The following is a 230,686-nucleotide window of genomic DNA, read 5'->3' on the forward strand; positions in this document are numbered from 1 at the left end:
TATCATAATGAAATTATTTGTTGGAGTTTTTACCGGATCGGTAAGTATAGTATCTGAAGCTATCCATTCTACAATGGATTTAGCGGCAGCTATTATAGCTTATTTTTCTGTAAAAATCTCTAATAAACCTGCGGATGAAGATCATCCATATGGACACGGTAAAGTTGAAAATATTTCCGGAGTAATAGAAGCTCTTCTTATCTTTGCAGCTTCCGTTTGGATAATAGTGGAGGCAATAAAAAAACTTCTTCATCCGGAGGCAGTTGAATCTATAGGTATTGGATTTGTTGTTATGTTTATTTCTGCTGCAATAAATTACTTTGTATCAAATAAGTTATATAAAGTAGCTAAACAAGAAGATTCTATAGCTTTGGAAGCTGATGCTTTACATCTAAAGGCGGACGTCTACACATCTCTTGGTGTAGGTATAGGATTATTATTAATTTGGATTACAAAATTACATTTTTTAGATCCAGTAGTTGCAATTATAGTTGCAATATTTATTTTAAAGGAATCCTTTGAACTTCTAAAAACTGCATTTAACCCTTTACTTGATGTAAAATTATCTGATAAAGAAATTAGTATTATTGAATCTACTATAAGTAAGTTTAAATCCGTTTACTGCAATTTTCATGATTTGAGAACAAGAAAATCTGGAAAGATAAAATATATAGATTTGCATCTTGTTTTTCCTGAAAACATGTCGATAAAGGCTGCCCATGATATATGTGATAAAATAGAAAACGAGCTTGAAACCTCCCTCAGGAATACAGAGGTTTTAATACATTTGGAATCCTGTACACATCAATGCCTTATTTGTGAACATAAAAAAAATAATATAAAACAAAAATCACAGGAATAAACTTATTTATCCTGTGATTTTCGCTTTAATTATTCATTTAATGAATTTAACGCTCTTAGTAGATTATCAAGTTCTAGTCCGTGCACTTGAGCAGCCTGCTCTAAAGTTTCAGCTTGAGCTGAAGGACATCCAACACATCCCATACCAAAGCTCATTAAAACTTCAGCATTTCTAGGATTTAATCTTATAACTTCTCCTATTGTCATATCCTTTGTTACTTTTTCCATAAGTAAATACCTTCCTTTTCACTTTTCTCATACTAAAAGTTAGTATGTGCCTTTATTATAAATTTATTATATTTTTATTTTAACTTAAATGCAAGAATGAACTTTTTTGTTAAATAGTAACCTTAATGATACTTACACACCTTAAGCTCTATTTATTTATCATCTTGAATTCGCTATTAGTTAGTTTAAAGTTATTCTTTAGACCTTCTGTTACATAGACTCCCTTGTCTTTTGTTACAAATATCGCTTCTACCCCAGGTAAAGAATTTTTTACATACTCAGGTCCTTTTTCTAGCCCCTGGTAGAAAATATACTTAGTCATAGCGTCTGCATCAAAGGACACATCTGTTACAACGGTCACACTAGCTAATGAATTCTCCATAGGATATCCAGTGAAAGGATTTAATATATGATGATATTTTTTTCCGTTTTTTTCGATATATCTTTCATATATACCTGAGGTTACTACAGTCTTATTAGTAACTCCTAATGTACCTACAACTTCTCCTCTAGGTTCAAAGGGATTTTGTACTCCTATTTTCCATGGCTGACCATTAGGATTATCATTTATTGTTAATACGTTTCCACCAAGGTTTACAATTCCATGTTTTACTCCATATTGCTTTAAGACTTTTGCCGCTTCATCTGCAGCGAAACCTTTACCTATTCCCCCTGCATCAATAGACATTCCTGGTCTTTTGAGCATTGCCTTTTTGTTAGTTTCATCTAGTACTAAGTCTTTATATCCAACTAATGCTTTTGCTGCATCTATTTCTGATTGAGTCGGAACTTTAGCATTATCAGTTCCTATCCCCCATAACTTAACTAATGGTCCTATTGTTATATCGAAAGCTCCTTTAGACTGCTCAGAATAGTATAGTCCTTTTTTTAATACACTAAAAGTATCATCTGACACTTTAACAAAACTTTTACCGGCAGCATCTGCTACAGCGTCAAATTCGGTCCCTGATTTATTTATACTCATTTCATTTTCTATCTGCTTAATTCTTTGAAAAGCTTTATCAAGTGCTTCATTTTTATTACCATCGTAAACTTTTATTGTACATATAGTGCCTAGCATGTATTCCGTTTTTTCAGTAGGTTCAACATTTTTTGAACCACATCCTCCTAAAAATAAGGACATAAGCATAATACTAACTAATAATATAGAAAGTTTTTTTCTACTAATGTATTTCATTGTCTATCACCTTCTTTTCTATTTTAATTTCAAAGGAATTCCACATGAAACCAAATATGCTTCATCGCTTAACCTTGCTATAAACTGATTTATATGTCCTAGTATGTCGCTAAAAATTCTTCCTAATCTATGCTCTGATACTAGTCCCCATCCTACTTCATTTGTAACAATAACTAAATCTTTATTATTTTCTTTAGCCGCTGCTATCGTATCTTCTATTTCATTCTTTATACTAACACTTAGTTTTTCTATATCTTCTTGACTCATACTTTCAAAATCATAATTTTTATCGAACATTAAATTTGTTATCATAGTTCCTATACATTCTAACATCACATACTTATTTTTATCTTCTTTTAATACCTTATCCAATCCCTTATATCCTTCATGGGTTCCCCATTTTGAATTTCTTTGTTTTTTATGTTTTTCGACTCTTTTTTCCATTTCTTTGTCTGTTACTATTGCAGTAGCAATGTACAACACATTGTCCTTATCTTCTAGTAATTTTTCTGCAAAAGTACTTTTACCACTTCTGCTTCCTCCAGTAACTAAAGTTATTTTTGACATATAATTCGCCCCTAACATCACTATTTAGTTATATTTTTAATATAACAGATATCAAAATTAATGTTAATATTTCCACCAACTCATTATTTGCTCCAAGAGTATCACCTGTCAGTCCCCCAATTCTCTTTTCACAGAACAAGTTGAATGCAAATGATAAAGCTAAGGCAGCAATTAATAAAATAACTATGTATCGTGGTGTCATCAATAATGATAAAACTCCAACTGTAATTATTAATCCTATAATAAATTGGACTATCCCAACATTACCAATAAAAAAGTTTCCTGTACCAGTACTTTTTGCAGTTTTTCCTTTAAACCCTAAAAATAACACAGAACACCTTGATATCATAGGAGCTGCAATAAGTGCTATTGAAAACTTTGGAACAATAAAGGAGAAGAGAGTATATTTGAGTAGCAAGTCCATAACTATAGCAATACAAGCATAGGTTCCTATTCTACTATCTTTCATTATTTCTATTATTCTATCACTACCCTTAAAAGCGAAAAAGCCATCACAGGTATCTCCCAAACCATCTATATGTATCGCACCAGTTACTATAACACCAACTATTAAAATTATAATTATCACCGTATTTATAGGAATAATATTTGTGAGTAACTTGTACACTCCCCACTGAATTCCACCTACTACTAAACCGATTACCGGAAAAAATATTGAGGCTCTTCTAAAGTCATCCTTTTCACAAGGCAAACTTATATTCACCGGAATCCTAGTTAAAAATTGAATCATCAATAAAAAATTGCATACAATTTCTTTCATAATTATAGTGCCTTCCTTCCATAATTTATAAATTAACTCTCTACCTTAGACTCCTAAACATGAGCTATACTGTCTATGTACAGATTTCCATACTCATATTTTATGATGCTTATATCTCCGTTATTTGAGCCAAAGTTCCAAAAATAATCTATATTACCACCTAATATATAACAATACACTGATCTTATAACTCCTCCATGAGTCACAATAAGTATATTGTCTTCCTCTAGCTTTAAGATATTATCCATAAAACTTTTAACTCTTTCATAGACTTGTATACAACTCTCACCTCCAGGTGGAGAAGCGTTTTTCCAATCTTCACACCACGCCTTCCATTCCTTTGGATAAAGCTGCTTTAATTCTTCATAGACTTTACCTTCGAATTCGCCAAAGTCTCTTTCATTTATTCTCATATCAGTTATTAATTTATACTGCTTATTTTTTAATAGGATTTCAGCTGTATTTATTGATCTTTTCTTCTCACTTACATATACTTTCTTAAAGCTTATATTCTTTAACAATTCTCTTACTCTTTCTGCTTGTAAAATACCCTCTTTAGTAAGCTCTACATCCAAACTACCATAATAACATTTACTTTTATTTTTTTCAGTTTCACCATGTCTTACAAAGTATAAATTCATATAAATCACCCCAATCCTGCCTACTTAATTATATAAAAAATATTATAAATATACAAACTTAATAAAGGCTGTCAACAACATTGCTGACAACCTTTACTTTATTATTAAATACTTAATCTGGCATAGATAAAGGGATACCTCTGATTAGAGGTATCCCTTTTGGTTTTTATTTAAAATATCTATCTAATAATCCTTTAAATGCACATCCATGTCTAGCTTCATCCTTGCACATTTCATGTACTGTATCATGAATTGCATCATAGTTTAATTTCTTAGCTAAAGTAGCTAAATCTTTTTTACCTTGACAAGCTCCATGTTCTGCTTCAACTCTCATTTGTAAGTTCTTCTTTGTATCAGCAGTTACTACTTCTCCAAGTAATTCTGCAAATTTAGCAGCATGTTCTGCTTCTTCAAAAGCTATTCTCTTATATGCTTCTGCTATTTCAGGATATCCTTCTCTTTCAGCTTGACGGCTCATAGCTAAGTACATTCCAACTTCTGTACATTCACCAGTAAAATTAGCTCTTAGTCCTTCTATTACTTCTTGGTCTACTCCTTCAGCAACTCCAACTTTATGCTCGTCAGCCCAACTCATTTGTCCTTCTACTTTTTCTATAAATTTTTCTCTTGGAGCTTTACATTGAGGACACTTCTCTGGAGCCATTTCTCCTTCGTGAATATATCCACATATTGTACAAACAAATTTTTTCATTAATATTTCCTCCCCATCTAATTATAATTTATATATATTTTTTATTGGTAAACATTTATAATATCACTAACAATTATTATTATATGATATTTATTCGTACTTTTCAAGTACTTTCCAAGATAAGTTATGTACATTTTTTTAACTTTCTATGTATAAAGTTTTAAGGCTCAAAATTAATTTATTCAGAGAAATACTTTTCCAGGTTGGAAGTGTATTTAAAAACTTTGTTTATTTTATTTATAAAAAAAAGACTTATGCGGAAACAACTAGTGTTATTTCCACATAAGTCTTACTTTCATATATTACATCTTATGCAATATTATCATCTGATTTCTTAAATTTACTCTTTCTTGACATATAAACAGGGTATCCTATTAATGTAAGAACAAGTCCTATTCCAGCGTTCATAGGTTGAGTAAATAAAGTATTTAGTATTATATAAGCTCCTCCAATTATTGCTATAGCAGGTACTATAGGATATAGAGGTACTTTATATGGTCTGTGAAGATTTGGTTGCTTCTTTCTAAGAACAAACACAGCATAGAATGTCATAACATAGAATATCCATATTACGAATATTAATAAGTCTGTTAACTGGTCGAATTTACCTGAGAATACTAATATTATTGATATAATACCTATTAATATACCACTGTTTATTGGTGTTTTAAATGTTGGATGTAATTTCCCTAACCAATTACTAAATGGTAATTTATTTTCAGCAGCCATAGCATATGGAATTCTCATTCCTGTTAGTATATATCCGTTTAATGCTCCGAATATTGATACTAATATACCTATTGTGATAACCTTTCCACCTGATGGTCCAAAGATTACTCTTGCAACGTCAGCAGCTGGTGTCTTTGTAGCAGCAAGTGCTGATGCTGGTAATACAAATAGATAAGCTACGTTTATTAATAGATAAACAGCCATAACTAATGATAATCCACCAATAATTGCTTTTGGTAAGTCTTTAGCAGGATTTTTCATTTCTCCTGATATAGCACCAACGTTTATCCATCCATCATAAGCAAACATTGTAGCAACAAGTGCTGATCCTAAGCTTGTACCAATTGGGTGTTCAGCAGCAGTCATTGGGAATAATCTAACTACTCCACCATCGCCTTTCATAAGACCTACAACTATAATTGCAAATAAAGGCACTAATTTACCAACAGTAGCTACAGTTTGGATAACTCCTCCTGTTTTTGATCCTAATGAGTTCATGCATATTAAGAAAATAGTAACTATAATTGCGATAGGAATTAGCATTCCGTCAGTCAAACCTAATAATGAAATAACTTGTGTTGCAAATATTATTGCAAGTGCGGCTATATTTGCTGGGAAATATATAACTGTTTGAGCCCATCCTAAAAGGTAACCCCAAACATCACCATATGTTTCCTCAAGATATGCTACCATACCACCTGTTCTTGGTATAGCTGCAGATATCTCAGCAGCAGTAAGACCACCTGCTATAGAAATAATTCCGCCTAAAATCCAAGCAGTCATACCCAATCCTGGTGCTCCAGTTGCACTGAATACAGCTCTAGGTTTAAAGAATACTCCCGAACCGATAACCATACCGATAACGATTGCAAGAGCGGGTACTAAACCAATTTCTTTTTTTAATTCACTTTTACTCATTGCGTGATTTACCTCCCCACAAAAGTATTATTATATATATTTCTTATTCCGATAAAATCTTAACATGAATCATTCGCTAAATCAAGTGAAATTTTCACAATAATTTTATATTTAAATGAATTTTTTTCATTAATTTACATAATAAGCATACTATTTTTGCGAATTTATAATTTTATGGTCATTTTTTGAATTTTTACCTCTATACAAATTGTTATTTTTATAATTATTTAATTATTACAAAACTTTTAATAAGAATAATTTTTGTTATACTTGAGATAAATTTGTCATAATTCACGTCATATCGAAGTTCCCATGCTAAAGTTTTGCATACATAAAAAGTTCTTTACTACAATTAAAATGCAAAAAATTTAACATATACATTCACAACTAATAATCATAGTAATATTTTTAACCTGATAGTAGCAACCCCGTAGTGGTATTAAAAATTTATTTAACATCATTTATTCGATAAAATGTAAAATTTCTATATTTCAATCTATCAATTACTTGGTGCAGCACTGACTGATTAGAGTATTCGTAATATGAGTATCCGTCTTCCCCCTGAGAGATCTTTATATCATCAAATTCTATATAGGGATGATAAAAAAAGCTTGCAATTAAACCATCCTTTAATTTATCTATTTTCTTAAGCATATTTATACAATCATCTTTACCATTTATATAATTTAGTGGTGTTGGAATATATTTTGTAGTTTTCCCATATTCATGTTTGCAAAATACCTTATTGTACTCTGTTATACCTCCATCTTTAGAATAAGGTTCATATATATATTCAAAGTTTTTTTCTATGATATTTTGTTGAGGATATAAAATAGCGTAATGGGGTACCTCAAAAAAATTGTATTGAATTTTTAATTGTGAAGCCACATCTATTGCGGCATTTATTCTTTCTTGTGCATATTGAATATCTCCTGGGACATTATCACCTAAACTTCTATGAAACTCTATTCCTTCTACGCTTTCCGTTTCTCCATATTGATGCGTATAGCCATGAAGTCCAACTATTCCACCCTTATCTATAAAGTAATCTAATGTAAAAATAAAATCAGCATTATACATACTGTAATCTTTTAAAAGATTATTATCTATATTTTTTGATGGATTAATATATCTAGGTATCCATGCAATATGAAAAGGTATTCCTTCACTATTCAAATAGTCACAAACTATTCTAAGTTTCTCTAAAGACTCTTCCGAACTATACCTTCCCCCTGCTGCTATGTCTTCTAGCCTAATTAAAGCAGGTTTTCCTTTCTTACTTACTGCAGCAAAATTTTCTATATCTCTATTTTTATATAGCGATATAGTATTTTTATCTATGTTCCATTGAGTTTTTAAATTAAACATTCTTATAAAGTCAAACATTGTAATATAAACACAATCATTAGTATATATCGGTTTTTCTTTTAATTTAATAACTCTTTCATTCTTAACAAATTCATCTTTATCATAATTGACAATAATATTACATTGATTTAACATTAAAACTGTACTATTATCTTTTATGGAGACTTTTCCGTGAAGTTTACCTAAGATTTCTGTCGCTGGAATATAATACCTATTATTTTCTACATATATAGGACTTGACAAGCTTAAATCAACATCTTCGTACCTTAAGCTTATGTTAGCCTTTATCATATTAATATCTTTTGATGTATATTTATTGCTATTATTTTCTGTAGCCACTTTGCTACTTGCAGACTTAATAAAATATGTAAATACTAAAAGTATTATAATTATAATCAAAAATTTCCACTTATTGAACCCTTTCATTTTATCGCTTCTTTCTTTATTAAGTAGTATAAAAAATTCTTCACTTTATTTTTCCCTTTCTTGTAAAGATTATCCTAACTTTATAATTTAATTCCTCTAAATTTCATATCAACAATATTTTCTAAAAAATTACTTTTGACAGGTAATAATTTTTATTATATGATATAATTAATTATATAGTAAGGATGGTGTATATGAATAATTTAGCTGGTATTTTTAGAGAGAAGAAGTTAAAACTTACTCCTCAACGTATTGCAGTATATAAGTTTTTGCAATCTACAAAAGAGCATCCATCTGCTGAAACTATATATAAAGCTCTACAACCGGAATATCCTACAATGAGTTTGGCAACTGTTTATAAAGCTTTAAAAACATTAGTTGAGGTGGATCTAGTTAAGGAAATTAATGTAGGTGAAGGCAACTTTAGATATGATGGAAATGTTACATCTCATCCGCATATACAGTGTTTAAATTGTGCTAGAGTTGATGACATTGATGGCATTTCCTTTCTAGACTTAAATGACAAAGTTAAAAATTATACTGACTACGATATTATCGATAACAAAATATATTTTTATGGAATATGTAAATGTTGTAAAGATAATGCTGCTGAGCAGTAGTTTAGTACAAATTTTTAGAGCAGTTGTGAGTAACTGCTCTTTTTGTTTTATAGTTATTTGATTTTTCTATTTAAAAGCATCATCTACAGCTTCATCCCACTCTTTACCTGTATGCTTTCCATTTAGTATTTGATCTAACTTCGATGATATACTACTTTTTAATTTATCTGGTATATTGTAAACATATATTACACTATCTTCTGTGCTATTCTCGAGATGTTTTACTATACTTGCTTTAGCTCCTCCAACTATAGAGCTATTAGCTTTTTTATTGCCAGTAACAAATCCCTGTTCTACTAATTTTTTATTAATTTCTTCACCTGTAAAAAATTTTATAAAATTTCCTATCTCTTCACCGTTCTTACTGTTTACTGGAGTGCAGATTATTGCATTACATATAACAGGCACGTTCATCTTTGTTGAAGGATCGTTTGTACTATCAGCAGCAACCATTATGTTGTTATCTTTGAAATGACTTGAATAATAAGATGAACTTATTATTAACGGAATATCTCCTTTTACAAACTTCTCCACACTACTTTCGTTTCCCACTTCAAAAGTGTTCTTATTTATATTCCCACCGCTAACAAGACTGAATATGGCATCAAAGGCTTGCTGCATTTCCTTTAAAGATTTATATGCCGCAGTTCCACTATCAAATATGCTTTCTAGTTTTCTCATACTTACCTTATTATTAACTATTATAGAAGATAATCCGCTATTTATATCTAAATCTTCAGTAAGTACGACCGGAATTCTTACTGATGTACTATTTATCTTTTTTAACGCTTCTTTTAAATCATTAGTTGTAGATGGTTGGGGTAAACTCAATTTATTAAAAGCGCTTTTATTATATAATATCTCCATAGTATACGGCATTAGTGCTATACCATAATATTTATCTCCAAATCTTCCATATGCATTTACAACACTATAGTACTTATCACTTATTTTATTTTCATCATAGTAACTTCCTAAATCACTTAAAAGTCCTTTTCTACTTAGTTTTATCATATTGTTTCTGGAAGTAATTACTATATCCTGTTCACTTCCCTTACTTATGTCTTCTTCAATCTTTCCGCCTATTGTGTTATTAACACTGAGCTTTACTTTAGGATTAGATTTCTTGTATTCTTCTGTAATGATTTTTAGTATATTTAAAGATTCTTTATCTTTAATATCAACATATATGTTTAATTGCTTTTCTTTAGGTGTATCTTTTTTAAAGGAGCAAGCACTAATACTTAAAGTTAATATAACTAATAAAAAAATCGTTAAGACTCTTTTCTTATAAAACATATTTTTCTCCTTTCACTATAACTTATTCTTTATAAATATCACCTTCTTTATATTTGCAAAGTACTTCTAAATTTATTTTGTGCATAATAATTAAATATATAATAAATTCATATAATTAAGTGGAGGTGAAATATATGAATTTTAGGGTAATATTTCTAAAGAAAAAACACATTTATTTTATAATTTTCACACTTATCATTTTCATATTTTTAATAGTTTTACTAATATCAAAAAATTCATCTGCAACTTTTAATAATGTATCCGATAATAAGGTGTTAAAAGCAGATTTTAATGGAGATGGTAAAGAAGAAGAGTTGTATATTAAGAAAGATGGTGCTAAATATATTCTGGAATTAAAATGTAAAGATAAGATCTATCCTATAGAACCTGAAAATAAGCTATCACCTATCGGTTTTTATTCTCCTTACTGGCCTATACGTGTAACTCTTATTGATGTTTCAAGAGATAAAATTCCAGAGATATTTGTACAAGCTTCAAGCAAAGGTACTCCTATTCAACATGTATTCTTTTGGAACAATGGAAAATTTGAGAATACTTTTTCTAATTCTAACAATATATTAGGATTTATAGATTGTAAAAATAATAAAACTCCAAAGGTTATATCTGGTAGATTACAAGACGATGGAATATGGATGTCAAACTATATATTTTTAAACTACAAATTTAAAAATTACAATTATGAAACCTCAAATACACTTATTGGAAAAGATACAATTTTTACTTTTATTAATTTTATACAAAGCCTTCCTCAAAATGAAGAGTATAAACCAAAGGAGATATTTTCATCCAATATATCTAGTTACAGTTTATCCGTAATTGGAAAATTGTCCGGTGATAACAACACTTATGTGTTTCAAGATGCGCTATTTATGGAGAACAGATGCGATAAGGATGGTAACGCATCAGAGATTATCTGGACTCTTAACTTCAGAGGTGCTTCTAATAAAGATAAAAACTTAGTTAAAAATTATACTTTAAATGTTAACTTAGTTCCGGATGAAAACAGCAAAGAAAAAAACTATTTCAAGATTATATCAATTAACTTAAAATAGACTAGCATACTAACTAGTTATTTTTTCAATATACCTTATTTATTACTAATTAAAAAGGGACCGCATTTACGGTCCCAAGGGGGATGGGGGGTTATCGCATCAAGTAGAGATTATAGTACTTGATGCTACAGGAGATTTTATCTCCGAATTACATTTTTTATTTTGTCCCATTCCCCAATATTTATACATCTATAAATAACTTTTTTGATATTTTTTATATATTTGTTCTATTTCCATTTTTATTTCTTCTCGAAGACTTTTAGGTTCTACAACCTCAGCATCTTTCCCAATTCCAAGTATCCATTTCTTTATTTCATCGGTATCATCTAAATAAATACTTAATAATACATCTCCATTTTGCAGTTCTTCTATCTGCTGGCTAATGTGCCACATGCCATCTTTAATAAACTCTGAAATGTTCTTATCAAATTTTATTATGACCTTTATCTTCTCGCCTTTGAATACACTCCAATTATTATTAAGATAATCTTTTAGTGAGAAAGTGTGAGGTATCATGTATATTTCATTTGTTGCTTTTATTGTCTTAATTCTTGATAACTTAAAAGTCTCTATAGTATCTTTCATGTGGCAATAGCCAATAATATACCAAGCACCCTCTCTGAATAATAAAGTATATGGATCTACTTTTCTTACAGTCAAATTATTTTTATTTATTGAAAAATAATTTATACTTATAGTTCTTCCTCTATTTATAGCATAATTAATTTTTGATACTTTATCTTCCATGCCTTGTGAATTTCCAATTTCGTTCATTTTAAAACATCCGCTGTCATTTAAAATTTTTAGTTCGTCATTATTATTTATGCACATGCTTTTTATTTTGGAAACTGCTGACTGTAGATTTTTTTCCGCTATAAATCCATTTTCTTCAGTAAGTATTTTAGTGGCCATTAATAAAGACTGTAATTCTTCTTCGCTGAGCTTTGATGGTTTCATATAAAATTCTTCATCTATATAGAAGCCTCCATATCTTCCTTTTTTGTATACACAGGTATATTAGCTTTATTTAAACTATTTATATATCTATATATAGTTTTTTTATCGACTTCCAAAGTTTCAGCTAATTCTGATGCAGTTGTAAGACCCTTATACTGTAGTGTAATTATCATCTCTAGTAAATGAGAAATCTTAGACATATTTTTTCCCCCAGTATATAGTTATACTAATCTTTACTTTTATCGTGTTATTTTGATATTTTTTTAGTACATTTTCATATGATTTTAAAAATTATATTATATTTTAACTTTCTCCTATGTAAAATTGAAATTTCATTACTTTTAGAAAATTATTTTTTGTGGTGTCAAATCTATAATAAATGAATAATATATATTATAAACAAGCTAAAGATAGATATTAAAAAACTACTAACTTACAAAATATGCAAACTTAAGATATAAGGTGAAAAGAATTAAATAAAACCATAGCCTAGAAAAGGGGGATTAGAATATGAGTAGACATCACCACTGCCGTGATAACAATAACTTTTTTCCAATAGCAGCATTAGCAGCTTTAATAGCATTTTTCTTGCTAATATTTGGTAGACGCAGAGGTACTCGCTTCGCTGTTTTAATAACACTTGCTATAATAATCGTTTGTGGATGCTCTGGTTTTAACAGAGATCGAGATCGCTGCTAGTAAAACAAAGTTGTAAGTATCATATCATATCTTACAAAAATGACTTGCATAAACTATTTGATCACTAAAAGTAAGATATGATTAGTACACAAGAGTAGAAAAAATTGATAAAACTTAGGATGTAAAGTAAAAAGAGTTAAATAAAGCCATAGCCTAGAAAAGGGGGATTTGCGTATGTTCGGTAATAACTTCGGATTCATAGCATTAGCAGCTTTAATAGCATTACTATTGTTAGCACGCAATAGAAGAAAGGGATCTCGTGATGCTATTATAATTACACTTGCTGTGATAATAGTATGCGGTTGCGCTTGCAACAACCATTAGTATTTAAATAAGGTAATTTAATTAGGGAGAGCCTACTGCTCTCCTTAACATAAAGGAGTGATAAAATGGGAAAACATCATCGTAAAAGTAGTAGTAATACTAATGTTCCTCAGGGCTTTAATATTGGTGATTTATTAAAAACTATTGACATAAATCAAATCATATCAATAATCAGTTCTCTTGTAGGTGCTAATAATATGACTACAAACCAATTAAGTTCAATGCTTAGAAACTTTGACTTAGGCGATTTAAATAGAGTAGTAAATACAAGTAATCTAAATGAAAATGAAGTAAAATCACAACTTTCAGCTCTCGCAGATAGATTAGACGATGTAGATAGCGGAAGAAATAGCAATGTACAAGACCAAGTATTAAATGCTGTAAAAGCTCTACAGTCATCTCCTGATGGACAAGACATGTTAAACTCTTTATTAAAAGGTGCTCTAGGAAATAATAATGACAGTAAAAAAAGATAATAAACTATATTAAACTATATAAAGACAAAGACACGTTTACATAACTTGTAATACGTGTCTTTACCTTTATTATATAACCTTAATTGCATCCTCTAAAATCTCGTTTCTCCTAACTTCTGAGCCAATAATACCATTGTAGTTACAAAATTAAATGTAAAATGATTAAACACAGAATACCAATAACCCTTTTTATTAATTAAATAACAATTGTATATACCTATCCATATTAGTATTGGTAATGCCTTTAAGTTAAAATGTATGAATGCAAAAATTATGCTGCTTAATATTGCTGATAAGTAGATCCCTATTCTAGGTCTAAATATCTTTTCAAACAATAACCACCTGAATACAAACTCTTCAAGTATAGGTGCAAATATGGTAACACTTGGAACCATTATCAAAAATCTTTTAAGCGGCATGCTAGACATCCATGTAACTATCTCTTGCTGTTTCGCATCTACATTTAATCGATAAAATATACCTGCTGATATTGCGGAGATTAAAATTGTTATTAAATATGACTGAATAGTATACTTAATAGCTGATAATAGATTTAAATTCCTTATACTAAACTTAAATCTATTATAATCTTCTGCCAATCTACCACTTATGGTAGGCTTTATTGAAATATTTAATTCACACGGAGAAGTATACTCATTCTTAGTGCTGTTATAACAAGTTCTTTCCGCTACTTTTAAATATCTAATATTTATCAATACAAAAATAAAAGGAATTAAATTTTGTGTAAATAAAGAAGTTACAATATATAGTATGCTTATTATTGTTAGTAGTAAATAACTTCTCTTTCTTTCCCTTGAAAATCTTATAAATATTAAAAGCGGAGGTAAATAAACAAATAAAAACACAAGGAAATCTTTAATAATATTAATTTTAGTCATCAAGCTTTCTCCTTGTTTATACTTACTTAACCTTGAACAGTTTCAGCAATAACCTCTAGCAATTCTTCCTTTCCCATCTTTTTAAGAGAAGAAAATGTTAAAAGCTTATCATTTGGATTTAATTCTAATGTTTCTCTTATCATTTTTAAGTTTTTTTGCAATTCATTTTTAGTTAGTTTATCAATTTTTGTTGCTACTACAATAGCCTCATAATTATAATACTTAATCCACTTATACATGTTTATGTCATCCGTACTTGGTTTATGTCTACAGTCAATTAAAAGTACTATTTTTTTAAGCTGTTCTCTTTTAGTTAGGTACGTCTCAATTACTTTTCCCCAACTTTCCTTTTCTACCTTTGAAACTTTTGCATATCCGTATCCAGGTAGATCAACAAAATAGAACTCGTTATTTATTAAGAAGAAATTCACTAGTCTCGTCTTTCCTGGAGTACCACTTACTTTAACTAGTTTTCTTCTATTAGTTAAAGTGTTAATTAGAGAAGATTTACCTACATTAGATCTTCCTACAAAAGCTATTTCTACCCTATTGTCACTAGGATATTGAGCTGCAGCTACTGCTGAAATAATAAACTCTGCCTGTTTTATTTCCATAATTTCATCACCATCTAATCATTTTTTACTAAAGCATGTTCTAATACTATATCTATATTATCTGCTAGTATAAAACTCAATTTGCTTTTTATTGTTTTAGGTATTTTTGATAAATCTTTTTCATTTTCCTTTGGTATAATTACAGTATCTATACCCGCTCTATATGCAGCTAAGCTCTTTTCTTTTGAGTCCCCCAATAGCAAGCACTCTACCAGTTAATGTTATTTCTCCAGTCATAGCTACATTGTGTCTTACTTTTTTTCCACTTAATGCAGATATTATAGCAGTAATCATAGTAACACCTGCTGATGGCCCATCTTTAGGTACAGCTCCCTCAGGAACATGTATGTGAATATCTTTATTTTTATAGAATTCTTCATCAATTCCATATTTCTTTGCATTTGCTCTAACATAACTATATCCAGCTCTTGCTGATTCCTTCATCACATCTCCAAGCTGACCAGTTAACTCTAACTTCCCTGTTCCTGACATAGCAGTTACCTCCACTGGCAATGTGTCTCCACCATATCCTGTCCATGCCATTCCCATTACAACCCCAATTTTATCTTCTTTATCTGTTTTTTCATAAGTAAATAGTTCAGGGCCCAGGTAGCTTTTAACCTTATTTGTATTAACTATAATCTTATCCTTATCTTTTTCGATCATTTCTGCTATTGATTTTCTTATAAGAGAGGATATTTTTCTCTCAAGGCTTCTGACACCAGACTCTCTTGTGTAGTTTTCTATAACAAAATATATAGAGGAGTCAGAAATCTTTATTTTGCTATCCTCTACCTCATGCTCTTTCAACTTTTTAGGTAGTAAATGATCCTTTGCTATATGAAATTTCTCTTCTGAAGTATATCCTGAAACTTCTATAACTTCCATTCTATCTAGCAGAGGTCTTGGTATAGTTTCTAGTGAATTAGCAGTTGTTATAAACAAAACTTTAGATAAGTCAAACTCTAATTCGAGATAATGGTCTCTAAAGGTACTGTTTTGTTCAGCATCTAATACTTCCAAGAGTGCATCTGCTGGATCTCCCTTAAAATCATTACTCATCTTATCTATTTCATCCAATAAAAATAATGGATTTTTTGATTTGGCCTGTTTCATTCCATAAACTATTCTTCCTGGGATTGCTCCAATATAAGTTTTTCTATGCCCTCTTATCTCTGCTTCGTCTCTAACTCCACCTAAGGACATTCTAACGAAATTTCTGTTTAGAGCATGAGCTATAGACTTTGCAATTGAAGTCTTACCTACCCCTGGAGGTCCTACAAGACAAAGTATAGGTCCTCTTAGTGAATTGCTCATTTTCTTAACAGCTAAGTATTCAATAATTCTATCTTTTACATCCTCAAGTCCATAGTGCTCTTTCTCTAATACCATTCTAGCGGACTTTATATCTAAGTTATCTTTAGTTTCAGCATTCCAAGGAAGGTCTAGTATCCAATCTAAATAAGTCCTTATTACGCCTCCCTCTGCAGAGTAGCTTCCACTATTTTTTAACCTATCTAACTCATATAAAGCCTTTTCTTTAACCAACTTAGGAAGTTTTGCCTTTGTTATCCTACTTTTGTATCTTGTTATTTCTTTTTTATCTTCATCCTCTTCACCAAGTTCTTCTTGAATAGCTTTCAGTTGTTCCCTTAAATAATATTCTTTTTGTACCTTATCTATTTTATTTTTTACCTTAACACCTATTTTTCTTTCTAACTTTAAAATGTCAACTTCATTAGATAGTATATCTAATAATTTTTGTAGCCTTTCTTCAACATCGTATAATTCAAGAAGTTCTTGTTTATTTTCCTGTTTTAACATTAAATAAGAACTGATAACATCACTCAATCTACCTGGATTATCCAACTCTTCTAACGTTACTATTGTTTCAACAGGTATACTTCCTGATAACTTTGTATAGTCATCGAAAGCTTTTCTAACAGAACGAACTAGTGCTTCACATTTATTAGTTTTATCACATTCATCATCTTCTAATATTTCAACTTCTGCCTTAAAAAAAGGACTTTTTTCAATGTATTTTTCTAGTCTTCCTCTACTTTCACCTTCAACGAGTACTCGTACAGTATCACCTGGTAACTTTAATATTTGTTTTATATTACAAATGGTACCCATTGTATAAATATCTTCTTCTTCTGGCTCTTCAACTTTAGCTTCTTTCTGTGATACCAAAAATATTTTTTGGTCAACAAGCATAGCTTCTTCAAGCGCAAGTATAGATTTTTCACGGCCTACATCAAAATGTATAACCATATATGGAAATATAGTAATACCTCTTAAGGGAATTAGAGGAAGGAGTTTTAAGTTTTTATCCATATTTTCCCCTCACTTTTAAAATAATTTAGTAAAAACTATCATAATTACAATAATTTCAAATGAAACTCCTTCTCCTTTCGTCGAATGAGTAAGCGATTTACTCCAAATCAGCACTCTGTGTAAGTGACTATCACCAAATCATAGATTTGGGATATCTACTTAAGATTTTGGATGCCTGCTTAAGATTTGGGTTCTCTGCTTAAATAGATATTGAAATAAATTTATATATAGTTAGACTAATATATTATAACTATAAAATAGCTTTTTTTCAATTATAGTTATCGATTAATATCAAATATTTTTTCAATTTAAAATTGAAAAATGACAATTGAGAAGTATATATTCTCAATTGTCAATTGAACCTAGCTACATATTTATTGACTCAGCTGATAATACATCTAAATTAGCTTCTATTTCTATAGGTGAGCGTTCTATTGCTTCATTGACTATAGCAATATCAATAACTTCTCTTATATTACTTACAGGTATTATTTTTACTCCTTCTATTTGTGCAAAGTTATCCTGCCAATTTTCATTAGGTATTACTACAATATTTGCTCCTGCCTTTTTAGCAGCCTGAATTTTTGCATTGGCACCACCTATTGGTTTAACCTCACCATGTATTGATATTTCGCCAGTCATTGCTACTCTATTATTTACAGCAATATTCTTTATAGCACTATATACAGCAGTAGCTATACTTACTCCCGCGGATGGACCATCTACCGGTGCACCTCCTGAGAAATTTATATGTATATCATACTCATCACAATTTAGATTAAATAATTTCTCAATTACAGTTATTACATTTTCAACAGAACATCTAGCTGTGCTTTTTCTCCTCATTCTTCTATTTTGAGCGTTTATTTCTTCTTCTTCAATTATTCCTGTTATTTTAAGATTGCCTTTTCTAAGACTAACTTTTTTTGCAGTAGCTTCAACTTCCATTACTGCTCCCATGTTAGCTCCATAAACTGCAAGCCCATTGACATATCCTACAGAAGGCTTACCACAAATCTTCTTTTCAGCTCTTGGAGAATACTGACCATTTTCTATTACCCATTCTACATCGCTCACATTAATTTCGCTTCTTTCTTCATTTAATGCTATTCCTGATGCAAGTTGGATCAAATTAACAACATCTCTTCCATTTTGCGCATATTTCCCTACCATATTGCAAGCTTTATTTTCAATTGTAAATCCTATCTTATCTACTGCATTTTGAGCTATAACTTCAATTTCTTCTGGAAGCAATGCTCTAAAAAATATTTCTACACATCTTGATCTTAATGCTGGTACTATATCTTCTGGATTTCTCGTTGTAGCACCAACTAATCTAAAGTCCGCAGGAAGTCCATTATCAAAAATATCCTTTATATATGTAGGCATATTTTCATCTGAGGAATTATAATAGGAGCTATCTAAGAAGACTTTTCTATCTTCCAGCACCTTAAGTAATTTATTCATTTCTATAGGATGAAGCTCTCCTATTTCATCTATAAACAATACACCTCCATGTGCTTTTGTTACTGCTCCTGGCTTAGGTTGAGGTATCCCTGCAACCCCTAAAGGACCAGCTCCTTGATATATTGGATCGTGAACAGAACCAATAAGAGGATCTGCTATTCCTCTGTCATCAAATCTTATTGTAGTTGCATCAATTTCTATAAACTTAGAACTTTCATTAAAAGGTGAATGATCTTTTTTCTTTGCATATTCTAAAACTAATCTTGCAGCTGCAGTTTTACCTATTCCAGGAGGTCCATATATTATAACATGTTGAGGATTAGGACCACACAATGCTGCCTGAAGAGCTTTAATTCCTTTTTCTTGACCTATTATTTCATTAAAATTAGAGGGTCTACTTTTTTCTGTTAATGGTTCTGTTAACTTTACCTCTCTTAACTTTTTCAACTTTTCCATTTCTTTTCTATTTTCTCTATCTACAACTAACCTCCGTGATTGTTGACCTTTTAATGCATTAAGAAAATATAGTCCCATAACTACTGTAACTACTAATTCGATAATCATTAAGGTATAAATCATATTTTTAAACCTCCCTTAAAGACTCCCTATAATTTCAAATTATATCTCATTAGTATTATGCACATCTTTCATTTACTATATTCTTTCAGCTGCCTAATAACGGCAATAAAAAAGGAGTTCTGATATTTCACAGTACTCCTTTTTATTATGAAACTCCTTCTCCATTCGTCGAATGAGTACACGCTGTATAAGCGACTATCACCAAATCAAAGATTTGGGATATCTGCTTAACCCATTCACACAAAATCATAGATTTTGGTTCTCTGCTTATGCTGTTTCTGAACCCTTTCGAGTTCTAGACTTTTTTACTTTTATAGGTGACCTTTTTTCACCTTCAGCCTCAATAAGAATTGGCTCTTTTGTATCAACAGTTTCTTTGTTAACTATTACTTTTGCAATTTCTTCTCTTGAAGGAATATCAAACATTATATTTTTCATAGTATCTTCTATAATTGCTCTTAGACCTCTTGCTCCTGTATTTCTCTTTAACGCTTCGTCAGCTATTGCTTCTAAAGCATCATCTGAAAATTCAAGTTCAACATTATCTATCTCAAAGAGCTTTCTATATTGTTTAACAAGTGCATTCTTAGGCTCTTTTAATATGCTTATTAGTGCGCTTCTATCTAAAGCATCGAGAGTTACCACTATAGGAAGTCTTCCAACAAATTCAGGAATAAGACCAAATTTCAAAAGATCCCCTGGCATTATGTCTTTTAAAAGCTTTCCTACATCTTTTTCAGTTTTAGATTGTATACTAGCACCAAATCCTAATGTGCTTATTCTTGTTCTTCTTTCTATAATTTTTTCTATTCCATCAAAAGCACCACCGCAGATAAACAGTATATTAGTAGTATTTATCTGTATGAATTCTTGATGAGGGTGCTTTCTACCACCTTGTGGTGGTACTGATGCTACTGTACCTTCAAGTATTTTTAGCAATGCTTGTTGTACACCTTCGCCAGAAACATCTCTTGTTATAGATGGATTTTCTGATTTTCTTGCTATTTTATCTATTTCATCGATGTATACTATACCTCTTTCAGCTCTCTCTATGTCATAATCAGCATTTTGAATAAGCTTTAAAAGTATATTTTCAACATCCTCTCCAACATATCCTGCTTCTGTTAAAGTTGTAGCATCTGCAATTGCAAATGGAACATTTAAAAACTTAGCTAGAGTTTGCGCTAAGAGAGTTTTTCCTGATCCTGTAGGTCCTAATAATAATATATTACTTTTTTGTAATTCTACATCATCATTATTTGCATTTGAGTTAATTCTTTTATAATGGTTGTAAACCGCTACAGCTAGTGATTTTTTTGCACCATCTTGACCTATGACATATTGGTCAAGATAGCTTTTTATCTCTACAGGTTTTGGAAGTGAACTCATATCCACTTGAATGTCTTCTTCAAATTCATCACTTATTATTTCTGAACAAAGCTCTATACATTCATCACATATATATACTCCTGGCCCAGCTATAAGTCTTCTAACTTGATCTTGAGTTTTACCGCAAAATGAACATTTCAATTGTTTTTTATCATCAATTTTGGCCATCTTTACACCTCACTAAAGGTTATTTCTTTTTTATAATTACTTCGTCTACTAATCCATAATTTTTAGCTTCTTCTGCTTCCATAAAGTAATCTCTTTCTGTGTCTCTTTCAACCTTTTCAAGCGGCTGTCCTGTTCTCTCACTTAGTATGCTATTTAATTTTTTCTTTATTCTTAGTATTCTATCTGCATGTATTCCTATATCTGTTGCCTGACCTTGGAAGCCACCAAGAGGTTGATGTATCATTATTTCAGCATTTGGCAGTGCAAATCTTTTTCCTTTCGCACCTGCTGCAAGTAAAAATGCTCCCATAGAAGCAGCCATTCCCACACATATAGTAGAAACATCAGGTTTAATATGCTGCATTGTATCATAAATTGCCATTCCTGATGTTATAGACCCTCCTGGACTATTTATGTATAGATGTATGTCCTTCTCTGGATCCTCCGCTTCTAAAAATAACAATTGTGCTACAACTAAACTTGCGGTAACATCATTAACCTCTTCACTTAGCATTACTATTCTATCCTTTAAAAGTCTAGAATAAATATCATAAGATCTTTCTCCCCTATTAGTTTGCTCAACAACTACTGGTACTAAACTCATAAATCTCTCCTCCTTTTTGTAATCACATTAAGTGATTTTACCCATTTAAATCTAAATTAAATCAGTTTTTTAATATAATTAATTTAAATATATTAATTTAAAATTAATTGCCAGAAAAATTCCTGGCAATTAACCCTTTAATATATTATGCTATAGCTTTAGTATTTTCTACTAACATTTTAATAACTTTTTCATTAACTACATCTACTTTTAGATAGTTCTTTTGTGACTCAAGCACTAATTTAGCAGTCTTTTCTAGATCTTTACTGCCATATTGCTTTGCCATCTCTGTAGCTCTTTCTAAAAGTTCCTCTTCAGTAGCATCTATATTTTCTTTCTTCGCTATTTCTTCAACTACTAAATCAGTTTTTACTCTTTTATCTGCTGTTTCTTTCATATATTCTCTAACTTTTTCTTCAGTATTATTCGTATATTGATAATATGTTTGTAAATCTAAACCTTGATATTTTAATCTCATTTCTAAATCTCTAAGCATATTATCTATTTCTTTATCTATCATAACATTTGGTATTTCTACTTTTGCATTTGCACAAACTGCATCTATTACTGCCTCTTCAAATTCTCTTTTTGTTCTTAATTCATTTGCTTCTTCCATTTTTCTTCTTATATCAGCTTTTACTTCATCTACAGTATCAAATTCTGAAACTTCTTTCGCAAATTCATCATCTAATGTAGGCAATTCTTTTACTTTTATATCCTTAATTGTAACCTTAAAAGTAGCATCCTTGCCATTTAAATCTTCTCTACCATATTCTTCTGGGAATTTAACAACTACTTCTTTTTCTTCGTCTTTCTTTAAACCAACTAACTGATCTTCAAAGTTGTCTATGAAAGTGCCTGAACCAATTTCTAATTGATAGTCAGTTCCTTCTCCACCTTCAAAAGCTTCGCCATTAACAAATCCTTTAAAGTCGATTACAGCTATATCTCCCTTTTCAACTGCTCCATCTTCTTTTGCCTCTATTCTTGCGTTTTTTGCTGCATTGATTTTAATTCGTTTTCTACTTCTTCGTCCTTCACTTCATATACAGGCTTTTTAACTTCTAGTCCTTTATACTCTCCTAATTCCACTTCTGGAACTACTGTAACTACAGCTGTGTATATGAAATCTTTTCCTTCTCCTACTTGAACTACATCTATTTCTGGATAATCAACTGGTTTTATATTATTCTCATTTATTGCTGTTGAATATGTATCATCACAACAGAAATTTATGGCATCTTCATAAAATACTCCTTCACCATAATATTTCTTTATTATATTCATTGGAGCCTTACCTTTTCTAAATCCTGGTATATTAAACTTTTTAGCATTTTTAGCAAATGCCTTTTTCATAGCCTCATTAAATTTCTCTGCTTCTACAGTTATTTCTAATTTTACTACATTATTTTCTATTTTTTCCATCTTAACGTTCATTGCATTATTCCTCCTAATCACCATCGTGCTTATTGTTAACCCCACCATTATAACATATATTTCAATGTATTAACATATGTTACTGTATCTTATATAATTTTAATATTATTTTAAAATATTAATATATAAAGTAAGAGTTTCTGTATTAATAATTATATACCAAAAAACATAATTTTTACAATTATTTTTTGATTCTAAAGAAAACCTATTAAAAACTTTTTTGCATCCATTAATTCATCGTAATTCAAATAATTATTACTATAAACTTCAATTATTCCGGCGCCACTATATCCCTTTTCATTTAATTTATTAAACAAATTTCTATAGTTAACATTTCCTTTCCCAGGTAATAGACATAAGTTCTCTTCATCCCTATCATTTATATGAAAGTTCATTATCATATTATCCATTATATCAATATATTCTTCAGGTTCAACCTTTGCTTTATATGATTGTTTTATATCAAAAGTAAAATATAAAGGATATTGACACTCTTCTTTTATCATTTTCAAAAATTTAACATCTCCAGACATACACCATGAAACATTTTCTTGGCAAAGCTTTACCCCTTCTTCCATAGCAGTGTATACTAATTTATTATATATTTCAACTATAAATTTATAGTCCACAAAGCTTAAATCCTGACGTCTCATGCCATGAAAAGTATAACATTCTGCTCCTAGTAATTTAGCTGCTTTGCATATTTTTTTAAAATATATAAACATATCTTCTCTTCTTCTTTTATAACTATCAAAAAGAAAAGGTTCAAAGGATGAGGAAAATCCATGAATAGAGTTGATCTTAAAATTATTCTTGTATTTTTCCTCTAAAAGCAATTTTATAAAATCTTCATCGTATTCACTTGGGCTATTTAAGAATAATTCTCCAATATTAAATCCTAACTTTTTCATTAAGGATATGCTATTTTCTGTATTTACATTTGGGTAAAAACTTGCTGACGATAAACCTATCTCCATCCGATCCTCCAAAAGTGCTCAAATAAATTCATGATAAAATTTTAAACGTTATTCTGTAATACTTCCATTTGATGTTAAGTACATAGTTTTCCCATCTACTATTACAGTAAGCCGTTTATCCGTAAGCTTATCTAATTTTACATCTTCTCCTTCTACTCCCTGAACCCATGTATGTGTTTTATTTTTTATATTTTCAATCCATATATATTTAGCTGTTTTTCCAATCCACGGAAGCTGGCTTATGTATGCTATGGTATCTTCATCAATAAATTTGGGCGCAGAGCACCAAATATATTCCGGCTGTGATGAAAGCTGGCTACTCTTTGTTATAACTGTTCCACTAGTAGATACATACTGAGTATTAGTTATATCCTGTTTGTTTCCATTTATATCTACTAAAATAATGCTCTGAGCCTTACTATCAAACAAAACTATATTCTTACCAGCGGGACTTATACTATACTGTATATTACTTTCTGCTGGGGAAACATACTTAAATGTTTTATCATTATTTTTAGTTTCATATATAGCATTTGCAGTAGTTCCATCGCTTAATTGAATAGAATAGCCTTCTACCTTTTCCTGTTTAGCTGGTGCTTTAGACTCCTGCTTTTTTATATTTGAACTCTTTGTTTCATTTTTATTGGAAGTAGTATTATTCTTTGTATTATTTGCATTCGTTCCAAAATTTCTAAAGACATTTTTGCTATATATTACAGCAAATATAATTAGGATAATTGATACAAAGACTGCAAAAACTATTCTTTTTTTTCTTCTTCGCATTTTTTTTTCATAATCCTTGCTAAATATGCTTGGCTTTACCACCGCTGATTCCTCCTTTCAGTCGGAACACTGGGTAATTTTGCTGGTGGAAACGAGCAAAATTACTCGTTAAAGTCCATTTAGGACTTTAACCTCCTATATAGTATAAATATTTAGTATTTATACCTAAGTTAATATTAGTTATTTATCAACTACATCTTAACAATAAGATTATTGTCATTCTACGGCGATTCATATTTATTATAACTCAAAAGAATAAAAAATAGTATTATTTTTGTAAATTATACCCTTTTGGCCTGTTTAAGTAAAGTTAAAAAATTAAAAACCTCATGCAAATCATGAGGTTTAATCAATTTAACTCAAATATTCATTAATAGTATTATATTCTATGTTGCTATTATTTTTTCTAACTTGTATAGCTGTTAAAAATACTTTAAAAGTATCTATACATGTAAAAACAGGAACTTTATATTCTGCTGCCTTACGTCTTAACTTAAATCCAATACTATCAATATTATTTCCTTTTGTCGGTGTATTTATAACCATATTTATTTCACCTTTTGCTATTAAATTTAATGCATTTTTTATATCTACAACAACACAATCTATATTATTTGACATTAAATAATTTCCTGTTTTCTCTGAAGCATAAATTTTAAAACCAAATTCTATATAATTTTTTACTATTTCAAGGCCCTCTCTTTTATCCACATCTTTTAATGATACATATACATTTCCCTCTGTAATTATTTCAACACCAGATGCGCTAAAACCTTTATATAAAGCTTTACTTAGTGTCCTATCTATTCCTAGCACTTCCCCCGTAGATTTCATTTCCGGACCCAAATATATATCCGCATCAACAAGCTTTTCTCCAGAGAATACAGGTACTTTCACGGCAAAAAATCTTTTTTTTCTAGTAGACCAGTACCATAATCAATGTCAACAAGTTTTTTACCTAACATTGTTTCTATAGCTATTTTGACCATAGGAATTCCTGTTACTTTACTTAATATAGGTACTGTTCTTGATGCTCTTGGATTTACTTCTATTACATAAATGCTGCTGCCATCAAATACATATTGTATATTCAAAAGTCCTATTATTTTTAATCCTTTAGCAATTTCTTTAGTATACTGTACAAGCGCTTTAACGATATTCTCGCATAAGCTTATATATGGATATACAGTTATACTATCCCCTGAATGTACTCCTGTTCTTTCGATATGCTCCATTATGCCAGGTATCAATATATTTTCTCCATCAGAAATTGCATCTACTTCTATTTCTATTCCTTTTATATATCTATCTATAAGTATTGGGGGCTCGGAAGAAATCTGAACTGCTTCAGCCATGTATTTTGTAAGTGCGCTTTTATCGTAAACAACTTCCATTGCACGACCGCCTATTACGTATGAGGGTCTTACTACAACTGGATATCCTAAAACTTTAACTGCATCATAAGCTTCTTCTACACTCGTAACAGCAGTACCCATAGGTGATGGTATATTTAGATCTTCTAAAAAATTTCTAAATTTATCTCTGTCTTCCGCTAGGTCTATAGATTCAAAAGAGGTCCCCAAAATATTTACTCCTCTTTCACTAAGTTTCTTTGCGATATTTATTGATGTTTGACCACCAAGCTGCACTATGACACCTTCCGGTTTTTCTCTCTCAACAATATTCATCACATCATCTATGTGCAAAGGCTCAAAATAAAGTTTATCTGCAGTATCAAAATCTGTACTAACTGTCTCTGGATTATTATTTATCATAATAGCTTGATATCCAGCCTCTTTTATTCCCCATACACCATGTACACAACTGTAATCAAATTCTATACCTTGCCCTATTCTTATTGGTCCTGAGCCTATTACTAGCACCTTCTTCTCATCTGATATTATATTCTCATCTTCATCTTCGTAACAGGAATAATAATATGGAGTTGTAGCATCAAATTCACCACTGCAGGTATCAACCATTTTATATACTGGATAGATACCATTTTCTTTTCTAATCTTTTCAAGCTGCTCCTTTGACATTCCAGTAAATTCGCATATTTCTTCATCAATAAGTCCCATAGCCTCTGCTTCATATAAGAGTTTCTCATCTAACTTGTCATTATTAAGTTTTTTCTCCATAGTAACAATATTATTTATACCATTTAAGAACCACTTATCTATCTCAGTTATATCATGCATCTTATCTATAGTGAGTCCTTTTCTCAGACCTTCTGCTACGGCAAAAATTCTTTGATCATCTTGCATCTTTATTTTTTCTATGATTTCATCTTCACTTAATTCTGACATCTTATTGATTCTAAGTCCAGTAAATCTTCCATCTAATGAAGTAACAGCTTTTAAAAGTGATCCCTCAAAAGTTCTACTTATAGCCATAACTTCTCCTGTTGCTTTCATTTGTGTCCCTAAAGTTCGCTCTGCCTTACTAAATTTATCAAAAGGCCACTTAGGTATTTTAGTTACTACATAATCTAAGGTAGGCTCAAAACAAGCACTAGAACTTCCTGTAACATAATTTTTAAGTTCATCTAGGCTATACCCAATTGCTATCTTTGCAGCTATCTTTGCAATCGGATATCCTGTAGCCTTAGATGCTAAAGCGCTGGAGCGGCTAACTCTTGGGTTAACCTCTATTACTACATAATTGCTACTATTTGGATCTAATGCGAATTGTATATTGCATCCACCTTCTATTTTTAAGCTTCTTATTATATCTATAGCAGCTTTTCTCAACATATGGTACTCTTTATCTCTGAGTGTTTGAGATGGTGCTACTACTATACTATCTCCTGTATGTATTCCAACAGGATCGATATTTTCCATATTACATATTATTATGCAATTATCTTTTCCGTCTCTTATAACTTCATACTCAAGTTCTTTCCAGCCAGCCACACTCTGCTCTAAAAGTATCTGACCTATTGGACTCATTTTTATTCCTATATGACATATCTCTAAGAGTTCACTCATATTATCTGCTATTCCACCACCAGTTCCACCTAAGGTGTATGCTGGTCTAATTATAACTGGAAATCCGTATTTATTTACGAATTCTACGCATTGTTCCACATTAGTAGCTATTATACTCATAGGTATAGGCTGATTTGTATCTATCATTAATTTTTTGAATTCTTCTCTATCTTCTGCTTTTTTTATGGCCTCACTATTTATTCCTAGAAGCCTCACGTTATACTTATCTAATGTACCCTTTGATTTTAATTTCATGGCAAGATTAAGGGCTGTCTGTCCTCCGAATCCTGCAAGTATTCCATCTGGCTTTTCTTTTTCTATAATTTTTGTTACACATTCAATATTTAATGGTTCAATATAGACCTTATCTGCTATATGACTATCAGTCATTATAGTTGCCGGATTGCTATTTACAAGGATAGTTTCTATTCCTTCTTCCTTTATTGCTTTACATGCCTGGGTACCAGAATAGTCAAATTCAGCAGCCTGACCTATTATTATTGGACCTGAGCCTAGTATCATAACTTTTTTTAAGTTTTTATCTAAAGCCATTACATATCCTCCAATTCTCGAAATTATATTAGGCATCTGAAAGAAAATAACAAGTCAAAGATGCCTTACCCTCTCATTGAGCTTATAAACTTATCAAATAAATATGCTGAATCTTGCGGTCCTGGTGCTCCTTCTGGATGAAACTGTACTGAAAATACTGGAAGCTCTTTATGTCTCATTCCTTCTATGGTGTTATCATTTAGATTTGTATGAGTTATTATAACTTTGTCTTTTATACTATCTCCATCTACTGAATATCCATGATTTTGAGAAGTTATATATGCTCTATCTCTTTCTATATCGTATACTCCGTGGTTTCCTCCTCTATGACCATATTTCATTTTATAAGTATCTCCATCTAGAGCCAATGCAAGTATTTGATGTCCTAGACATATTCCAAAGGTAGGATATTTATAAATTATTTTTTTAACTGTATCTATAGCCTTAGTAACGGTCTTTGGATCTCCGGGGCCGTTACTCAAAAGAATCCCATCTGGATTAAGCTTATCTATTTCTTCACAAGATATGTTATAAGGTAGGATAGTTATATCGCAATTTCTATGCTTTAGATTTTCTATGATATTAGATTTTACACCAAAATCAATAACTGCAACTTTATTACCATTTCCCTCTATGTGAATTGGCTTTTTCGTACTTACTTCTTCCATATAATTTTCATTTAAGCTTGCATTACATAAGAGCTCCTCTACTTGATCTCTACTTAACTCTTCGTTAGATATAAGGCATTTCATTGCTCCTAAGCTTCTCACTTTTTTGTTATGCTTCTTGTATCCAATCCATACACACCAACTACATCCATCTTTTTCAACATATAATCTACAGTATCCTCACTTAAATAATTTGATGGTGTATCAGATATTGATTTTACGATAAATCCTTTAGCATGTATTTTCTTTGATTCACCTTCCAGACTATTCACTCCATAATTCCCTATTAAAGGATATGTCATGGTTATTATTTGTCCTGCATAAGATGGATCCGTCAATATCTCCTGATATCCAGTTATCGATGTATTAAAAACTAATTCTCCTGTTGCTGCTCCAACTTTTCCAAATCCTTTTCCCTTGTATATAGTGCCATCTTCGAGATATAAAAATCCATTCATAATTATCCACCTCTATAATAATTTTAAAATAATCATATGTATTGTTAATCTTTGGCCAGTTAACTAACATTCTATATCATAAATAAATCCAGTTTTACAAAAGCCACATTTTATACACTAATTATGCACTTAATCTAAGGTCGTTTTTATTTAAAAGCTACTATAATCTCTCTTTCAAAAATTATAATTACTAATTTTTATGCATTATATTTAATATTTATACAAAGAATATCATAATTATTTTATATTGTCAACATATCTCTTAGAACTAATTAAATGCATAAAAAATAGCCTTCTATTTTAAATAGAAGGCTAAAAGACTCCTCAAGGTATATTACCTGAGGTCAAAATAAATATATATTAATGGAAAATACTTAGCTTATTTATTTTTTAAAAAGGTGCCCCAAGCCTTGTATCTCAGGGCGAAAATATATATTAAGGAAAATACTTAGCTTATTTTATGTTTCTGCTTCCTGGTTTTACATAAAGCTTACCTTGCTTACACATTGGGCAGCTTTCTTTGTCATATACATTTATATCTAGTCTTATTGCGCTGTATACAGGATATGGTATCATTGAATTATCACTATGTCTGTCTACTATACAGCTAATTCCTACTACCTCTCCTCCTAGACTCTCTATTACTTTAGCTACCTCTAATGAAGACTTACCTGTAGTTATAACATCTTCGGATATTATAACTTTATCACCTTCATTTATCTTGAAACCTCTTCTTATGGTCATTTCGCCATCTTCTCTTTCTGCAAATATTCCTGGCTTTCCTGTTTGTCTTGCCAACTCATAGGAAACTACTACGCCTCCCATAGCTGGTCCAACTATTATATCAAAATCTACATTTTTTAACTTATCTGCAACTACTTTTAATACTTTTGCTGCCTTGTCAGGATACTGTAAAAGCTTAGCACACTGGCAATATCTATCGCTGTGCTTTCCTGATGATAGTAAAAAATGACCTTCTAACAATGCCTCTACTTCTTTTAGTGTATCTATAACCATATTGTCTTTATTTTCCATTTTCTTACCTCCAACTTTCACCACTATTTACATGCTCCTCTTATCTCTTCTAAATTATTTATTCCTTCATTTTTCATGTATTCATAAATTCCATCTATTATATCTAAGCATATGTCTGGTTTTATAAAGTTCGCTGTTCCGACTTGAATTGCATGAGCTCCTGCCATTATAAACTCTACTGCATCTTTCCATGAACATATTCCACCCATTCCCACTACCGGTATATTTACAACCTTACATACTTCATATACCATTCTAAGCGCTATTGGTTTTATAGCAGGACCTGATAATCCAGCGGTTACATTATTAAATACTGGTTTCTTTTGCCTTATATCTATAGCCATGCCTTTAAAAGTATTTACAAGAGATAACGCATCTGCTCCAGCATTGCAGCATTTATACGCCATATCCACAATGTCCTCAGCATTTGGTGAAAGCTTTACCATAAGGGGCTTTTTGCAAGCTTTCCTTACTTCCTTTACCACCTCATATGCTACCTCTGATTTTATTCCAAAAGCCATTCCGCCATGCTTTACATTAGGGCATGATATATTAAGTTCAATCATTTCCACATCTGTAGAATTCAATTTTTCTACCCCTAATAAATAATCTTCAATACTGCCCCCACCTAAGTTAGCAATTATGGCAGTATTTAAATCTTTCATTTTAGGTAATTCACATTTTATAAAGTTATCCACTCCGGGATTCTGAAGTCCAACACTATTTAGTAGTCCAGCTCTTGTTTCATACACTCTTATTCCGTCGTTTCCTTCTTTAGGTTGCAACGTAAGTCCTTTAGTAGATATGCCTCCGAGTCTTGATACATCAAGAAGTTCTTTATACTCTTCACCAAATCCAAAAGTGCCGGATGCTGCAATCACTGGATTTTTAAATCTTATTCCGCATATATCAACATTTAACATGTTATTCTCACCTTCCAACCTAAATTACTATGTCATCTCCTAAGAATACTGGTCCATCTTTACAAGTTCTTTTATTGCCATGTTTAGTTTTACATGTGCAAACAAGACATGCTCCTATTCCACAGGCCATATGTTTTTCCATAGATACATATACAGGTACATTTTTATCTCTGCACATCAATACTACTTTCTCCATCATTGGCTCTGGTCCACAACATAGAATTACATCGTACAAATCTGGCTGAAAAATTTCGGTTACATATCCCTTATGCCCTACTTCCCCACTTTCAGTAGCTATGTTTATATCATTGACATATTTCTTAAAATCATCTATTCCATAGATATCGCTTCTGAATCCACAATAAAGATCAGTTTCACAATCACTTAGGCCTTCTGCCACATAGAACATAGGCGCTATTCCTATCCCACCTGTAACTATTGCAACTTTTCCTTTTATATTATCTAAGTCAAATCCATTTCCTAAAGGTCCAACTAGCTCTACCTTATCGCCTGCCCCTAATTCACTTAAAGCTTCAGTTCCTTGACCTATTACTTGGTATAAAAACACTATTTTTTCATCATCTATATGATGTATACTTATTGGTCTGGATAAAAGCGGCTCCTTATTCCATCCTCTGATCATATAAAATTGACCAGATTTTCCCTTAAAGCTTCCTTTAATCACTAACTTAAATATACCGCTGCTTATTTTTATATTTTCAAAAATCACTTTTGTTAAGTATTCCATATTTTTTTCCTTCATTAGCTATTCTCCATCCCCTTAATTGCATTACTTATATCATTTTTCATACGTATAACTTCTTCTCTCGCATGTATATCGTATTCCATTTCTCCATTTTCATGCTTTTTATATGCTAGAAGAATCCCTCTTGAAGAATTAACTACTCCACCATTTCCATTATTTAAATATAACGCAACATCTTGTGCTGTTCCTCCTTGAGCACCATAACCTGGTATAAGGAAAAACATTTTATCTAATTTGCGTCTAAGCTCAATCCCTTCTTCTACGTGAGTACATCCAACTACTCCACCTATTGAACTATATCCACAACTTCCCATATAGTTATTACCTAGCTGCTGTATTTTGCTTCCCACTATGTCATAGACCTTTTTATTGCCTTCTGCATTAATATATTGTATATCCTCTGCACCTTTATTCGATGTTCTTATTAGAACAAATAACCCTTTTTCGCTATTTTTTACATAAGTTAGATATGGTTCTATACTGTCTAATCCCATGTAAGGACTTAAAGTTACAAAATCACTTTCAAAGTCTCCTTCAAAATGTGCTTTAGCATACATCTCTGCTGTTTTAGCAATATCTCCTCTTTTTATATCTGCAATTGCTATAGCTTTATTATCTCTGATATACCTAAGAGTTTTCTTATAGGCATTAAGCCCTGAAATTCCTAATGCTTCATAATATGCTATTTGCACTTTATAACAAGATGCTACATCTAATGTTGCATCTATTAATGCTTTATTATATTCAAACACTATATCTTCAACAAATATATGTTTACCAGCAACTGGTTTCGGTATATAATCCAGAGCCGTATCTAACCCAACACATACATGACCTTTTTTCTTAACGGCTTCATATAAGCTATCAATAACCATAATTAGTACAACTCCATTCCTTAATTTAATCATATCTTTTAATTTTTGCTAAAAGTTATTTTTCCGCCTTTTATTGTTTTGATTATATCCCCGTAAACATTAATTCCGCCAAATGGTGTGTTTTTTCCTTTTGATATAAAAGTCTCAGGAGAAATACTATATTCTATATTTAAATTAGCTATAACTAAGTCTCCATCATAGCCTATCTTTATTTGACCTTTTTTTATACCTATAATATTAGCGGGGTTTCGTGACATTATTTCAGAAAGTTTATTTAAGGTTATGTGTCCTTCTTTAACTAGTTTTGTATAACATACTGCAAAAGCTGTTTCTATACCTGATATTCCCGGTGCACCATTTTTCTTATCTTCAACACTATGTGGCGCATGATCCGTGCTTATAGCATCTACCCATCCATCCTTTATTGCCTTTATGAGGAACTCTACATCTTCTTTTCCTCTTATAGGTGGATTTACTTTATAGTCATTGTCTATTAAAGCTACATGATGAGGCGCTACTTCACAGGTAATGTTATATCCTTTTTTCTTTGCTTCTATAATATATTCCATAGAATTTTTTGTACTGACATGAGCCATATGAACACTACATCCTGTAAATTGTGCTAATGTTATATTTCTCCAGGTCATAGTATCTTCTGCTAATCTTGTGTCAATACTTGTAAGTGAATGTTCCTCACAGTGGCACATAACTATTCTTTTCATTTCATTAGCCTTTAACATAGCTTTCAGCATAACCTTGCTATCTATAACATCCTTACCATCTTCTGATATTATTTTTACACAGGGTTTTAATTTATCTAAATGGCTTATATCCTTTCCATCAAAGTTATTCGTAATGGAAACTACTTGATGAACATCTATAATTCCTAATTCATTTGCCTTATTTAATACATAATCTACTGTGTCCATACTACTGCAAACTGGATTTGTGTTTGCCATAAGGTTAACCATTGTATATCCACCTTTAGCTGCTGCCCGGCTTCCACTCTCCAAATCTTCCTTGTAAGTTAGTCCTGGATCTCTAAAATGTACATGTAGATCTATAAATGAAGGAAGAACAGTTAGCCCTCTAGCATCTATAACCTCACAATTTTTATTTAAGTCTTCTCCAATTTCACAGATTACTCCATTTTTTATATAAATGTCACCTGTAAAGTTCTGTGACCAATCTACTATCATTGCTCCTTTAATTAATAATTCCATAAAACAGTGCCTCCCTTGTTTCAGTATATTTTTAAGCTTGTATTTACCAGCTACATATCTGAAACCTTGTATATGTCGTCACAGTATTTGCATTTATATTCCCCTCTATCCTCATTAATAAGATAGAAGACATTCGATATACTATCTTCTACTGACGTTATACATCTTGGATTTTTGCACTTTATAACATTTTCAATTTTATCTGGAAGTCTTAAATTAATTTTTCTCTTTATGGTTTCGCCATCTATGATATTTATAGTAATGTTAGGATCTATAAATCCTAAAACTGTTAAATCCATATCTAAATTATTCTCTATTTTTATAATATCTTTTTTACCTAGTTGTTTACTTTCCGCATTCATAATGAGTGCAACTGAGTAATCTGCACTATTTAATCCTAAATAATTAAATATTTTTATACCGCATCCAGCCTTTATATGATCAATTACTATACCGTTTTTTATACTATTTACAGTTAACATCTCTCTCCTCCTTCTAGAACTATTTTGCTCCCAATAATTTTGCAATTAGAGCCATCCGTACGTACATACCATATCGAGCTTGTTTAAAATAACATGCTCTTGGATCATCGTCTACCTCAATGGATATCTCATTAACTCTAGGAAGTGGATGAAGAATAATCATTTTCTCTGGTGCGTTTTTCATTTTTTCTACATCTAATATATAACTGTCTTTAAGCCTTATATAATCCTCTTCATTAAAAAACCTTTCTCTCTGTACTCTTGTCATGTACAGTATGTCAAGGTCACCTATAACATCATCTAACTTTTCAACCTCTGTATATTCTATACCATTCGTACTCAATTCCCCTTTTACGTAATCAGGAATTCTCAATTCATCTGGCGATATTAGATAAAATTTGTTATTGTCAAATCTTGATAGGGTCTTTATTAATGAGTGTACAGTTCTTCCAAACTTTAAATCTCCACAGCATCCTACCTTCAAATTTGATAGTTCACCTTTAATAGATTTAATAGTAAGGAGATCTGTAAGAGTTTGTGTTGGGTGTTGATGCCCACCATCACCTGCATTTATTATCGGTACGTCTGAATACATAGACGCCACTTTTGGAGCTCCTTCCTTAGGGTGTCTCATAACTATGATGTCAGAATAACATCCTACTGTTCTAGTAGTATCCGCTATACTTTCTCCCTTTGAAACTGAGCTAGAATTTGGCTCTGAAAAGCCTATAGTTTTTCCTCCAAGCCTAAGCATGGCTGCTTCAAAACTAAACCTAGTTCTTGTGCTTGGTTCATAGAATAATGTGGCTAGTACCTTGTCCTCACACAGGTGTGAAAACTCCTTAGGATTGTCCATAATTTGATGTGCTAAATCGAAAATTTCTTCTAATTCTTTTAGTGTAAGATCTGAAGTGTCAATTAAATGTCTTGCTCTTAACATATCACACTTTCCTCCTTCTTAGCCTCTCTGTGCTAAATTTAAAGGTATAAAAAAATGCCTCCCTAAATGGAAGGCATTTACATACAATAATAACTATCATTATATAGTAGTTCCTACTATAATAATACTTATCTAATATATACTAATACTTGTTCGCCTTCCCAGCCTCACAGGACCGGACTTAAAGGTAACACACGTCGTGTTATTTACTTTTACTTAGAACATCATAACACAAATATTAGTTTAAGTCAATATATTACTTAATCCCCTTAGCCATCAATGCTGCACCAATAGCTCCTGCATATCTTCCTAGCTTATCCGTCTTAATAGCTGAACCTAACTTTTCTGAAAGTTTTTCAACTATGTGTGGATTTGCACTTAATCCTCCAGTAAGAAAATAACTAAAGCTATCTGAGTGCTTTTGGCATAAGGATTTCACTTTTCCTGTAATTGAATCAACTACACCACAAGCTATATCTTCTCTTCTCTTTCCGCTGCCAATCAAACTTATTACCTCAGACTCTGCAAATACAGTGCACATAGAGCTTATAGTTGTTTCCTTACCTTCTTGAGCTCTTTTGCACATTTCAACAATATCAAAGCCTAGGGTGTTTGCCATAAGCTCCAAAAACCGCCCTGTACCTGCTGCACATTTATCATTCATTGTAAAATTAGTTACATTTCCATTTTGTACAGTAATAACTTTTGTATCCTGTCCACCTATATCGATAACTGTACAATCTTTACCAAATAGATAATAAGCTCCTTTGCCATGACAGGTTATCTCAGTAACTGTCTTATCCGCGTAAGGAACGGATACTCTACCATATCCTGTAGCAACTATTCGAGAATTGTTTTTATTTATTCCCAATTCATTTAATCTTTCCTTTATGTTTTCAGCGGTTTCCACGCTACTCCATCCTGTTGGTAGAACAAAAGTTGATTTTATATTCTCATCCTCTAAAATACAAACTTTTGAAGCAGTTGACCCTATATCTACTCCTACATAAAACATAAGCTATCCACCTTTAAGTTATAAAAAATTATTTCCTCTGTTTATCTTCCATATAAAATCCTAGAACATTTATATTATTATATTCTATTAAACACTTTATCTTCTCTTCATCTTTCCTGCTATACATTATAGAAATTCCACAAGAGACGGAAGTTTTGCTTGGCGTTGGTACTATAGTATACTTTATTTTTTCTTTTTTTAGCAAAGTTTCTGTTTTGATGCCTTCTGTTAGAGAAGGGAAAAGTATATAACATTTAACTTTTTTCTTTCCCATTTCATCACCTAAATTTCAGACTTTGCTAATAATATATGCATAACATACAAGTTATTGTACCTATAAATAAGGATTGGTTATTTTTTTATTTACGTAATGAAATCCTAATGTTTTAACATTATTGTTATCTACCAATTCTTTTATTTTTTCTTCATCTTCTTTATTATACATAATAGCTATGCCACAAGATGCTGACAGTTCTCTAGGTGTAGGCACTATTGTATGTTTTATATTATCTTTCTTTAATGCAGACTCCAACTTAACACCTTCAGTATGTGAAGGAAAAAGTATATAATGTCTTATATTTTCCATACTATCACCTAATTTATCCGATAATTAACCTTTATTATGAAACTCCTCTTCCTATCGTCAGATGAGTACTCACTGCTTAAATCATCTCCAAGAATGCTTCAACCCTTGTTTTTATCTGTCCTGAATCTTCTGTAGAATAGTCTGTTTCAATATGCATAACTGGTATATTCTTTTCCTTTAATGCTTTTTCAACTGATCCATGTTCTACAGCATAAGTATGACAGAATGATAAGTTAAAATCAATTACTCCATCTATATTATATTCTTTTGAGTATCTGATTATATCGTCAGTTCTTCCTGTATTTGGCGTAAAACATGCACAGTTTATCTTTAAATATCTATCTGCTAGATTTTTAATTAGGTCATCCAATGTTTCTCCTTCTTCGGATACTTCATTTTCAAAGTATCTTGTTCCTGTACAAGTTTCTTCAACAATTACTTCTGCATTTAAACTTTCAATTATTGAATGAAGCTTCCAGTTAGGTACTGCCATTGGTGTTCCTGTTATCATTAATCTTTTCTTTCCATTATCTTTTAAGTTTTTAACTCTTTCATCTAATTCATCACAAAGTTCATTTAACTTTTCAACAAATCTATGTGGATCATCATAAAATGCTATTTGTGATATTAGCAGAGCATCCAAACCACTTATTGGTGATGGTTTATGCTTTCTTAAATCATATAATCTTTTTAATGCTTTTCTTTTAGCATTTGCAATTTTTATTCCTTCTCTAAGGCTTTCTACAGTAACCTTATTCCCAGTAAGTTCTTCTATTTTAACAATAGTATCTTTTATTTCCTCTGCCCACCTGCTATAATCTTTAGCTCTTTTCATTTGAGGTAAGTCCATTACATGTACTGGTACATGTTCATTTAATATTTCCCATGCTTTTTTCTTACCGTCACAAGTTGTTTCTCCGATTACCATGTCACAGGATTGGAAGTATGGGCATGTCCCACCTATTTTTGCTCCCATAAATGCCTTTATAAGAGGACACATATTTCTTGGAAGTACCTTTTCACCATCTTCTATCCAGAATTGTGAACCAGCACAAAGTCCTATACCCACAGCTTTTGCTGCTAATATTACTTCATCTGGAACAAACACGCAAAATGTGCCTACAACTTTTCCACCTTTTTTTCTATGTTCATCAAGTTCTTGTATTCTAAGACCATGTATCTCTGAAACCACAAAATTAAAGTAATTCATACCTTCTGGTCTATTTTCTTGTGTTAAATAAGTTGCTCCAAATAATTCAGGCAAAACAGCACACAACTTATCGTGTTTTTCTAAATCCACACCTAATTCCGTCCATAGCTTTTTATAATCTCCCATAATTGTATCCCTCCATTGTTTATTTTACAGTAACATTGTAGCACAACGGATATTGCAAACGTTATTTTAATATATTATAATTCGACAACTATCTATAAAATTTACAAATGAAGTTCTACAATAAAATAAAAAAATAGGTTATTCCATTTTATATAGAACAACCTATTTTACGGGAAACTTTTTTATAGCATATATAATCAATAAAGGAATTACTATTTTTAATACTAATTATTTGTGAAGCTCTATACTATATCCGTTTTCTTTTAGTTCTTTTATTATTTGTTCGCCGTGTTCAGCTGATTGCACTGTTACTTCGAAGGATACGTCAGCAAAATCAAGTCCTTTTTCATTCCAGTTGTTATTTTGTCTTGCTGTAACAACGTTTCCTCCCATTTTTCCTATCTCAGATATTAATGCACCTAATGTTCCTGCTTTATCTTGAAGTTCTACAGTAAATCTTAATCTTCTATTTAGTAAAACTAATTCTCTTTCTATTATCTTAGAAACAGTAGCTATATCTACATTACCACCACTAATTAATGCTACAACGTTCTTTCCTTCTATTCCTGATACTTTTCCTGCTAGTAACGATCCAATTGCAGATGCTCCAGCACCTTCAGCAATTAGTTTATTTCTTTCCATAAGTGAAAACATACCATAAGCTATATCATCTTCACTAACAGTTACTACTTCATCAACATATTTTTTAATGTATTCGAAGCATACATCTCCAGGTGTACTAACTGATATACCATCTGCTAAAGATTTAGCTCCTGGTAACGTAACAACTTTTCCCTTTTCTAATGAAGCTTTTGTTGATGCTACTATTTCAGGCTGTACTCCTATTACTCTTATTGAAGGCTTTATAGCTTTAGCTGCTGTTGCAATACCAGCTATTAATCCGCCTCCACCAATTGGAACTACTATTACATCAGTATCTGGTAGTTCTTCTAATATTTCAACTCCTATTGTTCCCTGTCCAGCCATTACATCTAAATCGTTAAATGGGTGTAGGAATGTTGCTCCTGTTTCTTTTTGTACTTCTACAGCTTTTGCATAACACTCATCATATACTTGACCTGCTTGAATTACATCTGCTCCATATCCTTTAGTTGCTTGAACTTTTGCTTGTGGTGCAGTTACTGGCATTACTATAGTAGCTTTCACTCCGAAAGCTGTAGCAGCATAAGCAACTCCTTGTGCATGGTTTCCTGCTGATGAAGCTATAACTCCCTTGCTTTTTTCCTCTTCTGTTAAATTAGCTACCTTATTATAAGCTCCTCTTAATTTAAAAGCTCCTGTTTTTTGTTTGTTTTCACACTTTAAGTATACATTACAGCCACATTGTTTTGAAAAAGTACTTGTGTAAAATAACGGAGTTTTTCTTACAACATCTTTAATAGTTTCTTGAGCCTTTTTAATTCTTTCTAAATTTAGTTCCATAGTTTATTCCCCCTAATAATGGTGTAGTTTTTTATATATTCATCTAGCAAAACTAGATAAGTAATTGCAACTTTTAAAAATCATGAATTTTTTATTGCAAAATCATTTTGTTAATAATTCATTAATCTACATTTTTCACAAATTGATTTTTTTTACATTTTGTCTTTTTTAGAAACGTTTACTGATGTACACTGTACGCGTATAAGAAATTAATTATGTAAAAACTATTCTTTACTTGAAAATCGTGTAAAATATAATCAAATTTCTATGTAATTGTGTTTAGTTTTTTTTAACTTTTGATTACATTTTATCATATTTGTATCGTTTGCACAATCAAAATTTACACAATTTCAGCTTTTTTTCAAGAAAACTTATTTAAATATTGAATAATTAATTTCACATGTTGAATCTAATATTGCAAAAACAAAGGTCATGAAAAGTAATATTTCATGACCTTTGTTTCATGTTATTCAAAAGAATCAGTTAAATAGGTATGTTTGTTTAATATCATATCCCATATTTTTAAATTTTGAATACAAAAATTCTACTTTTCTCATTTTTATTTTAATTATATTCATATTAACAGAAAGAGCTTTTATGTTATCAGGATTTATTTCTTTTAAATATAATATTTTTTCATATTCATCTGTATTGCTATAAATTATAGATGCTTCACCGGCTATTTGCATACCACCAAGTTTCATCATGCTTTGATAGTTATCATAAATTGATATTGATACTTTGTTATTTAGTAATATATTGGTAAACTTTTCTCCGCCTTCAGTTATAATGTATATATGTCCATCCTTATAACTATATTCTATAGGCGTTCCCCTAACACTTATACTAGATGCTGTACATAAAGTACAAGTATTATGTGCGTTCAAAAATTCTTCTATACCTTTCAATAACTGATTCCCAGGCACTCTTTTTATAAACTCATCTCTTATATTTTTTATATCTATTCCAAATTCTATTACTTTATTTATATCATACACATTTATATCTATAAATGGCATAGTAACTTTATTACAAAATAACTCTACATCCCTATAATCCTCTGGATTTAATTTATCTAATTGAATTATTCCTCCTAAAGCTTGAAAATATACTACACTATTCCCTAGTATTCCTAACAACTGATTTATATATTCATATTCTTTTTTTCTTGAAATACAAGTACAAAAAACCGCAATTCTTTTATCTTTTATCCATTCTATGTTATCTTCTAAAAACTTTAAGGTTTTTAATTGAATTTTTTCGTTGTAAACAGGGGAACCTATCACAAAAAACTCGAAATCTTTATCACTTTTCTTAAAATCCTCTATTCTACAATATTTTGATGGTCCTAATATCAATGACAAATTTTTAGCTATAGCTTCTGTAGTTCCATACCTACTTTCGTAAAGTATAATTGTTCTTTGCATTTCATCCCCTCCATAAAACCAATTATATGATAGTCCTTGATAATACTATATTTAAGATTATATAGTTAATTTATTTATATTATGATGCCATAAAAATAAGAACTTATTAAATATTTATCCTAATAAGTTCTTATTTTTGATAATATAAATTTAAGTTTTAGCAATATATCTTTAGTCGTAATTATTTAGAATCAAAAAACAGTCTTTAGATTATTCTAAAGACTGTCCCTATGATATAAGATTTAAAACTTACGTAATGCCCTATATATAACTAGCTTTTAATGGTGCGCCCAGCAGGAGTTGAACCTGCGGCCTCTGGATTCGAAGTCCATCACTCTATCCATCTGAGCTATGGGCGCTCACAGGATATTAGTGCCTCTTACTTCAGTTTATATAATTAAGTATTGGAGCGGGTGAAGGGAATCGAACCCTCGTAACTAGCTTGGAAGGCTAGCACTCTACCATTGAGTTACACCCGCATATTGGAGCGGAAGACGGGATTCGAACCCGCGACGTTCACCTTGGCAAGGTGACGCTCTACCACTGAGCCACTCCCGCGAATAATTGGTGCAGGTGAAGGGAGTCGAACCCCCACGCCGTTGGCGCTAGATCCTAAGTCTAGTGCGTCTGCCAATTCCGCCACACCTGCATATTTAAAATTTAATGAGGTTAACGCCTTGCGTCGTTAACTAAGTGACTATCACAAAATCAAAGATTTTGGATATCTACTTATTATGGTGGCTTACCGGGGAATCGAACCCCGGACACCATGATTAAAAGTCATGTGCTCTACCGACTGAGCTAGTAAACCAAATTTATATGGGGTGAACGATGGGATTCGAACCCACGACAACCAGAACCACAATCTGGCGCTCTACCAACTGAACTACGTCCACCATATATGGTGCGCCATCAGGGATTCGAACCCTGGGCACCCTGATTAAGAGTCAGGTGCTCTACCAACTGAGCTAATGGCACATACTTGGTGCGTCTTAAGGGATTCGAACCCCTGGCACACGGCTTAGAAGGCCGTTGCTCTATCCAACTGAGCTAAAGACGCATATTTTGGAGCGGGTGAAGGGAATCGAACCCTCGTAACTAGCTTGGAAGGCTAGCACTCTACCATTGAGTTACACCCGCGGATATAATTTAATTTAGTGGTCGGGGTGACAGGGATTGAACCTGCGACCTCATGGTCCCAAACCACGCGCGCTCCCATCTGCGCCACACCCCGAAATATATGGTGCGCCATCAGGGATTCGAACCCTGGGCACCCTGATTAAGAGTCAGGTGCTCTACCAACTGAGCTAATGGCACGTTACTTGGTGCGTCTTAAGGGATTCGAACCCCTGGCACACGGCTTAGAAGGCCGTTGCTCTATCCAACTGAGCTAAAAACGCATATTTGGAGCGGGTGAAGGGAATCGAACCCTCGTAACTAGCTTGGAAGGCTAGCACTCTACCATTGAGTTACACCCGCATATGGAGCGGAAGACGGGATTCGAACCCGCGACGTTCACCTTGGCAAGGTGACGCTCTACCACTGAGCCACTCCCGCGAATAATTGGTGCAGGTGAAGGGAGTCGAACCCCCACGCCGTTGGCGCTAGATCCTAAGTCTAGTGCGTCTGCCAATTCCGCCACACCTGCATATTTAAAATTTAATGAGGTTAACGCCTTGCGTCGTTAACTAAGTGACTATCACAAAATCAAAGATTTTGGATATCTACTTATTATGGTGGCTTACCGGGGAATCGAACCCCGGACACCATGATTAAAAGTCATGTGCTCTACCGACTGAGCTAGTAAACCAAAATGGCTGGGATAGCAGGATTCGAACCTACGAATACCAGAGTCAAAGTCTGGTGCCTTACCGCTTGGCGATATCCCAATATATGGGGTGAACGATGGGATTCGAACCCACGACAACCAGAACCACAATCTGGCGCTCTACCAACTGAACTACGTCCACCATAATGGTGCGTCTTAAGGGATTCGAACCCCTGGCACACGGCTTAGAAGGCCGTTGCTCTATCCAACTGAGCTAAAAACGCATATTTTGGAGCGGGTGAAGGGAATCGAACCCTCGTAACTAGCTTGGAAGGCTAGCACTCTACCATTGAGTTACACCCGCAGATATAAAACATCAAAATCTGTGATTTTGTTATGTTTTAATCCTCATCAGCTTTGCTGAGGAGTTTCATTCCTGGTCGGGGTGACAGGGATTGAACCTGCGACCTCATGGTCCCAAACCACGCGCGCTCCCATCTGCGCCACACCCCGATATATAAAACATCAAAATCTGTACTCTGTGTAAGTGACTATTACCAAATCAGCACTCTGTGTAAGTGATCATCTCAAAATCAGAGATTTTGGATGCCTACTTAAGATTTGGGATATCTACTTAAGATTTTCGATGCCTACTTATGATTTTGTTATGCTTTAATCCTCATCAGCTTTGCTGAGGAATCTTATTTTATAATTTAATTAATGGTCGGGGTGACAGGGATTGAACCTGCGACCTCATGGTCCCAAACCACGCGCGCTCCCATCTGCGCCACACCCCGTTGTTCAGGGATCCCCTGAACTGTTTCTTCAGGAGAATCATCAACTCCCGACGACATAGATTATTCTACACGATATATTTAATTCCGTCAATACTTATTTGAAACTTTTTTTATATTTTTTGAATATGCTTTATACACCTTTAATGCTTGGATTGATTTTCCCATCTTCTATTTTTATAGTAGCTATGCTATTAAATCCATCTCTTGATACAGCTGGACTTCCTGGATTTACAAACCATATTCCATTTTCGTAAGCAATCTTTGAAACATGAGTATGTCCAAATAATGCTATATCAACACCTAACTCCAATGCTCTATATTTTAATCTAGATAGATCATACTTAACATCATATCTATGTCCATGAGTTATGAATATCTTCTTCCCTGCAATCATTTCAATTCTTTCACTTGGAGTATCTACAGCAAAATCACAATTTCCCTTTACGTTAATAATCGGGCCTTTATAATATTTAGATATCTCTTTAATATCTTGAACATTATCACCTAGATGAATAATCATATCAGGATTTTCCAGTTTATTTATAGCATTTTCTATGATCCATGAGTATCTATGTGTATCACTTATTACTCCTATTATCAATATTATTCCTCCTCCATAAGTTTTTTAATTTCTCCTTCTATCTTTTTCAGAGCTTTTGCTCTATGACTTATGGAATTCTTAAGTTCGGAGTCCATCTCCGCAAATGTCATTTTATATTCAGGTATGTAAAACAATGGATCATATCCGAATCCATTGCTTCCTCTTTCTTCATCTATTATTCTTCCTTCTATTTCTCCTTGAACTTTTACTACTTTATCATCACTTATTATTAGAACTATAGCACATACAAACTTAGCTTTTCTCTCTTCATCTTTTTTATCTTTCAATAGTTCTAAAAGCTTTTCATTATTCTTTTTATCATTTCCATGTTCTCCTGCAAACCTAGCAGAATAAATCCCAGGTGCACCGTTTAAACAATCAACTGCGAGGCCAGAATCATCTGCTAACACCATAGCGTCCTCTACAATTTTATATATTTCACTAGCTTTTTTATAGGAATTTTCAATAAATGTATTTCCATCTTCTTCAACATCTATATCTATTCCCGCTTCTTTTAGTGATACTACTTCTATTTGATATTTCTCTAATATTTGTTTAATCTCTTTTATTTTTTTTGCATTATTACTCGCCACTACTAATTTTCTCATTTTCTTTCACCTGTTCCAACCCATAATGAGTCCATTTTCAAACTATCTTTTTGCACTTGAATCATATGTTTTGCGCCTTTTTCTGCTAATGCTATAAGTTCATTTAGATCTGCCCTACTAAAAGGACTTTGCTCTCCAGTTCCCTGTATCTCTACAAATTCACCTGAATCAGTCATAACTACATTCATATCAACCTTTGCTTTTGAATCCTCTTCATAACATAAATCTAGCATCTTCACATTATCTACAATTCCAACACTTACAGCGCTAACAAAATCTCTTATAGGGTATATTGTAAATGGAGTCTGTTTATGAAGCTTATTAACAGCATCTACTAGCGCTACAAAAGCTCCAGATATAGATGCAGTTCTTGTTCCTCCATCCGCTTGAATAACATCACAATCTACCCATATTGTCTTTTCTCCTATAGCTTTTAAGTCAACGATAGATCTTAATGCTCTTCCTATTAATCTTTGTATCTCCATAGTTCTTCCATCAATCTTGCCCCTAGTTATATCTCTAACTTTTCTAACTTGAGTAGCCCTCGGTATCATATTATATTCACAAGTAATCCATCCCTCACCTTTTCCTTTTAAAAATGGAGGGACCTTATCCTCTATTGATGCTGTGCAAATTACCTTTGTGTCACCTGTTTCTATTAAAACTGCACCTTCTGCATATTTTGTATAATTTCTTGTTATTTTTATATGTCTAGTTTGATCATTTTTTCTACCATCAACTCTCATTTTTTACCTCCAAAAGAACCAACTTTTTATTACTTAATTATTATACATTATTAATGACCTATTGTGCATTCAATTCTACCAGTTTATTTCAGTTTTTCTTCTAACACAAATAACTCATCTCTTTCAGGTGGCTCTACTTCCTCTTCTATATTTTTATTCACCAGTATGCCTTTTCCTTTAATAACTTTACCTATTATTGTAGCTTTGATACCTTCTTTTTCAAGTATTTTTACTAATTCATCTCCATTTTTAGTTGTTATAAGCATGCTTCCTGATGATATGAATCTAAGAGGATCTATAGAATATTCTCCGCATATCCTTTGAGTTATACTGCTTATAGGCATCTTTTCTTTGTATATCTTAAATCCCATGTTACTAGCTTCTGCAATTTCCCATAATGCCCCCAGCACTCCCCCTTCTGTTATATCATGCATCGAATTAACCCCAAAGTTTCCAGATATAATTCCTTCATTTACTACGCTTAAATAATTCGTATAATTTTTTGCTTCTTCTATTTCTTCTTCTGTTAGAATATCTTTTATTTTATTTTTATAGTCATTAACTACTATGCTAGTGCCTTCAAGACATAACTGTTTAGTGACGATTATATCATCACCTTCCTCAGCTCCTGAAGTAGCTACTGCTTTTCCTTTTGGAGCCTTGCCAATTACCGTACAAGATATTACCATTTTATTTACTGCTCTTGTTATTTCCGTATGGCCTCCTAAAATTTCAATATTAAGCTTTTGAGTCTCTTCTCCTATTTCTTTCATTACTTCTTTTATTTCATCTAGTGATGTATTTTCTGGGGCTAAAATCGTTACTAAAATGCCTATAGGCTCAACACCACAGGAGGCAATATCATTACAGTTTATATGTACAGCTAATTTACCACTATTAGTATCAGCCCCAGTTATAGGATCTGTAGAAAGTACACATTCATAGCTGCCAAATTCTACTACGCTACAATCTTCTCCTACACCACTTCTGATCCTTACATCGTCTCTCTTAACTTTTCTGCTGCCATCTATTATTTCTTTTAGATCATCCCAGTTTAATTTTCCTACTTTCATTAAAATTTCTTCCTTTCTATTAAATAAATAAGCACTATTTTACTACCTACTTCATATTATTTATATAAGGATTAATTTATGGTAGGTGTATGTGTTTGAAATATATAGGACCCTTTCTAAGAATAAATAAATTAAAAAAAGAAAATGTTGAACACCAACTCTTTTATTTAGCGAAAGAATCTTTAAAACAAATTGTACTATACTCTAAGTGTGGGGTACACACCTCTCTTAAAGAACTTAAAGTAAAAAATATATCTAATTTTGATATTAACACATTTAAAGATGTTTCTCCACTTCTATGTATATATAAAAAGGCAAGTCCTAAACTTATTAGCGTTGAAGATAACTTATGCTGGGATGAGGATAAATTTAAAAAAGAGATAAACATAGACAGTAACGCTTTAATGACATTATGTCTTTTAGAATTATACGATTATTACAGCAACTTTAAAAACATAAACACCAAAAATTGCGATTTAGCTAACTTATATTTGTTATTATCTAAAAAACAATTAGAATTTTATGCTTCTCATTTTAGAAATGAGGAAGGAGTATTTATAGATAAAAAGGATGCAAGTGATCTTTTTACTGGAGAATTAAAATTCGAAGAAAAAAATAAAAAATTTAAATTTTCTACTCAAGCATTATTAATGGCTGCATACTATAAGTGTGCTTACTTGTGTAAAGACGAGGATAAAGATAATTACAAAAACTTTTCACTGGATATATTAAATATGTTTATTAATTTTAAAGAAGATCTATATTTGCTTTCTTATAATGAACTCAGCGAACTATGTTTAGGTTTAAATATATTTTACAAGTATTCTAAAAATGAAGATTGTAAAGTTTTATTACTAGACTTATCGGAGCTGCTGTATGAAAAGAGTAATGATTGTTCTGCGGAATTTGATTTAGAAAAAGACTGTATGAATTATATTAATTTTATTCTATTCTATAAAAATACAGGAATTGTGAAATTTAAAGATAACGCAGAAAATATGTATACTAAGTTTCTTGAATTATATGACCCTGAAAAAGGTATTTTTATTAAAAACACTGAAAGTAAAGACATCACTTTTTCTTGTCTAGAAATTGCTCTATACGTTTTAGTTTGCATTATTCATTCGCATACAAGTGAAGATGGAGATAAAAGTGATTTAATACTATTAGATGTATTTAAGCATCAACTTGTAGATTCAGGAATTATAGCAAGTTGGCCTGACGCTCCCGACTTGCAGGATGTAGAAAGATATAAAAATTATACACTAAAATCTGAAGACCTACTAGAAGAGCAAGATTTTAGGATGGCTTCAATTCCCACTCCTGAAAACTGCGAACTAGCTGCCGTATTTAATAAAAATGTTTGCTATAATAAGAAGAAAGAAGCCTTTAAAGTTCCTAAAAACTCCTTTGATACTCATAAAAACATGTTGCTGTTCTTCTTGATCATACACGTTCTAAGACCAAAAAGATTAGTCCATAGGATAATAGAAGAGAATATGGAATTTGAGCAAGAATATTAAAAAATAATATTTTAATTTTTGGGTTATACTAATATAACCACAGTACAAGCATTTACTTATGCTAAAACTTCAGCCTGCTTTAAAAGGAGGTATGTAATTTATGATGAACATAAATTGTTCTGAAAAGTGCATACATGAAAAAAACGGGAAATGTACTTTAAACCATGTAACACCGCTTTCAAGTTTTTCAGCTAATAGAGAAGCAGACTGCGCCTACTTTGTTTCAAAGCAATCTAACAAAAAGCTTCCCCTTGAAATTAAGGGGAAGTCTTTTTATTAAGGTTGCAAGTTTATATATACTTTATCTAATTTGATATTTCCCTTTTTTGTAATGCCTATATCTTCTATATTGCTTTTTTTGCAGATTACTATATTACTGAAGTACAGTGGAATCATTGGCATATCTTCAAATAATATATTTTCTCCAGATTTTAATAATTCTATTTTTTTACCTTTCTCTTTTTCCATTTTACTCTTTTCTAATATGTTATCTAACTCAATATTCTTGTATCCATAAATATTATCCTTCGAATTAATAGTCCATCTTTCAAGAAATGATAGAGGATAATCATAACTTCCTTCACATTCAACTTTAGCCATATCATAATCTCCCTTGCTTAGTTCATCATTAAACTCTTCAGCACTGTAGCCAATACATTCAACTTTTAACTGCAAATTGTCATGTAAGTTTTTAGATATGGCTTCACAAACCTTTTTATTTTCTATTGTATCTACATAAACTAATTTTAAGGGTTCATTATTTTTATCAAATTTAGTCTTTTTTATAAACTCTAACGCTTTATCTTTTTCTAAAGTGCTTGCAAAATAAGCCTTATTTATGAATTGTCCATTTAAACCATTACTAATGTTTGTTGGAATGTATGTTAAGGCTGGTTTAGCTGTATCATTCAATATCTCTTTTGATATATAGCTTCTATCAATACTTGTTGCTATGGATTTTCTGAAGTTGATATCTTTTATTATACCTTCTTTTTTTAAATTAAAAACTATAACATCAGTTGTATATGTTGATACTTGATTAGCTTTTCCTAAACTAATAAGATCCTTAATTTCACTTATTGGCGGATCTACAAATATATCTATCTTATCGCTTTGGTATGCAGCTAATGCTGCTTCACTACCATCAATGCAGGATAGGATAATCTTATTACTTCTTACTGTATTTTTATTCCAATAATTGTCGTTCTTTACAAGACTTATTTCGTTATTATTAGATATCCCCTGCATAGTAAAGCATCCTGTATATAAGATTTCTTTATAGTTTTTTCTCCATTCAACCATATCATTATTAATTTTTCTTAATGAGTATATTGGCTCTGCAAGTATATTTAAAAAGTAATTACAAGGATAATTTAATCTTATTTCAAGCTTTTTCTTATCAATAGCTCTAATTGCCACATCATTAAACCCTTTTTTGCCATGTCTATATTCGGAAGCACCAAATATATAATACAATTGTTCTGCAAATTTATTATTTAAATCTTTATTTAATATTTGTGAAAAAAAGATAACAAAATCTTCTGCAGTAATATCACTTCCATCACTCCATTTTGCATCGTCTCTTATATTGAATGTATAGCAGGTTTCATCTTTACTTAAAGCCCAACTATCACTTAAACCAGGAATAATGCTGCCTTTTTCATCTGTTTTCACTAATCCTTCAAATAAATTTACAAGAAGGTCTTGTTGTCTAACATTATAATCCGTAAGCATTAATAAGTCCTTTGGTGGCTTTCCAATGTTATATACTATATAATCTTTTATATTTACATTTTTATTGCCTTGTACACTCTTCTCAACACACCCATTTAAAAATACAGAACTTAAAATTAATATGCTAATTATAAACTTTTTCATGAAATATCCCCCTATTCTTTTCTTTAAACATATAAAAACAATCAATATATTAGTATATTTTATTTCAAATGCCTTAGTAGAAAATTAACTTTCAGTCTTTTACCTCTATATTTAAATTATTGGCACTTAAAAGAAAAATAAACAAAACTTGTATAAAGTTTTGTTTATTTTCTATTCATTGAGGAAGATATTCTAAAAAGCTTAGTTGTTCAATACTAAATTGCTTTTTTATAAATTTAATACCATCTATCCTTTGAACCTTTTTATAGAAACCAGTATCAATATATTTGTTTATTTTTTCATCAAATACACCTGTAGCAATATATATACCTCTTTCTATATCATACTGATTTAAATACTCTAAGAATGTTTCATACTCTTGCAGCAAAACTTTTTCTTTTTTATGGTATTTAAATAATATGGTTCTTTCAGCTCCTGTGAGCTTTATAATAACAAAATCTGAATTTTTTAAAATTATATTATAATGTATATTATAATTCCAACAATTTTTAGTTATGTTTTCAGTTATCATATCTATGTTTATTCTCTTTAGCTTATATTTTGACTTATAAGCCTCATCTTTTTTAAATTTTAAATAAGCTTTATCAACTATATTGCTCACGTTCCTCCCCCATAAATTATTAATATTAGTTAATTATATGAAGTCAAATATAATTTTGATACAATTAATTTTCTGCCTATTTTTAATCAAAAGTGATATTTTTTGCCTATTTTTATGATATAATATTTACGTATTTTTAGCAGCTTCTGCTAAAAATACATGTGATAAACATTGTATTTTAATAAAAAGTTTAATAGATAATTATACGGAGGAAGCTAAGATGATTCTTGCTGTAGAAATACTAGGCATATTAACTATGTTAACTTTAATATTTGCCTTGGTATGGGCTTTTATAACCCTTACACAAATATTAAATCAACTAAAATATAAAAACTACTTAATGGAAAAATTAACTCAACATATGTATATGCTCGCGAAAAAAGATGAGAACTCAAAGGATATGTAAAAGCAAATATACCAAAGTTACTGGTTTAAACACCTGTAAACAACAAAATGGGTACAATTTTTAATGAAATTGTACCCATTTTTAGATATATTGCTTAATTTAAAATGTAAAACTTCTAATAAACTTTCATATAAATAAAGAAAATTGTTCCAACTGCTATTAGTATACATGCTACAGGATATACTACGTTTTTAAAACTAGCCTTAAAATCAACCATATTGATAGCTAAAACAACCATTGTAAAGAATATACACCATTGAAGAGTTTCATAGCTATTAAAATATTTTACATATGTAAATTGATATGTAGTAAGGAACGTCAATACAAGTGTGAGTATTGTTAACGACACTCCCATCCATCCTAAAAAATGAATAGCCCTTCTCACATTTCTCTCCTCCGTATGTCTGTGTTTTTATTTTGATATAAATAAAACCATTTTCATAATAAACCTTTTTTATAATTTTGTAAATATCTACAACATTTTTTCAAAATCATCTTCGCTTAATATTTTTACACCTAATTCTATTGCCTTATCGTATTTAGATCCTGCTTCTTCTCCAGCTAAAACATAGTCTGTCTTTTTGCTAACACTTCCTGTAATCTTTACTCCAAGTGACTCTAATTTTTCCTTTATACTGCTCCTAGTATAGTTTTTCAATGTACCTGTTACTACTACGTTTTTCCCTGAAAAAGCGCTTTCCGATATTTCTTCTTCTTCATAACGAGGATTAACTCCTAATTGTAGTAATTCATTTATGCTTTGTATTATTTTATCCCCTTTGAAGAATTCTATTATACTTTTAGCAACAATATCTCCTATATCTTGAACAGATATAAGTTCGTCTATGGAAGCTGTTTTAAGATTACCTAAATTTTTGAAATTTTTAACTAAATCTTTAGCAGTTTTTTTACCTACATTAGGTATTCCCAATGCAAATATAAAGGAGGATAAATCGCAACTTTTACTCTTTTCTATAGCATCAATTAAATTTTGAGCCTTTTTATCCCCAAACTTTTCTAATGTAAGTAAATCTTCTTTTTTTATTCTATATAAATCGCCAATTGATTTAATCTGAAGTTTTTCAAAAAGCTGTTCTGCAGTCTTTTCACTAAAGCCTTCTATATTCATTGCTTCTCTACTTCCAAAATGAACAATACTCTTTACCATCTGAGGTTTACAGGATAAAGTATTTTCACAAAAATAATGTACCCCCTCCTGCACTAACTCACTACCACAGTAAGGACATGTTGTTGGTGGTTCTATTTCATTACTTTCTTTTAAGCTTTCCTCAACTACACCCATAATTTCCGGTATTACATCGTTAGAACGACGTACAAAGACATGACAACCAATTTTTACTCCTTTTCTTTGTATGTCATCCATATTATTTAGTGTGGCCCTTTTGACAGTAACTCCAGCTAATTCCACTGGCTCTAGTATTGCAGTAGGAGTTACTCTTCCACTTCTACCAACGTTCCATTCTACATCTAAAAGTTTTGTAGTAGCTTCTTCTGCTTCAAATTTATATGCAATTGCCCATTTAGGGAATTTTATAGTATATCCAAGTATGTCTCTTGTTCTCATGTCATCTACAACGATAACAACACCATCTATATCATAATCTAATGTATTTCTTATGCCTTCAACAGCTACTAACTCTTCTTCTATCTCTTCTATGCTTCTGCACACTTTAAGATAATCATCTTGTGGAAAACCCATTTCTTTTATAAAGTTCATCATTTCAATGTAACTTCTAAATGCTGTTCCTTCGTTATATCCTACATCGTAAAAAAATGCAGATAAATTTCTTCTGGCTGTTTCTTTTATGTTTAAGTTTCTTAAAGCTCCAGCAGCTCCATTTCTTAAGTTCTTTAGTGGAGTTTCAGCTTTTTTATTATATTCCTCAAAAGCAGTCTTCGTCATAACAGCCTCTCCATGAACTTCTATAACACTACTGTTATTTATTTTTAATGGAAGAGTTTTTATTGTTTTTACCTGTGCTGTTATATCTTCTCCAACTTCACCTGTTCCTCTAGTGGCTGCTTTAATAAGTATTCCACTTTCATCATAGGTACAGTTAACAGTAAGTCCATCGAATTTTTTAGTAAGTACATACTTAAGTTCAGGCAACTTATCTTCATGGTTAGAATTATATTCATCTACTGCTTTTTTGTTTCTTGTATGCCATTCCTTAATTTCCTGAATGTTTTGTGCTTTATCTAAACTCCACAATCTTCCTTTATGAGTGTATTTTTGAAACTCAGCTAACACTCCATCTCCTATTCTTTGTGTGGGAGAGTAAGGAAGTACGATTCCAGTTTCCTTTTCTAGTTTAGTTAACTCATCGTATTTTTTATCATACTCTTTATCTGAAATACTTGGGTTATCTAATACATAATATTCATGTGCATACTTATTTAATTCCTCTATTAGTTCCTTAATTCTTGCTATTTTATCACTATTAAAACTCATATTTCCCCCCTAAACAGCCTCCAATGGAGCAACTCCATACATTAAGTTTTTGATTCCCATCTTATCAAAAGCTATGGTTAGTTTTACGTCATTTCCAACCTTAGAAACACTTACAATAGTTCCTACTCCAAACTTTAGATGCTTAACTTTTATTCCAACTTTAATATTTTCAAGCTTTAGAGAGCTTTTATCTTCTTTATTATCACTAGTAGCATCCGCTGCAACATGCGTAATTCCTGTATTTCTTAGCGGAGATGGTGAATTACTAAAGTTACTCCTATTTAAATTGCTATTTAAGCTGCTATTCATAGTAGTTCCAAATTTCCCAAAGCCCCTTTTAGCAGGATTATCATATTCTACTAATTCCTTAGATATTTCCTGTACAAAATCTGATTCTGAAAAAGCAACAGTTTTTCCAAATACTCTTCTAGTTTCAGCAGAAGTTATATATAATTGCTCCTCAGCTCTAGTTATTGCAACATAACAAAGCCTTCTCGCTTCTTCCATTTCAGCAAAATCATTTAAAGCTTGATTTCCTGGGAATATTCCATTTTCCATACCAACCATAAATACTACAGGGAACTCTAGCCCTTTTGCACTATGGACTGTCATCATAACTACACTATCCGCCTCTTCATTAAAGTTATCTATATCAGATACTAACGTAACTTTCTCTAAAAATGCAGATAGGGACTTGTCTTCTGATGAACTTTCAAATTCTACAGCTGCAGATACAAGTTCTTTTAAGTTTTCTATTCTACTTAATGCATCTAAATCCTTCGAATTTTTAAGTTCTTCTAAATATCCTGTAATCTCTAATATTTCTTTTATCAAAAGTAGAGACCTTGATTTGATCTCTGCTTCTAATAAAGCTGTTTATTAAACTTACAAATTTCTTTATAGATGATATAGTTCTAGTTGAAAGCTTTAATACTTCTTCAACATCTAATAACACACTATACATACACTCATCCATTGATCCCGCAAACTCTTGCACCTTCTGTACTGTAGTATCTCCTATGCTTCTTTTAGGAACATTTATAATTCTTTTTAAACTTACATCATCAAGTGGATTATTTATAAATTTCAAATATGCCATTATATCTTTTATTTCTTTTCTGTCATAAAACTTAAGGCCACCAACTATTCTATATGGTATATTAGATTTCATAAAAACATCTTCAAATATACGAGATTGAGCATTAGTTCTATAAAGTATTGCAAAGCTTTTGTATTTTTTACTTTGCTCTTCTCTAATTCTTTTTATTTGAGATGCTACATAAATTCCTTCATCTATATCAGAAAATGATCTATGTAATTTTATTTTTTCGCCACTTTCACTTTCTGTCCTAAGGATTTTATTCTTTCTTTGGGCATTATTTTTTATAACATCATTTGCAGCTCTTAGTATGTTTCCTTTAGATCTATAGTTTTGCTCAAGCTTAATTACCTTTGTCTCTGGATAATCTTTTTCAAAATCTAAGATGTTTCTTATGTCTGCACCTCTCCATGCATAGATACACTGGTCATCATCACCAACAACACAAATGTTCCTATGAGCTGATGCTAAAAGTCTTACAAACTCATATTGTGATTTATTAGTGTCCTGATACTCGTCTACCATTATATATTTAAACTTCTTTTGGTAGAATTCCAATACATCAGGGTTTTTCTTAAACAACTCAACTGCTTTATAAATTAAATCATCAAAGTCTAATGCATTATTACTTTTAAGCTTTTTTGATATAGTCTATACATGTCAGCAATTTTATTTAATCTAAAATTATGTTCATTTTCTCTCTTAAATTGTTCTGGAGATATTAAATTATCCTTCTGCTCTCCTATTTTATTTATTATTTCTTTATCAGTTATATCCTTATCATTTATTTTTAACTCTTCCATGCACTGCTTGATTAATATTTTTTGATCATAGCTATCATATATAGCAAAATTTTTATTATATCCTAATTTATCAATTTCTCTTCTTAAAATTCTTACACAACTTGAGTGAAATGTGGAGACCCACATGTTATCCACTTCATCACCAACTAGGTTTCTTACTCTATCCTTCATTTCTCCTGCAGCTTTATTTGTAAAAGTAATAGCTAAAATTTTTGAAGGATATATATTTAAATCTTTTATCATATGAGCTATCCTATGCGTTAACACTCTTGTCTTACCTGAACCAGCACCGGCCAAAATTAATAGCGGTCCTTCTACAGTTACAACTGCATCATACTGTTCCTTATTTAAAAGTTTTTTTAAATCCATACAATTCACTCCCTGGTTACTATACAAAATTCTCATGTTTAATATTATAACATTTAAATACTGATTTAATCATTATTAAACGTAAAAAATGTGCTGATTTATATCAACACATTTTTTGGAAGTCTAAAGTTTCTATATAATACATATATTATTCTTCGCTATCGCCTTTTAATCTTTCTAAAACGATATTATATCCATCACTACCATAATTTAAACATCTGTTTACTCTGCTAATAGTAGCAGTACTTGCTCCAGTAGCTGCAGCAATATCTAAATATGTTCTCTTATTCTTTAACATTTTTGCCACTTGAAGTCTTTGCTCAAGAGCTTTTATTTCATTTATAGTACATATATCATCAAAAAACCTATAACATTCTTCTTTTGTCTTTAAAGATAACATAGCTTCACATAAAAAATCCATAGCCTCACTTTGTAATTTGGATTTATATTCTTCCATGAGCTCAACTCCTTATTTACTATACGTTTTTATAATTATTTCCTATACATTTTAATTCTATCACGTATTAAAGCATTAATCTACAAAATTATTATAAATTAATACAAAATAAAAACAGCCCATTGGGGCATGGGCTGTTCGCTCATAAATAAAAAGGGGGCTATTTATTCCTTTTATTTATCCTTGCAAGATTATTATATTAAAGTAGAAATGAAATTTCAAGCTATTTTGCATAATTAATTGTAAAAATATATTAAAATGCCTGAATTAATTTCATATGTTGAAAAATCTTAAATTTTTTTAAGTATTTCTACTTCTTTTTCTGATAATTCTCTATATCCACCCTCAATTAAATTTATGTCTAAATCAATAGGCCCAAACTTTATTCTTTTTAAGTACACTACACTCTTATCTCTACTTTGAAACATTCTTTTAACCTGATGAAATTTCCCTTCCTGTATAGTTACTTTCACCTTTGAACCATCACTATCTGCCTGCAATATTTCTAGTTTAGCAGGCATGCATTTATAACCATCGTCTAAGGTGATTCCTTTTCAAAGGCCTCAATATCTTTTTCATCAACAGCTTTATCTATTTCCGCATAATAAACTTTATCTACATGCCATTTCGGCGATATTAACCTATGATTCAATTCCCCATCATTTGTCAGTAATAGCAATCCTACTGTATCTTTGTCCAATCTTCCTACAGGAAATGGATTAAAAACTTGGTGTTCTGGATCAAGCAAATCTATAACAGTTTCATCATAGTTGTCAAATGTAGCAGAAACCACACCATCAGGCTTATTCATCATAAGATATATATGTTTTCTATAGTTAACTAATTCACCTGAAACTCTTATTTTACAAATATTAGGATCCACCTTCATTCCGCTATCTTTAATTATCGATCCATCGACTTCTATAGCACCATCTTTAACTAGTGCTTTTACTTCTTTTCTCGTTCCATATCCTAAATTGGATAGAACTTTATCTAACCTTTCCATCAGCTACCTCCTAATAAGTTTACATATGCCTAAATTCTATTAATTATTATAACCTTTTAATTATAAAATAAAAACAGCCTAGCTAAAGACTGTTTAAAAATTTCTTTATTTGCCGTAGTATTTCATAACCTTTTGTACGTAATCTCTGGTTTCATATGGCAACTTAGAAATATCTGAGGTATCTCTTACCCCTCTATATTTCAAAGTTCCAGGTCCTGCATTATAAGCAGCCAAAGCTAATTCTTTTGAGTTACCGTACATGTCAAGTAGCCCTTTTAGATATTTGGTGCCACCCTCAACGTTTTGTTCTATGTTATATGCATCAGAAACTCCTAGTTCCCTCGCAGTACCAGGCATAAGTTGCATAAGCCCCATTGCTCCTACATTTGATGTGGATTTAGGATCAAAATCTGATTCTTGTTTTATAACTGCCATTATGAGTGATTTATCAAGACCATATTTTTTTGAAGCTTTTTCTACTGCTTCTTCTATACTTAAGTTTCCACTCTTTATATCGCTTTTCAACCCCTTATATGCAGAGTTCAGCCTTTCTCCCGCACCATATCCGAGCTTGCTTAAGTCTCCATCTCCCAGTCCAAGCTTACTTAAATCTAAATTCCCATCACTATCCGTCATAGCTTTAGTTAAGCTTTCCATAATTAGTTGGAAAGAGTCTGAGTCTCCAACTGCTTCTTTAAACATTTGAGTCATAAGTTGAAATTGTAGAAAATCTTCAACTTTTTTATTGTTATCTACATTCATATTTTCACCAACCTATGTTTTCTTTACACTAACTATATATCGTGCTTTTTAGTAATAACTTTATATATATCATTCTACATTGAATATAAATGTGTCATAGTCTTCATAAGAAACTTCACTGTATTGACTTTTAGCTAATACTAATACTTTATACTCTTCTTTACAAAAGGGTATAAATGTATAATAATTTTTTTGCTATAATTTTGGACTAAAGTCCAATCTCTCTTTTCCATAACATAAAACTCGTACATTACATCCTTTCCACCCTCACTATGCACAGTAAAATTTATAGATTCATTACATATAAACTTTACTTTATCACAGGTTATTTTAGTGTCTGTTATAGGTAATGCGTCGTGCACCTCTACTTTTACATCTTTCTTACAATCAAAAGGTTTATCACTCTCCTTGCTTTTTGCAAAGATTTCTACACTGTATAAACCACTACATTTAGGGGTAAACACATATGCTTTCTCCATAACATAATCTGTTTCTTCAACTTTACGTTCGTTGATTTTTAAAACATATTTGAGAAGCGTATTGGTAGTATTTCTAGTTATAGAATTTATACTGATTTTATCTCCAACTATATAATACTCCTTTGCAGGAAATAGTATATAATCAATATTAGCTGGAATATAATTAAAAGCTTCTAAGCTCATTATGGAGTGACAGTCAAATTCTCTGCTTGAGTATTTGTCTTTAACCCTCACTTCAAGTTCGTAACACCCCTGTTTATTTGGAATAAAGTTTACCCAATTACATGTACCATAATCAACCTTTTCTAATTCTAATCCATCTCTTTTTGTTATAAAACTATATCTTAAATCCGTACCGCCTGATGCATCAACTTTGACATTAACCTTCTCATCTACCAAAACATTAGTACTTTTATCTATCAGAACTCTATCAATTCTCACTGGTTCTTTACTATGTTCATCTATTATAAAGCTCATCGTTTCTGATGCTTCATATTTTCCTTCAAAAGACTTATCTTTAACCCATAGTATTAATTTATATTCTCCAGGGACCTTACTTTTCCACATATAAGTTTTATTTCTTGTATATCCTGAATCTTCAGGGCACTTTCCTTCAATTATGTATCTGTATAATATCTCTCTTCCACCAACAGTTTCTGCTTTAAGTACTATAGATGTTTCACATAGCTGTGGAGAGTTTAAATCAGCTGCAAAACTTTTTATGAAAATTTCATTATACTTTTTTACTTTGAAATGGATTATAGCTCTATCGTCATATTCACTGGTAGAATACATATCCTTTGCTAGACACAAAATCTTATAATCTCCACTTTGTTCTGCTATATAACTTACAGTTCTTTTTGTTGAGTAATCTTGTACACAATTAGCTTCCCCATTCGAAGTTATCTTTATAAACTTATATAGCATTGTTCTATTTTCATCATAAGTTGCGTCAACCTGGAATATGATCTCGTGGTCTTCAATTAGATCTGACGTTAAACACTTAAAATCAGTTATTTCTACTTTTTTTAATGGGATAACTTCAAATTCAACGGTTTGAAAATCATCATATTTATTTTTAGAGTCTATATTCTTACACTCTACTAATATTTGTCCTCTTCCGATAGATTTAGTTGTCCACGTAAGGTCATTGTCTGCAGAATAGTCTTTTATAATCTTCCATTCATCATTAATTCTGAGCCAATACCTAAACATGAGTGGAAATTTATTAGCATCAACAAATAAATTAACTTTCTCTCCTAAATCTAATTCATATTTGTTCAGAGTTATACTATTTATTAACTTTTCTTCAACTTTCCCTATTATATAATCTAATCTGGATACATAGTCAAAACTTTTTTCTCCTTTTACCTTTTTAGCTTGTACCATTATTATATATTTTCCATCTTCCTCTGGAACCCATGAAGCCCTATCCTCTTCAGCAAAATCTTTTAATGTACTCCATGTTCCATTACAACCAATCATATATTTGTATAAAAAATCTTCTTCTAAGTCATTTTCAATAGTTATTATTATATTTGTATCTTTTTCTTGTGGACTCTCTAAATTACAAATAATACCTAACTCATTCATCTCTATTTACCCATCCCCTGTTTAGGCATCTGAAAGAAAATAACAAGTCCAAAGATGCGACGGATATTTTGCGTCAGACAAGGAGAAAGGTTCCGCAGATAGCCGACCTTATCTAAGGGTTCTGACGACGCAGTATGAGACAAAATAGACTAGCAGATGAACTAGTTATTTTTTGAAGATGCCTTAATATGTATCTAAATTCCATTATACTATAATCCCATATTCTGTAATAGGTTTTTATTGACATTTATTTAATAATTTAATATTATAGTTATAAAATAGTTTCAACATCAACTTATTAAATGGGGGCTATTTAAATGAAGATTTTTAATGTTTTATTATTAAACTTCAATCAGATAAAAATTTCCTTAGATAATTTTGGTGAGTTCAGATCTTATAAAATTCAAATAGAAAATGGCAGTAAAGAACTATCTATATCTAAGTATTGTGTAATAGGTAATGATATCATATTTACATTAAATAATGATATAGATATTAAATATGAAACTTTTATACGTTACGAAAACTTATATGAGAAGGTGCACTATTTCCCTCTATTTTCTACAAGGGAATTTAATGACAAATACTATCACCATACCTCTCTAGGTGCTATATACTCCAAAAATTTTACTGTGTTTAGGGTATGGTCTCCTGCTGCATCTCATATTAATTTACTTCTTTATGATAAATCAAAGTCCTGCTCTGATGAAAACAAAACAACAATATCAATGAAAGAAAGTAATGGCCTTTGGTCTCTTCTAGTAAAAGGTGATTTACATGGTTATTACTATAACTATGAGGTTAACGTTTATAATAAAATTCACGAGGTCGTGGACCCTTACTCCAAGGCTGTTGGAATTAATGGAACAAGAGGTGCAATTTTAGATATATCTCAAACTAATCCACAAGATTGGGAAAATGACAGGTGTCCTGAGTTTAAAAGCTATACTGATACTATAATATATGAAGTAAACATTAGAGATATATCTACTCATCCAGATAGCAGCGCTATTCATAAGGGAAAGTTTTTAGCACTTACTGAGGATAATACAAAATCTAGTAAAAATATATCTACCTGTTTAAATCATATAAAAGAATTAGGCATTACACATATTCAATTTATGCCTATCTTCGATTTCAGTTACCTTAGTGTAGATGAAACAAATCCTGTTAAGTATAATTGGGGATATGATCCTCAAAACTATAACGTACCAGAAGGAGTTTACGCTACAAATTCCTATGATCCATCCTGCAGAATATTAGAGCTTAAAAGAATGGTTCAGCATCTTCATAAGAACAATTTATCTATTAATATGGATGTAGTATATAATCATGTGCATGATGCTTCAAATAGCAGCTTTGAAAAGATTTTCCCCGGTTATTATTTCAGATTCTATGATAACTTAAAGCCTTCTAATGGCAGCGGCTGCGGTAATGATATTGCTTCTGAACATTCTATGGCAAGGAAATTTATTATAGACTCAGTAATTTACTGGGCTAAAGAATATCATATTGACGGTTTTAGGTTTGACCTTATGGGGCTTATTGATGTAGATACAATGAACTCTTTAAGTAAGAAACTTAATATGCTTGAAAGATCAGTAATGTGTTATGGCGAGGGTTGGAATCTAAATACCAGCTTAGATAAAAATCTTAAAGCTGCTGATTACAATGTAAAGATGCTTCCTGGCATAGGCTTTTTTAACGATAAAATAAGAAATTTTATAAAAGGTGACGTTTTTAACGTTGAGGACAAAGGATTCGCTACTGGAAAGCCTTTACTCGAAGAAAAATTAAAGCAAAGTATATATGGTTATTTTTTACCGCCAAGTCAATCTATAAATTATATATCCTGTCATGATAATCATACTTTATGGGATAAAATAGATTTAAGTTGTCCTAATGAAAGCTTTGACAATAAAAAAAGAATGGTAAAATTATGCGCAGCCATAAATCTAACCTCTCAAGGAATACCATTTATATATTCTGGTGAAGAGTTCTGTGGGACTAAAAATGGTGATAGCAATAGTTATAATAAATCCGAATATATAAATTGGGTAGACTGGAATAGAAAATATGAGTTTATTGATATATTTTATTACTACAAAAAACTTATTGATATAAGAAAGATTCACCCTGCTTTTAGAATCAATACACTTCAGGGTATAAAAAACCACTTATCCTTTATTGATAATATGCCTGCTAATTCCATAGCTTATATATTAAGAGATTATGCCAATAATGACTCTTGGAAGGAGATACTTGTTATTTTTAATGCTAACAAATATAGTATAGATATATCCATTCCCGATGGAACATGGAATATAGCATTAGATTCTAATTTAGAAACTGAAAAAAAGACTGTCACAGGCGGAATCATAACAATTGAAAAAACATCCGCTTATATACTATTTAAATTATAAAGCAACCCTTATATCGGATAAAAAATGTTTTCTTGGATAACCTACTTTAGAGGAGAGTGATATTATGAAAAAACCTTTAGATAGGCACAATCCAAACTTCACTTATAAAAAAGAGAATATAGATATAAAGCAATCACCCGAAGGGTACGATATTATGGAAAGAATAAATAATGGATTACTCTTTCCTGAAGGCCCAAAAGATCACGTAGACTTTATAGATTATGAAGAAATATAAGGGTTCCACTCTGGAATCCCTATATTTACTTATCCAAATTCCTGTTTATTAGCTTCAATAGATTGTAATATAACCTTTCGTCATCTTCTTTTATTCTTTTTTTAGGATTTGAAGTTTTTCCTCCACTTCTCCTCACTTTAGCTGATATATGTCTTTCAAAAAGTAGCCTATCCATATTATCATTATCATAAACATATCCCTTAGGACTTATAGCATAAGCTTTTCTTCCAAGTGCCATAGCAGCAACTCCATAATCTTGAGTGATTACTATATCATTTTTTTCAGTTACATTAATCAGTGCCATATCTACACTTTGGAATCCTTTATCCACATACCTTACCTCACTATAAACACTGTTTATAGTATGACTTATATCACAATACATAATAACCTTTATATTATTCTCTTTAGCAGCTTTCTCAATTATTTGTTTCCCGGGACATGCATCCGCATCCACTATAATTTTCATACTTCTCTTCATCCTTTTTACATACAAAGCCCCGTACATAGTCATATACAGGGCTTATGATTCTATAATCTCTCTTCTAATTGTGCTTTCATCTCTTCAAATCCAGGTTTCCCAAGAAGAGCAAACATGTTCTTTTTATACGCTTCAACTCCTGGTTGATTAAACGGATTCACTCCTAATAAGTATCCACTTAATCCGCAAGCTTTTTCAAAGAAATACACCATATATCCAAAATAATATGGAGTCAATTCTGGTACATTTATAATCATAGCCGGAACATTTCCATCACTATGAGCTAAAACAGTTCCCCTAAATGCTTGTTGGTTTACAAAGTCCATAGTTTCTCCAGCCAAGAAGTTTAACCCATCTAAATTATCCTCTACTGCTTCTATAGTTATATTTTTTCTTGGCTTCTCAATACTTATAAATGTTTCTGTTAAAACTCTTAAACCTTCTTGAATATATTGTCCCATTGAATGTAAGTCTGTTGAGAAGTCTGCTGCTGCTGGGAATATTCCCTTGTTGTCTTTCCCTTCACTTTCTCCAAATAGCTGTTTCCACCATTCTCCAAAATAGTGTAGACAAGGTTCAAAGTTAACCATCATCTCAGTAGTCTTACCTTTTGAATATAATGCATTTCTTGCCGCTGCATATCTATAAGCAGTATTACTGTTTAAATCTGTGCTGCTATATTCTTCTCTTGCATCAGCTGCTCCCTTTATCATTTCATCTATACTTATTCCTGCTGCTGCAATTGGTAGAAGTCCTACTGCTGTTAAAACTGAAAATCTTCCACCTACATTGTCAGGAATGACGAAAGTTTCATATCCTTCTGCATCAGCTAAAGTTTTTAATGCTCCCTTTGCTGCATCTGTTGTAGCAAATATTCTTTCTTTAGCTTCATCTTTTCCATATTTCTTTTCCATTAAATCCTTAAATATTCTAAAAGCAATGGCAGGTTCAGTTGTAGTACCAGATTTTGATATAACATTAACTGAAATATCCATACCTTCTATAGCTTCTAGAAGATCCGCAATATAAGTTGAGCTTATGTTATTTCCTACGTAGAATATAGCTGGTCCTTTTCTTTTATCTTTTGGTAAGCTTGCTGAAAAAGTATGTGAGAGCATTTCTATTGCAGCTCTAGCCCCTAAATATGAACCACCTATTCCTATAACTATAAGTGCATCTGAGTTACTTCTGATTTTTTCTGCTGCTTTCTTTATTCTTTCAAATTCTGCTTTATCATAATTCACAGGTAAGTCTACCCATCCTAAAAAGTCATTTCCTGCTCCTGTTCCCTCATGAAGCATTTTATGGGCCTCATTGACAAACGGTTGAAGGCTAGCTATCTCATGTTCTTGTACGTACGGCATAGCCTTGCTTAAATCTAATGTTAATCCTTTTTTAGTCATTTCTCACCCTCCACTACATATGTAAAATTAGTTTCACTTGAAATTTTATTCTATTTATCTATATAAATCAACTATTACAAATTATTTTATATTTTAAAATTAATGTAACCATTTACATTTTAAGTATTAAAAATAATAAACAGTGGTTACACTGCGACCAAAATAAAATTATTTTTAGGTAAATTCATATCTACCGCATACTTTAATCTGTATCTATTCATGGACCTTCAGCCTATCGTCCCAGCAAACACGCTGCACGTATAAAATAACCACCTATTTACTTCTTAAATAATACGGTATTTTAATAAATTATTATCCATCTATTTTAACACTTTTAACATTTCTACATATATTAATATGTAGTATATTTGGGGAGGAATAGATTTGATCCATTACTATCCATATTTCGGTTATATAACAGAATGTAAAAGGATTCCAATAACCTTTCCACCTCAACACCAGCCTGTACAGCCTGGATTAGAGTTTCTCATGTTTCCAAGACCCATATTCAATGATCCAGACTATATTGGAAGTGGCAAATTAAAAAATAAAGTTGCCTTAATTACTGGTGGAGATAGTGGCATTGGAAGAGCCGTGTCCTTAGCTTTTGCCAAAGAGGGCGCAGACATTGCCATTGTATATTTTAATGAGCATGTAGATGCAAGAGAAACAAAATCATTGGTAGAAGCCCAAGGAAGAAAGTGTATTTTAATTGCTGGCGATTTAAGGGAAGAGTCCTTTTGTAAGAGAATAGTTGAAGATACCCTTTACGCTTTTGGTCACCTAGACATACTAGTTAATAATGCCGGAGTACAACTCCCACAGGTAAGTCTTGAGAATATTACCTCAGAGCAATTGGAAGATACCTTCAGAACGAATATTTTTCCATTGTTCCATATTACTAAAGCTGCTCTACCTCATCTTAAAAGAGGAAGTACCATTATAAACACTGCTTCTGTTACAGCCTACAGAGGCGCTGAACTACTTATTGATTACTCTGCTACAAAGGGAGCTATTGTAAGCTTTACTCGTTCATTAGCTCTTTCTCTTATATCAAAGGGTATAAGAGTTAATGGTGTTGCTCCTGGCCCTACTTGGACACCTCTTCAACCTGCAAGCTATCCAGCAGAGTATGTAGCATTCTTTGGTTCAAATACTCCTATGAAAAGAGCTGCCCAACCTGTAGAGCTAGCACCTACTTATGTTTACTTAGCATCTGATGATTCTACTTATGTTACTGGCCAAATTCTTCATGTGGATGGCGGCAGCTTCTTAGGATCCTAAATTTTTAAATGTAGCTATTTCTTTGTGATAAATTCTTTTTCGTCTAAATTATGGAACTCTTTTATAAGTGTCTTAGTTCCGCTTTCTATCTTCATTGATGGATAATGCTCTTTATAAAAAAAACCGAAACCCTTATATATAAAGGGTTTCGGGTATCTTGCTACTATTCCCACTCAATAGTTGAAGGTGGTTTTGAAGTTACGTCATAAACAATTCTGTTTACTCCTTGAACTTCATTAACAATTCTTCTACTTACTTTATCTAATACATCATATGGTATTTTAGCCCAATCTGAAGTCATTCCATCTGATGAAGTTACTGCTCTTAAAGCTATTGTGTGGCAGTAAGTTCTTTCGTCTCCCATTACTCCTACTGATTGAATGTTTGGAAGACAAGCAAAGTATTGCCATACATCTCCTTCTAGTCCTGCATTAGCTATTTCTTCTCTGAATATAGCATCAGCTTCTCTAACTATAGCAAGTTTTTCTTCTGTAACTTCTCCAAGAACTCTTATTGCAAGTCCTGGTCCTGGGAACGGCTGTCTCCATACTAAGTGGTGAGGAATTCCAAGTTCTTCACCTACTGCTCTTACTTCATCTTTAAATAATTCTCTTAATGGCTCTATTAGTGAGAATTTAATGTCTTCTGGAAGTCCACCTACATTGTGATGACTTTTTATAGTAGCAGAGGTATTTGTTCCACTTTCAACTACGTCTGGATATATAGTTCCTTGAACAAGGAAACTTATTTCTCCAAGCTTATTTGATTCTTCTTCAAATACTCTTATAAATTCTTCACCTATAATTTTTCTCTTTTTCTCTGGGTCACTTACACCTTTAAGCTTTCCTAAAAATCTATCTTGAGCATTTGCTCTTATTAGATTCATATCAAAGCCTTCTCTAAATATCTTTTCAACCTGATCTCCTTCATCCTTTCTAAGTAGACCATGATCAACAAATATACAAGTTAGCTGCTTTCCAATTGCCTTGTGAACTAAAACTGCTGCTACTGATGAATCAACTCCGCCAGATAGTGCACATATTACTTTTTTATCTCCAACTTTTTCACGAATCTCTCTTATTTTCTCTTCAGCAAAGGATGACATTGACCAATCACCCTTTAATCCACAAACTTTAAAAAGGAAGTTTGAAAGCATCTTTTTACCAAATGGTGTATGTTCAACTTCTGGGTGGAATTGAACTCCATATATTTTTCTTTCAGCATGCTCCATAGCTGCGACAGGGGTTTGAGTTGTAGTTCCAACTACTCTAAAACCTTCTGGAGCCACTTCAACATAATCTGTATGGCTCATCCAACAGCTTTCATTCTCTTCTACTCCATCAAATAGTAGACATGTTTTATCTAATTTTACATCTGCTTTGCCATATTCTCTTTTATCAGGGCTTTTAACATTTCCTCCAAGAGTATGAGCAATAAGCTGTTCTCCATAGCATATTCCAAGAACAGGTACGCCTAATTCAAATATTTCTTTATCTATTCTAGGAGCACCTTCACCATAAACGCTGTTAGGTCCTCCAGTAAATATTATACCTTTAGGATTTTTTTCTTTTATCTTATCTATAGAATGAGTATACGGAATTATTTCACAGTATACATTGTTTTCTCTAACTCTTCTTGCAATTAACTGATTGTATTGACCACCAAAGTCTACAATAAGAACTAATTCTCTATCCATAAGTTACCTCCAAATATTAAATTAAAAATTGGCAGTTGGCCTCTAGAGAGGTTTTAAATTTTTTAGAAGGGTAAATGTAAAACTTTCCTGCCAACTGCACTGTAAAACAAATTATGAAATTATAGATTAACACTATAATTCGGCGCTTCCTTGGTCATTGATATATCATGTGGATGACTTTCCCTAAGTCCTGATGCTGTTTGAACTACAAATGTTGCACTTTCATATAATCTATTTAGATTTTCAGATCCTAGATATCCCATACCGGAGCGAAGTCCTCCTGCAAGTTGGAATAATGTATCTGCTACAATTCCTTTGTATGGCACTCTTCCTTCTACACCTTCTGGAACTAATTTTTTATTCCCTTCTTGGAAATACCTATCTTTACTTCCACAAGCCATAGCTGCCAATGATCCCATTCCTCTGTATACTTTATAGCTTCTTCCTTGGTATATCTCTTTTTCTCCAGGTGCTTCTTCACATCCTGCTAGCATTGATCCCATCATAACTACTTTTGCACCTGCTGCCAATGCTTTTACTATATCTCCTGAATATTTTATACCACCATCAGCTATAACTGGAACTCCATATTTGTTAGCTTCCTCTACACAATCCATTACAGCTGTAAGTTGTGGAACTCCAACACCTGCTACAACTCTAGTTGTACAAATTGATCCTGGACCTATACCAACTTTTATACAATCTGCACCTGCAAGAATTAAATCTTTTGTAGCTTCAGCAGTTGCAACATTTCCTGCAATAACCTGAAGTTCAGGATAGCTTTCTTTAATATTTTTAACCGCATCTATAACTCCTTTTGAGTGGCCGTGAGCTGTATCAACAGTTATTACATCTACTCCAACTTCAACTAGAGCTGCTACACGCTCTAACATATCACCAGTTACCCCTACTGCAGCTCCACATAAAAGTCTTCCTCTTTCATCTTTAGCACTATTAGGAAATATTTTTACTTTCTCAATATCTTTTATAGTTATAAGTCCTCTTAAGTTATTGTCATTATCTACTAATGGAAGCTTTTCTATCTTATGATGCTTAAGTATATCTTTTGCTTCTTCTATTGTAGTATCTTCTGGAGCAGTTATTAAGTTTTCACTTGTCATAACTTCATGTATTTTTCTGTCGTAGTTTGTTTCAAAAACTATGTCTCTATTAGTTATTATTCCAACTAACTTTCCATCTACAGTTATTGGTACACCAGAAATTCTATACTTACTCATAACCGCTAATGCATCGTTTATAGTATTGTCTGGCGAAAGAAAGAATGGGTTAGTTATTACTCCGTTTTCTTGTCTTTTAACTCTGTCCACTTCTGCCGCTTGCTGTTCTATTGTCATATTTTTGTGTACTATTCCTATGCCGCCTTCTCTTGCCATAGCTATAGCCATCTTAGCTTCAGTAACAGTATCCATTCCTGCACTCATTAAAGGCAAATTTAGCTTTATCTTTTTAGTCAAATTAGTAGCTAATGAAACATCTCTAGGTAGTATCTCTGATTTATTGGGAACTAAAAGTACGTCATCAAATGTGTATGCCTGTTTTAAAATTCTTGCCATTTAAACCCACTCCTTTTAAATTTATATTCTTAAGCAGATAACCAAAATCTTTGATTTTGTGTGAATCGCTTACTCCTCTGAATTTATGAAGAGGAGTTTCATAATGAAAACTTATTTCTTTCATATTTTTTACATCTAGCTCACAAACAATACTTCTAAGCATATTTAATTTGTCGAAAACAAAAAACCATATTAATTTTCTATGTGTGAAATTAATATGGTTATATACTATAGCCATAAATTCCACCCATAGTCGGAAATTCTCGGTTTCCGGTAGAGACTCCCTGCCATATTCAGGGTATATACGAGTCAAAATGTATTATCTTTGATTGCTAAAGAATCATATAAGATCAAATTTGCAACCTATATGTCTTTTTTATTCGAACTATTTACATTATTTTATTCAATTTTTCGTTCTTTGTCAATTATTTTGTTTATGTAGTTTATGTAAAATTTTAATTAGAATTTCCCTAATTTTATTTTAATAATTATAATCTAAAGTAAATTTAGTAAAAAAGAAAAAAGCGCTACTATTTTTATTATAGAGTTCTAACAATAAAACTTAGCTACACAAAGAAATATACTAGTTCATTCCTAAATAAGCAAAAGCTTCATAATCTTCTTAAAACTCCATGTAATAACGCTTTTTTATATCCTCTGATATATTCAAAGGTTTAGGTTATAATTTTAATCCCATTAGCTCATTTTTAAATATTCTCTTATCCATAAGCTTCAAATCTGGAGAGATTATTGGTTCAAATTCTATATAAGCTAATATATCCTTTTCAAGATCTATTCCTGGAGCAATTTCCTCTAATACTAACCCCTCTTTAGCTAACCTAAATACTGCTCTTTCTGTTATATACAGAACTGGTTGCTCTACATCTACTGCATATTCACCACTGAAAGTAACTTGTTCAACCTCTTTTAAAAATTTATTGAACTTACCTTCATTTTCTATTACTAACTTCTCATTTTCTACTTTTACTTTTAATCCTCCAACTTTGAATGTGCCACAATATACTACCTTTTTAGCGTTTTGAGTTATATTGATAAATCCTCCACACCCAGCTATTTTAGGACCAAACTTACTAACATTTACATTTCCCTGTTTATCGCATTGAGCTAAACCTAAAAATGCTACATCTAATCCACCACCATCATAAAAATCAAATTGACTTGCCTGGTCAAGTATACTTTCAGGATTAGTAGATGCACCAAAGCTTAATCCTCCTGCTGGAACTCCACCTATAGGACCAGCCTCAACTGTTAGTATCATTTCATTTCCGATGCCTTCCTCATTAGCAATCATAGCTACTCCCTCTGGCATTCCTATTCCAAGGTTAGTAACAGCACTAGGAACAAGCTCCATAGCAGCTCTTCTTGCTATTATCTTTCTTTCATCTAGTGGCAAACTTCCTATTGAATCTACTGGAACCCTTACATCTCCACAATAAGATGGATTATATTCCTCTGCAAAAGTTTGTTTATGATTTTCGCCATTTGCAACTACTACAGCATCTACATATATTCCTGGAATTTTTACTTTTCTAGGATCTATAGATCCTTTTGTCACTATTTTTTCAACTTGAAGTATAACCTTTCCTCCAGAGTTTTTAGCTGCTTGAGCCATTGCTGTAGCATCAAGTGTAGCGGCTTCTCTTTCTAGTGAAGCATTTCCATCCTCATCACAGTATGTTGCTCTTAAAATCACAATATCTATTGAAAAAGCCTTATAAAATAAGAATTCCTTGTCCTCAATATTAATTACCTTTACTATATCCTTTGTTGTAACATCATTTATTTTTCCACCTTCATTTCTAGGATCTACAAATGTTTTTAAGCCTACATGTGTAATTGTTCCTGGTTTTCCTGCCGCAATATCTCTATATAAATGTGATATAACTCCTTGTGGTAAATTATATGCTTGAATTTTGTTGTCTAAAGCTAACTTTTGAAGCTTTGGAGCTAATCCCCAATGTCCCCCTACTACTTTAGATACTAAACCTTCATGTCCAAAATGATTTAATCCTTTTTCTTTTCCATCTCCTTGTCCAGCAGCATATACTAAAGTTAAATTTTTAGGACTTTGTGTTTCTAAATATCTTTTTTCAATTTCTAATGTAATTTCTTCTGGGTGACCTGCTCCAATAAATCCTCCTACAGCCACAGTATCCCCATCTTTTATTAAGCTTACTGCCTGTTCTTTTGAGATAACTTTTGATTTCATATTTATTCTCCTTTCATATTCAATTTAATTTTCTAATATTACACAGCAATAGTTGTGCCAAATTTACAAATTGAAAATAGGAGGTGGCGGATGAGTGAGATTCTCCTCAATCATTCCTCATTTTAAATTTAAAAAATAAGAGAGATAAGGTGCATATAAGATATGCACCTTATTTCTCTTACTTTTATATCTAGTTATTCTACTAATTCTTAATGTTGCATACTTGCTTTACATGTATACTTTTTGCACAGCTTCCAAATTAAATTCTTCTATTTTTCTATATAAACCAGCTCTACTTATTCCTAGTAATTTAGCTGTCTTATTTTTATTCCAATTAGTCTTTTTTAAGTACTCTAGAATAACTTCTCTTTCTACTTCTTCAACTATATCTTTTAAATACTTTCCTTCATTAATAATATTTACTCTAATTTTATTTTTTGATAATCTTTCTGGTAAATGCTTAGGCTTAATTACCAAATCTGAATCTAATAAATTTATAGCCCTTTCTATAACGTTTTCCAGCTCCCTTATATTCCCTGTCCAATTATAGTTAACTAAACATTCAATTGCCTTTTTAGATATTCCTTCCACATACATACCTAACTTATCAGCAACCTTCATTCTTAAAGCATTAGCTATTAGTGGTATATCTTCCTTTCTTTCTCTCAAAGGAGGTAGTACAACTTTCATAACATTAAGTCTATAATAAAGATCTTCTCTGAATTTTTCCTCTTTGATCATATTTTCAAGATTTTTATTAGTAGCAGCTATTATTCTAACATCTATTTCCTTTAATACATTTCCCCCTACTCTTTCTATTTCTTTCTCTTGTAGTACTCTTAAAAGTTTAACCTGCATATTTATAGGCATATCCCCTATTTCATCTAAAAATATAGTCCCCTTATTAGCTAACTCAAACTTTCCTTTTTTCCCACCTTTTTTGGCTCCTGTAAAAGCCCCCTCTTCATAACCAAACAATTCAGCTTCTAATAGTTCTGACGGTATAGCGGCGCAATTTAATTTTACAAAGGGCCCCAGATACCTTTTACTAGCATTATGAATTGCATGAGCATATAACTCTTTACCTGTTCCACTTTCACCTATTATTAGAACATTAGAATTTGTATTTGCTGCTCTTTTCGATATTGCTTTTACCTGCTGTATTTTATTACAATTACCTATAATGTCATCAAAGGAATATTTCGCTTTTCTCTCCTTGCTTAATTGATCTTTATAAAATTCAACCTCTTTTTGTAAATTGCTTAACTTTTTACTTAAGGAGAAAAAGTCATTAATATCTTTAAACATTACCTTTCCAATTGCGCCAACAACCTTACCATCCTTCTTTATAGGAATACGCATAGAAACCATTTTATTGCTTCTAATTTCTTGCAAATCCCCCACTTCCATATTCCCACTTTCTATAACTTTATGCAATCTTGTATTTTCTATTACGTCTAATACAGACTTTCCTTCGGGGTCACTGCAATTTACAAAATCCTTATAGGCTTTACTCATCATTGTAATAATACCCTTTTCATCTACTACTACAATCCAATCATTAACTGTATTAATTACTGTATTTAATATATCTATATTAAATTTATATTTATTTATTTCTTTTTCCATAGTTCTATACATAGTTTCATCTCTAAAAATAAGTATAGTCTCTTTAAAATTCTCCTGAAAATCTATAATAAATTTATTTACAATGAACTCTCTTTCATTAAAAATAATTTTTTCATTTAATTCACTTACATCACTTTCCATTATTCTAACTATTTTCTTATATGGTATAACTTTTTCTATATACTTATATAAATCTTCTTTATTTATTTTCAATAACTCTTCTGCCGCTTTGTTAACAATGAATATCTTTCCTTCATTGTCAACTCCTAATATTGCTTCATTAATATTTTCAATTATAGTCTTAAATCCTTCTTTTGTAATCATATATAATTCACCACCTAATATCAAATCTTGTCTAACAATAGTTAATGCAAATTCCATAGTAACTCTACCTAATTTATTACCTAAATTAAAAAATAATTGAGAATCATGGTTAAAATTTTAACCATCCACTTCATTTTTTTGAGCATCATTAAAATGAATAGTTAAATTTACTATTAATTCTAATGATGCTCGATATCGTTAACTAAAGATTATAAAGCCCACGGCCTATAAGGTCCACAGCTTAATTTTCTTTAGCTACAGCTAAACTTTAAGCTGCAAAAGCTTCATCATTATTTTTTATTTCCAATAAAATATTTTTAAATTCCATTAACTATACCTCCATACACTCTTGTATATTCAGCAAACACCATGCCAACTTTTAGAACTATATATTTTTATACAAAAATATTTTATATTTTCTTTTAAAATACTACATAGTATTTTTGTAAACTTTTTTTACATGTATATTTTTTCACATCATTATAAAGCTTATAATTTCATCGGTTATTATAAAATAACCTCTAATAATTCATTGTTCAGAGACGCAGCCGATCTGTACTCTCACCAATATTCTTAGCTATAATCAAAATTATTTTAGAATTATAGATAGTATACCTATATATAATAGAAAAATATCAATTTTCATAATAAAAAGAAAAGTGCGCATGTTTTTGCACATTGCTGTATAAAAAGTTCGCACCTATTTTACAAATAAAAATTAAGTACGAGCTTTTTTGTTTTTTTATGTCTAAATTTTAATTATCTTTGTTAACTTTTAATCATTTAAAGTGCCTTTTGACAGGTGAAAATTGATTTTTGCTAATTTAATTTTTAACTTTTCTCTTTTAAAATCTTGGAAAGGTGAATTTGGCACATATCTTGCTGTATTAGTAAAGCGTACGAATTAAACAAGCTTGTTGTTCATTAATAAATTTAAAGGAGGCTGCGATAGATGATTAAAGTTCTATCAAAATTTTTTACAACACTTGTACAACGATTTCTTCCTGATCCACTTGTTTTCGCGATGATTTTAACGTTAATTATGTTTGTTTCAGGTATTATATTTACTCCTCATACTCCAATTCAAATGGTGGGATTTTGGGGCAAGAGTTTTTGGAATCTTCTAGGTTTTGGAATGCAAATGGCACTAATTTTAGTTACTGGTAGTGCCTTGGCTAGTTCACCGCCTATTAAACGTATTTTGCAAAAGATTGCAAGTTTGCCTAAAAAACCAGCTCAGGCTGTTATGCTTGTTACATTTGCAGCAGCAGTTGCTAATATTATTAACTGGGGTTTTGGTCTAATTGTTGGTGCTTTACTTGCAAAAGAAGTTGCAAAAAAAGTGCCACGTACAGATTATAGATTATTAATTGCAAGTGCTTACATTGGTTTTATGACTTGGCATGGAGGAATCTCTGGTTCAATTCCGCTTTTGGCAGCAACTAAAGGAAATCCAATGGAAAAGACTATAGGATTGATTCCTCTAAGTCAAACTATTTTTGCTCCGTATAATATCATTATAACTATTGCTTTGATAATTATATTACCTTTAATGACAAGAATGATGATGCCTAAGGACGAGGATGTTGTAGAGATTGACCCAGCTTTATTAGCTGAAGATGAAATTGCTGGTGCTACTGCCGTTGTAGAAGAAAAGACATTTGCTGTACGTGCTGAAAACAGCAGAATTATTGCATGGCTAATTGGTATTCTTGGGTTTGTCTATCTAGGCTATTACTTCACACGTGGCGGTACAATGGATGTTAACACTGTAAATATGATTATGTTCTTTGCCGGTATCGTTCTTCATGGCAGTCCTCTATCTTATATGCAGGCTATAGCCAATGGAGCAAAAGGAACAGCTGGCATAATGGTACAATTTCCGTTCTATGCTGGAATACAAGGTATGATGGATTTATCAGGATTAGGCGGATTGATTACTCATGGTTTTGTTAGTATATCAAATGCGCATACATTCCCATTCTTAGCGTTTTTAAGCTCAGGCTTAATTAACTTCTTTGTTCCATCTGGTGGTGGACACTGGGTTGTACAGGGGCCATTCATAATGCCAGCTGCACAAGCACTTGGTGTGGCGCCTGGAAAAGCAGCCATGGCAATTGCGTACGGTGAAGCCTGGATGAATATGGCACAGCCATTTTGGGCTCTACCAGCTTTAGCTATAGCAGGCCTTAAAGTTCGTGATATTATGGGATTCTGTGTAACAACCTTAATCGTAGGTGCTTTAATCTTTGGTATCGGCCTGTGTTTTTAACAGGTATAGGTGGCGATATGGGAACTGCCATTATTTTAGAAAAATTGTAAAACTAAATAGTTGATTTTTGAAGTTCTCATATTGTGCTTCAAATAATATACCTTAGTCATTTTTTAGATATAAAAAGATCACCCCATTAAGTAGTTTTCATAGAAATATTTACTTAGTGGGGTGATTTCATTAGTACACTATAATGCTTTGCTATTGCTTGACATGAAATTGAATAAATATGATAATTGAAAATGAGGGACTATTATAATAAATTTGAATAATAATGTCTGAGGGGGGGTATTCTGATGCGACTTTTTAGTATGCGTTTTAGGCTAATGATTATCCTTGCACTTGCAGTGGTAGTGCCGCTCATTGGGAGTGGTTATATATTAATTAATCGTGCTGAACAAGCTATGAATTCGGAGAAGGAAAGCAAGCTCTATGGAATAGCAAAAACGTTGGATGCGAGCATGGTAGGGGATTTTCAATCTTTGTTACCTATAGAGGCTAAGAATGCTTCGCATGACGAAAAAGTACGACTACTTAACCAAAAGTTATCAGGGACTACGGAGAAATTTGTTTCAGGAAATCCAGGTGTAGGAGCGGGGTATTATTCTAAAGATCTCGACTGTATTATTACTTATGGACCAAGTTCTGAATATGGCTCAACCGTTGGACAAGCAATAAGCAAAGAGCATTTGGGTCGTGAAGTAATGGCAAAAGGGATGCCTTTGACCGCACGTGGTAAGATGGTTAGAGGAAATATTCTAAATGTCATGTTCCCGATTATCCGCAATAATCGTGTTATCGGCTACGTATGGGCTAATGAAATGACTAAAAGTATAGAGAGTCAGATAAACGCTATGGAATCTGTAATGTACATAGTATTGGCTGTTGCTTTAGTGCTAGGGCTAAGTATCAGCCTGACTTTGGCAAACAGAGTTTCTAATTCTGTCCACGGTATTATTCAAGGACTATTGAGTTTACATAGCAATTTAAATTACCGATTTCCAGAAACTGATGGGGAATTTGGAGAGATTGCTTCTGCTATTAATGGAATGGCTCAAAGTCTAATGAATACTCGTTCTCATACAGAAATTATCATGGAGAGTATGGTGGATGGGATTATTACAATTGACAATGATGAAAAGTTAACTGCTATAAATAGTGCTGCTTGTTGTATTATGGGGTTAAATCAAGATGTGATTGGTATTAATTATACAAGCCTTTTCTCTAATAATGTTAAAGTACTTGACATATTGTTAGAAACTTTGCATGTAGGTAAAAACTTTATTGGATATGAAGTAGAATTTACTCGCCCTGATGGCATAATCGTTCCCATCAGTGTTAGTACCTCTATGCTACATAATAATCAGAATATATTAGGTGTAGTTGTAGTTTTCAAGGATTTATCAGAGCATAAGTCCTTTGAGGATCATGTAAGGAGAGTTGATCGTCTTGCTGCAGTTGGTGAGCTTGCTGCTGGTATAGCCCATGAAATACGTAACCCTTTATCAGCTATTTCCGGGAGTGTTCAACTTTTAGTAGATGAATTGCCAAAGGAGAACTCATCACGAATTTTTGGAGACATTGCATTGAAAGAGGTTGAGCGTCTCAATGGTGTTATTGAGGATCTCTTATATTTTGCGAAACCTTCAAAACACTACGTGGCATGCATTAATCCTAACGAACTAGTGGAAAATGTGCTTTTTTTACTTTTACCCAGTTTTAAAAAAGAGATTATTGTTTTAGAGAGGTCCTTTGATCCGTCAATTGGAGAGATTTCTGTTGATGCCCAACTCATTAAGCAGGTTCTGGTTAACTTATTACTAAATGCGATACAAGCTCTTCCTCAAGAAGGCGGAAAAATCACAGTTACAACGCAGAAGGCTCCTGAAGGTATTGAGATTATCATAAAAGACAATGGGAAAGGCATTGATCAGGAAAGTTTACCTAAGATTTTTGATCCTTTTTTTACCACCAAGGATACAGGAACGGGTCTAGGACTTGCTGTTAGTAACAAAATCATAGAAATTCACCATGGATACATTCGAGTTAAGAGTGCAGTTGGTCTTGGAAGTACATTTATAATCTACTTACCATATGAAAGTTTACTAAAGTAAGAAAGGGGAATCGCAGTATGTCAGGAACTGTCCGTATTTTAATAGCTGATGATGAGGCGAGCTTGAGATTGGTGCTTCAAACAGCCATGAATAAAGCAGGGTACGAAGTAGATACCGCTAAAAACGGAAAAGAGGCACTTCATATGGCTCAAGAAAACTACTATGAGGTTGTTATTCTTGATATTCGCATGCCAGAGATGGATGGGCTGCAAGCATTTTATGAAATTCACAAAATCAAGCCTAACTTACCAATTATTCTTATGACCGCATTTGGGAGTTCGGAGACTGCAGTTGATGCTATGAAACACGGTGCTTATGACTACATATTAAAACCTTTTAACCTTGAGGAAATCAAAATTATTGTGAATAGAGCTATTCGTATGCAACAATTGACTAGAGAAGTAGTGTATCTTAAGAATGAAGTAAAAGAGATAAGCATGACAACAACGGCCCCAAGTAAAATTATTGGAGAAAGTCCTAAAATCCAAGAAGTATATAAAATCATTGGCCGGGTAGCGAATTCAAAAGCTACGGTATTGCTAACCGGAGAAAGTGGAACGGGTAAGGGGATGGTTGCTAAAACTATTCATTATGCAAGTGATCGACGAGAGAGCCCTTTCATTCAAATAAATTGTGGTTCGATTCCAGAAGGTTTATTAGAGAGCGAAATATTTGGTCATGAGAAGGGGGCATTTACAGGGGCCATTTTTCAAAAGCCTGGAAAATTTGAACTGGCGGAAGGAGGGACACTTTTTCTGGATGAGATTGGTGAGATGAGTGCAAATCTTCAGGTGAAACTTCTTCGAGTGTTGCAAGAAAAAGAGTTCGAACGTGTTGGAGGTACGAAAACATTTCATACCAATGTACGTATTATTGCAGCAACGAACCGTGATCTGACTAAAGAAATATCTGAAAAGCGTTTTCGTAAGGATTTATATTATCGACTTAATGTCGTTTCAGTATGTTTACCTCCGCTTTGCGAGAGGGGCGAGGATATTGTTTTGCTAGCTAATTACTTTTTAAAACGTTTTTCGGGAGAATTAGGACGGATTAACATGTTTTTCGCACCAGAGGTGTTGGATATTTTTCGTAACTATTCTTGGCCAGGAAATATCAGAGAATTAGAAAATGCAGTAGAACACGCTATTATCATGAGCAGTACTCGTGTTATTTTGCCAGAGCATCTTCCACTTAGTATAAAGGTAGACGATGTAGAAGTTACTGGTAAAATTATCCAAGAGGATGACCATTTCAAACCTTTGCGAGAAATATTGTTAGAAGCTGAGAAATGTCACATCTCCAAAGCTCTGGAACGAACAGGCGGAAACCATACACATGCTGCAAAACTTCTTCAGATTTCACGAAGAGCTCTTCTTTATAAAATTCACGAGAATAATCTCAGTTAAAGATTAAAGATCAAGGTAGGTTTTAAAAGTTATGCTTTGCTACACCATACATAAGAAATAATTTTAGTTATCACAACGAATTATTTTACTTTATTACTATAATAAAAAATCTGGCTCCTATATTTTATAGATGTCAGATTTTTTATTATTAATTTTAGGAATTATTTTCCTCCTGCATCTCTTTGTAAGAAATATAGAAGTACTTCTGTACGCTCTCTTTGTTTCTTTTCTAGAACATCTGGTGCCCAATTATAGAAACCCTCTCCGCTCTTGCTTCCTAATTTTCCCATCCAAACCTTATCCTGCATTAACTTTGATGGTTTTGTGTAATTACATAAGTCTTCAAATAGATAAGTTGATATGTTATGGAATATATCTAAGCCACCTAAATCCGCACTACATAATGGCCCTGTAACTGTTAATCTTCTTCCATGTCCGTATTCAATAGCCTTGTCCACTTCTTCAGGTTTTGCCCATCCTTGTTCAACTATATATAAAGCTTCTCTAAGAAGGGCTAATTGAAGACGGTTTCCTATGAATCCTAAGCATTCCTTTTCCATACGAACAGCTTTTTTACCTATAAATTCAACCCATTCCATAGTTTCAGTCATTGCCTTTTCTGATGTATTTTCTCCTGGAACCACTTCAACTAAAGGAATTAATTGAGGCGGGTTCCAAAAATGAGCTACTACAAGTCTCTCAGGATCTTTTAAATTCTTAGCAATTGCTGAAGGACTAAGTCCTGAAGTGTTTGTAGCAAGTATAACTTCTTTGTTGCAAAGTTCATCTAGCTGACCAAATATTTGCTGTTTCAGTTCTAAGTTTTCAGCTAAAGACTCAATTATAAATTCAGCGCCCTTTGCAGCTTCTTCTAAAGTTTTAACCCCTCTTATTCTATTTAATATTTGTATTGTACCTTCTTCAGTTATTTTCCCTTCATCCTTTAAACGATTTAAACTAGCCTTTATACTAGTAAAACCTCTATTTAAACTTTCATCTGATCTACCATACATAGCTACATTTAATCCAGCTCTTGCAGATAACAATGCAATACCATGTCCCATAGTTCCAGTACCTAATACTGCAATATTCTTTATATTCATAGCATAAGACCTCCTCTATTTATTTTGATTCATATTTTTAAATGTTATAAATACAAAATTAATATATCACCTCCGTAGATTGCATTTATCATTTATGTTAATATTTAAAGCAATTCCTATGCCAAAATCAAAAACATCATTTCAATCTTTTCTACTAAATCCCCTAATTTAAATTATGTGTTTTTTATACACACCTCTATTATTTTTACCTATTACTAGTCTATTCATTAGCTCCCAATATCGTATATTTTTGATATATGTGTATTTTTTGCGCACTAAATAATCAAGTTGTCATAAAAATAATACTAAGCTATTCATTATGCTATCTGAAAACTTATTGTAGAAAGCATATTTTGCTAAGTCCAATATTAAAAAGCTGTTGATATCATATTTATCAGCAGCTTTTTTGTACATTTAAATCATTTATTCTATTTTAAATCCTTCTATTTTACTTTGCAGCTTCTGCGCATTACTTCGTAAATTTCGCACTTGATTAAGAATTTCTTCAATAGATGCTACTTGTTCATGAAAAGAGGCTGAAATTTCTTCAGTTGATGCGGAAATACCTATGGAATTTTTAGAAATATTCTGTATAAGCTTTATAATGTCGTCTTTTTTATTTATCATATCAACATTATAAGATTCAATGCCTTCTATTCTTAAAGTCAACTGCTTAATATTTTCTGAAGTATCATTAAATATATCCTCTGTTTTATTTACTGCATTAAATTGTTCTTTCAGAATTTCATTGTTATTACTCATAGACGTTACAGATTCTTTTGATTTTTCTTGTATCTTTTTAACTATACCTTTTATTTGATTAGTAGCAACAATAGTTTGTTCTGAAAGTTTTCTTATTTCTTCAGCTACCACAGCAAATCCTTTACCAGCTTCACCTACTCTTGCAGCCTCTATACTTGCATTTAACGCCAATAGCCCTGTTTGGTCTGATATTTGTTCTATAGCTTGTATGATTATACTTATTTCCTTAGAACTTTCATCTACAGAGTTTATAGTATTATTTACATTTAGATTTGCTTCTTTAACTTTATTAGAAGTATCTAATAATATATCTATACTATTTAATCCTTTTTTATTTAATTCTTCAACTTTTATAAACATATCAGTAACATTATTAATATAATTAGTTACATTTTGAATAGAGTCAGATAAAATATTTACCTTATCAAATCCTGATTCTGTATTTTTTGCATTTATATCAGTATGTTCTGCTATTTCTTCAACAGCTTGCAAAGCCTGATTTGCTGTAATAGTTGTTTCACTAGTTATCTTAGATAACATCTCTGAACATTGAAAAACTAAACCAGATGAATTTTTAACCTCTTCAACTACATATTTAATGTCCTCTATCATTGTATTAAAGCTGTTAGCTAAAGACCCTAGTTCATCTTTACTATTTATATCTACTCTACAAGTTAAATCGCCCTTGCTAGCTTTTAAAACATTATTTTCTAATATAACTATAGGTTTTTTTATACTTTTAATGATAAATACAGACAGTAATATAACTAAAATTAAAACTATAATCATAATAATAATATTGGTTTTTATTAGATTATTTCTTTCTTTAAATAGTTCTTTATAGTCCGCTACAATAGTTAAGGTCCAGTTTCCTTCCTTAATATTGTAACTTGAAACTAATTTTGTCCGTCCATTATATACTATCTTTTTAAACGTTCCATCTTTTTCATTTTTTAAAGAACTTATGGTTTTACTTAAAACATCTGTTTCTGTATTCAATCCTTTATTCACCAATAATTTACTATCAGGATGAACTATAAACGTACCATTTTTAGCAGTTAATACAGCAAAACTATTTTTACTTATGTCTATATTTTCTAAAGATTTCTTTATGTAATCAAGTGATATATTATTCCCAACACTTCCTATGTACTTGCCATCAATACCCTTTATAGGCGATGCAATAACTACTGCAGTTTTATTAGTGGATAGAGATATTAGAGGATTACTAACTATTACATTGCCGGATATTAAATCTTGCCAGTAATCTCTAGTTTTTATTGTACCTTTATTTATTTTCTTTAAGTTTCCCTTCTCATCTGGCTCTGCATATATAAAATTCCCATCACTATCACTAGACCATTGAGCATCATATAAATCTTTATGATTACTTTTCATTCTATACAAATTATACGCTGTGTAAGTTGCTCTTTCATCTTCTGATGCTCCCTTTCTTAATATCGAATCGTTGGCCATAGCATCAACTTCATCCTTTTTTCCTACAATCCATTGATTAAAGTCATTCACTCTAGACATAGCTTTTTCATTGACAAGTTCATAAACATTTTTGTTTAGTAATTTATCTACCAATATATAATTTGAAAGAAAAGTAAAAATAAGTGGTAGAATTGAAATTAATAAACTAAATAATACTAGCTTAGTAGCTAACTTAATACTTTTGTGCATAGTTATCCCCCTTACATAATTCAAGTAAATTATGATTAAAATTAATTATTAATACTTTGAAATTTCATAAAAAACTACTCTTATCTATTTTTAGCAAATATTGTGCCATTACATATGTGTTCTTGTACCTTAAATATTTTGCACTTATGTTTAATATTTTAATTTGTATTAAGTAATGTTTTTAAACAAATAAAACCTCGAACTTTTAAAAAGCTCGAAGTTTCATATATACGTTATTACAATTTTTATTAAAATATTCTCTATTGCACTGGTGGTGAATCTACTAAAGTAATATTATGCTTTTCTACTTTTGTTTTATTGTTAACTGTTATTATATCACTTACGGATCTTACATTTGAATTTTTATCTACCATTTATGTATATTCAAGATCTTTCGAGAAAATTAGAATATTAATGACATGTAAAAAGAAAAAATTTTCTCTCCTGCTAATACACAAAGTATAGATGATAAGGCTATATATGGCCCAAAAGGTATGTAGTCTTTCCTTGATTTTTTTCCTAGTAGAATAAGAGTTAGTGCTGATATTGATCCAATAATAAATGATAATAACAACATTAATGTAGTGAGTTTAAGTCCAATAAATAGCCCACTCATTAAGCACATCTCAGCATCACCCCAGCCCATACCACCTTTAGTTATTAGAATTATTAATGCTAAAAATCCTCCACCTAGAACTCCACCGTAAATATAGCTTTTTACTGGAAGCATATTATAAGTTAATACTCCTATGAATATTATTCCAGAAATTATACCTGATAATGTAGTAGAAAAATACACGTCTGTAGTATCACAATCAATCATTCCAATAACAATCAAAAAACCTAGAAGGGTAGTATATTTTATAAAATCAAATGTTAATCCATACACGCTATAGTTTGCCACAAATAATAACGCTGTTGTAAATTCTATCATTGGATATCTTATGGGTATTTTTTCTTTGCAATATCTACATTTCCCTCTTAAAAATATATAGCTTATTATAGGAATTAAATCATACCACTTAATTTCCTTTTTGCAGTTTGTACAATGCGATGGAGGAAAAGCAATAGATCCTCCTCTTGGTATTCTATATATACATACATTAAAAAAACTGCCAATTACTGCTCCAAAAATAAAAATTATATAATATATAATCATCTCAATTCCTCATTACCATTTATATGGATTTATTTTAACATAATATGAAATTATTTACAATTATTTTATGTTAAGACTTATTTTCCAATATAATTACTTCATTTAACGCAATCTTAACAAAAAAAACATAAAAAATAACAGACTAATGATATACTTTATACGGAAATAGAAACTTATAGCGCGTAACACCAATGCTTTCAAAAATATCTATTTATCGAATATTAAACAAAGGGGTAATACTCATGAATATTCAAACCGAATTAGACCGAATTTTAAAATCTGAAAGTATATCAACAGTTTTTCAACCTATAGTATCATTAAAAGATGGACAAGTAATAGGTTATGAAGCTTTAAGCAGAGGACCTGAAAATTCTTCATTACAAAATCCTGAAAAACTTTTTACTGCAGCTCAGGAGTATAGCAGGTTGTGGGATTTAGAGTATTTATGTAGAGCTAAAGCCATCGAAAAAGCCTCCGGTATGAGTAAAGATAAGCTTCTATTCATAAATATAGATCCTTATATACTTAAAGATGAAAATTTCAAAAAAGGAATTACAAAAGAATTTCTTACTAAACACAATATATCTCCCGAATCTATAATATTTGAAATCACTGAAAGAACCTGTGTAAAAGATTATAAAAGCTTTAAAGCTGCCTTAGACAACTATTTAGAAGAAGGTTATAAAATAGCTATAGATGATACTGGTTCTGGGTACTCAGGACTTAAAATGTTATCAGAGACCAAACCTCATTATATTAAAATAGACATGGAACTCATAAGAGATATTCATAAAGATACTTTTAAACAACATATAATATCAGGCTTAGTCTCTCTTGCAAATAGTGCTAATATGAAGCTCATAGCAGAAGGCATAGAAAACAAACATGAGTTAGAAAAGCTAATAGAATTAAAGGTTTATGCAGGACAAGGCTTCTTTTTACAAAAGCCTGCTGATTCTTTTTTAGACATTTCAGATACATTAAAAACTTTAATATATACTTTCTATACAGATCATAATAACTCTATTGCCTTATATTCTAAGAATTATATTGGTCAACTAGTAAGAAATGATAATCCTTTTGATATAAATAGCTCTTGTGAAAAATTAAAATTTTTTTTTGATACTACCAATTATACCGGTGCTTGTATAGTAGAAAATGATATTCCTGTAGGCCTTGTAATGAAGCACTATTTAAATTCTGTTCTTGCTACACAATATGGCTTTGCAGTTTTTTTAAAACGACCTGCGTCTTTAGCAATGAATACTTCTCCTTTAATTGTAGACTATAACACTCCTGTAAATGATGTCTCAAATTTAGCTATGTCAAGGACTGATGAAACTTTATATGATTATGTAATAGTTACAAAAAACTCTAAATATTATGGTATTGTTACAGTAAAAAAATTACTACAGTTTACTACTACAATGGAGAGAAATTATGCAAAAGAATTAAATCCACTAACTTCTCTTCCAGGCAATTCCATTATAGAGGGCAAACTTAACGACATGTTATCCTATAATCATCAATTTTGTATCCTGTATTTTGACTTAGATAATTTTAAAGTTTATAACGATACCTATGGTTTTGAAAATGGAGATAAGGTCATTAAATTTACTTCAGAACTTATAAAGGATGGAGTTAAAAGTTTTTTCCCCTACAATAATTTTATCGGTCATATAGGTGGAGATGACTTTATTGTTATAGTAGATAGTGATATAAAAAAATCCGAAGAATTATGTAAATATATAACTGAACAATTTGATTATAGAATTTTGGATTTTTTTAATGAAAGGGATAAACAAAACGGATATATTGAGGCTTTGGATAGAAAGGGAAATAGAGATATATTTGATATTACGTCTATTTCTGCTGCAGGAGTAATTGATTATACAAATAGTTTTGAAAGTTGTGATGAGATAGCTAAGTATATAGCTGATATAAAAAGAGAGGTAAAACTCTTTAGACACAGTAACTACAAGGTTAATATTTTAAGTGATTCCGAGAATTCCTGCTATAGAGGCAGTTTTAACTTTACTTTATAAACAGAATTCTTGGCTTCAGGTGGAGTTTGTCTACGACCACTGGGCAATTCGGATAAAAAAGCGTTATGGCAAAAACCATAACGCTTTTATTTTTTATTTTAGTACATTCCGTCCATTCCCATTCCTGGGCCACCTGGCATTGGAGCAGGATTTTTTTCTGGAATATCAGCTACTGCTGATTCTGTTGTTAAGAATGTTGAAGCTACTGATGCAGCATTTTGTAGAGCTGATCTTGTAACCTTAGTTGGATCAACGATACCAGCTTTAATCATATTTACATATTGATCTTTTAAAGCATCGTATCCTACTCCAACTTCACTACTTTTAACTTTTTCAATTATTACAGAACCCTCAACTCCAGCATTAAATGCTATTTGTCTTACTGGTTCTTCTAATGATTTTTTTATTATATCTATACCGATCTTAACATCAGCAACATCTGAAGTTAACTTCTCTACTTCTGGTATTGCATTAACATAAGCTGTTCCGCCTCCTGGAACTATACCTTCTTCAACAGCTGCTTTAGTAGCTGCTAAAGCATCTTCTATTCTAAGCTTTCTTTCTTTTAATTCTGTTTCTGTAGCAGCACCAACCTTAATTACAGCTACTCCACCAGCAAGCTTAGCAAGTCTTTCTTGTAATTTCTCTCTATCAAAATCTGATGTAGTTTCTTCTATTTGTCTCTTTATTTGGGCTACTCTATCATGGATGGCATTCTTATCGCCTTTTCCATTTACTATTGTAGTATTTTCTTTGCTTATTTTAACTGAGTCAGCTCTTCCAAGCATTTCTATTGTAGCTTCTTTTAAGTCTCTTCCTAATTCTTCTGATATCACTTGCCCGCCAGTAAGTGTAGCTATATCAGCAAGCATTTCTTTTCTTCTATCACCAAATCCTGGAGCTTTTACTGCTACACAAGTAAATGTTCCTCTTAATTTATTAACAACTAAAGTAGCTAGTGCTTCGCCTTCTACATCTTCAGCTATTATTAATAGTTTCTTTCCTTGTTGTACTATTTGCTCAAGTACTGGTAATATATCTTGTATGTTTGATATCTTCTTATCTGTTATTAAAATATATGCATCATCTACTGAAGCTTCCATTTTTTCTGTATCAGTTACCATGTATGGACTAACATATCCTCTGTCAAATTGCATACCTTCAACAACATCTAGTTCAGTCCCCATGGATTTAGATTCTTCTACAGTTATAACTCCTTCGTTACCTACCTTTTCCATAGCATCTGCAATTAGTTTACCAATTTCTTCATCAGCAGCTGATATTGCAGCAACTCTTGCTATGTCTTCTTTTCCTTCAACTGGTCTTGAAACTTTCTTTATTTCTTCAACAGCTTTATTAACAGCCATTCTTATACCTTGTCTTATAAGCATTGGGTTAGCACCAGCTGTAACATTTTTTAATCCTTCTCTTATTATAGCTTGTGCAAGTAAAGTAGCTGTAGTTGTTCCATCACCTGCTACATCATTTGTTTTTGTAGCAACTTCTTTAACAAGTTGAGCTCCCATGTTTTCATATGGATCTTCTAACTCTATTTCTCTTGCTATAGTAACACCATCATTAGTTATTAGTGGTGATCCAAATTTCTTATCAAGTACAACATTTCTTCCTTTTGGTCCTAATGTTATTTTAACAGTATTAGCAAGCTTATCAACACCTGCTTGCATTGATCTTCTAGCTTCTTCGCCAAATAAAATGCTTTTTGCCATAAATAAACCCTCCCTGCGATTTCGTTATATTTAATTTACGTTATAAACCATTTTTAGTTTATTATTCTATTACAGCTAATATGTCATCTTGCTTTAAAATGATATACTCGATGTTATCCATCTTAATTTCATTTCCAGCATATTTGGAGAATAAAACTTTATCTCCAACCTTTACTTCCATCTTAACTTCTTTTCCATTAACTAATCCGCCTGGTCCTACTGCTACAACCTCAGCTTCTTGTGGTTTTTCCTTTGCAGTTCCCGGTAATACTATACCGCTTTTTGTAGTTTCCTCTGCTTCAATTCTTTTAATAACGACTCTGTCACCAAGTGGTCTAATGCTCATTTAAACCCCTCCTTAAAATTATATGTTATATTTAAAATCATTTTGTTAACTTTGTTGTTAGCACTCATCACTCTTGAGTGCTAATACAATTATTATAATAAATAATTGTATTTACATTTTCAAATTCTAATTTTCAACTTAATCTATTATTAATGGCCAAATAACCAAATAGCATTAAATTAAATAGGTATTTCTCCCCATTTCTATTAATTTCATTATTATGCTATTTGAGCAAAACTTTTTACGTTTAAAATACATCTATATTATTTTCCCTATTTTGCGGTTATAATACCATTATAACGAAATTTTCTATATTTTTAGCTTATGAAAGGGATGATTATCATAGATAAATTACTAAAAGGTTTGCTTAGATTAATATTTTCTATTTCATTATTTTTATTTGTTATAATTTCCTCAGTTAAAATTACTCTCAATTTTAGACCTTTATATTATTTTGATATAAACTATTTAAATTTGAGAAAGTATACAAGCTTAAACAACATGCAAATAAAATCAACCTATGACTACCTTATAAATTACTTAAGCTCAAGTAAATCTATAGATTTTAATATTCCCCTTCTTCCATCATCACAAGAAGGAATGATTCATTTTATTGAAGTGAAAAAACTTTTTTTTAGATTTAATTTTATTTTAGATATTTGTACTTTGATAATCATATTTGCAATATACTTTGCTATCAAGTATAAAGATTATCTATTTTTAAAGTGGTGCTCCAATATTATTTTTTGTACTTGCTTTCTTCTTTTAAGTGGTTTTCTTTGGAACTTTGATAAATGCTTTACTTTCTTTCACAAACTGTTCTTCAATAATGACTATTGGCTTCTTGATCCTAAAACTGATCCTATTATTAATATCTTGCCAGAAACTTATTTTCTACACTGTGCTCTGCTTATACTTTTACTAGTAATAGGATGCAGTATCTTATTTAGACTTCTATACAAAAAAATAAGAGATGATAAGTGAATATAACTTACTCATCATCTCTTGCATAACTTTTCTTCATTAAACCCTTTACTATCTTTTCTCCCTTAAAAACTCCCACTATGAATAAACATATGGATATAACAGCTATTATAATCAATATCACCTTATTTCCATCGTTAATCTTGGCTCCAAAATAAGCAGATACCAAGATTCCCGGAATCCTTGCTATTGTTGAATATTTTATGAAATTTTTAAAGTTTATACTTGAAATACCGCAAATATATGCTAATGCATCCTTAGGTATACCTGGAATTAAATATAATAGAAAAACAATAACATTTATACTGCCTATATTAAGTATTCTGTTAAAAAACTTAAGGTCCTTTTTTGATATTATCTTATTTACTAAAGGCTTGCCATAATAAGATGAAAATCCATAGGCCAGAGCACTACCTATTGTTATTCCTATAATAGATAAAATACTTCCCCAAAGCGTTCCATATATGTAACCGCCAGCAATCTGTATTATTTCCCCAGGAATAAAGAATGCTACTACCTGAAGGATTTGCAATAGAATATATGCTAGTATGCTGTAGTTACCATATGACATGATTATATTCTTAACTTTATTTGGATCCCTTAGAATATGAGAGTATTTAATATAATATTCATGTGCGGTAAAGATAAAAAAAATCATAACTAACACAAGCATTATATGGGATTTGTATTTAGACAGTTTATTATAAAAACTCTGCAAAAATTTCTTCATTTTGATTTCTCCTGTATATAGTCAAAATTTAATTTATTTATATATTATCTTACAATTTTATCAAAGTAAACTTAATTTTTTACAAAATAAAAAACTTTGAATAAAGCCCAGCTTTATTCAAAGTTAAATAATTATCTATCTAAATTTGTTTCATTAAACTTATTTAGGTTTTCATTGGAAAGTACGGACTTTTTAGTAGATTGTCCACTAAACTTAGTTAACTGAGGTCTGGACTTCATAATAGAAACCATAGCCGCAGGGCCTCCTATACATCCGCCTTCACACATCATACCTTCTATAAAGTTTCCTTGTAATCTTCCTGTTTTGGCCATAGTCATAGTTTTCTTAATTTCATCCATTCCACTTGCTTTAACAGGAATAAATTCCGATTCAATTCCCTTTTCTTTTACATAATTCTCTATTGCAGCAGTGAGACCTCCGCCTTGTGCAAAACCTCTTCCAAATATAGAAGCATCATCAACAACTATATCTTCACAATTCTCAGGATCTACATTAAATGCTCCCATTAAAGCTGCTATTTCTTCAAATGTTAAAACATAATCTACAGCATCTTTTACTGATTCTCTACTTGCTTCAGTTTTTTTAGCAGTACATGGACCTATAAATACTACAACAGCATCCTTGTCCATCTCTTTTATCATTCTTCCTGTTGCAACCATAGGTGACACTGTACCAGATACCTTATCTGCTTGATCTGGGAATTTCTTTTCTACATAACTCATGAATCCTGGGCAGCATGAATTAGTCATATATTTGTCACCTTTTCCCATCCTGTGAGCAAATTCATTTGACTCATGAACAGTTACAGCATCTGCTCCACAAGCTGCTTCAACCATATCAAAAAAGCCTACCTGTTTAAAAGCTTCTTTTATTTGACCAACTGTTATCTTAGGTCCAAATTGACCTGTTATAGCTGGTGCTACTACTGCATATACCTTTCCTTTTTCTGATAGCAATTTAACTACATTTGTAATGTAGCTTCTATCAGATATAGCTCCAAAAGGACATGCTCCCATACATGCACCACAATTTATACATTCCTCTTTTTCTATAGCAGCTATTTTATTTGAAGGGTTAATATCCAGTGCACCAGTCGGACAAGATCTCTTACATGGTCTCATTACTTCCGCAACAGCATTATATGGACATACTTTTTTACACATTCCACATTCTTTACAAAGTTCTTGATTTATATAAGCTCTTCCAGCAACCCTAGTTACAGCATCAGCTGGACACACTTCCATACATTTATGCTCAATACATCCTCTGCAGGCTTCTGTTATAGTGTACTTATCAATAGGACACTTATCACAAGCTGCTGATAATACATATAACATTTGTCCATCATCTTTAATTTCAGTTAATTCTGATTCAACCCCTTTATTTGGTATAAATCCTGAAGCTAAAGTTGCTCTCTCATAAACAATTGCTCTTTCTTTATAAACACAGCATCTGTATTGAGCCTTTTCTCCTGGTACAATGGCAAAAGGAACCTTTTCTAACTCTTCTTTATTTATTCTATTTTCTTTAGCCATACAAGCTACTTCTTTTAATACTAAGTATTTAAGTTTTTTTAATTGAGTTTCAAACGCTATCATTTCTATATCCTCCTGTAAAAATACATCAATATATTACAATGACGAATTTAAATTATAAAATTAGTTTTATAATACAGTTAGTTTTATCAGCTTTATTCAAGCCCTTATACATTATAACAGATTATTTTAAAATATGTAACAGTTTTTTAATGGCAAAACATTAAAAATTTTTATAAAATATTTTTACATTTAGAATACATAAATATAGACTGTTTGAAATTATAGAGAAAATAACTTAGAAGTTAATTTACACTATAATCTAAGTTAATAATTTTTATAAAATAAAAGAGTAAATAAATAGTCGAGAGTTGAGAATTTTCAATTCTCAACTCTCGACTAAAAATCATGTACTTTAAATTTAAGTATTAACAGTACAATCTAGTGCATCTGCTAACTTTCGGTTCATAGAATCCTATAATCAACTATTCAATATTTATATGGTTTTCTCTAGCATAATAAAATAAATATTGTTGCGCAAATCCTGATAACTCTCCAAACTTATTAATACCAAATTCCCTTATCTTCTTTAGGGACACATCTGGAGCTAAATAAAAATAATGCATTGCCCTTTTTACCCATACATCTACAGGAAATGCTGAATATTTCTGCATCGAAAACAACATTATACAATCAGCAACTTTAGGTCCGATTCCCATAAATTTTTGAAGTTCCTTGTGGCATATATCATCTTCCTGGGATTTTATCCAATCAATATCATACTTTTCATCATATTGATCTTTCTTTATTGTGTTAGCATAAATATTATCTACTGTATTTTTTATATACTTTGCTCTAAAACCTGTGCCACAGTTCTCTAACTCTTCTTCTGTTGCTTTATTAAGCTGCTCTATCGTAGGAAATGCAAAGTATTTTTCCCCTTTGTATTCTAATTCATTACCCCACTTTTGACTTATCTTTCCTATTGCTCTCTTAATCATAGGTATTCTATTATTTGCAGATATGATAAACGAAACTATTAATTCAAAGGGGTCCTGCCTAAGTATTCTAATCCCATGTCCAAACCCTACTGACTTCTCTAGGATAGAATCCTTACTTAGCACATTCTTTATCTCTGAATAATCTCTGTATAAATCAAAATAATTACTCCATATACTATTAAATTCATCTTCAGTTGTATTAAATATTATAACATCTTCGCCTTTTTTCTCTACTTCTATCACTCTACCGAAAGCCACTCCTATATAGTTGCCGTTCTCTTGCCTATTCCACCTAAAGCACTGCCCACATTCAAATATATGAGTCAGCTCAAAATTCCTAACACCTTTTATTACTATACTATTTTCAAAAGTTTCTATGTAGTTAAAATCCATATTATTGCCTCCCACGCATGGAGAGTTATTCTGCTCTCTCTCTTATAATTATTTCATCTAATATTTCTGCTGCTGAATATAACATGACACTGCACCTACTTTCCTCAGTTCTGTATCCTTCTTTCAGTTTATTGCAGTTGTTTGTTCCAAACTTCTCTTCGAATTTATTAAAGAATTCTTTTGTAAGCTCTTTAATTCTATCACTTTCATGAGCTCTTTCTTTAGTAAAGATTATACCCAATACAGCTAAAGAACCAGTGATTGCACCACATACGCTTTCAATTGCCATACCGCCACCAAAAGCAGCCATTGTCTTTAAAGTCTTTTTGTCCAATTCCAAATTATATTCCTCATTAGCTGCATATATTATGGTTTCCGCACAATTCAAATCATATTCCTTTTCATAGTATTTTTTTACCTTTTCTACTAACATATCTCTACCTCCAATTTTTTTACTCTATATTATACATTTTACAACAATTTTTCCTATTATGAAATAAACATTATTTAATAATCATTATACAAATATAGAATCTCTAACTAGAAAGTTAATTTTCGACCTTGGAACCCTATATAGATAAATGCTCTTCAAAGTTGATTTATTCTTGGCTAAATACATTCATATACAAGACTTCTAATGAAAGAATAAGTCAACTTTATCGTTAAGAAATCTATAGAAAAAAATGCTGTACTAGTTCTAAAACTAATACAGCATTGTAAATTTCATATTAACACAATTTATTTTTTATTTAAGAATTCATCAATAGCCTTAGCAGCTTTTTTACCTGCTCCCATAGCAAGTATAACTGTAGCAGCTCCAGTTACGGCATCTCCTCCAGCATATACTCCTGCTCTTGATGTAAGACCAGTTTCTTCTTCTGCTACTATACACTTATGCTTATTTATTTCTAGTCCTTCAGTTGTTGAAGATATTAATGGATTTGGCGATGTTCCAAGTGACATAATTACTGTATCTACGTCCAATACAAACTCTGAACCTTCTACAACAACAGGCTTTCTTCTTCCTGATGCATCTGGCTCACCTAACTCCATTTTTACACACTTCATGCCTTTAACCCATCCATTTTCATCTCCTATGATTTCTGTAGGGTTTGTAAGGATGTCTAGTATTACACCTTCTTCTTTTGCATGATGTACTTCCTCAACTCTTGCTGGAAGTTCTGCTTCTGATCTTCTATAAACTATATGAACTTCTGCTCCAAGTCTTAATGCAGTTCTAGCAGCATCCATAGCAACGTTTCCGCCGCCAACTACAGCTACCTTTTGACCTACTCTTATAGGTGTATCATAACCTTCTTTAAATGCTTTCATTAGATTGTTTCTTGTTAGGAATTCATTAGCTGAGAATACTCCATTTAAGTTTTCTCCTGGTATTCCCATAAACTTAGGAAGTCCTGCACCTGATCCAATGAATACTGCATCAAAGCCTTCTTCCTCTACAAGTTGATCTATTGTAACAGTTCTACCAACTATAACGTTAGTTTCTATCTTAACACCTAACTTTTTAACATTCTCAACTTCGTGTTTAACAACTGTTTCTTTAGGAAGTCTGAACTCTGGAATTCCATAAACTAAAACTCCACCTGCTTCATGTAATGCTTCGAATATAGTTACTTCATATCCTAGCTTAGCAAGGTCTCCTGCACAAGTAAGTCCTGCAGGACCACTTCCTATTACAGCAACTTTTTTACCATTATTAGGTTTTCTATCTGAAAGATCTATATTGTTTTCTCTTGACCAATCGGCAACAAATCTTTCAAGCTTACCTATAGCTACAGCATCTCCCTTTATACCAAGTACACATTTTCCTTCACATTGAGATTCCTGTGGACATACTCTTCCGCATACTGCTGGAAGTGCACTTGACTTAGCTATACTCTTAGCTGCCTCTTCGAAGTTTCCTTCCTTAACCTTTAATATAAACTCTGGTATGCTTATTGATACAGGACAGTCACCTACACACTTAGGGTTTTTACAATTTAAGCATCTTGATGCTTCTTCCATTGCTTCTTCGTTAGTGTATCCTAAACAAACTTCAGCAAAATTAGTGCTTCTTTCTTTTGCATCTTGTTCTCTTATTGGTATTCTTTTCATTCTGTCCATTATTTGTCACCTCCGCATCCACAGCCTTTTCCATGATGAGTATCGCCTTCAACTTCTCTTAGAATTTTTCTTCCTTCTTCAGTTTTATACATAGCTTGCCTTCTCATTGCTTCGTCAAAATTTACTAGATGTCCATCAAACTCTGGGCCATCAACACAAGCAAATTTTACTTCGTCGCCAATTGTTACTCTACAAGCACCACACATTCCTGTTCCATCAACCATTATTGGATTTAAGCTTACTACAGTCTTAATTCCATACTCTTTTGTAAGCTTAGCAACAAATTTCATCATGATCATCGGTCCTATAGCTACTACGTGGTCATATTTCTTACCTTCATTATCTATAAGTTCCTTCAATAAGTTTGTAACAAGTCCTTTATATCCGTAACTTCCATCATCTGTAGCAACATATAAATGTTTACATACAGCCATCATTTCTTTTTCAAGTAATAAATATTCCTTTGATTTAGATCCTACGATAACGTCTACATCGACTCCATTTTCGTGAAGCCATTTAACTTGTGGATACACTGGTGCTGTACCTACACCGCCAGCTATAAAAATTATATTCTTTTTCTTTAACTCTTCTATATCTTCATGAACAAGGTCTGATGCTTGTCCTAATGGTCCTACAAAATCTGTAAAATTTTGACCTTTTTCATATTCAGCCATTCTCTTAGTAGAATCACCAAGTGTTTGGAACACTATAGTTACAGTTCCTTTTTCTGCATCATAGTCGCAAATTGTTAGAGGTACTCTCTCTCCTCTTTCATCCATCTTTACTATAACAAATTGTCCTGGATAACATGACTTAGCAACTCTTGGAGCTTCTACATCCATTAGATAAATGTTTGGCGCCAATAATCTTTTGTCTACAATTTTATACATTTCTATTCCCCTCCGTAAAATAAATTTAATATATTAATCGCACTCTCATCCCCACTTAATTATAACATATTATATTTATTTTTGTATAACTAATCGATAATTTGTATAAATTTATATAAAAATCTATAATTGAGGGAATTTAATGTATTAAATCTATAATTTTTTCAAGAAAAAATCTAAGCCCACTCTGCATCTTTAAAGTCTATTGTTTCTCTAAAAATAATTCTTGGAGTCCCTAAATGTCGAGTTATTTCCGTGGTAATTTCTTCACCGCTATCTTCTATAACCTGTTTTGAAATAAATAATATATCATAATTTAATTTTTTTATTTTTGCAGCTAATATACTTGATATAGATACCTCTCCTGATCCGACTAAGCTTTTATCTGATATGAGTATGCCTTCATCTGCGCCCATGGCTATTGCTTCCTCTAATACGGTTTCCGCATGAAAAGTTTCCATACATATTACTGTAACTTTAGCTCCCATATCCTTCTTCAATTTTAATGCTTTCTCTAATATACTTTCACTCTGTGAATTGATTATTGGCAACCCACATCTCCTTACAGCAATTCCAGTTTTTGAATCTATTTTTACTTCCATTGCGTCTGACAGCTGCTTCAAACAAACTACTATATTCACTGATATAATCCTCCCCCATGATTTAACGGTCTTCAAATCTACTTTAATTATAAATGAACTTTTCGTTAATATTATCACAAACGTTTACAAAAATAATTGAAGTACAAACCGCAATTACCATTATATACTTCCAATGTCATATATTTCAACATTAAATTTACAAATATACAGAAAATTAACATATCGTTATGCTAATTTCTGATATTTATAAATTCAAATTTTATATTTTTTTATTTATTCTATGTCATTTAGCAAACAACTAAGTGTAAGTAAACTATCACTTAGGTGTACATTTTCAACCTTCACGTTTTCTGGAACAACTAAGTCAATCGGGGCAAAGTTCCATATTCCCTTAACTCCATTTTTAATAAAAGTTTCACAAATTTTTTGAGCATTCTTATTTGGAACACATATTATTCCTATATCTGTTGGATTTTCTTTTAAATAATCACCTAGGTAGTCTATATCCTGTATTTCTATATCTCTTATTTTTAATCCCATAAGCTTAGGATTTATATCAAAAATTCCATTCAAGGTAAATCCTAATTTCTCAAATTGCGTATAGTTTGCTATTGCTTGACCTATATTTCCAGCTCCTACTATTACTGTTCTATATTCTTTAGTAAGTCCTAATATTCCACTTATTTGATTATATAATTCACTAACATTATATCCGTAACCTTGTTGTCCGAAATCTCCAAAACAATTTAAATCTTGTCTTATTTGTGATGCTGTAAAGCCTATTTTTTCACTTAACTCTTTTGAAGATATTCTATCTACATCATTTCTCATTAACTCTGCTAAATATCTATGATACTTAGGTAATCTTTTTATTACAGCCATTGATATATTTTTTTTCTTATCCATTCTGCACCTCCGCTTATATACTATAAATTAATATAATTCCTAAACACATTGTTTATATTTTATCATTTAACTATTACTTCATCCCACTTTTTATAGTATTATTTAATTATATAATATGTCAATAGTATATTTTTTATTTATTACTATCTATTATTGTCTTTTTCTCATTCTTTTTGCTATAAAATTTTTTAATATAAATCTTAAATCACTGAATAATTTTCTAAAAAGCCATTATATTTAATTATTATGTTAAATTATCAAAATTAATCTACAAAAAAATCTTCAACCATAGTAAAATATTAATGGTTAAGGAAGGTGAACTTATGGTAGTTTTAAGTTGTAAAGATATTAACAAAGGATTTGGAATAGATGTTATACTTGAAAATGTTACTTTCAACATAAACGAGGGTGAAAGAGTTGGATTAATAGGACCAAACGGCGCAGGAAAGTCTACACTTTTCAAAATTATCACTAATCAAATTGATTACGATAATGGAGAATTATTTATAGATAAAAATAAAACTTTAGGATATTTATCTCAACATCTTTCATTAGATTTTTCAAACACTATATATGATGAGCTTCTTACTGTTTTCGAAGATTTAATAAATTTAGAAAATAAATTAGAGAAGCTTGAGTTATTAATGAATGAACCTTACGATTCTAGTAAGGAAGAGTATCATAATAAAATAATTAAAGATTACACCACCTCCTCGGAGCTCTATCAAAATAGAGGAGGATATACTTATAAAGCTGAAATAAGTAGGGTATTAAAAGGTCTCGGTTTTACAGAACAGGATTATAACAAGCCTATAGAGGTCTTAAGCGGAGGACAAAAAACTAGAGTTGCTCTTTGTAAACTTCTTTTAATAAAACCTGATGTCTTATTACTAGATGAGCCTACAAATCATCTTGATTTAGACGCTATTGAATGGTTAGAGGAATACTTAAATGCATACAAAGGAACTATAGTCATAATATCTCACGATAGATACTTTTTAGATGCCATAACAAATAAAACTTTCGAGCTTATACACGGACACGTAAACTGCTATAACGGTAATTACACTTCATATATTGATTTAAAACAGAAAAATTATGAAGTACAATTAAAAGCATATACTATTCAGCAAGCAGATATTAAAAGACAAGAGGAGATAATTGAAAGATATAGGTCTTTCAATCGTGAAAAAAGTGTAAAAGCTGCAGAAAGCAGACAAAAAGCTTTAGATAAAATTGAAAGAATAAAAGCTCCAGATAAAGAAGAAAGATTAGGTAATGTAACCTTTGAAACTCAAATTAAAAGCGGTAACGATGTGCTGCATGTGGAAAATTTAGCTAAAAGCTTTGGAGATAAAACTTTATTCTATGATCTCAACTTTGATATTAAAAAAGGTGAAAAAGTAGCTCTTATAGGGGAAAACGGCAGGGGTAAAACCACTTTATTTAAAATAATCATGGATAAACTTTCTTCAGATAAAGGTGTGTCATGCCTTGGGAAAAATGTTTTTATAGGTTATTATGAGCAAGAGCAAGCTAATATAAATCCAGAGAATACTGTTATAGATGAGGTATGGGATGATTTCCCTGAACTAACTACAACCGAAATCAGAAATGCTTTGGCAGCTTTTCTTTTTAGAGGCGATGATGTTTTTAAAAGTGTATCTTCCTTAAGTGGAGGAGAGAAATGTAGAATCAATATATTAAAGCTTATGCTTTCTAAATCCAACTTTCTATTATTAGACGAACCAACAAATCATCTTGATATAGTGTCTCGCGAGGCCTTAGAGGATGCAATTATGGGATATGATGGTACTGTTCTTGTAATATCCCATGATAGATATTTTTTAAATAAAGTAATGAATAAAATATATGAATTAAATGAAGATGGCATTAGAGAATATTTAGGTAACTATAGTTACTATGTAGAGAAAAAGAAGAATCCTTTAAGGTTTCAATTGGAAGAAGAAAGTACTGGAAAAACAAAAACGCAAATACAAAATGAGAAAAAGAAAAAAAGAGAAGTGCAAAAAGCAGAAAAAGAGAAAAAGTTAAGAATTAAAAATATAGAGACTGAGATCTCAAACCTAGAAAAGTGTATAGTAGAGCTACAAAATCAACTTTGTCTTGAGGATGTCTATTCCAATCCAGAAAAAAGTGAAAATATAAACAAACAACTATTAGATTCTCAAAATGATCTAGATAATCTATACGAAGAGTGGGAAAGTTTGTTGTAAATCAAAAAACAGCTGATATTGCCAGCTGTTTTTTATTATTAAAGTTATTTAATTTAATCAATGTAATGCGCTCATTTACTAGCTTGCAATGTTTTACCACAATAAGGACAAAACGAGAAATTCTGAGAAACTTCATCAAATTTTTGTCCACAAAATGGGCAAAATAAAAATCTACTTACTGATAGACTCGATTTCTTATCTAGTGAAACATCTTCTTGCTTCCTATTGCTTTTATTAACTAATCTTTTGATTATCGAATCTACACTATTTTTTCTTACTTCAATATTGTCATAATTTTTAGTAACCTTATCTAGAGTTTCAGATAGCCTGTCTTTATTTACTGGAGTATTAATAACTTCATCTACTTTATTTTCAATAAAATCCTCCAATCTTATTGGATCACATGATGAAAGTAAACATATTATTTGGGAGTTCTCAGATTTAATTTTACTTATAAGTTTATCTCCTGTTGTATTTTTCATAATTAAATTAGCTATAAGTATATCTGGCTGAAACTTTCTTGTTTCAATTATAGCATCATATTCACTGGCAATTTTAACACTATATCCAATATCACTTAAGCAATCTTTCATAACTATACTCTCAAATTTACAATCATTAATAACGAGTATTTTTTTCATGGTTTCACCACCATTTAACAATCTACTTCAATATGATTTTACCCTATAAATTCCTGTTTTTCAACCAATTTTGAGTATATTTAGTTAATATGAGCACATTATCAAAGCTATTATTAATTAATTTTTGGTAACCTGATTACAAACACAAAGTAATTCTTAAAAGTAAATATTTTAAAACCTATTTTCTATATTTATTTATTTTTTCTTCTATTGTAACTCCCTGTGCTTTGTAGTCTATTTTTACAACAGATGCAACTCTTTCAGCTCCACTATTTATACAAATCTCTTGAGCCTTTTTTACTATCTCTAAAAGTTCATCTAATTCGCCTTCCATTGTTGTTTCCATCGGTCCAACTTCATATTTTACTCCACAGGAATCTATATATTCTATAACCTTATCTACTACGTGATATAAATTTTTTTCAGGAACCACCGGTAAAACCTGTAAACTAACATTTGCAATTGCCATATTCTAAACCCTCCATGATTATTACATAATTTTCTAAAAACTAACTATATATTTATATTATATATTATTACCCATTAAGTCAACGAACATTTCAACTATTAATTATAAGAATCAATATAAAAATAGTTACTTAAAAGTATAACTTTTAAGTAACTATTTTATAAGGAGAAAAGATAGATTTTTGCTTTTTAAATTATTACAATAGATCGTAAGCTACTTCACCATGAATAGCGGTATCAAGTCCTTCTATTTCTATATCTTCCGGTACTCTTATTGGATCAAATGCATTTACAACCTTCAGTATTACCCAGGTAACTGCATAAGAATAAACCGCAGTAAGTGCTACTGCAAATAATTGCACAGCAAACTGATGAACATTTCCATAAATTAATCCACTTACACCATTTACAGATTTGCTAGCAAAAACTCCTACTAAAATTGAACCAAGTATACCTCCAACACCATGTACTCCCCATACATCTAATGCATCATCCCAATCAAGCTTCTTTCTGAGCTCAACAGCTAAGTAGCATACTACAGCTGCCAATAAACCCACTATCGCAGCTGCCCAAGGTTCTATATATCCTGCACAAGGAGTTATAGTTGCAAGGCCTGCTACAGCACCAGTTAAAGAGCCGACAAGACTCGGTCTCTTTTCATGAGTCCAAGATATAATAAGCCATATTATCATTGCTACAGAACCTGCAATATCTGTATTAGCAAAGGCTATAGCTGCCACACCATTAGCAGCAAGCCCACTTCCTCCATTAAATCCAAACCATCCAAACCATAATAGACCTGTACCTAAAGCAACAAATGCTATATTATGTGGCGATGTATTTTCCTCTGGAAGTATTTTTCTCTTACCAACAAATATTACTGTGCCAAGTGCTGCTACACCTGCTGTTACGTGAACAACTATTCCACCTGCAAAATCAACGACTCCCATTTTTGCAAGGAACCCACCGCCCCATATCCAGTGAGTTACTGGAACATAAATGAGTATGCTCCAAAATATAAGAAACTTTAGATAACTTTTAAAATTAACTCTATCTGCAAAGGCACCTGTCATGAGTGCTGGTGTAATTACTGCAAACATCTCCTGGTATACGAAAAAGGCAAGAAACGGTATGGTTGATCCATAATTAGGATTGGGCAAAATTCCAATTCCATGTAGTAGAAAATATTGAAAATTACCTATTAATCCACCTATATCTTTTCCAAAGGCTAAGCTAAAGCCTCCAAAAACCCATATAACTGTAACAACGCCCATAGAAATAAAATTCTGCATCATAATTGTCAATACGTTTTTCTTTCTTACAAGTCCACCATAAAAAAACGCCAGTCCTGGTGTCATAAGACAAACTAACGCTGCACTAATTAATACTAACGCTGTGTCTCCTGTATTGATGTTTCCCATTTCAAAATTCCTCCTAATAAATGAAATAATAAATTACACTTTTATATAAAGCAATTCTCATGCCAAATATTATAGTTTTTTAATTTCGTTTTTAACTTTACAAGTAAATGTTTTCAACCACTTGTGTTTGACTTAATTTTTTTATCTAAGTTAACAAATTAAAAATAGAGACAAAAACGTCACTATGTGACATTTTTGTCTCTATTTTTATTCTTCAATATTGTACTTTATAATTTTTCTGTGTAAAGATCTTCTACTTATTCCTAAAACCTCAGAAGCCTTTGTTTTATTACCATTACATTCTTTAAGAGTTTTTAAAATAGTTTCTCTTTCCGCAGTATCAACTGCAGAATTAAGCTTATAAGATACCCTCTCTTCTTTATCTTCTTTATAGTTTATTATATATTCAGGTAAATCCTCTAAACCTATTAACTCTCCATGTTTTATTACGACACACCTTTCAATTACGTTTTCAAGCTCTCTTATATTCCCTGGCCAATTATAATACATCAATCTTTCTACAGCCTCTTGAGACATATCTTTTTTACTTTTTCCAGAAATTGAAGAGGACTTTAATAGAAAGTATTCTGCCAATAAAGGTATATCTTCCTTTCTTTCTCTAAGCGGAGGTAACTTTATAGGAACAACATTTAGCCTATAATATAAATCCTGTCTAAACTTTTCTTTCTTCACCATTTCGCTTAAATCTTTATTAGTAGCTGCTATAATTCTAACATCTACTTTTATGGTTTTCGTACCTCCTAAACGCTCAAACTCCTTCTCCTGCAACACTCTTAATAATTTTACCTGCATAAGTGGAGTAATATCACCTATTTCATCTAAAAATATGGTTCCACCATCTGCGAGTTCAAATCTTCCCGGCTTGCTTATAGTAGCCCCAGTAAAGGCACCTTTTTCATAACCAAATAATTCACTCTCAAGAAGAGTTTCAGGTATGGCTGCACAATTAACTTTAATAAATGGCTTATCTTTTCTATCACTCAAGCTGTAAATAGCTTTCGCAGCAAGTTCTTTTCCAGTGCCAGTCTCACCGTAAATCATTATTGTAGTCTTACTGTCCGCTACCTGCTTAATGAGATCTATAACTTTATCCATCTTAACACTTTTACTTGTAAAATAATCTTGGGTAGAATTATCATCATCACTTTTTTCGTTACTTCCAACAACATTATTTACAGATAAAAGTACGTCTTCAAGTTTAAAAGGCTTAACAATGTAATCTTTTGCTCCCATTTTTAATGCTTCTATTGCTGTTTCAACAGTAGCAAAAGCGGTTATCAAAATTACGTTAATTGATGAATCTATTTTCTTTATTTCACTTAAAAGCTCAATACCATTCATACCCGGCATTTTGATATCTGTAACAACTACATCTACATAGTGTTCGTTTAATATATCTAAAGCTTCCTTTCCAGAAGAAGCTGTGTGTGTTACATACCCTTCCTTCTTAAATACTTTATCTAGAAGCTTTGTCACATTTTTTTCATCGTCTACAATTAGTATACAGTTTTTTCTCATATTATCCTCCATATCATACTTCTAGCACCGGAATCTTTATTGTAAATCTTGAACCTTTGTTTAAACTACTTTCTACTTCCATAAATCCCTTATGATTTTCAATTATTCTTGAGCAAATAGAGAGCCCAAGTCCAACTCCAGTATCTTTTGTTGTAAAAAATGGTTCAAATATTTTATCATAATCTTCTGGTTTTATACCTACTCCCGTGTCACTTATCTCAACATAGACCATATTAAATTCTCTGCTAAGACCAGTCGATATACTTAAAATCCCTCCACCTGGCATAGCCTGAATGGAATTAGTGAATATGTTGAGTAATACCTGTTGAATTTGGTCATGATCTATAGCTGTTAATTGAACTTTATTAGATTGTACATGCAGCGTTATATTATTGTTAATTAGTTCTTTTTCAATTATTTTTAATGTTGACTGTATTGTTTCATTTATATTTTCAGGCTTCAAATCAAGTTCCTTAGGTCTAGCAAAGTTTAAAAACTTATCTACGATTCTATTAAGCCTATCTACTTCATCTATTACTATGGATATATCTTCTTGCAGTTTATCATCTTCTTTAAGCTCTAATTGAATATATTGTGCATATCCCCTTATGGAGGTTAATGGATTTCTTATTTCATGCGCCATTCCTGCAGACATAGTTGCTAAAGCCTCTAAATTTTTTGCTCTGATTACACTCTTCTCTAATTCGTCTGATATCTTAATTACTCTCTGCTCCATAGATTTTAAATTAGATGTCATTGCATTAAATGGTCTTGTAATACGGTCAGAAGTTATTAGTGCCAAAATAAATATAGCAAGTATAGAAATCAGCATAACAATAATGGTGTAATTTCTCAAGCTGTAGCTAACCTTAAATGCATCTTTTTCTGGCTGCTCTACAACCAAATACCAATTATCCTTTTGAGTATTATATTTATTTAACAAGTAAAAAGTAGAAACATATTGACTTTTACCGTATTTAGCGTAGTGTATGCTTTCTGCATCTATTTTGAAATTTATATTTGGTTTAAAATCTTTTTTGGATAGAATATTGTAGAGTTTACATCCGATGCTAAGTAAGCATAGCCTGAGTTATCAAGTCTTACATTCTTTACTATATTGCCTATAGCTTCAAAATTTACTCTTTCAATTACAACTCCGCTAATAACACCTTTATTATTTGTCAAGGGTGCTAACATATAGATAACATAGTTGTTTTGTTCAGGCAAATAGGTGAAATCAGATATAAATATATTGCCTTTTAACGCATAATTGATCCACTTTGTATAATTTATATCTCCCTTTGGATCCCCTGATACTACTTTTACCTTTCCATGACTATCTGTAGTCAGAATATAATCATATGTTTTATAGGCATTCCTTATACTCTGTATATACTCGAGCTTAACGTTATCACTAAAATCTTCGCGCGTCAAAACAGGCGATGCAGACATCACCTGTATATCACCATATCTTTCAAATAAAAATCTCTCGACCTTATTTCCTGTTTCCTCCGCTAAGGTTTTAAGTTCTTTTTGCTTTGAAGCTCCTATTGCGGCATTATTACTTTTAAAAAACAACAATCCTATAGCTGAAAGTAAAATCATAGAAACTACTGTAAAATACAGAAGTAGTTTTAGTTTAATAGATTTGCTTTTCAAATTCATAATTCACCTATAATTAAAAATTTATATTTATAATTCCTTAAATTAACTCTATACACTATAACTTATCTCTTAAAAACTCTCCAAGCTTGCTGTCTATTTCCGAAAGATGCGTAACAAATCCTTCTGATAAAAATTCATTAATTTCCACTAATTTAGTAATTGAAATGTGATTAGGTTTAATTGTGCTATCTAATAAATGAAGCTTGCGCATAAATACATTATGCCTTTCTTTATGTGTTTCATACTCTGGATAAGAATATTTTAGCATATACTCTTCCTCTTGCTTGAAATGCTCCACAAGATATATCCTTAATATATTAAATAATTCATTAATCTTTTCAATAGATTCTCCTTCGTTACAGGCATCTTGAAATTTTCCAACTGTCTCAAAAATTATTCTATGTTGTTCATCAATTCTATCAATGCTTACTAATAATCTATCCGTAAACAGGTGCATCATAACTGTATTCTTCCTCCTACTTGAAAAGTTCCTTATATAAAATATTTTACAGAAAAATAACTAAATTCCAAGTAATTCTTTCAATTTTTTCACATTATTTCGACTTATCGGCACTTCTGACTTTTGCATATCATTCATTACAAGTTTATAAGTACCATTGAACCATGAATATAATTCCTCAATATTATCTATATTAACAAGGTAGCTTCTATGAGCTCTAAAAAAGTTTGTCTTTTCTTCTATTTGATGTAAAGTACATCCTACTAAAAAGCTTTCATCTTTAGTTTTCACGTAGGTTTTCTCACCTTCTATATAACAGAAATAAACATCCTTCAAATCAACTAATATAATTTTACCCCTTCTTTCACAAGGTATCTTTTTTACTAGTTTTTCACCTTTATCAATCTTATTTATTATTTCGTTTATAATATCAGGAAGTCTCTCTTCTGTGCTTATGATTTTTCGTTTACTAACTAGTCTCTCAACAGTCTTGCTAATTCTTTTTTCATCAAAAGGTTTTAATATATAATCCAGTGCATTTACCTCGAATGCCTCTATAGCATGCTCCTCATAGGCAGTGACAAATATTATATCTACAGAATTGTCAAAGTTCTTTACCTGCTTAGCTAGCTCAATGCCATTTTGAAGAGGCATATTTATGTCCATGAATACCACATCAGGATGTACATCTTTTACTGCTTCCAAGCCAGCCTTACCATCATAAGCTACTTTTTTGACATGTATAGATTTATATTGAGATAATAAATATTTCAATTCTTCTGCCGCTGGTATTTCATCCTCTACAATGACGCATATTAATTTATCCATTAAAAGTCTATACCTCCTTTGGTATCAAAAAACTAACTTTAGTACCATAATTTAAGCTAGTATTTATGTTTAGCTCATGACCTTCTCCATACAGTAACTTTAATCTTTCATTTACATTCTTTAATCCTATGCCAGGCCAAGTAGTAGTAACTTCCGCGAGCTTTTCCTTCTCCATTCCCATCCCCGTATCCTCTATTGAGAATATCACTTCATTTTTAATGTATGATGCTTTAACGAGCACACTCCCACCTTCTGGTTTAGGCAATATTCCATGTTTTATTGAATTTTCTATAATAGGCTGAAGTATAAATACTGGCATCTTTATATTCATCATATCTTCTGGTATATCAATTATAAGTTTCAATCTTTCTCCAAATCTTGCCTTTTCAATAGATAAATATGATTGCAAAAACTCAACTTCGTCTTTTAAAAGAACAAAGTCTTCTGCTCTCTTAAGAGTTTGTCTGAAATAATTTGAAAGATCAATAATAAGCTCTCTAGCTCTTACAGGGTTTGTTCTACAAAATGATGAAATAGTATTTAGAGCATTAAATAGGAAGTGTGGTTCAATTTGTGCTCTCAGAGCCTTAAATTCTGCTACAGATGCCTCCTCAGCTAACTTATTTAACTTATGCAATTCTATCTGCGTAGACAGCAAGTCACTTAGCTCTTTTGCGAATTCCCAAAAATATGAATCAATACTTTTTTCCGACTTTACCTTTAAACCAAGTACTCCTTCAAATCCTACGTTGGATACTAAAAAAGGTGCACACACAAAAAATACTTGTTTATTATTACTTGTAAATTTAATAACTGAATAGTCTGGGCACTCATAGTAGGCTTCTAAGTTGTTCTTTAATTTATCTTCACTTATTTTTTCACCACAATAAGTTAAAAGACCTTTTTTATCACCTATAAAAACACCTTTTATATTAGATATTTCGCATATAATTTCAGCTACACTTTTAGCAGTTTCTTCACTTAGTCCTTTTCTCATGTGTCCCATTGTTCTTTTAGCTATATTTAATACTTCTTGAGCTTTTATTGCACCAATTCTGTTATATTCATTTCTAGCATTCTGTATTATATTTATGAATATAATTACTCCAAAAGAATTAATAAGTATCATAGGCATTGCTATAAATTTGACCAATTCTACAGCATCTTCTAAAGGTCTTGAAAAAATTAATAGTATTAGCATTTGAAAACTTTCTGCTACTACAGCTCCTAAAAAAGCATTTTTAGCGCTAAAGGCTCCATCTTTAGAATACTTTCTTGCTAATGCTCCCACAATTCCTTCTACTACAGTAGCAATACCACAAGCTAGTCCAGTAAAACCACCAAGCAAAAATCGATGAGTTCCTGCAATCAACCCTACAGCAACGCCAACTACAGGTCCACCTACGTATCCCCCTACTATAGCTCCAATAGGTCTCGTATTAGCTATAGCATAGGGTTCCAGGTTTATACCTGTATAAGTCCCTATGATAGATAGAATGCTAAAAAATACAATCATTCCAATTTTGTCTTTAATTTTTAACTCATCCTTAATTAAATTTTTAAAAATATGGGATTGGTTGTATATATACGCTGCTAGTGCAATCAAAGCCATACGTTCTAATAGTTGTATATATATCATATTACCCCTCCTCCTAATATATATATTATATATCAAAATATAAATATTTGTATCTTTTTATCATAATAATGTGAATTTGGTGTCAATATTTTGTCAGTTAGGGTTTAATTTTTACTGTTCATTGTCGATTTTTATCCTTTCAACGCATTTATATATTTTAATTTCATGTTAAATATTATTATATATGTAATCGGTTTAATAAAATTTAAAACTACTAATCAACTTATCATTTATCAATAATTTATTTATATTAAAAACTTAGCATAACTTAGAAGGAGGATTTATAAACATGAACTCTATCGTTTTAGTTATTATTGCTGCCCTTGTATTAACTTTAGGCTACAGAATTTATGGTGCATTCATAGCAGCAAAAGTTTTAGCTCTTGATGAAAATAGGGAGGTTCCTTCAAAAGTTCACGAAGATGGACGAGACTATGTTCCTACTAACAAGTGGGTACTATTGGGCCACCACTTTGCAGCAATTGCAGGTGCTGGACCACTTATAGGACCTGTTCTTGCAGCTCAATACGGTTACCTTCCTGGTACCCTTTGGATTTTAATCGGTGGTGTTTTAGCTGGTGCTGTACACGACATGATACTGCTATTTGCTTCGGTTAGACATGATGGACAATCTATTGCCGAAATTGCTAAAGATAACTTAGGAACTAGAATGGGATTTATAACTTCAATAGCTGTTATATTCATACTAATAATAACTATGGCTGGTCTTGGATTACCAGTTGTTAACTCCCTTTATAACAGTCCTTGGGGAACTTTTACAGTTGGTTTTACTATCCCAGTTGCTATGCTTATTGGTTTATATTTAAAATTCTTAAGACCTGGTAAAATAGGTGAAGCTACAATAATAGGTATGACTCTTATTTTAGTAGGTGTTATAGCTGGACCATATATTCAACATACAGCATTAGCTCCTTATTTAACATTTAATGCAAAACAATTATCAGTTATACTGGCTGTCTACGGATTCTGTGCAGCAGCTCTTCCAGTATGGTTATTATTGCTTCCAAGAGACTATCTAAGCACATATATGAAACTTGGCGTTATAGGTGCTCTTGCAGTTGGTATAATAATTGTTAGACCAACTGTGCAAATGCCTGCTATTACTCAGTTTGTACATGGCGGCGGGCCAATAGTTCCAGGCAAAGTATTCCCATTCCTTTTCATAACAATTGCCTGTGGTGCTTTATCAGGATTCCATGCATTAATAAGTTCAGGTACAACACCTAAACTTATATCCAATGAGAGCGACATACTACCAATAGGATTTGGATCAATGCTAATAGAATCATTTATAGCTTTAATGGCATTAATTGCAGCAACTTGTCTTCCTACAGCAGATTATTTTGCTATAAATTCAGCACCTGCACTATTTGCCAAGCTTCATATGATTCCAAAGGAACTTCCAATGCTTTCACAAATGGTCGGCGAAAACTTAGCAGGAAGACCAGGTGGATCTGTATCACTTGCAGTAGGTATGTCATATATATTCTATAAAATTCCTGGACTTAAAGGCCTTATGGCTTACTGGTATCACTTCTGCATAATGTTCGAAGCATTATTTATACTAACTACAATAGATTCTGGCACAAGAATAGGTAGATATTTGCTGCAAGACCTATTTGGCAAAGCATACAAGCCATTAGCCAATAAAGATTCATGGGCCAATATAATATTCTTCAGTGCACTTATGTCTCTCACTTGGGGATATCTATTATACACAGGAAATATATCAACGATATGGCCACTATTTGGTACTGCAAATCAAACTCTTGCAACTATAGCATTTGCAATAGGTACAACAGTTATAATTAGAATGGGCAAACAAAAATATGCCGCTATAATTATAATCCCAATGATTTTTGTGGCTATCACAACTTTAACTGCTATATTGACAAATATATTCTCAAACTACTTACCACATAATCAGATATTATTAGCAGCACTTTCATTCCTTCTCATCATCATGCTTGTGGTTATAGTATTTGAAAGTGTTAAAGTTTGGAAAAAACATTGGAATGATTCAAGCAGCAAAGACTATACATCAAAAAAGCTGTTTAAAAAATAATAATTTATGTATTGGACAAGCGTAGTTATAAAAACTACACTTGTCCTTTATTTTGTTATTCACCCCCTATATTTTACCAATAACCTTAATATTTTTACCGTTCAGTTAATAAATATAGAATTGTCACAATTTGCGTAATATTATTAAAATATATTAAGTAAAGCTTTACTTAATAGCAAAAGCAATAATATAAATTTATAAGGGGGTTTTTTAATGAACTCAATAGTACTTGTTATTATTTCCGCACTTGTATTAATTTTAGCCTACAGGTTCTATGGAGCATTCATAGCAGCAAAAGTTTTAGTTATTGATGAAACCAGAGAAGTTCCGTCAAAAGTACATGAAGATGGACATGATTATGTGCCTACTAATAAGTGGGTATTAATGGGGCACCACTTTGCAGCTATTGCAGGCGCTGGACCACTTATAGGGCCTGTTCTTGCAGCTCAATACGGCTATCTACCTGGAACTCTTTGGATTCTAATCGGAGGCGTATTTGCAGGCGCCGTACATGACATGGTATTGCTCTTTGCTTCCGTTAGACATGATGGACAATCCATTGCTGAAATTGCTAGAACAAATCTTGGAACTAGAATGGGATTCGTTACTTCTATAGCTGTATTATTTATACTAATAATAGCTATGGCTGGACTTGGATTACCAGTTGTTAGCTCACTTTATAACAGCCCATGGGGAACTTTTACAGTTGGATTTACTATACCAGTTGCTATATTAATTGGTTTATATTTAAAATTCTTAAGACCTGGTAAAATAGGTGAAGCTACTGTAATTGGTATGGCTCTTATAATAGTAGGTGTTGTACTCGGACCAACTATCCAGCATACAGCATTAGCTCCTTATTTAACATTTAACGCAAAACAAATGTCACTTATACTTGCTATTTATGGATTCTGTGCAGCTGCGCTTCCAGTATGGCTTTTATTACTTCCAAGAGACTACTTAAGTACGTACATGAAGCTTGGTGTCATAGGTGCCCTTGCAGTTGGTATAATAATAGTTAGACCAACTGTACAAATGCCAGCTATCACTCAATTTATACATGGTGGAGGACCTATAATCCCAGGTAAAGTATTCCCATTCCTATTTATCACCATAGCTTGTGGTGCTCTATCTGGGTTCCACGCACTAGTAAGCTCAGGTACGACTCCTAAACTTATAGCTAGTGAAAAGGACATACTTCCTATAGGCTTTGGTGCTATGCTTTTAGAGTGCTTTGTTGCTATAATGGCATTAATAGCTGCTACTTGCCTTCCAACTGCAGACTACTTTGCTATAAACTCAGCTCCTGCGGTATTTGCTAAACTTAATATGATTCCAAAAGAACTTCCAATGCTTTCACAAATGGTGGGAGAAAACTTGGCAGGAAGACCTGGTGGTTCTGTATCACTTGCGGTAGGTATGTCTTACGTATTTTATAAAATACCTGGACTTGAACATTTAATGTCTTACTGGTATCACTTCTGCATAATGTTCGAAGCATTATTTATCTTAACTACAATAGATGCTGGTACAAGAATAGGCAGATATCTACTTCAAGACTTATGTGGAAAATTCCACAAACCTTTTGAAGATAAGGATTCTTGGTTCAATATGATATTCTTTAGTGCTGTAATATCATTTAGCTGGGGTTATCTATTATACACAGGTAATGTATCTACAATATGGCCTTTATTTGGTACTGCGAATCAGATGCTAGCAGCTATAGCCTTTGCAATAGGTACTACAATAATAATTAAAAAGGGTAAAGCAAAATACGCTCTAATTACAGCTATCCCAATGGTAATTATAGCAGTTATAACTTTAGATGCTGCTCTTCAAAATATTTTTGGTAACTACTTACCTCAAGGGAAAATTTTATTAGCAGCTATGTCATTACTTCTTGTTATACTTGTATTAATAATATTAGTTGAAAGCGTGCGCGTATGGATAAAAGACTTGCATAATATAAAACAATCTCCTAACGAAACAGCATAATAAAGTAAATATTAAATCCACACTGTGAATTCTTAGAATATTCACAGTGTGGATTATTTTATTCAAATACGTTCATAGTATCATTGAATATATTTTTATTTTCTTTTATTTTTTCTTCATTTCCTAATACACATATGAAGTTCTCTTTCATAGTATCGGAAATTAAGTCACCAAATCTTCTTATATCTTCTACTGTTGTTTTTAAAATTTCGTCTCTTTCCTTTTGAATATCTTCATATGTGAGCTTTTTAATATAATTTTCAGCAGCTCTATCTCCCTTCATCGAAGGTGTAAGTGGGAAATCCAAATCTGAGACAGTTCCAATGATATATTTAGTCATCTGTCTGTCATCAGTATTAAAGTTCTTAAAGAATTCTCCTGCACCATCGTAAACCTTTAGTGTTTCAGCTAAGTTCGGATCACGGTAGGATGTAAAAAACATGTTTCCGTTTCTTTGGAAGGAAGAAAAGCTTCCATAAGCCCCACCTTGAACCCTTACTCTATTCCATAGATAATCATAATTTGCTATAGTCTTTAATACCTGCATACTTCCACTATATGAATATCCAAGCTTAATGAAATTATATGCCTTAGCAACATATTGTACCTTACCAGATGTCATTAACCCCTCATTCTTTTGTTCAACTTTAAACCTATATTCTTCAGCACTAATTTTATTACTATTCAATTTTGTATAAACTAAATTAAAGTTCTTTTTAAATTCATCATAGTCTTTCTCTTCTAATGTAGCACTAACTAATAAATTGTTAGTATTAAAAACAGCTTCTGATACATGTTTTAAGTTATCACTAATTTCCTGTGCCTTGCTATCAAAATTTTTTTCCAAATCAACTATAAACTTGTAGAATGATAACCCACCTAACATATCCTCATATTTTCCTGCTTGGGAGAAATATGAAAGAAGGTGGTTTGCAGCAAACACATGGCCTCTATCGAAAATAATCATTTCTAAACGTGATTTAGTTTCCTGTATTATTTCTTTTAAACGTTTATGATCGTCAAATTTGGTATAGCCTATTATTTCCCCTAATAGTTCCATGAGCTTTGTCATATTGCTTACAATAACTTTAGATTTTATTACAAACTTAGGGTAAATCTTTTCAGCATTCCATTTTTCTGAATATGCTTGTGCTCCATTTCTTATGCCACCTGTATTTATATTTATTTCCTTTGCCAAATCTTCATGACTGAAGTTCTTAGTGCTCACTTTACCCATTATAGTTGTCAAAAGTGATATATAAGGTATAAGTTCTTCCTTTACTCCCTCTGTAGCAAAATACATATTTACATATGAAATGCCATTTGTAAACTCAGGATGGTATAATACCTTAATCCCTTGTTCTTCTTTTTCTTCTAAAGCAATATCTTTAGCTTTAGGGTCAATATCACTTATTGATATTAAAGGAATCTTCATTAGATTCTCTGGTGAATCGGCCGTTACTTGCCTTTCTTTTAATTTAGCGGTATCTTTTACAAGCTTTTCTATCTCACTTTCTGAAAGCTTTGCTTTAAATTCCTGAAGTTCCTTCTTAACCTCCAGTTCCTTTTCCTCTGCTAAGCCTTTAGCTGGCTTTACTATAAGAATGGAACTATGGCTATTTTTAAGAATATAAGTATCTATTATCTTTTCGAAATAGTTTGTTTCTAAAGCTGTTTTTATCTTTTTTAAAGTATCTTCATAAGTTAGGTGAACCCAAGGGTTTTCATCATAAAGCCAACTATCCATAGCTTTCATACCATATATTAATCCCTTAGGATATCCATGATAATCTGCCTCCCTCAACTGAAATTCCTTTATATTAATTGAAGCTTCAATAAGCTTTTTATCGATTCCGTTTTTAACTAAATCACTTAGCGTTCTTATAACTATATCTTTAAATCTTTCTTTTTCACTTTCCTTAGAGTTCTTAACAACTATACTAAACATAGGTTGAAGCATGCTAGCTTCAAATACACCAAAAACATCTTTTCCTATATTTGCATCTATAAGCGCCTTTTTAAGCGGTGATGATGGTGTCTCTAACAATAAATGCTCAAGGATATCAAATGCTAAGTATATTTCGTCTGCTGTAGCCTTTCCTACAGCAAAGTTCATACTTAGAAATGTCTTATCTTCTTCTTTTTCATTGACTGATATAGGATAACTAATGGACATTTCTCTCTGTTTGTCAAAAGGCTTTTGCATAGCTAGTCGAGAATCTACATTTATTCTATCAAAATCTTTTAGATACTCTTCATTAATAAACTTTAATTTTTCATTTATATCCATATCACCATACAAATAAATGTAGCTGTTTGTTGGGTGGTAATATTTCTTATGGAAAGCTAAAAACTGTTCCTGAGTTAAGTTTGGTATAACATCTGGGTCTCCACCAGACTCGACACCATATTGTGTATCCGGGAAAAGAGACTCTGAAATTTTACGTAGAAGTATAGATTCAGGTGATGAAAAGGCTCCCTTCATTTCATTGTAAACAACGCCTTTATAAGTAATTTCTGAACCCTTATTCTCCATATCATAATGCCATCCCTCTTGCATCATGATTTCTGGATACTTGTAAATGTTAGGATAAAACACTGCATCTAAATACACATCCATAAGATTTGAAAAATCTTTATCATTAGTGCTAGCTACTGGATACATAGTTTTATCTGGAAAAGTAAAAGCATTTAAAAATGTATTTAAAGAACCTTTTACTAGCTCCACAAAGGGCTCCTTCAAAGGAAACTTTCTTGAACCACATAGCACCGAATGTTCTAATATATGAGGTAGTCCTGTACTATCCTCAGGTGGTGTCCTAAAACTTACTGCAAATACCTTATTGTCGTCGTCATTTTTTAAATAGAATAACTTTGCACCACTTTTTTCATGCTCAAATATTATACCTGTTGAATTAATTTCATTAATATCTTTTTTTTCAAGCAACTTAAAACCATGATAGCTTTTATTTAATTCTAATTCCATAGTTTTCGTTTCTCCTTTCAATTATAGATAGTTCATCTAAATAATATCTATTGTCCTTTAGACATTTGTATTACCTTTTCAGTGCACTTTTCCATAGCCTCAATAATAATACCCTCGAAATTATTTCTTTCTAAGCTATATACTCCTTGTATTGTACTTCCACCTGGTGAACAAACTCTATCCCTTAGTAGAGCTGGATGCTCTCCTGTCTCTAAAACCATTTTAGCTGAACCTAAAACAGCTTGAGTAGCAAATTTATAAGCCTTATTCCAAGGTAATCCTCTTAAAACTGCACCTTGAGTTAATGCTTCAATAAACATATATACATAAGCTGGTGAAGAGCCGCTTACTGTAGAAACTACATCTATTAGTTTTTCTTCTATAACTTCCGCCTTTCCAAAGCTCTCAAATATTTTTACTACAGCATCTAGTTCGTCTTTTGTAACCGTGCTGTTATAACATATCGCGCTCATTCCCTCACCTACTAAAGCAGGAGTATTAGGCATTGTTCTAACTACTTTTATTTTTTTATCAAAGGCTACTTCTACTGTTTTTAAATTTATTCCTGCTGCTATTGTAACTACAATAACATCTTCTTTTATGCAATCTTTTATTTCCTTTATAACCTCTTCATATACATCCGGTTTTACAGATAGAAAAAGAATATCTGCAAACTTCGCAACTTCTTTATTATTATCTGTAACTAAAATTCCATACTTATTTTTAACTGTTTGACGAGATCCCTCTGAAGTATTGCTGGCCATAATGTCATTCTCACAAACTAATTTTGAATTTAATATTCCCCCGATTATAGCTTGTGCCATATTGCCAGCACCAATGAATCCTATTTTTTTATCCAAGTCTACCACTCCTTAAAATTTGTGCATTCAATTTCCTTATTAATTAATTCTACAATATGTACAATATTTATCCAATTATTAATTTTAAAATATAGAATTTATTAACTTACATATCATAAATTTATTCAATGAATATATAGTTATTATTATTTATATATAAAATTTTATCCTTTATATCTCTTAAATTATAAAATTCAACTTTAATAATATATTAAAATAACAATTAATATACTAAGATTTCTTCTTCTAGTTTCAACAATAAATAAGCAGTAAAATATCAATACATTTTACTGCTTATCCATTACTAATTATAAAATTTAAGTAAGCTCACTTTTCATTGATAATATAAAGTTTACTGTAGCGTAAATTCCATAATATAAAGCTTCATCTGAAGCATCAAAATCAGTAGCATGTAAAGGACTTTTCCCTCTACATCCATCATATATTCCTAATCTAAAGTGCACAGAAGGTATTTCTTCTGCAAAGAAAGCAAAGTCTTCCGCAGCAAAAGTTTTTTCTAAACCAAGAACATTTTCTTCTCCAAGTATTGACTTAGAGGCACTAATAAATTTATCTGTAAGTACTTTATCACTTATTAAAGGTGGGTATCCATTTTTAATTCTCACATCAATCTCACAATTATATTTCCCTGCACAAAGAGAAGATAGACTTTTTATGTCCTCTTTTATTTTGTTTCTTAGTTCATTATCGAAGGTTCTAAAGGTTCCTGATAAATTAGCGCAGTCTGCAATTACATTGGGAGCACTTCCAACATTCATTGATGAAAATGTGAGGACACATGAATTTAAAGGGTTATTTTCTGTATGAATTTTCGTGTTCATGCTTTGAATAAAATCTATTGATGGATATATAGGATTTTTACACATATGCGGCATAGCTGCATGCCCACCTTTTCCATTGAAGGTTATATAAAAATCATCTACTGATCCCATTGATGGCCCCGAAGTAACCTCTATTTTCCCAACTTCTACATTAGGCCATACATGAAATCCTATAATATATGCTACATCAGGACTTTTGAGCACCCCTTCTTTAATCATAGGTGCTGCTCCGCCAGTATCCTCTTCCGCTGGCTGAAATATAAATTTTACGCACTTTTTGAAACCTATTTCTTTCAGTACCAAAGCACAGCCTAATGCTACAGCCATATGATAATCATGCCCACAAGCATGACTAACTCCATTGACTGGAAGTGCATCCATATCCGCTCTTATAGCTATACAACTATCTCCACTATTTAATACCCCAACTACACCAGTATTGAATACAGTTTGTGTCTCTACACCTAATTTATCTAAATAATCCTTTACTATTTTGCTAGTCTTAAACTCTTGAAATGATAACTCCGCATTATCAGAAAGTTCTTTTCTTAATTTTATTATACTGTCCATATTATCTCTAATAACTTTTTTCAACTCCATACAATGGCCTCCTTAATATATGTAGAATTATTTCATCCTATAAGTTAACTTTCGTCCTAGTACCTCATATGTTTAAAAAACTCTACCTCATTACAAGGTAGAGTTTCCAATAAAATTTTTTTTATTTTAGCTTAATTAAAAGTTCTCCAGACTTAGCCTGTTTTCCTTCTTTCGCTAATACAGTTTCAACTGTTCCCGAAACGGTCGCAGTTATATTAGTCTCCATCTTCATTGCTTCAATTACGATTAGGCTTTCTCCTGCTTTTACTATATCGCCTTCTTTTACAAGCACCTTTATTATATTTCCTGGGATACTTGCTCCTATTTCCATATTGTTATCAGGATCTGCCATAGTCACTGATTCTTCGTAAACAGCACCTCTAGAAGCACTAATCTTATCTTTTATTTTTACTTCTCTTCTATTTCCGTTAACTTCAAATACAATTGTTCTATACCCTTGTGAATCAAGTTTACCTATTTCAAGCATTTGAACAATAAATGTTTTTCCATCTGCTATTTCTATTTCACAAGTTTCTCCTTCATATAAACCATGGAAGAATATATCACTTCCCATACGGCTTAAGTCACCGTATTCTTTAGTGTATTTTATATACCCTTCAAGCACATCTGGATATAACGCATAGCTTAGTATATCTTTTTTAGTAGGAGTAATTTTGAGTTTCTCAACTAGATGTTTTTCTATTTTATCAAAGTCTTCAGGTGGAAGTAACTCTCCTGGTCTACATACAATAGGCTCTTCTCCCTTTAAAACTAATTTTTGAAGTTCCTCTGGGAATCCACCCATAGGCTGACCCATCATTCCTTTGAAATATGCCACGATGGAATCTGGGAATGTCATGTTCTTTGCCTTTTCATATATATTTTCAGGAGTTAAATCATTTTGTACCATGAATATAGCTAAGTCTCCAACCATCTTTGAAGAAGGAGTAACCTTAACTATATCTCCAACCATATTGTTAACTTGCCTATACATTTCCTTTATGTCATCATATCTATGTCCTAAGCCAAAGCTTTCAACTTGCTGTTTAAGGTTTGAATATTGTCCACCTGGTATTTCATATTTGTATATTTCTGCACTACCTGTTTTTAATCCAGATTCAAATTGACTATAAACCGGTCTTACTGCACTCCAGTAATCTGATAACTTTTGTATGTCATCTGAATCTATATAAGTGTCTCTTTCTGTATTTTGAAGCGCTGCTACTACAGAGTTTAATGCTGGTTGGCTAGTTAATCCTGACATACTATTAAATGCTGTATCAACGATATCTACTCCAGCATGCGCAGCCATAAGAACTGTTGCAACACCATTTCCTGTAGTATCATGAGTATGAAGGTGTATTGGAATAGATATTTCATTTTTTAATGCTCTTATGAGCTTAAGTGCTGCATATGGCTTTAATAATGCTGACATATCTTTTATTCCAAGAATATGCGCACCTGTCTTTTCAATCTCTTTAGCCATATTTATATAATATTCCAAAGTATACTTATCTCTATCTGTGTTTAATATATCTCCTGTATAACACATACAAGCTTCTGCAACTTTACCTTGCTTTATTACTTCATCTATAGCTACTTCCATTCCTTTTAACCAGTTTAGTGAATCGAATATTCTAAATACATCTATTCCTGAATCAGCAGATTCTTTTATAAATTCTCTTATTACATTGTCTGGATAATTTTTATATCCTACTGCATTAGCTCCTCTTATAAGCATCTGTAATAATACATTAGGCATTCTATTTCTTAATTCTTGAAGTCTTTCCCATGGTGACTCTTTTAAAAATCTATATGCAACGTCAAAAGTTGCTCCACCCCACATTTCTACGGAGAACAAATCTTTTCCAAGAGCAGCTTGGGCTTTCGCAATCTTAATCATATCTCTTGTTCTTATTCTTGTTGCCATTAATGATTGCTGAGCATCTCTCATTGTAGTATCTGTTAGCAATAATTTATTTTGTGATTTAATCCATTTTACTAGTCCTTCTGGTCCTTCTGCATCTAATATTTGTTTTGTACCTTTAAGAGGTTCATCAAGAGTTATTTTTGGAACTACTGGAACATCGAACTCTGTTTTTTGTCCTCGAGTTTCATTAACAACCTTTTCTCCAATAAACTTAAGAAGTCTTAATTCCTCATCCGCTGTTGGTGATATATCAAATAACTCTGGGTTGTTTGCAATAAAATTAGTATCACATTCACCCTTAGCAAATTTCTCATGATTTAAAACATTTATTAAAAAGTCAACGTTTGTTTTAACTCCTGATATTGTTATTTCTTTTACAGAACGTATAGACTTTCTTATTGCGTCTGGGAAAGTTCTTGACCAAGATGTAGTCTTAACTAGCAGACTATCATAGTAAGGACTTATAACTGCTCCAGTAAATCCATTCCCACCATCTAGTCTTATACCAAAACCTGAACCAGTTCTATATACATCAATTCTGCCTGTATCTGGTGCAAAATTATTCGAAGGATCTTCTGTAGTTATTCTACATTGAATAGCATATCCCCTAGGCTTTATATTCTCTTGTGTACCAATTCCTAGCTCCTTTGAAGATAATTCATATCCCTCGGCTACCAATATTTGGCTTTGCACAATATCTATACCTGTAGTCATTTCTGTTACAGTATGCTCAACTTGAATTCTTGGATTCATTTCTATAAAATAATGATCTCCTTTTTTATCTACAAGGAATTCAAGTGTTCCTGCACTTCTATATCCAACGGATTTAGCTATTTTTAATGCATCTTCACATATTTCATTTCTTTTTTCTTCTGTAAGAGATACTGCAGGAGTAATTTCTATAACTTTTTGATGCCTTCTTTGAATTGAACAATCTCTTTCATACAAATGTACTATATTATTGCTCTTATCTCCAAGTACTTGAACCTCTATGTGTTTTGGACTTTCAAGATATTTTTCTATAAATATATCATCTATACCAAAAGCTTTTTTCGCCTCATTTTTGGCGCTTCTATATGAGGAAAGGAGGTCTTCTTCCTTTTCAACAATCCTCATACCTCTTCCGCCACCACCAGCAGCAGCTTTTACCATAACTGGATATCCACACACATTAGCAAATACCAATGCTTCTTCTTCAGATTGAATTGGTTTCTCAACACCTGGAATAGTTGCAACCCCTGCATTTTTAGCTACAATTTTGGATTTTATTTTATCCCCAAGCTTTTCCATCATTTCTGCAGTTGGTCCTATGAACTCAATACCAGCCTGTTCACATTTTCTTGCAAACTCAGGATTTTCTGATAAGAACCCATATCCAGGATGTATCGCATCAACACCCTTTTTTAATGCAAGGTTTATTATTTCATCAATATTTAAGTAGGCTTCAACAGGCCCCCTGTTTTTCCCTATTAAATAAGCTTCGTCAGCCTTTGTTCTGAAAAGAGAACGTTTGTCCTCATCAGAATAAATAGCAACTGTTCTTATACCAAGTTCTTGACAAGCTCTAAAAATTCTTATTGCAATTTCTCCTCTGTTAGCCACAAGAACTCTCTTAAATTTTTTAATCAAATACCTCAGCCCCTTTTTATAATAATAATAATTGTTGCATATTTATTAATATATTTATTATAAATATTTATCACGATAATAATATTATATATAAGCATTAACATTATTGCAATTGCAATTGCAAAATATTTTTACTTGCATTTTGTCTTGATATGTCTTTTCTTTTAAATTCACCTTATCATCTTAACATGTTGATAAATCAAACTCAATAGATATTAATAAATTTAAGGTAAAATTAGGAATGAAATTTTTTCATTTTTTGAGAAGCAAATTAATATATTCATTATTATATAGCATACTCTTTGTTTTGTAAACAGAGTATATTATATATTATTTAGCATACTCTATATAATGCGTTTTTTTAGCCATTTCTTGTATAATATTATGCTAATTCAATTAAGTTGCATTCAAATAAATAATAAGCCAGTATGAAGCAAAATAGACTATCATACTGGCTTATTATTTATTTGAATGTGCCTAAGGAACTCACAAAAATATTAAACAGCATATAAACAGAATTCTTGGCTTCAGGTGGAGTTTGTCTGCGACCACTGGGCAATTCTGCCCGTTAAATGTCATTTAGGCATTTAACCTCCATCTGAAGCTTAGAAGTCGTTATCCAGGGACATAGCCGCTCGTGACGTACACTTGAAGAAAAGCAGAGAGCCCAAATCTCCGATTTGGTGCGAATCGCTTTCACAGAGTGCAAGCAGAGAACCAAAATCTCTGATTTTGTGTGAATCGCTTTCACAGAGTGCGATGGAAGTATTAGAGCGGGTAAGTCATCGGATAAACTGATTATCTCTTATAGTGATACTTTATTAATTGTCTTAGTAATAGGTATTATATGAGGTTTATCAGTTACAGGATTATTTATTATACATATGTTTATGTTGTAAGCTTTCTTTATATTTTCTTCTGTAAGCACTTCTTCTGGGGTACCCAGTGCTACAATCGAGCCTTTGTTTATAAGTACCAAATAATCACTATACTGTGCTGCTAAATTTAAATCATGAAGTACAGCAATGACAGTTACTTTTTTATTTATGGATTTGATAGTATCTAATATTTCAACCTGGTGATATATATCTAAATGAGATATTGGCTCATCCAATAATATAATATCTGTATCCTGTGCTAGGGCTCTTGCTATAATGACTCTTTGCTGCTCTCCACCACTTAATTGGTTTATACATTTATCTTTAAGTTCCCAAGTGCTTGTCATTTTCATAGCCTCTTTAGCTATGTTATAATCTTCTTTTGATTCATCTTGGAACCTAGATATGTAAGGATTTCTTCCCATTAAAACAATGTCTAAAACAGAAAAGTCAAAATCCAAACTAGTATTTTGAGGCACTATAGAAAGCTTTTTAGCTAAAGCTTTATTTTTAAAATTTAATACATCCATACCTTCTATAAAAACTGTATTCTTATCGGGTGCTAATGATGAAGCTATGTTCTTTAACAACGTAGTCTTGCCAGAACCATTAGACCCTATAATACTGTAAAAACCACCTTTGGAGAAGTCTATATTAATATTATGCAATATTTCTTTTTCTCCAAAGCTGCAGCATAAATTCTTTACTTTAACTACTGGAAAATTAGCAGCATCCATTATAACACCTTCTTTTTATTTTTAGTTAAAAGATATATAAAGTAAGGAGCACCAAACAGAGCCGTTATAGCTCCTACTGGAATTTCAGCAGGAGATGCCAATGTTCTCGCTAGTGTATCTGATATAATCATAAACACAGCTCCAGCAACAACAGAGAAGGGTAGTAATGATCTGTGATCTGGCCCTAGAAGCATTCTTACTATATGCGGAATAATTAATCCCACAAATCCTATGATTCCGCTTACAGATACGCATGCAGCAACAATCATTGAAGAACTAATAAGTAGTATTTTCTTTATTCTTTCAACCTCTATACCTAAGCTCTTTGCAGTTTCATCGCCTGTAAGAATTATATTTAAGTCCTTTGAAAAGGACAGTATTATAAATATACCAATAAATAAAAATGGTAATAGCACTAAAATCTGAGTGTAACTTGCAGAACTAACACTACCCATAGTCCAAAACACAATTCTTTCAACTTCCTGCCTATTAAATACCATAATTATAGAAAGTAATGATGATAACAAAAAATTCATCGATATACCAGCTAAAAGTAATGTATTTGTAGGGATTTTATTTTTAACTCTTGCTATATTATATACTAAGACAGTTGTTAAAATTGAGCCTAAGAATGCTGTTATAGTAATAGCAGATGCCCCCAAAAAGGTTGATTCAAAACCTAATACAAATCCAATAGCTGCTCCAACAGCAGCTCCAGAAGATATACCAAGTACATATGGGTCTGCCATTGGATTTTTAAATATAGCTTGAAAAGACAGCCCAACTGTAGATAATCCCATACCTACAAGAGCTGCTAACATTATTCTAGGTAGTCTTATCTTTAATATAATTAATCTATGGTTTTCTGGTATTCCAGATATTGATATAAACTTATTAATTATAGGCACTTTATTCAAGATAATGTACAGGCTTTCTTTAAGCGGTATATCAGCAGAACCTAAAGTAGTTGCTGTAATAATAATTAAAAATAGAATAATTGTAAAAACGCAAAACATTAACTTAAAATGTTTTTTGTTTTGAGTAAAATTCATAGATAAGTTCCTTCCATTCATTATTTAAAGGCTTCAGGGTGAATTATTTTTGCCAATGCTTCCAAACCATCTGCCAATCTTGGACCTTGTCTGTTAATAATATCTTCATCTATTTCAAAAAGTTTATTCCTTTTTACTGCATCTAACTCCTTATAACCTTCAGTATTTTTAATTCCTTCTTTTGAACTAAATTTATTTGAGCATATAAGTATATCAGGATTTTTTTCTATAAGTTTTTCAACACTATACTTCCATCCATTTGTGTCAGCCGCTGCATTTTTTCCTCCTGCCATTTCAATCATTTTCCCTATGAAAGTATCTTTACCAGCGGTAAAGTCTCCGCCTTTTCCAAAACCTACTATATAATATACTGAAGGATTATTTTTACCTTTAACTTTTTCTTGTACATCTTTTACCTTTTGTTTCATTCCTAAAATAATATCAGCTGCCTTTTGATTTGCATTAAGTACTTTACCAGTGTTTTTTATAATATCATAGGTGCCTTCAAAACTTTCACTTCCTGATAATACAAGAACTTTTATATTAACCTCCTCTAATTTCTTCAGATCTTCTTTTGTAAAATGGTTAGAGGCTATAACTAGATCAGGTTTTAATTCTACAATTTTTTCTATATTGGGATCCATTAAACTCCCTATAGACTGAATCTTACTTACCTCTTTTGGATATGTACAAAAATCAGTTCTTCCAATAAGTAGCTTTTGTTTATCAAGTGCATAAATGGTTTCTGTAATATTAGGTGCTATTGATATGATTTTTGTAGGCTCTTTTTCTATAGTTACCTCTCTATTAAATGAGTCTTTTATTTTAAGTGGATAAGTTGTATTACTTACAATTTCATTCTGTTCCTTATTTTCTTTTGAGTTCAATGAACTATCTTTATTATTACAGCCAACTAAAGAGAAAATTAGTATAAAAAGGGTTAATATTAAACAGTTTTTCTTTAAATTTGACATTTTATGTTCCTCCTATTTTTTATTGAATTCAAGCATCTAGGTAAAACTAAATTTTTCACCAAAATAAAAAACCATTATCAAACAGATAACGGTTTTGTAGGTAAAAAAATCCCCACTACTACCAGCCTATCCGCGTAAGCCTATTAGTGCTTAAAAGTTTTAGGCAGGTCTCCTGACTCTGATTCATCATGTATTGACGCCTTCCCTGTTACCAAGTGGCATAAATGTCGATACACTCCTCATTACAGTGGCGGGACCGTATGAGATTTTCACTCATTTCCCTATTTAAACTTATTTAATGCTTTTAGCATATAACAAGTACCTAAAATTTATTATTAAATTTAATATAAGTATAACACTTATTAACCTATCTTTCACCTAACTTTAGGTTTGGTATTGCATTTAAAGTCAACGGTGCTACATTTCCCTTCATATACTCAAAATAAGCAGCGCTTCCTATCATGGCTGCATTATCTGTGCAAAGTATAAATTCTGGGAATAATACATCTATGTTATCTTTTCTTCCTGCACTAATTAAGGTCTCTCTAAGACAGCTATTTGCAGCAACACCACCAGCTACTGCTATTTTATTAACCTTTTTTAATTTACAAGCTTTCATAGCGTTATCAACTAAAAAATCTACTACTGCTTTTTGAAAAGATGCAGCTACATCTGCCTTATTTATCTCTTCTTTCTTCATTTCCATCTGGTTTAAGTAATTTAATACTGCAGATTTAACACCACTAAATGAAAAATCTAAAGATTTATCATCATGGAAATTAGCCCTTGGAAACTTTATAGCCCGTGGATTTCCCTCTCTAGATAGTTTATCAATTTTAGGACCTCCTGGATATCCAAGTCCAATAGCTCTTGCAACTTTATCATAAGCTTCCCCTGCAGCATCATCCCTTGTTTGCCCTAGTACTTCAAACTCACCATAATCTTTCATATATACTATAAAAGTATGGCCCCCAGATACCACTAAACAAACAAAAGGTGGCTCTAATTCTTTATATTGAATAAAATTTGCACTTATGTGCCCCTCTATATGATTAATGCCTATTAAGGGTTTTTTTAATGCATAAGCTAACCCCTTAGCATATTGCAATCCTACTAAAAGCGCTCCTACAAGCCCCGGTCCATAAGTTACACCAATAGCATCTATCTCATCTAAAGTAACACCTGCTTTATCAAGTGCCTCTTGAACAACAAAGCCTATAGCCTCTACATGCTTTCGTGAAGCTACTTCTGGCACAACTCCTCCAAATTTAGTATGTATATCTATCTGAGATGATATTATATTTGATAAAACTTCTCTACCATTAACCACTACTGCTGCCGAAGTTTCATCACAGCTGGTCTCTATAGCAAGTATTTTTATATCTTCACTCATTGAATTTACCTCACTTTTTAGTTATTACAAATTCCAACAATTATTATACTTTATACAAAAATTATAATCAATGTTATATGTATATGATATAATTATTATTAAATTCAAGCTGTATACAGTATATAAGGAGTAAGTTATGAATCATAATTATGCAAAGGTTATAGTAAAAGGTTCTCCAATATCTAAGTCAAACTTTAAGCTTTTTAATGTAAACGGAAGAGCTATACTTCCATTTAACTCCGGAAAATATCATGATAGATATGCTCTTTATGAGGAGGAAATAGCCTATGCTACTAGATCTCAAAATCCTAATGTTGTACTTTCTGAATCTTTAATAGCAATATTAAAAGTATATTATAAAAGTGAAAAAAGGCATCCTGATACTAATAATATTACAAAAAGTATTTTTGACGGTATTGAAAAAAGCGGACTGATTATAAATGATGCACAAATAAGGAGAATTATAATAGAGGAATTTTATGATAAAGAAAATCCTAGATTTGAGTTAGAACTTTTTGGAGAAAGCAGTTATTCTATTGATTATAAAATAATTCCTAGAAAAAACAAGGACAATCCAATCGAGTACTCTCCTCCATCAAACAAAAAATTAAAATTGCCTTCATCTTCAAAGGCTTGTAAATCTAATTCAGACGATAATATATTTCACTGTGAAATATGTAATAAAATTATAAAAAAATCTGACTGCATTACCGCTAATAAAGGTAAAACATTAATATGTAAAAGCTGTTTTAAGAATTTGTTCTAACTCTTATTTTTATAACCTTATATGTAAAATCTAATAGGATTTCTAAGTTGAATCTCTACTTAGAAACTCCTATTCTTTGAAAAATTCATCAATCATCTTTTCTGCCATTCTTTTTTGTATAGTTGATTTAATAACTAAAGATAATACAGTTACAATCAGCTTGTTTATATCCTTATCATTGTAATCTACTAGTTCTTCTTCCTCAGTAAACATATTATCAAAAGTACTTTTAAAATCTTCAATTTCCTTTTTCTCTATATCTAAAAACTCATTGTATATACTCACCAAATTACCATCACAATCTTCTCCCGACTTTGCCATATTTACCAAAGGCGAAAAGAGAGTTTGTATATCATTTATTGATAGTATCTGTTTTAGATAATATGTAAGAATTATTAATACCATATGCTGTCTAGAATATTTCTTTTTTTTAGGTGGCATTAAAATACCCGCCTTAGTATAGTTATTTATCATAGTCTTAGTTAAGGCTACTTCTTTTTCATTTCTTTTCAAATAAGAAAGTTTTTCATCTATAAATGTAGTCACTTGATCCATATATAAATCTATATCTGGTATATTAGAATACTTTAACTGTTCAAAGGAACATATTTCATCTAATAACCTCGACATTTTCTCTTCATCCATCTTAACACACTTCTTTCCATATTTATGTATAAGCTTTTCTTTATATATTATAATCTTATATTATATGTCTATACAATACAATTATATATAGGGCTCAAAACTAGAAAAAGAGCTGATACAAACTATACATGTATCAGCTCTTTTAAATACTAAGCTATTTTGTTAATTTTTTTTAAAGCCTCATCTACTTTTCTAGTAGCAACTATATTAACACCTGTATTCAATATATTCTCAACTATTACATCTCCAATATTTATAGGTGCTTTAACCACTATCCCTTTTAAAGCTTTTATGCAATCAAATATTTTTTCCTTTGGTATATCTGATTCAGTTTTCACAGGAACTACTCCTATTTCTCCGCCTTCAACATACACAGAAGAAGTTACAATTCTTGTAGGGTTAGTACATTCTTTTTTGGCATAATCTTCGCCTTTTTTGCATGTATTTCCTGTAACTTCAACGACTTCTTTTCCATCTAATTTAACTTGAAGCTGGCAACCTATAGGGCAACCGATACATATTAACTCTCTCATAGATATATTCACTACTCCTTTTCTACTTTAATAATAATTTTTCTACACTCAGGGTATTTATTTATTACATCCTTAGAAAGCTTAACTGTTTCCATTTCTCCTGGAGTAAGTATTCTTTTCTTTATATGCATCTCTCTTGTGTCGTCAAAATATACTGATATATAATTATCTTTAAACACGTCTCCAACTCTAAATCTTATTTCTAAGTTTTTCTCTATATTTTCAGGATTTACGTACTTTGGCACAGTATATCTCACTCCACCTGTAGCAACTATCTCTATTTTCTCACCATCAAATCTCTTACCTTTTACGTATTTAGCAGCATTTTTTCCAGCACTATAGCTTTCAACTGTAACATTATCAACTAAATCATGAACATGCAAAACGTTACCACAAGCAAAAATTCCTTCGATATTTGTCTCAAGGCTTTCATCTACTTCTGGACCGCCAGTTATAGATGATAACTTAACATCAGCAGTTCTGGATAACTCGTTTTCTGGAAGAAGTCCTACAGATAAAAGTAGCGTATCGCAAGGTATAAATTCTTCTGTACCTTTTATAGGGTTTCTATTCTCATCAACAGCTGCAATAGTTACCCCTTCAACTCTTTCCTTGCCTTTTATATCTATAACCGTATAACTTAACTTCAATGGTATACCAAAATCATCAAGACACTGAACAATGTTTCTCTTAAGCCCACCTGAATAAGACATAAGCTCAACTACTGCCTTAACCTTTGCACCTTCAAGTGTCATTCTTCTCGCCATTATTAGCCCTATATCTCCTGAACCTAATATAACAACTTCTTTACCTGGCATATATCCTTCTATATTTACAAACTTTTGAGCAGCTCCTGCTGTATATATACCAGCGCATCTGCTTCCTGGTATATTTATCGCTCCTCTTGGCCTTTCTCTACATCCCATAGCAAGTATAACAGCCTTAGCTTTTAATTCTAATATTCCGTCCTCTTCGTTAACAGCTGTAATAACTTTATTTTCATTTAGATCTAATACCATAGTATTCAATTTATATGGAATTTGCATCTCTATCGTTTTATCAATAAATCTTTGCGCATATTCAGGGCCAGTTAACTCTTCCTTGAAAGTATGGAGTCCAAATCCATTATGGATACACTGATTTAATATTCCACCTAACTGATTTTCTCTCTCAAGTATTAATATATTGTCTATTCCCTCTTCTTTAGCTGAAATTGCTGCTGCAAGCCCTGCAGGACCACCACCAATTATTACTATGTCATATTCTTGCATATCAATAAACCTCCAAGCATTATTAATTTCATAGGAATTATACTTAAATTGTTTCTTTATCTTTACCTACTAATAACTTCGATTCTCCTCCAAACTTAGTTATTTCTGTAGGCATTAAGTTAAGCTCTCTAGCTAAAATTTCAACTATTTTAGGTGCGCAAAATCCAGCTTGACATCTTCCCATACCAGATCTTGTTCTTCTTTTAACACCATCGAGAGTCTTCGCTCCTAAAGGTCTTCTTATCGCACTTATAATTTCTCCTTCAGTAACAGTCTCACATCTACATATTATCTTACCATATCTTGAATCCTGCTGTATAAGTTTCTTTCTTTCCTCATTGTTTAGCTCTCTAAATTTAGGTATTCCCTTTCTAATAGGATTAAACTTTTCATTTTTGCTTGGATTCAATTTGTTTACTATTATATCAGCAACCATTTCAGCTATTGCAGGTGCGCTTGATAATCCAGGTGATTCAATACCTGCTGCATTAATAAAGTTCTCAGCATCTTGCTGTTCTCCAATTATAAAATCGTTTCCCACACTATGTGCTCTTAATCCTGAGAATGAAGTTATAACTTGTCTCATAGGAACTTGTTTAATGCTTAAACCTGCTTTATTTATTATCTCATTTATTCCTTCTAATGATGTATTTAAATCATTCTTATCTTCTGTATCTACTGCATTAGGACCTATTAATAAGTTTCCATCTACTGTCGGTGTTACTAGTATACCTTTTCCCATCTTAGTTGGAAGTTGGAATATAGTTTTTGATATCATATTTCCTACTGATTTATCAAACAAGCAGTATTCACCTTTTCTAGCAACTATATCTATTTTGTTATTACTTATCATGTTATTTATTTTATCTGCAAATACACCAGTAGCATTTATCACTATCTTTGTTTCAATATCACCCTTATTAGTTCTTAATACATATATATCGTCTATCTTATCTATAGCTTTTACTTCAGTTTCGAATTTGAAATCTACTCCATTTATAAAGGCATTTTCAGCTAAAGCTATTGTCATTTCATAAGGGCAAACAATTGCACCAGTTGGCGCATGTAGAGCAGCAACTACTTCATCTGATACGTTAGGCTCTATTTCTCTTAGTTTATCTCCCTCTATTATTTCAAGTCCTGGAACCCCATTCTTTTCTCCCTGTTTTTTCAAGTCATTAAGTTTGTCTACATCATTTTTATCAAAACACAAAACTAAAGATCCATTTCTTTTAAAAGGAAAATCTAATTCCTCAGCTAACTTATCAAACATGGAATTTCCTTTAGCATTAAGCTTTCCTTTTAAACTTTCAGGTTTAGCATCAAACCCTGCGTGTACTATGGCACTATTAGCTTTAGTTGTTCCATTGGCTACATCCGAGTCTTTATCAATAACGCATACCTTTAATTTATATCTAGCAAGTTCCCTAGCTATTGAACATCCTACGACTCCAGCTCCTACAATTGTTATATCAAACATAGATATACCTCCTTTAAATATAAAACAAAAAGAGAGCACAAATTTAAGGCAAATCATACCTTAAAATTTGGCTCTCTTTAACTCCGCCATAATATATACTTCTTAATTTCAACTTTAGCTTAACATAAATACTATAAATATTCAACTATCAAATACTCTTAAATTTCGAGAAATAATCTTATAGTTTAATAAATTTCCATGGTTTTTAGCGTTATTTACTTTAGACGTCTTTCACTTGCTATTTTACTTGAGATACCTTGCTATGTTTGATATAAAATTCTATGATTGCGCTTTTGCTTCTGAAGAAGCTTTACTACTATTCTTTTTCGCTGGAATATATTTATATACTGCATAGTATGCCAATCCCACCATAACTGATCCTCCAACTATATTCCCAAGAGTTACAGGAATTAAGTTATTTACGATCCCTGACAGGTCTATCATTTTATTTGGAGCTAGTCCTGATGCTTGTGCGTATATTGGATTAGATTTAGCAAGAATTCCTGCTGTTAAGAAATACATGTTAGCAACACAGTGTTCAAAACCACAAGCTACAAAAGCCATTATAGGAAACCATATTATTGCTACTTTACTGGCAACATCCTTCGCTGCTGATGCCCCCCAAACGGCAAGACAAACTAAGAAATTACACATTATTCCACTAGCAAATGCTGTCCCAAAGGCCAGACTACCTTTAGTTGATGCCACCTTTATTACAACTCCACCAAGTTTTCCAGAACTCATATTAAAGACTCCTGATTGAAAAACCAAAAAAGCTATAAGCATTGAGCCAATAAAATTAGTTATATATACTATCACCCAGTTTTTTAATACATCTTTAATACTTATTTTCCCATCTACAAAAGGTACAATCATTAAACAATTCCCTGTAAATAATTCTGCACCACACATTACTACTAACATAAGTCCTGTCGGAAACACTGCACCACTTAATAACTTGGCAACACCTGCATCGGCTACTCCATGAGAAACAACTGCTGAAGCAGCTCCCCCTACTGCAATAAATGCGCCTGCTAACAGTCCTAAAATGATTTGCTGCGATGTTGTCAAACCTGCCTTACCACATCCTGCCCCTATAGATGCGTCGCACAATTCATTTGGTTTTAACATACTACTTTCCATATAGATCCCCTTCCTTTTAATTACTTTAAAATTATTTAAATAATTATGTCCATAATCAAAAAGTCACTTATACAAAAAAGCATTCTAAAATTTCATTCAATGTAATATTGCCAAAGTATTGTGTTAAATTTACGCTATTAAGCATGCACTCAACAGCAGACTTTTCATATCTAATTCCCCTGAGCTTTTCTTCAAGTTCATCAACGCTACATAATGCTAAAAAGTCTCCATAAATTTTGCATTCGTTAATAAGTCCACTATTAACATTAAGTAAAATCTCTAATTTACCATTAGCAAATCTCTTTGAGTTTTTAAAATTAAACTTTGGAGATTTTCCATAGTTCCATTCCCAGGTGTCATATTTACTTTCTTTAAGTTTAGTTATAGATACCAGATCGCTTTCAGATAAATGATATTCCTCGAGAGTGTTATTTTCAAATAAATTTTTTAACAATAATTCTTTGAATCCGTTTACATCGGTATCTTCTCTTAAATAATCTTTGATATTAGTTACCCTACTTCTTACGGATTTAATACCCTTAGACTGTATTTTGTCTAGTTGTACATTTAGTACCTTTCCTATAATATCTAAATTTGAATTAAATAATAACGTACCATGATGTAGAATTCTCCCTTTATGCATACTTTGAGCATTTCCTGAAAACTTTTTCCCATCTATAGTAAGATCATTTCTACCGCTTAATTCAGCATCTACACCTAGTTTTTTCAATGCATTTATAACTGGTATTGTGTACTTTTTATAGTCGATCATATCATTTTTATCATATCCCGTTATGAATGAAAAATTTAAGTTGCCTAGATCATGATAGACAGCTCCACCACCTGTTATTCTTCGTACTACATTTATATTGTTTTCTTTTACAAAATCAGCATTAATTTCTTCTATGGTGTTTTGATGCCTTCCTATAACTATTGTATTTTCATTCTGCCATAAGATGATAAAGTCTTCTTGCACTCCAACAGTCTTAAATATATACTCTTCTAGCGCTAAGTTAAAATAAGGGTTAAATGAATCACTTAAAATATACTTCATAAAACTGCCTCCAGTAGTATAAACTTAATTGTGAAATTTTAAACTATTTAGCATAAGCTAAAGTAGTTATTGCTCCAATTGAAACATCTCCAACTACAGCTAAATCTTCTGCAGAAAAATAAAATGGAACATTACCATTAAATAATATTTGCGATGAAGGCGGAAATTCTTCATCGCCTTCCCATAGAGCAAAAGTTACATATATATTATTTAAAAATTCAAATTTATAAGCTATATCCCCCATATCTACTTTTTCTGCTCCAATTTTTTCGAATACGTTTTTAAATTTTTCCAGATTATGTCCAAAGGTTTTTGCTAATCTTAAAAGACATCTTCCATAAAAATTGTTATAATACATATTTCCTCCATCGACATCTCTATATGTTATATTTTTGTCTAATGGAGCAACTCCCTTTGCATTCATCAAATATCTTAATACTAATGTTTTAGGTGCATATTTTTCTATTGGCCTTCCATCTTCCTTTAATACTTCTCCTGATGGATATCTTACTATTATATTTTCTCCCATCAATTTAACTACAAATTGTTGTTTTTCTTTATTATATATACATCCAGTATTTTGTTCCATTTCCTCAGGATTAAAGTTTTTAAATATACTTTTGTTATATTCATATGGTATTTTATCTTTTCTTTTTTCTTCTATAGCAACTCTATCCATAACCACTTTTCATCCTTTCTACGATTAATATGCACACCTTGAATTAGCCCCTGTTGCATCTGATTCAAGTTTCACTTTATGCAACATGAGCTTAAACAGACTTCTATCTTATGCTAAATATGCTTTTGAGCTTCTAATAACATTTCATCTGCCTTTTCCATATATTCAATTGCTTTTGCAATATATTCAGATGTTTCTGTTCTATCCATAGTCTTTGCTTTTTCAACCCATTCTTTAAAGCTTTCTTCGTGAGATTTATTATGATCAACCCAATGGTGTAACAGAACTTTTAATGTTTTTTCTTCCTTAGTTAGATTATCAGCCACTGCTGCTCCACACTCATGATTATGTCCTTGTCCACAACAATTGCTGTGCTCGTGATCATGATCTCCACTATGATCATGACTATGGCTATGCTTATGCTCGTGATCATGTGAATGACCATGGCTATGCTCATGTGTATGTTCTTCTTTGCCATGACAATGTTTATGTTCATGTTCATGTTTATGCTCATGCTCATGTGAATGACTATGGCTATGCTCGTGATTATGTTCATGTAAATGTTCTTTGCTCATAAAAAGTACCTCCTCATAAGTTATATATTTATTTAACTTTTTCAATAATTATTTTGTGCTCTAAAAGTCTTACTTCTTTTAACATACCTTCAATTAACTTTTCCTCTCCTAAAAGATCTGTTAATAACAATTTCCCATTTTCTTTTGGCACTACATCTACTACATAGTCCATTACTTTCCTTTCACCTTCTGGTGTAATTAAATATGCTGTTGATTCACACATTTTTGTTACCTCCTTAACAATTGTTCCACACTTGGGAACTTTTCAATATCAGTATGCGGCAAAAAGCACGCAGATACAAATTCATCCATATATCCTGGTTCCACACTAAGTTCAACATAGGTCATATGATTTGCTACTTCCTCTAATTTATGCCTTGCATCTTCACTCATTAAGGTTAAGTAACATCCCATTAAAGAGCTATTGCCTATATAAGAGATTTTATCTTGTTCTATATCAGGAAGCATTCCTATTTTTATAGAGTTTCCTATATCTAAGCTGTTTCCTATACCACCTGCTATATAAATTTTGTCTATCATAGTGAAGTCCATTCCAAGTCCACTTAGAAGAGTGTTGATCCCCGAATAAATAGCTGCCTTTGCTCTAATAAAATTATCTATATCAACTTCCGTTATGGCAATATCTTTTTCTAATTTATATTCTTCTTTAAATACTATTACGTATTCGCCAATTCCATGTTCGTCAAATCTTACTCTTGATGTTCCTAAACCTTTGACAAGTTTTCCTTTCCTGTCAATCAGTCCGGATAACATCATTTCACATATCAAATCAATAATTCCTGAACCGCAAATTCCTGCTGGCTTTTCATTTCCAATCACACTAATTTTAGGTTCGTAAGTATCTCTTTCAATTTTAACTTCTTCTATTGCTCCACCTGCTGCTCTCATTCCACAACTTATTTCTCCACCTTCAAAGGCAGGTCCAGCAGAGCAAGCACAAGTCATTAAAAATTCTTTATTTCCAAATACAATTTCACCGTTAGTTCCTAAATCAATAAAAAGTATATTTTCATCAGATGCCCATATACCTGATGCTAGTACACCAGCAGTAATGTCGCCTCCAACATAACTTGCAACAGAAGGTACTAAATATATAAAGGTTTCTGGGTTAACTGCTATTCCTAACTCAGATGCCTTTATAAAAGGTGGCCTTACAAAAGCTGGTATGTATGGTTCCATTCTTAAGTAATCAGGATAAATTCCTAAAAACAAATGAGACATTGTAGTATTCCCTGCAGCTATAAAGGACACTACCTCATCCTTTGATATACCGGAATCTTTATACATCTTTCTTAAAAGTGGATTTATAGTTTCATTGATTATTGCATTATTTAGCTCTTCGAGTCCATTTCCCTTTGTTGAGTATATTATTCTATTTATAACATCTGCACCATATTTTATTTGTGCGTTTCCAGAAGATGCTTTCGCTACAAGTGTACCACCATATAAATCAACTAAACAAGCTGCCACAGATGTGGTTCCAATATCTAGTGCTACACCATAGAGTCTATCGGTAGTATTTCCCTTTTCCATATTAATTATAGTAGTTTTACCTTCTCCTCTTGGTATATGCGTTATAGTAACTTCAAAATCAGCTTCTCTTAGAATTTGGGATATCTTTCTAAGCATAGGAAGTCTACAAAATACTTGACTATATCCTAAGTGATTTCTTAAATGCCTTTTAATTCTCTCAAAATCAGATATATTGTCATCTAATGTTGGAGGATCTAGTTTTATAAAATCCTTTTTTACATATGTTTTGAATTCCATTCCATTCTCTGATAACTTCTGCTTCGATTTTTCAAATATTTCATGTTCCCTTTTACCGGATAGATCTTCAATTTTCATACCATGCATAGCTGACGATGCATTAGAAGGAATCTCAATAACTACATCTTCTATCACCTTTGAATTACAAGCTAAAATATATCCTTCATTCCACTCTTCATCCTTTATATGCCTGCTTTTTTCAGTATCTATTTTTCCTTCAAGAACTTTTACCTTACACTTTCCACAAACACCGTTTCCATTACAAGGAGCATCAATAAATATTTCAGCCTTTCTAGCAACTTCTAATAGATTTTCTCCATTTTCTACTACTATCTCCCTATTTTGTGGAACAAATTTAACTCTTAGCATATTTTGTAAATACCTCCTTAAAAAAAACTTTCTCGGTTAAATTACCGAGAAGTTTTTTCTACTTTAAGCCTGATTCATATCCAGAAGCATTTAATAAATTTTCAAGCTCCCCTTTATCGCTTACTTTTACTTTTACTATCCAAGCATCATAAGCGTTTTCATTTATATACTCAGGTTCGTCATCTAACTTTTCGTTAACTTCCAAAACCTCTCCTGATATAGGCGCTATCAAATCTGAAGCTTTCTTTGAGGACTCAACTACTCCAAAAGCCTTTCCTTGAGCTATTTCTTCTTCTACTTCTGGCATCTCTACAAATAATATTTCGCCAAGTTGATCTTGTGCAAAATCGCTTATTCCTATATATGCTACGTCACCATCTATTTTAACCCATGTATGTTCGCTGCTATAATATAATTCACTTGGAAAATTCATTATTAACACCCCTTCTTTTAACTTTAACCCGTAATATAAAAATTTTGCTACGCAAAATTTTTATTAGAGGACAATTAACAGAGGACAGAGGAAGAAAAGTCCTCCTTCACTGTCAATTGCCAATTACCCTCTGTTAATTGTTAATTACATTATTGGATCCATATTCAACGCTGGATGTTCTTTTTCTGTTAAGAATGCTAAAACTGCATCTGAATCTGTAGCTATAGTTTCATCGCAAATTCTATCTACAAAATTGTCTATATCATATAATTCTTTAGCAGTAGCATTTAACTTATCTGCTACGAAATCTTTTAATTCTTTTGGCATCCAAACTATTCTTTCAATTCCGCCTTCTGCCTTCATGAATTTCTTTGATGGAATAAATGCTCTTCCATGTCCCATAAATCCAGGAGTTTGTACTCCACCACCAGTCATAGATGCAAGTTCACCAAATGTCATTCCAAGTGGAGTCACAGCACCATGTTCTCTATTTACTATAACAACACCATTAGCTTCTGGCATTATACCTGTAATACATTCGAAACATCCACAAGAAGTCATAGGACTATTTAATATACTATATAATGTAACTTCTGTTACAGCACCTTGTGAACCGTTTGATACAGCTTCATTTACTTTTTCCCAAATACCAGCATTTTCATCAATTAAACCTTCTTTTGGCACTGCTTGACAAGGTCCTACAGGATTTAATTGAAGTGTAGCTTTAGCATCTAACCATGAAACTGCTCCGCAAAGACCAAGTCTTTCTGGAGTAACTATACATATATGAGCTGGAGCGAATGATTGACAAAGGTTACAAGTATAGAATGTATCAACATTTTCATCTAGTAATGAGCTAAGTCTTTCATCTCTTTCTGCAAATCTTGGCATAGCATATTTGTCTTTTAATTCTGTAGCTTTTTCTGGATCAGTTATTATTGTGATTTCACACTTATCTACAACTTCACCAAATTCATCTAACATTTTAGCATATACTACTTCACCAAAATGTTTTAATCTAAAGCCTTTATCAAAAGCTTCTTTACCTACTCTTAACCAAGTAAGATTTCTTTGTCCAACGTGCATTACGCCTTCAATATAGTTTAAGAAGTAGTGAAGTCTTCTTTCTAGAACTGGTTCGAAGTCTTTTTGCATGTTAGCGCCAGCTACTTTTATAAGCATTCCAAGAGGCATTCTTCCTGGAGTTTCTGTTATAACATCTATGTCTGGTCCTATAATTTCTATTTTATGATCTTCAACTTCTCCAAGCTCAGCGCTCATAACTAATTCCCAAGCTTCTGTCTTTCCGCCACCAAATTCTGCAAACATGTCATTCTTTCTAATTCTTTCACCTTCGAATGCTGCTGCAAATGCAACTGGTATTGGAATTTCAGTAATCTTTATTTTAATCTTTCTAGCTTCAAGAGAAGTTTTAACTACTTTATCATAATCTTTTTGAGTTAATAATAATGTAGGAACTTCTGTTACAGTTTGGTCAGTTACTACAGGGAATCCAAGTGCTATAGCACCAGCTCCACATGAAACTACAAGTTCACTTAATGGACCAACTGCATTTACGAATGCTGGAACTCTGTCAGAGCAATACTGAAGAACTTCACCTAAATTACCAGGCTTAACTGCTCCGAATATTAAAGAAGCTCTTATAGCAAAACTTACAATATGAATTACTGAAGTAACATCATATCCAAGAGGTACAACTCTTAGATCAAGACCCATTTTAACGTTACCTTCTATAGCTTGATCTATTACTTTACCAACTAAGCAAGTAAGTAATCCTTTTGATTGGTAATCTTTTATAACTTTTGCTGCAGTTTCAGCATCTGGAAATTCTCCAAGTACAACTGCTACACCTGGAACGTCTCCAGTAACTAGTGGTACCCCAAATGAACGGATTATTGGGTCTGATATAAATCCTGCACATGGTTCTGAATATGGAGCATCTGAAAGCACGTACTTAGCTGCTTCAATTATTTCTGCTGCAACAGCTGTAGCTAATCCTGAATTTAATGCTTTATCTAGCATTTCTTCTTCTACTATTAAGCTTCTAACTATGTCTAAAGCGCCTTCTAATTCTGCTACTGTTGTGATCTTCTTTCCTGTAGCAGCATAGATTACTGGTAATGAATATGCTGTATCAGGGAATGCAACCTTACAATCTCTGCCTTTTTCTTCGACTGCCTTTTTAACAATACCTTCAGCAGCTGCTAAAGCTTGTTTTGAACCAGTGAATATAGTTTGAAATAAATTCATTTTTTAGCCCCTCCCTAAATTAAAAGTTTATGTTAATTTTATAAGTCCAAATATGAGTCAGCGTATAAAACAGCTCCGTTTATAACGTCACAAGTTTTAATAGTTTGCATTAATATCTTGTCACATGGATTCATTATTGCTGAAGTAAGTCCAGCCTGCATAGCCATTGCACAGAAATTAGCGTCCATAATTGGTCTAAGTTCCTTTGGAGCTCCATTTGATATGTTACTTAATCCACAGCAAGTTCTAAGTCCCATTTCACTTATCAATCTAACAGCTTCTAAAACTTCTTTTTGTTTATCTTGCATTCCTTTAATTACTAGGAATAACGGGTCAAATAATAAGTCTGTTGGTTCCATTCCAAGACCCATTCCTCTTTCAAGCATTTCTGTACAGTAAGCCATTCTTTCATCATTATCCTTAGTTATACCTTCTTTTGCACATAGAGCAATACACATAGCATCATATTCTGCAGCTAAATCTATATTTGTAATTCTGTCACCAGCATCAGCTGAATTTACAATTGGCTTTCCTTTTGATCTGTTATAAACCTTAAGTCCAGCTTCTATTGCTTTCGCATTAGTTGTATCCAATGCAATTGGAACATTGTCAAATTCTTTTTGAAGTAATTGGACACCCCATGCCATTACTTCTTCTCCATCTTTTTCAGCTGGTCCTATATTGAAATCTAAATATTGAGCACCTGCTTCTAACTGTTCTTTTGCTCTCTTGAATATTTGTTCTGGGTTTCTTTCTGTTATAGCCTTTCTAATTGCTGGAGATATACAGTGAATTCTTTCCCCAATAGTCAAAAACTTATCCATATTTAAATACCCTCCCATTTTTAATCTGAATTTTAAAATGACATTAACATGTTACTTTTTATATTTTTAGTTGAGAATGGAGATACTTCTCCACTCTCAAATTAAATAACGTAACAATTATTATTTAGCAGCTAATTCTTTTAAGAACTTAGGAATAAACATAGCTTCTGTAGTTCCAACTATGATTTCCCATCCTGGTAAGTTCTCTTCTAAGTCACCTTTTAATACAGCAACTTTTCCTGGAAGTATAAGTTTTCTGCTCTTAACTTTTTCTTCTATGTTGCTTTCTTTTATGAATTTAGCTATGCTGTTAGCTGTAAATTTACCAGCTGCCCATGAAGTAAGAACTGAGTATCCGCCAGCATCCGGAATTAACATCTGTACTGGAATCTTTGATCTTTCAGCTTCACCTGCTACAATAAAGTAAGTCAATGCAAAATCAACAGTACATATTATTGGAGCATTTTCATCTGCACCGTTTAATTGATATAAACCTGGTTCTACTCTCATTGGTTTTTGTGGGTCAGTGAATATGTTTTGTCTTAAGCCATATAGAGGTAATGCTCTAGCAAAATCCATATCGCTTAGAACTATTATTGAACCATACTTCATTGTGAATAATGTAGATAAAGCTATTTCCATAAATTTATCGCCTTTAGCAAGTGTATCTACAAATAAAATTGAAGGGTATCCGAATGTTCTATCTTGTCCTTGAATATTCATTCTTCTAATTTGAACTGTGTTTTCAAATGCTTCTTTAATTGAAGTTGAAGCTGGATCAAGAATTAAATTCTTATATCCTAATTTTTGGATCTCTTCAACTAGTCCATATAAAGCTTCTAAGTTGTCAGCTTTTACTCCTAAAGCTAAGTTATCAGCCTTAACAAGTTCAACCATTTCTTTATAGTTGTCCTTATTAGCGCCATAAACTATAGGACTTTCAGCTTTTACTAATTCTAAAGCTTCTTTAACAACTGCAGCGTCTTCACAAATTAGTATGTAAGCTACCTTTAACCCGCTGTCTTTTACTTTTTTAACTAAAGCAATGAATTTGTCTTTATTGCCAGCATATTTTAATGCAGCAAATTCAACCTTCATATCTTCACCAATTCTCACATAATCAACATCTTTCATATGTTGAATCTTTGTATCTATTTCAGCATCATCCATAGAGTCTGATAATAATACTGCAAATCTATTTCTATTAACGAAAGTTTTTTCATGACGGAACATTACAGTTTCTCCACCGAGTTTGTACTCAGTTTCACCTTTACCAACTGTTAAAGTCTTCATTAATGGTGCTGTAGCTTCTGATAATTTTTCTATAGCCTCTGAGCTCATATGAGGACATTTTCCTATTTCTACAGCTCCAGTAGCAACTTTCATTGAAAAAGCTAAACAAGTTGGAAATCCACAATCTTTACAATTCTTTTTAGGTGTTAATTTAAATATATCTAATCCTGTTAAAGCCATTTTTAATCCTCCCTTATCTAATCCCAGTAAATTTTTAAATTTATTATGCTAATAATTCATTTATAAATTTCTTAATTGTTTCTGCTGATTTTGGGTGACGTAAGATTACTGCATTTGATCCTGATACTAATACACCTGATGCAGTAGCTACTTCCATTCCTATACCTCTTTCTTCTTGACATCCCCATTGTGGTGAATCTTTTTCTAACTCAATTGATTCTTTTACTTTCCATGCATCAAATGAAACAGGTGTAATTATAGGGATTTGCAGAGTTTTATCATCTTGTCCTAATGCTGCAAGTCTTATTCTATCTAAAGTTGAGATAACATACTCATAACCATATCCAGCTGCTGCACATCCAACGTTGTCAACTATCTTATCATTAACAACTCCTAATTGGTTAACTAGTATATTCATTTGTTTTGCAAGGTTTATATCAACTGAAGATTCAGCTCCAATTTTATGATTGTAAGCCATAGCACCTGCTGCTGCTACAGTTTTGTAGTTATCTTCAACAGCTGCAAGTAAAAGTACATTATGTCCATCTACTGCTTGCGCAACTTTTTCAAATAACTTAGCATCTTTATCATGGTTACCTGTTCCTGCGATTACAAGTGGAGTCTTAACCGCTTCAGCTACAGCCTTTGCAGTTGCTGCACATTCTTCTGCAGATCTATTTAATCCATTTGGATCTGCACTATCTAACTTTAAGCAAATAAAGTCTGGTGCATATTTTTCTTCCACAAACTTTGCCCATGCAACAGGATCATTACATACATCTTTATAAAGCTCTTTTAAAGCATCTATCCACTCTTCTGGGAAAATATCTGAAATTTCCATACCAACTTTTTGAGTGTTTCCTACATTTCCATCAAAAGAATAGAAAGGTAGTACATTTTCACCGCCTAATTTTATAGCCTTTTCTCCAGTTCCTATTTCTACTTCACAAATCTTACCCGAAAATTTCTGTGCTGATTTTTTGAACATAGCTTAATGCCTCCTTAAATTATTTTTTTAATGCTATTTTAGATAAAATATCATATAGTGCTTTTTTAGATAGAGAGTCCTCAGGCATTTCTACTAGTGGCTTACCACTAGTATCATACTCGTATACCATAGGATCCATAGGCACAACTCCTATTAAATCTAATTGTTGATTCCTAATTTCCTCCATTGTACCTTCGTTTAATTTGCCATCTGGCGCTCTATTAACTATCAAGTAAACCTGCCCAACATTTAATTTTAATTCGTCAATTAGCTGCCTTATTCTTCCTACAGCTTGAATTCCTCTTCTGGAACAGTCACTTACTAAGAATAAAGTATCTATTTCTTCAACTACTTTTCTACTTAAGTGTTCCATTCCAGCTTCATTATCTACAATAAGATAATTATAGTTTCCTGATAATGAATCTATTTGAGTTTTTAGTACCCCATTTACATAACAATAACAGCCTGGACCTTGAGATCTTCCCATTACAATTAAGTCATAGCCATCTCCCTCAGTTACAGCAGTATTTAATTTATACTTTAAATAATCTGCTTTCATCATTCCTCCTGGAAAGTTATCATCAAGTGACCTTTTGCTTGTATCTTCTCTTATCTCACCAATAGTTTCTTCAACTTCTACACCTAATACTTCATTTAAATTTGCATTTGCATCGGCGTCAACTGCAAGTATAGGTCCCTGACCCTTTTTCACAAGGTAATCTATCAAAAGACCTGTTAACGTAGTTTTTCCAGTGCCACCTTTACCTGCTACAGCTATTTTATATCCCATAGTTCAATCTCCTCCTATTGCTATGCATAGGGGTAACCCCTATGCTGTTACTCTACTGAATGAACACATTGTTTATGAACATCATGAAGTGCTTCCATAATTCCTTCACATAAAGTTGGATGTGGATGGATTACTTCACCTACCTGCTCTGCTGTTAACCCAAGCTCACAAGCTAGTGTTAACTCGCCAAGCATATCTGATGCGCGTTCTCCGATTATAGATGCTCCAATAATTACATCCTTTTCATCTGTAATTACTTTTACAAATCCCTGGAATTTGCCCATAGCTTGAGCTTTTCCAAGACCTCTAAAATCGAATTTTCCTACTTTATAATTGATGCCAGCTTCTCCAGCTTGCTTTTCCTTCATACCAACAGAAGCAACTTCTGGTTCTGTAAATATACATCCTGGTACAGCTTTATAGCTAACTTTCTTTTTCTTATCTAATACAGCATTTTCTACAGCTACAATACCTTGTCTTGAAGCTAGGTGAGCTAAATCTGGACCTATAGTTAAGTCACCTATAGCATAAATGCCTTCTACGCTGCTTTCTAAATACTCATTAACTATTACTCTACCTCTTTCTGCCTGTATGCCTAAGTCTTCTAATCCAAGACCATCAGTATATGGTCTTCTGCCAATAGCTACAAGCATCTTTTCTGCTTCTACTTTTTTACCACTACTCAAAGTTGCAATTACTTTGCCATCTTCAACTTCTACAGTTGAGATACCATCACCTACAAAGAACTTTAATTTTTCTTGTTTAAAGCTTCTTTGTAATATCTTTGCTACATCTTCATCTTCAAGTGGTAATAGTTGTGGCAGCATTTCTACTATTTTAACTTCAGTTCCAAGTCTATTTAGGAACTGACCTATTTCACAACCAATTACACCTCCACCAACAACAATTATTGACTTTGGTTGTTCTTTAAGATTTAAAACCTCATCAGAAGTCATTACATTTTTGCCATCATAAGGAAGGAACTTTGGAACTACTGGTACAGAACCTGTAGCAAGAATTATCTTGTCAGCTTGTATACTCTCCTTTGTTCCATCTTCCTTTGTAACTTCAACTTCTTTATTACTTACTAATTTTCCTAGACCTCTTACAAGTTTTACTCCCTTGCTTTCAAATAAGAATTCAATTCCTTTTACAAGCTGAGTAACTACCTTTTCTTTTCTTTCTATTATAGTTGCAAAATCAGCTTTTATATCTCCTTCGATTTGAATGCCATATTTTTTAGCTTCTTTAACTGTATTTAATATGTCTGAACAAGCAAGCAGGGCTTTTGTAGGTATACATCCTACATTTAGGCAAGTTCCTCCTACTTTGCCTTTCTCAACTATTGTAACTTCAGCACCTAGCATAGCTGCTTTAAGCGCAGCTACATATCCCCCTGGGCCTCCCCCAATAACAACTAACTTCATTTCAATCGCTCCTTATTTTATTTTTACAATCCCGCTTCATCTAGTATTAATGGAACATTTTCTTCAGCACCAATTGCCATTATATGAACTCCATCACAAAGACCTTGTTCCTTAGCTTGTCTTATAAATTCTCCAGATATTTTTATTCCTTCTTGAACTTTATTTTCTGCACTTTTCATTCTTTCGATTAATTCATCTGGAACATAAATTCCTGGAACATTATTATTCATATATTTTGCCATTCCTGCTGATTTTAGTGGAATTATACCAATCATAAGCTTAGCATCTAAATGTTTAGTCTTCTCTCTAAAATCTCTTAATGTATCTATATCATATACGGCTTGTGTTTGAAAGAATTTAGCACCAGCCTGTATTTTCTTTTCCATTTTCAATATCTGCAATTCTACTGGATTATATCTTGGTGTTACACAAGCACCTAGATAAAAGCTAGGAGTTCCATTCAATTCATGGCCTGTCATGTCTTTTCCACTTGATATGGTAGATGCTACCTGAAGTATACCTACGCTATCTAAATCATAAACTGGTTTAGCACCTGGATGATCTCCTGTCATAGTGTAATCACCAGTTAAAGCCAAAACATTCTCTATTCCAAAAACTCCTGCAGATAAGAGCTCTCCCTGAATTGCTATTCTATTTCTATCTCTTCCTGTAATTTGAAGAACAGGCTCTAATCCTGAATCTTTTAACACTTTACATGTTGCCAAGGATGTTGCCTTTAGTGTTGCAGATTGGAAATCAGTTACATTCACTCCATGGGCTCTTCCCTTTATAGCTTTAGCGCATTCTATTAAGTGGGAAAAATTTATACCTTTTGGAGGTGCCATTTCCGCTGTAACTGCAAACTCTCCTCTTTCAAAAGCATCTTTTAATAGGCTCATTTCTAATCCCCCTTAGATTATTCCTTGTCTTTCAAGTCTACTTTTCTTGGATGTGCACAAATTGCAAAATCTCTTGGCTCTCTCATTTCTAACAAATTATCAAGTCTGTTTTGATCTTTTAACTTGTTATATATAAGAATCCATGCACAATCGTTGTTATGATCGACTTCGCACTTTCCATCTCTCGCTCCACCACAAGGTCCATTTAAAAGTCCTTTTGCACACATTGTTACTGGACATATTCCACCTGACCATGCAAGCTGACAGTTTCCGCACGCCTTACAAGCTTCTGCATATTGTCCTACTCTTTCTACTTCACCTATAAACATTGTATTATTAGCAGGATAAACAGGTATACTTGTGAGCTTTGCAACAGTTTGTGTTCCATCTCCACAAGCTAATGATAGAATTGCATCAGCTTCTTTTAACTCCTCTTTAAAGACTTTTAAATCTTTTTTGTTTTTAACAAATTACAAGAAGGATCTAATACTTTATATCCTAATACTGTTTTCCCTTTTTCTTCTAACTTCGCCTTCATTTCTAAGGCTTCCTGTTCTCCACCTACCTTACAAGTAGATGCACATAAAGAACATCCTGTAATTATCACTTTTTCACTGCCATCTAAATATTGAAGTACTTCTTCAAATGGCTTCTTTTCTGAAATAATCATTCTTATTCCCCCATCATACCCAATGCTTATAGGTTATTTTGTAATTTGCATGCTTTTACAACATGTTTTGCAAGTATTGAAGTAGTAACTGATCCTACACCTGCTGGAACTGGTGTTATCATTGAAGCTTTTTCTATACAGTCTCCTGTATTAACGTCACCACACAAGTTTCCTTGCTCATCAACATTTATACCAACATCTATAACTACAGCACCCTCTTTAACATAGCTTGAGTCAATCATTTTAGCTTTACCAATTCCAACTACTAAAACATCTGCTTCTGAGCATACTTTAGGCATATCTTGAGTTCTTGAATGACATATAGTAACTGTAGCATTTTCATTTAAAAGAAGCATAGATACTGGTTTTCCCACAACCATTGACCTTCCAACAACTACAGCTTTCTTACCTTTCATAGGTACGTTATAATGTTTTAATATTTCGATAACTGCTGACGGAGTACATGGCGCATATCCTGTAGAATCGTTTTCCATAACCTTAGCCACGTTTACTGGACTAAAGCAGTCTACATCTTTTTCAGGTGTAATAATATATTTGATAACACTTTCATCAAGTTGTTTTGGGAAAGGTCTAAAAATTAGAATTCCATGAGTTGATTTATCTTCGTTTACTTTTTTAAGTTCTTTTATAAAATCTTCTTGTGTTATATCTTCAGGAAGCTCTACTACTTGTGTTGCAATTCCAATTCCATCACATCTTTTTAAAGCTCCTCTTTCATAAGCCAGGTCACTTCCGTTTGCTCCAACTCTTACTATTGTAAGCTTTGGAGTAATACCCTTTGCCTTTAATTCTATTACTTCCTTAGTTAACTCTTCGCTTATAGCATCTGCAACTGGTTTTCCTTTAATTATTTGACCCATACTTACTATCTCCTTCATATAAAAATTCGGGATTAAAATTTTACACAATTTCTCTTCGGAAGAGGATAGTTCCTCTTCCGAAGATTATACTTTATTTAGAAAGTGCTTTTACCACTTTCGCATAAACTTCATCAGCTATTCTAACACCCTCTTCAACTAGAGGTTCAGTTGCTTTTTTAACCTTATCAACATATTCGCTATCTTTTATTGAATTTATGTTGATTATTACATTTAATTGAGCTCCATATATAGCAGCTCTTAAGCATTGCACACCTACTCCAACATCGCTTATTGCAAGCATTGAACAGTTATCTACTAAATCTTCATGTAATTTTATAGATTCATAAGCTAGCTTAACTATCGCTACTGGAACTTCACATGCATCTTTTAAACACTTTTCTAATGTTTCCTCTTTTAATTTCTTCTCTTCGTCAGTATCTTTAGGCATTCCATAAGCTTTTGAAAGAGGTAGGAAGCATTCTGCATCTGCGTCTATCATTTTTAATAGCTCTTTTTGAAGCTCTTCTGCTCTGTTTAATATGCCTTTAACTTTCTCTTCAAACTCAGCAAACTTCTTTTTGCCTATAGTTAGATTACATACCATACTTCCAAGTGCCATTCCTATTGCACCAGTTAAAGCTGCTGCACCACCACCACCTGGAACTGCGGCTTTAGAAGCAAGAACTTCTATAAATTCTGTACTAGTCTTATCTGCCAGTTTCATAGCCTTGTCCTCCTAAATCTTAGAATAATCCGCTTATTACTCCGTTTTCGTCAACATTTATTCTTTCAGCTGCTGGAACTTTAGGAAGTCCTGGCATTTTCATTATTGCTCCAGTTACTGCAACAACAAAACCTGCACCTGCTGAAATTGTTACTTGTCTTACAGTTATATTAAATCCTGTAGGTCTTCCAAGTTTAGTTTGATCATCAGTTAAGGAGTACTGAGTTTTTGCCATACATATTGGAGTTTTTCCAAATCCATTCTTCTCTAATTCATCAATTTCTTTGTTAGCTTGATCTGTAAATATTACATCATCAGCTCCATATATCTTTTGAGCTATAGCTCTTATTTTATCTCTTATTGGAAGTTCAGCATCATAAGAGAATTGGAATTCATTTTCGCCTGCTTCTATTAATCTAACTACTTCTTTAGCTACTTCAACTCCACCTTCTCCGCCTTTTGCCCAAACTTCTGAAAGTTTAACGTTAACTCCTAATTCCTTACATTTTGTTTCAACTAACTTTAACTCTGCTTGAGTATCAGTTGGGAATGCATTTATTGCTACTACTGCTGGTAGTTTGAATACTTTAGTTATATTTTCAACGTGTTTCAATAAGTTTGGAAGTCCTTTTTCAAGAGCTTCTAAATTTTCATTATTTAATTCAGCCTTTGGTACTCCTCCGTTGTATTTTAGTGCTCTTACTGTAGCAACTATTACAACAGCATCTGGTTTTAATCCAGCCATTCTACACTTGATGTCTAAGAACTTTTCAGCTCCAAGGTCAGCACCAAATCCTGCTTCTGTAACTACATAGTCAGCAAAATGAGTAGCCATTCTTGTAGCCATTATTGAGTTACATCCATGAGCTATATTTGCAAATGGTCCACCATGTACAAATGCTGGTGTTCCTTCAAGTGTTTGAACTAAATTTGGTTTTAAAGCATCTTTAAGTAATGCAGCCATAGCACCGTGAGCATTTATTTGTCCAGCTGTTACTGGAGCTCCACTTCTTGTATAGCCTACAACTATTCTAGCTAATCTTTCTTTTAAATCATTTATGTCAGTTGCTAAACAGAATATAGCCATTATTTCTGAAGCAACAGTAATGTCAAATCCATCTTCTCTTGGCATTCCATTTGCTTTTCCACCCATACCATCAACAACAAATCTTAATTGTCTGTCGTTCATGTCAACGCATCTTCTCCAAACAATTCTTCTTGGATCGATATCTAAAGCGTTTCCTTGATATATATGGTTGTCTATCATTGCAGCTAAAAGGTTATTTGCTGCTCCTATTGCATGGAAATCACCTGTAAAGTGAAGGTTTATATCTTCCATTGGAACAACTTGAGCGTATCCGCCACCTGCTGCTCCTCCTTTTACTCCAAATACAGGTCCTAGTGAAGGTTCTCTTAATGCAACTATTGTATTTTTACCTATTTTTGATAAAGCATCTGCCACACCTATTGATGTAGTAGTTTTTCCTTCACCTGCTGGTGTTGGATTGATTGCTGTACATAGTATTAACTTACCATTTTTTCCTGGTGTTTTCTTTAGAAGATTATAGTCTACTTTTGCTTTATATTTTCCATAAAGCTCAATATCATCTTCTGTAAAACCTAATTTAGAAGCTACCTCTCTAATGTCTTGCATTTTACATTCTTGTGCAATTTCAATATCTGACTTAAAACCCATTTTAGAATACCCCCATCTCTAATTTTTCTTTTATTTTTTTAATCTCCTGTACAGTTTCATTACTGCAATCATATGGAGATTTATTAACCCTATCAGAACTTCCCACAGTTTCACGATAATGTATAAATCCGAGACAGACATCTGTATCTATATTTTCAAGCACATATTTTTCATCTTCTTCATTTTTAATCTTATTTGCTACTACAAAAACTTTTTCTATCCCTAAGTCCTTTGCAAGCTTTTTTACATGTTTATATGTTTGTATACTTCTTATTCCGGGTTCTACAACAACAACGAATACGTCTACCCCCTGAGCAGTACCTCTGCCTAGATGCTCTATACCGGCTTCCATATCCATAATCACAATATCTTTATTTTGAAGAATCAAATGTGATGTAAGTTTTTTTAGAAGAACATTCTCTGGACAAATACATCCAGTTCCACCTGTATCTACTGTTCCCATTGTTAAAAGCCTTACACCATGATGTTCCTTACAATATCTTTCTGGAATGTCATCAACCTTTGGGTTTATCTTAAACATTTTACCAAAAGATCCTGGTGTAGAGTTTGTTCTCTCTGCTACTAGTTTCTTCATTTCTGATATAGGAACAATTTCGTCAATTAACTCTTGAGGAAAGCCTAGTGCTAAGGCTAAATTAGGATCTGGATCCCCATCCACAGCTAAAACATTATACCCTTCTTCTGCGTATATTCTGCTCATTATAGCCGAAAATGTAGTTTTTCCTACTCCGCCTTTTCCTGTGATAGCCATTTTCATTTTCATATGTAGTACCTCCTTTTGTGCCGCCATAACTGTTATGTGTAGCTTGCTATAGACAACTAATATTTAATCATATTTTATCTCAAAATGATAACAAATTAAAGTTTGTTATCATTTTGAGTTATTTTTGGTATCATTTTGATATTTTAGTTCTAGAAATGTTAACTTTACACTGTTTTATATTTGGCATAGCTTTTGCTTATATAATTTAGTGTAATATTTATATTCCTAACTTTTTACGTTTTTCGTTAACTCTAGCAACTATTTGTTCAACAGTTTTGTGTGGATCTGGCTCTACAAAGAACTTAGCGCCTACCCACTCTTCCATTCTATTAGTTAAGATGTCAACAACTTCTGGACCACCTGTAACTGGAGGAACTACTCCAAGCCATGTGTCTATACCAGATGTTACAACATAAGTTCCTATTGCTATAGCTTTTTCTGACATATATTCTGGAGCTACACCAACTACTGGTAAGTCGCTCATATCTACTCCTAAATGATTAGCTGTTGTTCCAACTAATTGTAAGATACGGCTTATATCTACGCATGATCCCATATGAAGTACTGGTGGTATACCTACTAATTCACATACCTTTTTAAGTCCTGGCCCAGCAAGTTCTCTTGCTTCTCTTCTTAATAAGCCTGCTTTAGCTGCTGCTTGAGCTGCACACCCAGTTGTAACAACTATTATATCATTCTTGATTAAGCCTTTTATTACTTCTATATGACTCTCATCGTGAACTTTCTTTGGATTGTTACATCCAACTACACCAGCTGCTCCTCTTATAACTCCTGCAACTATAACATCAGCAAGAGGTTTTGTTGATTGCATTGGTCCTATATGAGAGTTTACAACTCCATCTAATTTGTTTAATATTTCTTCAACACTATAACCAACTTCAGCTTCTGATTTAAGCTCTGGTATCATAACCTTACTTCTATCTCTATTTTTGTAGTTCATTATAGCTTCTGTTAATATTTTCTTAGCTGCTCCCATTCTATCTTCTTCATCTAACTCTATATAAGTTGATCCTTTTATCCTAGCTTTTGGTGAAGTTGTTATAAACTTAGTATGATAGCTTTCTGCTAATTTAGCTAATGATGGGAATATACATTGTACGTCAACTACTAAAGCTTCTACAGCACCAGTAATTACTGCTAATTCCTGTTGTAAGAAATCACCAGCTAATTTAACTCCATGTCTCATTGTAACTTCATTAGCTGTACAACACATACCACAAAGGTTTATTCCTTCTGCTCCTACTGATTTAGCTAATTCTATCATTTCTGGTGATTCTGCAGCTTGTACAATCATTTCTGAAAGTGTTGGTTCATGTCCATGTAATACTATATTAACTTGGTTATCTTCTAAAACACCTAGGTTAGCTTTAGTCTGTCTAGAATGTGGTGTTCCAAACATTATGTCACTGAATTCTGTTGCCATATATGAACCTATCCATCCATCAGTTAATGAAGTTCTCATAGCAATTTTAATCATTCCTTCTGCATCTGCCATACATCCAATATGAGTTGAGTGCATAAGTCCTGCTATTTCTCTATCAACTGCTCTTGGCATTATTCCTAAGTCTTTCCATATTTGCTTTCTTTTTTCTGGTAGAGTTGGTGGTAAGCAAGGTTCTCCAAACTGTCTACCATAGTCTTGTAATCCTGTTGCAGCAAGTTCATGAGCTATTTCATATACATCTCTGCCTTCAGTTTTTACTCCAAATCTTTCTGCAACCTTCATTAATTTCTTTTCATCTTTAACCTTTATATCTCCATCTGGACTTGAATGGTATAAGTCTAGACAGATGCTTCTACCATGGTCTGAATGAGCTGCTGTTCCGCCTGCTACCATTCTAGCATAGTTTCTGGAAACGATAACATCTGCTGTGGCACCACAAATACCTCTTTCTGCACCTTTACCTGGAACTGGGCTTACCCTACAAGGTCCCATGGTACAATTTCTACAACATACACCAGCAGCACCAAATCCACAAGGCGCTTTTAGAATTTCTTTTCTGTCCCAAGCTGTTTCCACCCCGTCTTTTTTAGCCTTATCAAGCATGTCCAACGTAGTTTTGTCAATTGAAAGTACTTTTTCACTCATTTTTAATATTCCCTCCTTACCAAAACTAACTCTATTATATTTGAAGAATTAGTTCCTTATTCTTACCTAAAACCCTAATTTTTAATATATTTGAAATATTTTGAATGACCACAATTATAATTATAATGCTTTTATACGAAAAAGAAAAGATGTCTTAGAGAAAAAATGTTAAATTTTAAACATTCAATTTTAAAAAAAATTTAAATATTTTGTTGAAGGATTGGATATAAGAATAATGATCAAAATTAGTTTTTACATGTTTTTACATATGGATTCCTTTGTATTTTTTATGAATAAATTCCAATTACTTACCATTTGTTATATGTATATTTCTATTTTTTTAAAAGATTACTAAAAAAATTTAATATTTCATGCCTTCTTAGATTTATTTTATCACATTTTCTTCTTTAATTGCAAAATATTTTTTATTTTATATCCACTTTATACTATTCAAAATTCTTATAGAATAAATTACATCACTTAGATTGACAAATTTAAAAACTTATCTATAATCAATAAATATATGATTTTAATTATATATTTATGCAATTATTGTAAACAGTCTTTTAAAGTTTGTTAAATTTTTAGTAAAGTTTTATTTTAATTTAACAGATTTCAGAAAATTCTCAGTTGTGCAGCTAAAGCCATTGATTTTTGGTTAACACTATACTTTTATATTTCGACATATCATATTTAGAATGCATTATTTTAGGTAAAGAGCAGGAGTTTTCTTAATAAAAATAGAGCCTGAATAAAAGTTTAATAACTATTATTAAAAAAAGCCACAGTAAAATAAACAATTTTGTTTATTTTACCATGACTTTTATAATCTAAATATATATTATTCCATCATAGCTGTAAGTTTTTTGTTTAATGATAGCAATACTAAACCAAGAACTATTGATACAACTGCTATTCCACCAAATATTTGTATGTGTCCTAGTGAATCCATAAATGATGCTAATACTCCTGCAAGTTTATTTGCAATAGATGAACTCAATAGCCAAACTCCCATAAGTAATGATGCAAGTTTCTTTGGTGCTAATTTACTTACCATTGAAAGTCCAACTGGGGATAAGCAAAGTTCTCCCATTGTATGAAGGAAGTAAGCTCCAACAAGCCATAATATATTAGCTTTTACAGCTACATTATCTCCTGCATTTCCTCTTTGTAAGCAAGCTCCTACCATTAATAAAAATCCTATTCCTAAAAGTACCATACCTAATGCCATTTTTGTAGGAATATTCATATCTCCTTGAGGTCTATTGGATAATTTCATCCATATTTTACCTACGATTGGTGCAAATAATACTATAAATACCGGATTTAATGATTGGAACCAAGATACTGGCAATTGCATACCAAACGCATCTCTGTTTATAAAATCTTTAGTGTATATTGTTAATGAACTTCCTGCTTGTTCGAAACCAGCCCAGAAGAATACAACAAATGCTGTTACAATGAATATAACTGCAGTTCTTCTCTTTTCTTGAGCAGTAAGTGGTCTATTTGCTTCTTCTGATGATTTATCATCTTTACTCTTAGCTCTACCAACTGGCTTTTTACCAATCTCGCCTAAATACTTATTACCTAATAAATTGAATATAAGTTGTCCTAGAACCATACCTATACCAGCTGCTAAGAAACCGAACTTAAATCCATAATGAATTATTTGTTCTCCTTGTCTAACTGCAAATATTTGCTCTGCTAATGTACCGCATACAAACGGAGCTATAAATGCACCTAGGTTTATACCCATATAGAAGATTGTAAAAGCAGCGTCTTTTCTTTTATCTCCCTCTGGATATAATTGTCCAACTAATGTTGATATGTTTGGTTTAAAGAAACCGTTTCCTATTATAAGTAAAAATAATCCTAAATATAGCGCACCTTTACTTTGGTTTGAGAATAACGCAAACTGTCCAGCAGCCATAGTTATACCACCGATAGTAATGGCTAGTCTTTGTCCTAAAAATTTGTCTGAAAGATATCCACCGATTAACGGAGTAAGGTAAACTAGCGAAGTAAATGTACCATATAAACTCATAGCTTCAGCTTTATTAAAGCCTAAACCACCAGATACTAAGCTTGTTGTTAAATATAAAACTAACAAAGCTCTCATACCATAGTAACTGAATCTTTCCCATGCTTCTGTGAAGAATAGCATATACAGTCCTGGCGGATGTTTCATTTTACCTGTTTCATTTTGAACTTGTCCATTCTTTTTTGAAAGTTCCATGTTATCCCTTCTTCCTATGTATTTTAATTTTTTATTTTCGAAATTATTTTATCATTATATTTTATTCTTGGCAAGATATCATTTATTTCCTTCAGCCATTTGAATTACTACTTATCACAACGTTTTCATTCAATATGCATATATATACATATCAAAAATACACTGCAAAATAAATTATGCAGCTTTCTAACAAGTTTATTTTTCTTGCTTTTGCCACAATCCAAGCATTCCCAAGATGTATCTTATTATTTTTACATTATACAATCATTGTATAATTATAAACGTGCTATTATTTTTTTGAATTTTTTCATTATTTTTAATTTATTTTTACAAGTTTTCCATCTTATTTAAAACACATCACCTTTTCTTACGCTTGCATTTTTCTATTGTTTTGATTCATTTTTATGGATATTTGTTAAAAAAGCCTCTTTTTTATTACTATTTTATGATTTTTCAATTAAAATACATATTAATTTTTTACTGCTCGATTTCACTTTTTACAGTATGGATTCATTTTTTACAGTATTGTGTAATCTTATCTAATGAAATTTTATTCATTAAATAGTGAAGTTATCTTAAAAAATATACTTATTAAGATAATTTATAAATATTCTATATTTTGATATAAAATTTATAACAGAATAATTTATATATTATTCAATAATATATATAATTGAATAATAACTTTATTATATATTCATTTTAAAAATAAATAATGTAATCTAAAATTAAGCAACCAATAATTGCTCTTGCCTAACATATAAAAAAACGCTCCCTTCATGATAACAGTTTTATTGTTTTAACTGTCTACCATAAAGGAAGCATATTATTTACGAGATAGCCTCTTTTCTTTGTTAACTTTGCTGACTTTTAACCTCTTCTATTAAACTAGGTATAATTTCATATAAATCACCAACTACACCATAATGAGCAACATTAAAAATAGGTGCCTCCTTGTCCTTGTTTATCGCTATAATACAATCTGATGAGTTCATACCTGCTAAATGCTGAATAGCTCCAGATATGCCACATGCTATATAAATTTTAGGTCTTACTGTTTTTCCTGTTTGCCCCACCTGATGACATTGATCTATCCAACCAGCATCCACTGCTCCACGAGAAGAACCAACCTCACCACCTAATGCATCTGCAAGTTTCTTTATAAGTTCAAAACCTTCTTTGTTTCCTAATCCCCTACCACCTGAAACTATAATTTTAGCCTCTTCTAATGCAACTTGATTCTTTGATCTCTTAACAATATCGATTATCTCTGTGTTTAAATCTTTTTCTTTTAATTTAAAGTAAATCTTTTCTATGTTGCCCTTTCTATTTGTATCAAACTTAGCCCTTCCCATTACTCCTGGTCTTACCGTTGACATTTGCGGCCTATGATTGCTACAAATTATAGTTGCCATTATATTTCCACCAAAAGCTGGTCTTGTCATCAACAAATTAAGATTTTCTTCATCTATATCTAGACTTGTGCAATCTGCTGTTAATCCCGTTTTCACCCTACCTGCAAGTCTTGGTGCCAAGTCTCTACCAATAGTAGTTGCACCTATTAATACTATTTCTGGTTTTCTTCCTTCTATCAATTCAAATATTACTCTTGTATAAGCTTCAGTAGTATATACATTTAAAAATTTATCTTCAACAGCTATTACATTATCTGCGCCATATTTAATTAGTTCCTCTGATAAATTATCTAATTTGTCCCCTACCAATATTGCTGTGAGTTCTACATTTAATTTATCTGCTATCTTTCTTCCCTCACCTAATAACTCCAAAGAAACATTTAATATTTTTCCTTCTCTTTGTTCAGCAAAAATCCATACTCCTTTATAGTCTTTGATGTTCATAATTCCTCACCTTCTTCCTAACCTATTTGTTTTTCTCTAATTCTTTGAGCTAGAATACACGAAACTTCTTCTACACTTCCTGTAATAATTTCTCCTTTAAATTCAATAGAAGGGGTAAAGGATTTTTTTACATTTGTTGGAGATCCCTTTAATCCTATACTGCTTTTATCTACTTCTATATCATTTATATTCCAAACTGTAATATTTTTTTCTCTAAATGCCTGATATACTCCTACTAAAGAAGGATATCTAGGTTCGTTCAACTCCTTTATTGAAGTTAATAATACAGGCATTTTTGATTTTATAACATAATATCCGTCCTCTATTACTCTTGTTACAACCACTTCTTTTCCATCAATATCCAATTTACTAACATAGGTTATTTGAGGTAAATCAAGATGTTCTGCGATTTCTGGACCAACCTGAGCTGTATCACCATCTATAGCCTGTCTACCGCATAATATGATATCATAATTGCCTATTTTCTTTATAGCAGATGATAATATTATTGATGTGCCCCATGTATCTGAACCACCAAACTGTCTATCGCTTAAAAGAATTGCTTCATCCGCACCCATAGCTAAAGCTTCTTTTAAAGCAATTTCTGCTTGAGGTGGGCCCATACTTAGAACTGTAATATGAACATCTTTAAACTTATCTTTTATTTGAATAGCTTCCTCTAATGCATGTTTATCATCTGGATTTATTATGCTTGGTACACCATCTCTAATAAGAGTTCCTTTTATCGGATCAATTTTTACTTCATTTGTATCAGGTACTTGCTTAATACATACTATAATATTCATTTAGCTCACCTCCTATTTCAATAGACTTCTAGAAATAACCATTTTTTGCACTTCTGAAGTCCCCTCATATATTTCAGTTATCTTTGCGTCTCTCATCATTCTTTCCATTGGATAATCCTTCATATATCCATAACCACCATGTAACTGAACAGCCTTTGTAGTTACTGACATAGCTGTTTCTGATGCAAATAATTTAGCCATAGCCGCTTCTTTAGTAATTGGTTTCCCATCATCTAATTTAGCTGCTGCGTTATATACTAAAAGTCTCGCTGCATTAATGCTTGTTTCCATATCTGCTAAATTCCATTGCAGACCTTGAAACGCTGCTAAAGGTTTTCCAAATTGCTCTCTTTGTTTTAAGTATTCTACAGTTTCATTTAAAGCACCTTGAGCTATACCAACAGCTTGAGCTGCCATAGCAATTCTTCCTCCATCTAAAGCCTGCATTGCAATCTTAAATCCGCTTCCTTCTTTTCCCACAAGATTCTCCTTTGGTATAACACAATCTTTAAATATTAGCTCAGAAGTTGCAGAAGCTCTTATTCCCATTTTATTTTCTTTCTTGCCTATAGAGAATCCTTGGAAGGTATCCTCTACTATAAATGCACTTATTCCCTTGTTACCTTTTGTCTTATCAGTCATAGCGAGAATTATATATATGCCTGCTTCTCCACCATTTGTAATAAAGCATTTTTGTCCATTTAAAATATAATTATCGCCATCTAAAACTGCTTTACTGTTTTGTTTAGATGAGTCTGTTCCAGCGTTAGGCTCTGTAAGAGCAAATGCTCCTATTTTTTCTCCTTTTAATAATGGTCTTAAATATTTTTCTTTTTGTTCTTCTGTTCCATAGTTCATAAGTATCCAACAAGGTATATTATGCACAGCTAAAATCGCTGCTGTTGATGCACATTTTTTTGCTATTTCTTCTATGCATAAGGAAAAAACAAATTCATTTTGCCCAGCTCCCCCTAACTCCACGGGAAATGGTATTCCTAGCATATTTAATTTAGCCATTTTATTTAAATTTTCTCTTGGAAACTTTCCTGTTTCATCTATCTCTGCTGCAATAGGAGCAATTTCATTTTTAGTAAACTCCCTTACTATCTTAACTATCATTTCTTGTTCCTTAGTTAAATCAAAACTCATTTACTTCCCTCCTTGAAACTTTCTTTATTATACATAATTATTTAGTTACTATATTTTATATCTATATATAATTAAGCAAACTGCTAAGCAGCTTGCTTAATATTCTTTACTTTGTTGATTCATAAGTTGCTATAAATTCTGTACATAGAATTGGTTCCTCAAGCACATCTATAGCTGATGCTTGTTCGGGAATATTTGGATTATACGCTACTTTAAAAGTTCTACATTGGATCTTTTTCTTTTTATCTTCAACGCCTATAACTCTTGCTATTACTTCTAAATAATCTCCTGCAAAAATAGAATTATATAATCTAATCTTGTCAAAACCCAAACATCTACCTTCATTGCCATCACTCATAATCATAAGTCTAGTTGCTACATCCCCCATAATTGTAATTGAACGAGAGCCGTTCACTATGCCACCTGCATAAAACACATCTTTTGATGACATTCTTAAGCGCATATTTGTTTCATAACTATTTTCAGGAATTACAAAAGCCATTATTATACCTCCCCATAATTTAACACTAATATATTATTCTACTTCTTTCCAAGGGTCTGCCACGATACCATCTGGTTGAACTCCTCTTTGTAAATGCTTCTTAACTACTAATATTGAATAACCTTCAGCACATAATAAAGGAGGATCTAGAACATCTACTTCATTGTCTGCTGCATCTGGTCTTCCATTACGTTTTGCTGGAGTAGCAATCTTGTAAGTTTCTAACTTAACTCTACGAGAAGTATTACCTACTTTAACCATAGTTGCTTTAAAATCCACCTGATCTCCTACATACAAATCATGATAAAATTTTACATCCTCATATCCTAAACATAAAGATTCATCGCCGTCGTTTAGAATCATTACTTCAGTTTCAGCATCTCCCCAAATATCTAATTGCTTTCCAACAGGTACGATATCTCCTAAGTTACTCCCGAATTCAGGAAACATCTTGTAACTTAATACTGACTCACTTCTCATTAATATTTACCCCCTTGAATATTTTTATAAAACTACACTTATAAATATTCTTTATGTTAACAAACTTCTAAAATTTCAGTTTGCAACTTACCAATTTGCTAGATAATACCTCTTTCCTTCATACTAGCCACTTCTTCTTTACTTCTTAAATATTGTCCATATATTTCTTCATTATGTTGTCCTAAAAGTGGTGCTGGTGTATCTACACTACCAGGAGTTCTTGATAACTTAACAGGACATCCTTGAAAGTACATTTCACCTATAGTTGGATGATTCATATGAACCATCATTTCTCTAGCTTGAATTTGCGGATGGTCAATGGCTTCTTGCATGTCAAGAACCGGTCCACAAGGTATTCCTACTTCATCAAACATATGCTCTAGCTCTTTTTGTTTTATCTTTGATCCATTCAGAAATTATATATCTTAATTCTGGTATATAGTTTTTACATCTCAGATCATTAGTTGCAAATTTTTCGTTTGCAATTAAATCCTGTCTTCCTATAACTTCACAGAAAATTGACCACAACTTATCATTTCCAACGCCCACAGCTACATATCCATCTTTTACTGCAAAAATATCAAAAGGAGCTATCGATGGATCAATGTTACCTTGTCTCTGAGGTGTCTCTCCTGTCATCGTCTGAATAACAATTGCATTTTCTAATAGAGAGAATATTGTATCCAGCATTGCTACATCAACCGCTTGCCCCATTCCAGTTTTTTCTCTATTATAAAGGGCCATCAAAACTCCAACACATAAATATATACCAGTAACATTATCTGCAACAGAAGGACCTACTTTAGTTGGAATTGACTCAGGAAAACCAGTTAAATTGACCATTCCTCCCATTGACTGAGCTACTATATCATAGCAAGGCCTATTGGTAATAGGACCTGTTTGTCCAAAGCCAGAACCTGCTGCATAAATTATTCTAGGATTTATTTCTTTTAAAACTTCATAATTCAGACCTAGTTTTTTCATTACACTTGGTCTATAATTTTCTACAACTACATCTGCATCTTTAACTAATTCTTTAAAGATATTCTTTCCTTCTTCAGTTTTTAAATTTAGTGTGATCCCCTTTTTATTTCTGTTCAAGAATGCAAAAAATCCACTTTCACCACTTTTAGGATCTATAGGTCCCCATGTTCTACATTGATCTCCTTTAGGATTTTCAATCTTAATAACATCTGCACCATTGTCTGCTAATAAAGTAGTACAAAATGGTCCATTATACGCATGTGTTAGATCTAAAACCTTTAACCCCTCTAATGCTTTTGCCATAACATTTCCCCCTTTTCAATTCAATTATTAATTGTTTTATATTTTTATATAAACCTTTACATACAAATCCCAAGCTTTGTTTATATTACTATTGATTTTATTTAAAAATTAAACAATGCCAATGTTAAAATATTAACTCAAAATTACAATTTAACAGCAATTCATTCATATTTTTATAGGATCATTAGTGTTATTTTTTATACATCCAATCTTTAAATCTATGTTGTACAAACACTAACGCTCACCCTTAAGTCAAGAATATCACCATTTACAAACCTTGTATATGTAACAATTGAACAAGTTTTTTGTGCACTTTGCTAAATGTCATTTTTTTGTCAATGTTAGATGGTTTTTATCCATTTGCTCTCGTTTTCTCATATAGCTTTGTAATTGTCAGTAGATATCATCATATGAAAAATAACCACGGTCTCTTTAAGGCCGTGGTTAAAAAAATCCATATATAAATAATTTACCATATACGTTATTTTTCATAAGTTGTAAAATCATTTAACTCTTTTATCAAATACCCCATATAAAACTCTAATCTTACCCTTGTATCTCCTAAATCTCTTTTTATGAGTTCTTCTATTTTATTAATTTTATAAATTAATGTGTTTCTATGCAAATATAGTTTCTTAGATGTTTGGATGCAATTCCCATTTTCCATTAAAAATACATAAAATATTTTTGTGAGATCCGTATGATTTTGCTCATCATATTTTTTTAATTTACCTACAGTACTATCATAGTATTCTCTTAAAAGAGCTATGTTGTGTATTTCTGTAAGTATTTTATATACCCCTATATCTTCATAAAAAATAGTTTTATCTAATTCTCCCTGTGCCTTTGTAACCTTTAAGGCTTTTTCTGCCTCTATATAACTTTTCTTTATTTCAGAAAACTCTGTATGGACCTCTCCAACTCCTATGCCTATACTAATTTCAGGTAAAAAATTTTTGCTATTTTCTCTTACCGAATCTAAAATGGTAGTTAAATTAGTGCATCTATCCTTTTCATTAATTAAAAGTAGAACTACAGAATAATTTTGCAGAAAACTTATTGGTCTAAAACTTGATTCCCAAATTGAACTATTTACGGATCTTAAAAAAGTGTTTCTAACCTGTGCTATACACTGCTCATCATTAATATTTTTAGAATTTAAGTACAGCTGAATGTTATCCATATTGACAATAATTATTCTAACAGAATTTAAGGAGTCATATCCATATCCTGAAATTCTTTGAAGGAAATCTTCATAGGTAATAGTATTGAAAAATATAGCACTCATCAATAAATCTTGACAGGAAACTTCTTCAAGATGCCTCTTAACTATATCACCACAGATAACCCTTGTTATTTCTGTTAAGCTAACTTTCCAAGGAAACTCAAATACTGGAAAATTATTTGCATCAGACAAGCTTTTAACGTAATCTGGAACTTGTTCAATATATTTCCCAATATTTACAACCAGACCGGCAGCTTTTTTATCTATTAAGTTTTCTATTAGGTTAATAAAAGCATCTTTGCGATTTAAAATGTTAACACCTGTGACTATTATTAGTTCATCACTCTGTACATACTCTGCTGCATCCTCTGGGTTTTCTATAACATGAACCCATCTCACTATTTTACTGATCCCCTTAGCTCCACTTACTAATTTCAAATTTTTTAATTCAGGTAGATTTAATAATTGATCAAATCTAACACTCATAATTAAACCTCACTTTAAAATGTATTAAAGCCTATTAATTCCACTTTAGCATTTTTAACCGGAAACCATGAGCTATTTTTAATTTTTTGTTACAACTTGTAATCCTATAAATAAAGAAACTCCTTAATAACTCAAAGGTTCAAGCTATTATGGAGTGGTATAATCTAGCTTATATAAGTTAGGCATAGATGATGGCTTAATGATAAACCACCATCTATATCCTATCATATATCTATCTTATTTTTTATCAACATCTAAGACTGTTTGTAATAATACATTAGCACCCTTCCAGCAATTTTCTACAGGTGTAAATTCAGGTTCACAGTGACTGTGTCCATCTTTGCTTGGAACAAATATCATAGTTGTAGGTAACATTTCAGCTACGAACTGAGCATCATGACCTGCACCACTATAAATATCCATATTTGAATACCCGTATGCTTCTGCATTCTTTCTAACAAATCCAACTAATTCTTCATTAAATTGAATTGTATTACGTGACCACTGTAATTCATACTCAACTCTGCATTTATCAAGTTCCTTAGGAATGTTTTCAATTACTTTAACAACCTGCTTAATTACTTCAGGATCTTTATGTCTTGCATCTAATGAAAAGTCAACAAGATCAGGAATAACAGTATGCACGCATGGATGACAAAGTATTTCTCCTGTAGTGTAAACAAGATCGCTGTCAAGTTTGTCCAATTCTTCATGCAAGTATTTTATAGCACTAGCTGCTGCTAAAAGAGCATCCTGTCTGTATTTCATTGGAGTAGTTCCTGCATGATCAGATTGTCCATAAGTTCTTATTCTGTAGTTAACCATTCCGAGAACGCCTTGTACAACGCCAATGTCCTTCTTTTCAGCTTCAAGTACAGGTCCCTGTTCAATGTGTAATTCAAGCATAGCCGTATAATCCTTAGGATTCAATCTGTTTGCTTCGTCGCCTTCATATCCACTTTCCTTTAAAGCTTCACCAAAAGTTTTTCCTTTAGGATTTTTTGAAGCCAACATCTTTTCCTTATCAAATTTACCACAAATAACACCTGATGACATCATAGCTGGCGGATAAAGAGAACCTTCTTCATTAGTCCATATCATAGCTGTAATAGGATGACGATGTGGAATCTTTTGTGTAGCTATAGTTTCAACTACTTCCATTCCTGTAAGTACGCCTAAAACTCCATCATAGTTTCCGCCATTTCTAACTGAGTCTACGTGTGATGCCATTACTATTGCCGGAAGGTCTTCCGAACCTTTAATCGTTGCATACATATTTGCCATATCATCTGTTTTAATCTCTGCGCCCACTGCTTTCATTCTTTTGCAGAACTCTGCTCTTGCTTGAAGAGCTGCTTCTGATAAAGAAAATCTTGTTATGCCACCATGGCCAGCGTCACCAAATTTACTAAATGTAACAATTTTATCTTCCAATCTTTCTTTGTCGCAAGTTAATATAATATCTTTCATTTTGATACACTCCTTTTTGATTTGTATGTCATATTTTTTTGACTAGATACTATCTACACTTGAAGAACTATTTTTTGTATCAACAACAGTTACAAATTCAGAGATTTGTTCATTTTCTTCAGGTGTAAGTATTGATATCTTATCTTTCTTCATCAACTGAGGATAAATAATTAAGGCTAATATAAACCCTATAATCCATCCACCGTCTGCGATTAAGCTTAAACTTGGTATAAATATTCCTAATACTGGGACTATTGATGCTAATATCCATGCATAAATAGCATTTTTATTTAATCCATTTGTATACGAATAACGTCCGTCTTTTTCTACAAATAGGGCTTGCACGTCAACTAACTTTTTACGATGAATATAGTAGTCAGCTATAAATACACCAGCTAAAGGTCCTAAGAAAATACCATAAGTTCCAAGCCATCCAAATATATATGCTGAAGCACTTGATAAAAGTTTCCAAGGCATTATCGCTACCCCTACTGCTCCAGTTATAAGTGTTGCTTTCTTAAAGGATATTTTTTGTGGATTAAGATTTGAAATATCATTTGATGTAGCTACAGCATTTGCCGATACGTTAACATTTGTAGTTGCAATTATTATACCTATACATCCTATAATTAACGCTACAGGGTTAGTCATTTTTTGTATAACTTGAACAGGGTCCCAGATAAACTCTCCATAAAGAACTCTAGTTGCACCTGTAACAAATACACCCACAAAGGAAAATGCCACCATTGTCAAAGGTAATCCGAATAATTGACCTCTAAACTGATCCTTTTGACTTTTTGCAAATCTACTAAAGTCAGGTATATTAAGAGCTAATGTTGCCCAAAAGGCTATATTTGCTGTTAAACTCTTTAAGAATGTAACCCAAAATGATGTTGGCTTATTTGTCATTGGCATGTTAAATATGTCTGAAACTCCTTTTCCCATAGCTGCAACTGATGTATAAGCCCAGCCAACAAGAGCAAGAGATATTAAAATAAGTATAGGAACAGTCCATGCTTGCATAAATTTTATAGTTTCTGGTCCTCTATACACTATACCAACATTTAAAGCCCAAAATGCAAAAAATGAAACCCATACTCCGCCTGACCACTGATGCCAGGAAGGCGCTAATGCACCGATAATTCCATTTACAGCTTCTCCACCTAGCCAGCACTGAATACCAAACCAACCTGCACCAACTATAGCCCTTGCCATAGCTGCAATATTTGACCCCCATACACCAAAGGACAATCTTGCAAATACTGGATATGGTATTCCATATTTGGTTCCTGCATGTGAATTAAGCTGCATTGGAATTAAAACTATTAAGTTTCCTAATGCAATATTTATAAGTGCTTGCCACCAAGTCAATCCTGCTGACATAATTCCAGCTGCCATCATATATGTCGGTATGCAAAGACACATACTAATCCATAAAGCTGTAATATTATAAGTAGTCCATGTTCTTTGTTTAACCTTAGTAGCAGCTAAATCATCATTATAATAACGGCTGTTTCTTATACTTTCTACTGCTGCATCTGTCATCTCATAAAGTCCATTAACTTCCCTTTGTGTTTTAAAGGTTTTATTCATTAATACTCTCTCCTTTAAAATTATTTATGCGACTTAAGCGTTTTAGAAATATTAATTTCTATGTACTGTCATAAATACTATAACTGTGCTTCTTACATAATTTTTATTATATTTTCTGTAAAAAATTTGTATTTTAGCAAACTTGAATATTATGGCATTATAGCTATCCACATTTCATAATTTTGTGCAACGGACTTTATTGTATAGATGCAACTTTTGTAAGAATGCTATGTTATTTTATACAACTTGTGGAGCAGTTCTCTTTATAAATTGTCCTCTTCCTTCTTTTCCAACATATTTTCCATTTTCGGCAATAACTTCTCCTCTGGATAAAGTAGCTACTGGATATCCCTTTAATTTAAATCCTTCAAATGGTGTATAATCTACATTTTCATGTAGCATTGATTTAGTTAATGTAGTTTCTATATTTGGATCAAACACAACTAAATCAGCATCACTTCCAACTGCAATAGTTCCTTTCTGTGGGTACATACCATATACTTTAGCAGCATTTGTAGAAGTTACTTGAACAAACCTATTTAAATCAAATTTACCTTCTACCACCCCATAGGTATACATTAATGCCATTCTTGCTTCTACGCCAGGTGCTCCATTGGGTATTTTAGCAAAGGATTCCTTTCCTAATTCCTTTTGTTTCATAAAGAATGGACAATGGTCTGTTGCTACAACTTGCAAGCTATTATCCTTTAAAGCTTTCCATATATGTGGCCAATTCTTTTTATCTCTAAGCGGCGGAGACATTACATATTTTGCTCCATTAAAGCCAGGTTCTCTATAGTTATCTTCTGATAGAAGTAAATATTGAGGACATGTTTCTCCCATTATTGGATATCCTTCTTTTCTAGCTCTTTCTATCTCAGATATAGATGCTTCACAACTATTATGAACTATAAACAGAGGAGCATTGGCTATTTTAGCAAGTTTTATTGCTCTTCCTGCTGCTTCTCCTTCTGCCAAATCCGGTCTTGATAAAGCATGATAAATCGGCTCAATTTTACCTTCTGAAAGTAATTTTTTTGTCATGTAATCAATTACATAATAATTTTCAGCATGTACACTGGATAAACCACCATTTTCATTTACTTTCATTAATGTTCTTAATAATGTACCATCATCAACTCTTAATCCATCATATGTCATAAATAATTTAAAGCTTTGATATCCATCTGCTATAATTTCAGGAATTTCATTCATAACTTCTTCAGTCATATCAGTTAACGCTATGTGTATACCATAATCTATAACAGCTTTTCCATCTGCTTTTTCACGCCATGTTTTTGTAGCTTCTCTTAATGATCCTCCTTTAGTTTGAATTGAAAAGTCTACAATTGTAGTAGTTCCTCCGCAAGCGGCAGCTTTAGTTCCTGTTTCAAAGTCGTCACTTGAGAAAGTTCCACCAAACGGCATGTCCATATGCGTATGTGGATCAATTCCACCAGGGAAAACATATTTATTAGTAGCATCAACGACTTTTTCAGCTTCTTCTCCCAAATCTAATCCTATTTCTAGGATTTTGCCTTCTTTTATACCAAGGTCTGCTTTAAATGTGTCTGAAGCTGTTACAACAGTTCCACCTTTGACAATAGTATCAAATTTCTTCATTTATATACCCCCTATTATTTTAACTATGGGAGAATTCTCCCATAGCTTTATAAGCAAATTTCTCTCTTTTCTTCTCCTGCCTTAAATTCTATTTCACCCTTTGTTATGCAGTTTCCAATCGGACAAACTAGTGAACATAAATGACATCCTACGCAATTTTCTTTATTAAGTGATGGTCTTCTCTTTTCTTCATCCCATACTATTGCCTGATGTGCTCCATCATAGCAAGAAATATAACATCTTCCACATCCAACGCATCTATCATGATTAAAATCTGGATACACTATATAGCCACGGTCTAACTCTTCTGCTGGAACTGTATTTTCAAGTGCTATTCCTGCTAAATCTTGAAGTTTATCTACGCCTTTTTCTTCCATGTAATAGGAAATTCCACTTATTAAATCTTCAACTATTCTATAACCATATTGCATGATAGCTGTAGTAACTTGAAGATTAGAAGCCCCAAGCATAATAAATTCTAATGCATCTTCCCAAGTTTCTATACCACCGATACCACTTATAGGAACATTCTTAAGCTTTTGCTCTTTAGCAAGCTGGGCAATAAATCTAAGTGCAATTGGTTTAACAGCTTTACCTGAGTAACCTGATATTGATGATTTGCCATTAACTATTGGTAATCCAATTTTTTTATCTAAGTCTACTCCAGTTATACATTTAATTGTATTTATAGCTGATATACCAGTGGCCCCACCTTCTATCGCAGCTATTGCTGGTAATTCCATGTTCCCTATATTAGGAGTCATTTTAGCAAGTATAGGAAGGTGAGTTCCTCTTCTTACTGCTGCTGAGTATTGTTTAACTAACTCAGGGTTTTGTCCAACATCTGATCCCATTGCATGAGAAGTCATCTGTGGACATGAAAAATTGCATTCAATAATATCTGCTCCAACTTCAGTAACTAGTTTAGCAAGCTTTGTCCACTCTTCATCACTACTACCCATTATTGACGCTATTAACACCTTATTTGGATAATTTTCTTTTAATTTTCTCATTTGCTCAAGATTCCACTCAAGTGGATGTTCTGCTATTTGTTCCATATTTTTGAATCCCGTAAAAGGAGTTGCTTCTTTTCTTGGAGCATCAAAACGTGGAGATACCTCATTTGGTATGTAGATACCAACTGTTTTAAATACTATACCTCCCCAACCTGCTTCTAATGCCTTTGCACACATTTCGTAGTTATTTCCAACCGGTGATGATGCTAGAAAAAATGGATTCTCACACTTTACTCCACAAAATTCAATAGATAAATCTTTTCTTTTCATATTCTACACCTCCTTAGTTGATGCTGATTGTCTACTTGTCTCCATAGACTCTCTTGCTGCTGTTAAATATTTTTCTATTTCTCCTGCAGCTAACTTACCTGATGCTACTGCTTGAACAACTGTTTTATCTTTTTCAACTATATCTCCTGATGCAAATACGTCGGCTGTTTCTGTTTTAATGTCCATTAATTCAACACTAGCTATTGCCTTGACATCTTCTGCTTCTTGACCTACTGCAAATATTACCATATCTGCTTCTAATTCAATTTTTGAAGCATCAAACATGCCTTCCGCCTTAAATGCCACAACCTTTCCTTCTTTTCCAACTATTTCAACAGGTTTTAATCCTGTAAAAATAGGAATATTTAATTCATTAATATGTTTCTTTTCTTCTGTACTTGCTGGCATTTTTTCAATTGTTCTTCTATATACTATCTTTACATCTTCACAACCTATCAATTTAGCAGTTGTTGCACAATCCATAGCAACATCTCCGCCGCCTATAACAACAACCTTCTTTCCAACTTTAACATCTCCCATATTAGTCTTTGCTTCTGCTAAAAAGTCAACTCCATTAACTGATCCGTCAAGGTCTGCTCCCGTAATTTCTACATCTTTACCCTTTTGCATTCCACATGCTACTAAGAAAGCTTTAAACCCTTCTTTTCTTAAACCTTCAATTGAAACATCTCTACCAACTTTACAGTTAGTTTTAAATTCTACGCCTAACTCTTTTATATATTCAATTTCGCTTTCAATTACGTCCTGCGGTAATCTATTAGCTGGGATTCCATATGTTAACCATCCACCTAGTTTAGCTTTTTCTTCGTATACAGTTACTTTATAGCCTTTTAATGATAATTCATTAGCTGCTGCTAATCCACTTGGACCAGATCCAATAATTGCAACCATTTCTTTTGTTGCTTCTATTTTGTCATAAATCTTCATTCCTACTGTTTTTTCAAAATCTGTTGCGAATCTCTGTAACTCACCAATTCTTATAGGCTTGTCTATCCCACATCTGCTGCAAGCACCTTCACAATAGTTATCATAAGGACATACCCTTGCGCACACTGCCCCTAATGCATTATTCGTTCTTATTGTTTCAACAGCTCCTTTAATGTTTCTAAAGCGAATAGAGCGAATAAATTTTGCTGGGTCAGTTCCAGCAGGACATGCCTTGCTACAAGGTGCATCGTGACATAATAAACATCTTGCTGCTTCTTCCATTGCCAAAAGAGGTGTCAACGTTTTCTTTGTTTCCTGTAAATAGTTATTAATTGTCATCTTAGTATTTTCCCCTTTCAAACCTTTATATAGAATATATATGTTACCTCTGTAACAAGGAGCAATACTTATGCCAATTGTGATTATTTTTACCTTTGTATTTGATTAAATTATCTAAATTTTCGGATAAAAACCTTATTTTTCTAGGCTTTCTCTATATCTCATTTTTATTTTTTGTTAGTTAAAAAAATATCTAAAAAGCAAATAAAAAATAGGTTTTGATGATAAATTTCATCAAAACCTATGATTAATGTAATCACTTAAGCTTTCTTCTTTAATTTTTTTCATTTTTTTGACAACTGTTGATTGATCAATTTTAAGTATTTCTGCTACTTTTCTCGTTGTTTTATATTTTTCTATTGCCTTTAGAAGAATCTGCTTCTCAAATTCTTCTATAGCCACTTTTAGCGGAATAAACTCATTTAATTCTTCAATATACTTAGGTATATGTGTAAATGTGTCAAAAATATCACTATCCTCAATCATATCCCTACTAGATATAACTACTAATCTCTCAATTGTATTCTCTAATTCCCTTATATTTCCGGGCCAATTATATGAAGATAGTACCTTATATCCTTTTAAAGATATTTGTTTTGCTAGGTTATATTTTTGATTATTCTTTGACAAAAAATAATTTATAAATACAGGAATGTCTTCTTTACGTTCTCTTAGAGATGGGATATGTATTGGAACAATATTCAATCTATAGTATAGATCTTCTCTAAATTTTCCTTCCTTAACTAGCTTTAGTAGATCTTTATTAGTTGCCGATATAATTCGAGCTTTTATATCAACTGGTTCAGTGCCACCTATTTTATATGTCTGTTTTTCCTGCAATACATGTAGCAACTTCACCTGCAACTGCATTGGTAACTCTCCTATTTCATCTAGGAAAACTATTCCTCCACCGGCAACCTCTAATAATCCTTTTTTTCCTTTTTTATTCGCACCTGTGAAAGCCCCTTCTTCATAACCAAATAGCTCCGATTCAATAAGATTTTCAGGTATAGCCCCACAATTAATTTGAACAAAGGGAAGATCTCTTCTTCTACTCATTTTATGAATTGTTTTAGCTATAAAGCTTTTGCCAACGCCAGTTTCTCCTAACAACATTATCGTAGTATCCATATTACTTATGTGCTCAATTAATTCGATGATTTTTTTCATCGGATTAGAATTACCTATTATAAATTCCTTATTTTTTATTTGAGATCTTTTCATTTCATCTCTAAACCACTCTAAAACGTCTTCTGTTTCCTCTAACTGTTTTTGAAGCCTTTCATGTTCAGTGATATCTTTCGAGATATTTACTATTCTTGTTAACTTGCCTTTTTCATTAAACATTGGTATACCAGTTACCAACAATCTTCTACCAGAAGCAGTTTCTTGAACTATAGTTATCTTTTTCTTACTTTTTAATACTTCTGCCGTTATTGATGGTTTGAAAATCCCTTTTTCACAAAGACTATAAACATCTCTACCAATTATTTCATTTTCAGGCATACCAAATGTTTTTTCACAAGATTTACTAACCTTTTGTAATATTCCTTTTTCATCTGTAACTGTTATTTGATCAAATGTAGTGTCCATAATTAATTTAAGTTCTGCATATGTCTGCTTATAATAAGTTAATTCCTCTAATAATTTATTATAGGGTATCCTTTCAGACTTCTCTCTCAATAGTTTTTCCCCCTCTATTACTATGAATATAAGATTTTTAGCTTTATGTTTTTCTTTATAGCAATTTACAATATTATTTAACTTCTTATTGTTATTTTATTACTATACCATGACATTTTCAATAAACTAGAAATTATTATTTCTAGACAAACCAGCATTATTAACATATTATTAAATATAAAAAAGCCATGCTTCGCATGGCTAAAACACTAAATTTATGAAATTTGAACTTTTCACTTAAACTATTTTACTTCCATGAACTTCAACAGCTCCAGTGTATTTCATAATATAATCTCTATTTTCTCTAGTGATTCCTTTACCTGGCATAATTATTATTTTTTCTTTTGAATATTCTATAAGCTTTTTTAACTCTTCTTTTCCATGAAGAGCACTTTCTTTACCTCCTTTAGTTAATATTCTATCTACCCCTAATCCTCTTAACTCGTCAATAGCAGAATATTTATATTCAATTTCATCAAAGGCCATGTGGAAAGTTATGCTCATCGGCTTAGCTGCACTAACTAATTCCTTAATTACTACATTATCCACTTTTCCATCCTTAACTGCTCCTATCACAATTCCAAAGGCTCCAAGCTTTTTGCATAAACTAATGTCATCTCTCATTATTTCTATCTCATCTGTAGAATATGCATAATCCCCTCCCCTTGGTCTTATCATAACCATAACAGGAATATTAAGTTTTTCAAGTGTCTTTTTTATAGTTCCATAACTTGGCGTTGTTCCACCCTCTAATAAATTACCACAAAGCTCTATTCTATTGGCACCTAAACTTTCTGCTACCAATGCTTTTTCATAACTTCCTACACACGCTTCATACACAGACATAATCTTCTCTCTCCTTGTAACTAACTTATCTTGCCTAGATAACTTTATTATAAATATAATGTAATGCTATAAATTATTTACTTACAGGTGCTAATTCATAAATTGCCCTTGCATAAATTATATTATCAAAATTAATTTCTTACTATATATATTTTTATATAATTAAGTGCAATATCTTTTGCAACCATTTTGTGACCAAATCTATAATGCTTTATAACAAGAAAATTCTTTCCCTGCATCCGCTAATTTAATGTTTTAAGGAATAAAATGGTAGGCAAAAGGGATAAAGCATACAGAATATCTAGCTGCCAAATTGGTTTAAATAAGCAGCACTTTGTGTTAATATATAAGATAATAGAATGAATTTCCATGTAGGGGGAGAGCTTATGAGAAAAAGCCGATTAATTTTTAGAATCTCTTTTATTATGATTTTTTTATTACTATTTGCAAACTTTCAAGTATTTGCAGATCCTGTGACTCGTGTTACATCAATAACTTTAAATAAGACTACAGATACTATAACAGTTGATAGTACAGATACTTTAACAGCTACTGTAAATCCAGGCAATGCAACCTATAAGCAAGTAGTTTGGACAACTTCAAATCCTAATGTAGTGACAGTAAATAATGGTACAATAAAAGGAGTATCTAAAGGAGTAGCAAGTATCATTGCAACTACTATTGATGGAAATTTGAGCGCATCTTGTTTTGTTACTGTTAATGATCCTAAAATTACAATAGAGTTCTATAGAACAACTGCTACATTAACAGTTGGAGCAACGGATTATATGACAGCAACTGTGAGAAAAATGGGAACTAGTCAAACAACTACGATAAATCAGCCTGTAACCTACACATCATCAAATAATGCAGTAGTTCAGGTTAACGCCAGCGGAACTATAACCGCAATTGCTCAAGGAAGTGCAACAATTACAGCAGCCACTGCTGGTGCAACCAATATTGCAACTTGCACTGTTACCGTTACTTCTAGATCTAATACAAATATATCCTTAGATAAAACTAGTGACTTAATATATGTTGGAGGAACGGATACTATAAAGGCTACTTTAAATTCATCAGACCTGTCAAACTCTTCTGTAACGTGGTCATCCTCCAATCCTAGTATAGTAAGTGTATCATCAAGTGGTGTATTGACAGGAGTAGGTCCAGGAAGTGCAACAGTTACAGTTACAGCGAAAACCTCTTATGGAACCAGTTCTGCAAGCTGTTTTGTAACTGTAAGCTATATGGGTGGCGGAACAACCCCAACACAAGGCTTTGCAATAAGCAAAAGAATGGATAATGTAGAAGTTGGGAAAACGGACACCTTAGCTGCCAGCTTAAATTCAACAATTATACCAAATGCAAATGTAAAATGGGAATCAATCAATAAGGACATAGCTAGTGTAGCAAATGGTGTAATAATGGGTATAGCTCCAGGAATTACAACAATTACAGCAACAGAGCCAGGTGGAGGGTCTGCCGCTTGCATTGTAACGGTGTACGCACAAGGACAATTACCAATCACATCCATAACTTTAAATAAAACTTCAGATAATTTATTAGTTGGAGCATCAGATGTATTAATTTCCACTTTAAATCCAATAGGTATAGCGAATTGGACATCCTCTGATCCTAGCATTGTCACTGTATCCTATGGTGTATTGAGAGGAATAAAGCCAGGAGCGGCAACAATAACAGCCACGACTCCAGATGGAACCAGCAGCGCAAGTTGTACTGTAATTGTATATCCACAGGATTCCATAATACCAGTGCAAACAATAACTTTGAATAAAAATTCAGACACTCTAATGATTGGAGCAACAGATACGCTAACAAGTACCCTGTTTCCAACAAATGCAACAAATTTCTCCTTAGTCTGGACTTCTTCAGATAATAGTGTAGCTACGGTGAGTGATGGAAAAATAACTGCCATAAAATCAGGAACTGCGGTAATTACAGCAGCTACTTTTGATAGAACTGTAAGTGCGATTTGCAATGTTACAGTTACTGGTACATCAAATGGTACAGATACAGGCGGAACTGATCCGGGCACTTCAATTTATAGAAGACTTGGAGGAAAGGACAGATATGAAACTTCAGTTGCTATTTCTAAGGCAGGATGGAATGGAACGTCAGAGTATGCAGTGCTTGCATCTGGTGGAGATTTTCCTGATGGACTGAGTGCTGCTACCTTAGCTAAAAAGTATAATGCCCCTATTTTGCTAACAAGTAGAGACTCTATACCTGGAGGTGTATTATCAGAACTTGCAAGACTTCGAGTAAATCATGTACTTATAACTGGTGGTATTGGAGTTATATCACAGGAGGTTGAGAATCAACTTATAAAAATGGGTATGACTACAGAAAGATTTGGAGGAAAAGACAGATTTGAAACTTCAGTTAAGATAGCTAAAAAACTAGGTAATACAAGTGGAGAAATTATTATTGCAAACGGATATGAGTGGACAGATGCTTTATCAGTATCACCAATAGCAGCAAAAAAGGGATTCCAATAATATTAACAGATAAATATACATTGCCAAGTTCTGTAGATAACTACTTAAAGGAGAATAACTTTACTAAAACATATATTCTAGGTGACACTGACCTAATAAGCAGTGATATAGCAAATCAACTTCCTAATCCACAAAGAATAACTGGTAATAATGACTATGAAAGAAATATTAATATCATTAAAAATTTTGAAAATGACATAGATTTCAGCAGTATATGCATAGCTTCAGGTCGAGGATTTGCGGATTCAATATCAGGTTCGGCTTTTGCAGCAAAGAAATCTTCAGCTATAGTTCTTGTAGATGATGTTAATTTAAAAGAGGTAACATCTCAATATACAAATTCAAAATCTGCGAGAGTAAGTAATATAAATATATTTGGGCTGCAGGGAGTAGTAAGTGATGCTATAGTTCAAGTATTATTTAACAAATAAAATAAATCAGCACCAATTTAATAATTGGTGCTCAGGCTGTTGATAAACATATATTGTCAACAGCCTTTCAAATTTTTGCCCAATAGAGCTTATTTTTTATCCAAAAAGGATTTTTGATGCTATAGTACTTCTAAAATACAAAAAATAAAAAACACAAGATATTTCAAACTATTGAAACACCTTGTGTTTTTGGCAGGGGCAGGAGGACTCGAACCCGCAACCAACGGTTTTGGAGACCGCTACTCTACCAATTGAGCTATACCCCTAAGACGAGTTTTATTATACCTCATATTTTTATAATATGCAAGTGCTTTTTCATAATTTAAATAAATATTTTAGTGCCTAGAAAAATTATGAAACTCAATATAGTATTCTAAGCATCTATTTTAGGATATTTTTATTATTTTTTATTTACTTCCTTCTCATAAAATCCTTCTAAATTCTCAAGATTATATTTAAGTACGTCTTCATAGCTATCTTCACCATTATATACTTTTATTCCTATTGTTTTAATATTATACTTTTTAATTAGATCTTCATAATTCTTAAGCAAAGAACTATCATTATATAGAAGTATCAGATTTTTATTATCCTTCAATTTTGTTTCCATATTTAATTTTGTATTATTATCTATAGTTGCTTGCTCTTTACTTAGGTCAATTATCTTAATGTCATTATATTTTATAAAATAACTCAGTTCATCCTCCATGGTAACAAAAGTATAATCTGATAACTTATCTTTAACAGCCTTTAAATCTTTTTGGTAGTTATCTATATTTCTTAAAGTCTCTGAAAAGTTTTTTTCATATATATCTCAATTTTTAGGATCTTTGTCCTGTACCGCATTTTTTATATTCATCAATGCTATCTTATAGTTGTCTATATTTAGCAAATAATATGGGTTATCTTTTAGAACAATATCCTTGTATTTTACAACCTTATTATATGAAACTAATTTTACCCCTCTTGATACATTTATAACTCCTACGTTGTTCTTATTTAGATTATCTATAAAGTTATTCATCCAAGGGTCAAACCCTGCCCCCATATAGATAAACAAATCTTCTTTTGCTACATTATTTAAGCTATCACTTGAAAACTGAAAGTTAAGTTCACTTTGTCTGTTACTGAACATGTATTCAACTGAATGTTTATCATTCACTATACTTTTTATCATGCTGTATAAAAGCTTATTGGTTGTCATTATATTTAAATTTACATCCTTAACGACTTCCATCTTTGTGTTATCCATCGGGTTAGTTTGGGTATCTTCAATCTTATTACTACAACTTACAAGAAATACTATACAAAAAATTAGGAACGTACTAAATTTTTTTTTCAAATTATTCACCCCTGAAACTTATAAACATATCTTAATTTGTTATATAAACATATTATTATATATATTTTACATAATGTAATTTAACAATGCAAACTCTTATGAAATATTTTACAATAATATTAATCCTTCGGTAAATAAATTCATATAACTTCCCACAATATTTTATATATCCTATAATTATGTTAAAATAAGCATTAGATTTATAATAAGCATTTTCAAGGAGAAAAATGTATGAAAATTAATTTGAATAAAACTATAAGATCCTTGTCTTTAGCCTTAGATTTATCACAAATGAATTTAGAATCTTCTTCAGAAATTATTGAAGATATTTCAAATATTAATTATACTAGTCATCAATTTATTAATCATGCACAAAGAACAACCTATATAGCACTGGAAATAGCAAACTATTTAAATCTAGACGAAGATACCAAGCAACAATTATACATATCTGCTTTATTTCATGATATCGGAGCTACAAGCTATTTTTCCGAATGCCATATATCTAACACATTTATAGCTGGCCATTGTATAACCGGCTCGAAAATAATTAAACCATTTCCTATATTTAATGATTTATCTAACATAATTCTTTATCATCATGAAAACTACAATGGAACTGGTCCAATGAAAATTAGCGGTGATAATATTCTAATTGAAAGCCAAATAATCAGAATTTCAGATTTAGTTGAGATATTATATGATAAATCTATTCCTATTTTTAGACAAAAGTCTAAAATAATTTCATGGATCAAGAATGGAGAAAACACATTGTTCTCTTCCAAGCTTATAGATGCATTTTTACAGGTATCTTCTACGGACACTTTTTGGCTTAACATAGAAAACATAGCTCATATTGATTTTATTTTAGATAAACTTTCACCAAAGTTAGATATTATTATTGGCTTAAAAGAATTAGAGAGTATAGCTTATATCTTTTCAAGAATAATAGATACTAAGAGTAAGTTTACCGCCACGCACTCACTTGGAATATCAAAATTAGCCTATAATGTTTCAAAATTTCTTGGTTATCCTAAAGACAAATGTTTAAAAATGAAAATTGCAGGTCTTTTACATGACATTGGTAAACTAGCAATACCTTTAAGTATTCTTGATAAAAATACCTCGTTAACAAATGATGAATTTTCAATTATAAAATCTCATGCATACTACACAAAGTTAATTTTGGATAGAATGGATATAGGAATCATAAGCGAGTGGGCTGGAAACCACCATGAAAAATTGAACGGCGGGGGCTATCCTAAGCTCCTTAACTTTGAAGAAATTTCCGAAGAATCACGAATCATATGTGTTTGCGATATATATCAAGCTTTAATAGAGAATAGGCCTTATAGACTTGGTTTGTCTGTAGAAGAGGCTTTTTCTATAATGCATGATATGGCCTGTAAAGACCTTATTTGCAAAAAAGCCTTAATCCACTTAAAATCTATTATAAATTCCGATAAAATATTAGATACTGTCTAATCTTTCTTTTCTTTTTGTGCTATTTTGGATAAAATAACTATGAGGTGAATTATAATGGAGTTTATTGTAGATACTGCTGACAGCACAATGAATTTAGGAAGAAAATTAGGGGAACTTGTACATTCTGGTGATATAATTTGCATTACTGGAGACCTTGGCGCTGGTAAAACCCACTTTACTAAAGGTATTGCTGAAGGCCTTAAAATAAGTGAGCCTATAACAAGTCCTACATTTACAATAGTAAATGAATATGAAGGACGCCTAAAACTGCATCATTTCGATGTTTATAGAGTATGTGATCCCGATGAAATAGAAGCCATAGGTTTTGATGAATATATTTTTAGCGATGCTGTAAGTATTATAGAGTGGTCAAACTTTATTGAAGAATTAATACCTAAGGAACATGTATGGGTAGATATAAAAAAAGTTCCTGAACTAGGTATGGACTTTAGAAAAATATCCATAAAATATTATGGCGATAGATATAACTATATAAAGGAGTTAAAATAAATTATGAAAGTTTTAAGTTTAGATACATCTACCGAATCTGCAACTTGCGCCGTCCTCGACGATGATAAATTACTTGGAGAAATAACCTTTAACTATAAAAAACAACATTCTGTTGTGCTTATGACGATGGTGGATACTCTGCTAAATAATTTAAAATTAAACGTCGATTCATTAGACGGATTTGTAGTTTCAAAAGGTCCTGGTTCCTTTACTGGACTTAGAATTGGAGCTTCAGCTGTAAAAGGATTAAGCCAAGGAACTAGAAAGCCTTTTGTTGGAGTCTCTTCACTAGACGCTCTAGCCTATAATCTAGCTTATACTAATGGCATAGTATGTCCTATTCTAGATGCTCTTAGAGATAATGTGTATACGGCCCTGTATAAGTTTGAGAAAGATAGATTAAATATTATAAGCGAGTATATGATAATTTCAATTGATGAGTTAATTACTATACTTAACGAATATAACGAGCATGTATGCTTTATTGGAGATGCAATCCCTAAGTTTAGAGATAAGCTAACATCTAATATAAAAAATACAAGTTTTGCACCTGTACATCTCAATTTAACACGGGCATCTTCATTAGGTGAACTAGGGTTAAATCTTCTAAAAGATGGGGTTTATGATGATTTGTATACCTTTGCTCCCCTTTACCTAAGGAAATCCCAGGCTGAAAGGGAGTATGAAGAAAAATCAAGAGGTATAGAAAATGAATGATATTGATATACTCTCCTTAAAATTAGAACATATTGACAGTGTTTTAATAATTGATACTCTATGTTTCCCAACACCATGGAGTAGAGAATCATTCCAAAAAGAGATAGAAAATAATAAATTTGCGAGATACATAATTGCAAAAAAGGAGAGGTAGTAATTGGTTATGCAGGCATGTGGCTTATACTCGACGAAGGCCATATAACTAATATAGCTGTACATCCAGAATATAGAGGCATAGGTACAGGAAAACTCTTACTAGAAGCTCTTATTGAAATTTGCAAAATAGAATCAGTAAATAGTATAACATTAGAAGTTAGAAAGTCTAACTTAGTTGCACAAAGCCTATATAAAAAATATGGCTTTGTTGAGGAAGGCATAAGAAAAGAATATTATGGCGACAATCGAGAAGATGCCATTATAATGTGGAAACATAATATATAGGGTTACTTGGTCGAAAGTTGAATTTCGACCAAGTAACCCTATAATTTATTCTATTACTACTCTATTGTAGTTTTTCTTTCCTCTTCTTATAAGCATACTGCCATCGTTGAAGTTTTCTTCTGTTATTATCATATTCATATCTGTTACTTTCTCATCATTTATTGTAAGGCCACCTTGTTGAATTAATCTTTTTGCCTCACCTTTTGATGGAAGTATCTCTGTATTTACAAGCAATTCTGTTATGCTGCATCCTAATGTTTCTTTTTTTACAACTGCAGTAGGTACGGCACTCATATCCTGACCGCCTGCAAATAGAGCTTCCGCTGCTGCTTTAGCTTTTTCTGCTTCTTCTTCACCATGTATAATCTTAGTAACTTCATAAGCAAGAACTTTTTTGGCCTCATTTATTTCAGAACCTTGAAGCGCTCCAAGTCTTTTTACTTCATCCATAGGTAAGAAAGTTAACAGTGCTAAACATTTTTCTACATCAGCATCACCAACGTTTCTCCAATATTGATAAAATTCATATGGTGAAGTTTTATCCTTATCGAGCCATACAGCACCGTTCTCTGTTTTGCCCATCTTTTTACCTTCACTATTTGTTAATAGTGTAAATGTCATACCAAAAGCAGGTTTACTTTCTTTTCTTCTTATTAAGTCTACTCCTGATAGTATATTTGACCATTGGTCATCTCCACCCATTTGAAGTACACAACCATATCTTCTATTTAACTCAAGAAAATCGTATCCCTGCATCAGCATATAATTGAATTCAAGGAAAGTTAATCCCTTTTCAAGTCTTTGCTTATAGCATTCAGCAGTAAGCATTCTATTTACAGAAAAATGCACCCCAATTTCTCTTAAAAACTCTACGTAGTTAAGATTTAATAGCCAATCTGCATTATTTGCCATTAGTGCTTTTCCATCATTAAAATCTATAAGTTTAGCAAATTGATTTTTGAAGCTATCTGCATTATGCTGTATTTGCTCTTTTGTAAGCATTTTTCTCATATCAGTTTTACCACTCGGGTCACCAATCATTGCAGTGCCTCCGCCTAGTAATGCAATAGGCCTGTGACCTTCTCTTTGCATATGTGCCATAACCATCATTTGTAGGAAATGTCCTACATGAAGACTATCTGCAGTTGGATCAAATCCTATGTAAAATGTTATCTTTTCTTTTCCTAACAATTCTTTTATTTCTTCTTCATGAGTAACCTGCTTTATATATCCACGTTCTAGCAGTGTATCATAAACGCTAGCCATTTAAAGCACTTCCTTTCTAATCATTTCACTTTGTCATTCTCAGCTATAACTTATAGTATATAATTAAAGTATTTTTTTATCAATATTTAAATACATATAATTAGCTTTTTATGTTAATATTTATTATATACATATAAGGCATCCTCAAAAATAACTAGTCAGTATACTAAACTATTTCGGCTTATTATTTTCTCTCAGATGCCTAATGTTTAACTGAAAGGATGTAATTTATGCAAAGTTGGTCTTTTAAATCGTTGGTTTTATGTAATGAAATTAATTTAAATGCCATTGCTTCTCACTTTGGTATTACTCGTAAATTTAAGTGGGAAGACCCTTTAGTATTGTCTGATAGAAAATTAAGTGGCATAGTTAGAGAAACAGAAAACAAATGGGTATACATATATTATTTTGGAACCTTGGTTTTTATAAATATGGAATTCCATGAAATCCAGGATATAATTAAATACATAAAAAATATAGAACCTAATCTTAAAAACAATAATCCATCAGAATATATTGATGAATATAAGCTTGAAGTAGATGCACAATACGATTATTCCTTATATAATGATTTAATGACATCTAATGAGTTTATACCCTATTATCTTGATATAATATCATTGGTATTAGCGAAATCTACTTCCCTAAAAAAAATTGAGACTGAAACAGATAAACTTTTAGATGGTATAGAAAATATAATAAATTATCTTGATACCGGTAAGTTTAATATGTCTGACCAGGAGATAGCTAAAACCTCTGCTAAAGTATTGAGATTTAAATATAATACCATATCATATCTTATGCTTTTAGATAAACCTAAAGCAGCCTGGGATAATGAGGATATAGAAAATTTCTTTATTCAAATCAGTTCACTTTTTGATTTAGATGAGAGATATAAGAAAATAAATCATAAAACTGAAATACTTCAAGACATCACAGATGTATTTGCTTCTTTATCACATGAAAAGAGAGGTACAAAGCTTGAAATAATGGTCATTATTTTAATTTTATTTGAATTGATTATATCTATAGTAGAGTTCATATTAAAATATTAAATACACTTAAGGCTGGACCAATTAGTCCAGCCTTTTATATAAATTAATATTTATTTTCCTCTTAAATTATGCTACGTATTTTTTAATGAATTCAGGCATTTCATTATCGCCGTTCACGTTTATATAGAAATCAACACCACTCTCCACTGATAACTTTTCCATTAAACAAAACAATTGTGCCGCATTCTGAAGATTCTCTTCTATAATATTAAACAATCCATCAATAAAAATTGTCTCAATATCATAATCTTCGGAAATTATGCCGCACAAAAATCCGTAAAAACTCTCTTGCTTTTTTAAATTAAATCCTTCTGTTGAAATAAATCTTATTCCTCTATTAAGCTGAAACATTGGTCTTTTGTCATCATTGACATAGACAATATTTCCCTTGCCTACTTCTAATTTCTCGTTTGCCAAGCTAATTAATGCCTTTGTTTTTCCTGAACCTCTTTTGTTACAAAATACGTAAATCATGTTTACCACCCCTTACTTTAATATTTAGGTGCCATACTTATAAGTAAATTATATAATATTCAGAATATTTTTTCAATGATTTAAAAAATAATCTTGAAAAAATATTCCTACATATTACTACATAATAAGCTGTCGCTATAAAACTAGTCACGTTTCGATATTAAGTTACTATTATAAACTAAAACTACTTAAAATTTTTTACTCCAGGATATATAACTTTAAATTCGCTATCCTTAAAAGAATCAATAAAGTTTACTTTTCCTTTGTATTTGAAAGCTTTTTGCATTCTGTTAAATCCTCTTCCTGATTTGATAAACCTACCTTTACTATCTAATGCAATTATCTTTTCGTATATCCACATATTTCTTTTTATGTAATTGATGAAACTTCCGTTTCTATCTTTTACTAAAGTGCCAGGACTAATTAAAGCAATGCTATTGTGATCAATTATGATTTCTATTTCTTTATAGAATACTGTATAGTCTCTGTATAATACAGCATTTCTAATACCTTCATTTAAGGCTTCCGTAGGGTACTGTTTAGGAAGCATATTATTAAGTATATCTTCACTTTTATCTAACATTGATAATAAATCACCTTGTATTATGATTGTATCATCTAAATCTTTGTTAATTCTATTAGTTATTCTTATCATATTATGGGGTATATATACATTATTTATTTTTGAAAAGATTAAAAGTCCGCCCAATGTAACCATATGCTTACCAGAATCCTTATCCATATATATGATAGAAGCATTCTCCATAAGTTCAACTCTATTTTCATCATCAGCCTGAATTCCCTGTGATGCAAAGTATTTATCTACTATACTTTTTTCAATGCAACTTGTATCACTATGAGGAATAGGGCACAATTCTATATTTAGACTTAGACTTTCTTGCAGTGCAGATATTATTTCTTGCTTTCTCATTGTATCATTGGTTGATCCCCTTCTTATATAAAATGCCCCATTATCACGCATTTGGTAAGGCTTTTGCGGTCCATCATAAATATTTATAATCGCAACCTTTTTTTTATCAAACTCTAGGAACTCTAGTGAAATAGGCACAGGCGGCTCTATTCTTGAGCTTATGATTTGCTGTATCTTTTCCTCATTTAATTCTAAATCTCCTATCCCTAGTACTTTCTTAGTCTTATCCTCTATTCCTATAACTAAATATCCTCTTCCCCCTCTCGAGTTAGCTATCGCACATATATCTTTTGCTAGTTCTTTCCTTCCACTGTCTGTATCAATTTCTATATGCTGCTTAAAATCTAGTTTGGGGCCTTCTGTTTTTTTTAGCAAATTTGCAAATCTTCTCTTATCCATATCAACAACCTCAAATTCCTTATATAAATATTTATATTCAAATTTTCAATAAATATATTTGTTAAATTAATTATAATCCATTTATTACTACAATTTAATGCTTATATCATTATTATTTATATATTTTTACCCTATTGCTAGTAAATTAAAATATTGTTTTTTTAAAAGAATGTGATATAATAATTTTTGTAGTTAATCTTAATATAGGTCAATTTTTTCAGGGTGCTTATATCTCCTAAGTCATAGGAGGAAGTTATCAAGAACAAAATTAGTCCTATGATCTTAAGGAGGTTTTTAAAAATGGCAGATAAGACTATCGTATGCAAAGACTGTGGAAAAGAATTTATATTTACTGAAGGCGAGCAAGCTTTCTACAAAGAAAAAGGATTTGAAAATGATCCAGTAAGATGCCCAGATTGCAGAAGAGCAAGAAAAGCTGAAAAAAATAGCATGAGAAATAGATAATAATTTAAAGAGAGGTTTTTAAACCTCTCTTTTTCTATTTTCTTATTACATTTGCTTTCTTTAGTACTTTTCCTAGTGGTATTGCTAAGACAATGCCTGCAACTACCTGTGAAATGTTTCCCGGAATTTCTGCTGCTGCTAACACAAAAGCCTGAGTAAAAGCTATTTTTGTAGTAAAATGCATTAAAATCACACCAGCTCCATAGTATGCTACTATCATCCATATACCACCTAGTACAAATGCTAGTATATTATTAAATATATTATTTCCTTCATAATTGTTTCTATAGGCAATAGCTCCAGCAATATATGCCATAGTTCCTTTTATTATAAATGTAAAAGGCGCCCATATAGCATATGGAGAAAGTAAATCAAACATACACATACCGATTGCTGCCGCCAAAAATCCCTTTTTTCTTCCTAACAGTAATGCTGCTAAAAACACCATACTGTCACCAAGATGAACCACACCTTTAACAATAACTCCACTAGGTATATTAATTACTGCTGTAGCAATATAGGTTATTGCTGCCATAAGTGCTATCTGTACCATATCTTGAACTTTTCCGCTACTTAACGCTACTTTTTTGCTTTCCATTATTCCATCTCACTCCTTTTCTTTAGGCATCTGAAATTTGAAGATGCCTTATCATCATAAATTACTTAGCAATGTCACTGCACGGCATAGCTCTTTTCTATTTATTATTATATTATTCTTTTATAAAAACCCAAAATGTAACGATACAATATAAGCAATGTATTTTATATAATAATTAATTGTTTTGCTAATAATTTTTATTAATACTGCTAATAATAACATTATTAGTAAGACTTTAATATGGTAAGTACTTTAATATTTCACAGGAGGTAATATATATGACTTTTTTACGTTGGTTAGGTGGCATAGTTTTATTCTTTTGGATTATAGGTTTGATATTCCGAATCGGCGGTGGATTTATAAATCTTCTATTACTTGTAGCAGCACTAGTATTTATAATAGATGCCCTATTTGGAAGAAAGAAGACAATGTAACATATTTAATAAGAGCTCTGATTTTATCTGAGCTCTTTACTATTTTTTGACTATTTGGGCCATCATAACTATATTTACTTATGTACTTGTCCTAGTACTCATGATATAATTTATTCTGTATATGAAGGGAGGATAAATTTATGTCAAATTTCATAAAAAAAGAGTATTAAGCACAGCTAAAGCTATACTTCTAAAAGCTGTTGACTTCTTGAATAAATACTATTTTATTATTATAGGTCTCTATTTTTTATACAACGCTATGAAAATCGTATATGCTAATACAGGAGTTGACTATAAAGCCTTTAAATTTTTATTAGCATTTGCAGCATTTACAGCTTGTTCTGAGATTCGCAAAGATGTTAAATGGATTCCATACTTATTACTTGCTGTGCCTTTTATAATGTTTTTATCATATATAAATGTTCATGGATATGAATTTTGGGGAAAAATGTTAAGCTGGCAAATGAGCAAAAATATTGTAGTAGATTTGAATCCTATTTTCAGCAAAATACCATTAAATGATGCCGCATTCGTGCGAGCTTATAAATCAGAAACTCTTACTTGGATTTTAAGAATGGTTTATAATAATGGATTTGTTCTTCCTATATTGTTGCCTATTTATAGAGCTGCTATATCTAAGGACTTTAAAAAGATGCTTAGATACGGATTATCCGGACATATAGTACAAGTTTTTCTAATAACACCTTTTTATCTTACTTTCCATCTACAAGAAGTATGGTACGTACTTGGTCATCCTGATGGACTAGCAAGAAATATGACTCCTGCACAAGCAGCTGGGGTAGCACTAAATTGCTTCCCATCTATGCATACTTCTATAGCCTTTGCAGCATTTTTATTAGTTATGAGAGAAAAAAACAAGCTATTTAAATATGTATGGGGATTCTTTTGCTTAAGTGTAGTATTCTCTACAATGTACTTGGAAATACACTGGGTTATAGATGTATTGGCTGGAATGTTATTTGCTTATGGAACTGTTAAGTTAGTCGACTTTGTCTTAGATAAAGGTAAAGTATTACTACAAAGTATACTTCGTTCTTTCTACTACAAAAACGTTCCTTCAACTTATATAAACAATTACAATTTAGATTTATTACAATAACATAAAAAGGGTTAAACTTTAATTTTAGTTTAACCCTTCTATTTTATATAGTTATTCAGATTTGCCAATATCAGATAGCATAAGCCCCTTATTATGGTCTAGTGCCCATCCTATTGCCCACTCACTTTGGAATATTAATATATTCCTGTCTTTTAAATCTTTGACTACTTTTGTATCACTTGTTAACGTAAGTTTATCAACTGGAACTTCTGAATTTTCTATCCACCTGATATACTTATAGGCAAGTCTATCCATCTTTATATCTACATTGTATTCATGTTTCAATCTATATTCTAATACTTCAAATTGTAGCACCCCTACAACACCAACAATTATCTCTTCAATTCCTATATTTATCTCCTTGAACACCTGGATTGCACCTTCTTGTGAAATCTCAGTTACGCCCTTTATAAATTGCTTTCTTTTCATTGTATCTATAGTTTTAACTCTTGCAAAATACTCTGGAGCAAAAATAGGAATGCCCTCGAATTGGAACTTTTTAGGGCTTGAGCATAGAGTGTCTCCAATACTAAAAATACCAGGGTCAAAAACTCCAATTATGTCGCCTGCATAAGCCTCTTCCACAATTTCTCTATCTTGAGCTAAAAATTGCTGCGGCTGTGCAAGTTTAATTTTATTTCCTCCCTGGATATGGAACACTTCCATTCCCTTTTTAAATCTGCCTGAGCAAATTCTCATAAAGGCAATTCTATCTCTATGTGCTGGATTCATGTTAGCTTGAATCTTAAAGATAAAAGCTGAGAAATCCTCATCAAAAACATCTACTTCGCCCTGATCTGATTCTCTTGCTAAAGGTGCCGTAGTTAATCCTAAGAATTCTCTTAAAAATGGCTCTACACCAAAGTTAGTTAAAGCACTACCAAAGAATACCGGAGTAAGTGAGCCGTCTCTTACTTTCTTAATATCAAATTCATCACCAGCTATATCGAGCAGCTCTATATCTTCTTTTAACTTTTCGTGTAGCGGTTCTCCAAGTAAATCCTTAAATACTGAATCATCTATCTGACCTTCTATAGATTGTACTGCAGTTTGTCCGTGGTTTCCACCATTGAAAGCCTCAATTAATTTTTTTTCTCTATCGTATACACCTTTAAAATCTGCCCCTGAACCTATAGGCCAATTCATTGGATATGATTTTATCCCTAAAACATTCTCTATATCTTCCATTAATTCAAATGGATCTTTACTTTCTCTATCCATTTTATTTACAAACGTAAATATAGGTATTCCTCTTAAACTACATACATGGAAAAGCTTTTTTGTCTGCTCTTCCACACCTTTTGCAGCATCGATAACCATAACAGCACTGTCTGCTGCCATTAACGTTCTGTATGTATCTTCACTGAAATCTTGGTGTCCTGGTGTATCTAATATATTTATACAGAATCCATCATAGTTAAATTGCATAACTGAAGATGTAACTGAAATACCTCTTTGTTTCTCTATTTCCATCCAGTCTGACACTGCATGTTTTGATGCCTTTCTAGCTTTAACGGAACCTGCAAGCCTTATTGCTCCTCCGTATAATAATAGCTTTTCTGTCAACGTAGTTTTACCAGCGTCGGGGTGGGATATTATAGCAAATGTTCTTCTTCTTTCAATTTCTTTTACTAAGTCCGCCACAGCTCTCTCTCCTCTTCTTTTATTGCTTCCAACAATGATTTTAACTTTATTATTAATTAATGTCAACTTAAGGCATCTTTGTCTTGTTATTTTCTTTCAGATGCCTAAGTGATTTAAGATTATATCATTTTATATAATTCTTTTCAATAAGAAAATATTTTCATAACGTAAACGTTTAGTTTTCTATTTATTTAACTTAGATAGCCTAATATTAAGAATTTACAAAATTTATTTCGACATTTCAAATGATATAATAGTTTATATAAGGCATCTTTGAAAATGTGTAATATTGGAGGTTTGAAATGTACAAGTTAGTCGCACTAGATATGGATGGAACCCTTTTAAAAGAGGACAAGACTATATCTAAAGAAAATCTCGAGGCCATTAAGAAGGCTAAAGAAAATGGCATAAAGGTAGTTTTAGCAACTGGTAGACCTACTAAAGGTATTGAAAAATATTTAAAGCAATTAAATTTATTAAGCGACGGTGATTATGCCGTGGCCTTCAATGGTGCAGTAGTTCAAAACACTAAAACTGGTGAAATTATAGCTAAAAATTTTATGAATTTAAATGATCTTAAATATCTATATACTTTGAGTAAAGAACTTGATGTAAATATTCATGCTCTAACCCCCTCTTCCTGTATAACTCCTAAACTCAATAAATATAGCGAGTTGGAAGCTACTATGAATGGTATTCCTCTTGAGATAGTTGATTTTGATAACATAAGCCAAGATACTACCATAGTAAAAGTTATGTTTATAGATGATGAGAGTATCTTGAATAAAGTCATAGAAAACCTTCCTAATGACATCAACGATAGATATACAATCGTTAGAAGTGCTCCTTTCTTTCTAGAGTTTATAAATAAGAAAGTTAATAAGGGCTTTGGTGTGGAAGTCTTAGCTAAAAGCTTAGGGATAAACCAAGAAGAGGTTATTTGTATGGGTGATGCCGGTAATGACATACACATGATAAAGTATGCTGGACTAGGCGTAGCTATGGGCAATGCATTCCCTGAGCTAAAAGAAATTGCCAATTATATTACAAAAACCAATGAAGAACATGGCGTGGCTCACGTAATAAACAAATTTATATTAAAAGACCAAAAGGTAGGATAAAAGTTTATCCTACCTTGGTATAAATCCTATTTTTTTCTGCATTTTTCTTAGCATTTTATTTGCAACATAATTTGCTTTTTCTGCGCCCTTTCTATATACACTCTCAAGATATTCTTTATCATTTAAAATTTCATTTATTCTTTTTTGTATAGGCTCCAACTCATTAACTATAGCATCTGCAACATCTAATTTAAATTGAGCATATCCTTGACCTTCATATTTCTTCTCTATTTGTTCTATGGTCATTCCTGTTATAGCATTTAATATTGTTATTAAATTCTTAACTCCTGGCTGTTCATTATTATATTTTACTACCCCTAAGCTGTCAGTAACAGCTCTGCTAATTTTCTTTCTTATTACATCTGGATGATCCATTATTAATATATAGCTATTAGGATTGTCTGCTGACTTTGACATCTTTTTTGTAGGCTCTTGTAAATCCATAACTTTTGCGCCTAACTCTGGAATATAAGGTTCAGGTATATTAAACGTAGGGCTGTATAGACTATTAAATCTCTCAGCAATGTCTCTTGTAAGTTCAAGATGCTGCTTTTGATCTTTTCCTACTGGAACCAAGTTAGCATTATAAAGCAGTATATCTGCAGCCATTAGAACAGGATAGTCTAGTAACCCCGCACTTATGGATTCTCCGTATCTTTGAGATTTATCCTTAAATTGCGTCATTCTACTTAATTCCCCAGTATAAGTGAAGCAATTCAATAACCAAGCTCCTTCAGCGTGAGCAGGAACATGTGATTGAATAAATATTGTATTTCTTTCCGGATCAAGCCCTGCTGCTAGGTATATTGCAAGTACCTCCAACGTTCTTCTTCTTAAATCCTTTGGCTCCTGTCTTACTGTTATAGCATGTAAATCCACTACGCAATAATAGCATTCATACTCATCCTGTAACTTAACCCAATTTTTTAAAGCTCCTAAATAATTACCTAATGTTAAATTTCCTGATGGTTGAATTCCGCTAAATATTATCTTCTTATTTTCTTCCATAAAAATTCACCTCATTTATTTAATTATTATAAACAGAGTTCTTGGCATCAGATGGAGTTTGTCTGCGACCACTGGGCAATTCTGCCCGTTAAATGCCATTTAGGCATTTAACCTCCACCTGATGCTTAGAAATCGTTATCCAGGGACGTAGCCGCTCTTTACTCCCGCTTGGAGAAAAGCAGATATCCCAAATCTGTGATTTGGTGATAGTCGCTTTCACAGAGTGCGCCAGGAGTATTAGAGCGGGTAGTCATCGGATAAATAAAAAAACCCTATGATTTTTTAAATCATAGGGCGTAATGTCGCTGTGCCACCTAATTTCAAAAAGACAAATAATACAGTCTTTTCCTCAACTCAGATACATAAAAATATCCTATCTTTATAACGTAAGATTAACGTCCAGGAACTACTTTTTATTCATTCCGATCCTCCAGAACCCATTCAGCTTAATCATGATTGCTATAATTCCACCACCTATAGCTCTCTTTAAATCTGTTTTTAAACCTACTTACTTTCTATCAACGGATTTGTATTATTTCATTCTTTTAAAATATATTATTCTTTAAAACAAGATTTGTCAATACTTTTATATATTATTTCTTCCATAATCCGTGTATATTACAATATTCTCTTGCAAATAATACTTCCTCATCAATTTTAAATATTGCTTCTGGCTTTTCTCCTGGCTTAAGCCATTTTCTATAAACTTTGTTAGCAGTGTGTACTTCTATCCATTCTATGTGATGTTCTTCAAGCATTGGATGTTCTACTGCTCCAACTTTTACAATTACTCCACCTTCTATTTTTTCTATTACTGGTACATGTTTTTCAACTGCTGCATCTACTGTATTTTCTACAAGTAGTGTCATTGGCTTATTACAACAAACTAAGCTTCCTCCTGCCTTATGGATTACCTCTACCATATTGCCACAAATCTCACATTTATAAACCTGTCTAACCTCTGTCATAATGACTCCTCCTTTTTATTGAATCTTCTGATTTTAATATATATTATTCTGCATACTTTTCTAATTTCCTTCTTTTAAAGTTGAAGTTATTATTTATTTAAATATGCCTTATATTAAAACCATAACTTCATGTTCTCCTTCCTCTAAAAAAGGAACGATTCCATTTTCTAACTTAATTCCATTAAGCCAAATTCCTTTTTCATCTGATCTTTTAATTTGTATATTATATTTGGCTCCTTGTTTATTATAGTAAATATTATAGTTTTGCCATTCATCTGGTACACATGGATTTACCATAAAGCCTTGTTTACCTATTAATTTAAGTCCAAGTATAGCCTCAATTCCTGTTCTATACATCCATCCTGCGGCTCCAGTATACCAGCTCCATCCTCCTCTTCCTGTATGAGGTTCTACTGCATAGACGTCAGCTGTCATGACATATGGTTCTACTTTGTAAACTTGACAATTTAAATATGATTTAGCGTGATTTATTGGATTAATCATATTAAATATCTTCCAAGCCTTATTGTTATATTCCATTTTAGCTAAAGCTAATATCACCCATATAGATGCATGTGTATATTGGCCGCCATTTTCCCTTACTCCTGGAACATATCCTTTAATATACCCAGGTTCTAAGGCCGATTTATCAAAGGCAGGTGTAAGAAGCAATACTATTCCCTTATCATCCTTAATTAGATTTCTTTCTAAAGCCTCCATAGCTTCTTTTGCTCTAGATTCTTTTGCAGCACCAGAAATAACAGCCCAAGACTGAGATAGTGAATCTATCTGACATTCATCATTTTGCAACGAACCTAAAGGTACACCATTATCAAAGTAGGCTCTTCTATACCAACCACCATCCCACGCATTTTTCTCTAAATTATCCCTAATAAACTCTTTTAGATCACTATATTTTGCAACCTTTTCTTTATCATTTTTTATTTTGCATATCTCTATGAATTTATCAAGAATACTATATAAGAACCATCCTAGCCAGACACTCTCTCCTTTTCCCTCGTTTCCGACAGTGCTCATTCCGTCATTCCAATCTCCAGATCCCATCAGCGGTATGTTATGACTTCCGAACTTTAAGGATTTTTCTATTGCTTTTATGCAGTGCTCATATATAGTTCCTTTTTTATCGGATTTTCTTGATATATTGTATCTTTCATCTTCTCCTTCCTTTAGTTCCTCGTCTTCTAAATAGCCTACCTCTTCATCTAATATGCTGTAATCTCCTGTATTTTTTATATAGTCCGCCGTAGCATAAGGAAGCCATAGTAAATCATCTGAAAACCTTGTTCTAATTCCGCTTTCTACTACAGGATGCCACCAATGTTGAACATCTCCTTCTAGATATTGTTTCGAGGCGCTATAAACTATATGTTTTCTTGATATTTCAGGGTCAAGATACGTAATAGGCATAACATCTTGAAGTTGGTCTCTAAATCCGTAAGCTCCACCTGATTGGTAGAAGGCAGTCCTTGCCCAGAATCTACAGGATATAATCTGATACATAAGCCACCCATTTATCATTAAGTCCATAGACTTATCTGGAGTTTCTACCTGTACAATATTAAACAATTTCTTCCAGAAACTATTTGTATTATTTAATTCTTTTTCAGCAACATCTTCATTACTATACTTATTTATTACCTGAGATATCTTTTCAAAACTTTCTTCCTGTCCAAGGAGTACTAATATTTCTTTTTCTTCTCCTTCATTTAAGGTTATCTTGACATTTTTTGCGAGACAAGGGTCCATGCCAGCACCAACGATATTAGATAACTTTTTCAACTTAAGTGCCTCAGGAGCTTTTATATCTCCTCCTCTTCCCAAAAATTCTTTCCTGTTTCCAGTAAAAGATAACTCTTCTCCACCGATAACTTTAAGGTAGCAAATTAGTTTTCCAAAGTGTTGACTATAAGGATTCCTTGCATAGATATAATTAGTCTCTTTATCAAATCCAGTAAATATATACTGTGCTGTTTGTTCGTGAGCTACACCCAGAACAAGCTTCGCATAGTAACTAATGGATAATCTTCTCTTAGAACTTGTAATATTTTTAAGTTTTATGCTGCATACCTTAACACTTTCATTCATGTCGACAAACATTTTCATTTTCCCTAGAATGCCATGTGCCTCATGTTCAAATTTGGAGTATCCAAATCCATGTTCAATTATATAATCTCCATTATCCCTTATAGGCTTAGGTGATATACTCCATACACTTCCATCTATCTCATCACGTATATATATCTCTTCTGCCTCATTATCTATGACAGGGTCATTAGACCATGTAGTTAACTTGTTTTCTCTACTATTTTTATTCCATGTATATGAAATGCCACTTTCTGAAACATGAAAACCAAAGTTTCCATTTGAGATTACATTTATCCAAGGCGCAGGAGTATTATCGTAATTCTTAAGAATTATAATGTATGAATCACCTTCGCTACTAAAGCCACCTAAACCATTATAATAATCTAATTTAGCTATTGATGGTTTATATGAGTTATAGTTATATTGTTGTGGTTCTATAACTAATAATTCTTTTTCGGTTTCTTCTTTGTTTTCTTCATTCATTTGAACCATTAGTGAACCTTTATCTCCATCTATTACAATTCTTGAAATAGCCATTAATAACTCTATATCTTCTTTTTCTATAGTAGCTGTATTATGAAGAAATACTCCACCAGCTTTATTTTGTTTATCCCTGGCATGACTCGAGCTTATTAAATCTCTTACGACATCTTGCATAGATTGAATATAGGAATTTTCCTGTAGGTTAAGTATGACTAGGTCCACCCTTAACCCCTTTATGCTCCAATACTCATGAGCACTTATAAGCTGCCTTACTAAACCTATATGCTTTTCTTCTCTAACTATTATTAATACTATAGGTAAATCTCCAGAAATACCATAAGACCAAAGAGCCGATTGACCTTTTCTTATATTCATAATATATTTATCTCTATCTTTAAATAATGTATTCAAAAATAGGATTTTTGAAGCCATTAATTGATATAAATTTGCTTGAGCAGACTTTATTCCTAAGTATTTCATCTCAAGCTGCGCTCCGCTCCATGAAAGTTCAAAAACTCTACTTATATTTCTTATGTCTGCATACTTTTTAGCAAGTTCTACTACTTCATCCTTTGAATCACCTACTGCTGTAGTGAAGGCCACTATACAGGTTTCTCCTGCTTCTATTTTCATCCTCACTCTCATGCTAATTATAGGATCAAGTATAGCTCCTGCTGTCATTTTTAATTGAGTATCGTTATCCATTGCTTGGGGATTAGATAAATCTCTTCCTCTTCCTATAAAATTAGCTCTACTTGTTTCGTATTGAATAGTCCCTACAGTATTTCCTTCAAATGCAACAGTTTGCATAAGCCAAGGCTGCTTATCTTTTCTTGATCTAGGTCTTCTATTTGCAATAATACATCCTAAATCATCAATATACTCAGTTTTAATAAATAAATTACTAAAAGTAGGGTGAACTAAATCTGCATTATAATGCGCTAGCGTTACTTCACAATAACTTGTAATTTCCACTATCCTAGCATGCTCGCTATGATTTGTTATAGATATTTTTCTCACTTCTGCATTATCTTCATTAGAAACAGTAAATTCTGTATGAGTTCTTAAATTACCATCTTTTCTTTTAAACTCTGCCTTATCTAATGAAAATAATACCTCATATTCTTCTCCCTCATATTTACATGGTTCATAAGCTGCGCTCCAGTATTCATTTGAGTTAATATTTTTTATATAAAAAAACATCCCGGTATCATCTAAACTTACATCTTCTCTCCATCTATAAACTGTCATATCATCTTTTTTGCTATAACCACTTCCACTGTTAGTAATCATTAAGGAATAGCTTCCATTTGACATCAAATGAGTTTCTGGCATTTCTGTCCTTGCTGTAATATATCTCCTTACAGCGATATTTTGTTTTTCTACAGAAATATCAGAAGCATCATATTGATATTCTCTATCATACACTATAGCTTTAGGAACTTTCTCCTGAAGCAAAAGTTCTGCAGCCTTTACTCTAGGGATTTCATGAAATCTTTCCTGAAAAATACTATTATTTAAAACATTATTTAAAGACATTAGACTCATGCCTTCATGGTGAACCATAAAGCATTTCACCATAGCATTTTTCTTACCTTTTGGAAGTCTTTCTTGTGTATAATCTATGGATTCATAAAATCCATATCTTCCTTCTGATCCTAAATCTATTAGCCTCTTTATGTTATCCAAGGACCCCTTCATATCTATCAATAATCCCATAATCGTAGAGTATGGAGAGATTACTAGTTCATTCATAAGCCCTCGTTTTAAACCTATTCCTGGCACACCAAAGGCTTTATATTGATAATTTAGGTTAACATCAAAATAATAGAAGGCTGATTCGGATATTCCCCAAGGAACCCCTCGTTCTTTCCCATATTTTTTTTGACCTTTAATTACAGATCTATAGGTTTCACCTAGCAATGTGTTAGGATAGCTTTTCAAAATTATAAGTGGCATAAAATATTCGAACATAGTTCCACTCCAAGAAACCAATCCTTTGCTTTTACCCATGGAAGTCATAGCCCTACCTAATTTAAACCAATGCTCTTGCTCTATATCTCCCTTAGCTATTGATACAAAACTTGCTTGCCTTGCTTCTGATGCAAGCAAATCATAGAAACAGTTATCTAATCTGTCTTTTTCTACGTCATAACCAATTGAGAAAAGCTGTCTTTTTTTATTGTATAACATCTTAAATTCTGTGTTTTCAGCCATAGAGTCTAATTTTTCTTTTAAATCTTTAACCTTATACAATAGATTATTTATTTCATTTTTACTACTTTCTAGTAATTGCTCTATTTCATTAAACCATTGCTCTTCTTGTAAATTCACGTTATTTAATTGGTTTCTTAAGTTATCAACTTCTTTCAATATATCACTTAATGGTGTTTTATCAGATAACTTTATAAAGCTATCTTTTATATTTTTAAGTTTTTCTAAGTTTTCCGACGCTAAATCAATCCAAGGAAATAATATTTGGATTTCTTCTAGTCTTTTATTTACACAATCTGTTAATTTGTGGTTCCAATATGGTTCCTTGTATGTTTGACTTTTCTCTATATCTACTGATTTACTTAAGAGACTTAAAAGTGATTTTCTCCATGAAAATATGTTAAATTCCATATTTGCTAGCTCATTAATTTTATCATTATAGTAATTACTTATTTGCAACTCATCTTCTATCTCTTCATTTGCAAGCATTAAAGTATCTATTAAACCTTTTAGCAATCTATCATTAATTACTGAATTATTTACATATTCATCTAATGAAGCTACAGTAAGCCACATATATCCAGCTAAATTTCCGCTATCTACAGTAGAAATATATCTAGGATAAAGAGGTTTTTTAGTCTCTGTATCATACCAATTATAAAAGTGACCTTTATACTTTTCCAGTGAACTCATATTGGAAATCACTCTATCTATTCTGTCTACTAGTTCTAATGTTCCAATGTACCCGAGATCAAAAGCAGCTAAATTAGATGTAATACCCATTCCCATATTTGTAGGGGATGTTCTATGTGCTACACCGTTATTAGGATCTTCTTGATAGTTATCTGGTGCTAGCCAATTGTTATCCTCATTTACAAAATCCTCAAAATATGCCCAGGTTTTTCTACTTAATCTTCTTAATATTTGTTCTTCTTCTTTATTTAATTCCTCTTTTTCTTCCTTTATCTCTTTGCTTATTTTATATGCTATGTATGGACTTAAAAACCATATAATGCAAGAAGGAGCCATTATAATTGTCGTTTCTAGCGAATTTCTGAAGGATATAATTAAAGTTAGAACACTTATTATACTTCCTATCCACATAGCTGATATAAAATCCTTTAAATTTCTACCAGAATTGGCCTCTACGTCTGCTGCAGTTTGCCATTGCAGCATCTTTTTCTTGCTTATAAGCAATCTATAAATTGTTCTAATAATAGCATCCAACATTAAATATGCTTGATAAGGTAAAAAGCAGAAAACAAGAAAAAATTGTTCAATAAGATTCTTTCCATTTTTCACTTTTCCAACAAAACTTATCCCTTTGTTTTGCGAAACCACAGCTTCTGAAACACCAAAAAATACAGGGCAAAGCAACGATAAAAATGCTATTATAAGCCATGCATCTGGGTTGTAAAATAAAAATAGCGATACTATAATTAGAATCATGATTGCTGGTGACAAAAAGCTTCTTCTCAAGTTATCAAATATTTTCCACTTAGATAATTTGTTAAGTGAAGTCTTCTTAAACAACCATGGAATGAGCTGCCAGTCACCTCTAACCCATCTATGAAGTCTTTTAGAACTAGAATTATAATATGCAGGATATCCATCCACTAGTTCTACATCAGTAACTAATGCAGCCCTCATGTAAGATCCTTCAAGTAGATCATGACTTAGTACTGAATTTTCGGGTATTTCATCCTCAAGGACTTTATTAAAAACGTCTATATCGTATATACCTTTACCTGTAAAAATTCCTTCATCAAACAGATCTTCATATACATCTGAAATAGCACTGGTATACATGTCTATTCCCGATTCCCCTGAGAAAATCTTCGAAAATAATGTTTTATTGGCACTTAGTGTACCTACACTCACCCTTGGCTGCATTAGGCCATGGCCTCTAATGATTCTCTTCTGTTGTTCATCTAAGTATGGTATGTTTAATACATGTGACATTGCTCCTATTAATTTTTTAGCACTATCTCTTGGAAGTTGAGTATCTGCATCTAATGTTATTACATATTTTACTTTACATAAGTTCTTTATATCACCGCTTACTACATTGTAGCTTGTGTTTTGATTACCTCTTATTAAATTATTGAATTCTACTAGCTTACCTCTTTTTCTTTCCCAGCCAATCCAAATTCCCTCTTTTGCATTATATTGTCTGTATCTATTAAAGAAGTAAAATATATCTCCTCCATTTTCACTGTATTTTTGATTAAGCTCTTTAACTAAATTAAGTGTTGTGTCTATTATATTTCTATCATTTTCTTCTTCTTCGATTTTACTATCTTTAAAGTCTCCTAATAGAGCGAAATATAGATTTTTTTCTTTATTAGCAAGGTAGTATACTTCCATATCTTTTATTAAACTTTTTACTCTAGACTCATTATTTAGTAAAGTTGGAATCACTACGATAGAGCTAAGCTCTTTAGGTATTTCATTTGTAAATTCAATCTTAGGAATAAATCTTGGCTCAACTAATTTGCTTATACTATAATTAAAAATAGATATAATAATTTCACTACAGGGAATTATGGCCACTAGCGCAATTAGAATGTATTTCCACAGCTCCATCTGAGGGTTATTATAATAACTTAGTAACACTATTAAAAATGTTAGTATAACTGTTCCTAAGACCATTATTCCAATATATAGACCAATATTTTCATTAACAAATCTATTATTTATATTGGATATTCCTTTGTCTTTGAAGTTAACTCTATTCTTTAAGCATTGTACGCCTTTATCTACTATATAGTAACCAACATGTTTTTCATATTCATAACAATCGCCTTTTTCAAATGCTTCTTCTGAACATTCTACTGCCTTTTTTGCCACAAAAGACTCTGCAACATTCATATACTTAGCAAGTTTTTCTACGCTATGTCTATAATAGTCTCTAGACTCAAAATCCATATTTTCGTATATATGTAAAGGATCTTTTCTTAAAATATCTTCGACATAACTAAGCTTTTCAAAATTTTCTCTCCAATTTAGTGCGTCAACTTCTCTTATACCAGTTACTGAATTTCCTATAGAGGCTTGATATGCCATCTGCCTTTGATGTTCAATATTTATAATTTTTTCAGAGTTTGTTTCTTGACTTTCTAGTTGGTCATCTATACATTCATATATATTTGAATTTTCAATCCCATTATCTCTTAAAGTTTTTAAAAGCCTTTCTGTTAAATGTGATGTAAATGTTATCTTTTCCTCCAAAAGCTTCTCGATTTCCTGTGCTACTGTTTCATTATTAACAGCATTTATAAGCCTATCAGCAATTTCATCACCTTTTTTTCTTTCTCTTTGTGCAAAAGCTATTCTTTCAGTTATTTTGCTTATATTTTGAATTAACGCAATTCTTATCATTATAGGTAATGCCCACAATTCACCACTAGCGAGAATAGTATTCTTCTGATATTCAGTTATAAAGGTTTCTATAGTATCTTCATCAACTCTTCCATCTGTATGTGATACCAGTTCAACCGCTATATAATAGATTCTAGGATAGCCCTTCATTACACCTTTATTCATAATAGGTAAATCTTTATAATATGACTCTGGCATATTATTTTTTATATCTTTATATTCTTTTTGAATTAAATAAAGATTATCTAATAGCCACTCAGCAGCCTGAATAACCTCATTTTTTTGTCTAACTTCTTTATCAATATAGTCATAGTCTTTTAAAATTTTTTTATAGCTATTATCTAAGCTTTTTATTAGCTGTTTTTTACAATTTACTTTTCTAGCTTCTGCAGAGTACGCAGATATTTCTATTGCATGTTTTCTTAACCCTTCCTTATTTACATTTAGAGTTGGCACATCATCCATTACATTTCCATTTTCTTCATTATTTTCATTTGATAGTATATTAATCATATATATGCCAAATACTGCAACAGTTATTGCCAGAAATATAATATAGAGCATATCAATCCATCCTTTCGTGTAAAGAGAATTAGTGCTTTGATTATTATTCCCAGCAAATCACAAAATATGAATTTTATCAAAACAAAAAACGCTGGAAAGTACAAAAACTTTCCAACGTTTTTTATAATAATAATTCATTTTCTATAATTTCTTCAAGAGTCTGTCTTCTGCAAATTAGCTTAACTTCTCCATCTTTAACCATAACTACTGCAGGTTTTGGTATCTTATTATAATTGCTTGACATAGAATATCCATATGCTCCTGTAGTAAGCACTGCTAGAATATCACCGCTTTCAGCCTCAGGAATTTTTACATTACTCAACAATATATCTCCTGACTCACAACACTTCCCAGATACAGTAACAGTCTCTGTAGAACTGCTTTCAACTTTATTAGCTATTATGCATTCATATTCAGCATTATAAAGAGCTGGTCTTATATTGTCTGTCATTCCACCATCTACGGCTACATACTTTCTTATATCTGGTATTTCTTTTATTGATCCTACTGTATAAAGCGTAATTCCTGCATTTCCAACAATTGATCTACCTGGCTCAATAACTAATACAGGAAGATTTATATTAAGCTTTTTTGCAACACTTTCTGCTTTAGTTAATATTACATCACAAAATTCTTCTACTTTTTTAGGAGTATCACCATTTGTGTAGTATATTCCAAATCCACCACCTAAATCTAACTCCTGAACTTCATAATGAGTCTCATCCTTAATATTTTTAACTATTGAGAGCATAATCTCTACTTCATCCTCATATGGCTTTGTATCGAATATCTGAGAACCAATATGGCAATGTAGTCCGACTAACTCTATATTAGAAAGTGCTATAGATTTTTTCACAGCATCAATAGTCTTATTGTTGAGTAATGTAAAACCAAATTTAGAGTCTATTTGACCTGTTTTTATATACTCATGTGTATGTGCTTCTATACCCGGGGTAATTCTTAAGAGAATCTTCTGAATCTTATTTTTTTCCTTAGCTATAGCATTGATTTTTTCTATCTCATAGAAATTGTCTACTACAAATCTACCTACATCTAAGTTAACTCCCATCTCTATTTCTTCTAAAGTTTTGTTGTTACCATGAAAATATACTTTTTCCATAGGAAATTCACTTTTCCATGCAGTATACAATTCTCCACCTGAAACTACATCTAAACACAAACCTTCGCTTTTTATAATCTGGCACATAGCCAAAGTTAAAAATGCCTTTCCTGCATAAGCTACTTTATTTTTGTTTTCATTAGCTTTAAATGAATTATAATATCTTTTGCACTGACTTCTTATCAACTCTTCATCAACTACATATAGAGGAGTACCAAATTTTTTCGCTAAATCTATTGTACTAACTCCACCAATATAAAGAGTATTGTTTTTTATATCCATAGTACCAGCTAATTTCATAATCAATTTTCCTCCCCACGGTTTTCACTATAAATTAAATTCACTTGCAATAACGTTGATTGCTTTTATCTTATCTTTCTGCTTAATAGCACAAGTAATTCTTATTTCTGAAGTTGTAATCATCTTTACTTCTATATCGTTTTGACTAAGAAGTTTAAACATTTTAGAAGCAACTCCCGATGTTGTTTTCATTCCTATGCCAACCACAGAAAACTTTGTTATATCTTCATCTATAGCAATTCGACTCTCATTTGAATAAAATGGCTTGATTATTTCTAAGCATTCATTTAAATCAACTTTTGGTATAGTAAATGATAGATTAACTCTATTATTTACAGGTGCTGTCTGACTTATCATATCAATATTAATTCTCTTACTTGCCACACTTTCAAACAGACTTGATACAGTATTTATATCGCTCTCTATATCCCTTATTGTTATAGACACATCATCATCGCTTGTTGCTAATCCTGTTACTGGTTTACTCTCCATGTTCATGTTATTTACCCCCTTAATTACTGTTCCTTTAATATCACTATTGCTTAATCCAACGTATATTGGAATATTATATTTTTGTCCAAGTTCTATGGACCTAGAATGCATGACTTGAGCTCCAAGACTTGAAAGTTCAAGCATTTCTTCATAATCTATTTCATCTAACTTTTTTGCATCTTTATATTTTCTAGGGTCTACACTATATATACCATCTACATCAGTGTAGATTTCACATATTCCATCTAGTTTCACTGCTATTGCAACCGCAGTAGTATCTGAGCCACCTCTTCCAAGAGTGGTTATATGTCCTTCCTCATTTATACCTTGGAACCCTGCTACTATTACAATCTTTCCTTCTGATAAACTCTTCTTTATATTTTCCCCATCTATATCATCTATTAATGATTTACCATGCTGTCCAGTGGTTTTTATCCCTATTTGATACGCTGTATAACTAATGGCATCATAGTCTGAAGCCTTAATTGCCATAGCGAGCAGTGCACTAGACATCATTTCTCCAGTTGATAAAAGAGCATCTAATTCTCTTTTATCAGGATTGCTTGTAACCTCATTTGCAAGACCTATTAAATCATCTGTAGTATCTCCCATAGCAGACACTACAACTATTACATCATCTCCCGCTTGTTTTCTTCTTACTACTGTTTGGGCAACTTTTTTTATTTTTTCTATAGTTCCTACAGAACTTCCACCATATTTTTGTACAACAATTGCCATATCATCACTCCCTTAAAATTATTCTTATGTGAAACTCCTCTTCGTAAACTATGAGGAGTACTCGCTGAGTAAGCGACCATATCAAAATCGGAGATTTTGTATGTCTGCTTAACCAATTCACACAAAATCAGCACTCTGTGTAAGCGATCATCTCCAAATTACAAATTTGGGATGCCTGCTTAAGATTTTGGTTCTCTGCTTACGTGAAACATACCATAATTTTGTAAAAATAAAAGCAGCAAAGGAACACCTTTGCTGCACAAAAAATACCAGCGCAACTCTGTGTACCCTTTGTAGCTCTCCATCCCCATATCTGGAACTATATATGTATAGTTAAAATTCAGTAGATCATTTACAGAATCTTAGATGACAGCCCTACATATATTATATGCAAAGCCAGAAAATAGTTTCGCCAAACTATTTTCTTCGGCCATAATTCCTTTCTTCACTTCTCACTGTCCACCGACTAAAAGCAACTACTATTAATTACAGCACCTCTACCCTAAGGTAAGTTTCATTATTAAATTATAATTAGTTTAACATAAGTATTTATACATTTCAAGATTATTTTTATACATCGTAGCTTAAAAATGTTACGACGCAAAATTTTTATAAGTTAAGGGTTAAAGAGCATAGAATTAAGAGTTAAAGAAATAAATATATACTGGAATTTTGATGCGAAATTTTTGGAATTTCTTTTAGAAAAGTGGATTAATTTGCAATTTTATGGTATAATATAGCAAGTTAATGTAGTATTTTGTTTTCTTTATTTTAAAAAATAGAAAAATGTTTTGTAATAATTTTAGAAGCAATCTTAAAACTTAGACGGAAAGATTTGATTTTATCATCTTCTAAAGTGAAAAATGCTTAGAAAATAATATTATTTAGATAGATTTTGAATGGATATAATTATATGAAGAATATAAATATTAATGCATATATTAAATTTGGACTTGTTATGGTCTTGTTATATATTTTTTATGATATAGTTGGCATCGGATGCCCTGTTAAATTTTTAATTGGTATTTCATGCGCTGGGTGCGGGATGACTAGGGCATGGGGTTGTTTAGCTCATTTAGATATTAAAGGAGCATTTTATTATCATCCATTATTTTTTTTGCCAATAATTTATTTTTTACTATTTTTAATTAAAGACAAAATGTCCCATAGAATATTTAATTGTGCGATAGTTATTGGAATAGCAGTATTTATAACAATATACATATTTAGAATTTTAAATCCGGATGATATTGTTGTTAATATAAATATTGAAAAAGGTTTTATTTATAATGTTTTTCAGACTTTTATAAAATAGGGGGATTTTTATGATTAGCACAGAGAGAGGACTTGTAAAATACATAATATTTACTATTTTAACATTTGGAATATATGGTTTATGGTTTATTTATAAGCTAGCTGAAGATGTTAATATAATGTGTAATGGAGACGGAAAGAAAACAGGTGGACTTTTAAGATTTATTTTATTGTCTATAATTACATGCGGGATTTATGCATGGTTTTGGTATTATAATATTGGTAATAGGTTAGCTGAAAATGCACCACGTTATAATTTGCATTTTTCTGAAAATGGAACATCTGTACTTATGTGGCTGATATTTGGTGCTTTATTGTGTGGAATAGGTCCATTTGTTGCAATGCATATTTTAATTAAGAATACAAATGCACTAGCATTCGCATATAATGCACATTAAGTTCAATAATAATCATTCTTTTTAAATTAAATTTAACTTTAAAATAATAAAAATTAAAGTATTTTAAATGACTAATGTACCGGATTCATTGGTCATTTTTTTCTCCCTAAAAACCTGCCTACCTCCCCACAAACTGTATATAAAGTGATGGGGGAAGATAACATGGCTAAAATATTAGTTATAATTTTTTAAATAAAGCTGATAAAAAGGTAGCAATAAGAGTTAATAATGTAAAGGAAGATTTAAAGTTTAAGGATTCAGCAGAGCTTGTAGATAAGACATCTACTGAACTACAGGTTAAGTAGACATATAGGAACCTTTAATTCGTGTAATAAAAGTTTTGTGACGCAGTTTTATATGAAAAGCAACTAGAAAGTTGGCTTATACAGAGGGCTATGTTTCCAAAGCTGAAGATAGATTTAAAAACTTTGTGCCAGTCTTAGTGAAGGGTTTTAAGAGAACCTTAGAACTTTAGAGTTGTTTGAGCACAGCTAGTTCTCGAAAGTTCTTAGGTTGTCTTGGAACACAAGCTTTAGACTGGCTAAAAGTTTTTAACGTGCTGAAGCTTGGAAACATATACCGGAGTATAAGCTAACTTTCAGCCTAATGTCCTATATAGGGTATTATGTCTCAAAATTTTTATTACTTTTCATATCTATAGAATTCCTTAAAAGACTCTTCAGCATATATATAATCTTTTACTCCACCTAGTTCTCTTATTGAGTGCATTGAAAGAACAGCTAAACCCATATCTACTGAATGTATATTTACATGACTTGAAGATATAGGTCCAATGGTAGATCCTCCTTTTTCATCTGAGCGATTCACAAAGAACTGAACTGGCACTCCTGCTATATCACATATGCTTTTATAAATAGCACTAGATATACTATCTGAAGTATAACTTTGATTTGCACTTACTTTTATTATTGGCCCCTTATTGATTATTGGCCTATTTACAGGATCGCTCTTTTCACCATAGTTTGGATGAAGCGCATGCCCTAAATCACATGATATCATGAAAGAATTTGAAAGAGCTCTGAAATAATCTTCTCTTCCTTTTCCCATTGAAATCATAATTCTCTCAAGTGTATTTGATAGCATTGGTGAATCTGCCCCTTGTTTGGTAGTACTTCCAACTTCCTCATTGTCAAAACAAACCATAACGTTAGTAGTATTCCCTAGATCTACTTTAGTTAAAGCATTAATACCTGAGTGTACCATTATTAGATCATCTAATCTTCCACAGGATATGAATTCATTATTTAGTCCTATAATGCTGCCTTTTTCATACTCATAAAGATATAAATCAAAATCTAATATATCTTCTTGTTCTATATTTAACTCGTCTGCAATAATTTTTATAAGATATTTTCCTTTTTCGAATTCTTCATTCACTAGTGAAAGTAGTGGTAATATATCTTTTTGTCTGTTTAACTCTACTCCTGAGTTCACGTTTCTATTCATATGTATAGCAAGATTAGGTATTATTAGAATTGGTCTTTTTACATTTAACAGTTTAACTTGCGGCAAAAAAGGATTTTCGCTTTTTATAGTTACTCTACCAGCTATAGATAGAGGTCTATCAAGCCAAGTATTTATTATCGGACCGCCATAAACTTCTGTGTTTAGTTTTACATATGCTCCTTCTACTTCCATATCAGGATTAGGCTTTACTCTGAAACCTGGTGAATCTGTGTGAGCACCTACTATTCTAAACCCTTCTTTTTCTACTTCACTTTTTCCCACAACAAACGCAATTAATGCTGAATCGTATTTATTTAAAAAGTATTTGCCTCCTTTTTTTAAATCCCATTTATCTTCTTCTCTAATCTCTTCAAATCCTCTGCTTAAAAGAATCTTTTTTACACTATCTACAGCATGAAATGCTGTAGGACTCTCATAAATAAAATCTACTAATTCCTGAGCTTTTTTTAATTCTTCTGTCATCACTATTCCTCCAAACTTAAAATTAAAATAAAAAACGATAACCCTCATTCTATTTTTCAATAAAAAATCAATACTTTATAATTATAACAAAATATCACTTTTTTAGTAATAAAAAAGTATAGCTTTTCACTATAATCTTAAATAAAAATATTTTAAATAATATATCAAAACTAAGTGCTGTTGCATATTATATAATGATTGTAATTAGGTAGGAGAGTGTATTTATGAAAGGTACTATTAGAAATATATTTCCAGGTGGAAATACTAGTTATGGATTCTATTCATTTTATCAGTATATTATTGACCAGAACACTGCTAGAAGAAAAATTTGTATTAAGGGAGGTCCTGGTACTGGAAAATCAACTCTCATGAAAAAAGTAGGTGAATTCTTTAATTCTAAAGGATATGATATCGAATATCACCACTGCTCATCAGATAACAATTCCCTAGATGGTGTGGTAATTAAAGGTCTAAATGTTGCTATACTTGATGGTACTGCACCTCATGTAGACTTTTCGCAAAGGCACCTTTAAATATTAAGCATTAAAACTGCCAAAAAATCCATATATATTGTTCTAAGCTTTTTTTATTTTTTTCCCCTATTTCGATATAATCAATTAATTCATTTGCAATTGATCGTAAAAAATCTGTCGAACATTTATATTCTCCTATTAACTCTTCATAATAATCAGAGGAAAAGTTTTTTTTACTTAAATTATTAATATTTGATTTTAATTCTTTTTTCTTTAATTGTAGACTATCTATTTCCTTTGAAAATAATGAACTTAATTTATCAAATTGTGTTTTTGACATTTCGCCACTGATTTTATCAATATATGCATTCTTTAGTGCTTCATTTCTATAAATTATATCCCTTTCCAATTTACATAGCTGTACATTTAACCTCTTTGACATGTTTGCAACATCACTATCCCTTGATAGTTTTTCAGCTAATTCATTAATGTTACAATATGAATTTATATATTTTGATACTTTTGCTAAAATTACTTTTTCTAATCTTTCTAAACTTATCGAGTGGCTCGTGCATAATCTTTTCTTTGTATCAATTAAATATTTTCTGCACCTTAGGTAATTTTGACCTTTTCCATTGCAGTTCTTAGCCATCGTGCTCTTGCAATCTAAACATCTGACTTTCCCAGAAAACAAATGCGCCTTTCCATTTAAAGTACTTCTAACTCTAGAACTAATTCGTCTTTGAACGATTTCAAAAGTTCTTTTATCTATTATTGCTTCATGAGTATTCTCCACGATAATCCATTCTTTTTGCTTAAGAGTTTTTATTTTTTTAGATTTGTAATTTATTTTTTTGCACTTATGCTGCACCATATTGCCTATATATACTTGATTTTTTAGAATTCGTTTAATCGTAGTCTTATTCCAAAATCCATAATCATTCTTTAATGAGGAATTTTTATATCTCAATCCTTTTATTTGCTTGTATTTTGTAGGATTAGGTATATTTTTTTCATTTAGTATATTCGCTATACGTTGTGTTCCATTGCCATCTATATATAAACTAAATATTATTTTTACTATTTCTGCTGCATCTTTATCTATAATTAGCTTGTTTCTATCATCAGGATCTTTAGAATAACCATAGCAAGAAAATGATCCAATAAACTTACCTGCCTTTTGTTTCATACGAAAAGTAGCTTTAATTGACTTTGAGATGTCTTCACAATACCATTCATTTATTAATCCGTTTATTTGACGTGATTTTTTATTGTTTTTATCAAGTGTGTCAACGCCATCAACAATAGCAATAAATCTTATACCCCATTCTAAAAACTTATTATGGAGATATTTTTCTACCAATTCCATATCTCTTGTAAATCTCGATTGGGTTTTGCAAAGTATGATATTAAACTTATTCAGTTCCGCATCTCTAATCATTTTATTAAACTCTGGTCTATCCACGTCAAGCCCTGAATAGTCATCATCACTATATATTTTGTAAATATCCCAATCTTTTTCTAAAGCATACTTCATTAATAAGTTTTTCTGATTTTGTATACTCTCACTATCATCCATATAACTTTTCTTGTTTTTATCCTCATCGCTTAATCTGCAATAAATAGCAACCTTATTCATTCTGTTAAGCACCTCATTTATATTACTTGAAATATAGAATGTATTATTAATTCATACTTTTTTCTTTACTTTTTATTATTTTATAAATTAAGCCTTCTAAAATCTTTTTCCTTTCATCTTCATCTTTATTTTTAAATGTTTCATACATTTTAAGTTCAATTTCTTTTTTTTTCATAAAAAATCCCCCCATATTAAAATATGAGAGGACTGACCAAAATATATCAAATTTTATGCTGCGCTACCTTCAACAGAAGTGCTCTTTAATGACTTAAAGTATTTATGTCCTTTTTCTTCATCATATTGTTTTTCCCATTTTGATATAACTACAACAGCTAATGAGTTTCCAACAACGTTTACTGCTGTTCTTGCCATATCAAGTATACGGTCAATTCCTGCAATAAATGCTAGTCCTTCTAGTGGAATACCTACAGAACCAAGCGTAGCTAGTAATACAACGAATGATACTCCTGGAACTCCTGCTATACCTTTTGAAGTAAGCATCAATACGACAACCAAATTAACTTGTTGAAATATTGATAGATGAATTCCATACATTTGTGCAATAAATATTGCTGCAATTGCTTGGTAAAGTGTAGAACCATCAAGATTAAATGAATATCCTGTTGGAACAACGAATGTTGCAATCGCTTTTGGACATCCGAATTTTTCCATTTTCTCCATTATCTTAGGTAACACTGTTTCTGAACTTGCTGTACTGTATGCAAGAATAAGCTCATCCTTTAAAATCCTTAAAATTGTTAAAATATTTGTTCCTGCTATTTTTGCTACAGTTCCAAGAACAACAAGAACGAAGAATATCATAGCGCCATAAGTAGTAATAGCTAATTTAGCAAGTGGAATTAGTGATTTAACTCCAAACTTGGAAACGGTTACTCCGATTAGTGCAAATACTCCAAATGGGGCAACTTTCATAATTTGGTTAGTTACCCAGAACATTGCATCAGCAGTTCCTTGGCATATTTTAAGAACAGGTTTTCCTTTCTCCCCAATAGCAGCAACCCCTAAACCAAACATAACTGAGAAGAAAATAACCGCAAGCATATCTCCTTTAGCTAAAGCATCCACAACATTTGTAGGAACTATATTTACAAATGTATCCGCAAAGCTGTGATGAGCCACTGTTTGAGTTGTATTCATATAGCTTGAAATATTAGTTTTTACAAGCTCATGCATATTAATACCAGTTCCTGGATGGAATACATTTGCAATAACTAGTCCAAGAACAATAGCAACTGTAGTAACTATTTCAAAATAAAGTATTGTCTTTCCACCTAGCCTACCAACTTGCTTTATATCTCCAGCTCCTGCAATTCCAACAACAAGTGCTGAGAATACAATTGGTACAACTATCATTTTAATTAAACGTAGAAAGATATCTCCAATTGGTTGCAAGTAAACTCCAACTGCTGGATTACCATAAAACACAGCGCCAACTGTAATACCAAGAATTAGACCGATAAGAATTTGTGTCGCTAACCCAAGTTTAAATTTTTTCATTCTATCTCACCTTTCTCTTTTAATTATTATTTTCCATCTTATGCTTTAATAATCGCACTATTAGTTTCTATATTAGAATTTTATAGTCCAAACTATAAAATCTAACGAAAATCTATAAAATAGTTTTTGAAATTTTTAAAAATAACTATAATTAAATCATTTCTGCCAAATGATTTAATTATAGTTGTAATTATTTAAAGTATAAATCATTCTGATAAATAACAGATATGCTCTTCTAAAATTCAATTTAGTATATTAATTGCTTTCAGATGCCTTACCTTAGTAAGTACAAAAATTTATCATTATACTGGTATATTGACATTTTTTTTGATATTCTTATTTACAGAATATCAATTTATACTAAATTTAAGGGAGTGTAGACTAGTTGAAGAATATTTCATTAAAGGGAAACTTGTTTATTATTATTTTAATGATTATTGTAGTGCCTTTAGCTGGTGAATTAAAGCTATATCCTTTTCCTAACACCTTTAGGATTAGCTTTGGTATTCCAATATTTTTCTTGCTTTTACTAGGAATACGAAGAATACCTTTAGTTATATGTGGAATTCTTGTTGGAGCTTCTGTTATCCTGTTTCGAATCGCTTTAGATTCTAGTACTGGAGGACTTCTATTTGATTATTCTTTTACACTTCATTTTCCAACATTTTTTTATTATATAACTTATTCTTACATGTTTCATATAACTCGACTGAATAACTTACATCGTCATCCACTGGTAGTTGGCCTTTTATCTGTTATAATAGAAACAGCTTCAAGCATTGTTGAGTTATCTATTAGGCACTACTTTTTAAGAGATATTATTACTTTGCCTATTTTAAATGAAGTTGTCATTATTGCTATTATAAGGAGCTTCTTCGCTCTCGGGTTTTTTTATGCCATAAAACTTCATGAAGCTGAAATATCATCAATACAACAGCAAAAGCAGAATCGGCATATGCTTTTGCTTATATCTGGTTTATATGAAGAATCTATTCAGCTAAAAAAGTCTCTGAAAGATGCTGAGGAAATTACGAGAGATTGTTATGAACTATATCAGAACTTACTAAATAACAAATGTTCCTTAAGCTCAGAAGAACTGACGCAAAAATATTGGGCATTGCTGGTCAAGTACATGAAATCAAAAAGGATAACCAAAGAATCTATTCTGGGCTTGCTGAGATGATTTCTGCAGAAAATTCAACAGATTATATGAGCATAACTGAAATAGGTAATATTATTATTCAAACAAATCATAAATATGCTCAGTCTTTGGGAAAAGATATTAAATTTATTTTAAATATTGAGGATTCAATACCTCCTCTACATGTTTATACTACTTTATCCCTTGTAAACAATTTAGTTTCTAATGCTGTAGAATCCATAAAAGATACAGGTTTAATAAAAATATCTATTAGCAGAAATGCAGGGGATATTGAATTCAAAGTTTTCGATACCGGTGAAGGCATTCCAAAACGAAAAACTGAATTAATTTTTAAACCAGGATATACTACGAAATATGATGTGACTGGTAAGCCTTCGACTGGCATGGGCCTTCCCTACGCTAAAGAAGTAGTAACTAATCTTAAAGGCTGCATTTTTATTGAGAGTAACCCTGAAAAAAATGAAACCGTTTTTACAATACAATTACCAATTAGTAGTCTAGTGGAGAAAGGGTGGTAATATGAGATTTTTTATTGTTGACGATGATGAGGCTATCCGCTCAATGTTAGCTGAAATAATTGAGGATTATGATCTTGGTGAGGTTGTTGGCGAAGCAGATAATGGTTCTATTATAGATAATCACTTACTTAGCCTTAAGAAAGTAGATATTCTTATTATTGACTTATTAATGCCTATTAAAGATGGAATTCAAACCATACACGATTTAAATGGAGATTTTCTCGGAAAAATCATCATGATTTCTCAGGTTGAAGATAAAGAAATGGTTGGCAAGGCGTATTCTTTGGGCGTTGAATATTACATTACTAAGCCAATTAATCGTTTAGAAGTAATAAGTGTTATTAAAAAAGTAGTTGAACATATAAAACTGCAAAAATCTATATACGATATTCAAAAAACCTTGAATATATTAGAGTTTGGTAAACAAAAACACAAAAATGAGAATGATTTTATAAATAAAAATATAACCTTAGCTGGTCAGTTTCTATTAACAGAATTAGGAATGATCGGAGAAAGTGGAAGCAAAGATTTGTTAGATATGTTAGAATACTTATTTCAACAGGAGAATCAAACTCCCTTTGAACATGAGTTTCCTCCTCTTAAGGACATCTTTACTACTATAGCAAGCAAGAAATTAGGGATATCAGCTACTGCTGTAGATTTACAAAAGGAGATAAAAGCTTCTGAGCAGAGAGTTAGGCGGGCAATATTTCAGGCTTTAAATCACCTTGCTTCTCTTGGGCTTACTGATTATTCCAACCCTAAATTTGAGGAGTATGCAACAAAGTTCTTTGACTTTACTGAAATTAGAAAAGTAATGTTGGAATTGGAAAATGACACTAAACCTTCAATATCTCGAATTCGTATTAATACAAAAAAATTTGTTAGAGTTCTTTATTTAGAATCTAAAAAAAGAATGTAATTCTTCATGTGTCTTTAAGAAACCTTATCTCATGTAGTGGACCCTCAAAATCCAGGTGCAGTAGATGAAGTATTAAATATGGGAGCTCATTGGAATGAAGAAGGTTTTAAAAAATATAGAGAAAATATAATAAAGACAAACAAGCAGATTCAAGCTACATTTCAAAGAGCATATAGATTTATAGGCGCTGCAAAGCTTGTACATGATGATTGGAGTAATTATAATAAAGTTTTTTTAGACTATTCAAAGTTGGCATCATTAGAAGAAGACCTAAAGAGTAAGATTTTATCTCAATATGAGCCTACTGATATAGGAAATGAAAGGCACTTATTTGCTACAGCATTTACACCTAATGGTATTATAACTTTCATGGATGAGCTATGTGCTGATTGTGAAAAAGTATATGTATTAAACGGTGGACCAGGTACCGGTAAAACACAAATTCTAAAATTTATGGTCAATGAATCCTTAAAAAGAGGTCTCTTTGTTGAAGTATATCATGATCCTCTTATTCCTGAAAGAATTGAACACATTATTATACCAGATTTAAAAGTTGCAATAGTAACTTCAAATGAAATAAACAATAAGAAATTTAATGGTATCCAAATTTATATGGAAAATATTGTAGACTATTCTCTTGTTGATAAAGATGAATTACAAAGAGATAAAGAGATCTTTTATGATCTTTTAAATAGAGGGCTTTCTATTATATCCTCTGCTAAAAAACTTCATGATGATCTTGAAATATATTATATAGGAAATATGATTTTTAAAGATATAGATGAGACTTATAATAATTTAATAAATAAACTTTTAAAATATGAAGAAGATTATAAGAAAGAACAGGGTTTATAACCATAAACCCTGTTCTTTCTTATTTTTTTATTCTAAATCCTTTAGTATCTGAAACAACTCTACCTATAGAAGTAATTTTTCCTGTAATACAGCCTCTACAGTGTGCAGGAGTATCACCTGTACAAATCTTACCAGGATAAAGAGCATATAACTTTCTATATTCACCTTCAGTTACATTTGGCATAACTACATTAGCTCCACTCTTAAGTGCTATAATTCTTCCATTTTTATCTAGACTCTCCATAGCAGTAGTTGCTGGAATGTTCACATCGGGCATTAATACTCTTGTTATTGCCATAACTTTTAAGCTTGTTGTAAATTCTCCTCCTTTTTCATCCTTTAAAGGAGTATCTTCATTAGGAATAAATGGTCCAATTCCTATCATATCTGCTCCTATCTCTTTAAAGAACAGAATATCATCGGCTAGTGAACTTAATGTTTGGTTCGGTAAACCAACTAAACAACCTGTACCAACTTCATAGCCTAATTCTTTTATATCATTTAAGCACCTTTTTCTTTCCTCATGACTCATTCCCGGGTCCATATGCTCATATAAAGCTTTATCAGTAGTCTCTATTCTGATTAAATATCTATCAGCTCCTGCTTCTCTATAGACCTTATATTCTTCAAAAGTTTTCTCTCCTACACTTACAGTAATTGCCACACCTAGCTTCTTAATATTAGATATTATGTATTTCATCTTATCTAAAGTATAAAAATCATCTTCTCCAGATTGCATTACTATTGTTTTATATCCATATCCAACTGCCTTCTTAGCTAAATCTATTATCTCATCCGGTGATAATCTATACCTTTTTACGTTCTTGTTTGATGCCCTTAGTCCACAGTACAAACAGTTTCTTTTGCATATATTAGAAAACTCTATTAGTCCTCTTAAATGCACTTCATCTCCAACATATTTTTTTCTAACTCTATCTGCTGCATTAAAAAGTTCCTCATTACAGTTATCATCTTCTAATATTTTAATTATTTCTTCTTTATCTAAAATATGAGTCAATTCTGCTTTTTTTATCAATTCAACGCTTGTACTCATTCCTCACACAAATCCTTTCCTAAATAATTTTAATCTACCTATAATCATTTTAATAAAATAATTGAATTTTAACTAGATATATATTTTAAATTTATGAAATATACTAAATTTTTTATATAATTTTATAAGTTACATAATAAAACTATATAAATAAAGGAGCCTTCAAAATCTGAAAGCTCTTTTATTTAATCGAGGAAGTTTTATAAACATATAATTGATGTAATGCCCTTGTAGCCATTACATATTTTAGCTTATCTTCTCCTTTATAAACACTTTTTTCAGTGTCAATAACTATAACAGCGTCAAACTCTAAGCCTTTTGCAAAATAGCTAGGCAATATGATTTCTCCACTTGTATAGATTATATCTTCCCTATCCAAAGCCTTTATATGAATATTTTTCTTAAGGAGCTTACCTATAGCCTCCGTTTCCACTAAGTCTCTGCAAATTACAGCAATACTTTCGTAACCCTTTTTTCTTAACTCAGAAATATCCTCAGTTATTTTATATATAAGATCATTCAAATTACTTATCTGTTTTTCTACAACCTCTTCACCATTTCTAACTATAGCAGTGATTTTATTATTTTTTATGTATTTATTAGCATAATCAATTATTTCTTTTGTAGATCTATAGCTTTTTGAAAGAGTAAAGGTGTGTACATCTAAATCAACCAATATATTTGCCAAGTCTAGCATCGCAGGCTTCCCACTTATAGGCATTATTCTCTGATTGCTGTCACCTACTTATAGTAAAAGATTTACATGCTGTGAGTTCCTGTATTATACGAAACTGTAGCGGAGAATAATCTTGTGCCTCATCTATAACAATATGCTTTATTTCATCGCTGTATTTTAATCCTTCCAGCTTTATCTTTAAATAAATAATTGCTGCTAAATCATCATAGGTTAATTCCTTGCTCTTATTAAACTCATCATATATTTCGACAATACTCGGATTATCCATCCATAGTAATTCTCTCTTAATTCTAATTACTTCTTGTATTGTTTCTCTTATTCTGTTTCTTTTTATAAACTCAAGATTGTTACGCTGATTTTTTAATTCCTCTTCTGACAGCTTGCTAATTGCCTCTTCATGGTCCTTTCTTATCTGCCTTATTATATTATCTCTTTCATCTCTTATTTTAGAATATATTATTCTTTTTATTTTTTTACTTCTTCTGAACAAAGGCATAGACTTAAAGTGATGTCCAAACATTTCATCTATTTCTTCCACATTAACTATAGTTTTCTCATAAAACTTTACACTTTCTATTTTAAAATATTTATAATCTAAATCTTCTATGACTTTATCCAGTTCCTTGATATATTCTAATGATCCCTTATATGTTATATCTTCATTAAACACTTTATCTCCACTTAGTGTTTTTTCTATATAATCTTTAAAGCTCATTACTTTTTCCAAGCTCAAAATATCCATAGCAAAATCTTTAAATGTAAGCTGTTTTACACCTACTTCTCCAAGACTAGGTAAGACTGTTGATATATAATCCATAAATATGCTATTAGGTCCTAGAATTAGAACCTTATCTTGTAGTACATTTCTATAATTATATAGAAGATACGCCACTCTATGCAATGCTACGGTAGTTTTACCGCTTCCTGCAACTCCATCTACTACAGTAACTTGATTTCGTGGTTGCCTTATTAGGTTATCTTGTTCAGCTTGTATTGTCATTATTATATCTTTTAACTTTTCTTCGGTATTTTTACTTAATACCATTTGAAGTATCTCATCTTTTACATCTACACTTGTATCAAACATTCCAAGTAGTTCTGCTTTTTTTATTATAAACTGTCTTTTAGATAAAACATTGGCACTTATTTCCCCTAAAGGTCCCCTATAAGTTATTTCTCCAAGTTTACCTGCATAAAACAACGCAGCAATAGGTGATCTCCAATCAATTACTACAGGCTCATACTCATCACTTCTAGTTAATCCAAATCTGCCTATGTACATATCCTCAGTTCCAAATTCATCTTCAAAATTAATTTTACCAAAGTAAGGAGAGTTACTAAGTATAGTAAGCTCCCTTAACTTTCTATCAATAATTCTAAATGTTTCTTCCCTGACAAATCTTTCATGATCAAAATATTCTATTAACTTATCTTCATCATCTCTATATTCTTCAATATTCTTTTTTCTTAGATTTATAATACCTTCTGTAACTTCTCTTCTTTTATTTGTATATTTAAGAATTTGATTTTTTATTTCTTCAACTACATCGTTAAGCTTTTCTTGCTCAACAGCAAATTCAAATTCTTTTTTCAATTCCTTTTCCAAATCATTATTTTTCATAGTGAAAATCTCCATTCTACTCTTGTTCTTCTACCGAAGGATTTTCCAATGATTTATCCCCTTTTACCATCTCCATAAATTCATTTCCCATAAGCGTTTCTTTTTCTAACAATCTCCTGGATATCTCTGTTAGCAAAGCTCTATTATCTTTAAGTAGTTTTATAACCTTCTCATGTGCCTCTTTTATTATTTTTAATGTTTCCTCATCTATAATAGCAGCAGTTTCAGCACTGCAGTTTAACACTGGTCTTCCATCTAAATATCTATTTTGAATAGATTCAAGACCCATCAGATCAAATCTTTCTGACATTCCATACATTGTTACCATACTTCTTGCCGTTTGTGTTGCTCTTTCTATGTCATTAGAAGCCCCTGTAGACATAGTGTTAAACTCTACTTCTTCTGCAGCTCTTCCACCTAACATTACACATATTTGATCTATCATTTCTTCCTTTGTTATTAGGTATTTTTCTTCAGCTGGGAGCTGCATAGTATATCCTAATGCCCCCATAGTTCTTGGAACTATGGTAATCTTATGAACTGGGTCTGTATTCTTTAGAAGAGCCGCTACTAACGCATGACCTACTTCATGGAAAGCTACTGACCTTTTCTCTTTATCAGATAATATTCTATCCTTCTTTTCCTTACCAGCGATTATTACTTCAACAGCTTCTTCTAAATCCTCTTGCATTACTTCTTTTCTATTACTTTTTACCGCTCTCAAAGCTGCCTCATTAATTATATTAGCTAAATCTGCACCTACCGCACCTGGAGTTCCTTTAGCTATAGCATTTAAATCAACACTCTCAGACATTTTAACACCCTTTGAGTGAACCTTTAGTATTTCTTCTCTACCCTTTAAATCTGGTCTATCTGCTATTACTCTTCTATCAAACCTACCTGGCCTTAAAAGTGCTTTATCTAATACCTCTGGCCTATTAGTTGCAGCTAGAATTACAACCCCTTTAGATGAATCAAATCCATCCATTTCTGCAAGCAGCTGATTTAAGGTTTGTTCTCTCTCATCATTTCCGGCTATATTACCTTCTCTACTTTTACCTATAGCATCTATTTCATCTATAAATATTATACAAGGCGCTTTTTCCTGTGCCTGCTCGAACAGGTCTCTAACCCTAGAAGCTCCCATTCCTACAAACATTTCTACGAATGCTGATCCCGATATAGAGAAAAATGGCACTTTAGCTTCTCCAGCTACTGCCTTTGCTAATAAGGTTTTTCCCGTTCCAGGAGGCCCTACAAGCAACGCTCCCTTAGGAAGCTTTGCTCCTATATCCGTATATTTCTTAGGATTATGAAGGAAGTCTACAATTTCAACCAAAGATTCCTTTGCCTCTTCTTGCCCAGCTACATCATTAAAGGTCAAACCTGTTTCATTTTCTGCATATATCTTCGCTGTATTTTTCCCAAAAGACATAACTCCACTGCCCATTTTTTTATCAAGTCTTCCAAAAAGAATTCTACCAAGAAACATAAATATTATTAAAGGAAGTATCCAATTTAGAAAAAAATTCTTTATTGGGCTATTCTCTAGAGGAATTCCACCATATTTCACTCCATTCTTTATATTTGCTGCAGTTAACGTTTTAATTAAATCTGGATCATCTATTCTCTCTGTATATAATATTTTGCTTTTTTCCCCTTCTGCTGTTTTTGGAGTAATAATTATCTTATCTTTCGCTATCTGTACCTCTTGGACTTTATTTTGAGAAATATATGTCATAAAGTCGCTGTATTTTATATGTTGAGTTTTTACATTAACTATATAATCATTAAGAAAAAACATAATAACAGCAACTGCTATTGCATAATAAATTCCATATTTAAGTTTATTACTATCAAACTTTTTATTACCAAACATGTCAAGCCTCCATATCAACATAATTATGAACTACATAATTATATTATAACAGTAAAATTACTTTTACTAATAGTTTTTACAAATTGTTTTAAAGTAATTTTTAAATTATCTATATTTTATTTTTCGTTTAGGTAAACTAAAGCACATTCAGCAAAAACAGCTGCTGCCTTATATATTATGTCTTCATCTATATTAAATTCTGGATTATGTAAGGGCTTAATAATCCCTTTTTTAGAGTTGTATGTACCTACCCAAAAAATGTTCCTGGAACCTTCTCCTCGAAACTTGAAAAATCCTCACCTATCATAGTTGGCTTATCAACTATAATTATATTCTTATGGCCCAATAGCTTGCTAGCAGCCTTTCCCACAACTGACGTAATCTCACTATCATTTATAACTGGTGCATGATAAGGAATAAATTCAAAATTATATTTAGCACCATTTGCTAAACTTATGCCTTTGATGATGGATTCCATAATATCAGGAATTTTATCTCTCACTTCATAAGTTAATGTTCTTATAGTTCCCTCCATCTCTGCTTTATCCGGTATTACATTATGAGCTGAGCCTGAATTAAATTTTCCTATAGTTATAACAGCAGGCTCTAATGGATCTACCTTTCTGCTTATTACAGTTTGGAGAGCCATATATATTTCGCAAGCAACAGCTATTGGATCTATACATTTATGTGGCTGTCCTCCATGCCCACCTTTCCCATATATGCTTATCTTAAAGTTATCTGACGCAGCCATTAATGGTCCAGGTTTAATTCCTATTTTACCTGCTTCAATATTTGGCCAAACATGAGCTCCTATAATTGCATCTACTTTAGGATTCTCTAACACACCGCTATGTATTGTCTTTTCTGCTCCACCTTCCTTCTCTTCTGCAGGCTGAAACAAGAACTTTACATTTCCTTTTATTTTTTCCTTAAGTTCAGACAAAATTGCAGCAGCACCAATAAGCCATGCAACATGAGCATCATGTCCACAGGCATGCATTAGATTGGGGTATTCCGATTTATATTTAACATCATTTTCTTCTGAAATCTTTAAACAATCCATATCTGCTCTTAGGAGTATAGTTTTCCCTGGATACTTGCCTCTAAGTAACCCAACGACACCTGTAACTCCAACATTTTTTTGCACCTCTATGCCGTACTGCTCCAGCATCTCTGCTATTATTTTTGCAGTCCTAGTTTCATGTAGTCCTATTTCAGGATGAGCGTGTATATCTCTCCTTATAGCTATGAGTTTATCTTTTATCGCTTCTGCCTTCTTTAAAATTATAGTTTCATACACCAAGATCACCTCTTTTATATTAAAATCTTTATTAAAGTATACTATATTAGCTAATTAAAAATAAAGCTAAACTTAACCAATGTAGTAACTATTGTCAAAGATCTAAATAACCTAAGGTTAACCTTTAATAAATAAAGAATGAGGTTAGTATATCCTCATTCTTTATTTATTAAAAAGCTACTTTTCATAATTATAACACTTTACTTTAAATCTTAAACCTAAGTTTATAATGTACTTGCTACCTAAAATATAACAACCTTTATTTTTAGTATGCTCTTCCCCAGTAAACTAAATGTTTAGCTTTTTTACCACAGCATACACATGTATCTGAAACAACTTCTTGTTCGAATGGCATACAACGAGATGTAGCACCAGTTACCTCCCTTATCTTATCTTCACAAGCTCTATCTCCACACCACATTGCTTTAATAAATCCTGGTTTATTTTCAATAATATCCTCAAATTCTTCCATAGTTTTTGCTACATAAGTTTTTTCATCTCTAGTTCTTGTAACTTCTTCTAGCATTGAATTGTGGATAATATCTAACATCTCTTGAACCTTTGTTTCAATTTCATCCAATGAAACTATTATTTTCTCTCTATTATCTCTTCTTACTAGTATAGCTTGATTTTTTTCTATATCCTTTGGACCAATTTCTATTCTTAGTGGAATACCCTTCATTTCATATTCACTATACTTCCAGCCTGGCATCTTATCACTATCATCAAGCTTAACCCTTACAACCTTAGCTAATCTTTCCTTTAATTCTTTTGCCTTTTCAAGTACTCCTTCTTTATGCTGAGCAACAGGAATAATTACAGCTTGAGTTGGTGCAATTCTTGGTGGTAATTTTAAACCACTATCATCACCATGAACCATTATTATTGCTCCAATTAATCTTGTAGTTACTGCCCATGTAGTATAGTGTGGGTACTCTAGCTTCCCATTTCTATCTGAGAACTGAATTGCAAATGCCTTTGAGAAATTTTGACCAAGATAGTGTGAAGTACCTGCTTGTAGTGCCTTTCCATCATGCATTAAGCTTTCAATTGTGTATGTGTCGTCTGCACCAGCAAACTTCTCTTTTTCTGTCTTTTTACCCATAACTACTGGCATTGCTAACATGTCTTCACATAATCTAGAATACATGTTTAATATTTTAAGTGTATGACCTTCTGCTTCTTCCTTTGTCTCGTGAATTGTGTGTCCTTCTTGCCATAAGAATTCAGTTGTTCTTAAAAAAGGTCTAGTTGTCTTTTCCCATCTTACAACTGAACACCATTGATTGTATAGCTTTGGTAAATCCTTATAGGATTGAACAATCTTAGCATAATGTTCGCAGAATAGTGTTTCTGATGTTGGACGAACACATAATCTTTCAGCTAACTCATCGTCTCCACCATGAGTTACCCATGCAACTTCAGGTGCAAATCCTTCAACATGATCTTTTTCTTTTTGTAATAGGTTTTCTGGTATAAACATTGGCATAGAAACATTTTCGTGTCCATACTCTTTAAGTTTTGCATCTACATATTTCTGTATATTCTCCCAAATTGCATAACCATTAGGACGAATAATCATACATCCTTTAATGCTTGAGTAATCAGCAAGCTCTGCTTTTTTAACAATGTCTGTATACCATTGTGCAAAATCAACATCCATAGGTGTTATTTGTTCTACTAATTTTTTTCCATTATCCATTTGAATACTCCTCCAATAATTTTATGAGTTTAATTAGAATTTAATACTTAAAATAACTATCAACTGATATTATTACCAACATTGCGCAATTTAGTAATAAAAGGTAATTAAATGCAATATAAAAAGCCCCTAATCCCAAATAGGGACCGAGGCTATATCGGCGGTACCACCCTTATTAATATACTTGTAAAAATATATTCACTCTTAATTTCTTAACGGAAATTAGCCGCTGTATCCTACTACTATTTCAGTACAGAACTCCGAGGTAGGTTCAAAATGGCTTTTTGGAAATCTCTCACCTTACATTCCCTCTCTTTAAAAAAAGCTTAAATTTCTACTAATCCTCTTCCTTATTTTTGTAATATTGAAATTTTTTAAATTTATTTTATATGATAAGACATAACTATAAAATTGTCAATAGATTATCAAATTAAAATTTTAATATTCACACACAATTTTTTACACATTTTTAACTATGTAATTATCTATAGTTGCTCATTAAGTAATCTCCTTAATTTTTAGTTTCTCTATCATAATATTTTAAATAAAATAAAATGTTACATATTCTTTACAAAATGAACATTTTAATATTTATTTCATATTATAATATAGATCAGAAATATAAAGGAGAAAGTCAATGTTTTATTGTCCATATGCTGATATAACAGATTATTACTACAGATCTAATCAAATAAATTCTTATATTAGAATATTCAATGCCTCTCCCAATTCCCCAGATTTAGACATTTATTCCAATGGAAATCTTATAGTAAAGGATCTTGCTTACAAGGAATTTTCACAATATCTGCCTATTCCTCCTGGTAACTATAACATTAAAGTTTATCCTTCAGGACAAATTACAAACCCTGTTATAGATAGTAATATAAATATTCCTGCAAATACTGTATTTAATGTAGCCATAATAGGAACTTTTCCTAACATTAGTTTATATACCATACAGGAACCAACCACTGCGCAAAATTTTGGAAGAGCTTGTGTAAGATTTATTAATCTTTCTCCAAATTCACCAGCTGTTGATATAAAATTATCCGATGGTACAAGAGTATTCAGAAATGTTAGTTATAAAGGTATTACAGATTACGCTTGTATTCCTCCAGGAACATATACCTTCATAATCAATGTTGCTGGTACTGACGATATAGTATTAACTGTTCCTAATGTTAATCTAGAACCTAATACTTACTATACTATCTATGCAGTTGGTCTAGCTGGAAAATCTCCGGCTTTAGAAGCTATAGTGGCACCAGAACCAAGGTAATATAGTAAAGCGAAGGAATTATTTAATGTTACCTTCGCTTTACTCGATTTCATTAAGTGTTCCTTAAAATGAACATCCGCCTCAGATAAACTTCGGCAGATGGGCTTTCTCACTAAATTCAATCTACACTACGTTTGATTTCATTAAGTGTTCAATGCCTCTATCTTCACAACACACTCAACGTGAGCGGTTTGTGGAAACATATCTACTGGTTGAACTTCTACAGTTTTATAACCCAACTCATCCATTATTCCCAAATCTCTAGCTAGTGTTCCTGGGGCACAAGATACATATACTATTCTCTTTGGTTGCATTTTAGCTATTGCATCTAAAAGCACCTTTTCGCACCCTTTTCTTGGAGGGTCTACAACCACAACATCGGCTTTTATGCCTTTTTCTATTAGTTCAGGAATAACTTTTTCAGATTGTCCTACAATAAACTCTACATTACTAACATTATTTTGTTTGGCATTTTCTATAGCATTTTCTATAGCTTCAGGAACTATTTCAACTCCATAGACTTTCTTCGCATTCTGTGATAAAAATAAGGAAATTGTTCCAGTTCCACAATAAGCATCGAATACAGTTTCATTACCTGTTAAATTTGCATATTCTAAAGCTTTGTTATAAAGCACTTCAGTTTGTATTGGATTTACTTGAAAAAAGGAAAGAGGAGATATGTTAAATCTAAAGTCTCCAATATAATCACTTATAGTATCATTTCCCCATAAGGTTTTACAATGCTGCCCTAGAATAACATTTGTTTTTTTATCATTTACATTCTGTATAATGCTCTTTATATCCGTTATATTTTCTGTAATTAGTTTTACAAGAGCATCTGCATGTGGAATATCTTTAGTTTTAGTTACTACTACAACCATAGTTTCCTTTGTTCTAAAAGCTTTTCTTATCATTATGTGTCTTATAATTCCGCTATGCATTTCCTCATTATAAGTTTCTATATTGTATTTTTGAATCCAGGTTTTAACTAATTTAACTACTTCATCAGCAGTTTCGTCTTGAATGTTACAAGCATCCATATGAATTATCTCATGGCTTCTAGGCGCATAGAATCCTATTACTATATCGTTCCCTTTTTTTCCAACAGGCAGCTGTACCTTATTTCTATACCTATAAGGATTATTCATATCTATTGTACTATGTATAATTACATCACTATCTTCTTTTTCTTTATCATATTCTACAACATGCAACTTACCTATTCTCTCTATACAGTCTTTTACCCTATTTCTCTTAAATCTTAACTGTGCATCATAAGAATAATGCTGAAGTTGACATCCTCCGCATCTTTGGTAAGTACTACAGACAGGTTCCACTCTCTCTTTTGATGACTCAACAACTTCTAACAGCTTCCCAAATGCAAAATTTTTATTTACTTTTACTATTTTTATTCTAACTCTTTCATTTAACAAAGCACCATTTACAAACACTGTAAAGTCATTAATCTTGCCTACGCCTTCACCTTCATACCCCATACCAGTTATATCTAATATGTATTCTTTATTTTTTTCTATAGGAATAGATTTACCCATATTTTCACCTACCATATTAAAATCTTACCTCAATATTCTACATTTTCCCGCTCTATTTGTCTATTAAAAGAATTTTTATTGATAATATTTATAAAAAAATAAGCGGAAAATCCGCTTATTGACTATGCTCTTTAAAAGTTTCGCATTGAGTATGCTCACTTGAATGCGCCTCTTCTCCATGTATCTGGACAAAGTCTGCACTACATAATCTATTAACATTGTATATACAATTTTCTGCTTCACAAGCAATGTCAGGACTCATTTCTACTGATTCTCCGCTAAATAGTTGTGCAAATTCTCCAGATAAATTTCTATTAGTAAAGTGAGATGTTGAATATATATCGCTTTTTCCCAAAAAAGTATCACAGTCTGTTTCTGAACTTGAATGTGCCGAACTGCCATTTACATGAATACTTGCTGCTACACAAAACTTGTTTACATTATTTGCACAACGTTCTGCACTACATCTTAGCTTACCACTCATAACAATTCCTCCTGTCTATCACTATATAAATATAGTTTCTTTTCTTTAAGAAATTTTATACTTTATAAACAGGATTCTTTGTTTCAAGCTATGAAGCGTTAAATATTAGATAAAAAAAATTGCACCTTTTAAAAGGTGCTAAGTAAGTTAATATAGAATCAGTTGTCTCTTGTTTTCTCATCACGTTAGTTTAACCACATATTTTTTTATTATACATTATTTTTACATAAATCTTCAATGGGAAAATAAAAAATATGATATTTTTTTGATTTTTATAAGCGTAATTCAAATAGTGACAGTTATAATAAACAGGTTGTTGGCTTTATGGGCTCAACAACCTGTTATATTACATTATATTCGCTCTTCCATTATAAACAATTCCTCTTGTAACATCCATTGTTACGAATGCTCCTGTTTTTAATATTTCAGTAGCTCCACCAGCCCCACAGATAAGAGGAACTTCACTTGTAATACATTCTATAGCCAAATGAGATGTTAATCCACCCTCTTCTGCTATAACTCCACTAACTCTATCTAATACTGACAGATATTCTCTATCTAAGCTTCTTACAACCAAAATATCGCCTTTTTCTAGAGTTTCATCTGCTTCTTTAGCGCTCTTAACTATTCTAGCAGTACCATATCCTGGCTTGTTACCTGCACCTCTACCTTGAACTAATATGTCTCCAACTATATGAACTTTAAGCATATTAGTAGTTCCTGAATAACTTACAGGTATTCCTGCTGCTATTACTACTAAATCACCTTTCTTAACATATCCAGTTTGCAATGAAATCTCAACAGATTTTTCTATTAGCGCGTCTGTTGAGCTAACCTTTTCTGCAAGTATCGGAAACACACCCCAGTTTAATGCTAGCTTTCTAGCAACTTTATCGCTTGGAGTTACTGCAATTATCGGACACGCTGGTCTGTATTTAGATACAACTTTAGCAGTATGTCCGCTTTGAGTAGCTGTAATAATTGCTGAAGCATTTAATCCTGATGCTGTTGCACAGGTAGCTAGGCTTATAGCATTAGCTACATTATAAATATGAGCCTCTCTCTTTTTAGTCAGCAATTCTTCATAATTTATTCTTGATTCAGCTTCCATAGCTATTCTTGCCATTGTTTCAGCAGCCTCTACAGGCCACTTTCCATTTGCTGATTCTCCACTTAACATTACAGCATCAGTTCCGTCTAAAATAGCATTAGCTACATCAGAAGCTTCTGCTCTTGTTGGTCTTGGGTTTCTTTCCATCGAATCTAACATTTGTGTAGCTGTTACAACAAATTTGCCTGCTTTATTACACTTTTCAATTATCATCTTTTGGATTAATGGAACTCTCTCTATTGGAATCTCTGATCCCATATCTCCTCTTGCAACCATTATTCCATCTGAAAACTTGATTATCTCATCAATGTTGTCAACACCTTCTTGATTTTCTATCTTAGAGATTATTTGTATATCATGTCCTCCAAATTGTTCTAAAAGCTTTCTTACAGCTAAAACGTCTGAGGCCTTTCTTATAAATGATGCTGCTATATAATCTACTCCTACTTCACAACCAAATCTTAAATCATCAACATCTTTTTCCGTAAAGGAAGGTAAGTTTGTTTTTACATTAGGTACATTAGCATTCTTTTTAGTGCTTATCATTCCGCTGTTTTTTACTATACAGTTAATATTTGTTCCTTCTACTTCTTGTACCTCAAGTCCAATTAAACCATCTGCCATTAGTATCATGTTGCCTGGTACAACATCTTTATATAGTTCGCGATAACTTAAATTACATTTTGTAGCGTCTCCTTCTACATCTTCTCCACAAACTATAGTAAATTTTGTTCCTTCAATTAATTCTACTTTTTCTGGAAAGTATCCTGTTCTTATTTCAGGACCCTTAGTATCAAGAATTATACCTACTGGTTTATTGTACTTTTCTCTTAGCTTTTTTACTAAGTTTATTCTTTCTCCATGTTCTGCATGGTCGCCATGAGAAAAATTGTGTCTTGAGCAACTCATTCCTGCTTCAATTAACTTTGATAATATCTCCTCACTATCACTAGCAGGCCCGATTGTAAAAATCATCTTAGTCTTTTGCATAGTTTACTCTCCTTAACTTAAATTAAAAATTTATTTTTTATTAGTATGATAATGCATTTGCTATTTCATAGAGTTTTTCATCAAATTGTCTCTCAACCGCTAGAGCGTCGTCAATATCCATATCAAATATCTTTCCATCTTTTATTCCAACTACTTTTGATGATTTACCTTCTTGTAGTAACTCAACAGCTCTGTATCCCATCCTTGACGCTAAAACTCTATCCATACAAGTTGGACTTCCACCTCTTTGAATATGTCCAAGTATTGTAGCTCTTGTTTGTATACCTGTAATACCTTCCACTTTTTTTGCTAAATCATCAGCTCCGCCTATACCTTCAGCTAAAATTATTAGATTATGCATTTTCCCTCTTAATTTGCCCTCAAGTATAGTCCTGCATAATTCATCTTGATTGTACCCTTTTTCAGGAACAATTATGCTTTCTGCACCTCCTGCAAGACCTGCATAGAGAGCTATATCTCCACAGTTTCTTCCCATAACTTCCACAATGCTTACTCTTTCATGTGATGTTGATGTATCTCTTAACTTATTTATAGCATCTAAAACAGTGTTTATCGCAGTATCAAAGCCTATTGTATAGTCTGTATATGGTAAATCATTGTCTATTGTACCTGGCAATCCTATAGTTGCTATTCCAAGCTTTGATAAAAGCTGAGCTCCTCTAAAAGATCCATCTCCACCAATGACTACAAGTCCATCGATTCCAAAGGTTTTTAATATATTTGCTCCTCTTTTTCTTCCTTCTTCTGTTTTAAACTCTGCACAACGTGCAGTTCTTAATATAGTTCCGCCTCTTTGTATAATGTCTGCAACACTATGTCTGTCCATAGGAAAAATTTCACCATTTATTAGTCCACTATATCCTCTTTGAACTCCCATTACCTTAAAGCCTTTGTCTAATCCAGTTCTTACTACTGCTCTTATGGCAGCATTCATACCAGGGGCGTCCCCTCCACTTGTTAACACAGCAATTGTCTTCATACTTATACCTCCTATGACCACTGGGACATTTTATGTCCCACGAAGATTATACAAAATTCATCATTTTTCATCTTATTAATAATAATTTATATTATAGCATAAAATTGCTATATTTTCATCACGCTATAGTATTAATTTTAATAAAACTCATTCAAATATTCAATCATTTTTGTAAACTTAATTATTTTATTTTTCATATTAGAGAGGAATGTTCCTCTCTAATATTTTGCTTATTATAAATTAAAAATATACTTAGGCATCTGAAATAAAATAACAAGTCCAAAGATGCGAAGGATATTTTGTGTCAGACAAGGAGAAAGGTTCCGCAGATATCTGGCTCTATCTAAGGGCTCTTACGACGCAGTATGACACAAAATAGACTGGCAGATGAACTAGTTATTTTTTGAAGATGCCTTAATACTACATTATCTTAACATTTTCTTCTCCGAATCTAGATTTTAAAACTGACATTAGTTCTAAATCATTATCCACCCATAATTCTCTATCTACTCTAAATTTTTTTCTTTCCTTTCTTGTACATAGATAAACTGGAGTTACACCTTTAAAACCGGAAAGCATAGATTTTAAATCATTTAAAGTATTTTTTAAAAATCTTTCTTCTTCTATTAGTATATATAGCTTTTCAGTATTTATTTTGATTAATGGTTCTATAACCTCACATAGCACCTTAGGTTGCTCATCCTCCCGAATATTAACTCTTCCTCTTATTATTACCATGCTATCTTCGCTAACCAAGTCTCTAAATCTTTGTAGCACTTTAGGAAATATCACAACTTCTATTGAGCCATATAAATCTTCTAATTTTGCAAAAGCCATAATATCATTATTTTTTGTTACTTTTTTTGTTATTTCGGCAACTATTCCTCCTAATATTACCATATCACCATCTTTTACCTTTGACTCCTGAATTAAGCCTTCTTCTAGCATTTCATTAGATAATATATCTGAAATTTTTATACTAGTTTGTAATTTTAATGTTTGTTCATATTCTTCTAATGGATGTCCTGACAGATATAATCCTGTCATCTCTTTTTCCATTGCTAAAATATACTTTTTTTCAAATTCCTTAATAGCTGGATACTGTATTTTAACATTAATGTCTTGTACATTTTCAAAATCTATAAAAAGACTTATTTGTCCATCTATATTTCTTTTTCTTGAATTACTTATGCCATCCAATATCTTTTCATAAACAGCAAGCATCCTTGATCTATAGGTTTTAAAACAATCAAATGCGCCTGCCTTTATTAGACTCTCTACTACTCTTTTATTAATACAGCTAATATCAATTTTATTACAAAAATCCGATAGATCTTCAAATCTACCTTTTTCTTCTCTTGACTTTACTATACTATCTATAACATTTTCTCCCACATTTTTAATTGCAGAAAGTCCAAATCTTATTCGATTAGAATCAACGGTAAACTTTGCATAACTTTCATTAATGTCAGGTGGCAGTACTTCAATTCCTCTATCATTTGCAAACCTTATATAATAAGCAACCTTTTCACTATCACCTTTTACACTATTTAACATAGCAGCGGTGAATTCAGTAGGATAGTAGTGCATCAAATAAGCTGTTTGATAAGTTACTACTGCATAGGCTGCTGCATGGCTTTTATTAAAAGCATATGATGCAAAATCCATCATCTGATCGAATATTTTATTTGCTACTTCTTCACTTATACCATTTCTTATACACCCTGGCACTTCTATATTACCATTTTCATCTACTATACCATATACAAAATTACGTCTTTCTTCCTCCATAACATGATGCTTCTTCTTAGACATGGCACGTCTTACTAAATCACTTCTTCCCATAGAATAACCTGCCAAATCTCTTACTATCTGCATTACTTGCTCTTGGTATACCATTACCCCGTAAGTAACATTTAGTATATGCTCCAGCTCCGGGGCTAAGTATTCAACCTTCTCTGGGTTATTTTTATTTCTTATATA

The 230,686-nt window shown here is 31.9% G+C and carries 181 protein-coding genes, 23 tRNA genes, 11 pseudogenes, 3 riboswitches and 1 other annotated feature (2 of these 219 only partly in view); of the genes and pseudogenes, 40 read left to right on the plus strand and 175 right to left on the minus strand.

The annotated features are described in order from the left end of the window. A protein-coding gene (locus RCG18_RS04335; RefSeq protein WP_308040211.1) for a cation diffusion facilitator family transporter crosses the window boundary here: on the plus strand, positions 1-862 show its 3' portion. The gene continues 53 nt to the left of window position 1, outside the view; the window shows 862 of its 915 coding nt (coding positions 54-915); its start codon lies off the left edge, out of view; the stop codon is at positions 860-862. 29 nt (positions 863-891) lie between these two features. Here the strand turns inward: RCG18_RS04335 and RCG18_RS04340 are convergent, their stop codons facing one another. The 8 genes from RCG18_RS04340 to RCG18_RS04375 all read right to left on the minus strand — a co-directional run bounded on the left by RCG18_RS04340 (position 892) and on the right by RCG18_RS04375 (position 8,429). After that, positions 892-1,089, minus strand: a complete 198-nt coding sequence (locus tag RCG18_RS04340; RefSeq protein WP_178909412.1) for a DUF1858 domain-containing protein — start codon at positions 1,087-1,089, stop codon at positions 892-894. A gap of 148 nt (positions 1,090-1,237) precedes the next feature. Next, positions 1,238-2,287 carry an FAD:protein FMN transferase gene (locus RCG18_RS04345; protein ID WP_308040212.1) on the minus strand — a complete coding sequence of 350 codons (1,050 nt, stop codon included), beginning with the start codon at positions 2,285-2,287 and terminating at the stop codon, positions 1,238-1,240. 18 nt (positions 2,288-2,305) lie between these two features. Continuing rightward, a complete protein-coding gene (gene cobU / locus RCG18_RS04350; protein WP_308040213.1) occupies positions 2,306-2,854 on the minus strand; it encodes a bifunctional adenosylcobinamide kinase/adenosylcobinamide-phosphate guanylyltransferase in 549 nt (182 codons plus the stop codon). A 28-nt stretch (positions 2,855-2,882) separates the two neighbouring features. Next, positions 2,883-3,635 carry an adenosylcobinamide-GDP ribazoletransferase gene (gene cobS / locus RCG18_RS04355; protein WP_308040214.1) on the minus strand — a complete coding sequence of 251 codons (753 nt, stop codon included), beginning with the start codon at positions 3,633-3,635 and terminating at the stop codon, positions 2,883-2,885. Between the two features lie 53 nt (positions 3,636-3,688). After that, entirely contained in the window at positions 3,689-4,276 is a 588-nt protein-coding gene (gene cobC, locus RCG18_RS04360) for an alpha-ribazole phosphatase (RefSeq protein WP_308040215.1), read from the minus strand. 166 nt (positions 4,277-4,442) lie between these two features. Next, positions 4,443-4,988 carry an NADH peroxidase gene (locus tag RCG18_RS04365; protein ID WP_308040216.1) on the minus strand — a complete coding sequence of 182 codons (546 nt, stop codon included), beginning with the start codon at positions 4,986-4,988 and terminating at the stop codon, positions 4,443-4,445. 309 nt (positions 4,989-5,297) lie between these two features. Then, positions 5,298-6,635: an amino acid permease gene (locus RCG18_RS04370; protein ID WP_308040217.1), complete on the minus strand. Its 1,338-nt coding sequence runs from the start codon at positions 6,633-6,635 to the stop codon at positions 5,298-5,300. Positions 6,636-7,082: 447 nt separating this feature from the next. Then, positions 7,083-8,429 carry a DUF2334 domain-containing protein gene (locus RCG18_RS04375; RefSeq protein WP_308040218.1) on the minus strand — a complete coding sequence of 449 codons (1,347 nt, stop codon included), beginning with the start codon at positions 8,427-8,429 and terminating at the stop codon, positions 7,083-7,085. 194 nt (positions 8,430-8,623) lie between these two features. Between RCG18_RS04375 and RCG18_RS04380 the strand changes: the two genes are divergently transcribed. Continuing rightward, positions 8,624-9,049 carry a Fur family transcriptional regulator gene (locus RCG18_RS04380; RefSeq protein ID WP_308040219.1) on the plus strand — a complete coding sequence of 142 codons (426 nt, stop codon included), beginning with the start codon at positions 8,624-8,626 and terminating at the stop codon, positions 9,047-9,049. A 66-nt stretch (positions 9,050-9,115) separates the two neighbouring features. On the opposite strand, the gene RCG18_RS04385 is transcribed toward RCG18_RS04380, so the two are convergent. Beyond that, positions 9,116-10,348 carry an ABC transporter substrate-binding protein gene (locus RCG18_RS04385; protein WP_308040220.1) on the minus strand — a complete coding sequence of 411 codons (1,233 nt, stop codon included), beginning with the start codon at positions 10,346-10,348 and terminating at the stop codon, positions 9,116-9,118. Positions 10,349-10,482: 134 nt separating this feature from the next. Here RCG18_RS04385 and RCG18_RS04390 point away from each other — a divergent pair, with 134 nt between their 5' ends. Next, on the plus strand, positions 10,483-11,421 hold the full coding sequence (locus tag RCG18_RS04390; RefSeq protein ID WP_308040221.1) for a VCBS repeat-containing protein: 939 nt from the start codon (positions 10,483-10,485) through the stop codon (positions 11,419-11,421). 189 nt (positions 11,422-11,610) lie between these two features. Here RCG18_RS04390 and RCG18_RS04395 read toward each other — a convergent pair whose 3' ends face one another. Both RCG18_RS04395 and RCG18_RS04400 read right to left on the minus strand, forming a co-directional pair. Continuing rightward, on the minus strand, positions 11,611-12,378 hold the full coding sequence (locus RCG18_RS04395) for a WYL domain-containing protein (RefSeq protein WP_308040222.1): 768 nt from the start codon (positions 12,376-12,378) through the stop codon (positions 11,611-11,613). 14 nt (positions 12,379-12,392) lie between these two features. Next, positions 12,393-12,578 (minus strand): HTH domain-containing protein, encoded by a 186-nt coding sequence (locus tag RCG18_RS04400; RefSeq protein ID WP_308040223.1) that lies wholly within the window; start codon positions 12,576-12,578, stop codon positions 12,393-12,395. A 310-nt stretch (positions 12,579-12,888) separates the two neighbouring features. Between RCG18_RS04400 and RCG18_RS04405 the strand changes: the two genes are divergently transcribed. The 3 genes from RCG18_RS04405 to RCG18_RS04415 all read left to right on the plus strand — a co-directional run bounded on the left by RCG18_RS04405 (position 12,889) and on the right by RCG18_RS04415 (position 13,877). Beyond that, positions 12,889-13,077 carry an LPXTG cell wall anchor domain-containing protein gene (locus RCG18_RS04405; protein ID WP_308040224.1) on the plus strand — a complete coding sequence of 63 codons (189 nt, stop codon included), beginning with the start codon at positions 12,889-12,891 and terminating at the stop codon, positions 13,075-13,077. 174 nt (positions 13,078-13,251) lie between these two features. Next, positions 13,252-13,401 (plus strand): hypothetical protein, encoded by a 150-nt coding sequence (locus RCG18_RS04410; protein WP_308040225.1) that lies wholly within the window; start codon positions 13,252-13,254, stop codon positions 13,399-13,401. 65 nt (positions 13,402-13,466) lie between these two features. Continuing rightward, positions 13,467-13,877 carry a hypothetical protein gene (locus tag RCG18_RS04415; RefSeq protein ID WP_308040226.1) on the plus strand — a complete coding sequence of 137 codons (411 nt, stop codon included), beginning with the start codon at positions 13,467-13,469 and terminating at the stop codon, positions 13,875-13,877. Between the two features lie 92 nt (positions 13,878-13,969). Here RCG18_RS04415 and RCG18_RS04420 read toward each other — a convergent pair whose 3' ends face one another. From RCG18_RS04420 to RCG18_RS04665, 50 genes and pseudogenes are all read right to left on the minus strand, one after another. Then, positions 13,970-14,776 (minus strand): CPBP family intramembrane glutamic endopeptidase, encoded by an 807-nt coding sequence (locus RCG18_RS04420; RefSeq protein WP_308040227.1) that lies wholly within the window; start codon positions 14,774-14,776, stop codon positions 13,970-13,972. A 26-nt stretch (positions 14,777-14,802) separates the two neighbouring features. Next, the gene (gene yihA, locus RCG18_RS04425) at positions 14,803-15,390 is read right to left on the minus strand and encodes a ribosome biogenesis GTP-binding protein YihA/YsxC (protein ID WP_308040228.1); all 588 of its coding nucleotides are present in this window, start codon (positions 15,388-15,390) and stop codon (positions 14,803-14,805) included. Between the two features lie 14 nt (positions 15,391-15,404). Continuing rightward, positions 15,405-17,727 (minus strand): annotated as a pseudogene (gene lon, locus RCG18_RS04430) (endopeptidase La). Between the two features lie 366 nt (positions 17,728-18,093). Further along, positions 18,094-19,773 carry an ATP-dependent protease LonB gene (gene lonB, locus RCG18_RS04435; RefSeq protein WP_308040229.1) on the minus strand — a complete coding sequence of 560 codons (1,680 nt, stop codon included), beginning with the start codon at positions 19,771-19,773 and terminating at the stop codon, positions 18,094-18,096. Positions 19,774-20,040: 267 nt separating this feature from the next. After that, complete coding sequence (gene clpX, locus RCG18_RS04440; protein ID WP_308040230.1) at positions 20,041-21,330, minus strand: ATP-dependent Clp protease ATP-binding subunit ClpX; 1,290 nt, start codon at positions 21,328-21,330, stop codon at positions 20,041-20,043. A 19-nt stretch (positions 21,331-21,349) separates the two neighbouring features. Further along, complete coding sequence (clpP, locus tag RCG18_RS04445; protein ID WP_308040231.1) at positions 21,350-21,934, minus strand: ATP-dependent Clp endopeptidase proteolytic subunit ClpP; 585 nt, start codon at positions 21,932-21,934, stop codon at positions 21,350-21,352. A gap of 145 nt (positions 21,935-22,079) precedes the next feature. Continuing rightward, positions 22,080-23,371, minus strand: a pseudogene (gene tig / locus RCG18_RS04450) (trigger factor). Between the two features lie 194 nt (positions 23,372-23,565). Beyond that, complete coding sequence (locus RCG18_RS04455; protein WP_308040232.1) at positions 23,566-24,348, minus strand: sugar phosphate isomerase/epimerase; 783 nt, start codon at positions 24,346-24,348, stop codon at positions 23,566-23,568. 48 nt (positions 24,349-24,396) lie between these two features. Further along, positions 24,397-25,173: a hypothetical protein gene (locus RCG18_RS04460; RefSeq protein ID WP_308040233.1), complete on the minus strand. Its 777-nt coding sequence runs from the start codon at positions 25,171-25,173 to the stop codon at positions 24,397-24,399. A 312-nt stretch (positions 25,174-25,485) separates the two neighbouring features. Continuing rightward, positions 25,486-28,673: pseudogene (gene carB, locus RCG18_RS04465) on the minus strand (carbamoyl-phosphate synthase (glutamine-hydrolyzing) large subunit). Between the two features lie 65 nt (positions 28,674-28,738). Next, a pseudogene (carA, locus tag RCG18_RS04470) lies at positions 28,739-29,799 on the minus strand (glutamine-hydrolyzing carbamoyl-phosphate synthase small subunit). A gap of 453 nt (positions 29,800-30,252) precedes the next feature. After that, entirely contained in the window at positions 30,253-30,834 is a 582-nt protein-coding gene (gene pyrE, locus RCG18_RS04475) for an orotate phosphoribosyltransferase (RefSeq protein ID WP_308040234.1), read from the minus strand. 23 nt (positions 30,835-30,857) lie between these two features. Beyond that, positions 30,858-31,757: a dihydroorotate dehydrogenase gene (locus RCG18_RS04480; protein WP_308040235.1), complete on the minus strand. Its 900-nt coding sequence runs from the start codon at positions 31,755-31,757 to the stop codon at positions 30,858-30,860. Between the two features lie 19 nt (positions 31,758-31,776). Continuing rightward, positions 31,777-32,520, minus strand: a complete 744-nt coding sequence (locus RCG18_RS04485; protein WP_308040236.1) for a dihydroorotate dehydrogenase electron transfer subunit — start codon at positions 32,518-32,520, stop codon at positions 31,777-31,779. After that, positions 32,520-33,398 (minus strand): orotidine-5'-phosphate decarboxylase, encoded by an 879-nt coding sequence (gene pyrF, locus RCG18_RS04490; RefSeq protein WP_308041960.1) that lies wholly within the window; start codon positions 33,396-33,398, stop codon positions 32,520-32,522. The genes RCG18_RS04485 and pyrF overlap by 1 nt, the downstream gene beginning before the upstream one ends. 38 nt (positions 33,399-33,436) lie before the next feature. Further along, entirely contained in the window at positions 33,437-34,621 is a 1,185-nt protein-coding gene (locus RCG18_RS04495; protein ID WP_308040237.1) for a dihydroorotase, read from the minus strand. Between the two features lie 50 nt (positions 34,622-34,671). Continuing rightward, positions 34,672-35,103: an aspartate carbamoyltransferase regulatory subunit gene (locus tag RCG18_RS04500; RefSeq protein WP_308040238.1), complete on the minus strand. Its 432-nt coding sequence runs from the start codon at positions 35,101-35,103 to the stop codon at positions 34,672-34,674. A gap of 19 nt (positions 35,104-35,122) precedes the next feature. Further along, the gene (gene pyrB, locus RCG18_RS04505) at positions 35,123-36,043 is read right to left on the minus strand and encodes an aspartate carbamoyltransferase (protein WP_308040239.1); all 921 of its coding nucleotides are present in this window, start codon (positions 36,041-36,043) and stop codon (positions 35,123-35,125) included. Between the two features lie 256 nt (positions 36,044-36,299). Continuing rightward, positions 36,300-37,058: an acyl-CoA dehydratase activase gene (locus tag RCG18_RS04510; protein ID WP_308040240.1), complete on the minus strand. Its 759-nt coding sequence runs from the start codon at positions 37,056-37,058 to the stop codon at positions 36,300-36,302. A 28-nt stretch (positions 37,059-37,086) separates the two neighbouring features. After that, positions 37,087-37,332 carry a DUF3343 domain-containing protein gene (locus tag RCG18_RS04515; protein ID WP_308040241.1) on the minus strand — a complete coding sequence of 82 codons (246 nt, stop codon included), beginning with the start codon at positions 37,330-37,332 and terminating at the stop codon, positions 37,087-37,089. Positions 37,333-37,392: 60 nt separating this feature from the next. After that, positions 37,393-37,644 (minus strand): DUF3343 domain-containing protein, encoded by a 252-nt coding sequence (locus RCG18_RS04520; RefSeq protein WP_308040242.1) that lies wholly within the window; start codon positions 37,642-37,644, stop codon positions 37,393-37,395. Positions 37,645-37,720: 76 nt separating this feature from the next. Beyond that, the gene (locus RCG18_RS04525) at positions 37,721-38,980 is read right to left on the minus strand and encodes a double-cubane-cluster-containing anaerobic reductase (RefSeq protein WP_308040243.1); all 1,260 of its coding nucleotides are present in this window, start codon (positions 38,978-38,980) and stop codon (positions 37,721-37,723) included. A 228-nt stretch (positions 38,981-39,208) separates the two neighbouring features. Continuing rightward, on the minus strand, positions 39,209-40,423 hold the full coding sequence (ilvA, locus tag RCG18_RS04530; RefSeq protein WP_308040244.1) for a threonine ammonia-lyase: 1,215 nt from the start codon (positions 40,421-40,423) through the stop codon (positions 39,209-39,211). A gap of 479 nt (positions 40,424-40,902) precedes the next feature. Continuing rightward, positions 40,903-41,850 (minus strand): flavodoxin domain-containing protein, encoded by a 948-nt coding sequence (locus RCG18_RS04535; protein WP_308040245.1) that lies wholly within the window; start codon positions 41,848-41,850, stop codon positions 40,903-40,905. A 282-nt stretch (positions 41,851-42,132) separates the two neighbouring features. Further along, positions 42,133-42,209 (minus strand) — tRNA-Arg (locus RCG18_RS04540). A 46-nt stretch (positions 42,210-42,255) separates the two neighbouring features. Then, positions 42,256-42,329, minus strand: a tRNA-Gly gene (locus RCG18_RS04545). Positions 42,330-42,333: 4 nt separating this feature from the next. Continuing rightward, positions 42,334-42,408, minus strand: a tRNA-Gly gene (locus RCG18_RS04550). Between the two features lie 7 nt (positions 42,409-42,415). After that, positions 42,416-42,499, minus strand: a tRNA-Leu gene (locus tag RCG18_RS04555). Positions 42,500-42,585: 86 nt separating this feature from the next. Next, positions 42,586-42,661, minus strand: a tRNA-Lys gene (locus RCG18_RS04560). Between the two features lie 9 nt (positions 42,662-42,670). Then, positions 42,671-42,746, minus strand: a tRNA-His gene (locus tag RCG18_RS04565). Positions 42,747-42,752: 6 nt separating this feature from the next. Continuing rightward, positions 42,753-42,828, minus strand: a tRNA-Lys gene (locus RCG18_RS04570). A gap of 5 nt (positions 42,829-42,833) precedes the next feature. Further along, positions 42,834-42,910 (minus strand) — tRNA-Arg (locus tag RCG18_RS04575). Positions 42,911-42,916: 6 nt separating this feature from the next. Next, positions 42,917-42,990 (minus strand) — tRNA-Gly (locus RCG18_RS04580). 18 nt (positions 42,991-43,008) lie between these two features. Further along, positions 43,009-43,084 (minus strand) — tRNA-Pro (locus RCG18_RS04585). A gap of 7 nt (positions 43,085-43,091) precedes the next feature. Next, positions 43,092-43,167: transfer RNA gene (locus tag RCG18_RS04590), tRNA-Lys, on the minus strand. 6 nt (positions 43,168-43,173) lie between these two features. Further along, positions 43,174-43,250, minus strand: a tRNA-Arg gene (locus tag RCG18_RS04595). Positions 43,251-43,255: 5 nt separating this feature from the next. Then, positions 43,256-43,329: transfer RNA gene (locus RCG18_RS04600), tRNA-Gly, on the minus strand. 3 nt (positions 43,330-43,332) lie between these two features. After that, positions 43,333-43,407, minus strand: a tRNA-Gly gene (locus tag RCG18_RS04605). A 7-nt stretch (positions 43,408-43,414) separates the two neighbouring features. Further along, a tRNA-Leu gene (locus tag RCG18_RS04610) sits at positions 43,415-43,498 on the minus strand. A gap of 86 nt (positions 43,499-43,584) precedes the next feature. After that, a tRNA-Lys gene (locus RCG18_RS04615) sits at positions 43,585-43,660 on the minus strand. Between the two features lie 4 nt (positions 43,661-43,664). Continuing rightward, positions 43,665-43,739, minus strand: a tRNA-Gln gene (locus RCG18_RS04620). Positions 43,740-43,744: 5 nt separating this feature from the next. Continuing rightward, positions 43,745-43,820 (minus strand) — tRNA-His (locus RCG18_RS04625). A gap of 5 nt (positions 43,821-43,825) precedes the next feature. After that, positions 43,826-43,902, minus strand: a tRNA-Arg gene (locus RCG18_RS04630). Positions 43,903-43,908: 6 nt separating this feature from the next. Further along, positions 43,909-43,982: transfer RNA gene (locus RCG18_RS04635), tRNA-Gly, on the minus strand. 73 nt (positions 43,983-44,055) lie between these two features. Continuing rightward, positions 44,056-44,131 (minus strand) — tRNA-Pro (locus RCG18_RS04640). 208 nt (positions 44,132-44,339) lie between these two features. Next, positions 44,340-44,415 (minus strand) — tRNA-Pro (locus RCG18_RS04645). A gap of 130 nt (positions 44,416-44,545) precedes the next feature. Next, a complete protein-coding gene (locus RCG18_RS04650) occupies positions 44,546-45,016 on the minus strand; it encodes a metallophosphoesterase (RefSeq protein WP_308040246.1) in 471 nt (156 codons plus the stop codon). Between the two features lie 2 nt (positions 45,017-45,018). Beyond that, a complete protein-coding gene (locus RCG18_RS04655) occupies positions 45,019-45,624 on the minus strand; it encodes an XTP/dITP diphosphatase (RefSeq protein ID WP_308040247.1) in 606 nt (201 codons plus the stop codon). After that, entirely contained in the window at positions 45,621-46,370 is a 750-nt protein-coding gene (rph, locus tag RCG18_RS04660) for a ribonuclease PH (RefSeq protein WP_308040248.1), read from the minus strand. Before rph ends, RCG18_RS04655 begins: the two co-directional genes overlap by 4 nt. An 83-nt stretch (positions 46,371-46,453) precedes the next feature. Beyond that, entirely contained in the window at positions 46,454-47,443 is a 990-nt protein-coding gene (locus tag RCG18_RS04665) for an AIR synthase family protein (RefSeq protein ID WP_308040249.1), read from the minus strand. A gap of 95 nt (positions 47,444-47,538) precedes the next feature. Between RCG18_RS04665 and RCG18_RS04670 the strand changes: the two genes are divergently transcribed. Next, positions 47,539-48,966 carry a hypothetical protein gene (locus RCG18_RS04670; protein WP_308040250.1) on the plus strand — a complete coding sequence of 476 codons (1,428 nt, stop codon included), beginning with the start codon at positions 47,539-47,541 and terminating at the stop codon, positions 48,964-48,966. A 100-nt stretch (positions 48,967-49,066) separates the two neighbouring features. After that, entirely contained in the window at positions 49,067-49,246 is a 180-nt protein-coding gene (locus RCG18_RS04675; protein WP_308040251.1) for a hydroxymyristoyl-ACP dehydratase, read from the plus strand. On the opposite strand, the gene RCG18_RS04680 is transcribed toward RCG18_RS04675, so the two are convergent. Together RCG18_RS04680 and RCG18_RS04685 are read right to left on the minus strand one after the other, a co-directional pair. Further along, complete coding sequence (locus RCG18_RS04680) at positions 49,243-50,844, minus strand: peptide ABC transporter substrate-binding protein (RefSeq protein WP_308040252.1); 1,602 nt, start codon at positions 50,842-50,844, stop codon at positions 49,243-49,245. The two genes, RCG18_RS04675 and RCG18_RS04680, sit on opposite strands and share 4 nt — an antisense overlap. A gap of 175 nt (positions 50,845-51,019) precedes the next feature. Beyond that, on the minus strand, positions 51,020-51,466 hold the full coding sequence (locus tag RCG18_RS04685) for a hypothetical protein (protein ID WP_308040253.1): 447 nt from the start codon (positions 51,464-51,466) through the stop codon (positions 51,020-51,022). A gap of 220 nt (positions 51,467-51,686) precedes the next feature. Here RCG18_RS04685 and RCG18_RS04690 point away from each other — a divergent pair, with 220 nt between their 5' ends. Then, on the plus strand, positions 51,687-51,872 hold the full coding sequence (locus RCG18_RS04690) for a hypothetical protein (RefSeq protein WP_308040254.1): 186 nt from the start codon (positions 51,687-51,689) through the stop codon (positions 51,870-51,872). A gap of 115 nt (positions 51,873-51,987) precedes the next feature. Here the strand turns inward: RCG18_RS04690 and RCG18_RS04695 are convergent, their stop codons facing one another. From RCG18_RS04695 to RCG18_RS04725, 7 genes and pseudogenes are all read right to left on the minus strand, one after another. Then, on the minus strand, positions 51,988-52,257 hold the full coding sequence (locus RCG18_RS04695) for a hypothetical protein (protein WP_308040255.1): 270 nt from the start codon (positions 52,255-52,257) through the stop codon (positions 51,988-51,990). An 87-nt stretch (positions 52,258-52,344) separates the two neighbouring features. Then, a complete protein-coding gene (gene ligA / locus RCG18_RS04700; RefSeq protein ID WP_308040256.1) occupies positions 52,345-54,345 on the minus strand; it encodes an NAD-dependent DNA ligase LigA in 2,001 nt (666 codons plus the stop codon). Between the two features lie 9 nt (positions 54,346-54,354). Then, positions 54,355-56,616 (minus strand): annotated as a pseudogene (gene pcrA, locus RCG18_RS04705) (DNA helicase PcrA). Between the two features lie 148 nt (positions 56,617-56,764). After that, positions 56,765-57,073, minus strand: a complete 309-nt coding sequence (locus RCG18_RS04710; RefSeq protein ID WP_178908357.1) for a YerC/YecD family TrpR-related protein — start codon at positions 57,071-57,073, stop codon at positions 56,765-56,767. A gap of 290 nt (positions 57,074-57,363) precedes the next feature. Then, positions 57,364-58,079: pseudogene (locus tag RCG18_RS04715) on the minus strand (pseudouridine synthase). Between the two features lie 105 nt (positions 58,080-58,184). Then, the gene (locus tag RCG18_RS04720) at positions 58,185-58,841 is read right to left on the minus strand and encodes a lytic transglycosylase domain-containing protein (protein ID WP_308040257.1); all 657 of its coding nucleotides are present in this window, start codon (positions 58,839-58,841) and stop codon (positions 58,185-58,187) included. Positions 58,842-58,910: 69 nt separating this feature from the next. Continuing rightward, a pseudogene (locus RCG18_RS04725) lies at positions 58,911-60,913 on the minus strand (triple tyrosine motif-containing protein). A 317-nt stretch (positions 60,914-61,230) separates the two neighbouring features. Here RCG18_RS04725 and pulA point away from each other — a divergent pair. Beyond that, entirely contained in the window at positions 61,231-63,336 is a 2,106-nt protein-coding gene (gene pulA / locus RCG18_RS04730; RefSeq protein WP_308040258.1) for a type I pullulanase, read from the plus strand. A gap of 64 nt (positions 63,337-63,400) precedes the next feature. Then, positions 63,401-63,571, plus strand: a complete 171-nt coding sequence (locus RCG18_RS04735) for a hypothetical protein (protein WP_308040259.1) — start codon at positions 63,401-63,403, stop codon at positions 63,569-63,571. Between the two features lie 25 nt (positions 63,572-63,596). On the opposite strand, the gene RCG18_RS04740 is transcribed toward RCG18_RS04735, so the two are convergent. After that, positions 63,597-64,040: a YaiI/YqxD family protein gene (locus RCG18_RS04740; RefSeq protein ID WP_308040260.1), complete on the minus strand. Its 444-nt coding sequence runs from the start codon at positions 64,038-64,040 to the stop codon at positions 63,597-63,599. A gap of 62 nt (positions 64,041-64,102) precedes the next feature. After that, positions 64,103-65,455, minus strand: coding sequence for a glucose-6-phosphate isomerase (locus RCG18_RS04745; RefSeq protein WP_308040261.1), 1,353 nt, complete (start codon positions 65,453-65,455; stop codon positions 64,103-64,105). Positions 65,456-65,839: 384 nt separating this feature from the next. On the opposite strand from RCG18_RS04745, the gene RCG18_RS04750 reads away from it, so the two are divergent. After that, positions 65,840-66,739: an SDR family oxidoreductase gene (locus tag RCG18_RS04750; protein ID WP_308040262.1), complete on the plus strand. Its 900-nt coding sequence runs from the start codon at positions 65,840-65,842 to the stop codon at positions 66,737-66,739. Positions 66,740-66,902: 163 nt separating this feature from the next. Here the strand turns inward: RCG18_RS04750 and guaA are convergent, their stop codons facing one another. From guaA to RCG18_RS04775, 5 genes are all read right to left on the minus strand, one after another. After that, positions 66,903-68,435: a glutamine-hydrolyzing GMP synthase gene (gene guaA, locus RCG18_RS04755; RefSeq protein ID WP_308040264.1), complete on the minus strand. Its 1,533-nt coding sequence runs from the start codon at positions 68,433-68,435 to the stop codon at positions 66,903-66,905. A gap of 119 nt (positions 68,436-68,554) precedes the next feature. Then, a complete protein-coding gene (guaB, locus tag RCG18_RS04760; protein WP_308040265.1) occupies positions 68,555-70,009 on the minus strand; it encodes an IMP dehydrogenase in 1,455 nt (484 codons plus the stop codon). Further along, positions 69,975-70,247, minus strand: a complete 273-nt coding sequence (locus RCG18_RS04765; protein ID WP_308040266.1) for a hypothetical protein — start codon at positions 70,245-70,247, stop codon at positions 69,975-69,977. The genes guaB and RCG18_RS04765 overlap by 35 nt, the downstream gene beginning before the upstream one ends. Further along, positions 70,240-70,337: riboswitch (purine riboswitch) on the minus strand. It overlaps the preceding gene by 8 nt. A 351-nt stretch (positions 70,338-70,688) precedes the next feature. Further along, a complete protein-coding gene (locus RCG18_RS04770) occupies positions 70,689-72,239 on the minus strand; it encodes an acyl CoA:acetate/3-ketoacid CoA transferase (RefSeq protein WP_308040267.1) in 1,551 nt (516 codons plus the stop codon). Positions 72,240-72,467: 228 nt separating this feature from the next. Next, positions 72,468-74,192 (minus strand): sigma 54-interacting transcriptional regulator, encoded by a 1,725-nt coding sequence (locus RCG18_RS04775; RefSeq protein WP_308041961.1) that lies wholly within the window; start codon positions 74,190-74,192, stop codon positions 72,468-72,470. Positions 74,193-75,144: 952 nt separating this feature from the next. Between RCG18_RS04775 and RCG18_RS04780 the strand changes: the two genes are divergently transcribed. The 3 genes from RCG18_RS04780 (at position 75,145) to RCG18_RS04790 (ending at position 79,984) form a co-directional block, all read left to right on the plus strand. Next, positions 75,145-76,464, plus strand: coding sequence for a TIGR00366 family protein (locus RCG18_RS04780; protein ID WP_308040268.1), 1,320 nt, complete (start codon positions 75,145-75,147; stop codon positions 76,462-76,464). A 296-nt stretch (positions 76,465-76,760) separates the two neighbouring features. Beyond that, positions 76,761-78,578, plus strand: a complete 1,818-nt coding sequence (atoS, locus tag RCG18_RS04785; RefSeq protein WP_308040269.1) for a two-component system sensor histidine kinase AtoS — start codon at positions 76,761-76,763, stop codon at positions 78,576-78,578. Between the two features lie 17 nt (positions 78,579-78,595). Beyond that, positions 78,596-79,984: a sigma-54 dependent transcriptional regulator gene (locus tag RCG18_RS04790; RefSeq protein WP_308040270.1), complete on the plus strand. Its 1,389-nt coding sequence runs from the start codon at positions 78,596-78,598 to the stop codon at positions 79,982-79,984. A 161-nt stretch (positions 79,985-80,145) separates the two neighbouring features. Here the strand turns inward: RCG18_RS04790 and RCG18_RS04795 are convergent, their stop codons facing one another. From RCG18_RS04795 to RCG18_RS04810, 4 genes are all read right to left on the minus strand, one after another. Beyond that, positions 80,146-81,087, minus strand: a complete 942-nt coding sequence (locus RCG18_RS04795) for a 3-hydroxyacyl-CoA dehydrogenase family protein (RefSeq protein WP_308040271.1) — start codon at positions 81,085-81,087, stop codon at positions 80,146-80,148. A 291-nt stretch (positions 81,088-81,378) separates the two neighbouring features. After that, on the minus strand, positions 81,379-81,501 hold the full coding sequence (locus tag RCG18_RS04800) for a hypothetical protein (protein WP_308040272.1): 123 nt from the start codon (positions 81,499-81,501) through the stop codon (positions 81,379-81,381). Positions 81,502-81,510: 9 nt separating this feature from the next. Then, on the minus strand, positions 81,511-83,535 hold the full coding sequence (locus tag RCG18_RS04805; protein WP_308040273.1) for a methyl-accepting chemotaxis protein: 2,025 nt from the start codon (positions 83,533-83,535) through the stop codon (positions 81,511-81,513). Positions 83,536-83,938: 403 nt separating this feature from the next. Then, positions 83,939-84,694, minus strand: coding sequence for a prepilin peptidase (locus RCG18_RS04810; RefSeq protein ID WP_308040274.1), 756 nt, complete (start codon positions 84,692-84,694; stop codon positions 83,939-83,941). 242 nt (positions 84,695-84,936) lie between these two features. Here RCG18_RS04810 and RCG18_RS04815 point away from each other — a divergent pair, with 242 nt between their 5' ends. Beyond that, a complete protein-coding gene (locus tag RCG18_RS04815; RefSeq protein WP_308040275.1) occupies positions 84,937-86,739 on the plus strand; it encodes a GGDEF domain-containing protein in 1,803 nt (600 codons plus the stop codon). 98 nt (positions 86,740-86,837) lie between these two features. Here RCG18_RS04815 and groL read toward each other — a convergent pair whose 3' ends face one another. Both groL and groES read right to left on the minus strand, forming a co-directional pair. Continuing rightward, positions 86,838-88,466, minus strand: a complete 1,629-nt coding sequence (gene groL / locus RCG18_RS04820; protein ID WP_308040276.1) for a chaperonin GroEL — start codon at positions 88,464-88,466, stop codon at positions 86,838-86,840. 61 nt (positions 88,467-88,527) lie between these two features. Then, positions 88,528-88,812: a co-chaperone GroES gene (groES, locus tag RCG18_RS04825; RefSeq protein ID WP_178907313.1), complete on the minus strand. Its 285-nt coding sequence runs from the start codon at positions 88,810-88,812 to the stop codon at positions 88,528-88,530. A 333-nt stretch (positions 88,813-89,145) separates the two neighbouring features. Between groES and RCG18_RS28970 the strand changes: the two genes are divergently transcribed. Continuing rightward, positions 89,146-89,796 carry a TIGR01906 family membrane protein gene (locus RCG18_RS28970; RefSeq protein WP_374119118.1) on the plus strand — a complete coding sequence of 217 codons (651 nt, stop codon included), beginning with the start codon at positions 89,146-89,148 and terminating at the stop codon, positions 89,794-89,796. A gap of 7 nt (positions 89,797-89,803) precedes the next feature. Here the strand turns inward: RCG18_RS28970 and RCG18_RS04830 are convergent, their stop codons facing one another. The 8 genes from RCG18_RS04830 to RCG18_RS04865 form a co-directional block, all read right to left on the minus strand. Continuing rightward, the gene (locus RCG18_RS04830) at positions 89,804-90,526 is read right to left on the minus strand and encodes a TVP38/TMEM64 family protein (RefSeq protein ID WP_308040277.1); all 723 of its coding nucleotides are present in this window, start codon (positions 90,524-90,526) and stop codon (positions 89,804-89,806) included. A 131-nt stretch (positions 90,527-90,657) separates the two neighbouring features. Continuing rightward, on the minus strand, positions 90,658-92,145 hold the full coding sequence (locus RCG18_RS04835) for a 4Fe-4S dicluster domain-containing protein (RefSeq protein ID WP_308040278.1): 1,488 nt from the start codon (positions 92,143-92,145) through the stop codon (positions 90,658-90,660). A gap of 422 nt (positions 92,146-92,567) precedes the next feature. After that, a complete protein-coding gene (locus RCG18_RS04840; RefSeq protein ID WP_308040279.1) occupies positions 92,568-93,476 on the minus strand; it encodes a DNA-3-methyladenine glycosylase in 909 nt (302 codons plus the stop codon). 25 nt (positions 93,477-93,501) lie between these two features. Then, positions 93,502-93,909: a C-GCAxxG-C-C family (seleno)protein gene (locus RCG18_RS04845; protein ID WP_308040280.1), complete on the minus strand. Its 408-nt coding sequence runs from the start codon at positions 93,907-93,909 to the stop codon at positions 93,502-93,504. Positions 93,910-94,214: 305 nt separating this feature from the next. Further along, positions 94,215-95,600, minus strand: coding sequence for an NADPH-dependent glutamate synthase (gltA, locus tag RCG18_RS04850; protein WP_308040281.1), 1,386 nt, complete (start codon positions 95,598-95,600; stop codon positions 94,215-94,217). Next, on the minus strand, positions 95,600-96,490 hold the full coding sequence (locus RCG18_RS04855; protein ID WP_308040282.1) for a sulfide/dihydroorotate dehydrogenase-like FAD/NAD-binding protein: 891 nt from the start codon (positions 96,488-96,490) through the stop codon (positions 95,600-95,602). The genes gltA and RCG18_RS04855 overlap by 1 nt, the downstream gene beginning before the upstream one ends. A gap of 176 nt (positions 96,491-96,666) precedes the next feature. Then, entirely contained in the window at positions 96,667-97,131 is a 465-nt protein-coding gene (locus RCG18_RS04860) for a hypothetical protein (RefSeq protein ID WP_308040283.1), read from the minus strand. A gap of 234 nt (positions 97,132-97,365) precedes the next feature. Further along, on the minus strand, positions 97,366-97,998 hold the full coding sequence (locus RCG18_RS04865; protein ID WP_308040284.1) for a redox-sensing transcriptional repressor Rex: 633 nt from the start codon (positions 97,996-97,998) through the stop codon (positions 97,366-97,368). A 323-nt stretch (positions 97,999-98,321) separates the two neighbouring features. On the opposite strand from RCG18_RS04865, the gene abc-f reads away from it, so the two are divergent. Beyond that, positions 98,322-100,235: a ribosomal protection-like ABC-F family protein gene (gene abc-f, locus RCG18_RS04870; protein ID WP_308040285.1), complete on the plus strand. Its 1,914-nt coding sequence runs from the start codon at positions 98,322-98,324 to the stop codon at positions 100,233-100,235. A gap of 71 nt (positions 100,236-100,306) precedes the next feature. On the opposite strand, the gene RCG18_RS04875 is transcribed toward abc-f, so the two are convergent. The 9 genes from RCG18_RS04875 to RCG18_RS04915 all read right to left on the minus strand — a co-directional run bounded on the left by RCG18_RS04875 (position 100,307) and on the right by RCG18_RS04915 (position 108,896). Then, complete coding sequence (locus RCG18_RS04875; RefSeq protein ID WP_308040286.1) at positions 100,307-100,876, minus strand: response regulator; 570 nt, start codon at positions 100,874-100,876, stop codon at positions 100,307-100,309. A gap of 178 nt (positions 100,877-101,054) precedes the next feature. Beyond that, positions 101,055-101,345 carry an MTH1187 family thiamine-binding protein gene (locus RCG18_RS04880; protein WP_308040287.1) on the minus strand — a complete coding sequence of 97 codons (291 nt, stop codon included), beginning with the start codon at positions 101,343-101,345 and terminating at the stop codon, positions 101,055-101,057. A gap of 196 nt (positions 101,346-101,541) precedes the next feature. Then, positions 101,542-102,765, minus strand: a complete 1,224-nt coding sequence (locus RCG18_RS04885) for an ammonium transporter (RefSeq protein ID WP_308040288.1) — start codon at positions 102,763-102,765, stop codon at positions 101,542-101,544. Between the two features lie 207 nt (positions 102,766-102,972). After that, positions 102,973-104,304, minus strand: coding sequence for a sigma-54 dependent transcriptional regulator (locus tag RCG18_RS04890; RefSeq protein ID WP_308040289.1), 1,332 nt, complete (start codon positions 104,302-104,304; stop codon positions 102,973-102,975). Between the two features lie 13 nt (positions 104,305-104,317). Further along, on the minus strand, positions 104,318-105,247 hold the full coding sequence (locus RCG18_RS04895) for an ATP-binding protein (protein ID WP_308040290.1): 930 nt from the start codon (positions 105,245-105,247) through the stop codon (positions 104,318-104,320). A gap of 71 nt (positions 105,248-105,318) precedes the next feature. After that, the gene (locus RCG18_RS04900; RefSeq protein ID WP_308040291.1) at positions 105,319-105,963 is read right to left on the minus strand and encodes a cache domain-containing protein; all 645 of its coding nucleotides are present in this window, start codon (positions 105,961-105,963) and stop codon (positions 105,319-105,321) included. A 61-nt stretch (positions 105,964-106,024) separates the two neighbouring features. Continuing rightward, positions 106,025-106,429, minus strand: coding sequence for a hemerythrin family protein (locus RCG18_RS04905; protein WP_308040292.1), 405 nt, complete (start codon positions 106,427-106,429; stop codon positions 106,025-106,027). Positions 106,430-106,489: 60 nt separating this feature from the next. Further along, complete coding sequence (locus tag RCG18_RS04910) at positions 106,490-107,257, minus strand: LytTR family DNA-binding domain-containing protein (RefSeq protein ID WP_308040293.1); 768 nt, start codon at positions 107,255-107,257, stop codon at positions 106,490-106,492. Between the two features lie 7 nt (positions 107,258-107,264). Continuing rightward, positions 107,265-108,896, minus strand: coding sequence for a LytS/YhcK type 5TM receptor domain-containing protein (locus tag RCG18_RS04915; protein ID WP_308040294.1), 1,632 nt, complete (start codon positions 108,894-108,896; stop codon positions 107,265-107,267). Between the two features lie 289 nt (positions 108,897-109,185). Between RCG18_RS04915 and RCG18_RS04920 the strand changes: the two genes are divergently transcribed. Further along, positions 109,186-110,982 carry a carbon starvation protein A gene (locus RCG18_RS04920; protein WP_308040295.1) on the plus strand — a complete coding sequence of 599 codons (1,797 nt, stop codon included), beginning with the start codon at positions 109,186-109,188 and terminating at the stop codon, positions 110,980-110,982. Positions 110,983-111,195: 213 nt separating this feature from the next. Next, positions 111,196-112,977, plus strand: coding sequence for a carbon starvation protein A (locus RCG18_RS04925; protein ID WP_308040296.1), 1,782 nt, complete (start codon positions 111,196-111,198; stop codon positions 112,975-112,977). A gap of 58 nt (positions 112,978-113,035) precedes the next feature. Here the strand turns inward: RCG18_RS04925 and RCG18_RS04930 are convergent, their stop codons facing one another. From RCG18_RS04930 to tsaD, 8 genes are all read right to left on the minus strand, one after another. After that, positions 113,036-115,963: an insulinase family protein gene (locus tag RCG18_RS04930; RefSeq protein ID WP_308040297.1), complete on the minus strand. Its 2,928-nt coding sequence runs from the start codon at positions 115,961-115,963 to the stop codon at positions 113,036-113,038. Positions 115,964-116,010: 47 nt separating this feature from the next. After that, positions 116,011-116,823: a pyrroline-5-carboxylate reductase gene (gene proC / locus RCG18_RS04935; protein WP_308040298.1), complete on the minus strand. Its 813-nt coding sequence runs from the start codon at positions 116,821-116,823 to the stop codon at positions 116,011-116,013. A 317-nt stretch (positions 116,824-117,140) separates the two neighbouring features. Beyond that, on the minus strand, positions 117,141-118,265 hold the full coding sequence (locus RCG18_RS04940; RefSeq protein ID WP_308040299.1) for a M20 family metallopeptidase: 1,125 nt from the start codon (positions 118,263-118,265) through the stop codon (positions 117,141-117,143). Positions 118,266-118,386: 121 nt separating this feature from the next. After that, the gene (locus tag RCG18_RS04945) at positions 118,387-121,824 is read right to left on the minus strand and encodes a pyruvate carboxylase (protein ID WP_308040300.1); all 3,438 of its coding nucleotides are present in this window, start codon (positions 121,822-121,824) and stop codon (positions 118,387-118,389) included. Between the two features lie 805 nt (positions 121,825-122,629). After that, entirely contained in the window at positions 122,630-123,439 is an 810-nt protein-coding gene (locus RCG18_RS04950) for an ABC transporter ATP-binding protein (RefSeq protein ID WP_308040301.1), read from the minus strand. Beyond that, on the minus strand, positions 123,439-124,491 hold the full coding sequence (locus RCG18_RS04955; RefSeq protein ID WP_308040302.1) for an iron chelate uptake ABC transporter family permease subunit: 1,053 nt from the start codon (positions 124,489-124,491) through the stop codon (positions 123,439-123,441). The genes RCG18_RS04950 and RCG18_RS04955 overlap by 1 nt, the downstream gene beginning before the upstream one ends. 20 nt (positions 124,492-124,511) lie before the next feature. Next, positions 124,512-125,465 (minus strand): ABC transporter substrate-binding protein, encoded by a 954-nt coding sequence (locus RCG18_RS04960; protein WP_308040303.1) that lies wholly within the window; start codon positions 125,463-125,465, stop codon positions 124,512-124,514. A 144-nt stretch (positions 125,466-125,609) separates the two neighbouring features. After that, a riboswitch (cobalamin riboswitch) is annotated at positions 125,610-125,806 on the minus strand. A 26-nt stretch (positions 125,807-125,832) separates the two neighbouring features. Beyond that, entirely contained in the window at positions 125,833-126,858 is a 1,026-nt protein-coding gene (gene tsaD, locus RCG18_RS04965) for a tRNA (adenosine(37)-N6)-threonylcarbamoyltransferase complex transferase subunit TsaD (protein ID WP_308040304.1), read from the minus strand. 136 nt (positions 126,859-126,994) lie between these two features. Between tsaD and RCG18_RS04970 the strand changes: the two genes are divergently transcribed. Beyond that, a complete protein-coding gene (locus RCG18_RS04970) occupies positions 126,995-127,624 on the plus strand; it encodes a RusA family crossover junction endodeoxyribonuclease (protein ID WP_308040305.1) in 630 nt (209 codons plus the stop codon). A 69-nt stretch (positions 127,625-127,693) separates the two neighbouring features. Here the strand turns inward: RCG18_RS04970 and RCG18_RS04975 are convergent, their stop codons facing one another. The 40 genes and pseudogenes from RCG18_RS04975 to RCG18_RS05165 all read right to left on the minus strand — a co-directional run bounded on the left by RCG18_RS04975 (position 127,694) and on the right by RCG18_RS05165 (position 172,955). Next, on the minus strand, positions 127,694-128,269 hold the full coding sequence (locus RCG18_RS04975) for a DUF1836 domain-containing protein (RefSeq protein WP_308040306.1): 576 nt from the start codon (positions 128,267-128,269) through the stop codon (positions 127,694-127,696). Between the two features lie 149 nt (positions 128,270-128,418). Next, entirely contained in the window at positions 128,419-128,808 is a 390-nt protein-coding gene (locus RCG18_RS04980) for a DUF1667 domain-containing protein (RefSeq protein WP_308041962.1), read from the minus strand. A gap of 5 nt (positions 128,809-128,813) precedes the next feature. Continuing rightward, positions 128,814-130,073 carry an FAD-dependent oxidoreductase gene (locus tag RCG18_RS04985; RefSeq protein WP_308040307.1) on the minus strand — a complete coding sequence of 420 codons (1,260 nt, stop codon included), beginning with the start codon at positions 130,071-130,073 and terminating at the stop codon, positions 128,814-128,816. 43 nt (positions 130,074-130,116) lie between these two features. Next, a complete protein-coding gene (locus RCG18_RS04990; RefSeq protein ID WP_308040308.1) occupies positions 130,117-131,553 on the minus strand; it encodes an NAD(P)/FAD-dependent oxidoreductase in 1,437 nt (478 codons plus the stop codon). Positions 131,554-131,832: 279 nt separating this feature from the next. Next, complete coding sequence (locus RCG18_RS04995) at positions 131,833-132,696, minus strand: formate/nitrite transporter family protein (RefSeq protein WP_308040309.1); 864 nt, start codon at positions 132,694-132,696, stop codon at positions 131,833-131,835. A gap of 67 nt (positions 132,697-132,763) precedes the next feature. Beyond that, entirely contained in the window at positions 132,764-133,750 is a 987-nt protein-coding gene (locus RCG18_RS05000; RefSeq protein ID WP_308040310.1) for a lipoate--protein ligase, read from the minus strand. A gap of 43 nt (positions 133,751-133,793) precedes the next feature. Further along, on the minus strand, positions 133,794-134,429 hold the full coding sequence (locus RCG18_RS05005) for a DUF3786 domain-containing protein (protein ID WP_308040311.1): 636 nt from the start codon (positions 134,427-134,429) through the stop codon (positions 133,794-133,796). 113 nt (positions 134,430-134,542) lie between these two features. Then, the gene (locus RCG18_RS05010; RefSeq protein WP_308040312.1) at positions 134,543-135,004 is read right to left on the minus strand and encodes a zinc transporter; all 462 of its coding nucleotides are present in this window, start codon (positions 135,002-135,004) and stop codon (positions 134,543-134,545) included. A 28-nt stretch (positions 135,005-135,032) separates the two neighbouring features. Continuing rightward, positions 135,033-135,227 (minus strand): CooT family nickel-binding protein, encoded by a 195-nt coding sequence (locus RCG18_RS05015; protein ID WP_308040313.1) that lies wholly within the window; start codon positions 135,225-135,227, stop codon positions 135,033-135,035. A 5-nt stretch (positions 135,228-135,232) separates the two neighbouring features. After that, positions 135,233-137,164 (minus strand): corrinoid activation/regeneration protein AcsV, encoded by a 1,932-nt coding sequence (gene acsV, locus RCG18_RS05020; RefSeq protein WP_308040314.1) that lies wholly within the window; start codon positions 137,162-137,164, stop codon positions 135,233-135,235. A gap of 58 nt (positions 137,165-137,222) precedes the next feature. After that, positions 137,223-137,597, minus strand: a complete 375-nt coding sequence (gcvH, locus tag RCG18_RS05025) for a glycine cleavage system protein GcvH (protein ID WP_308040315.1) — start codon at positions 137,595-137,597, stop codon at positions 137,223-137,225. Between the two features lie 144 nt (positions 137,598-137,741). Further along, entirely contained in the window at positions 137,742-139,868 is a 2,127-nt protein-coding gene (gene acsB / locus RCG18_RS05030; protein ID WP_308040316.1) for an acetyl-CoA decarbonylase/synthase complex subunit alpha/beta, read from the minus strand. 38 nt (positions 139,869-139,906) lie between these two features. Next, positions 139,907-140,692 carry a carbon monoxide dehydrogenase/acetyl-CoA synthase methytransferase subunit gene (gene acsE / locus RCG18_RS05035; protein ID WP_308040317.1) on the minus strand — a complete coding sequence of 262 codons (786 nt, stop codon included), beginning with the start codon at positions 140,690-140,692 and terminating at the stop codon, positions 139,907-139,909. 120 nt (positions 140,693-140,812) lie between these two features. Then, on the minus strand, positions 140,813-142,165 hold the full coding sequence (gene acsC, locus RCG18_RS05040) for an acetyl-CoA decarbonylase/synthase complex subunit gamma (protein WP_308040318.1): 1,353 nt from the start codon (positions 142,163-142,165) through the stop codon (positions 140,813-140,815). A 43-nt stretch (positions 142,166-142,208) separates the two neighbouring features. Continuing rightward, on the minus strand, positions 142,209-143,153 hold the full coding sequence (acsD, locus tag RCG18_RS05045; RefSeq protein ID WP_308040319.1) for an acetyl-CoA decarbonylase/synthase complex subunit delta: 945 nt from the start codon (positions 143,151-143,153) through the stop codon (positions 142,209-142,211). 19 nt (positions 143,154-143,172) lie between these two features. Beyond that, on the minus strand, positions 143,173-143,943 hold the full coding sequence (locus RCG18_RS05050) for an AAA family ATPase (RefSeq protein WP_308040320.1): 771 nt from the start codon (positions 143,941-143,943) through the stop codon (positions 143,173-143,175). A 47-nt stretch (positions 143,944-143,990) separates the two neighbouring features. After that, the gene (gene lpdA / locus RCG18_RS05055; RefSeq protein ID WP_308040321.1) at positions 143,991-145,370 is read right to left on the minus strand and encodes a dihydrolipoyl dehydrogenase; all 1,380 of its coding nucleotides are present in this window, start codon (positions 145,368-145,370) and stop codon (positions 143,991-143,993) included. A gap of 23 nt (positions 145,371-145,393) precedes the next feature. Then, on the minus strand, positions 145,394-146,269 hold the full coding sequence (locus RCG18_RS05060) for a methylenetetrahydrofolate reductase (RefSeq protein ID WP_178908509.1): 876 nt from the start codon (positions 146,267-146,269) through the stop codon (positions 145,394-145,396). Between the two features lie 17 nt (positions 146,270-146,286). After that, complete coding sequence (locus tag RCG18_RS28975; protein WP_374119036.1) at positions 146,287-146,598, minus strand: methylenetetrahydrofolate reductase C-terminal domain-containing protein; 312 nt, start codon at positions 146,596-146,598, stop codon at positions 146,287-146,289. A 116-nt stretch (positions 146,599-146,714) separates the two neighbouring features. Beyond that, a complete protein-coding gene (locus RCG18_RS28980) occupies positions 146,715-146,939 on the minus strand; it encodes a hypothetical protein (RefSeq protein WP_374119037.1) in 225 nt (74 codons plus the stop codon). 26 nt (positions 146,940-146,965) lie between these two features. Beyond that, the gene (locus RCG18_RS05070; RefSeq protein ID WP_308040322.1) at positions 146,966-147,820 is read right to left on the minus strand and encodes a tetrahydrofolate dehydrogenase/cyclohydrolase catalytic domain-containing protein; all 855 of its coding nucleotides are present in this window, start codon (positions 147,818-147,820) and stop codon (positions 146,966-146,968) included. Positions 147,821-147,911: 91 nt separating this feature from the next. After that, positions 147,912-148,544 carry a cyclodeaminase/cyclohydrolase family protein gene (locus tag RCG18_RS05075; protein ID WP_308040323.1) on the minus strand — a complete coding sequence of 211 codons (633 nt, stop codon included), beginning with the start codon at positions 148,542-148,544 and terminating at the stop codon, positions 147,912-147,914. Positions 148,545-148,563: 19 nt separating this feature from the next. After that, positions 148,564-150,240: a formate--tetrahydrofolate ligase gene (locus RCG18_RS05080; RefSeq protein WP_308040324.1), complete on the minus strand. Its 1,677-nt coding sequence runs from the start codon at positions 150,238-150,240 to the stop codon at positions 148,564-148,566. Position 150,241: 1 nt separating this feature from the next. Then, positions 150,242-151,018: a carbon monoxide dehydrogenase accessory protein CooC gene (locus RCG18_RS05085; RefSeq protein ID WP_308041963.1), complete on the minus strand. Its 777-nt coding sequence runs from the start codon at positions 151,016-151,018 to the stop codon at positions 150,242-150,244. Positions 151,019-151,241: 223 nt separating this feature from the next. Next, positions 151,242-153,134, minus strand: a complete 1,893-nt coding sequence (gene cooS / locus RCG18_RS05090; RefSeq protein WP_178906151.1) for an anaerobic carbon-monoxide dehydrogenase catalytic subunit — start codon at positions 153,132-153,134, stop codon at positions 151,242-151,244. An 841-nt stretch (positions 153,135-153,975) separates the two neighbouring features. After that, positions 153,976-155,373 (minus strand): peptide MFS transporter, encoded by a 1,398-nt coding sequence (locus RCG18_RS05095; RefSeq protein WP_308040325.1) that lies wholly within the window; start codon positions 155,371-155,373, stop codon positions 153,976-153,978. 854 nt (positions 155,374-156,227) lie between these two features. Continuing rightward, positions 156,228-157,232: an electron transfer flavoprotein subunit alpha/FixB family protein gene (locus tag RCG18_RS05100; RefSeq protein ID WP_308040326.1), complete on the minus strand. Its 1,005-nt coding sequence runs from the start codon at positions 157,230-157,232 to the stop codon at positions 156,228-156,230. A gap of 17 nt (positions 157,233-157,249) precedes the next feature. Beyond that, positions 157,250-158,038, minus strand: a complete 789-nt coding sequence (locus RCG18_RS05105; protein ID WP_308040328.1) for an electron transfer flavoprotein subunit beta/FixA family protein — start codon at positions 158,036-158,038, stop codon at positions 157,250-157,252. Positions 158,039-158,050: 12 nt separating this feature from the next. Then, complete coding sequence (locus RCG18_RS05110) at positions 158,051-159,187, minus strand: acyl-CoA dehydrogenase (RefSeq protein ID WP_308040329.1); 1,137 nt, start codon at positions 159,185-159,187, stop codon at positions 158,051-158,053. 106 nt (positions 159,188-159,293) lie between these two features. Then, the gene (locus RCG18_RS05115; RefSeq protein WP_308040330.1) at positions 159,294-159,689 is read right to left on the minus strand and encodes a hotdog fold domain-containing protein; all 396 of its coding nucleotides are present in this window, start codon (positions 159,687-159,689) and stop codon (positions 159,294-159,296) included. A gap of 33 nt (positions 159,690-159,722) precedes the next feature. Continuing rightward, positions 159,723-160,169, minus strand: a complete 447-nt coding sequence (locus RCG18_RS05120) for a beta-alanyl-CoA:ammonia lyase (RefSeq protein ID WP_308040331.1) — start codon at positions 160,167-160,169, stop codon at positions 159,723-159,725. A gap of 98 nt (positions 160,170-160,267) precedes the next feature. Beyond that, positions 160,268-161,456: pseudogene (locus tag RCG18_RS05125) on the minus strand (CaiB/BaiF CoA transferase family protein). 481 nt (positions 161,457-161,937) lie between these two features. Further along, positions 161,938-163,167 (minus strand): PucR family transcriptional regulator ligand-binding domain-containing protein, encoded by a 1,230-nt coding sequence (locus RCG18_RS05130; RefSeq protein WP_308040332.1) that lies wholly within the window; start codon positions 163,165-163,167, stop codon positions 161,938-161,940. Positions 163,168-163,404: 237 nt separating this feature from the next. Then, complete coding sequence (locus RCG18_RS05135; RefSeq protein ID WP_308040333.1) at positions 163,405-164,637, minus strand: Zn-dependent hydrolase; 1,233 nt, start codon at positions 164,635-164,637, stop codon at positions 163,405-163,407. Between the two features lie 42 nt (positions 164,638-164,679). Next, entirely contained in the window at positions 164,680-166,230 is a 1,551-nt protein-coding gene (locus tag RCG18_RS05140) for an NCS1 family nucleobase:cation symporter-1 (RefSeq protein ID WP_308040334.1), read from the minus strand. 237 nt (positions 166,231-166,467) lie between these two features. Next, complete coding sequence (gene hydA / locus RCG18_RS05145) at positions 166,468-167,853, minus strand: dihydropyrimidinase (RefSeq protein WP_308040335.1); 1,386 nt, start codon at positions 167,851-167,853, stop codon at positions 166,468-166,470. Positions 167,854-167,900: 47 nt separating this feature from the next. Then, a complete protein-coding gene (gene preA / locus RCG18_RS05150) occupies positions 167,901-169,139 on the minus strand; it encodes an NAD-dependent dihydropyrimidine dehydrogenase subunit PreA (protein WP_308040336.1) in 1,239 nt (412 codons plus the stop codon). Between the two features lie 3 nt (positions 169,140-169,142). Continuing rightward, positions 169,143-170,426 carry an FAD-dependent oxidoreductase gene (locus RCG18_RS05155; protein WP_308040337.1) on the minus strand — a complete coding sequence of 428 codons (1,284 nt, stop codon included), beginning with the start codon at positions 170,424-170,426 and terminating at the stop codon, positions 169,143-169,145. A gap of 234 nt (positions 170,427-170,660) precedes the next feature. Further along, positions 170,661-172,109 carry a sigma 54-interacting transcriptional regulator gene (locus RCG18_RS05160; RefSeq protein ID WP_308040338.1) on the minus strand — a complete coding sequence of 483 codons (1,449 nt, stop codon included), beginning with the start codon at positions 172,107-172,109 and terminating at the stop codon, positions 170,661-170,663. Between the two features lie 237 nt (positions 172,110-172,346). After that, positions 172,347-172,955, minus strand: a complete 609-nt coding sequence (locus RCG18_RS05165; protein WP_308040339.1) for a copper homeostasis protein CutC — start codon at positions 172,953-172,955, stop codon at positions 172,347-172,349. Between the two features lie 386 nt (positions 172,956-173,341). Here RCG18_RS05165 and RCG18_RS05170 point away from each other — a divergent pair, with 386 nt between their 5' ends. Both RCG18_RS05170 and RCG18_RS05175 read left to right on the plus strand, forming a co-directional pair. Beyond that, complete coding sequence (locus tag RCG18_RS05170; protein ID WP_308040340.1) at positions 173,342-175,474, plus strand: Ig-like domain-containing protein; 2,133 nt, start codon at positions 173,342-173,344, stop codon at positions 175,472-175,474. Next, a complete protein-coding gene (locus RCG18_RS05175; protein WP_308040341.1) occupies positions 175,420-175,905 on the plus strand; it encodes a cell wall-binding repeat-containing protein in 486 nt (161 codons plus the stop codon). The genes RCG18_RS05170 and RCG18_RS05175 overlap by 55 nt, the downstream gene beginning before the upstream one ends. 190 nt (positions 175,906-176,095) lie before the next feature. Here RCG18_RS05175 and RCG18_RS05180 read toward each other — a convergent pair. From RCG18_RS05180 to RCG18_RS05190, 3 genes are all read right to left on the minus strand, one after another. Continuing rightward, a tRNA-Trp gene (locus RCG18_RS05180) sits at positions 176,096-176,171 on the minus strand. 134 nt (positions 176,172-176,305) lie between these two features. Then, entirely contained in the window at positions 176,306-176,614 is a 309-nt protein-coding gene (locus RCG18_RS05185) for a hypothetical protein (RefSeq protein WP_308040342.1), read from the minus strand. A gap of 105 nt (positions 176,615-176,719) precedes the next feature. Beyond that, positions 176,720-177,247 carry a metal ABC transporter solute-binding protein, Zn/Mn family gene (locus RCG18_RS05190; RefSeq protein WP_308040343.1) on the minus strand — a complete coding sequence of 176 codons (528 nt, stop codon included), beginning with the start codon at positions 177,245-177,247 and terminating at the stop codon, positions 176,720-176,722. Positions 177,248-177,478: 231 nt separating this feature from the next. On the opposite strand from RCG18_RS05190, the gene RCG18_RS05195 reads away from it, so the two are divergent. From RCG18_RS05195 to rimI, 4 genes and pseudogenes are all read left to right on the plus strand, one after another. After that, positions 177,479-178,732: an HD domain-containing phosphohydrolase gene (locus tag RCG18_RS05195; protein WP_308040344.1), complete on the plus strand. Its 1,254-nt coding sequence runs from the start codon at positions 177,479-177,481 to the stop codon at positions 178,730-178,732. A 54-nt stretch (positions 178,733-178,786) separates the two neighbouring features. Continuing rightward, positions 178,787-179,242: a tRNA (adenosine(37)-N6)-threonylcarbamoyltransferase complex ATPase subunit type 1 TsaE gene (tsaE, locus tag RCG18_RS05200; protein ID WP_308040345.1), complete on the plus strand. Its 456-nt coding sequence runs from the start codon at positions 178,787-178,789 to the stop codon at positions 179,240-179,242. Between the two features lie 3 nt (positions 179,243-179,245). After that, a complete protein-coding gene (tsaB, locus tag RCG18_RS05205; RefSeq protein WP_308040346.1) occupies positions 179,246-179,959 on the plus strand; it encodes a tRNA (adenosine(37)-N6)-threonylcarbamoyltransferase complex dimerization subunit type 1 TsaB in 714 nt (237 codons plus the stop codon). Beyond that, positions 179,952-180,400, plus strand: a pseudogene (gene rimI / locus RCG18_RS05210) (ribosomal protein S18-alanine N-acetyltransferase). The gene tsaB and the pseudogene rimI overlap by 8 nt, the downstream one beginning before the upstream one ends. A gap of 45 nt (positions 180,401-180,445) precedes the next feature. On the opposite strand, the gene tyrS reads toward rimI, so the two are convergent. Beyond that, on the minus strand, positions 180,446-181,666 hold the full coding sequence (tyrS, locus tag RCG18_RS05215; RefSeq protein ID WP_308040347.1) for a tyrosine--tRNA ligase: 1,221 nt from the start codon (positions 181,664-181,666) through the stop codon (positions 180,446-180,448). Between the two features lie 230 nt (positions 181,667-181,896). On the opposite strand from tyrS, the gene RCG18_RS05220 reads away from it, so the two are divergent. Then, positions 181,897-182,721: an RMD1 family protein gene (locus RCG18_RS05220; RefSeq protein WP_308040348.1), complete on the plus strand. Its 825-nt coding sequence runs from the start codon at positions 181,897-181,899 to the stop codon at positions 182,719-182,721. A gap of 66 nt (positions 182,722-182,787) precedes the next feature. Here RCG18_RS05220 and RCG18_RS05225 read toward each other — a convergent pair whose 3' ends face one another. After that, positions 182,788-183,195 carry a hypothetical protein gene (locus tag RCG18_RS05225; RefSeq protein ID WP_308040349.1) on the minus strand — a complete coding sequence of 136 codons (408 nt, stop codon included), beginning with the start codon at positions 183,193-183,195 and terminating at the stop codon, positions 182,788-182,790. 184 nt (positions 183,196-183,379) lie between these two features. Then, entirely contained in the window at positions 183,380-184,525 is a 1,146-nt protein-coding gene (locus RCG18_RS05230; RefSeq protein WP_308040350.1) for an RNA-binding domain-containing protein, read from the minus strand. A gap of 300 nt (positions 184,526-184,825) precedes the next feature. Here RCG18_RS05230 and RCG18_RS05235 point away from each other — a divergent pair, with 300 nt between their 5' ends. Beyond that, entirely contained in the window at positions 184,826-184,990 is a 165-nt protein-coding gene (locus RCG18_RS05235) for a zinc-ribbon domain-containing protein (protein ID WP_178906136.1), read from the plus strand. 34 nt (positions 184,991-185,024) lie between these two features. On the opposite strand, the gene RCG18_RS05240 is transcribed toward RCG18_RS05235, so the two are convergent. Beyond that, positions 185,025-185,588, minus strand: coding sequence for an ECF transporter S component (locus RCG18_RS05240; protein WP_308040351.1), 564 nt, complete (start codon positions 185,586-185,588; stop codon positions 185,025-185,027). A 278-nt stretch (positions 185,589-185,866) separates the two neighbouring features. Between RCG18_RS05240 and RCG18_RS05245 the strand changes: the two genes are divergently transcribed. Continuing rightward, a complete protein-coding gene (locus RCG18_RS05245) occupies positions 185,867-186,022 on the plus strand; it encodes a DUF5670 family protein (RefSeq protein WP_308040352.1) in 156 nt (51 codons plus the stop codon). Positions 186,023-186,281: 259 nt separating this feature from the next. Beyond that, complete coding sequence (locus tag RCG18_RS05250) at positions 186,282-187,142, plus strand: phosphatase PAP2 family protein (RefSeq protein ID WP_308040353.1); 861 nt, start codon at positions 186,282-186,284, stop codon at positions 187,140-187,142. A 51-nt stretch (positions 187,143-187,193) separates the two neighbouring features. Here RCG18_RS05250 and RCG18_RS05255 read toward each other — a convergent pair whose 3' ends face one another. After that, a complete protein-coding gene (locus RCG18_RS05255; protein WP_308041964.1) occupies positions 187,194-188,786 on the minus strand; it encodes a peptide chain release factor 3 in 1,593 nt (530 codons plus the stop codon). Positions 188,787-189,088: 302 nt separating this feature from the next. Here RCG18_RS05255 and yidA point away from each other — a divergent pair, with 302 nt between their 5' ends. Next, positions 189,089-189,907, plus strand: a complete 819-nt coding sequence (yidA, locus tag RCG18_RS05260) for a sugar-phosphatase (RefSeq protein ID WP_308040354.1) — start codon at positions 189,089-189,091, stop codon at positions 189,905-189,907. Positions 189,908-189,916: 9 nt separating this feature from the next. Here yidA and trpS read toward each other — a convergent pair whose 3' ends face one another. From trpS to RCG18_RS05285, 5 genes are all read right to left on the minus strand, one after another. Continuing rightward, positions 189,917-190,915, minus strand: a complete 999-nt coding sequence (gene trpS, locus RCG18_RS05265; protein ID WP_308040355.1) for a tryptophan--tRNA ligase — start codon at positions 190,913-190,915, stop codon at positions 189,917-189,919. A gap of 593 nt (positions 190,916-191,508) precedes the next feature. After that, a complete protein-coding gene (locus RCG18_RS05270) occupies positions 191,509-191,883 on the minus strand; it encodes a desulfoferrodoxin (protein WP_308040356.1) in 375 nt (124 codons plus the stop codon). 108 nt (positions 191,884-191,991) lie between these two features. Further along, positions 191,992-200,631 (minus strand): GH36-type glycosyl hydrolase domain-containing protein, encoded by an 8,640-nt coding sequence (locus tag RCG18_RS05275; protein WP_308040357.1) that lies wholly within the window; start codon positions 200,629-200,631, stop codon positions 191,992-191,994. A gap of 121 nt (positions 200,632-200,752) precedes the next feature. Continuing rightward, complete coding sequence (gene lysA / locus RCG18_RS05280; protein WP_308040358.1) at positions 200,753-202,051, minus strand: diaminopimelate decarboxylase; 1,299 nt, start codon at positions 202,049-202,051, stop codon at positions 200,753-200,755. A gap of 27 nt (positions 202,052-202,078) precedes the next feature. Further along, positions 202,079-203,281 (minus strand): aspartate kinase, encoded by a 1,203-nt coding sequence (locus RCG18_RS05285; RefSeq protein WP_308040359.1) that lies wholly within the window; start codon positions 203,279-203,281, stop codon positions 202,079-202,081. Between the two features lie 286 nt (positions 203,282-203,567). After that, a riboswitch (Lysine riboswitch) is annotated at positions 203,568-203,789 on the minus strand. Positions 203,790-204,194: 405 nt separating this feature from the next. On the opposite strand from RCG18_RS05285, the gene RCG18_RS05290 reads away from it, so the two are divergent. Together RCG18_RS05290 and RCG18_RS05295 are read left to right on the plus strand one after the other, a co-directional pair. Further along, positions 204,195-204,596: a DUF2752 domain-containing protein gene (locus RCG18_RS05290; protein ID WP_308040360.1), complete on the plus strand. Its 402-nt coding sequence runs from the start codon at positions 204,195-204,197 to the stop codon at positions 204,594-204,596. 10 nt (positions 204,597-204,606) lie between these two features. After that, complete coding sequence (locus tag RCG18_RS05295; RefSeq protein WP_308040361.1) at positions 204,607-204,993, plus strand: DUF4234 domain-containing protein; 387 nt, start codon at positions 204,607-204,609, stop codon at positions 204,991-204,993. A 642-nt stretch (positions 204,994-205,635) separates the two neighbouring features. On the opposite strand, the gene RCG18_RS05300 is transcribed toward RCG18_RS05295, so the two are convergent. After that, a complete protein-coding gene (locus tag RCG18_RS05300) occupies positions 205,636-206,943 on the minus strand; it encodes a M18 family aminopeptidase (RefSeq protein ID WP_308040362.1) in 1,308 nt (435 codons plus the stop codon). A gap of 224 nt (positions 206,944-207,167) precedes the next feature. On the opposite strand from RCG18_RS05300, the pseudogene RCG18_RS05305 reads away from it, so the two are divergent. Beyond that, positions 207,168-207,452 (plus strand): annotated as a pseudogene (locus tag RCG18_RS05305) (ATPase); the annotation flags it as partial. A 34-nt stretch (positions 207,453-207,486) separates the two neighbouring features. Here the strand turns inward: RCG18_RS05305 and RCG18_RS05310 are convergent. The 3 genes from RCG18_RS05310 to RCG18_RS05320 are packed head-to-tail and all read right to left on the minus strand — an operon-like array spanning position 207,487 to position 210,573. Continuing rightward, a complete protein-coding gene (locus RCG18_RS05310) occupies positions 207,487-209,055 on the minus strand; it encodes a recombinase family protein (protein WP_308040363.1) in 1,569 nt (522 codons plus the stop codon). A 46-nt stretch (positions 209,056-209,101) separates the two neighbouring features. Further along, positions 209,102-209,230, minus strand: a complete 129-nt coding sequence (locus RCG18_RS05315; RefSeq protein WP_308040364.1) for a hypothetical protein — start codon at positions 209,228-209,230, stop codon at positions 209,102-209,104. Between the two features lie 53 nt (positions 209,231-209,283). Next, entirely contained in the window at positions 209,284-210,573 is a 1,290-nt protein-coding gene (locus RCG18_RS05320; protein ID WP_308040365.1) for a cation:dicarboxylate symporter family transporter, read from the minus strand. Positions 210,574-210,958: 385 nt separating this feature from the next. Between RCG18_RS05320 and RCG18_RS05325 the strand changes: the two genes are divergently transcribed. Genes RCG18_RS05325 through RCG18_RS05340 form a run of 4 tightly spaced genes read left to right on the plus strand, consistent with a single transcriptional unit; the run spans position 210,959 to position 214,030 of the window. Next, complete coding sequence (locus tag RCG18_RS05325; RefSeq protein ID WP_308040366.1) at positions 210,959-211,756, plus strand: hypothetical protein; 798 nt, start codon at positions 210,959-210,961, stop codon at positions 211,754-211,756. Next, positions 211,753-212,253: an ATP-binding protein gene (locus tag RCG18_RS05330; RefSeq protein WP_308040367.1), complete on the plus strand. Its 501-nt coding sequence runs from the start codon at positions 211,753-211,755 to the stop codon at positions 212,251-212,253. The genes RCG18_RS05325 and RCG18_RS05330 overlap by 4 nt, the downstream gene beginning before the upstream one ends. A gap of 1 nt (position 212,254) precedes the next feature. After that, a complete protein-coding gene (locus tag RCG18_RS05335; RefSeq protein WP_308040368.1) occupies positions 212,255-213,175 on the plus strand; it encodes a response regulator in 921 nt (306 codons plus the stop codon). A 36-nt stretch (positions 213,176-213,211) separates the two neighbouring features. Continuing rightward, the gene (locus RCG18_RS05340) at positions 213,212-214,030 is read left to right on the plus strand and encodes an ATPase (protein ID WP_308040369.1); all 819 of its coding nucleotides are present in this window, start codon (positions 213,212-213,214) and stop codon (positions 214,028-214,030) included. Positions 214,031-214,049: 19 nt separating this feature from the next. Here the strand turns inward: RCG18_RS05340 and hydE are convergent, their stop codons facing one another. The 5 genes and pseudogenes from hydE to proS form a co-directional block, all read right to left on the minus strand. Then, positions 214,050-215,084, minus strand: coding sequence for a [FeFe] hydrogenase H-cluster radical SAM maturase HydE (hydE, locus tag RCG18_RS05345; protein WP_308040371.1), 1,035 nt, complete (start codon positions 215,082-215,084; stop codon positions 214,050-214,052). Between the two features lie 181 nt (positions 215,085-215,265). Further along, positions 215,266-217,402 (minus strand): annotated as a pseudogene (locus tag RCG18_RS05350) (UvrD-helicase domain-containing protein). A 16-nt stretch (positions 217,403-217,418) separates the two neighbouring features. Continuing rightward, complete coding sequence (gene ftsH / locus RCG18_RS05355; protein WP_308040372.1) at positions 217,419-219,281, minus strand: ATP-dependent zinc metalloprotease FtsH; 1,863 nt, start codon at positions 219,279-219,281, stop codon at positions 217,419-217,421. A gap of 247 nt (positions 219,282-219,528) precedes the next feature. Further along, a complete protein-coding gene (locus RCG18_RS05360) occupies positions 219,529-220,584 on the minus strand; it encodes an amidohydrolase (protein ID WP_308040373.1) in 1,056 nt (351 codons plus the stop codon). A 265-nt stretch (positions 220,585-220,849) separates the two neighbouring features. Beyond that, entirely contained in the window at positions 220,850-222,286 is a 1,437-nt protein-coding gene (gene proS / locus RCG18_RS05365) for a proline--tRNA ligase (RefSeq protein WP_308040374.1), read from the minus strand. 138 nt (positions 222,287-222,424) lie between these two features. Further along, positions 222,425-222,646: a binding site (T-box leader), on the minus strand. A 277-nt stretch (positions 222,647-222,923) separates the two neighbouring features. On the opposite strand from proS, the gene RCG18_RS05370 reads away from it, so the two are divergent. After that, a complete protein-coding gene (locus RCG18_RS05370) occupies positions 222,924-223,565 on the plus strand; it encodes a DUF4397 domain-containing protein (protein WP_308040375.1) in 642 nt (213 codons plus the stop codon). Between the two features lie 143 nt (positions 223,566-223,708). On the opposite strand, the gene rlmD is transcribed toward RCG18_RS05370, so the two are convergent. From rlmD to RCG18_RS05395, 5 genes are all read right to left on the minus strand, one after another. Further along, the gene (rlmD, locus tag RCG18_RS05375; RefSeq protein ID WP_374119119.1) at positions 223,709-225,118 is read right to left on the minus strand and encodes a 23S rRNA (uracil(1939)-C(5))-methyltransferase RlmD; all 1,410 of its coding nucleotides are present in this window, start codon (positions 225,116-225,118) and stop codon (positions 223,709-223,711) included. Positions 225,119-225,233: 115 nt separating this feature from the next. Beyond that, entirely contained in the window at positions 225,234-225,602 is a 369-nt protein-coding gene (locus RCG18_RS05380; protein WP_308040377.1) for a DUF1540 domain-containing protein, read from the minus strand. 346 nt (positions 225,603-225,948) lie between these two features. Continuing rightward, on the minus strand, positions 225,949-227,703 hold the full coding sequence (gene pyk / locus RCG18_RS05385) for a pyruvate kinase (RefSeq protein ID WP_308040378.1): 1,755 nt from the start codon (positions 227,701-227,703) through the stop codon (positions 225,949-225,951). Positions 227,704-227,743: 40 nt separating this feature from the next. Then, the gene (gene pfkA, locus RCG18_RS05390) at positions 227,744-228,703 is read right to left on the minus strand and encodes a 6-phosphofructokinase (RefSeq protein WP_308040379.1); all 960 of its coding nucleotides are present in this window, start codon (positions 228,701-228,703) and stop codon (positions 227,744-227,746) included. A 420-nt stretch (positions 228,704-229,123) separates the two neighbouring features. Beyond that, on the minus strand, positions 229,124-230,686 hold the 3' portion of the coding sequence (locus RCG18_RS05395; protein ID WP_308040380.1) for a DNA polymerase III subunit alpha. Its footprint extends 1,923 nt past the window's final position; 1,563 of the gene's 3,486 nt are visible here — the last part of the coding sequence; its start codon lies beyond the right edge, outside the window — the gene reads right to left on this strand; its stop codon occupies positions 229,124-229,126.

Origin of the sequence: Clostridium sp. OS1-26 (assembly GCF_030915445.1) — a bacterium.
Classification (GTDB): domain Bacteria; phylum Bacillota; class Clostridia; order Clostridiales; family Clostridiaceae; genus Clostridium_AM.

Coding starts and splice junctions, on each gene's coding strand:
- RCG18_RS05235 (WP_178906136.1), top strand. CDS start 184,826: ATGGCAGATAAGACTATCGTATGCAAAGACTGTGGAAAAGAATTTATA.
- RCG18_RS05010 (WP_308040312.1), bottom strand. CDS start 135,004: ATGAGCAAAGAACATTTACATGAACATAATCACGAGCATAGCCATAGT.
- RCG18_RS04795 (WP_308040271.1), bottom strand. CDS start 81,087: ATGAATATAAAGAATATTGCAGTATTAGGTACTGGAACTATGGGACAT.
- RCG18_RS04890 (WP_308040289.1), bottom strand. CDS start 104,304: ATGAGAAAAAACTGTATACTAATTGTAGACGATGAAAAAAATGTGACA.
- RCG18_RS04790 (WP_308040270.1), top strand. CDS start 78,596: ATGTCAGGAACTGTCCGTATTTTAATAGCTGATGATGAGGCGAGCTTG.
- RCG18_RS04405 (WP_308040224.1), top strand. CDS start 12,889: ATGAGTAGACATCACCACTGCCGTGATAACAATAACTTTTTTCCAATA.
- RCG18_RS05310 (WP_308040363.1), bottom strand. CDS start 209,055: ATGAATAAGGTTGCTATTTATTGCAGATTAAGCGATGAGGATAAAAAC.
- clpX (WP_308040230.1), bottom strand. CDS start 21,330: ATGGCCAAAATTGATGATAAAAAACAATTGAAATGTTCATTTTGCGGT.
- RCG18_RS05170 (WP_308040340.1), top strand. CDS start 173,342: ATGAGAAAAAGCCGATTAATTTTTAGAATCTCTTTTATTATGATTTTT.
- RCG18_RS04400 (WP_308040223.1), bottom strand. CDS start 12,578: ATGTCTAAGATTTCTCATTTACTAGAGATGATAATTACACTACAGTAT.
- acsB (WP_308040316.1), bottom strand. CDS start 139,868: ATGAATTTATTTCAAACTATATTCACTGGTTCAAAACAAGCTTTAGCA.
- RCG18_RS04455 (WP_308040232.1), bottom strand. CDS start 24,348: ATGGAGATAGGTTTATCGTCAGCAAGTTTTTACCCAAATGTAAATACA.
- RCG18_RS05245 (WP_308040352.1), top strand. CDS start 185,867: ATGACTTTTTTACGTTGGTTAGGTGGCATAGTTTTATTCTTTTGGATT.
- RCG18_RS05135 (WP_308040333.1), bottom strand. CDS start 164,637: ATGAAAGATATTATATTAACTTGCGACAAAGAAAGATTGGAAGATAAA.
- tyrS (WP_308040347.1), bottom strand. CDS start 181,666: ATGGCTAGCGTTTATGATACACTGCTAGAACGTGGATATATAAAGCAG.
- RCG18_RS04485 (WP_308040236.1), bottom strand. CDS start 32,520: ATGAAGGAAAAAAATATGGAATACTTAACAAAAGTGATTTTTGAAAAT.
- RCG18_RS04905 (WP_308040292.1), bottom strand. CDS start 106,429: ATGATGCACCTGTTTACGGATAGATTATTAGTAAGCATTGATAGAATT.
- RCG18_RS04415 (WP_308040226.1), top strand. CDS start 13,467: ATGGGAAAACATCATCGTAAAAGTAGTAGTAATACTAATGTTCCTCAG.
- RCG18_RS05140 (WP_308040334.1), bottom strand. CDS start 166,230: ATGAATAAAACCTTTAAAACACAAAGGGAAGTTAATGGACTTTATGAG.
- pyrB (WP_308040239.1), bottom strand. CDS start 36,043: ATGTTAAGAGCAAGACATTTAATTGACACTTCAGATCTTACACTAAAA.
- groL (WP_308040276.1), bottom strand. CDS start 88,466: ATGGCAAAAAGCATTTTATTTGGCGAAGAAGCTAGAAGATCAATGCAA.
- RCG18_RS04780 (WP_308040268.1), top strand. CDS start 75,145: ATGATTAAAGTTCTATCAAAATTTTTTACAACACTTGTACAACGATTT.
- RCG18_RS04375 (WP_308040218.1), bottom strand. CDS start 8,429: ATGAAAGGGTTCAATAAGTGGAAATTTTTGATTATAATTATAATACTT.
- hydE (WP_308040371.1), bottom strand. CDS start 215,084: ATGAGTACAAGCGTTGAATTGATAAAAAAAGCAGAATTGACTCATATT.
- lysA (WP_308040358.1), bottom strand. CDS start 202,051: ATGAAATTAGCTGGTACTATGGATATAAAAAACAATACTCTTTATATT.
- RCG18_RS04680 (WP_308040252.1), bottom strand. CDS start 50,844: ATGAAAAAGTTTATAATTAGCATATTAATTTTAAGTTCTGTATTTTTA.
- RCG18_RS04370 (WP_308040217.1), bottom strand. CDS start 6,635: ATGAGTAAAAGTGAATTAAAAAAAGAAATTGGTTTAGTACCCGCTCTT.
- tsaD (WP_308040304.1), bottom strand. CDS start 126,858: ATGAGTGAAGATATAAAAATACTTGCTATAGAGACCAGCTGTGATGAA.
- abc-f (WP_308040285.1), top strand. CDS start 98,322: ATGGTAGTTTTAAGTTGTAAAGATATTAACAAAGGATTTGGAATAGAT.
- trpS (WP_308040355.1), bottom strand. CDS start 190,915: ATGGAAGAAAATAAGAAGATAATATTTAGCGGAATTCAACCATCAGGA.
- RCG18_RS04985 (WP_308040307.1), bottom strand. CDS start 130,073: ATGCAAGAATATGACATAGTAATAATTGGTGGTGGTCCTGCAGGGCTT.
- RCG18_RS04840 (WP_308040279.1), bottom strand. CDS start 93,476: ATGGATTTTAACTACATAGAAACTTTTGAAAATAGTATAGTAATAAAA.
- rph (WP_308040248.1), bottom strand. CDS start 46,370: ATGAGAGTTGATGGTAGAAAAAATGATCAAACTAGACATATAAAAATA.
- RCG18_RS05300 (WP_308040362.1), bottom strand. CDS start 206,943: ATGACAGAAGAATTAAAAAAAGCTCAGGAATTAGTAGATTTTATTTAT.
- proS (WP_308040374.1), bottom strand. CDS start 222,286: ATGGATAATGGAAAAAAATTAGTAGAACAAATAACACCTATGGATGTT.
- RCG18_RS04990 (WP_308040308.1), bottom strand. CDS start 131,553: ATGTTTGATATAACAATTGTAGGAGCTGGAGTCGTAGGATGTTCAATA.
- RCG18_RS04880 (WP_308040287.1), bottom strand. CDS start 101,345: ATGGCAATTGCAAATGTTAGTTTACAGGTTTTACCGGTGGTTCCTGAA.
- RCG18_RS04395 (WP_308040222.1), bottom strand. CDS start 12,378: ATGAAACCATCAAAGCTCAGCGAAGAAGAATTACAGTCTTTATTAATG.
- RCG18_RS04420 (WP_308040227.1), bottom strand. CDS start 14,776: ATGACTAAAATTAATATTATTAAAGATTTCCTTGTGTTTTTATTTGTT.
- acsD (WP_308040319.1), bottom strand. CDS start 143,153: ATGTTCAAAAAATCAGCACAGAAATTTTCGGGTAAGATTTGTGAAGTA.
- RCG18_RS04940 (WP_308040299.1), bottom strand. CDS start 118,265: ATGGAGTTGAAAAAAGTTATTAGAGATAATATGGACAGTATAATAAAA.
- RCG18_RS05290 (WP_308040360.1), top strand. CDS start 204,195: ATGAAGAATATAAATATTAATGCATATATTAAATTTGGACTTGTTATG.
- RCG18_RS04810 (WP_308040274.1), bottom strand. CDS start 84,694: ATGATTATATATTATATAATTTTTATTTTTGGAGCAGTAATTGGCAGT.
- preA (WP_308040336.1), bottom strand. CDS start 169,139: ATGAAAAGAAAAGATTTATCTATTGAATTTTGTGGAGTAAAGTGTGAG.
- RCG18_RS05075 (WP_308040323.1), bottom strand. CDS start 148,544: ATGAAACTGGCAGATAAGACTAGTACAGAATTTATAGAAGTTCTTGCT.
- RCG18_RS04770 (WP_308040267.1), bottom strand. CDS start 72,239: ATGAAATCAAAAGTTATCTCAAAAGAACAGGCAGTAAGCTTAATAAAA.
- RCG18_RS04740 (WP_308040260.1), bottom strand. CDS start 64,040: ATGAAAATTATAGTGGATGCGGATGCATGTCCCGGGAAACAAATAATT.
- RCG18_RS05285 (WP_308040359.1), bottom strand. CDS start 203,281: ATGGCAATTGTTGTACAAAAATATGGTGGAAGTTCTGTAGGAACTATA.
- clpP (WP_308040231.1), bottom strand. CDS start 21,934: ATGAGTTTAGTACCAGTAGTTGTTGAGCAAACTAATAGGGGAGAAAGA.
- cooS (WP_178906151.1), bottom strand. CDS start 153,134: ATGAGTGAAAAAGTACTTTCAATTGACAAAACTACGTTGGACATGCTT.
- ligA (WP_308040256.1), bottom strand. CDS start 54,345: ATGAGTTTTAATAGTGATAAAATAGCAAGAATTAAGGAACTAATAGAG.
- RCG18_RS04910 (WP_308040293.1), bottom strand. CDS start 107,257: ATGGATAAATTAATATGCGTCATTGTAGAGGATGAAATACCAGCGGCA.
- acsV (WP_308040314.1), bottom strand. CDS start 137,164: ATGCTAAGAGTTAAATTTGTTCCACAAAATAGGGAGATAGTAGTAGAA.
- RCG18_RS05120 (WP_308040331.1), bottom strand. CDS start 160,169: ATGAGAAGTGAGTCAGTATTAAGTTACAAGATGTTTCCTGAATTCGGG.
- RCG18_RS05000 (WP_308040310.1), bottom strand. CDS start 133,750: ATGAAGTATATTTTAAGTGATTCATTTAACCCTTATTTTAACTTAGCG.
- RCG18_RS04765 (WP_308040266.1), bottom strand. CDS start 70,247: ATGGCTATAGTATATAACCATATTAATTTCACACATAGAAAATTAATA.
- guaA (WP_308040264.1), bottom strand. CDS start 68,435: ATGGATAGAGAATTAGTTCTTATTGTAGACTTTGGTGGTCAATACAAT.
- RCG18_RS04665 (WP_308040249.1), bottom strand. CDS start 47,443: ATGAAAGTAGGAAAATTAAACTGGGATGATCTAAAAGAAATAATAGAT.
- RCG18_RS04885 (WP_308040288.1), bottom strand. CDS start 102,765: ATGGGAAACATCAATACAGGAGACACAGCGTTAGTATTAATTAGTGCA.
- hydA (WP_308040335.1), bottom strand. CDS start 167,853: ATGAAGAAATTTGATACTATTGTCAAAGGTGGAACTGTTGTAACAGCT.
- RCG18_RS04960 (WP_308040303.1), bottom strand. CDS start 125,465: ATGTCAAATTTAAAGAAAAACTGTTTAATATTAACCCTTTTTATACTA.
- RCG18_RS04340 (WP_178909412.1), bottom strand. CDS start 1,089: ATGGAAAAAGTAACAAAGGATATGACAATAGGAGAAGTTATAAGATTA.
- RCG18_RS05320 (WP_308040365.1), bottom strand. CDS start 210,573: ATGAAAAAATTTAAACTTGGGTTAGCGACACAAATTCTTATCGGTCTA.
- tsaB (WP_308040346.1), top strand. CDS start 179,246: ATGAAAGTTTTAAGTTTAGATACATCTACCGAATCTGCAACTTGCGCC.
- RCG18_RS04995 (WP_308040309.1), bottom strand. CDS start 132,696: ATGGAAAGTAGTATGTTAAAACCAAATGAATTGTGCGACGCATCTATA.
- lpdA (WP_308040321.1), bottom strand. CDS start 145,370: ATGAAGTTAGTTGTTATTGGGGGAGGCCCAGGGGGATATGTAGCTGCG.
- gcvH (WP_308040315.1), bottom strand. CDS start 137,597: ATGAATTTTCCAAGTGAATTATATTATAGCAGCGAACATACATGGGTT.
- tsaE (WP_308040345.1), top strand. CDS start 178,787: ATGGAGTTTATTGTAGATACTGCTGACAGCACAATGAATTTAGGAAGA.
- RCG18_RS04975 (WP_308040306.1), bottom strand. CDS start 128,269: ATGGATGAAGAGAAAATGTCGAGGTTATTAGATGAAATATGTTCCTTT.
- RCG18_RS04535 (WP_308040245.1), bottom strand. CDS start 41,850: ATGCAAAGAACAATTATACTTTACGAAAGTAGGTATGGAACTACAGAA.
- RCG18_RS04830 (WP_308040277.1), bottom strand. CDS start 90,526: ATGAAGAAATTTTTGCAGAGTTTTTATAATAAACTGTCTAAATACAAA.
- guaB (WP_308040265.1), bottom strand. CDS start 70,009: ATGGCAAGAATTTTAAAACAGGCATACACATTTGATGACGTACTTTTA.
- RCG18_RS05220 (WP_308040348.1), top strand. CDS start 181,897: ATGCAAAGTTGGTCTTTTAAATCGTTGGTTTTATGTAATGAAATTAAT.
- RCG18_RS04915 (WP_308040294.1), bottom strand. CDS start 108,896: ATGATATATATACAACTATTAGAACGTATGGCTTTGATTGCACTAGCA.
- RCG18_RS05240 (WP_308040351.1), bottom strand. CDS start 185,588: ATGGAAAGCAAAAAAGTAGCGTTAAGTAGCGGAAAAGTTCAAGATATG.
- RCG18_RS04675 (WP_308040251.1), top strand. CDS start 49,067: ATGATGAACATAAATTGTTCTGAAAAGTGCATACATGAAAAAAACGGG.
- RCG18_RS05110 (WP_308040329.1), bottom strand. CDS start 159,187: ATGAGTTTTGATTTAACTAAGGAACAAGAAATGATAGTTAAGATAGTA.
- RCG18_RS04800 (WP_308040272.1), bottom strand. CDS start 81,501: ATGTACAAAAAAGCTGCTGATAAATATGATATCAACAGCTTTTTAATA.
- RCG18_RS04815 (WP_308040275.1), top strand. CDS start 84,937: ATGAATATTCAAACCGAATTAGACCGAATTTTAAAATCTGAAAGTATA.
- RCG18_RS05225 (WP_308040349.1), bottom strand. CDS start 183,195: ATGATTTACGTATTTTGTAACAAAAGAGGTTCAGGAAAAACAAAGGCA.
- RCG18_RS05275 (WP_308040357.1), bottom strand. CDS start 200,631: ATGCTCTATATTATATTTCTGGCAATAACTGTTGCAGTATTTGGCATA.
- RCG18_RS04970 (WP_308040305.1), top strand. CDS start 126,995: ATGAATCATAATTATGCAAAGGTTATAGTAAAAGGTTCTCCAATATCT.
- RCG18_RS28980 (WP_374119037.1), bottom strand. CDS start 146,939: ATGATTATTTCAGAAAAGAAGCCATTTGAAGAAGTACTTCAATATTTA.
- cobS (WP_308040214.1), bottom strand. CDS start 3,635: ATGAAAGAAATTGTATGCAATTTTTTATTGATGATTCAATTTTTAACT.
- RCG18_RS04745 (WP_308040261.1), bottom strand. CDS start 65,455: ATGACTAAAAAAGGATTAACATTAGATTTAAGCAAGGCTATGCCGTAC.
- pyrF (WP_308041960.1), bottom strand. CDS start 33,398: ATGGTTATTGATAGCTTATATGAAGCCGTTAAGAAAAAAGGTCATGTA.
- RCG18_RS05100 (WP_308040326.1), bottom strand. CDS start 157,232: ATGAACATCAAAGACTATAAAGGAGTATGGATTTTTGCTGAACAAAGA.
- RCG18_RS05015 (WP_308040313.1), bottom strand. CDS start 135,227: ATGTGTGAATCAACAGCATATTTAATTACACCAGAAGGTGAAAGGAAA.
- RCG18_RS05060 (WP_178908509.1), bottom strand. CDS start 146,269: ATGAGCCTATTAAAAGATGCTTTTGAAAGAGGAGAGTTTGCAGTTACA.
- RCG18_RS04925 (WP_308040296.1), top strand. CDS start 111,196: ATGAACTCAATAGTACTTGTTATTATTTCCGCACTTGTATTAATTTTA.
- RCG18_RS04775 (WP_308041961.1), bottom strand. CDS start 74,192: ATGATTACAAAAGAAGGATTTAAGACTATAATTGAAAATATTAATGAA.
- RCG18_RS05105 (WP_308040328.1), bottom strand. CDS start 158,038: ATGAATATTATAGTATGTATTAAGCAAGTACCTGATACAAATGAAGTA.
- RCG18_RS04500 (WP_308040238.1), bottom strand. CDS start 35,103: ATGTTAACTGTAAATAGTATAAAAAACGGTATAGTAATTGATCATATA.
- pyrE (WP_308040234.1), bottom strand. CDS start 30,834: ATGGAAAATAAAGACAATATGGTTATAGATACACTAAAAGAAGTAGAG.
- RCG18_RS04510 (WP_308040240.1), bottom strand. CDS start 37,058: ATGTTTTATGTAGGAGTAGATATAGGGTCAACTGCTTCAAAAGTTTGT.
- RCG18_RS04735 (WP_308040259.1), top strand. CDS start 63,401: ATGAAAAAACCTTTAGATAGGCACAATCCAAACTTCACTTATAAAAAA.
- atoS (WP_308040269.1), top strand. CDS start 76,761: ATGCGACTTTTTAGTATGCGTTTTAGGCTAATGATTATCCTTGCACTT.
- RCG18_RS05270 (WP_308040356.1), bottom strand. CDS start 191,883: ATGACAGAGGTTAGACAGGTTTATAAATGTGAGATTTGTGGCAATATG.
- yihA (WP_308040228.1), bottom strand. CDS start 15,390: ATGGAAATAAAACAGGCAGAGTTTATTATTTCAGCAGTAGCTGCAGCT.
- RCG18_RS05315 (WP_308040364.1), bottom strand. CDS start 209,230: ATGAAAAAAAAAGAAATTGAACTTAAAATGTATGAAACATTTAAAAAT.
- RCG18_RS04655 (WP_308040247.1), bottom strand. CDS start 45,624: ATGAGAAAATTAGTAGTGGCGAGTAATAATGCAAAAAAAATAAAAGAG.
- RCG18_RS04385 (WP_308040220.1), bottom strand. CDS start 10,348: ATGTTTTATAAGAAAAGAGTCTTAACGATTTTTTTATTAGTTATATTA.
- RCG18_RS04480 (WP_308040235.1), bottom strand. CDS start 31,757: ATGTTAAATGTTGATATATGCGGAATAAGATTTAAAAATCCAGTGATT.
- RCG18_RS05185 (WP_308040342.1), bottom strand. CDS start 176,614: ATGGAGGATGAACTGAGTTATTTTATAAAATATAATGACATTAAGATA.
- RCG18_RS05115 (WP_308040330.1), bottom strand. CDS start 159,689: ATGGCTTTTGTAATTCCTGAAAATAGTTATGAAACAAATATGCGCTTA.
- ftsH (WP_308040372.1), bottom strand. CDS start 219,281: ATGTTTGGTAATAAAAAGTTTGATAGTAATAAACTTAAATATGGAATT.
- RCG18_RS04365 (WP_308040216.1), bottom strand. CDS start 4,988: ATGAAAAAATTTGTTTGTACAATATGTGGATATATTCACGAAGGAGAA.
- RCG18_RS04835 (WP_308040278.1), bottom strand. CDS start 92,145: ATGATAGCGTTTGAAACTCAATTAAAAAAACTTAAATACTTAGTATTA.
- RCG18_RS05085 (WP_308041963.1), bottom strand. CDS start 151,018: ATGAAAATGGCTATCACAGGAAAAGGCGGAGTAGGAAAAACTACATTT.
- RCG18_RS04720 (WP_308040257.1), bottom strand. CDS start 58,841: ATGAATGTAGATAACAATAAAAAAGTTGAAGATTTTCTACAATTTCAA.
- RCG18_RS28970 (WP_374119118.1), top strand. CDS start 89,146: ATGATTATCATAGATAAATTACTAAAAGGTTTGCTTAGATTAATATTT.
- rlmD (WP_374119119.1), bottom strand. CDS start 225,118: ATGGGTAAATCTATTCCTATAGAAAAAAATAAAGAATACATATTAGAT.
- groES (WP_178907313.1), bottom strand. CDS start 88,812: ATGAGCATTAGACCACTTGGTGACAGAGTCGTTATTAAAAGAATTGAA.
- RCG18_RS04955 (WP_308040302.1), bottom strand. CDS start 124,491: ATGAATTTTACTCAAAACAAAAAACATTTTAAGTTAATGTTTTGCGTT.
- RCG18_RS04845 (WP_308040280.1), bottom strand. CDS start 93,909: ATGTTAGTAGAAAAGGTAAAAAAATACTATGAAAAGGAATATGATTTG.
- RCG18_RS05230 (WP_308040350.1), bottom strand. CDS start 184,525: ATGGATAAGAGAAGATTTGCAAATTTGCTAAAAAAAACAGAAGGCCCC.
- RCG18_RS04875 (WP_308040286.1), bottom strand. CDS start 100,876: ATGAAAAAAATACTCGTTATTAATGATTGTAAATTTGAGAGTATAGTT.
- RCG18_RS04865 (WP_308040284.1), bottom strand. CDS start 97,998: ATGGATAAGAAAAAAAATATATCAATGGCTGTAATAAAAAGATTACCT.
- RCG18_RS28975 (WP_374119036.1), bottom strand. CDS start 146,598: ATGTTTATAGGTGAAGTAGAAAGAGTAGGACAATATGCAGAAGCTTGT.
- yidA (WP_308040354.1), top strand. CDS start 189,089: ATGTACAAGTTAGTCGCACTAGATATGGATGGAACCCTTTTAAAAGAG.
- RCG18_RS04525 (WP_308040243.1), bottom strand. CDS start 38,980: ATGGGAGATTATAAAAAGCTATGGACGGAATTAGGTGTGGATTTAGAA.
- RCG18_RS05295 (WP_308040361.1), top strand. CDS start 204,607: ATGATTAGCACAGAGAGAGGACTTGTAAAATACATAATATTTACTATT.
- RCG18_RS05165 (WP_308040339.1), bottom strand. CDS start 172,955: ATGTCTGTGTATGAAGCGTGTGTAGGAAGTTATGAAAAAGCATTGGTA.
- RCG18_RS04930 (WP_308040297.1), bottom strand. CDS start 115,963: ATGGAATTAGAATTAAATAAAAGCTATCATGGTTTTAAGTTGCTTGAA.
- RCG18_RS04380 (WP_308040219.1), top strand. CDS start 8,624: ATGAATAATTTAGCTGGTATTTTTAGAGAGAAGAAGTTAAAACTTACT.
- RCG18_RS05195 (WP_308040344.1), top strand. CDS start 177,479: ATGAAAATTAATTTGAATAAAACTATAAGATCCTTGTCTTTAGCCTTA.
- RCG18_RS05155 (WP_308040337.1), bottom strand. CDS start 170,426: ATGACAATTAATAACTATTTACAGGAAACAAAGAAAACGTTGACACCT.
- RCG18_RS04520 (WP_308040242.1), bottom strand. CDS start 37,644: ATGGAAAATATAAGACATTATATACTTTTTCCTTCACATACTGAAGGT.
- RCG18_RS05070 (WP_308040322.1), bottom strand. CDS start 147,820: ATGGGTCAAATAATTAAAGGAAAACCAGTTGCAGATGCTATAAGCGAA.
- RCG18_RS04495 (WP_308040237.1), bottom strand. CDS start 34,621: ATGGAATTATTAATTAAAGGAGCAATGATAGTAGATTGGTCACAGAAC.
- acsE (WP_308040317.1), bottom strand. CDS start 140,692: ATGGATAAGTTTTTGACTATTGGGGAAAGAATTCACTGTATATCTCCA.
- RCG18_RS04345 (WP_308040212.1), bottom strand. CDS start 2,287: ATGAAATACATTAGTAGAAAAAAACTTTCTATATTATTAGTTAGTATT.
- RCG18_RS05050 (WP_308040320.1), bottom strand. CDS start 143,943: ATGGGATATAAAATAGCTGTAGCAGGTAAAGGTGGCACTGGAAAAACT.
- RCG18_RS05130 (WP_308040332.1), bottom strand. CDS start 163,167: ATGAGTGTTAGATTTGATCAATTATTAAATCTACCTGAATTAAAAAAT.
- gltA (WP_308040281.1), bottom strand. CDS start 95,600: ATGGACAGAATGAAAAGAATACCAATAAGAGAACAAGATGCAAAAGAA.
- RCG18_RS04390 (WP_308040221.1), top strand. CDS start 10,483: ATGAATTTTAGGGTAATATTTCTAAAGAAAAAACACATTTATTTTATA.
- RCG18_RS05370 (WP_308040375.1), top strand. CDS start 222,924: ATGTTTTATTGTCCATATGCTGATATAACAGATTATTACTACAGATCT.
- RCG18_RS05380 (WP_308040377.1), bottom strand. CDS start 225,602: ATGAGTGGTAAGCTAAGATGTAGTGCAGAACGTTGTGCAAATAATGTA.
- RCG18_RS04710 (WP_178908357.1), bottom strand. CDS start 57,073: ATGGAAGAATATAAATCCAAATTACAAAGTGAGGCTATGGATTTTTTA.
- RCG18_RS05080 (WP_308040324.1), bottom strand. CDS start 150,240: ATGGGTTTTAAGTCAGATATTGAAATTGCACAAGAATGTAAAATGCAA.
- RCG18_RS04515 (WP_308040241.1), bottom strand. CDS start 37,332: ATGGGAAAGAAAAAAGTTAAATGTTATATACTTTTCCCTTCTCTAACA.
- RCG18_RS04805 (WP_308040273.1), bottom strand. CDS start 83,535: ATGCACAAAAGTATTAAGTTAGCTACTAAGCTAGTATTATTTAGTTTA.
- ilvA (WP_308040244.1), bottom strand. CDS start 40,423: ATGGAACTAAATTTAGAAAGAATTAAAAAGGCTCAAGAAACTATTAAA.
- RCG18_RS04950 (WP_308040301.1), bottom strand. CDS start 123,439: ATGGATGCTGCTAATTTTCCAGTAGTTAAAGTAAAGAATTTATGCTGC.
- RCG18_RS05250 (WP_308040353.1), top strand. CDS start 186,282: ATGAAAATCGTATATGCTAATACAGGAGTTGACTATAAAGCCTTTAAA.
- RCG18_RS05095 (WP_308040325.1), bottom strand. CDS start 155,373: ATGGAACTTTCAAAAAAGAATGGACAAGTTCAAAATGAAACAGGTAAA.
- pulA (WP_308040258.1), top strand. CDS start 61,231: ATGAAGATTTTTAATGTTTTATTATTAAACTTCAATCAGATAAAAATT.
- acsC (WP_308040318.1), bottom strand. CDS start 142,165: ATGGCTTTAACAGGATTAGATATATTTAAATTAACACCTAAAAAGAAT.
- pyk (WP_308040378.1), bottom strand. CDS start 227,703: ATGCAAAAGACTAAGATGATTTTTACAATCGGGCCTGCTAGTGATAGT.
- pfkA (WP_308040379.1), bottom strand. CDS start 228,703: ATGAAGACAATTGCTGTGTTAACAAGTGGAGGGGACGCCCCTGGTATG.
- cobU (WP_308040213.1), bottom strand. CDS start 2,854: ATGTCAAAAATAACTTTAGTTACTGGAGGAAGCAGAAGTGGTAAAAGT.
- RCG18_RS04920 (WP_308040295.1), top strand. CDS start 109,186: ATGAACTCTATCGTTTTAGTTATTATTGCTGCCCTTGTATTAACTTTA.
- RCG18_RS05005 (WP_308040311.1), bottom strand. CDS start 134,429: ATGGATAGAGTTGCTATAGAAGAAAAAAGAAAAGATAAAATACCATAT.
- RCG18_RS04855 (WP_308040282.1), bottom strand. CDS start 96,490: ATGTATAAAATTGTAGACAAAAGATTATTGGCGCCAAACATTTATCTA.
- cobC (WP_308040215.1), bottom strand. CDS start 4,276: ATGAATTTATACTTTGTAAGACATGGTGAAACTGAAAAAAATAAAAGT.
- lonB (WP_308040229.1), bottom strand. CDS start 19,773: ATGATTTATACCTTAATGATTATCGAATTAGTAGTTACAGTAGTTATG.
- RCG18_RS04690 (WP_308040254.1), top strand. CDS start 51,687: ATGATTCTTGCTGTAGAAATACTAGGCATATTAACTATGTTAACTTTA.
- RCG18_RS04410 (WP_308040225.1), top strand. CDS start 13,252: ATGTTCGGTAATAACTTCGGATTCATAGCATTAGCAGCTTTAATAGCA.
- RCG18_RS05330 (WP_308040367.1), top strand. CDS start 211,753: ATGATTTCTGCAGAAAATTCAACAGATTATATGAGCATAACTGAAATA.
- RCG18_RS05335 (WP_308040368.1), top strand. CDS start 212,255: ATGAGATTTTTTATTGTTGACGATGATGAGGCTATCCGCTCAATGTTA.